At 73.6% G+C, this 224,149-nt stretch carries 203 protein-coding genes and 7 pseudogenes (2 of these 210 cut by a window edge); 96 read left to right on the top strand and 114 right to left on the bottom strand.

What is annotated here, in order from left to right; translation table 11 throughout:
* Positions 1-487, top strand: the 3' end of a protein-coding gene (locus tag B6R96_RS32650; protein ID WP_081524478.1) for a carboxylesterase/lipase family protein. Its footprint begins 1,130 nt before the window's first position; the window shows 487 of its 1,617 coding nt (coding positions 1,131-1,617); its start codon lies beyond the left edge, outside the window; the stop codon is at positions 485-487.
* Between the two features lie 40 nt (positions 488-527).
* Positions 528-1,265 carry a class I SAM-dependent methyltransferase gene (locus tag B6R96_RS32645; protein ID WP_081524477.1) on the top strand — a complete coding sequence of 246 codons (738 nt, stop codon included), beginning with the start codon at positions 528-530 and terminating at the stop codon, positions 1,263-1,265.
* Between the two features lie 88 nt (positions 1,266-1,353).
* On the opposite strand, the gene B6R96_RS32640 is transcribed toward B6R96_RS32645, so the two are convergent.
* Both B6R96_RS32640 and B6R96_RS32635 read right to left on the bottom strand, forming a co-directional pair.
* Positions 1,354-1,683, bottom strand: a complete 330-nt coding sequence (locus B6R96_RS32640; RefSeq protein WP_203351685.1) for a hypothetical protein — start codon at positions 1,681-1,683, stop codon at positions 1,354-1,356.
* Between the two features lie 148 nt (positions 1,684-1,831).
* Positions 1,832-2,911 (bottom strand): DUF2330 domain-containing protein, encoded by a 1,080-nt coding sequence (locus B6R96_RS32635; RefSeq protein ID WP_081525363.1) that lies wholly within the window; start codon positions 2,909-2,911, stop codon positions 1,832-1,834.
* An 86-nt stretch (positions 2,912-2,997) separates the two neighbouring features.
* Here B6R96_RS32635 and B6R96_RS32630 point away from each other — a divergent pair, with 86 nt between their 5' ends.
* Positions 2,998-3,507 (top strand): hypothetical protein, encoded by a 510-nt coding sequence (locus B6R96_RS32630; RefSeq protein ID WP_030384497.1) that lies wholly within the window; start codon positions 2,998-3,000, stop codon positions 3,505-3,507.
* A gap of 60 nt (positions 3,508-3,567) precedes the next feature.
* On the opposite strand, the gene B6R96_RS32625 is transcribed toward B6R96_RS32630, so the two are convergent.
* From B6R96_RS32625 to B6R96_RS32605, 5 genes are read right to left on the bottom strand one after another with little or no spacing between them, the layout of a single operon-like run.
* Positions 3,568-4,227 carry an HAD family hydrolase gene (locus tag B6R96_RS32625; protein WP_335755558.1) on the bottom strand — a complete coding sequence of 220 codons (660 nt, stop codon included), beginning with the start codon at positions 4,225-4,227 and terminating at the stop codon, positions 3,568-3,570.
* Positions 4,224-5,327, bottom strand: coding sequence for an ABC transporter ATP-binding protein (locus B6R96_RS32620; RefSeq protein ID WP_203351684.1), 1,104 nt, complete (start codon positions 5,325-5,327; stop codon positions 4,224-4,226). The genes B6R96_RS32625 and B6R96_RS32620 overlap by 4 nt, the downstream gene beginning before the upstream one ends.
* Positions 5,328-5,331: 4 nt before the next feature.
* Complete coding sequence (locus B6R96_RS32615) at positions 5,332-6,315, bottom strand: ABC transporter permease (RefSeq protein WP_237291581.1); 984 nt, start codon at positions 6,313-6,315, stop codon at positions 5,332-5,334.
* Positions 6,303-7,193, bottom strand: a complete 891-nt coding sequence (locus B6R96_RS32610) for an ABC transporter permease (RefSeq protein WP_081524476.1) — start codon at positions 7,191-7,193, stop codon at positions 6,303-6,305. The genes B6R96_RS32615 and B6R96_RS32610 overlap by 13 nt, the downstream gene beginning before the upstream one ends.
* Positions 7,193-8,356 carry an ABC transporter substrate-binding protein gene (locus B6R96_RS32605; RefSeq protein WP_030384492.1) on the bottom strand — a complete coding sequence of 388 codons (1,164 nt, stop codon included), beginning with the start codon at positions 8,354-8,356 and terminating at the stop codon, positions 7,193-7,195. The genes B6R96_RS32610 and B6R96_RS32605 overlap by 1 nt, the downstream gene beginning before the upstream one ends.
* Before the next feature lie 233 nt (positions 8,357-8,589).
* Here B6R96_RS32605 and B6R96_RS32600 point away from each other — a divergent pair, with 233 nt between their 5' ends.
* A complete protein-coding gene (locus B6R96_RS32600; protein ID WP_081525359.1) occupies positions 8,590-9,348 on the top strand; it encodes a GntR family transcriptional regulator in 759 nt (252 codons plus the stop codon).
* Between the two features lie 243 nt (positions 9,349-9,591).
* Positions 9,592-11,070 carry a condensation domain-containing protein gene (locus B6R96_RS32595; protein WP_081524475.1) on the top strand — a complete coding sequence of 493 codons (1,479 nt, stop codon included), beginning with the start codon at positions 9,592-9,594 and terminating at the stop codon, positions 11,068-11,070.
* 82 nt (positions 11,071-11,152) lie between these two features.
* On the opposite strand, the gene B6R96_RS32590 is transcribed toward B6R96_RS32595, so the two are convergent.
* A complete protein-coding gene (locus B6R96_RS32590) occupies positions 11,153-12,373 on the bottom strand; it encodes an RNA polymerase sigma factor (RefSeq protein WP_081524474.1) in 1,221 nt (406 codons plus the stop codon).
* A 94-nt stretch (positions 12,374-12,467) separates the two neighbouring features.
* Positions 12,468-12,827: a YciI family protein gene (locus B6R96_RS32585; RefSeq protein WP_030384488.1), complete on the bottom strand. Its 360-nt coding sequence runs from the start codon at positions 12,825-12,827 to the stop codon at positions 12,468-12,470.
* Positions 12,828-13,072: 245 nt separating this feature from the next.
* Here B6R96_RS32585 and B6R96_RS32580 point away from each other — a divergent pair, with 245 nt between their 5' ends.
* The 4 genes from B6R96_RS32580 to B6R96_RS32565 are packed head-to-tail and all read left to right on the top strand — an operon-like array spanning position 13,073 to position 18,464.
* Complete coding sequence (locus B6R96_RS32580) at positions 13,073-13,348, top strand: hypothetical protein (protein ID WP_081524473.1); 276 nt, start codon at positions 13,073-13,075, stop codon at positions 13,346-13,348.
* Positions 13,338-14,321: a hypothetical protein gene (locus B6R96_RS32575; RefSeq protein WP_081524472.1), complete on the top strand. Its 984-nt coding sequence runs from the start codon at positions 13,338-13,340 to the stop codon at positions 14,319-14,321. The genes B6R96_RS32580 and B6R96_RS32575 overlap by 11 nt, the downstream gene beginning before the upstream one ends.
* Positions 14,315-18,058, top strand: a complete 3,744-nt coding sequence (locus tag B6R96_RS32570; protein ID WP_081524471.1) for a CHAT domain-containing tetratricopeptide repeat protein — start codon at positions 14,315-14,317, stop codon at positions 18,056-18,058. The genes B6R96_RS32575 and B6R96_RS32570 overlap by 7 nt, the downstream gene beginning before the upstream one ends.
* Positions 18,059-18,092: 34 nt before the next feature.
* A complete protein-coding gene (locus B6R96_RS32565; protein ID WP_081524470.1) occupies positions 18,093-18,464 on the top strand; it encodes a DoxX family protein in 372 nt (123 codons plus the stop codon).
* Positions 18,465-18,543: 79 nt separating this feature from the next.
* On the opposite strand, the gene B6R96_RS32560 is transcribed toward B6R96_RS32565, so the two are convergent.
* Positions 18,544-18,813: a hypothetical protein gene (locus B6R96_RS32560; RefSeq protein WP_030384483.1), complete on the bottom strand. Its 270-nt coding sequence runs from the start codon at positions 18,811-18,813 to the stop codon at positions 18,544-18,546.
* A gap of 118 nt (positions 18,814-18,931) precedes the next feature.
* Here B6R96_RS32560 and B6R96_RS32555 point away from each other — a divergent pair, with 118 nt between their 5' ends.
* The 3 genes and pseudogenes from B6R96_RS32555 to B6R96_RS32545 form a co-directional block, all read left to right on the top strand.
* On the top strand, positions 18,932-19,270 hold the full coding sequence (locus B6R96_RS32555) for a thioredoxin family protein (protein ID WP_053705387.1): 339 nt from the start codon (positions 18,932-18,934) through the stop codon (positions 19,268-19,270).
* Positions 19,271-19,848: 578 nt separating this feature from the next.
* Positions 19,849-20,202 (top strand): DUF1304 domain-containing protein, encoded by a 354-nt coding sequence (locus B6R96_RS32550; protein WP_081524469.1) that lies wholly within the window; start codon positions 19,849-19,851, stop codon positions 20,200-20,202.
* Positions 20,199-20,789, top strand: a pseudogene (locus B6R96_RS32545) (TetR/AcrR family transcriptional regulator); the annotation flags it as partial. The gene B6R96_RS32550 and the pseudogene B6R96_RS32545, both read left to right, overlap by 4 nt.
* 107 nt (positions 20,790-20,896) lie before the next feature.
* Here the strand turns inward: B6R96_RS32545 and B6R96_RS32540 are convergent.
* Both B6R96_RS32540 and B6R96_RS32535 read right to left on the bottom strand, forming a co-directional pair.
* The gene (locus B6R96_RS32540; RefSeq protein WP_030384479.1) at positions 20,897-21,103 is read right to left on the bottom strand and encodes a cold-shock protein; all 207 of its coding nucleotides are present in this window, start codon (positions 21,101-21,103) and stop codon (positions 20,897-20,899) included.
* A gap of 217 nt (positions 21,104-21,320) precedes the next feature.
* On the bottom strand, positions 21,321-21,686 hold the full coding sequence (locus tag B6R96_RS32535; RefSeq protein WP_081524468.1) for an HGxxPAAW family protein: 366 nt from the start codon (positions 21,684-21,686) through the stop codon (positions 21,321-21,323).
* Between the two features lie 106 nt (positions 21,687-21,792).
* Here B6R96_RS32535 and B6R96_RS32530 point away from each other — a divergent pair, with 106 nt between their 5' ends.
* Positions 21,793-22,287: a MarR family winged helix-turn-helix transcriptional regulator gene (locus tag B6R96_RS32530; RefSeq protein WP_030384477.1), complete on the top strand. Its 495-nt coding sequence runs from the start codon at positions 21,793-21,795 to the stop codon at positions 22,285-22,287.
* 60 nt (positions 22,288-22,347) lie between these two features.
* Positions 22,348-23,826 carry a DEAD/DEAH box helicase gene (locus B6R96_RS32525; protein ID WP_078626108.1) on the top strand — a complete coding sequence of 493 codons (1,479 nt, stop codon included), beginning with the start codon at positions 22,348-22,350 and terminating at the stop codon, positions 23,824-23,826.
* Positions 23,827-23,831: 5 nt separating this feature from the next.
* On the opposite strand, the gene B6R96_RS32520 is transcribed toward B6R96_RS32525, so the two are convergent.
* From B6R96_RS32520 to B6R96_RS32485, 8 genes are all read right to left on the bottom strand, one after another.
* Entirely contained in the window at positions 23,832-24,734 is a 903-nt protein-coding gene (locus B6R96_RS32520; RefSeq protein ID WP_159396397.1) for a hypothetical protein, read from the bottom strand.
* A 199-nt stretch (positions 24,735-24,933) separates the two neighbouring features.
* The gene (locus B6R96_RS32510) at positions 24,934-25,716 is read right to left on the bottom strand and encodes a hypothetical protein (protein ID WP_237291580.1); all 783 of its coding nucleotides are present in this window, start codon (positions 25,714-25,716) and stop codon (positions 24,934-24,936) included.
* A gap of 230 nt (positions 25,717-25,946) precedes the next feature.
* Positions 25,947-26,423: a hypothetical protein gene (locus B6R96_RS32505; protein ID WP_081524466.1), complete on the bottom strand. Its 477-nt coding sequence runs from the start codon at positions 26,421-26,423 to the stop codon at positions 25,947-25,949.
* Complete coding sequence (locus tag B6R96_RS38570; protein ID WP_257789508.1) at positions 26,420-26,545, bottom strand: hypothetical protein; 126 nt, start codon at positions 26,543-26,545, stop codon at positions 26,420-26,422. Before B6R96_RS38570 ends, B6R96_RS32505 begins: the two co-directional genes overlap by 4 nt.
* Before the next feature lie 70 nt (positions 26,546-26,615).
* The gene (locus B6R96_RS32500; RefSeq protein WP_081524465.1) at positions 26,616-27,263 is read right to left on the bottom strand and encodes a GNAT family N-acetyltransferase; all 648 of its coding nucleotides are present in this window, start codon (positions 27,261-27,263) and stop codon (positions 26,616-26,618) included.
* 5 nt (positions 27,264-27,268) lie between these two features.
* Positions 27,269-28,003 (bottom strand): SDR family oxidoreductase, encoded by a 735-nt coding sequence (locus B6R96_RS32495; RefSeq protein ID WP_081524464.1) that lies wholly within the window; start codon positions 28,001-28,003, stop codon positions 27,269-27,271.
* A 135-nt stretch (positions 28,004-28,138) separates the two neighbouring features.
* Positions 28,139-28,642, bottom strand: a complete 504-nt coding sequence (locus B6R96_RS32490) for an SRPBCC domain-containing protein (RefSeq protein WP_037859047.1) — start codon at positions 28,640-28,642, stop codon at positions 28,139-28,141.
* A gap of 97 nt (positions 28,643-28,739) precedes the next feature.
* On the bottom strand, positions 28,740-29,768 hold the full coding sequence (locus B6R96_RS32485) for an NUDIX domain-containing protein (protein ID WP_237291579.1): 1,029 nt from the start codon (positions 29,766-29,768) through the stop codon (positions 28,740-28,742).
* Positions 29,769-30,009: 241 nt separating this feature from the next.
* Between B6R96_RS32485 and B6R96_RS32480 the strand changes: the two genes are divergently transcribed.
* The 7 genes from B6R96_RS32480 to B6R96_RS32455 all read left to right on the top strand — a co-directional run bounded on the left by B6R96_RS32480 (position 30,010) and on the right by B6R96_RS32455 (position 40,792).
* A complete protein-coding gene (locus B6R96_RS32480; protein ID WP_081524463.1) occupies positions 30,010-31,761 on the top strand; it encodes a VanW family protein in 1,752 nt (583 codons plus the stop codon).
* A complete protein-coding gene (locus B6R96_RS32475) occupies positions 31,749-32,975 on the top strand; it encodes a DUF418 domain-containing protein (RefSeq protein ID WP_081524462.1) in 1,227 nt (408 codons plus the stop codon). Before B6R96_RS32480 ends, B6R96_RS32475 begins: the two co-directional genes overlap by 13 nt.
* A gap of 68 nt (positions 32,976-33,043) precedes the next feature.
* The gene (locus B6R96_RS37395; RefSeq protein WP_159396396.1) at positions 33,044-33,523 is read left to right on the top strand and encodes a hypothetical protein; all 480 of its coding nucleotides are present in this window, start codon (positions 33,044-33,046) and stop codon (positions 33,521-33,523) included.
* 60 nt (positions 33,524-33,583) lie between these two features.
* Positions 33,584-35,092, top strand: a complete 1,509-nt coding sequence (locus B6R96_RS32470) for a hypothetical protein (protein WP_081524461.1) — start codon at positions 33,584-33,586, stop codon at positions 35,090-35,092.
* Between the two features lie 206 nt (positions 35,093-35,298).
* Positions 35,299-35,958 carry an NAD(P)-dependent oxidoreductase gene (locus tag B6R96_RS32465; protein WP_081524460.1) on the top strand — a complete coding sequence of 220 codons (660 nt, stop codon included), beginning with the start codon at positions 35,299-35,301 and terminating at the stop codon, positions 35,956-35,958.
* A gap of 128 nt (positions 35,959-36,086) precedes the next feature.
* Entirely contained in the window at positions 36,087-37,895 is a 1,809-nt protein-coding gene (locus tag B6R96_RS32460) for an RNA ligase family protein (protein ID WP_081524459.1), read from the top strand.
* Entirely contained in the window at positions 37,895-40,792 is a 2,898-nt protein-coding gene (locus B6R96_RS32455) for a poly(A) polymerase (RefSeq protein ID WP_081524458.1), read from the top strand. Before B6R96_RS32460 ends, B6R96_RS32455 begins: the two co-directional genes overlap by 1 nt.
* 18 nt (positions 40,793-40,810) lie before the next feature.
* Here B6R96_RS32455 and B6R96_RS32450 read toward each other — a convergent pair whose 3' ends face one another.
* Together B6R96_RS32450 and B6R96_RS32445 are read right to left on the bottom strand one after the other, a co-directional pair.
* The gene (locus B6R96_RS32450) at positions 40,811-41,737 is read right to left on the bottom strand and encodes an NADP-dependent oxidoreductase (RefSeq protein ID WP_081525357.1); all 927 of its coding nucleotides are present in this window, start codon (positions 41,735-41,737) and stop codon (positions 40,811-40,813) included.
* A gap of 171 nt (positions 41,738-41,908) precedes the next feature.
* On the bottom strand, positions 41,909-42,985 hold the full coding sequence (locus B6R96_RS32445) for an RNA ligase (ATP) (protein WP_081524457.1): 1,077 nt from the start codon (positions 42,983-42,985) through the stop codon (positions 41,909-41,911).
* A 161-nt stretch (positions 42,986-43,146) separates the two neighbouring features.
* Here B6R96_RS32445 and B6R96_RS32440 point away from each other — a divergent pair, with 161 nt between their 5' ends.
* Entirely contained in the window at positions 43,147-43,890 is a 744-nt protein-coding gene (locus tag B6R96_RS32440) for an SDR family oxidoreductase (RefSeq protein ID WP_053705241.1), read from the top strand.
* A 22-nt stretch (positions 43,891-43,912) separates the two neighbouring features.
* Here the strand turns inward: B6R96_RS32440 and B6R96_RS32435 are convergent, their stop codons facing one another.
* Entirely contained in the window at positions 43,913-45,670 is a 1,758-nt protein-coding gene (locus B6R96_RS32435) for a hypothetical protein (protein ID WP_159396395.1), read from the bottom strand.
* 290 nt (positions 45,671-45,960) lie between these two features.
* On the opposite strand from B6R96_RS32435, the gene B6R96_RS37390 reads away from it, so the two are divergent.
* On the top strand, positions 45,961-46,137 hold the full coding sequence (locus B6R96_RS37390; RefSeq protein WP_159396394.1) for a hypothetical protein: 177 nt from the start codon (positions 45,961-45,963) through the stop codon (positions 46,135-46,137).
* A gap of 45 nt (positions 46,138-46,182) precedes the next feature.
* On the opposite strand, the gene B6R96_RS32430 is transcribed toward B6R96_RS37390, so the two are convergent.
* Together B6R96_RS32430 and B6R96_RS32425 are read right to left on the bottom strand one after the other, a co-directional pair.
* Positions 46,183-46,917 carry a peptidoglycan-binding domain-containing protein gene (locus B6R96_RS32430; RefSeq protein ID WP_081524455.1) on the bottom strand — a complete coding sequence of 245 codons (735 nt, stop codon included), beginning with the start codon at positions 46,915-46,917 and terminating at the stop codon, positions 46,183-46,185.
* A gap of 256 nt (positions 46,918-47,173) precedes the next feature.
* Positions 47,174-48,481, bottom strand: a complete 1,308-nt coding sequence (locus B6R96_RS32425; protein WP_081524454.1) for an MFS transporter — start codon at positions 48,479-48,481, stop codon at positions 47,174-47,176.
* A 191-nt stretch (positions 48,482-48,672) separates the two neighbouring features.
* Here B6R96_RS32425 and B6R96_RS32420 point away from each other — a divergent pair, with 191 nt between their 5' ends.
* Positions 48,673-49,110 carry a hypothetical protein gene (locus B6R96_RS32420; protein WP_081524453.1) on the top strand — a complete coding sequence of 146 codons (438 nt, stop codon included), beginning with the start codon at positions 48,673-48,675 and terminating at the stop codon, positions 49,108-49,110.
* Between the two features lie 68 nt (positions 49,111-49,178).
* On the top strand, positions 49,179-50,021 hold the full coding sequence (locus tag B6R96_RS32415) for a MerR family transcriptional regulator (RefSeq protein ID WP_081524452.1): 843 nt from the start codon (positions 49,179-49,181) through the stop codon (positions 50,019-50,021).
* Between the two features lie 42 nt (positions 50,022-50,063).
* Here the strand turns inward: B6R96_RS32415 and B6R96_RS32410 are convergent, their stop codons facing one another.
* A complete protein-coding gene (locus B6R96_RS32410; protein WP_037859045.1) occupies positions 50,064-50,363 on the bottom strand; it encodes a hypothetical protein in 300 nt (99 codons plus the stop codon).
* A 109-nt stretch (positions 50,364-50,472) separates the two neighbouring features.
* Here B6R96_RS32410 and B6R96_RS32405 point away from each other — a divergent pair, with 109 nt between their 5' ends.
* The gene (locus B6R96_RS32405) at positions 50,473-50,958 is read left to right on the top strand and encodes a hypothetical protein (RefSeq protein ID WP_081524451.1); all 486 of its coding nucleotides are present in this window, start codon (positions 50,473-50,475) and stop codon (positions 50,956-50,958) included.
* 159 nt (positions 50,959-51,117) lie between these two features.
* On the opposite strand, the gene B6R96_RS32400 is transcribed toward B6R96_RS32405, so the two are convergent.
* Positions 51,118-52,080 (bottom strand): helix-turn-helix transcriptional regulator, encoded by a 963-nt coding sequence (locus B6R96_RS32400; protein WP_081524450.1) that lies wholly within the window; start codon positions 52,078-52,080, stop codon positions 51,118-51,120.
* Positions 52,081-52,206: 126 nt separating this feature from the next.
* Between B6R96_RS32400 and B6R96_RS32395 the strand changes: the two genes are divergently transcribed.
* The 6 genes from B6R96_RS32395 (at position 52,207) to B6R96_RS32370 (ending at position 60,385) form a co-directional block, all read left to right on the top strand.
* The gene (locus B6R96_RS32395; RefSeq protein ID WP_081524449.1) at positions 52,207-52,617 is read left to right on the top strand and encodes a DUF3224 domain-containing protein; all 411 of its coding nucleotides are present in this window, start codon (positions 52,207-52,209) and stop codon (positions 52,615-52,617) included.
* 269 nt (positions 52,618-52,886) lie between these two features.
* Positions 52,887-54,170, top strand: coding sequence for a phenylacetate--CoA ligase family protein (locus B6R96_RS32390; RefSeq protein WP_081524448.1), 1,284 nt, complete (start codon positions 52,887-52,889; stop codon positions 54,168-54,170).
* Positions 54,167-55,555 (top strand): MFS transporter, encoded by a 1,389-nt coding sequence (locus B6R96_RS32385; RefSeq protein ID WP_081524447.1) that lies wholly within the window; start codon positions 54,167-54,169, stop codon positions 55,553-55,555. The genes B6R96_RS32390 and B6R96_RS32385 overlap by 4 nt, the downstream gene beginning before the upstream one ends.
* Positions 55,552-56,697: a GNAT family N-acetyltransferase gene (locus B6R96_RS32380; RefSeq protein ID WP_107475626.1), complete on the top strand. Its 1,146-nt coding sequence runs from the start codon at positions 55,552-55,554 to the stop codon at positions 56,695-56,697. The genes B6R96_RS32385 and B6R96_RS32380 overlap by 4 nt, the downstream gene beginning before the upstream one ends.
* Before the next feature lie 14 nt (positions 56,698-56,711).
* Positions 56,712-57,860: a LuxE/PaaK family acyltransferase gene (locus B6R96_RS32375; RefSeq protein ID WP_081524446.1), complete on the top strand. Its 1,149-nt coding sequence runs from the start codon at positions 56,712-56,714 to the stop codon at positions 57,858-57,860.
* Complete coding sequence (locus B6R96_RS32370; RefSeq protein WP_237291578.1) at positions 57,857-60,385, top strand: acyl-CoA reductase; 2,529 nt, start codon at positions 57,857-57,859, stop codon at positions 60,383-60,385. Before B6R96_RS32375 ends, B6R96_RS32370 begins: the two co-directional genes overlap by 4 nt.
* 62 nt (positions 60,386-60,447) lie before the next feature.
* On the opposite strand, the gene B6R96_RS32365 is transcribed toward B6R96_RS32370, so the two are convergent.
* Positions 60,448-63,180 (bottom strand): DNRLRE domain-containing protein, encoded by a 2,733-nt coding sequence (locus tag B6R96_RS32365; protein WP_081524445.1) that lies wholly within the window; start codon positions 63,178-63,180, stop codon positions 60,448-60,450.
* A gap of 183 nt (positions 63,181-63,363) precedes the next feature.
* Positions 63,364-63,972: a helix-turn-helix domain-containing protein gene (locus B6R96_RS32360; RefSeq protein ID WP_081524444.1), complete on the bottom strand. Its 609-nt coding sequence runs from the start codon at positions 63,970-63,972 to the stop codon at positions 63,364-63,366.
* A 149-nt stretch (positions 63,973-64,121) separates the two neighbouring features.
* On the opposite strand from B6R96_RS32360, the gene B6R96_RS32355 reads away from it, so the two are divergent.
* Positions 64,122-65,621, top strand: coding sequence for an MFS transporter (locus tag B6R96_RS32355; RefSeq protein ID WP_237291576.1), 1,500 nt, complete (start codon positions 64,122-64,124; stop codon positions 65,619-65,621).
* Here B6R96_RS32355 and B6R96_RS32350 read toward each other — a convergent pair.
* Positions 65,542-67,479, bottom strand: a complete 1,938-nt coding sequence (locus B6R96_RS32350) for a glycoside hydrolase family 5 protein (protein WP_081524442.1) — start codon at positions 67,477-67,479, stop codon at positions 65,542-65,544. The genes B6R96_RS32355 and B6R96_RS32350 overlap by 80 nt on opposite strands.
* A gap of 212 nt (positions 67,480-67,691) precedes the next feature.
* Between B6R96_RS32350 and B6R96_RS32345 the strand changes: the two genes are divergently transcribed.
* The 3 genes from B6R96_RS32345 to B6R96_RS32335 all read left to right on the top strand — a co-directional run bounded on the left by B6R96_RS32345 (position 67,692) and on the right by B6R96_RS32335 (position 69,475).
* Positions 67,692-68,000, top strand: a complete 309-nt coding sequence (locus B6R96_RS32345) for a hypothetical protein (protein ID WP_081524441.1) — start codon at positions 67,692-67,694, stop codon at positions 67,998-68,000.
* Positions 68,001-68,297: 297 nt separating this feature from the next.
* Positions 68,298-68,759 carry a Crp/Fnr family transcriptional regulator gene (locus B6R96_RS32340; protein WP_237291575.1) on the top strand — a complete coding sequence of 154 codons (462 nt, stop codon included), beginning with the start codon at positions 68,298-68,300 and terminating at the stop codon, positions 68,757-68,759.
* Between the two features lie 272 nt (positions 68,760-69,031).
* Entirely contained in the window at positions 69,032-69,475 is a 444-nt protein-coding gene (locus B6R96_RS32335) for an SSI family serine proteinase inhibitor (protein WP_237291574.1), read from the top strand.
* Positions 69,476-69,558: 83 nt separating this feature from the next.
* On the opposite strand, the gene B6R96_RS32330 is transcribed toward B6R96_RS32335, so the two are convergent.
* Genes B6R96_RS32330 through B6R96_RS32320 form a run of 3 tightly spaced genes read right to left on the bottom strand, consistent with a single transcriptional unit; the run spans position 69,559 to position 71,822 of the window.
* Positions 69,559-70,413, bottom strand: a complete 855-nt coding sequence (locus B6R96_RS32330) for a GNAT family N-acetyltransferase (RefSeq protein WP_081525353.1) — start codon at positions 70,411-70,413, stop codon at positions 69,559-69,561.
* Positions 70,410-71,351: an ATP-grasp domain-containing protein gene (locus tag B6R96_RS32325; protein ID WP_081524440.1), complete on the bottom strand. Its 942-nt coding sequence runs from the start codon at positions 71,349-71,351 to the stop codon at positions 70,410-70,412. The genes B6R96_RS32330 and B6R96_RS32325 overlap by 4 nt, the downstream gene beginning before the upstream one ends.
* Before the next feature lie 42 nt (positions 71,352-71,393).
* Complete coding sequence (locus B6R96_RS32320; protein ID WP_079403791.1) at positions 71,394-71,822, bottom strand: hypothetical protein; 429 nt, start codon at positions 71,820-71,822, stop codon at positions 71,394-71,396.
* 152 nt (positions 71,823-71,974) lie between these two features.
* Here B6R96_RS32320 and B6R96_RS32315 point away from each other — a divergent pair, with 152 nt between their 5' ends.
* On the top strand, positions 71,975-72,703 hold the full coding sequence (locus B6R96_RS32315; RefSeq protein ID WP_081524439.1) for an SIR2 family NAD-dependent protein deacylase: 729 nt from the start codon (positions 71,975-71,977) through the stop codon (positions 72,701-72,703).
* A 68-nt stretch (positions 72,704-72,771) separates the two neighbouring features.
* On the opposite strand, the gene B6R96_RS32310 is transcribed toward B6R96_RS32315, so the two are convergent.
* The 9 genes and pseudogenes from B6R96_RS32310 to B6R96_RS32270 form a co-directional block, all read right to left on the bottom strand.
* Complete coding sequence (locus B6R96_RS32310; RefSeq protein WP_081524438.1) at positions 72,772-73,272, bottom strand: VOC family protein; 501 nt, start codon at positions 73,270-73,272, stop codon at positions 72,772-72,774.
* A gap of 126 nt (positions 73,273-73,398) precedes the next feature.
* On the bottom strand, positions 73,399-76,977 hold the full coding sequence (locus tag B6R96_RS38670; protein WP_081524437.1) for a bifunctional glycosyltransferase/CDP-glycerol:glycerophosphate glycerophosphotransferase: 3,579 nt from the start codon (positions 76,975-76,977) through the stop codon (positions 73,399-73,401).
* 193 nt (positions 76,978-77,170) lie between these two features.
* Positions 77,171-77,545, bottom strand: a complete 375-nt coding sequence (locus B6R96_RS32300; RefSeq protein WP_030384432.1) for a hypothetical protein — start codon at positions 77,543-77,545, stop codon at positions 77,171-77,173.
* 135 nt (positions 77,546-77,680) lie between these two features.
* Positions 77,681-78,100 carry a roadblock/LC7 domain-containing protein gene (locus B6R96_RS32295; protein ID WP_053170084.1) on the bottom strand — a complete coding sequence of 140 codons (420 nt, stop codon included), beginning with the start codon at positions 78,098-78,100 and terminating at the stop codon, positions 77,681-77,683.
* Positions 78,101-78,171: 71 nt separating this feature from the next.
* Positions 78,172-78,969 carry a hypothetical protein gene (locus B6R96_RS32290; RefSeq protein ID WP_030384430.1) on the bottom strand — a complete coding sequence of 266 codons (798 nt, stop codon included), beginning with the start codon at positions 78,967-78,969 and terminating at the stop codon, positions 78,172-78,174.
* Positions 78,966-79,406, bottom strand: coding sequence for a hypothetical protein (locus tag B6R96_RS32285; RefSeq protein ID WP_030384429.1), 441 nt, complete (start codon positions 79,404-79,406; stop codon positions 78,966-78,968). Before B6R96_RS32285 ends, B6R96_RS32290 begins: the two co-directional genes overlap by 4 nt.
* Before the next feature lie 187 nt (positions 79,407-79,593).
* Positions 79,594-79,824: pseudogene (locus tag B6R96_RS32280) on the bottom strand (helix-turn-helix domain-containing protein); the annotation flags it as partial.
* A 147-nt stretch (positions 79,825-79,971) separates the two neighbouring features.
* Entirely contained in the window at positions 79,972-80,628 is a 657-nt protein-coding gene (locus tag B6R96_RS32275) for a DUF6461 domain-containing protein (RefSeq protein WP_237291573.1), read from the bottom strand.
* Positions 80,629-80,684: 56 nt separating this feature from the next.
* Complete coding sequence (locus B6R96_RS32270; RefSeq protein ID WP_081524436.1) at positions 80,685-81,248, bottom strand: TetR/AcrR family transcriptional regulator; 564 nt, start codon at positions 81,246-81,248, stop codon at positions 80,685-80,687.
* Positions 81,249-81,377: 129 nt separating this feature from the next.
* Here B6R96_RS32270 and B6R96_RS32265 point away from each other — a divergent pair, with 129 nt between their 5' ends.
* Complete coding sequence (locus B6R96_RS32265; protein ID WP_081524435.1) at positions 81,378-82,640, top strand: helix-turn-helix domain-containing protein; 1,263 nt, start codon at positions 81,378-81,380, stop codon at positions 82,638-82,640.
* Here the strand turns inward: B6R96_RS32265 and B6R96_RS32260 are convergent.
* From B6R96_RS32260 to B6R96_RS32245, 4 genes are all read right to left on the bottom strand, one after another.
* Positions 82,558-84,498 carry an APC family permease gene (locus B6R96_RS32260; protein ID WP_081524434.1) on the bottom strand — a complete coding sequence of 647 codons (1,941 nt, stop codon included), beginning with the start codon at positions 84,496-84,498 and terminating at the stop codon, positions 82,558-82,560. The two genes, B6R96_RS32265 and B6R96_RS32260, sit on opposite strands and share 83 nt — an antisense overlap.
* 51 nt (positions 84,499-84,549) lie before the next feature.
* Positions 84,550-86,019: a helix-turn-helix domain-containing protein gene (locus B6R96_RS32255; protein ID WP_107475625.1), complete on the bottom strand. Its 1,470-nt coding sequence runs from the start codon at positions 86,017-86,019 to the stop codon at positions 84,550-84,552.
* 177 nt (positions 86,020-86,196) lie between these two features.
* Positions 86,197-86,652 (bottom strand): (2Fe-2S)-binding protein, encoded by a 456-nt coding sequence (locus tag B6R96_RS32250; RefSeq protein WP_030384422.1) that lies wholly within the window; start codon positions 86,650-86,652, stop codon positions 86,197-86,199.
* Positions 86,653-86,672: 20 nt separating this feature from the next.
* Positions 86,673-89,009, bottom strand: coding sequence for a xanthine dehydrogenase family protein molybdopterin-binding subunit (locus B6R96_RS32245; RefSeq protein WP_081524433.1), 2,337 nt, complete (start codon positions 89,007-89,009; stop codon positions 86,673-86,675).
* Positions 89,010-89,497: 488 nt separating this feature from the next.
* Between B6R96_RS32245 and B6R96_RS32240 the strand changes: the two genes are divergently transcribed.
* The gene (locus B6R96_RS32240) at positions 89,498-90,919 is read left to right on the top strand and encodes a PP2C family protein-serine/threonine phosphatase (RefSeq protein WP_030384420.1); all 1,422 of its coding nucleotides are present in this window, start codon (positions 89,498-89,500) and stop codon (positions 90,917-90,919) included.
* 112 nt (positions 90,920-91,031) lie between these two features.
* On the opposite strand, the gene B6R96_RS32235 is transcribed toward B6R96_RS32240, so the two are convergent.
* Positions 91,032-92,528, bottom strand: a complete 1,497-nt coding sequence (locus tag B6R96_RS32235) for a DNA-binding protein NsdB (RefSeq protein WP_081524432.1) — start codon at positions 92,526-92,528, stop codon at positions 91,032-91,034.
* Between the two features lie 231 nt (positions 92,529-92,759).
* Between B6R96_RS32235 and B6R96_RS32230 the strand changes: the two genes are divergently transcribed.
* From B6R96_RS32230 to kstD, 3 genes are all read left to right on the top strand, one after another.
* Positions 92,760-93,884: an aminoglycoside phosphotransferase family protein gene (locus B6R96_RS32230; protein ID WP_081525350.1), complete on the top strand. Its 1,125-nt coding sequence runs from the start codon at positions 92,760-92,762 to the stop codon at positions 93,882-93,884.
* 131 nt (positions 93,885-94,015) lie between these two features.
* Entirely contained in the window at positions 94,016-94,408 is a 393-nt protein-coding gene (locus B6R96_RS32225; protein WP_237291572.1) for an MmcQ/YjbR family DNA-binding protein, read from the top strand.
* A 136-nt stretch (positions 94,409-94,544) separates the two neighbouring features.
* Positions 94,545-96,344, top strand: a complete 1,800-nt coding sequence (gene kstD / locus B6R96_RS32220) for a 3-oxosteroid 1-dehydrogenase (RefSeq protein ID WP_081524431.1) — start codon at positions 94,545-94,547, stop codon at positions 96,342-96,344.
* A 59-nt stretch (positions 96,345-96,403) separates the two neighbouring features.
* On the opposite strand, the gene B6R96_RS32215 is transcribed toward kstD, so the two are convergent.
* From B6R96_RS32215 to B6R96_RS32170, 11 genes are all read right to left on the bottom strand, one after another.
* Complete coding sequence (locus B6R96_RS32215; protein ID WP_081524430.1) at positions 96,404-96,904, bottom strand: hypothetical protein; 501 nt, start codon at positions 96,902-96,904, stop codon at positions 96,404-96,406.
* Positions 96,905-96,992: 88 nt separating this feature from the next.
* The gene (locus B6R96_RS32210) at positions 96,993-97,763 is read right to left on the bottom strand and encodes a maleylpyruvate isomerase family mycothiol-dependent enzyme (protein WP_081524429.1); all 771 of its coding nucleotides are present in this window, start codon (positions 97,761-97,763) and stop codon (positions 96,993-96,995) included.
* 33 nt (positions 97,764-97,796) lie between these two features.
* Complete coding sequence (locus B6R96_RS32205; RefSeq protein ID WP_081524428.1) at positions 97,797-100,664, bottom strand: ATP-binding protein; 2,868 nt, start codon at positions 100,662-100,664, stop codon at positions 97,797-97,799.
* A 103-nt stretch (positions 100,665-100,767) separates the two neighbouring features.
* Positions 100,768-101,175 carry an ACT domain-containing protein gene (locus B6R96_RS32200; protein WP_081524427.1) on the bottom strand — a complete coding sequence of 136 codons (408 nt, stop codon included), beginning with the start codon at positions 101,173-101,175 and terminating at the stop codon, positions 100,768-100,770.
* A gap of 66 nt (positions 101,176-101,241) precedes the next feature.
* Positions 101,242-101,373, bottom strand: coding sequence for a hypothetical protein (locus B6R96_RS38550; RefSeq protein ID WP_257789507.1), 132 nt, complete (start codon positions 101,371-101,373; stop codon positions 101,242-101,244).
* A gap of 75 nt (positions 101,374-101,448) precedes the next feature.
* A complete protein-coding gene (locus B6R96_RS32195; RefSeq protein ID WP_159396393.1) occupies positions 101,449-101,907 on the bottom strand; it encodes a hypothetical protein in 459 nt (152 codons plus the stop codon).
* Between the two features lie 189 nt (positions 101,908-102,096).
* Positions 102,097-102,324 (bottom strand): DUF397 domain-containing protein, encoded by a 228-nt coding sequence (locus B6R96_RS32190; protein ID WP_221511185.1) that lies wholly within the window; start codon positions 102,322-102,324, stop codon positions 102,097-102,099.
* A gap of 145 nt (positions 102,325-102,469) precedes the next feature.
* A complete protein-coding gene (locus B6R96_RS32185; protein WP_053170054.1) occupies positions 102,470-103,636 on the bottom strand; it encodes a thiolase domain-containing protein in 1,167 nt (388 codons plus the stop codon).
* Positions 103,633-104,691, bottom strand: a complete 1,059-nt coding sequence (locus B6R96_RS32180) for a thiolase domain-containing protein (protein WP_081524425.1) — start codon at positions 104,689-104,691, stop codon at positions 103,633-103,635. The genes B6R96_RS32185 and B6R96_RS32180 overlap by 4 nt, the downstream gene beginning before the upstream one ends.
* A complete protein-coding gene (locus B6R96_RS32175; RefSeq protein WP_081524424.1) occupies positions 104,691-105,650 on the bottom strand; it encodes a Zn-ribbon domain-containing OB-fold protein in 960 nt (319 codons plus the stop codon). Before B6R96_RS32175 ends, B6R96_RS32180 begins: the two co-directional genes overlap by 1 nt.
* A 189-nt stretch (positions 105,651-105,839) precedes the next feature.
* Positions 105,840-106,640 carry a crotonase/enoyl-CoA hydratase family protein gene (locus tag B6R96_RS32170; protein ID WP_030384406.1) on the bottom strand — a complete coding sequence of 267 codons (801 nt, stop codon included), beginning with the start codon at positions 106,638-106,640 and terminating at the stop codon, positions 105,840-105,842.
* Between the two features lie 166 nt (positions 106,641-106,806).
* Between B6R96_RS32170 and B6R96_RS32165 the strand changes: the two genes are divergently transcribed.
* Positions 106,807-108,435 (top strand): acyl-CoA synthetase, encoded by a 1,629-nt coding sequence (locus tag B6R96_RS32165; RefSeq protein WP_081524423.1) that lies wholly within the window; start codon positions 106,807-106,809, stop codon positions 108,433-108,435.
* Positions 108,436-108,492: 57 nt separating this feature from the next.
* Here the strand turns inward: B6R96_RS32165 and B6R96_RS32160 are convergent, their stop codons facing one another.
* Positions 108,493-108,972 (bottom strand): hypothetical protein, encoded by a 480-nt coding sequence (locus tag B6R96_RS32160; protein ID WP_237291571.1) that lies wholly within the window; start codon positions 108,970-108,972, stop codon positions 108,493-108,495.
* Positions 108,973-109,188: 216 nt separating this feature from the next.
* Here B6R96_RS32160 and paaK point away from each other — a divergent pair, with 216 nt between their 5' ends.
* On the top strand, positions 109,189-110,490 hold the full coding sequence (gene paaK / locus B6R96_RS32155; protein WP_081524422.1) for a phenylacetate--CoA ligase PaaK: 1,302 nt from the start codon (positions 109,189-109,191) through the stop codon (positions 110,488-110,490).
* A gap of 114 nt (positions 110,491-110,604) precedes the next feature.
* Complete coding sequence (locus B6R96_RS32150; RefSeq protein ID WP_081524421.1) at positions 110,605-111,450, top strand: YhjD/YihY/BrkB family envelope integrity protein; 846 nt, start codon at positions 110,605-110,607, stop codon at positions 111,448-111,450.
* A 113-nt stretch (positions 111,451-111,563) separates the two neighbouring features.
* Here B6R96_RS32150 and B6R96_RS32145 read toward each other — a convergent pair whose 3' ends face one another.
* A complete protein-coding gene (locus B6R96_RS32145) occupies positions 111,564-113,096 on the bottom strand; it encodes a fatty acyl-CoA synthetase (protein WP_081524420.1) in 1,533 nt (510 codons plus the stop codon).
* Positions 113,097-113,253: 157 nt separating this feature from the next.
* Here B6R96_RS32145 and B6R96_RS32140 point away from each other — a divergent pair, with 157 nt between their 5' ends.
* Positions 113,254-115,707 (top strand): penicillin acylase family protein, encoded by a 2,454-nt coding sequence (locus tag B6R96_RS32140; RefSeq protein ID WP_203351682.1) that lies wholly within the window; start codon positions 113,254-113,256, stop codon positions 115,705-115,707.
* A 42-nt stretch (positions 115,708-115,749) separates the two neighbouring features.
* On the opposite strand, the gene B6R96_RS32135 is transcribed toward B6R96_RS32140, so the two are convergent.
* The 3 genes from B6R96_RS32135 to B6R96_RS32125 form a co-directional block, all read right to left on the bottom strand.
* Positions 115,750-116,853, bottom strand: coding sequence for a calcium:proton antiporter (locus B6R96_RS32135; RefSeq protein WP_053170039.1), 1,104 nt, complete (start codon positions 116,851-116,853; stop codon positions 115,750-115,752).
* 206 nt (positions 116,854-117,059) lie between these two features.
* On the bottom strand, positions 117,060-118,643 hold the full coding sequence (locus B6R96_RS32130) for an acyl-CoA synthetase (RefSeq protein WP_081525347.1): 1,584 nt from the start codon (positions 118,641-118,643) through the stop codon (positions 117,060-117,062).
* 5 nt (positions 118,644-118,648) lie between these two features.
* Entirely contained in the window at positions 118,649-119,764 is a 1,116-nt protein-coding gene (locus tag B6R96_RS32125) for an NAD(P)H-dependent flavin oxidoreductase (RefSeq protein ID WP_030384397.1), read from the bottom strand.
* A 382-nt stretch (positions 119,765-120,146) separates the two neighbouring features.
* Here B6R96_RS32125 and B6R96_RS32120 point away from each other — a divergent pair, with 382 nt between their 5' ends.
* Positions 120,147-122,063 (top strand): serine hydrolase domain-containing protein, encoded by a 1,917-nt coding sequence (locus B6R96_RS32120; RefSeq protein WP_081524419.1) that lies wholly within the window; start codon positions 120,147-120,149, stop codon positions 122,061-122,063.
* A 23-nt stretch (positions 122,064-122,086) separates the two neighbouring features.
* Here the strand turns inward: B6R96_RS32120 and B6R96_RS32115 are convergent, their stop codons facing one another.
* From B6R96_RS32115 to B6R96_RS32100, 4 genes are all read right to left on the bottom strand, one after another.
* Positions 122,087-122,461 (bottom strand): VOC family protein, encoded by a 375-nt coding sequence (locus tag B6R96_RS32115; protein ID WP_053704152.1) that lies wholly within the window; start codon positions 122,459-122,461, stop codon positions 122,087-122,089.
* Positions 122,462-122,471: 10 nt separating this feature from the next.
* Entirely contained in the window at positions 122,472-122,987 is a 516-nt protein-coding gene (locus B6R96_RS32110) for a hypothetical protein (RefSeq protein ID WP_081524418.1), read from the bottom strand.
* A 132-nt stretch (positions 122,988-123,119) separates the two neighbouring features.
* The gene (locus B6R96_RS32105; protein ID WP_081524417.1) at positions 123,120-124,523 is read right to left on the bottom strand and encodes an alpha/beta hydrolase family protein; all 1,404 of its coding nucleotides are present in this window, start codon (positions 124,521-124,523) and stop codon (positions 123,120-123,122) included.
* A 378-nt stretch (positions 124,524-124,901) separates the two neighbouring features.
* Positions 124,902-125,564: a TetR/AcrR family transcriptional regulator gene (locus B6R96_RS32100; protein ID WP_081524416.1), complete on the bottom strand. Its 663-nt coding sequence runs from the start codon at positions 125,562-125,564 to the stop codon at positions 124,902-124,904.
* A gap of 99 nt (positions 125,565-125,663) precedes the next feature.
* Between B6R96_RS32100 and B6R96_RS32095 the strand changes: the two genes are divergently transcribed.
* Positions 125,664-126,872: an FAD-dependent monooxygenase gene (locus B6R96_RS32095; protein WP_081524415.1), complete on the top strand. Its 1,209-nt coding sequence runs from the start codon at positions 125,664-125,666 to the stop codon at positions 126,870-126,872.
* A gap of 39 nt (positions 126,873-126,911) precedes the next feature.
* Positions 126,912-127,361 (top strand): nitroreductase family deazaflavin-dependent oxidoreductase, encoded by a 450-nt coding sequence (locus tag B6R96_RS32090; protein WP_081524414.1) that lies wholly within the window; start codon positions 126,912-126,914, stop codon positions 127,359-127,361.
* Positions 127,362-127,422: 61 nt separating this feature from the next.
* On the opposite strand, the gene B6R96_RS32085 is transcribed toward B6R96_RS32090, so the two are convergent.
* The 4 genes from B6R96_RS32085 to B6R96_RS32070 form a co-directional block, all read right to left on the bottom strand.
* On the bottom strand, positions 127,423-128,334 hold the full coding sequence (locus B6R96_RS32085) for an alpha/beta fold hydrolase (protein ID WP_081524413.1): 912 nt from the start codon (positions 128,332-128,334) through the stop codon (positions 127,423-127,425).
* 85 nt (positions 128,335-128,419) lie between these two features.
* Positions 128,420-129,997: a phytoene desaturase family protein gene (locus B6R96_RS32080; protein ID WP_081524412.1), complete on the bottom strand. Its 1,578-nt coding sequence runs from the start codon at positions 129,995-129,997 to the stop codon at positions 128,420-128,422.
* Positions 129,994-132,060 carry a serine/threonine-protein kinase gene (locus B6R96_RS32075; RefSeq protein WP_053703221.1) on the bottom strand — a complete coding sequence of 689 codons (2,067 nt, stop codon included), beginning with the start codon at positions 132,058-132,060 and terminating at the stop codon, positions 129,994-129,996. Before B6R96_RS32075 ends, B6R96_RS32080 begins: the two co-directional genes overlap by 4 nt.
* 26 nt (positions 132,061-132,086) lie before the next feature.
* The gene (locus B6R96_RS32070) at positions 132,087-133,046 is read right to left on the bottom strand and encodes an oxygenase MpaB family protein (protein ID WP_081525346.1); all 960 of its coding nucleotides are present in this window, start codon (positions 133,044-133,046) and stop codon (positions 132,087-132,089) included.
* 91 nt (positions 133,047-133,137) lie between these two features.
* On the opposite strand from B6R96_RS32070, the gene B6R96_RS32065 reads away from it, so the two are divergent.
* The 4 genes from B6R96_RS32065 to B6R96_RS32050 all read left to right on the top strand — a co-directional run bounded on the left by B6R96_RS32065 (position 133,138) and on the right by B6R96_RS32050 (position 135,645).
* Positions 133,138-133,533: a TOBE domain-containing protein gene (locus B6R96_RS32065; RefSeq protein ID WP_081524411.1), complete on the top strand. Its 396-nt coding sequence runs from the start codon at positions 133,138-133,140 to the stop codon at positions 133,531-133,533.
* Positions 133,534-133,707: 174 nt separating this feature from the next.
* Positions 133,708-134,268 (top strand): MepB family protein, encoded by a 561-nt coding sequence (locus tag B6R96_RS32060; protein ID WP_081524410.1) that lies wholly within the window; start codon positions 133,708-133,710, stop codon positions 134,266-134,268.
* Positions 134,265-134,723, top strand: a complete 459-nt coding sequence (locus tag B6R96_RS32055) for a VOC family protein (RefSeq protein WP_081524409.1) — start codon at positions 134,265-134,267, stop codon at positions 134,721-134,723. Before B6R96_RS32060 ends, B6R96_RS32055 begins: the two co-directional genes overlap by 4 nt.
* Positions 134,724-134,733: 10 nt before the next feature.
* Complete coding sequence (locus tag B6R96_RS32050; protein ID WP_081524408.1) at positions 134,734-135,645, top strand: ADP-ribosylglycohydrolase family protein; 912 nt, start codon at positions 134,734-134,736, stop codon at positions 135,643-135,645.
* Between the two features lie 62 nt (positions 135,646-135,707).
* Here the strand turns inward: B6R96_RS32050 and B6R96_RS32045 are convergent.
* Positions 135,708-136,022: pseudogene (locus tag B6R96_RS32045) on the bottom strand (STAS domain-containing protein); the annotation flags it as partial.
* A gap of 50 nt (positions 136,023-136,072) precedes the next feature.
* On the opposite strand from B6R96_RS32045, the gene B6R96_RS32040 reads away from it, so the two are divergent.
* A complete protein-coding gene (locus B6R96_RS32040; RefSeq protein WP_237291570.1) occupies positions 136,073-136,846 on the top strand; it encodes an Acg family FMN-binding oxidoreductase in 774 nt (257 codons plus the stop codon).
* A gap of 12 nt (positions 136,847-136,858) precedes the next feature.
* Here B6R96_RS32040 and B6R96_RS37385 read toward each other — a convergent pair whose 3' ends face one another.
* The 3 genes from B6R96_RS37385 to B6R96_RS32025 are packed head-to-tail and all read right to left on the bottom strand — an operon-like array spanning position 136,859 to position 139,733.
* Complete coding sequence (locus tag B6R96_RS37385; RefSeq protein WP_159396392.1) at positions 136,859-137,143, bottom strand: hypothetical protein; 285 nt, start codon at positions 137,141-137,143, stop codon at positions 136,859-136,861.
* Positions 137,140-138,360: an MFS transporter gene (locus B6R96_RS32030; protein WP_081524404.1), complete on the bottom strand. Its 1,221-nt coding sequence runs from the start codon at positions 138,358-138,360 to the stop codon at positions 137,140-137,142. Before B6R96_RS32030 ends, B6R96_RS37385 begins: the two co-directional genes overlap by 4 nt.
* A gap of 5 nt (positions 138,361-138,365) precedes the next feature.
* The gene (locus B6R96_RS32025; RefSeq protein ID WP_081524403.1) at positions 138,366-139,733 is read right to left on the bottom strand and encodes an NAD(P)-binding domain-containing protein; all 1,368 of its coding nucleotides are present in this window, start codon (positions 139,731-139,733) and stop codon (positions 138,366-138,368) included.
* A gap of 113 nt (positions 139,734-139,846) precedes the next feature.
* Here B6R96_RS32025 and B6R96_RS32020 point away from each other — a divergent pair, with 113 nt between their 5' ends.
* The 5 genes from B6R96_RS32020 (at position 139,847) to B6R96_RS31995 (ending at position 144,803) form a co-directional block, all read left to right on the top strand.
* Positions 139,847-140,212: an ArsR/SmtB family transcription factor gene (locus B6R96_RS32020; RefSeq protein ID WP_081524402.1), complete on the top strand. Its 366-nt coding sequence runs from the start codon at positions 139,847-139,849 to the stop codon at positions 140,210-140,212.
* Positions 140,209-140,703: a GNAT family N-acetyltransferase gene (locus B6R96_RS32015; RefSeq protein WP_081524401.1), complete on the top strand. Its 495-nt coding sequence runs from the start codon at positions 140,209-140,211 to the stop codon at positions 140,701-140,703. Before B6R96_RS32020 ends, B6R96_RS32015 begins: the two co-directional genes overlap by 4 nt.
* 1,078 nt (positions 140,704-141,781) lie before the next feature.
* Positions 141,782-143,398, top strand: coding sequence for a right-handed parallel beta-helix repeat-containing protein (locus B6R96_RS32005; RefSeq protein WP_081524399.1), 1,617 nt, complete (start codon positions 141,782-141,784; stop codon positions 143,396-143,398).
* A gap of 113 nt (positions 143,399-143,511) precedes the next feature.
* Entirely contained in the window at positions 143,512-144,153 is a 642-nt protein-coding gene (locus B6R96_RS32000) for a TetR family transcriptional regulator (RefSeq protein ID WP_081524398.1), read from the top strand.
* Positions 144,150-144,803: a CBS domain-containing protein gene (locus B6R96_RS31995; protein ID WP_081524397.1), complete on the top strand. Its 654-nt coding sequence runs from the start codon at positions 144,150-144,152 to the stop codon at positions 144,801-144,803. Before B6R96_RS32000 ends, B6R96_RS31995 begins: the two co-directional genes overlap by 4 nt.
* A gap of 166 nt (positions 144,804-144,969) precedes the next feature.
* On the opposite strand, the gene B6R96_RS31990 is transcribed toward B6R96_RS31995, so the two are convergent.
* Positions 144,970-146,160, bottom strand: a complete 1,191-nt coding sequence (locus B6R96_RS31990; RefSeq protein WP_081524396.1) for an acyl-CoA dehydrogenase family protein — start codon at positions 146,158-146,160, stop codon at positions 144,970-144,972.
* A gap of 126 nt (positions 146,161-146,286) precedes the next feature.
* Between B6R96_RS31990 and B6R96_RS31985 the strand changes: the two genes are divergently transcribed.
* Together B6R96_RS31985 and B6R96_RS31980 are read left to right on the top strand one after the other, a co-directional pair.
* Positions 146,287-146,841: a DinB family protein gene (locus B6R96_RS31985; RefSeq protein WP_081524395.1), complete on the top strand. Its 555-nt coding sequence runs from the start codon at positions 146,287-146,289 to the stop codon at positions 146,839-146,841.
* A gap of 83 nt (positions 146,842-146,924) precedes the next feature.
* Complete coding sequence (locus B6R96_RS31980; protein WP_081524394.1) at positions 146,925-147,614, top strand: hypothetical protein; 690 nt, start codon at positions 146,925-146,927, stop codon at positions 147,612-147,614.
* A gap of 69 nt (positions 147,615-147,683) precedes the next feature.
* Here B6R96_RS31980 and B6R96_RS31975 read toward each other — a convergent pair whose 3' ends face one another.
* The 3 genes from B6R96_RS31975 to B6R96_RS31965 are packed head-to-tail and all read right to left on the bottom strand — an operon-like array spanning position 147,684 to position 149,994.
* Complete coding sequence (locus B6R96_RS31975; protein ID WP_081524393.1) at positions 147,684-148,235, bottom strand: hypothetical protein; 552 nt, start codon at positions 148,233-148,235, stop codon at positions 147,684-147,686.
* Between the two features lie 23 nt (positions 148,236-148,258).
* Positions 148,259-149,095 (bottom strand): class II fructose-bisphosphate aldolase, encoded by an 837-nt coding sequence (locus B6R96_RS31970; RefSeq protein ID WP_081524392.1) that lies wholly within the window; start codon positions 149,093-149,095, stop codon positions 148,259-148,261.
* Complete coding sequence (locus B6R96_RS31965; RefSeq protein WP_053174261.1) at positions 149,092-149,994, bottom strand: SIS domain-containing protein; 903 nt, start codon at positions 149,992-149,994, stop codon at positions 149,092-149,094. Before B6R96_RS31965 ends, B6R96_RS31970 begins: the two co-directional genes overlap by 4 nt.
* A 201-nt stretch (positions 149,995-150,195) precedes the next feature.
* Between B6R96_RS31965 and B6R96_RS31960 the strand changes: the two genes are divergently transcribed.
* Entirely contained in the window at positions 150,196-150,975 is a 780-nt protein-coding gene (locus tag B6R96_RS31960; RefSeq protein WP_081524391.1) for a DeoR/GlpR family DNA-binding transcription regulator, read from the top strand.
* Positions 150,976-151,084: 109 nt separating this feature from the next.
* Here the strand turns inward: B6R96_RS31960 and B6R96_RS31955 are convergent, their stop codons facing one another.
* The 4 genes from B6R96_RS31955 to tdh form a co-directional block, all read right to left on the bottom strand.
* Positions 151,085-151,384 carry a hypothetical protein gene (locus B6R96_RS31955; RefSeq protein WP_081524390.1) on the bottom strand — a complete coding sequence of 100 codons (300 nt, stop codon included), beginning with the start codon at positions 151,382-151,384 and terminating at the stop codon, positions 151,085-151,087.
* Positions 151,385-151,489: 105 nt separating this feature from the next.
* A complete protein-coding gene (locus B6R96_RS31950; protein WP_030384372.1) occupies positions 151,490-152,404 on the bottom strand; it encodes a LysR family transcriptional regulator in 915 nt (304 codons plus the stop codon).
* Positions 152,405-152,475: 71 nt separating this feature from the next.
* Positions 152,476-153,684, bottom strand: coding sequence for a glycine C-acetyltransferase (locus B6R96_RS31945; protein ID WP_030384371.1), 1,209 nt, complete (start codon positions 153,682-153,684; stop codon positions 152,476-152,478).
* 127 nt (positions 153,685-153,811) lie between these two features.
* Positions 153,812-154,840 (bottom strand): L-threonine 3-dehydrogenase, encoded by a 1,029-nt coding sequence (gene tdh / locus B6R96_RS31940; RefSeq protein WP_030384370.1) that lies wholly within the window; start codon positions 154,838-154,840, stop codon positions 153,812-153,814.
* Between the two features lie 211 nt (positions 154,841-155,051).
* On the opposite strand from tdh, the gene B6R96_RS31935 reads away from it, so the two are divergent.
* Entirely contained in the window at positions 155,052-155,960 is a 909-nt protein-coding gene (locus B6R96_RS31935; RefSeq protein WP_063782727.1) for an alpha/beta hydrolase fold domain-containing protein, read from the top strand.
* 27 nt (positions 155,961-155,987) lie between these two features.
* Here the strand turns inward: B6R96_RS31935 and B6R96_RS31930 are convergent, their stop codons facing one another.
* Positions 155,988-156,725: a class I SAM-dependent methyltransferase gene (locus tag B6R96_RS31930; RefSeq protein WP_037859032.1), complete on the bottom strand. Its 738-nt coding sequence runs from the start codon at positions 156,723-156,725 to the stop codon at positions 155,988-155,990.
* 342 nt (positions 156,726-157,067) lie between these two features.
* On the opposite strand from B6R96_RS31930, the gene B6R96_RS31925 reads away from it, so the two are divergent.
* On the top strand, positions 157,068-159,179 hold the full coding sequence (locus B6R96_RS31925; RefSeq protein WP_384507957.1) for a PP2C family protein-serine/threonine phosphatase: 2,112 nt from the start codon (positions 157,068-157,070) through the stop codon (positions 159,177-159,179).
* A 24-nt stretch (positions 159,180-159,203) separates the two neighbouring features.
* On the opposite strand, the gene B6R96_RS31920 is transcribed toward B6R96_RS31925, so the two are convergent.
* The 3 genes from B6R96_RS31920 to B6R96_RS31910 all read right to left on the bottom strand — a co-directional run bounded on the left by B6R96_RS31920 (position 159,204) and on the right by B6R96_RS31910 (position 164,652).
* Positions 159,204-161,006 carry a glycoside hydrolase family 15 protein gene (locus B6R96_RS31920; protein WP_081524388.1) on the bottom strand — a complete coding sequence of 601 codons (1,803 nt, stop codon included), beginning with the start codon at positions 161,004-161,006 and terminating at the stop codon, positions 159,204-159,206.
* A 64-nt stretch (positions 161,007-161,070) separates the two neighbouring features.
* A complete protein-coding gene (locus B6R96_RS31915; RefSeq protein WP_237291569.1) occupies positions 161,071-163,626 on the bottom strand; it encodes a discoidin domain-containing protein in 2,556 nt (851 codons plus the stop codon).
* Between the two features lie 108 nt (positions 163,627-163,734).
* The gene (locus B6R96_RS31910) at positions 163,735-164,652 is read right to left on the bottom strand and encodes a LysR family transcriptional regulator (protein ID WP_081524387.1); all 918 of its coding nucleotides are present in this window, start codon (positions 164,650-164,652) and stop codon (positions 163,735-163,737) included.
* A gap of 72 nt (positions 164,653-164,724) precedes the next feature.
* Between B6R96_RS31910 and B6R96_RS31905 the strand changes: the two genes are divergently transcribed.
* Complete coding sequence (locus tag B6R96_RS31905; RefSeq protein WP_237291568.1) at positions 164,725-166,302, top strand: aminotransferase class I/II-fold pyridoxal phosphate-dependent enzyme; 1,578 nt, start codon at positions 164,725-164,727, stop codon at positions 166,300-166,302.
* Here the strand turns inward: B6R96_RS31905 and B6R96_RS31900 are convergent.
* On the bottom strand, positions 166,299-166,862 hold the full coding sequence (locus tag B6R96_RS31900) for a DoxX family protein (protein WP_081524386.1): 564 nt from the start codon (positions 166,860-166,862) through the stop codon (positions 166,299-166,301). The two genes, B6R96_RS31905 and B6R96_RS31900, sit on opposite strands and share 4 nt — an antisense overlap.
* 121 nt (positions 166,863-166,983) lie before the next feature.
* On the opposite strand from B6R96_RS31900, the gene B6R96_RS31895 reads away from it, so the two are divergent.
* Positions 166,984-167,448: a MarR family winged helix-turn-helix transcriptional regulator gene (locus B6R96_RS31895; RefSeq protein WP_079403985.1), complete on the top strand. Its 465-nt coding sequence runs from the start codon at positions 166,984-166,986 to the stop codon at positions 167,446-167,448.
* 55 nt (positions 167,449-167,503) lie between these two features.
* Positions 167,504-167,800: a YkvA family protein gene (locus tag B6R96_RS31890; RefSeq protein ID WP_030384360.1), complete on the top strand. Its 297-nt coding sequence runs from the start codon at positions 167,504-167,506 to the stop codon at positions 167,798-167,800.
* A gap of 17 nt (positions 167,801-167,817) precedes the next feature.
* Here the strand turns inward: B6R96_RS31890 and B6R96_RS31885 are convergent, their stop codons facing one another.
* From B6R96_RS31885 to B6R96_RS31875, 3 genes are all read right to left on the bottom strand, one after another.
* A complete protein-coding gene (locus B6R96_RS31885) occupies positions 167,818-168,189 on the bottom strand; it encodes a VOC family protein (protein ID WP_081524385.1) in 372 nt (123 codons plus the stop codon).
* Positions 168,190-168,312: 123 nt separating this feature from the next.
* A complete protein-coding gene (locus B6R96_RS31880) occupies positions 168,313-168,948 on the bottom strand; it encodes an alpha-ketoglutarate-dependent dioxygenase AlkB (RefSeq protein WP_081524384.1) in 636 nt (211 codons plus the stop codon).
* Positions 168,949-168,987: 39 nt separating this feature from the next.
* Positions 168,988-170,193, bottom strand: a complete 1,206-nt coding sequence (locus tag B6R96_RS31875; RefSeq protein WP_081524383.1) for an MFS transporter — start codon at positions 170,191-170,193, stop codon at positions 168,988-168,990.
* 365 nt (positions 170,194-170,558) lie between these two features.
* Here B6R96_RS31875 and B6R96_RS31870 point away from each other — a divergent pair, with 365 nt between their 5' ends.
* The 3 genes from B6R96_RS31870 to B6R96_RS31860 all read left to right on the top strand — a co-directional run bounded on the left by B6R96_RS31870 (position 170,559) and on the right by B6R96_RS31860 (position 172,147).
* A complete protein-coding gene (locus tag B6R96_RS31870) occupies positions 170,559-170,786 on the top strand; it encodes a CbtB domain-containing protein (protein ID WP_030384356.1) in 228 nt (75 codons plus the stop codon).
* 12 nt (positions 170,787-170,798) lie between these two features.
* Entirely contained in the window at positions 170,799-171,635 is an 837-nt protein-coding gene (locus B6R96_RS31865; RefSeq protein WP_053174291.1) for a CbtA family protein, read from the top strand.
* A 125-nt stretch (positions 171,636-171,760) separates the two neighbouring features.
* Entirely contained in the window at positions 171,761-172,147 is a 387-nt protein-coding gene (locus B6R96_RS31860; RefSeq protein ID WP_053704447.1) for an ArsR/SmtB family transcription factor, read from the top strand.
* Here B6R96_RS31860 and B6R96_RS38330 read toward each other — a convergent pair.
* Positions 172,101-172,340, bottom strand: a complete 240-nt coding sequence (locus tag B6R96_RS38330; protein WP_261341253.1) for a hypothetical protein — start codon at positions 172,338-172,340, stop codon at positions 172,101-172,103. The two genes, B6R96_RS31860 and B6R96_RS38330, sit on opposite strands and share 47 nt — an antisense overlap.
* Before the next feature lie 7 nt (positions 172,341-172,347).
* On the opposite strand from B6R96_RS38330, the pseudogene B6R96_RS31850 reads away from it, so the two are divergent.
* From B6R96_RS31850 to B6R96_RS31805, 10 genes and pseudogenes are all read left to right on the top strand, one after another.
* Positions 172,348-172,656: pseudogene (locus B6R96_RS31850) on the top strand (LysR substrate-binding domain-containing protein); the annotation flags it as partial.
* A 113-nt stretch (positions 172,657-172,769) separates the two neighbouring features.
* The gene (locus B6R96_RS31845) at positions 172,770-174,131 is read left to right on the top strand and encodes an MFS transporter (protein ID WP_081524382.1); all 1,362 of its coding nucleotides are present in this window, start codon (positions 172,770-172,772) and stop codon (positions 174,129-174,131) included.
* Between the two features lie 76 nt (positions 174,132-174,207).
* Positions 174,208-175,668 carry a hypothetical protein gene (locus B6R96_RS31840; protein WP_081524381.1) on the top strand — a complete coding sequence of 487 codons (1,461 nt, stop codon included), beginning with the start codon at positions 174,208-174,210 and terminating at the stop codon, positions 175,666-175,668.
* Positions 175,669-175,715: 47 nt separating this feature from the next.
* Positions 175,716-177,014, top strand: coding sequence for an AAA family ATPase (locus tag B6R96_RS31835; RefSeq protein WP_081524380.1), 1,299 nt, complete (start codon positions 175,716-175,718; stop codon positions 177,012-177,014).
* A gap of 107 nt (positions 177,015-177,121) precedes the next feature.
* Positions 177,122-178,318 carry a vWA domain-containing protein gene (locus B6R96_RS31830; RefSeq protein WP_053704456.1) on the top strand — a complete coding sequence of 399 codons (1,197 nt, stop codon included), beginning with the start codon at positions 177,122-177,124 and terminating at the stop codon, positions 178,316-178,318.
* Positions 178,319-178,398: 80 nt separating this feature from the next.
* Complete coding sequence (gene thpR, locus B6R96_RS31825; RefSeq protein ID WP_081524379.1) at positions 178,399-178,983, top strand: RNA 2',3'-cyclic phosphodiesterase; 585 nt, start codon at positions 178,399-178,401, stop codon at positions 178,981-178,983.
* Positions 178,984-179,039: 56 nt separating this feature from the next.
* On the top strand, positions 179,040-179,420 hold the full coding sequence (locus tag B6R96_RS31820; protein WP_159396391.1) for a hypothetical protein: 381 nt from the start codon (positions 179,040-179,042) through the stop codon (positions 179,418-179,420).
* Between the two features lie 149 nt (positions 179,421-179,569).
* Entirely contained in the window at positions 179,570-179,992 is a 423-nt protein-coding gene (locus tag B6R96_RS38850) for a hypothetical protein (protein WP_335755557.1), read from the top strand.
* A gap of 51 nt (positions 179,993-180,043) precedes the next feature.
* On the top strand, positions 180,044-180,652 hold the full coding sequence (gene dhaL / locus B6R96_RS31810) for a dihydroxyacetone kinase subunit DhaL (protein ID WP_203351681.1): 609 nt from the start codon (positions 180,044-180,046) through the stop codon (positions 180,650-180,652).
* Between the two features lie 71 nt (positions 180,653-180,723).
* Entirely contained in the window at positions 180,724-181,116 is a 393-nt protein-coding gene (locus tag B6R96_RS31805; RefSeq protein WP_081525342.1) for a PTS-dependent dihydroxyacetone kinase phosphotransferase subunit DhaM, read from the top strand.
* A gap of 36 nt (positions 181,117-181,152) precedes the next feature.
* Here the strand turns inward: B6R96_RS31805 and B6R96_RS31800 are convergent, their stop codons facing one another.
* On the bottom strand, positions 181,153-181,539 hold the full coding sequence (locus B6R96_RS31800; protein ID WP_030384342.1) for an RNA-binding S4 domain-containing protein: 387 nt from the start codon (positions 181,537-181,539) through the stop codon (positions 181,153-181,155).
* Between the two features lie 135 nt (positions 181,540-181,674).
* Between B6R96_RS31800 and B6R96_RS31795 the strand changes: the two genes are divergently transcribed.
* The 3 genes from B6R96_RS31795 to B6R96_RS31785 all read left to right on the top strand — a co-directional run bounded on the left by B6R96_RS31795 (position 181,675) and on the right by B6R96_RS31785 (position 185,224).
* A complete protein-coding gene (locus B6R96_RS31795; RefSeq protein WP_030730138.1) occupies positions 181,675-182,070 on the top strand; it encodes a TOBE domain-containing protein in 396 nt (131 codons plus the stop codon).
* 201 nt (positions 182,071-182,271) lie between these two features.
* Positions 182,272-183,063 carry a molybdate ABC transporter substrate-binding protein gene (gene modA, locus B6R96_RS31790; protein ID WP_081524376.1) on the top strand — a complete coding sequence of 264 codons (792 nt, stop codon included), beginning with the start codon at positions 182,272-182,274 and terminating at the stop codon, positions 183,061-183,063.
* Between the two features lie 154 nt (positions 183,064-183,217).
* Positions 183,218-185,224, top strand: coding sequence for an ABC transporter permease (locus tag B6R96_RS31785; protein WP_081524375.1), 2,007 nt, complete (start codon positions 183,218-183,220; stop codon positions 185,222-185,224).
* Between the two features lie 122 nt (positions 185,225-185,346).
* Here the strand turns inward: B6R96_RS31785 and B6R96_RS31780 are convergent, their stop codons facing one another.
* The 4 genes from B6R96_RS31780 to B6R96_RS31765 all read right to left on the bottom strand — a co-directional run bounded on the left by B6R96_RS31780 (position 185,347) and on the right by B6R96_RS31765 (position 190,964).
* Complete coding sequence (locus B6R96_RS31780; protein WP_081524374.1) at positions 185,347-187,416, bottom strand: SpoIIE family protein phosphatase; 2,070 nt, start codon at positions 187,414-187,416, stop codon at positions 185,347-185,349.
* Between the two features lie 160 nt (positions 187,417-187,576).
* Positions 187,577-189,007: a hypothetical protein gene (locus B6R96_RS31775; RefSeq protein WP_081524373.1), complete on the bottom strand. Its 1,431-nt coding sequence runs from the start codon at positions 189,005-189,007 to the stop codon at positions 187,577-187,579.
* A gap of 41 nt (positions 189,008-189,048) precedes the next feature.
* Positions 189,049-189,717 carry a response regulator transcription factor gene (locus B6R96_RS31770; protein WP_081524372.1) on the bottom strand — a complete coding sequence of 223 codons (669 nt, stop codon included), beginning with the start codon at positions 189,715-189,717 and terminating at the stop codon, positions 189,049-189,051.
* A 71-nt stretch (positions 189,718-189,788) separates the two neighbouring features.
* The gene (locus tag B6R96_RS31765; protein WP_081524371.1) at positions 189,789-190,964 is read right to left on the bottom strand and encodes a sensor histidine kinase; all 1,176 of its coding nucleotides are present in this window, start codon (positions 190,962-190,964) and stop codon (positions 189,789-189,791) included.
* 125 nt (positions 190,965-191,089) lie between these two features.
* Between B6R96_RS31765 and B6R96_RS31760 the strand changes: the two genes are divergently transcribed.
* Positions 191,090-191,329, top strand: a complete 240-nt coding sequence (locus B6R96_RS31760; RefSeq protein WP_030384335.1) for a hypothetical protein — start codon at positions 191,090-191,092, stop codon at positions 191,327-191,329.
* Between the two features lie 384 nt (positions 191,330-191,713).
* Here the strand turns inward: B6R96_RS31760 and B6R96_RS38845 are convergent.
* Positions 191,714-193,033 (bottom strand): annotated as a pseudogene (locus tag B6R96_RS38845) (DUF6777 domain-containing protein); the annotation flags it as partial.
* A gap of 93 nt (positions 193,034-193,126) precedes the next feature.
* Here B6R96_RS38845 and B6R96_RS31750 point away from each other — a divergent pair.
* The gene (locus tag B6R96_RS31750; RefSeq protein ID WP_081524370.1) at positions 193,127-194,446 is read left to right on the top strand and encodes a streptophobe family protein; all 1,320 of its coding nucleotides are present in this window, start codon (positions 193,127-193,129) and stop codon (positions 194,444-194,446) included.
* A gap of 15 nt (positions 194,447-194,461) precedes the next feature.
* Here B6R96_RS31750 and B6R96_RS31745 read toward each other — a convergent pair whose 3' ends face one another.
* The 3 genes from B6R96_RS31745 to B6R96_RS31735 are packed head-to-tail and all read right to left on the bottom strand — an operon-like array spanning position 194,462 to position 198,608.
* A complete protein-coding gene (locus tag B6R96_RS31745; protein ID WP_443070022.1) occupies positions 194,462-195,517 on the bottom strand; it encodes a serine/threonine-protein kinase in 1,056 nt (351 codons plus the stop codon).
* Positions 195,514-196,230, bottom strand: coding sequence for a hypothetical protein (locus B6R96_RS31740; protein WP_237291566.1), 717 nt, complete (start codon positions 196,228-196,230; stop codon positions 195,514-195,516). Before B6R96_RS31740 ends, B6R96_RS31745 begins: the two co-directional genes overlap by 4 nt.
* A 5-nt stretch (positions 196,231-196,235) precedes the next feature.
* Positions 196,236-198,608: an ABC transporter ATP-binding protein/permease gene (locus B6R96_RS31735; protein ID WP_081524367.1), complete on the bottom strand. Its 2,373-nt coding sequence runs from the start codon at positions 198,606-198,608 to the stop codon at positions 196,236-196,238.
* Between the two features lie 179 nt (positions 198,609-198,787).
* On the opposite strand from B6R96_RS31735, the gene B6R96_RS31730 reads away from it, so the two are divergent.
* The 5 genes from B6R96_RS31730 (at position 198,788) to B6R96_RS31710 (ending at position 204,055) form a co-directional block, all read left to right on the top strand.
* Positions 198,788-199,810 (top strand): cation diffusion facilitator family transporter, encoded by a 1,023-nt coding sequence (locus B6R96_RS31730; RefSeq protein ID WP_081524366.1) that lies wholly within the window; start codon positions 198,788-198,790, stop codon positions 199,808-199,810.
* A 72-nt stretch (positions 199,811-199,882) separates the two neighbouring features.
* Positions 199,883-200,362: an NUDIX domain-containing protein gene (locus B6R96_RS31725; RefSeq protein ID WP_081524365.1), complete on the top strand. Its 480-nt coding sequence runs from the start codon at positions 199,883-199,885 to the stop codon at positions 200,360-200,362.
* Positions 200,363-200,410: 48 nt separating this feature from the next.
* Entirely contained in the window at positions 200,411-201,664 is a 1,254-nt protein-coding gene (locus tag B6R96_RS31720) for a Tm-1-like ATP-binding domain-containing protein (RefSeq protein WP_081524364.1), read from the top strand.
* 145 nt (positions 201,665-201,809) lie between these two features.
* Entirely contained in the window at positions 201,810-203,432 is a 1,623-nt protein-coding gene (locus B6R96_RS31715; protein WP_081524363.1) for a serine/threonine-protein kinase, read from the top strand.
* Positions 203,429-204,055, top strand: a complete 627-nt coding sequence (locus tag B6R96_RS31710; RefSeq protein ID WP_030384325.1) for a hypothetical protein — start codon at positions 203,429-203,431, stop codon at positions 204,053-204,055. Before B6R96_RS31715 ends, B6R96_RS31710 begins: the two co-directional genes overlap by 4 nt.
* Here the strand turns inward: B6R96_RS31710 and B6R96_RS31705 are convergent.
* Together B6R96_RS31705 and B6R96_RS31700 are read right to left on the bottom strand one after the other, a co-directional pair.
* Positions 204,033-204,242: pseudogene (locus tag B6R96_RS31705) on the bottom strand (DUF6191 domain-containing protein); the annotation flags it as partial. The gene B6R96_RS31710 and the pseudogene B6R96_RS31705 sit on opposite strands and share 23 nt — an antisense overlap.
* 4 nt (positions 204,243-204,246) lie before the next feature.
* The gene (locus tag B6R96_RS31700; RefSeq protein WP_053168490.1) at positions 204,247-205,536 is read right to left on the bottom strand and encodes an ATP-binding protein; all 1,290 of its coding nucleotides are present in this window, start codon (positions 205,534-205,536) and stop codon (positions 204,247-204,249) included.
* A 160-nt stretch (positions 205,537-205,696) separates the two neighbouring features.
* On the opposite strand from B6R96_RS31700, the gene B6R96_RS31695 reads away from it, so the two are divergent.
* A complete protein-coding gene (locus B6R96_RS31695) occupies positions 205,697-207,199 on the top strand; it encodes a hypothetical protein (protein ID WP_081524362.1) in 1,503 nt (500 codons plus the stop codon).
* Between the two features lie 45 nt (positions 207,200-207,244).
* Here B6R96_RS31695 and B6R96_RS31690 read toward each other — a convergent pair whose 3' ends face one another.
* From B6R96_RS31690 to B6R96_RS31680, 3 genes are all read right to left on the bottom strand, one after another.
* Complete coding sequence (locus B6R96_RS31690) at positions 207,245-208,054, bottom strand: polysaccharide deacetylase family protein (protein ID WP_081524361.1); 810 nt, start codon at positions 208,052-208,054, stop codon at positions 207,245-207,247.
* Between the two features lie 227 nt (positions 208,055-208,281).
* A complete protein-coding gene (locus B6R96_RS31685) occupies positions 208,282-209,268 on the bottom strand; it encodes an MsnO8 family LLM class oxidoreductase (protein WP_081524360.1) in 987 nt (328 codons plus the stop codon).
* A gap of 93 nt (positions 209,269-209,361) precedes the next feature.
* Complete coding sequence (locus B6R96_RS31680) at positions 209,362-210,564, bottom strand: serine hydrolase domain-containing protein (protein ID WP_081524359.1); 1,203 nt, start codon at positions 210,562-210,564, stop codon at positions 209,362-209,364.
* A gap of 306 nt (positions 210,565-210,870) precedes the next feature.
* Here B6R96_RS31680 and B6R96_RS31675 point away from each other — a divergent pair, with 306 nt between their 5' ends.
* On the top strand, positions 210,871-211,641 hold the full coding sequence (locus tag B6R96_RS31675; RefSeq protein ID WP_081524358.1) for a trypsin-like serine peptidase: 771 nt from the start codon (positions 210,871-210,873) through the stop codon (positions 211,639-211,641).
* 16 nt (positions 211,642-211,657) lie between these two features.
* Here B6R96_RS31675 and B6R96_RS31670 read toward each other — a convergent pair whose 3' ends face one another.
* The 6 genes from B6R96_RS31670 to B6R96_RS31645 form a co-directional block, all read right to left on the bottom strand.
* The gene (locus tag B6R96_RS31670; RefSeq protein ID WP_081524357.1) at positions 211,658-212,041 is read right to left on the bottom strand and encodes a VOC family protein; all 384 of its coding nucleotides are present in this window, start codon (positions 212,039-212,041) and stop codon (positions 211,658-211,660) included.
* 5 nt (positions 212,042-212,046) lie between these two features.
* On the bottom strand, positions 212,047-213,264 hold the full coding sequence (locus B6R96_RS31665; RefSeq protein WP_081524356.1) for an acyltransferase family protein: 1,218 nt from the start codon (positions 213,262-213,264) through the stop codon (positions 212,047-212,049).
* 136 nt (positions 213,265-213,400) lie between these two features.
* The gene (locus tag B6R96_RS31660) at positions 213,401-213,895 is read right to left on the bottom strand and encodes an NUDIX hydrolase (protein WP_081524355.1); all 495 of its coding nucleotides are present in this window, start codon (positions 213,893-213,895) and stop codon (positions 213,401-213,403) included.
* Between the two features lie 9 nt (positions 213,896-213,904).
* Entirely contained in the window at positions 213,905-215,557 is a 1,653-nt protein-coding gene (gene lnt / locus B6R96_RS31655; RefSeq protein ID WP_081524354.1) for an apolipoprotein N-acyltransferase, read from the bottom strand.
* Positions 215,558-215,633: 76 nt separating this feature from the next.
* Positions 215,634-216,149 (bottom strand): hypothetical protein, encoded by a 516-nt coding sequence (locus B6R96_RS31650; protein ID WP_081524353.1) that lies wholly within the window; start codon positions 216,147-216,149, stop codon positions 215,634-215,636.
* A gap of 114 nt (positions 216,150-216,263) precedes the next feature.
* Positions 216,264-217,373, bottom strand: a complete 1,110-nt coding sequence (locus B6R96_RS31645; RefSeq protein WP_081524352.1) for an FAD-dependent oxidoreductase — start codon at positions 217,371-217,373, stop codon at positions 216,264-216,266.
* Between the two features lie 90 nt (positions 217,374-217,463).
* Between B6R96_RS31645 and B6R96_RS31640 the strand changes: the two genes are divergently transcribed.
* Both B6R96_RS31640 and B6R96_RS31635 read left to right on the top strand, forming a co-directional pair.
* A complete protein-coding gene (locus tag B6R96_RS31640) occupies positions 217,464-218,054 on the top strand; it encodes a TetR/AcrR family transcriptional regulator (protein WP_053704418.1) in 591 nt (196 codons plus the stop codon).
* Positions 218,055-218,074: 20 nt separating this feature from the next.
* Positions 218,075-218,976 (top strand): annotated as a pseudogene (locus B6R96_RS31635) (ADP-ribosylglycohydrolase family protein).
* Here the strand turns inward: B6R96_RS31635 and B6R96_RS31630 are convergent.
* Both B6R96_RS31630 and B6R96_RS31625 read right to left on the bottom strand, forming a co-directional pair.
* Positions 218,946-220,556, bottom strand: a complete 1,611-nt coding sequence (locus B6R96_RS31630) for an ABC-F family ATP-binding cassette domain-containing protein (protein WP_081524351.1) — start codon at positions 220,554-220,556, stop codon at positions 218,946-218,948. The pseudogene B6R96_RS31635 and the gene B6R96_RS31630 overlap by 31 nt on opposite strands.
* Positions 220,557-220,681: 125 nt before the next feature.
* On the bottom strand, positions 220,682-221,473 hold the full coding sequence (locus tag B6R96_RS31625) for a glutamate racemase (protein WP_053168481.1): 792 nt from the start codon (positions 221,471-221,473) through the stop codon (positions 220,682-220,684).
* A gap of 958 nt (positions 221,474-222,431) precedes the next feature.
* On the opposite strand from B6R96_RS31625, the gene B6R96_RS31620 reads away from it, so the two are divergent.
* Both B6R96_RS31620 and B6R96_RS31615 read left to right on the top strand, forming a co-directional pair.
* Complete coding sequence (locus B6R96_RS31620) at positions 222,432-223,610, top strand: glycosyltransferase (RefSeq protein ID WP_081524350.1); 1,179 nt, start codon at positions 222,432-222,434, stop codon at positions 223,608-223,610.
* 246 nt (positions 223,611-223,856) lie between these two features.
* Positions 223,857-224,149: the 5' portion of a DUF6643 family protein gene (locus B6R96_RS31615; RefSeq protein WP_030384307.1), read on the top strand. The gene runs 217 nt beyond the window's last position; 293 of the gene's 510 nt are visible here — the first part of the coding sequence; the start codon lies at positions 223,857-223,859; its stop codon lies beyond the right edge, outside the window.

Raw genomic sequence — 224,149 nt, 5'->3', positions numbered from 1 at the left:
CGAGGTGCTCGCGCGGTATCCGGTCGCGGCCCACGGCTCGCCGTACCTGGCGCTGTCGGCCGTGATGACGGACTCGACCTTCGCGTGCCACACCCAGTGGACGGCGCAGCTGTTCGCGGCCCAGGTGCCGACGTACGTCTACGAGTTCGACGACCCGCGGTCGCCGACGCTCGCGGGTGCGCAGGTGCCGGGTCTGGACCAGTCGAACGCGCACAGTGCGGAGCTGGCCTATCTGCACGACTTCACGATGGGCGAGCGTCCGCTGACCCCGGTCCAGGTCGCGCTGGGGAACCGGATGAAGCGCTACTGGGCGGCGTTCGCCCGCTTCGGTGCGCCGGTGGTGGCCGGGCAGCCGGTGTGGCCGCCGACGGGCCCCGGAGCCGCCGGGGTGCTCACCCTCGACCCGGCCGTGACACGGACGAGCACCTCGTTCGGGGCGGACCACCAGTGCGCCTTCTGGCGGACCCAGCCGCCCCGGCCGCTGTGAGGCCCGGCACGTAGTATTGGATCATCGGAGAGGGGGCCGGATGGACCGGAACATCCGCACGGTCGAGGACGTACTGAGGCTGCTGGACGGCCTCTTCGCACCGGAGGCCGACCGGTGGACGGCCGATGGTGCGTCCTGGTGGGACGGCTTCTACGCGGACCGCGCCAAGCCGGTGCCGTTCTTCGTGCCGAAGCCGGACGAGAGCCTGGTCTCGTACCTCGACCGTGGCCTGATCGGCCCGGGACGGGCCCTGGACCTGGGCTGCGGGCCGGGCCGCAATGCCCTGCACCTCGCCTCCCTGGGCTTCGAGGTGGACGCCGTCGATCTGTCGCCGGCGGCCATCGCCTGGGGCGAGGAGCGGGCGCGGGAGTCGGGCGCCGGGGTCCGCTTCCACTGCGGGAACGCCTTCGACCTCGCCGCGACCACGCTGAGCGGCCCGTACGACCTGATCTGCGACTCGGGCTGCTTCCACCACCTGCCGCCGCACCGCCGGGTCAGCTACCTCGCCCTGCTCGAACGGTCCCTCGCCCCCGGCGGGCACCTCGCGCTGACCTGCTTCGCGGCCGGCGCGATGGGGTCCGAGATCCCGGACGAGGAGTTCTACCGGGAGGCCGGTCTCCAGGGTGGTCTGGCCTACACCCCGGAGTCCCTGCAGGCGATCTTCGGCGATCTGACCGAGGTCGAACTGCGCCGGATGCAGGACGAGCCCGCCGAGTCCCCGCTCTTCGGCGAGCCGTTCCTGTGGACGGCCCTGTTCCGCCGGCCCGCCCGGGCGTGATCCGGCGGGCGGGCCGGGCCGGGGCGTCAGTGCTCGAAGGCGCCCGCGTCACCCGGCTCCGCCTCCAGTGCCGCGCGGTCGAATCTGATCAGGGTCGTGAGGCCCACTGGTACGAGGAGCCGCTGAGCGGGATGCGCGCCGCGAACTGGGCCACGACCAGCGCCACCAGGGTCTGGCCGACCGCTGCGACCGTCCACAGCCAGATCCCGACCGGCCCGGCGGTGACCAGTACTTCGTCGTAGGTAGCGAAGATGCCGACCGCGACGGAGATGAAGGCGAACGAGATGGCGAACACCTGGAAGGAGCCGAGGGTCCGCTTCAGCTCCTGCCGGTACCCGCCGCGCTCGACGGCGCCCCCGCCGTCCCGGCCGCCCCCGCAGTCCCCCGTCTCCGGAGCCTTCGCCGAAGGGTCCGCCATCCCGGCCACCTCAACATCCCTGGGCCGCCGCATCGCGCCGGGATTCGGATCAGCGCCCCATTCTTGCCCGTTTCATCCCTTTATGCGGTGATCGACGCACCCGGCCGGGCTCGGGCGGGTGACCCGACCCGGCCCGGCCCGGCCCGCCTCAGGCCGCCGGAGCCGGGCGCGGCCGGCGGCGGATGCGGAGCACGGCGACGGACGAGGCCGTCAGGGCCACCAGTACGGCCGCGACCGTCAGGAGCCAGGCCGGGACGCCGCCCACCGTGAGCAGCTCGTCCTGGTGGATCACCCGGCGGTAGGGGGTGTCCGCGGCGGTGGCGCGCAGTTCGTGGTCGGCGTCGATGCGCTCAGGCGCCGGGAACCGCTGGTCGATCGCGGTGAGGAACACCGGCTCGGCGCCCGCCAGTTCGGAGAGCGGGCCGGTCTCGGGGTGGATGGTCCCCGCGAAGGTCACCTCGGGTGCGGAGCCGCCGATCGGGGAGGCGGGCTCCATGCGGTGGTCGGCCAGCACGTACAGGCCGAGGGACTGGGGCGTCCTCGCCATCCGGGAGAGCCGCATCGGGTAGACCAGCCGGTCGCTCTCGAAGCGGATGCGCAGCGGGTCCAGGTCGCCGCGCAGCGGCTTGCCCTGGTCGCGGGGGGCGAGCCGGACCGCCACGTACTCCCACTTCTGGTCGACGTAGGGCTTGACCTCGGTGGCGAGGCGGTCGGGGAGCTTGAAGCCGTTGCTCTCCAGCCAGTTACGCAGGGCGTCCGGGTCGGTGGCGGTGAGCCGGGCGACGTCGAAGTCGCCGAGCTGTTCACGCCCGACGACGCCGACGGGCGGCGCGCTGCCGGGCGCCGGAGCTCCCGCCATGTCCCCCGTGGCCGGGTCGAAGGGCCAGTCGCGGTCGCGCGGCCAGAAGTAGCTGCGGGTCCTGTGTTCGGGCCGGGTCAGCCGGCCCAGTTCGTCGAACATCCGGCTGTCGCCCAGCTCCACCGTGGCCCGGCCCGGCACCGGCATGATCCAGGCGGCCCGGTGGGCGTCCCCGCCGACGGAGAAGCGCATGACGATCTGCTCCGTACGGCCGTCCCAGCGCACGACGGAGGTCTCCCGGTCGACGCCGATCCGGGACTGACCGTCGGGAATCATGGCCCCGCACCCGCACGCGTAGGCGGGGTTGACCAGTGACCCCAGCTGGGTCGCGAGCAGGGCGAACAGCAGGGCCGCAATTCTTCGTTTCATCCACACGGGGTCTCAGACGACGACCCCCGGAATCCGGTTCCGACCCCCCTCGCCGAGGGCTCCGACCTGGCCTCATACTGTGCCCCATGACGGGGAGCGAGAAGCGGCAGCAGGCTCTGCTGCGCCGGTCCGCGGGGCTGCTCAGCCCGCTGGTTCCGGATTCTGTGGTGGCGGAGATCGCACGGCACGACTGGGAGGCCATCGTGTGCGGCTGCGGCCGGTCCGCGGGCCATCTCGTGGACGCCGTGCGGGATGCCGCCGAGGGGCATCCCGCCGCGTTCCACGCGCTGGAGGGGCACGTGTTCTTCGCCGAGCACCTGAAGCCGCCCGCGCCGGCGGTGTGCGCCGTGCTGATGGCCGTGTGGTCCGCCGGGCCGCCCCGGCGGGCGACGCGCGAGGCCCTGCTGTGGACCCTGCTCGCCCTGTTGTGCACCGTGGACGACGGCGGCACCCACGAGGCCGGGCTGCACGGGCAGTGCGCCGCCTTCGTCCGTACCGGCGTCGACGGCTTCCGCCGGGAGATCGCCACGGCCCCGGGCTCGGGGACGGCCGCCTACGCCGAGGGCGTCCTGGACATCCTCGGCCTGCCGGCCTGAGCCCGGAGGCCGGGCCCGGGGTCGGGCCCCGACGTCGGGCCCGGCGTCAGACCACCTCCGTCAGGCCACCGCCGTCAGGCAGCGCCGCAGCCGTGCCACGGTGACGTCCTCCAGCGACTCGGCGAAGGTCCGCGGCGCTGACGGCGGTACCGCGAGCAGGGACGGGACCACCAGGACCGCACAGCCGGCCGCCTCCGCGGAGGCGGCGCCGTCCGGCGAGTCCTCCACCGCGACGCAGGCCCGCGGTGCGAGGCCGAGGCGTTCGGCGGCCGCCCGGTAGGGGTCCGGGTGCGGCTTGGTGCGGGTGGTGTCGTCGGCCGAAAGGGTGAAGACGAAGGGGACATGGGCCAGGGAGCCCCCGACCACCGAGTCGACGACGACCCGCGGTGACGCGCTGACCAGGGCGAAGGGCACGCCCTCCGCCTCCAGTTCGGTCAGCAGCCGCTGGGCGCCGGGCCGCATGGGCGCCCCGGCCTCCACCCCGCGGAAGAAGCCCTCGGTCAGCGCCGCGGCCACCTCGTACGGGTCTCCCCCTCCCGAGACCCGTACCAGGTGGGCGGCGGTGTCCTCCACCGCCCGTCCGACGACCTCCGGCGCGTCCGCGTCGGTGAGCCGGTGGCCGAGGCCGCCCGCTATCTCCTCGGTGGTCCGCCACCACAGCACCTCGGTGTCGACGAGGGTGCCGTCCATGTCGAACAGGACCGCGGCGAGGGCGCTCACGCGGACCCGGCCACGACGAGCACGGGCCGCTCGGCCAGGCCGACGGCGGCGCGGGCGCCCGGCGCGAGAGCGCCGGCCTCCCGCGAGGGCAGGTCCGCCTTGACGCTCACCCCGTCGGGCAGGTCCAGGTGGAGCCGGGTCACGGAGCCGAAGAAGGAGGCGGAGACCACGGTGGCGGTGCCCTCGGCGTCGGCGGTGACGGTCACGTTCTCGGGGCGTACGAGGACCTGCACGTCCGGTGTCGCGGGGACCGGGCCGTCGACGGGCAGCCGGGCTCCCGCCACCTCGACCAGACCGGAGCCGGCGAGCCGGCCGGGCAGCCGGTTCATGGTGCCGACGAACTCGGCGACGAAGGGGGTGGCCGGGCGGTCGTACAGCTCGGCCGGCGCGGCGCACTGCTCCAGCTTCCCGGCGTTCAGGACGGCGACCCGGTCCGCCATCGACAGCGCCTCCTCCTGGTCGTGGGTGACGAAGACGGTGGTGATGCCGAGGGAGAGCTGGAGGCGGCGGATCTCCTCGCGCAGGTTCGCCCGTACCTTGGCGTCCAGCGCGGAGAGCGGCTCGTCGAGCAGGAGCACGCGCGGGCGCAGGGCGAGGGCGCGGGCGAGGGCGACGCGCTGCTGCTGGCCGCCGGACATCTGGTGCGGGTAGCGGTCGCCGTGGTCCGGGAGGCCCACCAGGTCGAGGAGTTCGGCGGCGCGCTCGCGGCGCTCGGCCGCGCCGACCTTGCGCACGCGCAGGCCGAAGGCCACGTTGTCGCGGGCGCTGAGGTTCGGGAAGAGGCTGTACGACTGGAAGACCATGCCGGCGTCGCGGCGGTTGGCCGGGACCCGGGTGATGTCCTGTCCGTCGACGAGGACCTCGCCGGAGTCGGGCTGTTCGAATCCGGCGACGACGCGCAGGGCCGTGGTCTTGCCGCAGCCGGACGGGCCGAGCAGGGCGAGGAGCTCACCGGGTTCGACGGTGAGGTCGAGCCCGTCGAGGGCGACGGTGGATCCGAACGCCCTGCGCAGGCCGCGGAATTCGACGCGCGCGCCCGCGGGCCGGTCGGTCTCCGCCGGCTTCCTGGCCGCGGGAAGGGTGGTGGGCGTGGTGGACATGGACTCAGGGCTCCTTGCGGGAGGTGGTGGCGGGTGCGGCCGCGGCGGTGGAGGGGGTGGTCCCGGCCCGGGAGAGGGCGATCAGCAGCAGCCAGGTGATCAGGAGGCTGAGGATGGAGACGGCCACCGACATCCGGGCCTGTGCCCCGGAGATCGAGACGATCCACACGGCGAAGGGCCGGAACCCGAGGAGGGAGGCGATGGTGAACTCCCCGAGCACCAGGGCCAGGGTGAGGAAGCTGGCGCCGGCGAGCGAGGCCCGCAGGTTCGGCAGCAGCACGCGAAGGACGACGTACGGCCAGCTGGCGCCGCAGCTGCGGGCGGCCTCGACCAGGGTCGGTACGTCGACGGCGCGCAGGCCCGCGTCGAGCGAGCGGTAGACGAAGGGGAGCGCCAGGACCGTGTACGCGAGGACCAGGACGACGGGGAAGTTCTCGTTCTGGACGGCGATGAAGGTCTGGTAGAGCGGGGTCCGCGACAGGTGGTCCGGTCCCCAGCGGAGCACGGTGGTGATGCCGGTGACGAGGGCGATCGGCGGCACCACCAGCGGCAGCATGCACATCACCTCGACGACCGGGCGCAGCCGCGGGGAGCCGATGCGTACGGCCACCAGGGCGGGCACGGCGAGCAGCAGCGACAGCGCGATCGTCGCGGCGGCGAGGCCGAGGGAGAGCAGCAGGCTCTCGGTGAAGCCGTCGGCGGAGAGCAGCTCGGTGTACGCCTCGAAGGTGATGCCCCGGCCGGGCACGTGCACGGTGAAGACGAACGAGGCGACGAGCGGGACGATGAAGTAGGCGCCGGCCAGGGCGAGGACGGCCCCGCGCCAGATCCGGGGACGGGGCCGCCGGGCCGTGGCCCGTGCCGGGGTGCCGGTGCCGGTGCCGGTGCTCCGGGCGTCCTGAGAGCCCCGGGCGACCTGGGCGTCCTGGCCGTCCTGGCGGGTCTCGGCGCCTTCGGTGTACCGGGAGGTCGGGGTCATCGCAGCCATCGGGCGCTCCGTCGCTGGAGGGGCAGGTAGATCGCCATGACCAGGCCGGCGATCAGGATCATGTCGAGGCCGAGGGCGAGCGCCACGTTCTCCTGGCCGGTGAGCACGTTCCCGGACAGCGCGTCCGCGATCTTGAGCGTGACCAGGGGGACGGAGCCGCCGACGAGGGCTGCGGCGGTGGCGTGGGCGGCGAAGGCGGTACCGAAGAGCAGGACGAACCCGCCGAGCAGGGAGGGCGCGAGCACGGGCAGGCCGACGTGGCGCCAGAACTGCCGTCCGGTGGCTCCGCTGCTCTGGGCGGCCTCGCGCCACTGGGGGCGCAGCCCGTCCAGGGCAGGGGCGATCACCAGCACCATCAGCGGGATCAGGAAGTACAGGTAGACCACGGTGAGGCCGGTGAAGGAGTACAGGTTCCAGCCGAGGGAGGTGAGGTCGGCGAGCCGGGTGACGACGCCGGAGATCCCCACGGTGGCGATGAAGGCGAACGCGAGGGGTACGCCGCCGAAGTTGGCGAGCACGCCGGAGGCGGTCAGCGCGGCGCTGCGCAGGCCCGCCGAGCGGGAGGTGACCACGGCCTGCGCGATCACCACGCCCAGGACGCCGCCGACGAGTGCGGTGAGGGCGGAGAGCTGGACGCTACCGATGAGGGAGCCCAGGTAGGGGCCCTGGAGGGACCGGGCGAGGTGCTCACCGGTCACCTGGGTGGCGCCGCTCGCCGGGTCGGTGCGGGTGACCGCGCCGTAGGCCATGGCTCCGAGCGGGATGCCGAAGCACAGGCCGGTGAAAGCGAGCAGCGGGAGGGTCGCGAGCCAGGTGCGCGGGCCGCGCCGCCGGCGGCGGGTGCCGTCGGCGGCGCGGGAGTCGGTGGTGGAGGACATCAGGAGAGGGCCTTGTCCCACTTCTCGGCGAGGGTGGCCTTGGCCTTGTCGAGCTCCTCGGAGGCGGGGAAGGCCGGGGTGCCCTGGACCTGCGGGAGCTTGGCGACGGCGGCCTGGTCGGCGGTGCCGTCCTGGGTCATGCCGGGGAGCAGCACCGGGCGGGCGTACCCCTTCAGCCAGAGGTTCTGGCCCTCGGCGCTGTAGAGGAACTCCAGCCACAGGCGGGCGGCCGCCGGGTTCGGGGCCTCCTTGTTGATGGCCTGCGAGTAGTACTGGGCGTAGACGCCGTCGGTGGGGACGGCGACCTTCCAGTCGACGCCCTTGCCCTTGAACTGGTCGGCGTACCCGGCGTTCAGGTAGTCCCAGTCGATGGAGATGGGCGTCTCGCCCTTCTCCACGGTGGCCGGGGTGGACTCGACCGGGATGAAGTTCCCGCTCTTCTTCAGCTGACCGAAGAAGTCGATGCCGGGCTGGATGTCGGCGAAGGAGCCCTTGTTGGCGAGGGAGGCCGCGTACACGCCGCCGAAGGCCGAGCCGGACTTGGTGGGGTTGCCGTTGAGGGCGACCTTGCCCTTGTACTCGGGCTTGAGGAGATCGGCGAAGGTCTGCGGGCAGGTGGGGATGCGGGCGGCGTCGCAGCCGATGGAGACGTAGCCGCCGTAGTCGTTGGTCCAGCGGCCGTCGGCGTCCTTCTGGCCGGCGGGGATCTTGTCCCAGGCGGTGACCTTGTACGGGGCGAAGAGGTTCTCCGCGGCGCCGCTGCGGGCGAAGGCGATGCCGAGGTCGAGGACGTCGGGGGCGCGCTTCTGGCCTTTGCGGGACTTGACGGCGGCGATCTCGTCGGCGCTGGAGGCGTCCGGGTTCTCGCTGTTCACCTTGATCTTGTACTTGGCCTCGAAGGCCTTGATGATCTCGCCGTAGTTCGCCCAGTCCGGCGGCAGCGCGATCACATTGAGCTCGCCCTCCTTCTGCGCGGCGGCGGCGAGGGCCTCCAAGGAACCGAAGTCGGCGACCGAGGTCGCGGCACCCGGCTGCACGCCGTTCTTGGCGCCGTCGGCGCCGCCGGACTTCTGGTCGGGTGCGGCACCACACGCGGTGAGCGTGGTGAGTACGGCGGCGCTGAGCAGTACGGCCGCACCGCGACGGGCGGAGGAACTGAGCACGGTCTCTCCCGGAGACGAGGGTGGGTTCACTTGTCTGAACAAGTTGGCTCCAGTTCGCCCGGGCCCGCTGTACGGACGGTGAACGGCGCCTGTCCCGGGGAGCACGGCTCGACGAAGAGAGAACAATGACCGGAAGAAGCCGTGACAGAACCTGTTGGAATGATCATGGGAGACCGGTGCAGAGCGATTCCGGCGCGGCACCGCCGGCACACGGCGATCAGGGGGCGAAGGGCATGAGCACGAGCGCGGGCACGGTCAGGTACCTGGAGATCGCCGAGGCACTGCGCCGGGAGATCCTCTCGGGCGAGCTCCCGGTGGGGGCGCACCTGCCCTCGGAGAGCGATCTGGCGGCGCGCTGGTCCGCATCGCGCGGAACGGTCCGCCAGGCGGTGGCCACCCTCGCCGCGGAGGGGCTGATCGGTTCCCGCCAGGGCGCGCGCCGCATCGTCCTGCGCCGGGAACGCCGGCACAGCTTCGGCGAGCTCAACAGCTTCGCCCAGTGGGCCGAGGGGCTCGGGCACCGGGCCGCCAGCCGCTTCCTGTCCCGCACCCGCAGGCCGGCGACGGCCGAGGAGGCGGACCGGCTCGCACTGGCCCCGGGCACGGAGGTCCTGTCCGTGCTGCGGCTGCGGCTGCTGGACGGGGAGCCCACCATGGTGGAGCGGACGGCCTACGCCGACTGGGTGGCGGCCGCCGTCGAGGCGATGCCGGAGGACTGCCGCTCCGTCATGGACAGCCTCGCCGAGGGCTCGGGGGTCGTCGCCCACTACGGCGAGCACCTCATCGACGCCCTTTCGGCCGGCAGTGAGGACGCCCGGCTGCTGGAAATCCGCCGCGGCAGCCCGCTGCTGCGCCAGCGGCACGTCTCTGCGACGGCCACCGGCCGCCCGATCGAGTGGTCCGACGACCGCTACCGGGCCGGAAGCGTCACGTTCAGTGTGAGCAACTCATCGGTAGCAACTCCCTTGGAGCGGCGCGTCGCAGACCAGTGACCCGTCGGACGCCGGCGCGCGCGGGCCCTGCGATCGCGGCGGCCCCCGCGGTCTCGGCGATCACCCCCGGCAGCCGGTCGGCGACCCGCCCGAAACCGAACCCGAGGGCCGAGGCCCGGCCGTTGTCCACGGCGGAGGACCGGTGCGCACCGAACAGGACCCCGACCGGAGCGATTTCGTCACCTCAGCGGGCCGGGGGTCGTTAGGGCCTGGGGGTTGACTCGGGGGCGAAGGGATGACGGTATGCGGCAGTTTCCTCTGGAGATGCACCACATGGCACCGGGGCGTGTGGTGGAGTGGCGGCTCACGTCCGCGGCGGCGGAGGCCGCCGGCACGGGTGATCCGGCGGGCAGGAAGGCGTCCTTCAACCAGGACAAGCACTTCACCGTCGCCGAGGAGAGCAGGGCCGCCGACGACCCCGTCGCGTCCTGGGTGGCGGTGACCTTCGAGGTGGCCGGGCCCCTGGACGAGCAGGCCCTGGCACAGTCCCTGCTCTCCTTCGTGCAGCGGCACGAGGTCCTGCGGTGTGCGTTCCGCCGTCTCGCCGGCGAGGTGGCGTGCGAGCCGTTCGACCCTGCCGGACTGGCTCTCGAAGCCCGGCAGGTGGGTGAGTTCGGGACCTCCGAGGGGCTGGGCGAGTTCCTCGTCGAGCGCTTCAAGCGGAGCATCGACACCCTCTCCTGGCCGCTGTTCATCATGGGTGCGGTGGTGCGCGAGGACTCCTCGACGGTCTACCTCGCCTTCGACCACATCGTCTGCGACGGCATGTCGATGCCGATCGTGGCCCGCGAGGTGTCGACCGGCTACGAGGCCCTGCGCCGCGGCGAGGACGTCGAACTGCCGCCCGCGCCCAGCTACCTCGACTTCGCCGAGGAGCAGCGCCGCCGCTACCTGTCCATCGACGCCCGCGACGAACGGCTGGACTACTGGAAGGCGTTCATGGGGCCGGCGGGTGAGTTCTTCCCCCGCTTCCCCCTCGACCTGGGTGTCGAGCCGGGCCGGATGTACCCGATCGTCAACGAGGCCTCCACCCTCCTGGACGCCGCCGAGGCCGAGGTGTTCGAGAAGACGTGTCTGGCGGTCGACGGCAAGCCGTTCATGGGGGTGCTCGCCTCGGTCGCCGTCTGCCTGCGCGAGGCCGGCGGCCCGGGCGTCTACCGCGGCCTCATGCCGGTCAGCGAGCGCGGCCGGGACACCTGGGCGCATTCGGTGGGGTGGTTCGTCAACACCCTGCCCATCGAGTTCGACGCCTCGCCCGGACGGGACTTCGCCCAGGTCATGGCCTCGGTCCGGGCGGGTTTCGGCGAGATGATGAGCCATCTCGACGTGCCGTTCGTCCGGGCGTGGGAGTTGCTGGCGCCCGAGGAGTTCGCCGCCCGCTCCTGGCCGCACCCGGTGAACTTCTTCTCGTACATCGACATGCGCAAGTGCCCCGGCGCCGAGCGCCACGACGAGTGGCGGCCCACCACCCATGTGTGGTCGGCACGCGCCAACGGGGCCTGTTCGTGGTTCCAGCGGGACGCGGACGGGATGCACATGAACTCCCTCTACGTCGACACCCCGGCGGCCCGCCGGACCATGGGCGACTTCCAGGAGGCGCTGCGCCTCACGGTGCAGGAGATCGCCCGGTCCGGCGGCTTCCGCCGCCCCATCGCGCTGACGGCGCCGCGCCGACCCCTCCACACCCCGCTGGATGTGGCCGCCTTCGCACGGCGCGGCTGAGCCGCCGCAGGCCGGCCGTCGGCGTCGACGACGGCCACGGCCACGGCCACGGCCACGGCTGCGTCGATGATCCGGCGCGGAGTCAGAGCCGGGCCGCGCGGCCCAGCAGGAGGGTGCGTTCCTGTGCGTTGTGCGTGAGCGCGGCCGCCCGCTCGAACTCCGCCCGGGCCTCCTGCGTCCGGCCCAGCCGTGCCAGCAGGTCTCCCCGTACGCTCGGCAGCAAGTGGTAGGCGCTCAGGGCCGGTTCGGCCGCCAGGGCGTCGACCAGCGGCAGGGCCGCCGCCGGTCCCTCGGCCATGGAGACGGCGACGGCCCGGTTGAGCTCCACCACCGGGGACGGGACCAGCTGGACGAGGCGTCCGTAGAGCGCGGCGATCCTCGGCCAGTCCGTGTCCTCGTAGCGGACCGCCGCCGCGTGGCAGCCCGCGATGGCGGCCTGCACGGAGTACGGGCCGTTGCCCGCGTGGCCGAGCGCCCGGGCGCCCCGGTGGATGAGCATGCGGTTCCACCGGGCCCGGTTCTGGTCGGCGAGCAGCACCGGTTCCCCGTCGGGGCCGGTGCGGGTGGCGATCCGGGAGGCCTGGAACTCCAGCAGTGCGGCCAGACCGTGCACCTCCGGCTCCTTGGGCATCAGGGCGGCCAGTACGCGGGCCAGGCGCAGGGCGTCCTCGCACAGGGCGGGGCGGACGAGGTCGTCCCCCGCGGTGGCCGAGTACCCCTCGTTGAAGACCAGGTAGATGACCTCCAGGACCGAGGACAGCCGTGCCTCGCGATCGGCGCCGTACGGGACCTCGAAGGGCACTCCGGCCTTGGCCAGGGCCCGCTTCGCCCGGACGATGCGCTGGGCGACGGTGGCCTCGGAGGTGAGGAAGGCGCGGGCGATCTCCTGGGTGGTCAGCCCTCCCATCAGGCGCAGGGTGAGCGCGATCCGGGCCTCGGTGGCGAGGACGGGGTGGCAGGAGGTGAAGATCAGGCGCAGCAGGTCGTCGTCGATGTCCCCGGGGTCGGCCGGTTCGGCGGGCGGCGGTACGTCCTCCAGGCTCCGGCCGACCTCCGCGAGCTTGCGCGCGTACGTCTCCTTGCGGCGGACGAGGTCGATCGCGCGGTGTTTGGCGGTGGTCATGAGCCAGGCACCCGGCCGGTCCGGGATGCCCGCCTGCGGCCACTGCTCCAGCGCCGCGACGAGGGCGTCCTGTGCGATCTCCTCGGCGATGCCGACGTCCCGCACGATCCGGGCGACACCCGCGATGATGCGCGCGGACTCGATCCTGAACACCGCTTCGACCGCCTGGGCCGCACTCACTGCCGTCACGGCCACCCATCAGAGCAGCCGTGACGAGGCAGGGCAAACGCGGCGCGGCGGCGCGGGGATCACATCCCGGCGCGGGAGCGCGGGGTCACATCTCCTGGATCTCCCGGACCTCGGCGCTGACCTTCCATTCCACCGGGTGGATCTCCAGGAAGCGCCGGGTCCACTCGATGGCCTCGGCCTTGTCCTTGCACTGGCTGAGGGAGTAGCCGCCGACGACCTCCTTGGTCTCGGTGAAGGGGCCGTCGGTGTAGCTGATCTTCCCGCCGGACCAGCTGAGGCGGGTCGCCTCGGAGGTGGGGAGCAGCCCGGCGGTGTCGAGCATGACGCCGGCCTTGGTGATCTCCTCCAGGAGGGCGCCCATGCGCTGCTCGAACTCGGGCGGGAAGGCGGTGTCGGTGGGCAGGTCCTGCTCGTTGATGCGGATCATCGTCAGGAAGCGCGGCATGGTGACTCCTCGGTCGGGAGGGCGGGGCCGTTCCCCGCCTCTCACCCCTGCGTCGAACGGGAGACACCCGGATCGACAGCTCCGGGAAGATTCTTCGAGGATTTTTCCGGGGCGGCCACCGCGTCCCCCCATCCGGCCCCGTCCGACCCCGTCCGGCCCTCTGGACAGCGGCCCCGTTCGGCGGTGTGCTGGAGCGGGCGGGGCGGGGCACAGCACTGCACGGCACGGAACGGGGGGCGGGTCCGTTGGCACCTGAACACGAGATCGACGCGGCCGGCGGGCAGCGGCCGGCAGGGCCCGACGAGGACGGGCCGGGCGGCGCCGAGCGGGGCGACGGCCGTTCGTACATGGGCCTGGCCGGGGACGCCTTCGCCGACTTCGACCGGGTGGTGTGCGGGCAGTGCGACTACGCGTACCCCGTGCTCGACGTCCAGGACCCCACCCCCTTGCCCGAACGCTGCCCGAACGACGACTCCGCGCTCACCTACCGGTCGGCGGGGTGGCAGCCCGGTGCTGAATGACTTCTGGAAGGGCCTGGGCGGGAAGCTCTCCGAGCGCTGGCTCGCCGCGCTGTTCTCGCCGGCCTGTCTGTTCTGGCTGGCCGGGGCCGCCGCCTGGCTGCGCGGCGTGGGGTGGCCCACGGTGCAGCGCCTCGGCTGGGCCGGTGCGGCCGAGCAGTGGACGGCCGGGCTGACCGGGCTGCCCGTCCTCGTGCAAGGGGCCGCGGTGGTGGGGCTGCTCCTGCTGCTCACCCTGTCCGGGCTGCTCCTGCAGTTCTTCTCCCAGCCGCTCGTCCGCGGCCTGGAGGGGTACTGGGTGCTCCTCCCGGGACCGCGCCGCCGGCTGCGCGAACGGCTCGGCCGGCACGCCGACGCCGACATCGCTGCGCTGCGTCCGCTGGCCGCGCGTCCCGCCGACTCGCTCGACGCCGATGCGCTCGCGGAGCGCGGCCGCCTCGCGCGGCGCGTGCGGTCGGTGCCGTTCGACCCCCGGCGCAGGATGCCGACCCGGTTCGGCAACGTACTGCGGGCCTCCGAGGACCGGGTGCGCGCCCACTACGGACTGGACCCGGTCGTCTGCTGGCCCCGGCTGTGGCTGCTCCTGCCGGACGCGGCCCGGACCGAGGTCCTGGCCTCGCGCCGCTCGGTGCACCTCACCGCGCACCTGTGGGCCTGCGCCGTGCTGTGCTGCGTGTGGTCGGTGTGGACCCTCTGGGCGGTCCCGCTGTCCCTGGCCGTCGCCGCCACGGCGTACCGCGGCTTCCTGCTGTCCGCCGCACGGCTGCACGCGGACGTCGTCGAATCCTGCTTCGACCTGTACCGCCAGCAGTTGTACGGATCGCTGCGCCATCCCCTCCCGGAGAACCCGCTCGCGGAGTACCGGGCGGGGCGGCGGCTCACCACGTACCTCTCCGCCGGTTCCCGCCGGCCCGAACCCCTCTTCACCGATCCGTCCTCGTCCGGTGCCCCCTCCGGAGGTCCCCCACCGTGCTGAGCGAGCTCTTCGACCATGCCGTCGGCCTGCCGGACGACACCGATCCCGACACGTACGGCGCGGCCTGGGAAGCGGTGATGACACATCCCGGCTTTCCGGCGCTGTCGGTGCCGGCGCGCTGGTCCACGCTGATCTCCGTCGGCACGAACCGGCTGCACCGGCACCTGGAGGACGGCCGCATCGAGGACCTGGCGGGGGCACTGACCTGCCTGGAGAGCGCCCTCCGGCTGCCCTCCGTCCCGGCCGGGAAACGGGCCATGGCGTCCTTCAACCTCTTCCGGGCGCAGGAATGCCGGTACGCCCTGTCCCGCGAGACCGAGGACCTGCTCACGGCGGTGCGGACCTTGTGGTCCCTCGTGGACCAGGACCTGCCCGGCACCTCCGCACGGGCCGTCTGCCTCGAGATGTGCGGACTCATCGACCAGCACACCGGCGAGGGGACCGGCCCGCTGCTCGACCTGCGCCGGGCCGGACTGGAACGGCTGCTGACGGACCCGGCCGACCCCGACCTGCCCCGGTACCAGCTCGCCCTGGCCCTGCAGTTCGCCACCACCTACGACGGGAGTCCCGCGGACCACCGGGCCCTCGTGGCGCGTGCGGTACGGCTGGCCGCGGACGCGGAGGGCCGGCTGCCCGAGGGGCAGGAGCGTCGCACCGCGACCGGGCTGCTGGCACGGTTGCGGGACCTGCTGGACTGGATCGAGGAGAACGCCCCCGCGGAGCGGCCGCCGGAGGACCCGCGGCGGATGAGCGTCTTCGAGTTCTCCGACAGCCTGCGGGCCGTCCCCGACCACGACGAGCGCCTGAGCCGGATCCGCGAGGCGCTCGCCACGAACTCGTACGAGGCTTCGCGGACCGCGTGGGTGCTCCTGAACATGATGCTGGCCGAGGAGGTCCTCGCGCCGCGCACCAACGGAAAGATCGACACGGAGGAGGCCATCACGGCGCTGCGGGCGATCCTGGACCTGCCCGAGAGCGCCGAACTCGGTGTCACCCTGGGGCTCCGGGTCAATCTGGGCCACGCCTACGACCGCCGCCGGGACGGCGACCCCGGGGCCAATGCGGCCGAGGCCCTGGCCATCTTCGAACAGTGCGCGGCCGAGGTGACGGCGGATCATCCCCACTACCCGTCCGTCGTCTCCGCCCTCGCCCGGGCCCTGCTCGACGCGGCCACGACGAGCGGCCGCTTCGAGAGCGTCGAGCGGGCGATCGCCCTGTGCCGCGACGCCCTCGGGTCCCTTCCGGCGGACGCCGAGCCCGCCGTCCGGGCCGGCCTGCTCAACACGGTCGTCAGGCTGCTGCCCCTGCGGACCGCGGGAGATCCGGAGCAGAACTCCGAGGAGGCCATCCGTACGGCCCACGAGGCCCTCGACCTCCTCGACCCCGTCACCGATGCCGTGCAGCGCGGGGACATCCACCACAACCTCGGCCGGCTGTACCGGGACCGGCTCGCCGAGGGCCGGGAGGCGAACCTGTGGCGTGCCATCGAGCACTACCGCGCCTCGCTCACGGCCCAGCCCAAGCACGAGATGCCGATGGACTGGGCGATGTCCCAGATCTCGCTCGGCGTCGCCTACAGCATGATGCGGGGCCGCGACGTCGAGGCCACGCAGCGACTGGCCATCCAGGCGTTCATGGCGGCGCAGTCCGTCTTCACGCTCGAGGAGCACCCGTGGGACTGGGCCAACGCCGAATTCAACCTCGGGGTCGCCCTCGGGGACCCCGAGGTGCGTGCCGAGCCGGATCTCGAGCGCGCGATCGCCCATCTGACTTCCTGCCTCCAGGTGTTCACGCAGGAGTCGACGCCGAGGCAGTGGGCGCTGACGCAGTCGTTCCTCGGGGTGATGCGCTGGCAGACCGGGGAGCCGGAGCAACTGCGCGCCGCGGCGGTGCACTTCCGGGCGGCCCTGCGGGTGCTGACGCTCGAGAACAGCCCCCGGGACTGGGCAAGCATCCAGGTGAACCTGGCCCAGCTGGAGCCCACGGAGGACCGCGCCGTCCACGAGGACACGATCAGGACCCTCGCCGAACGCGGCCGGAGCGGCGACGCGTTCAAGGCCGCCATGGTCTACCTGCGGTTCCTCGCGGAGCGGAGGGACTGGGGGGCCGCGGCGGACGCGGGAGCGTGGGCCGCGGAGCTGCACGAGGGCCTCTACCAGGACGCCCTGCTCAGGCAGAGCCGGCACATGGAGCAGCGGGCCGCGGCCGGCGACATGCTGGGGATCGTCACCATGATGGTCAGGGCGGGCCGCACCCAGGACGCCGTCCTCCTCCTGGAACGGACCCTGGCCCGGGAGCTCGGCGAGACCCTGCAGCAGGACCAGGACGTGCTGCGCAGCGCCCGCGACGGCGACCCCGAGGCCTTCGACGCCTACCGGGCGGCCTGCGACCGGCTGACGGCGCTCGGCGGCGCCGAACGGTCGTTGCCCGCCGCCGGTTTCGGCACGGCCGACGTCGAACGGCTCCAGTTGTCACTGGTGCGGGCGATCGCCAAGGCGCGCGGGGAACGCGACGACGCCCTCGCCCGCCTCACCGCGGCGGCCGAGGCACTGCGCCCGCCGGGTCTCGGCGAACTGTCCGCCGCAGTGCCCCCGCACCGCCCCCTGGTCTACGTGTACGGGTCCGCGGAGGTCGTACGTCTGCTGCTCGTCCGGCGCGACGGGGAGGGCGGCCTCGACATCGACAGCCGGATCGTGGACCGGCAGGACGTCCCGGCCGGCGGGGATCCGGGCCCGCTGCCCCGCAGCGGGCTCACCGCCACCCTCGCGGGCTGGCTGCGCGACACGGGCGCGGAGGAGGTGACCCTGGTCCCGTGCGGTCCGCTGGCGGGTCTGCCGCTGCATTCCTTCGTCCACGACGGCCGCTGCCTGCTGGACGAGTTCGCGGTGTCCTACGCCCCCTCGGCGGCCGTGCTCGCCCGCAGACCGGCGGCCCGGCCCGGGCCCCCGGTGCTGGCGGCCGTCGGCGACCCGACGAACGATCTGCCCTATGCGTCGGCCGAGGCCGCGGCCGTCGGCGTGCTGCTCCCCTGGTCCCGGCACACGGTGCGGCACGGCGCGGCGGCCCTCGCCCCGGTGTTCCTGAAGGAGGATGTCCCCGGGGCCACCCACGTCCACCTGGCGTGTCACGGCTCCTTCGAGCAGGAGAGCCCGCTGGAGTCGGCCTTCCTGCTGACCGGCGGCACCCGGATGACGCTCCGCAGCATCATGGCCGGCCGTGCCTTCCGGGGCGTGCGGCTGGTGTTCGCGTCGGCCTGCCGCACGGCGTCCACCGACGCGTTCCTGCCGGACGAGGCCATCGGGCTGGCCTCGGGGCTGCTCCAGGCCGGTGCGCGCGAGGTGATCGCCGCACTGTGGAACGTGAACGACCTGGCGACCATGCTCATCGCGACCCGGTTCTACCGCGAACTGGACTCCGGTGCCTCCGACGGCGCGGCCGACGGCACGTCCGACGGCGCCGCCGTGGGCGCATCCGTGGGCGCCGGGCGGGCCCTGCGCACGGCCCAGCTGTGGCTGCGGGACTCCACGGCCGAGCAGCTGTCCCGGTGGTGCGCCGAACTGCTCGCCGCCGTACCGGACGAACCGACCCGCGCCCGCCTGCGCGAGGCCGTGGCCTTCCTGGACAGCCGGCCGCCGCGAATCCCCTGCTACGCGGAGACCCGTTTCTGGGCCGCATTCGTCCACCTGGGCGGGTCGGAGTCCGCCCGAATGCGGCCACCCCCGGCTACTCGCGAGTAGGATCGCGAGCCCAGGCATCTCCGAGAGGACCCCGATGGCGCGCGTCTCCTCCCCCGTCCTGCTCGCCGGCCTGCTGGCCGGAGCTGCCGTCGCCCACGCGGCGGCGCCCGGGCGGTTCGACGCGACGGTGCCCCGTTCGCTGCCGGGCAGCCCGCGCGGGTGGACGTACGCCAGTGGGGTGGCCGAGCTCGCCCTCGCCGCCGGCGTCGCCCATCCGCGCACCCGCAGGGTGGCCGCGCTGGCCACGGCGGCCTTCTTCGTCGGCGTGTTCCCGGCCAACGTGAAGATGGCTGTCGACGCGCGCCACCGCTCCCCCGCCGTGCGGGCCGTGGCGCTCGCCCGGCTGCCGCTCCAGGTACCGCTCGTGATCTGGGCCCACCGGGTGAGCCGGGGCGCCGAAGGCTGAGCCGCCGGCCTCCGGGTCCCGTCCCTTCCCCGCCCCGCCCCGCCCCGCCCCTTCCCCGCCCTTGCCGCACCGCCTGCCGTCAGCGGCTGTCGCCCGTCCAGTCCCAGTGGCCGGGGTCCCCCGAGCGGCGGCGGTAGTGGGCGCGGCCGCCCGCTCCGTAGCGTCCTATCTCCGTGGGGAGCCCGGCCTCTTCGGCGAGCCGGTGCGCACTCCAGCCGGTGATGTCCAGGAGGAGGCCGTCGAGCGGCCCGCCGACCAGCTCGCCGTAGCTGCGGCCGGGGCGCGGCCCGGGGTCGGGGTCCTCGTGGTCGGCGCCGTAGACCCGGCGCCGGAGCATCCTGTCGTCCATACCGATCAGCTTCACAGCAGCCACTGACAACGGCCCCGGCGGCCGCGGGCCGGTGCGGCGGCGATGATGGGGGCCGCCCTCCCGCTCCGGGGAGGCGCACGAGCGAGGAGCGACACGCATGGCACGTCGGGTGCACCAGCCACTGGAGGACCAGGAGTTCGACTTCATCCTCTCGATGACGACCGGGCCCGTACTCGCGTACTTCTGCGGCACCTGGCCCAAGGCCGTCGAGGCCTGCCGCGCGATGGACGCCGTCGTCGCCGAACTGGCCGAGGAGTACGGGACGCGCTTCACCCCCGTCCGCACCGACATCACCCGCTGCCCGGGGCCGACCAGGCGGTACGGGGTGACGGGCGCGCCGACGGCCGTACTCATCAAGGACGGCGGGGCGGTCGCGAGCCAGGCCGGGCCGATGACGCTCCAGGAGTTCCGTACGTTCCTGGACGCCCACCTCTGATCCGCGGTGCGCAGCAGAGCGACGACCCGGCGCCCGAGGGCGCGGGCGTCCTCCACCAGAGCGGCGAACGTGTCGAAGACGGCGCGCCGCCCCGGAGCGTCCGCGTCCGGGACGGCGCCGCGCGCCGGTTGCGCGATCCGGGACCAGTGGCCGGCCGAGGCGCGCAGCAGCACGGCCGCCTCCGGTCGCCCCGCGGGGTAGGGGAGGTCGGCTGTCGGCCCCCCGGCTACGCCGGTCCGATGACCGAGCAGTCACCCCGACCGAAGCACACCTGACCGCTCCACGAGGCCTTCGGCAGCGGACGCCGCCGGGAGAACTCCCTCGTGCGGCACGCGCTCGGCCATGTGCACCGGGAGGAAGTCGTCGCGGGCCTCGTGGGCGGTGGGCGGAATCGGCTTCATGTACGTCGCCTTCGAGTACGCACCGGATCACCGAGCGGGCGTTCGGCGCCACCTGGTCCCGTACTGCAAGATCCGCCACCGGCGGCACCCGCCCGCTCCACACCGACTTCCTGTACAGTTGTCCAGGAAGTCGGCCGCCCGGCATGCCGACCACCGACCTGAGAAGTGGAGACGGCCATGCACACGGTCGCCCAGATCCTGATCGGCCTCGTGGCCGCGCTGCACGTGTACTTCATGGTTCTGGAGATGTTCCTGTGGCAGCGGCCCCCCGGCCGCGCGCTCTCCGGCTTCGACGCGGACACCGCCCGCCTCACCGCCCCGCTGGCCGCCAACCAGGGCCTCTACAACGGCTTCCTCGCCGCCGGTCTGATCTGGTCGCTCGTCATCGACTCGCTCGCCACGCAGATCTTCTTCCTCGTCTGCGTGATCGTCGCCGGGGTGTACGGGGCCGCGACCGCCAACCGCCGGATCCTCGTCGCCCAGGCACTGCCCGGCGCCCTCGCCCTCGGCGCGGCGCTGCTGGCCGCGTGAGCCCGCAGGACCCTCAGGACCCGCGCCCGGAGAGCCCGCGTCCGGAGGACCCCCGTACGGCCCGGACCAAGGGGCGGCTGCGCGAGAGCCTGCTCGCCGAGTGCGCCGACCGGCCGCTCGCCGAGGTCAGCGTCTCGGCGGTGGTCCGCCGGGCCGGCGTCGGCCGCGCCACCTTCTACCTGCACTACGAGGACCTGCCCGCGCTCGCCGTGGACGCCTGCGCGGGCGTGGTCCACGCGGCGGTCGACGCCCTGCACGCCTGGCAGACCGGCCCGTCGCCGCGCCCGCCGGCCCGGCCCCCCGCGGCGCTGGCCGCGTTCCTGGTGGAGGCGGCCGAGCAGGCGCCGCTCTACCGGACCCTGCTCCTGCCCGGCGGCGGCGGTCCGCTCGGCGACCGCCTCCACCGGGAGCTGCGCGCCCGGGCCCGCGCCGAGCGCGCGGCGGTGGGCGCGCCGCACCCGGAGCTCGTGGCGTCGGCGGTCGCGGCCGCGTTCACCGGGGTCCTCGCGGACTGGCTGCACGGGGAGGTCCCGGCGGATCCGCAGGCCTTGGCGGACCACTTGTGGCGGCTGCTCATGTCCCTCCACTCGGCCGTCGGACCCGGCCGGGCGCAGCAGGGCCCGGCCGGAACACACGAAACCCCGCCGGGCGGACCGGCGGGGCAGCGCGTCACGGGCTCGGCCCGCGAAGTGGACTAGGGGGCGGGAACCACCCGCTCAGCCTGCGGACCCTTGGGTCCCTGGGAGACGGAGTACTCGACGCGGGCGTTCTCCTCCAGCGACTTGAACCCGGTGGCCTCGATCGCGGAGAAGTGCACGAACACGTCGGGGCCGCCGTCGTCCTGCTGGATGAAGCCGAACCCCTTCTCCGAGTTGAACCACTTCACGGTGCCTGTTGCCATCTGGCTGATCCTTCACAACGTTCCACTGCGGGCCGCACACGCGGCCGTCTCGATCCTGCCCAAGGGTCTCGCGGAGCACACGCCGAACGCGGCCAACCGGGGGCGCGGCGCGCATTCGAACTTCTGGCCGCCTTGTCCGCGGAAAGAGGGAGCGGCGCCGCGGAACGGCCGTGGAGCGGGGCCGTCGGGGAGCAGCCGAGGGAGCTCCCCCGCACGCTCACGCGCCGCTGTCGGCAGCGGGCAGCGAGGCGGCGCGGGGCCGACCGGCTGCCGCGACGGCGCGCCGGGGGCCGCCGGCGCGGCAGCCCAGGCAGTCCGCATGCCCGGTACGGGCCCCCGCGTCCCGCTTGCGCCAGTCCCAGTCGGCCTCCGGCCGGGGTCCGCTCGGCTTGCCCCACCCGGCGAGGTGGAGCACCCAGGTGACGATCCCGGCCGCGGCGACGACGCCGAGGCCGATCCAGATCCCGGGGGCCCAGGCCGCACACACGGCGGCGCCCGCCCCCGCGAAACCCAGCAGGGCCAGGGTGGTACCGGTCCAGCCGGCCACCGTGTGGCCGAGGTCTACGTGGCCGTGCGCGCTCATGGTTCTCCCTGGTCGGACCTACGGCAGTAGGCTCGGAGGCGGGACGCTTATTTCGCAAGGTAAGCATCTCACTGACTAAGTAACTTAGATCCTAAGGAGTATCTGGGTGCAGGGCAAGACCCGCCCCCCGGCCACGGCCGGTGAGGCCATTTCCCGCATGGACGAGTACGTCGCCCTGGGCATCGTCGGCCAGCAGGAGGTGGCGCAACTGCTCGGGCTCAACGTCACCGACCTGACCTGCCTGGGCCACATCCTGGGCGCCGGGGAGACCCCGCTCGCCGCCGGCGACCTCGCCGGCCTGCTGGACCTCACCACCGGAGCCGTCACCGGCGTCCTCAACCGCCTCGAACGCGCCGGGTACGCGCGCCGCGTCCCCGACCCCGCCGACCGGCGCCGGGTCCGGGTGGTGGCCGACCCCGCGGCCGCCGCACGGGTGATCGCCGTGTACCAGCCCATGTACGACCGGCTGGCCACCCTCTTCGCCGACTACACCCCCGACGAGATCGCCGTGATCGCCGACTGGTTCGGCCGCGCGGCGGTCGAGATCCGCGCCCACTGCGCGCTGGTGCGGTCCGGGGAACTGACCGCCGGGGAGGGTTAGCCCCCGCTGGTACCATGGGCGGTTGACCATCTTCTTTGTTTCTGCTTCGAAAGGTTCTGCATGAGGAACCCGTCAGCTCATGGGCGCTTCGGTGTGAAGGGCGGTGCCAAGGGCGGTACGCGTACCCCCGCCAAGGCCACCCGGACCCTCGGCCCGCAGGGTGAGTTCACGATGCACGCGCCGAAGGAGCCGGCGCTGGCGCCGGTGGCGTCCTTCGCCGAGCTCGACCTGCCCCTTGAGCTGGCGCAGACCATGGCCTCGCTGGGCGTGACGGAGCCGTTCCCGATCCAGGCGGCGACGCTGCCGAACGCGCTGGCCGGCCGGGACGTCCTCGGCCGCGGGCGGACCGGCTCCGGCAAGACCCTCGCCTTCGGGCTGGCACTGCTGGCCCGCACGGCAGGGCAGCAGGCGGACCCGAAGCGCCCGCTGGCACTGGTCCTCGTACCGACGCGCGAGCTGGCACAGCAGGTGACCGAGGCCCTGGAGCCGTACGCCGCGGCTCTGAAGCTGCGGATGGCCACCGTGGTGGGCGGGCTGTCCATCGGCCGCCAGGTGAGCTCCCTGCGCACCGGCGCCGAGGTCGTGGTGGCCACCCCCGGGCGGCTCAGCGACCTGGTCGGACGCCGGGACGTGCACCTGGAGCGGGTGCGGATCACCGTGCTCGACGAGGCCGACCAGATGTGCGACATGGGCTTCATGCCGCAGGTCACCGAGCTCCTGGACCAGGTGCACCACGCGGGCCAGCGGATGCTGTTCTCGGCGACCCTGGACCGCAACGTGGACCAGCTCGTGCGCAAGTACCTGAAGGACCCGGTCTCGCACTCCGTCGACCCGCAGGCGGGCGCGGTGGCCACGATGGACCACCACGTGCTGCACATCCACGCGGCCGACAAGATCTCGGCGGCGACCGAGATCGCGGCCCGGGACAACCGGGTGCTGATGTTCCTCGACACCAAGCACGGGGTCGACCAGTTCGTGAAGCACCTGCGGGCGATGGGCGTACGGGCGGAGGGGCTGCACAGCGGAAAGTCGCAGCCGCAGCGCACCCGGACCCTGGCCCAGTTCAAGAGCGGGGCGGTGACCGTCCTGGTCGCGACGAACGTCGCGGCGCGCGGCATCCACATCGACGACCTCGACCTCGTGGTCAACGTCGACCCGCCCGCCGACCACAAGGACTACCTGCACCGCGGCGGCCGTACCGCACGGGCCGGGGAGTCCGGCCGGGTCGTCACCCTCGTCACCCCGAACCAGCGCCGGGACATGGTCCGCCTGCTCTCCGACGCCCGGATCCGGCCGACGATCACCCAGGTGCGGTCCGGCGAGGCGGCGCTCAGCCGTATCACCGGCGCGAAGGCGCCCTCCGGGGTGCCGCTGGCGGGCTCCGCGCCGACCGACGCCAAGGGCAAGCCCTCGGGATCGGACCTCGCGTTCCGCGGCATGGGCACCCGCCCGGGCCGGGGCAAGGAGTCCCGCAAGACGATCGAGGCCCGCCAGCAGGCCGAGGCCCGCCGCGCAGCCCGGGTCCGCCGGGGCGTCTAGACCGCCTAGGCGGTGTCCGGGTCGTCCTCGTGGTCGGCGGCCCGGTAGTGGTAGGCGTCCACCCACCCCCACCACTCGTCCTCGTCGTCCTCGTCGTCCTCGTACGCGTCGTCGTCCTCGTCCTCGTCGGGGACGAACCGGTCGAGGCCGCGCCACCGGCCGTGGTCGTCGGCGCTCGTCCGGACGTGCTGCCGCTGCTGTTCGTCCAGCGCCTCCATGGCCGGATGCGTCGTGGCGCGGAGCCGGTCCCGGAACGCGTCCCCGCACTCCGTGCGTGCCCGGACCGCCCGGCCGGCGGCCGGGCGGAACGCCAGTGCCGCCAGGCCGGCCGCGGCCACGACGGCGGCGGCCCATTCCCGGAGGCCGTGCGGGGGTGCGATCACCAGCATCTCGGCCACCAGAAGCCAGAAGAACCCCAGCAGAACGAAACCCAGACAGCTGCAACAGGCCCACGGCTGGCGTCCGTCCCAGGCCGGCATGCGCGGTATCCCCGGCAGCAGGGCGTCCCGTTCCTCGCGGTACGCGAGGCACCGGCTCTGGTACTCCTCGTCGCGCCGGTCGATCCACCCGATCGACACCGGCTCCGGATCGTGTCGGCGCAAGGCCTCCAACAGGGCGGCGGGGATGGCTTCGACGGGGGCCCGACCGGGGTCACGACCGGCCTCGGTCAGCAGCGCGACGCCTTCCCCGTCGATGTCGAGGTACCCGTCGAGCATCAGCTCGGCGGCCGCGGCCGGGGTCTCCTCGTACTCCAACGCGGCTGCGTGGTACGGCTCCAGGTCCAGCCCGGCGACCAGCGCGAGGATCCTGCGCCGCAGCCGCGCCCGCCACCACCACCGGAGGCCGAGGCTCCCGTAGACGACGACGGCCACGACGACCACGGACACGGCAAGGACGAGTTGGAGCACGCCCCGAGGCTATGTCCCCGAACACCCGTGCCGACACGCAATTTCCGTCACACCACCCCCGCCCACCGGGCCCCCGGCGCGGCACGCCCGCGGGTTGGGGTCGGGGATGCCGAGAGAAGTCGGTGCGGCGGACCGGCTGGCCTCCATCGGCGTGCCCACCCTGGTTCTCGACGGAGAACTCGACAGCAGTGACATTTCGTCAAACGCTCAGGCCATCGCCCGAGCCGTTCCCGGTACCGGGCACCAACGGTTCGCCTCGGCGGCCCACATGGTCAACCTCGAGAGCACGGCACCCTTCAACCTCGCGGTCGAATCCTTCCTCGCGTCCACGGCTGACCTCAACTGAGCAAGATCCGAAAGAGATGGCCCAGGCGGCGTCGAAACCCGCGCCGGCGCGCCAGACGGCGTGTTCCAGGGCGCCCGGCTCGTGGCCGAGGAGTGCGGCCGCCTCCTCGTACGCGGCGCGCAGTTGACCGTAGCCGAGCTGCGGGACACCGGCGTCCGCGGCGAAAGCACGGAGGTGCACGTCCACGGCGACCTGGGACCGGCCGACCAGGTTCCCCATGTAGTCCACGCTCTTCGGCCCCACGCCCTTCACCGCGCGCAGGGCGGTCCGCCCGGCCGGGCGGGCGATCCAGGCGTGGAGGTCCTCCCGCGTGTCGACCCCCTCCGCGACCAGCAGGTCGGTGATGTCGTGGGCCTTGGCGACCTTGCCCGGGCTGCGGAAGTCCATTGCGACGGCGAGGTCGTGGGTGGCGAGTCGGTCCCGGAAGCCGCGGACCGTCACGGCATCGGGCCATTCCTCCTGGAGCCGCAGCAGGCGCGGCCGGAGGGTCGACACGTACCGGGTGCGTGCCTGGAAGCTCGCGTCGCAGATGACGGCGCCCATGTGGAACCAGCCGCCGGGGAGGCGGAACGGGCCGTCGCCGAGCACCCTGCGGACGTGGTCGGCGAGCTGCCGGGCGGGGCTGGGGGAAGTCACGGGCCAACGATGCCATCCGTAAGCGGCCTTACGGACGGGAAGCGCCGAAATCATCGGCCCCGCAACACAACTCCCTTTCCTTTATGCGGTGTTGCAGTCCGTCGGCTGTCTGGTGTCTTCGGATGCAGAGGGGCGCGGCAGCGGGACGCCCACCGGCGGTGCCGCGGCCGCTGGATGCGGTCGGGGCGGGCTCCGGCGGGGGGCAGTCCTGACGGGTTCCGCGGTGGTGGTCAGACCGTGGTACGGCGGCGCAGGCGCTCGGCCGCCGCGTTGCGGACGCGGCGGGTACGGGCGGCCGTGGCGAGCAGGCTCAGTGCCTCGTACGAGGTCAGCAGCCGGGCGGCGGTGCGCTGGCACCAGTCGGAGGCGGCGGTGAGCTCCTCGGCGGACCAGGGTTCGCCGCGGGTGACGGCCTTGAGCAGGCTCCACTCCCGCAGTCGGCGCTCGGGGAAGGGCCGTCCGGCGAGGGCGGCGGCCATGTCCCCGGCCCAGGTGCGGAACTCCCCGTCGGCGAGCAGCTGTGCCGCGCGCCGGTCGAGGTGGGTGACCACCGCGCTCTCGGCCATCACCCGGTCGGGATCGCGCAGCACGGTGGCGACCACCTCCGCCTCGGCGTCGGCGCCGTGGTCCGGCGCCGAGGCGAGCGCCTCCAGGTGGCGGGCGTAGCGCCAGTGCTCGGGGGGCGTGTCGTCGTCGGGGCGGTTCATCGGGCCGCCCCCTCGCGCACGACGCCCGCGCCCGCGCGGACGCGGGCGCGCACGACCTGCCCGACCGGTACCCGCGTCGGTATGCCCGTGGCGGGTCGCTGCTGGTTCTTACCTCTCGCCATGGCACCCATTCCACACGACCTCGATTCGCGGCCGGTGATCAGGGTGCCGTCAGGTGCCGTCAGGGCGTGCTCAGTGGGCCGGATCCAGCATCAGGGCCTCCGCACCGACCGGCCGGTAGCCCGCGGCCTGGAAGGCGCGGATGCTGCGTGCGTTGCCGGTGGCCTGCTGGGACCAGACCGGCTGCCCGTCGGGGACGAGGTGGCGGGCCGCCCGGGCCAGTTCCCGGCCGAGTCCGCGGTGGCGGCCCCCCTCGTCGACCTCGATCGCCGCCTCCCAGCGGTCCGCGACGCCGCGGCCGAGGACGAGTACTCCCCCGTCCGCCGACCAGACCCGTATGTCGTGTCGGCGGCGCAGGGCTCGGCGTACCCGGGGGTGTTCGGGGTCGGTCGTCTCCACGAGCTCCAGCGCGGGCTCGCCGGGCAGCGGGCCGGCGACGGTGAGCAGGTCGATCGTGTCGGTGCCGCGTCCCGTGCGGTCGAGCAGCGCGGCCAGGAACCGGGGGTTCATCGTGGCGGCGAGCGCGTCGCAGTCGAGGGCGGCGAGGGTGGCGTGCACCCAGTCCGGGTCCTCGTCGGTGAACACCACGGAGTGCGCGGTGAAGGCGATGACGCCCGCGTCCCGCCGGTGTTCCTGCGGGACCACGGTGGTGGTGCCGTCGGGCGGCGGGAAGCGGCCCGCGGCCGCGGCGTCGAGGATGTCCGTCAGCGTCTGTCCCACGGCCGTCAGACCTGCTCGAAGTGGAAGGACTTGATGAAGCAGTCGCGCGGCTGGCCGATCGCGAAGAAGATGCAGTCCACCAGTGACTGGGCGGTGAGCGGGTCCTTCGCGGTGCGCGGGGCGCCCTCCCAGGACTCCGACAGCGGGTCGTGGTTGTCGAAGTCCGGCGGGTAGAGGGAGATGACGCGAACGCCCTGGTCGCGGAGCCGGCGCGAGAGGATCTCGGTGAATCCGGCCTGGGCGCTCTTGGCGGCGTAGAAGGCCGCGTGCGCGTCGGAGCGGTGGTGGCCGGTCTCCCCGCAGCCGGAGACCATGGTGACGATGTCCGGGCCGGCCGACTTCAGGAGCAGCGGGAGGAAGGCCTTGGTGGCCAGGACGGTGCCGGTGGCGCCGGAGGCGAGGGTGTCGCTGACGTCCTCGTCGGAGGCGGACAGCAGGTCGGTGCCGTGCTGGTAGCGGGAGCCGTTGTTGACCAGTACGTCGATGCGGTCGGTGCGGGCGGCGACCGCGGCGGCGAACTCCCGTACGGAGGCGGGATCGGTGAGGTCGCAGGCGTAGGCGTGGACGCGGTCGGCGTCGTGCCCCTGGGCGAGGATCTCCGCGCGGACGCGGTCGGCGGCTTCGGCGGTGCGGGCGGAGAGGTGGACCTCGGCGCCCCTGCTCGCGAAGCGCAGGGCGAGGGTACGCCCGAAGTCGCGGCCGGCGGCGCTGATGACGACGCGGTGGTGCTCGAGTGTCATGTCTGCGCTCCTGATTCGTGGTCTATACACATGATCTCAGGTGCGGTGCGGGCGGGGCGCGGCGGTCGGGCGGGAGGGGGACCACGGAGAGCCGGGCCGTCCGGGGGCGGGGGGCCCGGCTCTCCGCGCCCCGGGTCAGTCCTCGCCCGGCCCGGGCTCCGCCTCGGGAAGCGGGGCCCCGGTCTCCAGCAGGGTCTTGAGGCTCGACGCGAGCATCGGCCAGGCCCGTCCGCACATGCCGATCAGGGTGCCGCCGGGCTCGAAGCCCTCGTGCAGGATGGTCAGCCGGGCGAGGGTGTCGCCGACGGGCTCGATCTCGTACGTGACCTTCGTGCGGCGCTCCTCGGCCAGTTCGGCCCTCAGCTCCTCGCCGATCCCGACCGAGGCGGCCCACTGCGGGGTGAAGGTGTGCCAGGTGTAGGAGAGCAGACGGTCGGGGATGCAGTCGAGGACCACCTGTTCGGGGTCGCTGGTACGGGCTCCCCGCTCGACCCAGTCCATCGGCGAGCCCACCGCCCAGTCGGTCTCGAAGCTCACGCCCCAGTACCGGCGGGTGAGGGCGGGCTCGGTGAGGGCCTGCCAGACCCGGTCGGGGTCGGCCTGGATGTACAGGGTGTAGGTGATCGCACTGTCGCTCATGGGCCCATGCTGCGGGACCGCGGACCGCGGACGCCGGATTTCCCGATCATGGCGGTGGCCGCGGGGCGGGGGCGGGCCCCCAGGAACGTGTGGCGGTTCAGCGGAGGGCGCCCTCCTCGGGGAGTTCCGTGGGCGGGGTGCGGGTGGGGGCGGGAAGCCCGAGGCGGGTGCGGGCCGCGTGGACCGCGGCGAGTTCGTCGTGGCCCGCCGGGCCCCAGTCGCTCAGCTCGCGGACCTGTTCGGGGGTGGCCAGCAGGCGGGCGTACTCCGGGTCGGGGGCCGACGGCGCGGCGGTGAGGCGGGCGGCGGAGCGGGCGTGGGCGCCCTGCTCGGCGCGGCGGTAGCCGAGCGGGACGGCGCCGTCGGTGGGGGCGCCCTCCGGGGGCGGGAGGTGGGCGGCTCCGGTGGCCCGCGAGAGGAGGAGCAGGACCCGGCCGTCGGGAGCGAACATCCAGGACCTCAGGTCCCGTACGGGCAGCCCCTGCGGGACCGGTCCCGGGTGCCAGGCCCCGTGCTGCGGGATCCGCGGCGTGCGCAGGACACCGAGCCGGTCGAGGGCGGTCGGGGCGGTGGGGCGGCCGTCCTCCAGCAGGGCGGCACCGCAGCCGTTGATGCGGGCGCGCAGGGCGGACAGGGCGCGGCGGGCGTCGCCCGGGTCCATGAGGGCGGGCAGGTCGGCCGGTTCGGCGAAGTGGACGCCGGTGATCTCCTGGGCCGGGAGGCGGACGGCCTCGATCCGGTCGGGAGTCCAGGTGCCGCCGTCGTAAACGTGCAGGATCTCGCCGGGGAAGCGCATCTCGGGCGGGAAGCCGGGAGTGTCGGCGGGAATCCAGTCCACGGCGAGGCCGCGCGGGTAGCGGCCGTCGACGCCGAGTTCCTCGCGCAGCTCGCGCGCGGCCGCCGCGGACGGCGCCTCCCCGGCGTCCACGGCCCCGCCGGGGAGCAGCCGGTCGGCGCGGTAGTCGACGCTCTGGACGAGGATCCGGCCGCGGACGTCGGTGACGAGGACGACGGCCGCGCTCCATACGGCGGCCCGCGAGGCCCCGTACTCCGCCGGGGTCATCCAGGTCCCCGGCCGCTCCCGCTCGTGTTCGTCGATCGCGCCCTGGTCGGTCAGCTGCGGCATCGGACTCCGTTCACCGTGGGTGGACCCGCCGGTCTGTGCAACAGCGGGTGCGGCCCCGGGGTTACGGCGCCGCGCCCGCCCGGACCGAACCCGGACCGAACCCCATCGCTTTGCCACCCCTATACCTCCTTATTACTTGGTTATGTACTCCCTGGTACGTTCCGGATGCGGACTGGCGGCATGAAAACCGCCGGTCCGACCACTTTTCACGCCCCCGCGCGCACCGAGGAGAGACCCACACATGCGACGCGCCTCCCCCACGGCCACCGGCACCCCGGCGGAATCCGGAAGGAGGTGGAGCGCGAAGTCCCTCGCCGGTGCGGCCGCGGGCGCCGCGGCCGTCGGCTTCGGCGGGCTGTACGCCGCCGGGCTGCTCCTGGCCGGCGAGGACGTCCCCGAGGGGACGAAGGTGCGCGGCGTCTCCATAGGCGGGATGAGCCGGGACGAGGCCCGGCGGACCCTGGACCGGGAACTCGGCCCGGCCGCCGCGGCCCCGGTCGCGCTGCGCATCGGCGAGCGCACCGAGCAGGCCGAACCGGGAGCGCTCGGGCTGTCCGTGGACAGCGCCGCCACCGCCGGCCGGGCCGCGCGCACCGGCTCCGGCCCGCTGACCGTGATCGGCCGGCTCTTCGCCTCCGGCGATCCCGAGCTGGCCCCGGTCGTCCGCCTCGACGAGAAGACGGCCCGCGGCGCACTGGACGGACTGGGGAAGAAGACCGGGGTCGCGGCCGGGGAGGGCTCGGTCGCCTTCGAGAAGGGCAAGGCCAAGGCGGTCACACCGGTCACGGGCATCGCCCTCGACGTGGACGGCTCGCTGGACGCCCTGCGCGACGGATACCCGCGCACCGCAACCGACCCCCTCACCCTGCCCGTTCGGCGGACCGAGCCGAAGGTGGGCAGGCAGGAGACCGACCGGGCCCTGAAGGAGTTCGCCGAACCGGCGATGTCCGCCCCCGTCACCCTCGCGGTCGCCGGGCGGAACATATCCCTCTCCCCCACCGTCCTGTCCAAGCACCTGAGCCTGCGGGACGACGGCGCGGGCCGCCTCGCCCCGAACCTCGACGCCAAGGCCCTGCTCGCCGACCCGGCCCTCGCCGGCCCGCTGCGGCAGGCCGTCCCGGGCCCCGCCGAGGCCCGGCTGCGCCTCGACGCCGCGGGCCGGGTCACCGTCGCCGAGGAGGGCAGGGCCGGCCGGCAGGTCACCGAGAAGGCCCTGAGCACGGCGGTGCTGCCACTGCTGACCGGTACGGGTGCGGCCGCCCGCACCGGCGGGGTCGCCACCGAGGCCGCCGCGCCCCGGCTCTCCAAGGACACCGTCGAACAGCTCGGGATCAAGGAGAAGGTGTCCTCCTTCACGGTCCGGTTCGAACCGGCCGCGTACCGCACGACCAACATCGGGCGGGCCGCCGAGCTCATCAACGGCTCGCTGGTCCTGCCCGACGAGACCTGGAGCTTCAACCGGACCGTCGGCGAACGCACGAAGGAGAACGGCTTCGTCGACGGCCTGATCATCAACAACGGCCAGTACGAGAAGGCCGCGGGCGGCGGGGTCTCGGCCGTCGCGACCACCGTCTTCAACGCCATGTTCTTCGCGGGCGTCAAACCCGTCGAGTACGGCGCACACTCCTTCTACATCGAGCGGTACCCCGAGGGCCGCGAGGCGACCGTGGCCTGGGGCAGCCTCGACCTGCGCTTCGCCAACGACTCGGGCAAGGCCCTCTACATCCAGGCCGAGGCCACGGACACCTCCATCACCATCACCTTCCTCGGCACGAAGAAGTACGAGGAGATACGCGCGAACCAGGGCCCGCGGACCAACATCAAGCAGCCGGCCACCCGCACGGGCAGCGGAGCGAAGTGCGAGCCCCAGTCCCCGCTGGAGGGCTTCGACGTGGCGGTCGACCGCGTGTTCGTGCAGGGCGGCAAGGAGGTCAAACGGGAGACGATGAAGACCCGTTACACCCCGCGCGACCATGTGACGTGCGGCGCGTGACAGGCGGCGGCGGCACGGAAAGTCCGGCCGGCGGGTCCGGCCGGCTCGCCGGCGTCGATGCCGTACGCGGCCTGGCCGTCCTCGGCATGTTCGCCGTGCACGTCGGCCCCGGCCCGGAGCCCGAGGGCGCCGGCTACCTCCTCGTCGCGGCCGACGGGCGCGCCCCGGCCCTGTTCACCCTGCTCGCCGGTTTCTCACTGGTCCTGGCCCAGCGGGGGCAGGACCCCGCCCGGCGGCCCGAGGGCTGGGCGCGCCGCTGGCGTCCCCTGCTGATCCGCTGTGCGGTGCTGGCCGTACTCGGCCTGGGGCTGGCCTCGTTGTGGCCCGGGATCCTGGTCATCCTGGCCTTCTTCGCCGTGTACTTCCTGGCGGCCGAGCCCTTCACCCGGCTGTCCACCCCGGTGCTCACCGCCGTGGCGGGTGTCTCGGTGGTGGCGGGCCCGCTGCTGTCGTTCCTGCTGGGTCCGGTGTTCGGGTACGAGTCCTCCGGGCGCGGGCTGGTCCCCGAGGCCGCCGATCTGACGAGCTGGCCGGGACTGGGCGCGGTGCTGCTGGAACTGCTGCTCACCGGGGCGTACCCGCTCGCCACCTACTTCCCGTACGTGCTGGCCGGGATGGCCCTCGCCCGGCTGTGCGACGTGCGGGTGGGGACGGTGGCCCTGCGGATGGCGGTCTGGGGCACGGCGGCCGCCCTCGCCGGGTACGGCTCCGCCTGGCTGGCGAGCCATGTGTTCGGCGCCCGGCAGCGGCTGCTGGAGTCGATCGCCGTGCACCACCCGCAGGCCATGGCCGCGGCCGATCCCGTGCAGGAGGTGCTGCAGGGTCAGTACGGAGCCGTGCCCAGTACCTCCTGGGTCTGGCTGCTGGTGGCCGACCCGTACAGCCAGACCCCCCTGGAGACGCTGGGCAACGCGGGGGTGGGCTGCGCCCTCATCGGCCTGTGCGCGCTCGCCGCGCGGCACGGGGTGGGCGCCCGCCTGCTGCGGCCGCTCACCCTGCTCGGGGCGATGGCGCTGAGCGCGTACGTCGTCCACGCGCTGGTGCTGGCCGGTCCGGCGCACGGCGCCGCGTCCTGGTCCGCCTGGATCGCCTTCAGCTCCGCGGCACTGGCCCTGACCTGGGGCTGGCAGCGGGTCTGGGCCGACAGCCCGCTGCGCCGCGGGCCGGTGGAGCACGTGCTCAGACTGGCCGCGCAGGGGCGAATCCGGGCCTGAGGGCGCCCTTGTCACCCATCTGTGTGACGGGTTCGGCTCGCGTGGCCCCGGTGCGGCAGGGTGGGCGGATGCAGCTGCGCCGGGCCCTGCCCCTGACCCTTGCCGCGCTCGTGCTGGCCACCGGGTGTGTGACGGTGCGTCCGGCTGCTCCGCCCACCCCACCGCGGCCGGCGCCCGTCGCGGACCCTGCGCAGGTGCGGCAACCGACGCCCCTGGCCCTGCCGTTGGGCCTGCTGCCGGAATCGGCCGCGCCCCAGTCGCCGGAGGCGGCGCCCGTACCCGCGCCCGTACCCGTACCCGTTCCCGCGGCCGCGTCGGTCCCGGATGCAGCCGAGCGGCCGCGCCGGCCGCGGCGGGTCGAGGCGAAGCCCCCGCGGCAGCGCCGGCCCGCGCAACGGGCGAAGCCCGCGGCCCCGGCCCATCCCCGCAAGCGACCGCCGACCGCGGCCGCACCGAGGCCCGCGCCGCAGCGTTCGTTCGACATGGCCGCCCTGTGCGCGGCCGCCGAGGGCACCGTTTCCCCGGCGATCGTGGCCCTTTGCCGCTGAACGGGGCACCCCGGGGATACCCTCGGAGCCGCAGAGCGGACGAGACGGGGAGTCACGTACATGTACGACGCGGGGCCGCAGGCGGCGGAAGCCGTGCGGGCGCTGAGGGAGCTGGCGCAGGAGCGGCCGGACGAGCTGGAGCTGTTCGAGGGCTTCACGGACGCGGAGTTGGACGGCTGGGCCGTCGCGGTACCGGAGGAGGTCCGGGTCGTCCTGCGGGAGATCGGCGGCCTGGAGACCGAGGACCACGAGTACCACTTCGGGCCGCGCGGCCGGGAGACCTTCACGGACGGCTGCTGGACCCTGGGGGAAACGGACTTCGGCGAGGGCTCACTGATCGTCGGCGTCGGCGGCGCCCGGTGGGGGCCGGTCGTGGCCGTCAACCCGTGGGGCGCGGACCCGGATGTCACCGTCGAGGCACCGGACTTCACCGCCTGGCTGGCCGGGTTCGCCGAGCGGCTCGCCGACGGGGTGCCGGACCGGCCGAGGGGAAGGTTCTCCGTACCGGCCGCCTCCACCGTCGAACTGGCCGAGCGGGCCGCGGTCGCCCGGGACGGCGGGGACGAACTCGCCGCGCTCGTCGGCCGCGGCGACTCACTGACCGATCTCGTCGACCTGCACGGCCTGCCGGGCTATCCGTGCTCCGTGGACTGGGAGCCGTACTTCTCCACCTTCCACAACACGGCCGACACCGGAAGCAGCGAGGTCCAGTTCCAGATCGTCGGTGACGGCCGGGCCCTGTTGCTGCGCAGCGTGGTCAGCGGGGACTTCCTCGGCCGGGCGGTGCGCCGCCACCGGGTGCCGGCCGACGCCGCTCGGCGGGCGGTGACCGAACTGCGGTCGCTGGCAGCCGAGTTCCCCGACCACGTCGTCCTCGAGGCGGGTTGCGCCGACTCCGTCGTCGACGGCTGGGCCGTGCCGGTCCCCGAGGACGTCCGGACCGTGCTCCGGGAGATCGGCGGAGTGGCGATCGCGGGACTGCCGGCGCTGCGGCTGCTGCCCGGGGCTCCCGAGCATGCGGTGGACCCGGAGCTGCACCGCATGCTGGGCGGCGACGGCGCCTACTGGCCGCTCGCCCGGATCGGTAACGGGAACGGCCGCAGCCATGCCCTCGCCCAGATCCGTATCGACCCGGCGACGGGGCAGTGGGGGTACGTCGTCTCCGTACCCGGGGACGGCGCAAAACTGCGGGAGTACCCGGAGTTGGCCCTGCTCGCCGAATCCCTGGCGGACCTGCTGCTGACCCTCGCGCGGCTCGCCCGGCGGGCCGCGGCGGGCCCGGACTTCGCCGCGCGGATGGCACGGGACACCCGGTGGCTGTTCCCCAACACCGGAGAGCCCTGGCCGCGGCCCGCCCCGGTCGGCGAGTGGGCCGGCTCGGCGGACCCGCTGCTCGCGGCGGCCACCGAACTGCCGGACGGGACGCACGCGGCGGACCTGCGGGCCGTGCCGATCCCGAGCGACCTGTGCTTCTACCGGGCGGCCGGCTGGCCGTACGCGGCCCGACTGGAACGGCTGCACTTCGCGGCGGCCGGTCAGCTGGCGGCCGCGGTACCGGTCCGGGGCTGAGCACTCCCCGGGGGACGGGGCCGAGCACTGCGGGGGCGCGCACGGGCGCCGGTACGGGCCCGGATCATCGCCGGTACGGGCCCGGCTCATCCGAGCGGCCGCGGCCCCGGCCCGGCTTCCCGGGGGGCGGCGGGCCGGTTCGCTTGGATGGGCCGGGCGGGGCCCGACCGGAGCCCCGGACAGCCCTCCACCCCCAGGGAGTCGCCATGACGAAGATCGCCCTCTTCGGCGCGACCGGCACCATCGGAACCCGGGTGCTCCACGAAGCACTCCGGCGCGGCCACGAGGTCACGGCGGTCGTCCGCGATCCGGCGAAGTTCCCGGCCCCCGCGGACGGGGCCACGACGGTGGTGCGCGGTGACGTCCTCGACCCGGCGTCGGTGGCCGGGGCGGTGGCCGGGCACGAGGTGGTGGTCAGCGCCTTCGGTCCCGGCTCCGGGGACCCCGCCGCCCTGGTGACGGCCGCACGGTCACTGATCGGCGGGGTGCGCTCGCTCGGCCCCGGCGCGCCCGCGCCGCGGGTGGTCGTCGTGGGCGGGGCGGGCTCGCTGCGGACCCCCGGTGGCCCGCTGGTGTGGGACGAGGCCGGTGTTCCGGCCCCCGTCCTGGCGCTGATGCACGCCCACGGTGACGCCCTGGACTTCCTGCGGACCGTGCCGGTGGAGGAGGTGCGCTGGACCTGCCTGAGCCCGGCCGCGCAGATCGCGCCGGGAGAGCGGACGGGCACCTACCGGCTGGGGCTCGACGGGCTGGTCGTCGACGAGGAGGGCCGCAGCCGGATCTCGACGGAGGACTTCGCGGTCGCCCTGGTCGACGAGATCGAGCGGGACGCGCACGCGGGGCGGCGGTTCACCGTCGCCCACTGAACAGCCGGGGGGCGCCCGGGAGGCCACTCCGGTAGCCGGTCGTGGAGTCGTTCGGGGCTTATTGGGTGGATGCGTCCGGTCGGGTTACCTACAGTGACGGGGCACCCGACGTCGAGCAGGAGCGGATCATGCGCATCCACTATCCCCGTACACCGCACCTGCCCTGGTCTCCCGGGGCGTCCGCGGACGACGTCCGGGCCGTCGGACTGGCGGGGCTGGCCGGGCGCGAGGTCGTGGTGACGGAGAAGCTCGACGGGGAGAACACCACCCTGTACGCGGACGGCCTGCACGCGCGGTCCCTCGACTCCGCGCACCACCCTTCACGGGCGTGGGTCAAGGGCCTCCAGGGCCGGATCGGCGCCGGCATCCCCGCCGGTTGGCGGGTGTGCGGAGAGAACATGTACGCCCGGCACTCGATCCCGTACGAGGGCCTGGACAGCTGGTTCTACGGGTTCTCGGTGTGGGACGGGGAGCACTGTCTGGACTGGGACCGGACCGTACGGTTCCTGCGGGGCCTCGGTGTGCCCACCCCGCGTGTGCTGTGGCGCGGCACCTTCGACGAGCGCGCGCTGCGCCGGCTGAAGCTGGACACGGCGCGGCAGGAAGGGTACGTCGTACGGACGGCGGACGGCTTCACGCGCGAGGAGTTCGCGGGGTGCGTCGCCAAATGGGTGCGGGGCGGTCACGTACAGACGGGTACGCACTGGATGTTCGCGCAGGTCGTACCGAACGGGCTGGGCCCCGCGGCCCCGTTGTGGGCGGTGCGCTCGGGGGCGGAGGCCGATGCGGCGGGGCTGTCCGCGGCCGTCGGGCTCGACGGCGGCGAGGCCGCTCACCCCGTCGACGCGGCGGAGGTCGCCGAGGTCACGGCCCGGATCGACGCGTCGGGGCGGACCGGGGAGGACCGGCTGGCCGGTGTGCTGGCCGGCCTGCTCCACCGCCGGCCGCGGCCCCGGACCGCGGCGCGGCTCGCGGCGGGCCCGGTCGGGATGGGTCTCGCGCGGCGGGTCGCCGACCTGGTGGGCCTGTATCCGTACCTGCAACGGCCGTTCCCCGACGCCGACCGGCGGGCCGGGCTGGTCCGCATGGCCGCCGCGGCCGACCTCGGGGTGCTGCACGCGCTCGCCGGGGCGCTCGCGGACGGTTCCGAGGCGCGGGAGTGCGTGGAATGGTCCGCGCTGTACGCCGAGGAGGCCGGGCTGCTGGGTCCCGATCCGCTGGAGCCGCTGCGTACCGGGCTGCGCGAGGCCCTGGCCGGGCTGGAGGCGGACGCGGCCGACCGCTGCTGGGCTGAGGCCAGGCGCGCCTTCGGGCAGGGCAGGATCTCCGGATCCGCGGTGGAGGAGGCGGTGGCGGCGACGTGGCAGTGGCGCGAGGGAACGTTTCCCCGACTGGTGCAGCTGTCCGGGCCCTCGGGCAGCGGTAAGAGCACCTTCGGCCGCGAACTGCCCGGCGTGGACACGTACATCAGTCTGGACGAGCTGCGCGAGGCCCGGGGTTCCCGCGCCGACCAGCGGTCCAACGCCGAGGTGCTGAGCGAGGGGCTGGACCGCCTCGACGCGGCGCTCACCCGTGGCGGAACGGTGGTGTGGGACGCCACCTCGCTCACCGACCAGCAGCGCGGCCTGGCCGGTTCGGTCGCGCGGCGCCGCGACGCGCTGGTCACCCACGCCGTGGTGCTGGTGGAGGAGGCGGAACTGGTACGGCGCAACGGCGTGCGCCCGCATCCGGTGCCGGCGCCGGTACTGGCCTCGCAACTGCACCGGTTCAGCCCGCCGTACGCCGGTCAGGCGCACCGGACCTGGTACATCGGTGCGGCCGGGCGCGTGGAGGACACGGCGGGCGGCCTCGCGGCCGGACCCGCCGCCGGACCGGCCCATGGGCTCACGGGCGGGCTCACCGACGGACGCACGGACACGGGACGGGGGCGCCACTGATGCGTACCAGCGAGGAGCTCTACCACCAGGTCCGCTGGGACTCCCGGTTCGATCCGGCGCGGTTCGTGCTCGGACTGCTCCAGCGCGGCGCCGCACCGAAGCGGGTGCCGCTGCCCTCCTTCGTGCCCGGCGGTGACATCCCCTGGCACCGGGTGCTGTTCGTCGAGGCCGACGGCGAGCTGGTGTGGGACCGGGCCACGGGCGTGGACCGGATCGATGCCACCGCTGCGGGCCGGGTCCGTGATCCGCGGCTGCTGCGGGCCCCTTTCTTCACCGCGCGGACCCCGCACGCGTGGGACCCGGCGGGCGGCGGCGCCTGGCGCCCCGCCGAGCCGGTGCCCGCGGGCGCGGCGGCGGCCGCCCCGACCACGGTGCGGCTGCTGACCTGGAACACGCTCTGGGACCGGTACGACGGCCCGCGCATCGCGACCGCCCGGCGCCGGCCGCTGCTGCTGGCCGATCTCGCCGCCGCCGACGCCGATGTCATCGCGCTCCAGGAGGCCGAACCGTCGCTGCTCCGCATGCTGCTGGCGGAGCCGTGGGTGCGGGCCGGCTACACCCTCGCTGCGGATCCGGGCGGCCGGGACGTCACCGAGTGCGGGCTGCTGGTGCTGAGCCGGCTGCCGGTGCGGGAGGCGGGCATGCACCTGCTCCGCCCGCACAAGGCGGTCGCCGCGGTGACCGTGGACACCGCGACCGGGCCGCTGGTCGTCGCCGCGACCCATCTGAGCAGCGACCACAGCCAGGACGGGAGCGGCCGGCGGGAGGCCGAACTGACCCGGCTCGCGGAGGGCCTGGCCGGGGTCGAGGCAGCCGTGGCGCTGCTCGGCGACTTCAACGACCGGCGCCACGGCGCCGAGGGGCCCGCGGCCGCGCTCGGTATGCGGGACGTCTGGAGCGAGGTGCACGGGCCGGCGGACGATACGCCGACCTTCGATCCGGTGGTCAATCCGCTGGCCGCGGTGGCCTCGCTGTCCGGGCAGGCGGCCCGGCTAGACCGGATCCTGCTGCGGTCCGGCACGGCGCGGGTGACCGCGGCCGCGCTGCGCGGAGACGTACCGGCGGCGGCCGACGGACTGTACATCTCCGATCACTTCGGGGTGGAGGCGACCCTGGAGTTCGGCACGCCGGGCGGCGGACCCGCACGGCTCGACGTACCGGCGACGGCCCGGACGGCGGTGGCCTGGCTGCCGCCGCGTCTGCCGGAGGCCGTACGGGAGCTGCGCCACGAGCACGACCCGCAGGCCGGGCGCTGGCCCGCGCACGTGAACCTGCTCTTCGGCTTCGTGCCGGAATCCTCCTTCGCCGAGGCCCTGCCGCTCGTGGCGCGGGCGGCCGCCGCGACCGGGCCGTTCGCCGCCCGGCTGGAGGGCGTGCACAGCTTCGGGCACCGCGAGGACGCCACGGTCTGGCTGGACCCGGCGGCGGCCGGTGAAGCGCCCTGGCAGGAGCTCCGGCGCGCACTGGTGGAGCGTTTCCCCGGCTGCCGGGGGCGCACGGGCGAACACGACGGCTACACCCCGCATCTGACGCTGGGGCGCAGCCAGGACCCGCAGCGCGCGGTCGCCGCCTTCGCGGCGCGGCTCGGCGGTCCGGTGACCGCGCCGGTCGGGGAGCTGGCCGTGCTCTCGCGGCGCGGCGACGGGCCGATGCGGGTCCGGGCGACGGTGGCGCTGGGGACGGGCGAGGTCCGCTGGGAGCCGGAGACGGCGGACCGGGACGCGCCCGCAGCTCAGGCTGCTCCCGGGCCCGCGGTCCGGGAGGAGGCCGCCGCGTCGGTCACCGCACGCATCGGGGCCGCCCTCGGCGATGCGCAGGTGCACCTGGCCGGGTCCCGGCGCATGGGCTGCGCGCTGCCGGAGTCCGACCTGGACCTGGTGGCGGCGCTGCCGGGGCCGGCCGATGTCGCCCGGGTACGGGAGCGGGTGGCGGCGGCGCTGCCCGAGGCGGTGCGGCTGCGGGAGGTGAGGGGTGCGCGGGTGCCGGGACTGCGGTTCCGTGTCGGTGCGCTGTCGGTGGACCTGGTGGCGGTGGCCACCGGCGGGCTGGATCCGGCGCGCGCGGTGGCCCGGCGGGCGGAGCTGGACGAGGCGGCGGAGCTGGCGCTGAGCGCGGTCGCCGACGCCGATGCCGTACGGGACCGGGTGGGCACGCAGCGCCGGGCCGCGTTCGCCGGGCTGGCGCGGCGGGTGAAGGCGTGGGCGCGGGTCCGGGGCCTGGACTCGGCGCCGTTCGGCGGGCTGCCCGGGCTGGCCTGGGCGGTCCTCGCGGCGCGTACGGTGCAGGAGGCCGGGGCGCTGCCGCCCGATGCCCTGCTGCGCGAGTTCTTCGGCCGGTGGGCGGCCTGGGACTGGCGGGAGCCGGTGTCCCTGGATCCGGCGCCGACCGTGGCGCCGGCCGCCCCGGGTACGGCGGGCGGTGGGCCGGGCCCGGTGACGGTCCTCACCCCTTCGGAGCCGGTGCGCAGTTGCACCGCCCAGGTGGGGCCGGGCCTGCGCGATCTGCTGGTCCAGGAGTTGTACGCGGCCTGGGAGCTGCTGGAGTCCGGCCCGGCGGAGGGCCTCCAGGCGCCGCCGCCGTTGCACCGCCGGCACGCCGCCTGGGCGGTGGTGACCGTACGGACGGCCTCCGAGGGGGAGTTCGAGGAGACGCTGGGCCGGGTGCGCGGTCGGCTGCGGGCACTGCTCGGTGCGCTGGAGGAGGCCGGGGTCGCCGATGTGCACGCCTGGCCGCGCCCGTTCGCGTCCGGCCCGGCCCTGGCCCGGTTCGCGATCGGGCTCGGCGCCGCCCCGCCGGACGCGGCGCGCCTGGCCGCCCTGGCCGGCCCCTGGCGGTCCGGCCTGGCGGGGGTCGAGGTCTCCTGGGCGGCCTGCGGCGAGGTACCGGACCTGGTGTGACGCCTCAGGGTTCGTGCGTCACGCGGGCCGGACCTCGATGATGATCTTTCCTGCGGTGTGGCCGCCCTGGCTCAGTTCGAAGGCGGCCGCCAGCTCGCCCAGCGGAAACGTCTTGGCGACCGGGACCTTCAGCTGTCCGCTGTCGGCGAGCCGGGCCAGTTCGGCCAGGTCGCTGCCGACCGGGCGGACCCACATCCACTCGCCGCCCGCCCCGAGGACGCTGGGGTCGGCGATGGAGGCGTGCCGGCCGTCGTCGTGGAGCACCTCCCGGGTGACGGCGCCGACGCCGCCGACGAAGTCCGCGACGACCGTGGGGCCGTCGGGCACGAGGGCGCGGACGCGCTCGGCCAGCCCGTCCCCGTACTCGATCGGTTCGGCGCCGAGTTCGCGCACCCGGTCGTGGTTGCGCGGGGAGGCGGTTCCGATGACCCGGGCGCCGAGGGCGCGGGCGATCTGCACGCCGAAGGAGCCGACGCCGCCCGCCGCACCGTGGATGAGGACGGTGTCGTCCTTGCCGGTGCCGAGGCGGGTGAGCAGCTGGTAGGCGGTGAGCCCGGCGAGCGGGAGTCCGGCGGCCTCGGCCCAGTCGAGGGAGGCGGGCTTGTGCGCGAGCGCGCGGACGGGCACGGTGACGAACTCGGCGAAGGTCCCGCCGTGCACGTAGTCCTTGCGGGCGTAGGCGATGACCTCGTCGCCCTCGGCGTACTCGGGGGTGTCGATGCCGACCCGCTCGACGGTGCCGGACACGTCCCAGCCGGGCACCACCGGGTAGAAGACGTCCATCAGGGGGTCGAGCCCGCCCGCCATGATCTTCCAGTCGACGGGGTTGACGGAGGCGCACCTGACCCTGACGAGGACCTCGCCGGGCCCGACCTTGGGCATCGGCAGCCGGGTATCGGAGAGCACCTCCGTCCCGCCGTACGTCTCGTACGCCATCGCCCGCATGGTTTCCTGGCTGCTGCCGCCCGACTGGGACATGTACCCGACCTCTCCGTGTGCTGGTGGAACCCGCCCCCGGCTCATCCCACCATGCACGAAGCGCCCGCCCCACGAGGCGGGGCGGGCGCGGCGCGGCGTGGCGTGGCGCGGCCCGTCGGGCCGGCCGCCGCGGGGCGGTCACTCGTACTCGGTGCCGCCCTTGCGGGTCAGGTATGCCGGGCTGACGGCCTTGGCGATGGCCCGGCCGCCCGTGACCGGGCTGTACCGCTCGGCCGAGGGCCGGATGACGACGCCCTCGCGCAGGTGCACGGCCTTCCCGGAGACGCTCTCGCGGCCGCTGGCCAGCTCCAGCACCGTGTCGAGGTCGTACGGGCCCTCGTACAGCCGTGGTACCAGCGGGAGCTCGCCGTCCGTCAGTACGGCGGCCGGGTCCAGCCAGCGCACCTGTCCGTCGATCTCGGCGGACACGTCGAAGACGGCGTACCCGGGCGGAGTGTCGGCGGTGCGCACGTCGGTCCCGTAGGAGAGGTCCTGGACGCCCTTGCCGTACACCTCGCCGAAGATCCCGACCCGGGTCGCGCCGAGGCGCTCGGCCAGGGTCGCGGCGACGGCCGGCAGGTCGTGGCCCCGTACGGCCCGCCAGTAGACGTTGCGCTCGTCCTCCTTGAGCGCCAGCCCCTTGGAGCCGAACCCCTTGGAGGAGACGAAGGACCGCTCGCCCTCGGCCGCATAGGTGAACAGGCAGGCGGTGCCGTGCAGTTTCTCGGTGAGGACGACGGGCTCGCCGGGCTCGAAGATGTGCGGGTAGCGTTGGAGGTTCTCGATGTCGACCCAGGGCAGCAGGTCGGCGGCGGCCTCGACGTCACCGCTCATGGTCGTGGGGATGGGCGGCGCCCATTTGGTGATGCCGAGCAGCTCCGCGAAGTCCGTTCCCTCCTCGGCCGCCCGGCCCAGGTCGACGTCGGCGAGCGCGCGCGGCCTGCACACGAGTCCCTGCGAGAGTTCGCCGCGCAGCCGGACCGCCTTGACCCGGTCGGCTGAGCTGCCGGCGAGCCGCCCGGTGAGCCCGAGCTCCTCGATCAGATCGGCGGGCAGGACGGCCTGTTCGGGTATGTAGATTGCGAACTCGCCCGTGCGGTAGGCACCCTTGGCGATCACGGCGCGGTACAGGCCCACCTGGGCCAGTTCCAGCGCGTCGGCGTTCGGGTGCTCGTGGACGGTCAGCTCTTCGGCGGTGACTCGCAGGGTCGACATGGGGCGGCTCCAACAACGGTCAAGGGGTGTGACGACGGCGCCCGTTGCTGCGGCGCGTCGTTGACGACCACTCTGCTTCCCGCCATTTCCGCTGGTCCAGCGAATATCACGGTGTTAGCCTGCCCGCCCCGCTCCACTTCCGCAGCACCCAGGAGGCCCCCATGTCACCTCGTCCCGTCACCGTGGTCACCGGCGGCAGTAGGGGCATCGGTGCGGCGACCTGTCTGCGGCTGGCCGCCGACGGACATGACCTGGCGCTGGGTTACACCCGCGACGAGGCCGCGGCCGAGGCGGTGGCGGCTCAGGTGCGGGCCGCCGGGGCCCGCTGTGTGACCGTACGGGGTGACGTCTCGCAGGAGTGCGCCGTCGAGCGGCTCTTCGACATCGCCGGCGCCGAACTCGGCCGGGTGACCGGGCTGGTCAACAACGCCGGGGTGACCGGCCCGCTGGGCCGGCTCGCCGATGCCCGGACCGAGGATCTGCGCCGGGTCCTGGAGGTCAATCTCCTCGGATACCTGCTGTGTTGCCGCCGGGCCGCCCGGGACATGACGGAGGGCGGCGGCGGGGCGATCGTGAACGTCTCCTCCGCGGCCGCGACCCTCGGCAGCCCCGGGGAGTACGTGCACTACGCGGCGACGAAGGCCGCCACCGACGCGCTCACCGTGGGGCTCGCGAAGGAACTCGGCCCGGACGGGATCCGGGTCAATGCCGTGGCCCCGGGCACCATCGAGACGGACATGCACGCGGCGATGGGCGACCCCGACCGGCCGGCCCGGCTCGCGGCCTCGATCCCCCTCGGGCGGCCCGGCCTGCCGCAGGAGATCTCCGGGGCGATCGCCTGGCTGCTGTCCGCGGACGCCTCGTACACGACGGGCACCGTGCTCCGGGTCTCCGGCGGCCGCTGATCCTGCGGCAGGAGAGACCCTGTCAGTCGCTCACCGTCACCACACGAAGAGCGTTGTCATGGAGGAGGTCCATCACCAGCGAGGTCGTGTAGTCGAAGGGAAAATTCAGGATCCTCGCGATCAGGTGGATCTGGATGTTCGATTCACAAGCCTCGTGGACGCGGAGATGATTCCCGGACCTGTTCCCCCGGGGTCTGCCACCTGTCGCTCGCACACGAGTCGAGAGGGGAAGGCCATAAGCGGGCGGCGGCGGGCTTTGCTCACGAGATGAAGCAACAGCAGCACCGCTGTTCCCGATCAGCACGGAAGCGTCCGCCGTCGGCGTGGAATCCCTACGACGCCGGTACAGGTACTCGTCGTGCAGGACGTCGCCCTCCGAGGTCCAACCTGCTTTGTCAAGTTCTTCCTTCAGCAGGCGAAGCTCATCGGAAGGGCGCCCCGTCCCGGCGGCCGCGATGACCCGCGCCCGACCCGCCCTGTCGAGGTCCATCAGCACGGGTCCCACCATGGCCGGCGGCCTTCCACGCCCAACTGCATCCAGAACCTCGAACGCTGCGTCGGTGAGACCGTGCCGGTGCAGCGCCTCCAGCACCAGAGCCAACGGCTCCCTTTGTTCACCTACGGCAGCCAAGAGCCTCATGCAGTCCCCTTCACGTCCCTCGCTCAGGAGACTGGTGACCAGCGCTGGGATGACTGCAGGCGCGGCTTCTCTTCCCACGATCCCGATGATCCCGTCAGCGGCGCCGTCGGACCCCTTCTCCCGCAGATCCGTGATCGCTTCGACAAATGTGGCGGGGCCCGAGGAAATGCTCGCGAAGGCCAGGTTCCTGAGGGCCTCCTGAAGAGCAGAGCCGCCTGCCGGCTCCCCCGCTGGTTCGAGGAAGGGCGGGGACGCCGCGGAACCGGCTGAACCGGCAGGTTCGGGAGCCCGGTTGTCCGGGGCAAAGGTGCCGGTCAGCGGGTTGTCCGACAGGTTGTCCCGATCCATCTCCGCTGCGATTCGATCGAGCCGATCGGCCCTGTCCTCCAGATGACGCTCAGCCTTGGCCAAAGCCTCGTCAATGTCCCACGAGTTGCTGCCCAGGCCATCCCCCAGCAGCTCTGGACGCGCCTCGGGGATCGGGTCGATTTCGGACGCTTGCACCTGTCCGCGCAGGCGTTCCAATTCCTCGGTGAGTGCCCGTACCTGGTCAGCGGCTTCTTCAGCAAGGAGGTCCGCTCTTCCACGCTCCTCCTTGGCCCAGTTGAGCTCGGATTCGGCGATGGTTCGCTGATCCGCACTCCGCAGCAGACGCGCCTCGACGTCGTCCAGCGACTGCACACCGGCAGACGCCTGGAGCCGATCACGCTCTCTGGCCAGCATGGCGATGTCACGCTGAAGAGCGTCCACCATGGTCAGGAGCAGCAGGACCATGTGATTCGCGCTGTTGCGCTCCCGCTCGAGCTCTGTTGCCCGCTCCATGGCCCGAGTGAGCCGGTCGGAGACGTCCAGGGACCTCTTCTGAACGAGGACGAGCTCCGCGGCGATGCCCTCCACGGTTCCTCGGGGGGAGGACACCGCGGGCCGGGGGAAAGGCGTACCGTCCCCAAGAGCCTCGACCTGTTGCATCAGGCGTTCACGGCCACGGACGTCCTGCGAGCAGATGTCGGCCAGGGCCTGTATGAAGTCGTCCTTGATGCCGATGCCGGCCAGCCGATCGGACACCGTGGTGCGGCTTGGCACACGACCGCTGGTGAAGTGCTCGGGCTTCATCTCAGCCACGACGTCGTCGACGCGCATGTCCGCATCGTCGAGCCAGCTCCGCAGGAGGCGTGCCAACTGGTTGGCCGCTTCTGTCGCCCCTCGCTCCGGTCCCCAAGGACGGGTTCGCCTCTGGCCTCCTCTTGGCACCTCTCCCCCTGACATGTAGGCGGACAACCGGAGTTGTTCGGCGTTGTACAGGTCTTCGCCCGGACAACTGGACTCGTCCATCTCAGCAGATGAAGTGTGTTGAGCACCGCCCAACGTCGAAGAGAGACCCACGATTGCCGGCGGAATCCGGCACTCCCACACCCAGGAGCGATCCACTGATGTCCACATCACTCCAGCACTCCATCGACCTGCTGGCCCACGGCCTGCTGACCGAGCTCCCCGCACAGCTTGCGACTGCTGCCCTCGTGGCAGCAGCGGCCGCGGCCTTCCGTGCCCGGCAGCGGCGGCGCGGAGCCAGGGGATCCGACGAGAGGGACGAAACGACGAGCGAGTAAGACGGCGGGCGGTAGGCGGTTGCCGTCGGCCCGCCCCGAGATGTGTCAGCTCATGGCCGCCCGGGTGGCCGGGCCGTAGACGCCGTTCGGGTCGCCCTTGATCGAGCGGTCGCGCTGGAGTTGGCTGACGCCGCGCTTGGTCTGGTTGTCGAAGACCCCGGTGACGGAGACGTACGTGAACCCCTGGCCGTGGAGCAGCTCCTGCAGGGCGCGCACCTCGGGGCCGCTGTCCCCCATGCGCAGCGTACCGGGCGAGGCCGGCGAGCCGGTGGCCGAAGGGCTCGGCGCGGCCGGCGGTTGCGGGGCGCGGCCGGTGGACGGGGGCGAGGGGGACGCGGAGGGCGCAATGGGCCGTACGGACGCGGTGGGCGCGGGTGCCCCGGTGTCGGCGGCGGCGTCCGGGCTGCGCTCGGGGAGCACCGGAACGGACAGCTCGGCGGGCGCCCCGGCGCGGGGCGGACGCGGGTCCGGGCCGCTCAGCAGGAGCACCAGGGCGCCCACCGCGGCGAGCGCGAGCAGGGTGGTCACGGCGAAGGGGAGACGGCTCCGTGCGGCCGCGCGGGCCGGAGGGGAAACGGGAACGGGAACGGGTAGCGGGGCGGCGGCCGCGGGGGCCGGGACGCCCGCCGGGCCGGGGAAGGCGAGGGGGCCGGGCTGCGACCAGGCGGGTGCGGGCGCGGGGGCCGTCGGCCGGGGCGGCCCGCCGGAGGGGGCGACGTACGGGCGTACGAGCAGGTGGTCCTCGGGGAGGAGCCGGCTCTCATCAGGGTCCTGGGGCATGGTGGTCTCCCGACTGGGACGGGGGCCGGCGCGGCGGTGCGGTGCCGGCCCCCACCCGGTCGGTCAGGCTCCGCGCCGCCGGGCGGCGGGAGCCGGGGCCGCGCCGGCGGCGAGGGCGCCGGGCGTGGACAGGGACATCTGATGCATCTCCGAAGTGCGGCTCGAGCAGTGATCCTTGATCGGCGCACTCTTTCCCTCCAGCAGGGTTCCGGTCAAGCCGGATGTCCGATCCGCACCCATCCATCCGATCTGTCGGTCAGGTGGGCGTTCCGGACCTGCGGCGGATCGCCGTCGCCCACACGGTGCCGGCCGCCACGAGCATCAGGGCGGCTCCGCCCAGCGGGGCGGCAGGGGCGGAGATGCCGTCGACCGCGAGGCCGCCGCACAGCGCGCCCGCCGCTATGGCCAGGTTGAACATGGCCACCATCAGCGAGGACGCGGCCTCGGGCGCGTCCGGAGCCGCCTTGATCATCCAGCCCTGCACGCTCACCGAGACCCCTCCGTAGACGAGTCCCCAGGCCAGCAGCAGGGCGGTCCCGGCGACCGGTCCGGGAAGGACGGCGATCAGCGCGAGGACCACGGCGAGGGAGGAACTGACCGCGAGCAGGGTCCGGTACGGGTCCCGTGCCCCGGCCAGGAAGTTGCCCGCGACCCCCGCGACGCCGTAGCCGAGCAGCAGGGTGCTGACGTACTCGGCGTCGATGCCGGAGACGTCCGCCAGGATCGGCCGCACGAAGGTGTAGGCGGCGAACTGACCGGTCACCACCAGGAAGGTGACGATGACCCCGGCCCGCACGGCGCGGTTCTCGCGGAGCAGGGCGGGAAGTTCGGGGAAGGTGACGTGGCGGGTCGACGGCAGCGCGGGGAGCAGCAGGAGCAGGGCGGCCAGGGTGACCAGGCCGAGGGCGCCGACCGCCGCGAAGGCGGTACGCCAGCCGCCGGCCTCGCCGAGCAGCGTGCCGGCGGGTACACCGAGCACGGAGGCGGTGGGGACGCCGCCGAAGACGAGCGCGGTGGCCCGGCCGGCGTGGCGCTCGGGCACCAGGCGTACGGCGAGTCCGCCGGCGACGGCCCAGAACCCGCCGACGCTGACTCCGACCAGCAGCCGGGCCGCCAGGACGACGGCGAAGTTCGGGGCGACGGCGGCGGCGAGGTTGGCGGCAACCATCAGGGCGATGAGCACGCACAGCACGAGCCGCCGGTCGAGCCGGCCGGCGCCCACGGTGACCAGCGGCGCGCAGAGCCCGGCGACCACCCCGGGCGCGCTGACCATCAGACCGGCGGTCCCGTCGGACACGCCGAGGTCGGCCCCGACGGGGGTGAGCAGCCCGACGGGCAGCAATTCGGAGGTGATCAGGCAGAAGATGCCGAGCGAGACGGCGCACACGGCCGCCCAGCCCTTCCACCCCGCGCCGCCACCGCTCCCCGGTGCCGGTGCCGGTCCGGCCGCCGGCCGGGCCGTGGACTGCGGATCCCCGGGCGGACCGGGCGGACCGGGCGGAGCGGGCGGACCGGACTCGGGGGACGGCGCGGGGTTGTTGCCGGGCGCGGCGGCTGAGGTCATGGATTCGGTTCTCCGTACGGGCGATCGGCGGGCAGGACACCACGGCACGGGGAGCCGGGGGTCGCGCCTCCCCCTTCACCCGTACTGCCGTTCCAATCCTGCATGGGCCCCGGCCATTCCCGCCCGGCCGACATCACCCGCAGGCATGAGAGCGGGACCGGGCCGGCCCCGCCGTACGGCAAGGTGGTCGGATGCAGTTACGCCGGGCCGTGCCCCTCTCCCTCGTCATGCTCCTCGCGAGCACCGGCTGCGTCTCCGTCGGACCGCAGGACACGGCCTCCTCCCCCGCACGCGGGTCCGTACCGCCCGCCGAGGCGCCCGACGACCCGACGCCGCTCGCCCTGCCGCTGGGACCGCTGCCCCCGGCCGCAACGCCCGCTCCGGACCTGGACCCGGCCCCGGACCGGAAGCCGGCCACCGGGTCGAAGCCGGAACCGGAGCCTTCGCGCGGGCGCGGCCCGGCGAAGGCTGCGCCGCCTCCCCGGCGGGGGCGGGTGCCCGGTCAGGCGACGTCCCACCCGCGGCGGCGGCCGGCCCCGCCGCCCCGCATGGACCAGTTGTGCGCGGCCGCGGAGGGCACGGTGCCGCCGTCCATCGTCGACCTGTGTCTGCGGCAGTACGGCCGCTGACCACCGTGTCCGTGCCCGGTGCGACGCTTGACCCTCTCCCTGTGTCAGACCTTGTAGTGGAGCGCGTCATGTTCACCATCGGAGACTTCGCCAAGCACGGCCGGGTATCGGTCCGCATGCTGCGTCACTACGACGCTCTCGGACTGCTGCGCCCGGCGCGTGTCGACCCCTTCACCGGCTACCGCCACTACGAGGCCGGGCAGCTCGCCCGCCTCAACCGCGTCATCGCGCTCAAGGAACTCGGCTTCAGCCTCGACGAGGTGGGGGCGATCCTCGGCGAGCGGGTGGGCGCGGAGGAGCTGCGCGGCATGCTGCGGCTGCGGCAGGCGGAGCTGGAGGCCGCCATGGCCGCCGCGGCGGCCCGGCTGGTCCAGGTCGAGGCGAGGCTCCGGACCATCGAGAACGAGGGAACCATGCCTGCCGACGACATCGTCGTGAAGAGCCTTCCGCCCGTCCGGCTCGCCGAGCTGACCGGGACGGCCGCGAGCTACGAACCGCAGGACATCGGACCGGTCATCGGACCGCTCTACGACGAGCTGTGCCGCCGCATCGAGGAGGCCGGGGTCGTCCCGACCGGTCCCGGCACCGCCTACTACGAGGACGCGGCCGCCACCGGGCCCGCGGGGGCCGTCCTCGTCCACGCCGGACTGCCGGTGGCCGCCTCGGTGCGGGCCGAGGACCTCGGGGGTGCGGTACGGATCGTCACGCTGCCCGCGGTGGAGCGGGCCGCGACCGTCGTGCACCGCGGGCCGATGGACGGGGTCCTGCCGACCGCACAGGCGCTGGCGCGCTGGATCGACGCGCACGGGCACCGCTCGGCCGGGTACGCGCGCGAGCTGACCCTGGCCTGCCCGGAGGACCGGGAGCAGTGGGTCACCGAGCTCCAGGAGCCCCTGGCCGCCGGCTCCTGACCCGGATCCCCGGGTCAGGAGCCGGGGAGGCTACCGGGTCCCTCAGGGGCGGCGTCCGCAGGCACGGGCGCACCGCCGGGCCGTGTCCCGCCGGGCGGTGCGCAGCCTGCGCACGGTGGTGTGGCCGCGCCGCTTCCATTCGCCCCGCGGCAGCGCCGCCCGCTGGCCGCCGCCCGCGATCAGGGCGTTGACCGGGGTCATCGGGTCGGCGGCCAGCGCCTTGGCGAACAGGACGCCGACCACGAGCGGGACCAGGGCCACGGCCAGGGCGGAGCCCGCGGTGGTCACCTGCTGCATGCGCGGTCGGGCGGTCGTCGTGCTGCCCGGGGCCTGTGAAGTCATGTCCCCATTCCAGCAGCGGAGCGGCGTCGGGGAATCGGGGTGGATACTCAGGCCGTTGGGCGTGAGGTACTCACGTGAGGTACTCAGACGGACGGGCGGGTGGTGGGTGATGGCGGTGGCCGGGCAGGGTTTCGAGCCCGCGAGCGGCGACGGCCCTCCCGCACCGCCCGGCGGGCGGCGTGAGGCGGAGCTCCGCACGGCGTACGAGGGGCTGCTGCAGATCCGCCGTGTGGTGGGAGGCCCGGCGGGCGCGGAGGTTCCCGCGCCCTGGGAGGTACGGCAGCTGCCGCGCGCGGTGGCCCTCGTGCTGGAGGCGGCCGGGATCGCGCCGTCGGCGCTGGACGCGCAGGGACGGCGGACCCGCAACGGCTACCGTGTGGCGGCCGGCGCGGAGTCCGGGCGGGCCGAGGTGACCTGGCTCGGTCCGCCGGGCGGCGGCGCGGCCGGCGAGGAGCAGGAGCGGCTGACGGCCTGCGCGGCCGTACTGGAGCGGCACGGCTGGGTGTGCCTGCTGTACCGGGGCCCCCGGGGGCGCCGTTTCCTCGAGGTGGAGCCCCCGGGCGGGCCGGGCGGGCGTCCGGTCGGCCCGGGGTGAGCGCAGGACGATGTCCGTCGCTGCGCCGCGGGCCCTGGCGTAGTCGCGGGTGCGGCCGGTGACGGGGGCGGGCGAACGGGGGCGGGCGTCCTCCAGGCGGATCGGCCCGGCCACGACCCCGCCGGCCTCCCCCGTGCGCACGGGCACGGCGAGCCGGTGTCAGGCGTAGCGGGCGGCGAGCGCGGTGACCGTCTCGGCGAGGGCGCGGCGCAGTTCGGGCGGGCCGAGCACCTCGGCCTCGGTGCCCAGTCGGAGCAGGTCGCCGACGGCGACGGTGGGGGACTCGACGCTCAGGCGCAGCCGGACCCAGCCGTCCGCGTCGGCCGGGTCGGCGTCGGCGAGCGCCCGGGTGCCTGCCGCCCCGAACTGCATCGGCAGCAGCCGTTGGCCGTAGGGGGACAGGCGCAGTTCGGCGGTCTGCTGGTGGAGTGCGGCGTCGAGGCGGCTGGTGGACTCCTGCCAGTGGGCGGCGAGTTCGAATCCGGTGGGCCGTTCGAAGCGCTCCTGCGTCGTGTCCACCGCGAGGAACCGGGAGACGCGGTAGGTCCGTACGGCGCCCTCGACATCGGCGACGAGGTACCAGATGCCGCCCTTCAGTACGAGGCCGAGGGGGTGCAGGTCGCGCCGGACCTCGCCGCGCCAGCGGCGGTAGTGGGTGCGCAGGACGTGCTGGTCCCAGACCGCCTGGGCGATCTGCGCGAGGTGGGGGACGGGGTCGGCCTCCCGGAACCAGGCCGGGGCGTCGAGGTGGAAGCGGCTCTGGATCCTGCGGGCGCGTTCGGCGAGTGCGGCCGGGAGCGCGGCCTGGAGTTTCAGCTGGGCGGCGGCCAGATCGGCGCCGAGTCCGAGTTCCCGCGCGGCTGCGGGGGCGCCGGCCAGGAAGAGGGAGTCGGCCTGGCTGTCGGTGAGGCCGGTGAGGCGCGTGCGGTAGCCCTCGGCCAGGCGGTAGCCGCCGGCCGGGCCGCGGTCGGCGAGCACGGGGACGCCGGACGCGCCGAGGGCGTCGATGTCGCGGTGGATCGTGCGCACGGACACCTCCAGCTCGGCGGCGAGTCGGGGCGCGGTCATCCGGCCGCGGTTCTGCAGCAGCAGGAGCAGGGAGAGAAGCCGGTCGGCACGCATGGCGCCATTGTCACCCGTACCTGACAGAAGGTGTCAGGTACGGGTGCCAGCCTGGAGGCACGACGCAGCGGGAGCTGTTTCGACCGCCGGACGCGGGAGTCCGCCCGGCCGACCGAGAGGACCGTCATGCCCACATCCGTAGAGACCGCCGGCCGCTTCACCTTCGCCGACTGGAAGGAGAGCCCCGTCGGCGCCGCGGACGCCGTTCCGCGGCTCGCCCACGCCCATGTCACCAACGCCTTCACCGGGGGGATCGAGGCCCCGGGGACGGCCTGCGACTACACGATCGCCTACACGGGGGAGAACGTCGGCTCCTACAGCGGGATGGAGCTGGTCGCCGGCAGCCTCGACGGCCGCAAGGGCAGCTTCGTGCTGGAGGAGCGCGGCACCTTCGACGCCGGCGGCACCGTCTGCCGCTTCGAGGTGGTGCCCGGTTCCGGCACCGGGGACCTCGCCGGGCTGACCGGCTCCGGTGGCTTCACCTACCGCCACGGCGACACCTCCGTCGCGTACACCTTCAGCTACGTGCTGAGTTGAGGTCCGCTCCGTCGAAGTCGGCCCCGTATCGCAGTTTTTGTTGAAGACGATCGCATTGGCCGGAAATATTTGGCCAATTAGGTGATTCGCGGAACGATGTTTCATCATCATGACTGCACGTCAGCTTTCGGCGTGCGTCGCAGGGAGGCGGGGGCGCCGGGGGGTCCCCCGTTCGCACCGGCCCCATCGCGCAGGCGAGTTCCCGCTCCGGCCGCGCCCCGCCGTGACTCCCGTCCCCGTTCCCGTTCCCGTCACCCAGGCAAAGGCTCATGTCCGCCCAGCAGCTCTCGGACCTCATACGTTTCGCCCGTCACAACTCGCCCTACTACCGCGACCTCTACGCGTCCCTGCCGGCGCACGTCGACCGCCTCACCGACCTTCCGGTGGTCGACCAGCAGGAGTTCTGGGCGGCCAACGCCCTCCACGACAGCCGCGTACTGACCGGCCCGCTCAGCGAGGCCACGGTCTACAAGACCGGCGGGACCACCGGCTCCCCCAAGTTCTCCGTCTACACCCGCGACGAGTGGCGCACGTTCGTCACCGCCTTCGGCCAGGGGCTCGTGGACACCGGTCTGCGTCCGGGGCACCGCGTCGCCGACCTCTTCTACGCCGGGGAGCTGTACGCCAGTTTCCTGTTCGTCCTCGACTCGCTCGCCCACGCGCCCGTGGACAACGTCCGTCTGCCCGTCGGCGGCGCCGCGCCGCCGGAGTCGACGATCCCCACGCTGCGCGATCTCGCCGCCCAGGTACTGACCGGCACGCCCACCACCCTGTGCCGGCTCGCCGAACAGGTCCTCTCGTCCGATGTCCGGCTCGATGCGGTGGAGTTGGTCCTCTTCGGCGGCGAGGCACTCTTCGACGACCAACGGCGTCTGCTGGCCGCCGCGTTCCCCCGCGCCGAGGTCCGTTCCGTCGGATACGCCAGCGTCGACGCGGGCCTGCTCGGCCGCCCGGTGTCCGGCTCCGACGCCCGGGTGCACCGGGCCTTCACCCCGTACGCGGTCGTCGAGATCCTCGACGACTCCACCGACGAGCCGATCACGCAGCCGGGGCGACCGGGCCGGGTCGTCGTCACCAGCCTCTTCCGCCGCCTCATGCCGATCATCCGCTACCCCGCCGGCGACCGGGCCGAGTGGACCGGCACCGGGCCGGGCCACTTCAGGATCCTCGGGCGCGCCGAGGAGGGCGTGCGCGTGGGCCCCGTCTCCCTCTACACACAGGACGCCCAGGACGCCGTGGCCGCGGCGGACACCGCGGGCCGGGTGGTCGGCATGCAGCTCGTCGTCCGCCGCTGGGAGGGCCGCGACGGGCTCGTCCTGCGGCTGGCGACGGCTCCGGGCGACGGCGCCCGCGGCCGGGCCGCGGGCGAGCGTGAGGCGCTGGCCGCGGCCGTCGTCACGGAACTGGAGACCGTACGGCCGCTGTATCCGGACAGCGTGCGTGCCGGCTTCGTGCACCCGCTGTCCGTGGAGTGGGCGCGCCACCGCGACCTCGCCGTCAACCCGCGCTCGGGCAAGCTCGTCCGCGTCCTCGACGAGAGGCCGACCGCATGACCGCCGCACCCGTCACCTCGCCCGACCCCGCACCCGTCCCCGCATCCGCACCCGCGGCATCCGTCCCCGCACCCGGGACGAGCACCGGGGCGAGCACCGGAACCGGGTCGGGCACCGGGGCCGGCGCCCGGCGCCGTCCGCTGGTCCTGCGCAACCGCGCCTTCGGCGCCGTGTGGCTCGGCCAGATCCTCACCCAGGCCGCCGTGCGCATGTTCCAGGTCGGCGTGGCCTGGTGGATCGTCGCCCATGCCGTGCCCGGGGCACCCGGGCTGGCCTCCGGGCTGTTCCTCGCGGCCTGCACGCTGCCCGCCGTGGCGCTCGCGCCCGTCGTGGCCGGGGCCATCGCCCGGTTCCCCCACCGCAGCGTGCTGCGGAGCGCCGCAGGCCTGGCCGGGGCCGCGTCGGGCGCCCTCGCGCTGTGGGCCCACGCCGGCGGCCTGCCGCTCGCCGGCGTGTACGGCGCAGCCCTCGCCCTCGCGACCTGCCAGGCGTTCTTCGATCCCTGCCTGACCACCTCGGTCCCCGAACTCGTCGACGACGCCGACATCGAGACGGCCACCGGCTTCGAACTGTCCACCCAGTCCCTGGCCGGCCTCGCCGGAGCCCTGCTCGGCGCCCTGACCGTCGACCGGGCGGGCGTGGCCGGGCTGGCCGCCGGCTGCGCGGCCGCCTACCTCGGCGCCGCCGTGCTCGTCGCGGTCGCCCGCTTCCGTACCGCCGCCCCGGGCGACACGGACGGCGCGGGCGACACGAACGGCTCGGACGGCCCGCCCCGTTCGCGCCCGCTCCTCCGCATCCTGGCCGAACTGCCCTCCGTGCGGCGGATCCTGATCTGCTTCACCGCGGCGAACCTGTTCACCGCCGCCGTGTTCGTCGTCATCCCCCTCTACACCCGGTCGGTGCTCTTCGGCGGAGGCGGGACCGTGGCCCTGCTGGAGGCCTCCCTGGGCACCGGCGCGCTCGTCGGCGCCTTCACCGGCACCCGCGTGCCCGGCCGGCCCACGGTCGCCGGCGCCTGGTGCCTGGGCCTGATGGCCCTCGCCCTGGCGCTGCCCGGACTGTTCGCCCAGCGCCCCGTCGTAGCCGGCTGCCTCGCCGTGGCCGGCTGGTGCGCCGGAGCCGTCAGCGTCCGCTTCGTCGCCCTGTTCCAGCGGATGGTGCCGACGGCGGACAAGCCCGGCTTCTTCGCCGTGATGCAGGCCGTCCTGGGCGCCTCCCTGCCGGTGGCGTCCCTGGTGTTCGGCACCGCCGGTGACTTCCTCTCCCCGCAGACGCTCTGCCTGGTGCAGGGCATCGGCCTGCTCCCCGCGGCGGGCGCGCTGGCCCTGCTCGGGTCCCGTACGCCCGACCCCGCCGCGGCGAAGCCCTCCGGGGGCGAGCGATGAGCCCCGTGATCGCCCCGGCCGTCCGCGCGGACATCGCCGAACTGCGCCAGCTCTACTACGCCGTCTACGGTCCGCACTACCCCGTGGCCCTCGGCACCGACCCGGCCGAGATGGCCCGGCTCATCGCGGACCCGCACTCCCTGTGGCTCGTCACCCGCTGCCCCGACACCGGGTCCCTGGCCGCCTCCGCCGCCATCCGCGGCGAGGCGGGCAGCCGCACCGGCCGGCTGGAGGGCATCGCCGTGCACCCCGAGCACCGCTCGGCGGGCCTGGCCGCCGCCCTCACCGAGGCCCTGTGCGCCGGAATGCTGGACACGGGCCGACTGGACTCGGTGTACGCGACCGTACGCACCGTCAGCGCCGGTCCGCAGCGCGTCGTGGCCCGCAACGGCTTCCGCCCGCTGGGCATCCTGCCCAACGCCGTGGATCTCAGCAGCCGCGAAACCCTCGCACTCTACGCGCGTCACGCCGACGGGGTGCTCGACCGCCGGATCCCCGTCACCGAAGTACCGCCCGCGCTGCTGCCGTTGCTGCGCACCGCGGAGTCCGCGCTCGGCATCGGCTATCCCGGGGTCGGCGCCGCCGCGCGCCCGCTCCCGGCGCCCGCGCCGCACGCGGCCGTCGAACGGCTGGAGGTGATCGAGGCACCGGCCTTCGTCCGCCGCCGCTTCCGCGAGCGGTTCCCCTGCGCCGAGGGCTGGTTCTACCCGCTCCACACGCCGAACGTACTGCTCACCCCCGAGGACGGCCGCTTCGAGGTCTACGCCTACCTCAACCGCGCCGGCGGCTACGGCTCCCTGCTGACGGCCCACCCCGACCCGGCCGCCGCGGCGGCCCACCTCGAACCCGTCACCCGGGCCCTGGCCCGCGCGGGCGCCGGCTACATCGAGGCCCTGGTACCGCTCGCGCACCACGAGGCCCTCTCGGCCTTCCTCGCCCAGGGGTTCGTCGCCGGTGCCGTCTACCCGGCCATGCGCGCGGACGGCGACGGCTTCCACGACTACGCCGTCCTGTCCCGTTCCGGCGAACGGATCGACTTCCGCGGCGTCGCCGTCGAACCGCCCCTCCAGCCGTATCTGGACTGCTACCTGTCGGCCTGGGCGTCGACACACCTGCCCACATCATCCGAGGTTGCCCCATGAGCCCCACGAACCGCATGAACCCCCATCTCGCGCCGGTCGCCGTACCCGACCCCGCCCTGCTGCCGCACGTACAGGAGCTGTGCGACCTGACGGACCCCTACGCCCACGGACCCGAGCAGGACGCACTGTTCGCCGCGGCCATGGCGGAGACCAACGCCTGGCACACCGAACGCTCGCCCTTCTTCCGCTCCCTGTACGAGGCCACTCCCCCGGCCGAGCCGTACCGCGCGCCGCTCGTCCACGCGAACTTCTTCAAGCGCCACGAGGTGCTCTCCGTCCCCCGCGAGGACGTAGAGCTGCACCTGACCTCCTCCGGTACCACCGGCCAGAAGTCGCAGATGTTCTTCGACCACTGGACCATCCGCTCCGCCCAGCGCATGGTCGCCCGGATCTTCGAGCGGAACGGCTGGATCACCCCCTACCAGGAGGTCAACTACCTCCTCTACAGCTACGAACCGGCCCCCTCGTTGAACCTGGGGACCGCCTTCACCGACAACTACCTGTGCGACTTCGCCCCCGCGCGCAGCGTCGCGTACGCGCTGCGCAACACCGGCGGCGAGCACGAGTTCGACCCCTTCGGCTGCATCGCCGCACTGCGTCGTTTCGAGCGGGAGGACGCCCCGGTCCGCATCCTCGGCTTCCCCGCCTTCCTCTTCTTCACCCTGGAGCGGATGCGGGCCATGGGACTGCCTCCGCTGCGCCTGCCCGAGGGCTCCCTCGTCGTCCTCGGCGGCGGCTGGAAGGGACACGCCGACCGGCGCATCGGCAAGGAGGAGCTGTACTCCCGGGTCACCGAGCAGCTCGGCATCCCGGGCGAGCGGATCCGGGACACCTTCGGGTCGGTCGAGCACTGCATCCCGTACATCGAGTGCGACCACCACCGGCTTCACGCCCCGGTGTGGTCACGGGTGACGATCCGCTCCACGCGGACGCTCGAGCCCCTTCCCCACGGGGAGCGGGGCTACCTCCACCTCGTGTCGCCGTACATCACCTCGGTGCCGGCGCAGAGCGTGGTCATGGGGGACCTCGCCTCGCTCCAGCCGGGCGACGCCTGCGGGTGCGAGCTCCGCACCCCCTGGTTCACCGTCCACGGCCGTGCCGGGGTGAGCCGCAACCGCAGCTGCGCGGTGGCCGCAGCGGAACTGATGAAGGGAATGGCGTGACCGTGAGCGTGCACCACCACTACTGGATGGGCGAGTTCATCGACGACGAGGAGGCCGGCCGCCGGCTCACCGGCCTGCCGGCCGCCGTCGAGGCCGCGCTCGCGGAGAGCCTGGAGACCGAGACCGTCCTGGCCGCGTGCGACGCCCTCGGCGCCGCACTCTGCGACCCCGGCCACCCCGTACGGGCCCGGCTCGCCGCGCACCTGCCCGAGGGCGAGGACCCGGCCGTCCTGTCCGAGCTGGGCGGCCTCCTCGGCCGGCGGGAGCTGACCCGCAAGCTGCGCCGGGAACTGGGCGGAGCGACTCCCGGCCGGCTGAACCGGGCGGACCCGCGCGAGAGCGTCTTCGAGGCGTGGGCGCCCGTCGGCCTGGTCGCCCACATCGCGCCGAGCAATGCCGCGACGGTCGCTCCGCTGAGCATCGTCGAGGGTCTGCTCGCGGGGAACGTCAACATCCTGCGGACCAGCAGCGCCGACACGCTCCTGACCCAGCACCTGATGGCCGAGCTCGCGGCCCTGGACCCGAGCGGCGCGCTGGCCGCGCGGATCGTCGTGCTGCGCTTCCCCTCCTCCCGGCAGGAGTGGCTGCGGCTGATGTGCGCGCCCGCGGACGCCGTCGCCGTTTGGGGCGGGGAAGCCGCCGTCGAAGGGGTCGCGGCCCATGTGCCGGCCGGCTGCCGGCTGGTGGAGTGGGGGCACCGGATCTCCTTCGCGTACCTGACGGCCGACGCGTGGTCGGACGCCGCCACGCTCGACGCCCTGGCGGACGACGTCTGCCTGCTCGAGCAGGAGGCGTGCTCCAGCCCGCAGGTGGTCTACCTCGACACCGAGGACGAGGACGAGGTCTTCGGTTTCGCCGAGCGTTTCGCCGCGGTCCTCGCCGCCCGGCCGCCGGCCGCGGCCGGCCCTGCGGCCGGCTCCGCGGAGGGCGGGCCGGACCCGGCGGAGGCGGCCGAGCTGACCACCACCGAGCTGGTGGCCCGGCTGGAGGAGCACCTGGGCCTGACCCGGGTGTTCGCCGCCGCCGACGGATCGTGGCGGGTCATGGCCGACACCCGGTCCCCGCTGACCGCCTCGCCGCTGCACCGCAGCGTGTGGGTCAAGCCGCTGCCCCGCAAGCGGCTGATCGCCACCCTGCGGCCCATGCGCCGCTATCTGCAGACGGCCGGCCTGGCGGGCAGCCCGACGGACATCGCGGAGCTGTCGCGCACCGCCCTGGCCGCGGGTGTCACCCGAGTGACGCCGGTCGGCGCCATGCTGGAGAGCTACGCGGGTGAGCCGCACGACGGCGTCTACGCCCTCCAGCGCTACAGCCGCCGCGTCGCGGTCCAGGCCGATCCGGTCCGGTTCGCCACCACCGCCTGCCTCGACGACCTGGCCCGGCCCGTGGTGCTGCCGCGCCCGGCGGGCCCGCTGGTGGGCAAGGAGGACGTGCAGGAGCCGGCGCGCCGCCTCACGCGCGCCGACGCCGAGCTGTACTTCCGCAGCGGCGGCAGTACCGGCGCACCGGCCCTGTCGGTCTTCAGCTACGACGACTACGACACGCAGATGCACGCCGCCGCCCGTGGTCTGCTCGCCGCCGGATACGACCCGGCGGCGGACCGCACCGCCAACCTCTTCTACTGCGGCGCCATGTACGGCAGCTTCATCAGCTTCTTCTCCGTACTGGAACGGCTCGGCGGGGTGCAGTTGCCGCTGTCCGCGGGCCCGGACCACGCGGCGACGGCCCGGGCCATCGTCGACCACGGGGCCGACACCCTCTTCGGCATGCCCTCCTACCTGTGGCAGCTGCTGCACGCGGAGGCGGACGTGCTGCGTGCGTACGGCGGCCTGCGCAAGGTGTTCTACGGCGGCGAGCACTTCACCGAGGAGCAGCAACGCGCCCTGAAGGACACCTTCGGCATCGAGGTCGTCCGCTCGATCACCTACGGCAGCACCGACCTCGGGCCGCTGGGCTACCAGTGCACCGAGAGCTCCGGAGGCGTCCACCACCTGCACGCCGACCTCCACACGATGGAGATCCTGGACCTGGCGGAGGACCGCCCGGTGGGCCCGGGCGAGACGGGCCGGCTGGTCTTCACCACGCACGCCCGTCGAGGCCAGCAGCTCGGCCGGTACGTGATAGGTGACCTCGGCCGGGAGGTCCCGGGCCGCTGCCCGTGCGGACGGCATGCGCCCCGCTTCGAACTGCGGGGGCGCACCGGTGACGTGATGCGGGTGGCGACGTACTTCTTCAACCACCGGCGCTTCCTGGAACTGGCCGAGGAACACGGGGGCCACCGGGGCGAGTTGCAGGTCCGGCTCGACTCCACGGACGCGCGCGAGCGGCTGACCGTACGGGTGGAGCGGACCGCGACGACGGATCCGGAGCAACTGCGGGAGGTCTTCCTGGCCGGCTACCCGGAGCTGCGCTCGGCGGTGGCGGAGCGGCTGCTGGACCTGGTGGTCGAGGCGGTGGGGAGCGCGTCGCTGGACCGCAGTGCGACCAGCGGCAAGCTCCTCGCCGTGGTGGACGCGCGCGGCTGAGACGAGGGGGCGCGGGACGGCCCGCCGGCGTCCCGCGCCCCCTCGCTCATCGGGCCGTCAGGTCACGGCGCGCCGAACGTGAGCGTCAGCTGCGGTGTCCCCTCGTTCGCCTGGGCCTCGGAGGACCACAGCCACAGGGCGTCCGTACCGGTGCTGCTGAGCGCCAGGCCGTAGCCCGTGCCGAGCGCCGCCGCGACGCTCGCGGTGGTCAGCCCGGTGGTGTGCACCGCCGATCCGTCCGGGATCCCGGCGAAGGAGCCGAGCGCCGGACCGCCCAGTGCGGGGCGGTTGTTGTACGTGGTCCCGCCCTCGCTCCACGAGCCGGTGACCGGGAGGACCGAAACGGTGTCCGCGGTGCCGGCGCCGCTCTGCGTGCTCGTCTTCACGCTGAGCACGGCCGACTTCAGTACCGTGCCCGCGGGCGCGGTCGGCAGGTCGAAGCGCAGGTAGCTCGCGTAGAACGAGGTGCCGCGCACTGCGAGCGAACCCGAGGTGCCGTAGTTGGTGGCGGGTGCTCCCGCGTTGGCGTAGGTGTCCTCCGCGGCGGCCACCTGGACCACCGAGTCGGCGGGGGCGGTGGCGAGGGCGTAGTGGTTCTGGACCTGCGCGGCGCTCAGGACGGTCGGGTAGACGGCGGTTTCGTCGAGCTGTCCCGCCCAGTACTCGCTCGTCGGGCGGTCGGGCCAGCCGCCGAGGCTGTCGCCGCCGGCGTGCCAGTAGCCCGAGAAGTTCTCGTGGGTGGTGACGTTCAGGGTGCCCTTCTGGACGCCGTCCACGTAGAGGGTCATGCCGCCGGGGCCCTGGCTCGCGACGACGTGGTGCCACTGGTTGTCGTTGTACGCGGCGCCGGTGGTGACGGTGCGGGTGGCTCCGGTGTAGACGCCGTAGACCAGTCGTCCGTCGTTGGTCATGTAGATGTGCTTGTCGTACTGATTACTGCCGCGTGCCTGGTTGTTGCCGAAGCCGAGGAGCTTGCCGCCCCGGGTGGTGTTCGTCCGGAACCAGGTCTCGATGGTGTAGGTGCTGCCCACCGTCTGCCGGGTGTCCCCGTACACCTGGGTGTCGGTGCCGTTGAAGCCGATCGCCGTGCTCGCGCCGGAGACGGCGCCGGGGCTCTGGCGCAGGGCGGGGGCGTTCAGGTGCACGCCGCTCTGGTTGCCGCCGGCCGAGGAGTCTGCGACGAAGGGCAGGGCCGCTTCGTCGTAGCGCCAGTACTGCTGGGCTCCGTCGGCGCGGACCTGGTTCGGGTAGCCGTCCACCTGGGCCGGGACGGTCACGCTCGCCGTCGCGGACAGGGCGCTGGTGTTGCCGGCCGCGTCGGTGGCCGTCACCCGGTAGGTGTAGGACTGGCCCGCTGCCGCGGTGGTGTCGGTCCAGGAGGCCTGCGGGCGCTTGAAGAACAGCGAGTCGGCGGTGACCGTGGCGATCGGCGCGGCCGCCCCGTTGCGGTAGATCCTGTAGGTCAGCGCGCTGTCGTCCAGGTCGAGGCTGGTGCGCCAGCGGACCTGGACCTCGCCGGGCCGGAAGCTGACGGCGCTCGCGACGGGCACGGTGGGAGCGCCGGTGTCCCCGGTGGAGGCGAAGCGCGTCAGGCTCTGCTGCGCGGCGCCGTTGACGGTCGTGAACTCACCGCCGACCCACAGGTACTGGACGCCGCCCTTGGAACCGACCGTCATCACGCGCGGCCCGATGCCCTCGCCGATACCGTCGTTGGTGTCGGGGGCCCAGCCGAGCTTTCCGGTGCCGCTGGTGGGCTGGGCGAGCAGGTGGTGGCGCTGGCCGTCGGGGAACTCGCCGACGCTGGAGCAGTCGTGGGCGTGCGAGGCGCTGTAGAGCACGTTCTGGTAGGGCAGCACGGCCTGGGTGGCGCCGAGGCAGGTGTCGCGCCAGCGCTGGCCGAAGTTGCTCAGGTCGAGGGCGATCCGGCCGTCGAAGACGCCGCCGCCGGTGCCCTCGTTGGCGGTGTAGAAGCCGGTCGCGTCGGTCGCGACGTCCTTGACGACGGAGTTGGTCTCGATGAAGCCGGCGTACGACTTGGTGAGCGCGCCGCTCGTCGCGTCGACGACGGCCAGTGCGTGCGTGTTCGTACCGTTGACGGTGAAGAAGTCGCCGCCGAGTACCACGTTGTGGCCGTCCGGGGTGACCTCGACGGCGCGCCCGGGCTCGTCGGCGTCGGCGGTGAAGGGTTTCAGGGCGCCGTCGGCGGCGCCGACCGCGGCGAAGCGCTCGCGCGGCTGGCCGGCGACGCTGAGGAAGTCGCCGCCCGCGTAGACGGTGTCGTCGGTGACGGCGAGGGCGCGGACGGTTGCGGCGAAGGCGGGACGGAATCCCTGCTTCACCGTGCAGCTCGCCACGTCGATGGCGGCGAGGCTGGAGACGGCGGTGCCGTTGACGGCGCCGAAGTAGCCCCCGGCGTACAGGGTGGCCTTGTCCGGTGAGAGGGCGAGCGCGCGGACCGTGGCGGTGCCGGAGCCGACGGTGAAGGACAGTTTGCAGGAGGTCGGGGCGCCGGTCGCGGCGTCGAGCGCCACGAAGTTCACGGCCGACTGCTCGCTTCCGGAACCTCCGGCCGGCGGGCGCACGGTGGAGAAGGTGCCGCCGGCGAAGACCTGGCCGCCCGCCTCGGCGAGGGCCCAGACCACGCCGTTGGGCTGCCAGGTGGCGAGCGCGTCGGCGGTGAATGCGACGGGCGGGGTGAGCGCCGCCGCCTGCGGGACGAGGCCGAGGCCCACTCCCGCACCGGTTCCGGCCAGGGACAGGGCGAGAGCGGCCGCCAGCCCTCGGGATCTACGCATGAATCCCCCAGTTCGGTGTGCGGTACGGCCGTAGGGTGCGGCCGTGCGAGACATGGCCGAAAATCGCCGAACAGGAGTCCGTAAACCATGCCTACGGGCGCACCCTAGAGCGATTCGAGGCCTGATTCATCCCACTTGACACATCGGATGCAAAATCGCGCCGGGCGCTGCACGCGCCTGCCGTCACCCGCGGGGCTTCGCCCGGACGTGCATGCGCTCCCCCTGCCGCCCGAACAGGCTGAGGATCTCCACGGGCCGCCCGTCCGCGCTGGTGAACCAGTGGGGCACCCGGGTGTCGAACTCGGCGACCTCGCCCGGACCGAGGACCAGATCGTGCTCGGCGAGGACGAGGCGCAGCCGCCCCTCCAGCACGTACAGCCACTCGTACCCCTCGTGGGTCCGCAGATCCGGTTCGCCCCGGTCGGCGATGAGCATCTTGTACGCCTGGAGGGGGCCCGGGCCCCGGGTCAGCGGGACGGCCGTGCCGCCGTTCGGCAGGGCGCGGGGGGTCAGCCGTACCCGGGGGTCCCCCACTTCGGGAGCGCCCACCAGGTCGTCCAGGGGCACCTGGTAGGCGGCCGCGAGCGGCAGCAGAAGCTCCAGGCTCGGGCGGCGCTGCCCGGACTCCAGCCGGGACAGGGTGCTCTTCGAGATGCCGGTCGTCCCGGAGAGCGCGGCCAGGGTGAGGCCGCTGCGGGCGCGCAGCCGTCTGAGCCGCGGGGCCACCTCGTCGAGGACCGCCTGATGGGGAGACGGCCGGCGAGTGGGCTGCGGAGGGGGCTCGTCGTCCATCCGGCCATTCCACTCGGCCGTCCCGGAAACGGCAACAAGCTTTGCCGATCGCGATCGGGCGAGCGCACCCTCGCGGCATGAACCCACAGAGCCCACAGAGCCCACAGAGACCGCAGAGGCCGCCGAAGCCGCGCAGTGATTCCGCAACCGTGCACGGACCGCGCCGTACCGGCGACGACGGGAGCGCCGGCGCACGCCCGCCCGCCGTCCCGTGGGCGCTCGCCGGCCTCTCCCTCTGCGCCCTGCTGTCCTCGCTCGGCACCGGCATCGCCCACGTCGCACTGCCGACCCTGACGCAGGTCTTCTCCGCCTCCTTCCAGCAGGTGCAGTGGGTGGTCCTCACCTATCTCCTCGCCATCACCACCCTGGTCGTCGGGGTCGGGCGGCTCGGTGACCTCGTCGGCCGGCGGCGGCTGCTCCTGGCCGGCATCGGCCTGTTCACCGCGGCCTCCGTGCTCTGCGCCGCCGCTCCGGCGCTCTGGCTGCTGGTCGGCGCCCGGGCGGTCCAGGGCGTGGGGGCGGCCGTCATGATGGCCCTCACCATGGCGTTCGCCGGTGAGACGGTCCCGAAGGAGCGGACGGGCAGCGCCATGGGGCTGCTCGGCACCATGTCCGCGGTGGGCACCGCTCTCGGTCCGTCGCTCGGCGGCGCCCTGCTCGCCGGGTTCGGCTGGCGGGCGCTGTTCCTCGTCAACGTCCCGCTGGGGCTCCTCGCGTTCCTGATCGCCCACCGCCATCTGCCCGCGGGCCGGGCAGCGTCCGGGGCCGGCCGGGCCCGCTTCGACCACCTGGGAACGCTGCTGCTCGCAACCACCCTCGCGGCCTACGCACTCGCCATGACCCTCGGCGGCGGCCGGTTCGGCGCGCTCGAAGCGGCGCTGCTGCTGGCCGCCGCCTGTGGCGCCGCGCTCTTCGTGCGCGCCGAGGCGAGAGCGGCGTCACCCCTGGTCCAACGGGCGCTGCTGCGCGACCCGGTGATCGGCACCGGCCTGCTCTCGGGCGCGCTCGTGTCGACGGTGATGATGGCGACGCTGGTGGTCGGGCCCTTCTACCTCTCCCGCACGCTCGGGCTGGCCGAGGCACCGGTCGGACTCGCCCTGTCGGTCGGCCCGCTGGTCGCCGCGGTGACCGGGGTGCCGGCGGGCCGACTCGCGGACCGGTTCGGCGCACGGCGCACGACCCTTCTCGGGCTCCTCACGATGGCGGCCGGGGCCCTCGCCCTGTCCGTGACGCCGGCGACCCTCGGCCTCCTCGGGTACGTCGTCCCGCTCGCGGTCGTGACCGCCGGCTACGCGGTGTTCCAGACGGCCAACAACACCGCGGTCATGGCGGACGTCGGCCCGGACCGGCGGGGCGTGGTCTCCGGCATGCTCAACCTCTCGCGCAACCTCGGCCTCGTCACCGGTGCGTCCGTCATGGGCGCCGTGTTCGCCCACGGGGCGGCGACGGCCGACATCGCCTCGGCGCCGGCCGCGGCCGTGGCCGCCGGAACGCGGTTCACCTTCCTGGTGGCGGCGGTGCTGATCCTGGTCGCGCTCGCCGGCTGCGCCGCCCTCGCCCTGCGGCGCCCTACCGGCCCGCGCCCGGCCCCGGCAGCGGACGGCACAGCAGGGCGGCCGGGGAGGGTCGGGTGGCGGCGCGGGTGGTGAAGGCGATGCCCGCCGCGTACTCGGTGGGAAGGCACTGGCCCTTGTGGTTCCCGTAACCGAAGTCTCCGCCGGGGCCGCCGGGCGGGCGGTTGTCGCCGCGGTCGAACCAGAGCGTCCGGCCGCCGCCCGGCAGGGCCGTGCGGGCCGGGGCGCAGAGCGCCGCCGAGACCCGCTCGCCGCGCAGGCTGTAGCCGATCAGGAACTGGCCGGCCGGGCACTGGAACTTCGTGTAGCCGGTGGCCCAGTCGCCGCCCGCCGGGACGTACCGCTCGTCGCGGACCACGGTGTGGCCGCCCGTCGGGGCACGCAGGTCGGAAGTGGCGCACAGGCCGCGGCCGCCGGTGTGGGCGAGCCCGGCGAGGCGCGCACCGTCGGGGCAGACCGCCTTGCGGGCCCCGTTGTCCCAGTCGCCGGTGGCGCGGGTGCGCAGCGAGGCGTTGTGGTCGCGGTGGTCGGTGGTCAGCTGGTACCAGGCGGGGGTGGCGGGGACGGGCCCGGTGCGGCCGGGGGTGGTGGCGAGCGGGGTCCAGCGGGCGGTGCGCCAGTCTCCCGGGTCCAGGGCGCCGGAGCGGCGGCCGGCGGCGTCGTAGCGCAGCAGGGCCCAGCTGTCGCCGCCCGGGTTGCCCTGGGCGTCGGTGCTCCAGCCGACGAGGGGCCAGTACGCGAAGTCGGCGTCGGAGCGCGTCAGGTAGCCGGTGAGGCGGTCGAACCAGGTGCGCGGGGCGGCCCCGCTCTCGTCGGCCCCGATGCCGAACTCGCTGATCCAGACGGGGGCGGTGAAGTGCGTGCCGGTCTCGGCGGACACGAAGAAGGCCTGGTCGTAGAGGGTCTGTTCGAGCTGCGCCGCGGTCATGTCCTGGTAGCGGAGGTCGCTGGTCTCGCCGATGCCGGTCGCGCCGCTGTGCCGGGGGCCGGTGTACCCGTAGAAGTGGGCCGAGTAGACGAGCTTGTTCGAGGTGACCAGGGTGTGGGAGAGCGTGCGCACGGGGGTGAGGGTGGGGCGGCCGTGCGGGAAGCCGTCCACGGGCAGGCCGAACCAGTTGATGCCTTCGACGACGATCAGCAGCTGGGGGTTGGCCTCGGTGAGGATGCGGTCGGCGGCCTCCTGGGCGGCGGCGTGCCAGTCGTGGTTGTCGCCGAGGCCCCAGTTGGGGTCGTCGAGGACGTCGCGGCGGACCTCGTTGTAGAGGTCGGCGCCGACCACGCGCGGGTTGTCCCGGTAGCGGCGGGCGAGGAAGACCCAGTCGTCGGCCCACTGGGCGGTGGACCGGCCACTGTTCCAGCGTTCGTTGCCGTCGAGGCCGCAGCACCACCGGGTGGTGACGGTGTGGTTGTTGAGGATGACGGCGAAGCCCGCGTCCGTGAGGGCGGCGACCACGGCGTCGAACACCTGGAGGGGGGTGCGACCGCGCAGGACGGGATTGGCGGCGACCGCCTGGTCCGGGACGGGGGCGCCGTCGCGCAGCATCTCGTTGGAGAAGGGCAGCCGGATGCTGTTGAGCCCCAGGGCCCGGAAGTCCGCGATCAGGGTGGACAGGGGGACCCGGTCCAGGCCGACCGGAATGCCGTGGGCGTTCTGCCCGCTGTGGTGCGTGGCGGGATCGCTGCGGTCCCCGGAGCCGTTCCAGGAGCCCTGGGCTCCGTCCCAGTTGCCCGAGCGCAGGCGGAAGCGGTTGCCCTGCGCGTCGACGATGTACCGGCCGCGGGTGGACAGGGGCGGGGTCCACGTCTCGGCGCTGCCCGCACCGGCCGCGGGTGCGGGCGCCGGGGCGGCGAGGGCGGGCCCTGCGTACGGCGCCGACACCACGCCGGCCAGCAGCAGAAGGGCACAGAGCACCGCGCGTAAGAGGCTCTTCATCTCGCTCCTGCCAGGATCCGGCCGTCCGAGCGGGCGGCTGCCGCCGGGCAGGTTACCGGCGGGTCGCCTCCGGGGGAAGGTGACCGCACGCCCGCTTTCGGGCGCGCACGCCCGGTCACGTACGGTCACCCTGCGGAAACCGCCCCGCGTCGGGCCGCGCCCCTCTACCGTGCCCTGAGGTGATTCGGGCACGGCACCGGAGGGCGGGGCGGATGGACGAGCAAAAAGACATGCGGCTGGCGGGAATGACGCCGGAGATCTCCCGCCGCACCCTGACCCTGCTGCGCGGTCTGGCGGGCCTGGAACCGCCCGAGCAGGTCCCCGAGGAGGCGATGGTCGTCGCCGACGCGGTGCTGGCCGAGCACGGCACCGACGGACTGCGGGTGCTGGTGATGACGCTGGCGGCCTGGGCGACGGCCCAGATCGAGAACGTGGCCGAGCTGAGCGGGCGCAGCCACGAGGCGGTCCTGGACGCGATGGAGCTGGCCTGCATGGAGGCGAACGCCGAGGACACCCCTTAGTTCGTCTCTTTCGGATCTTGTCGGCCGAGCCCGCGGTGTCCGGTGCCGTACACGGCAAGGCGGAGGGGCGCCCGTGTACTGGACGTACTCGGTCGTCCCGACAACGCGGCCGGGTGCGGTACCGGGCGTCGCGGGCCCGGCAAGATCCGAAAGAGACGGCCTGGGCGCCGCAAGGCCTCCGCGCCCGCGTTCCCGCATCCGGCGGGGAAGAAACCGGGCACGATCGGGCCGCGAATCGCCGGGTGTCGGCGACACTGGGAGAGCAGGAGCGTCATGGGGGGTCGATCGGAGGCCGTCGTGAGCACACCTTCCCCCATCCGGATCGCCGCCGTCCTGTCCACCGAGCACCGTGGACGGCTGATGTCCCAGGCCCGCGAGGTGAATTTCCCGGAGAGCGCGCGCATCTTCGACGAGGGCACGAGGGCGGATTCCTTCTGGATCGTGCGTTCCGGCACGGTGACCCTGGAGATCCCCGTCGCCGGCCGCCGGCCCGCGCCCGTGGAGAGCCTCGGCCCGGGCGAGCTGGTGGGCTGGTCCTGGCTGTTCCCGCCGTACGTGTGGCAGCTGGGCGCCGAGGCGATGACACCGGTGCGGGCGTACGAGTTCGACGCCGCGACCGTCCGGATGCTGATGGACGCCGACCCCACCTTCGGGTCCGCCGTCGGGCACTGGGTCGGCCGTGTCCTCGCGATGCGCCTCCAGCAGACCCGCACCCGCCTGCTGGAGCTGTACGCGCCCCGCCTCACGGCCACCGGCTAGATTCGCCGCGCAGGCGCAGCTGCACGGGGACCGTGCGAGCCCGTTGTGGCAGATCACAGCCGGGCCCGGCAGGTTTAGGGGAGGTGTCCCGGTCGTTGTTCGGCCGATTCGGCAGCCCGTTCCCCCACAGGTCAGCTCGTTCGCACGGCTGCGGTCTGCACTCATTCGTACACGATCCGTGACGAGAAATGAGGGTGCGAACGGGCGTTCACCGCTTGGGTCGGCAAGACTCTGTCCGCTATCCGAAACGCCAACCCAAGGGAGTGTTCGCAATGCGGTCCATCGCAAAGGGTCTCGGGCTCGGTTCCGCCGCCATGGCGCTCACCGCGCTCACCGCACTGGCCTGGCCGGGCACGGCCGGAGCCGCGCCGACCGGTACGGAGAGCCTGTACGCGCCGTCCGCGCTGGTGCTCAGTGTGTCGGCCGGACCCGATGCCGACGCGGGCGCGGCGCTGCGTGCCGTGACGCTCGTCTGTTCGCCGACGCCCGGCGGCACGCACCCGAGCCCGGCCGCCGCGTGCGGCGAGTTACGCGCGAACGGCTCGCAGCTCGACCCGCTCGCCGCACCGGCCGCCGACGCCGTGTGTACCAGGGAGTGGAACCCGATGACGGTCACCGCCGTCGGTGTGTGGCAGGGCCGCCGCCTCCACTACACGTACACCTTCGCCAATCCGTGCGGCCTGCGGAACACCAGCGGGGCGCTGTTCGGCTTCTGACCCGCGTGATCCGGTGATCCGGTGATCCGGTGACCGGGTGGGCCGGGCGGCGCCGTGCGACCGCCGTCCGGCCCACCGCGCCGTCAGCCCAGTTCGAGGCTGGTCACGCCGAACAGTTCGGTCAGGGCGAGGGCCGGGGTCGGGCCGGTGTACATCCGGGCGGTCTCGAAGGCCGGCGCCATCCCGAGACGTTCGAACAGCGCGGCCGCCTCCGGGTTGGCGTCCGGTGCGTCCACGGACACCGTCCCGTCGGGCGCGTGCCGGGCGAGCCGCCGCAGCAGGGCCGCCGCGATCGCCGGCGTGGCCGCGTACAGGGGACCGATCCGATGGGCGGCGCTGGACGGGCGGATCACGCCGAGGCCCTCGATGCGGCCGTTCCGTACGGCGGCCAGCGCCGTCCGGCCGGGCAGTGCGGTCCAGGCGGACAGGAAGGCGTCGCGCGCGGCGGGAAAGAACCTCCGGTCGTAGGCGGCGAGCAGGCCGAAGGGGAGGGTGCCGGCGTCGACGATCTCGACGCCCGCGTCCCCCTCCCCCGCTTCCCCGCCCTGCGGCGCGCCCTCGTAGCGGAAGTTGTTCCAGGCGGAACGGAAGCCGGACTTGCGGTAGTTGTCCTGCTGGTCGACGACCCCGTCCAGGCCCACCAGCCGTCCGTCGAGCCGCTCCATCCCGGCGTGCCACAGGCGGATTCCGTAGCCCCGCCCGCGGACGGCCGGCCGGGCGATGTAGAAGCCGATGAAGCCGAAGCCGGCGCCGTAGCGCACGGCGGAGATGCAGGCCACCGGTTCGCCGTCCAGCCGTCCGATGAGGAAGCCCTCCGGGTCGGCGACCGCGAAGGCGAACCGGTCCGAGTCCCCCGGGTTCCAGCCCTCCTCGTCGGCCCAGTCGCGCATCAGCAGCATGTCGGCGGCGCTCGCCCCGGTGATCTCGAATCCCGTCATGCCGGTGTTGTACCAGATGGGGCGGGTGTGCACATGAGTGCCTGATCGGCCGTCAGCAGCCGGACGAACGCGGCGTGATCGGCCTCCCGGTGGAGGTCGCTGACCTGTCCGTCCCCCACTTCGACGACGCGCCAGACCCCGTCCGCGCGCAGGGCGAGGTCGGTGGTCACGAAGGGGCAGTCCAGTGCCTCGACGGCCGCCCGGACCGGTTCGAGGTCCGGTGCCGGAACCTCGGCGACCGGGCTGTCGGGGTGGGCGGTGACCATCCGGGGCGTTCCCTCCCGCCACCACACCCGCACCTCGGCGGCCGCATCCCGCGGCGCGACGAACTGCTCGAAGGCCCGCAGCACCACCCCGCCCGTCAGGAACTCCCCCTGCAGTTCCACGAAGCGGGCGACGACGCGGTGCAGCGCGGCCGCATCCGCGAGGTCGGGCACGTAGCAGGCCTCGTCCCACTCGTGCTTGCGGGACTTCACGTAGTCCTTCACTACGGCGGCCCCCGGCGGCAGGCCCGCCGCGAGGACGGCCAGACCCTCCTGGTCGGGCGCCGCACCCTGCGCCGTCGGCAGCCAGCCACTGACCGGGGTGAGTCCCGCGAAGGTCTCGTACCAGCCGGGGAGTTCGTGCGCGCGGCGGTAGGCCTGCGGCGGCACGGCGAGCTCACAGCCGCGGCCGCGCAGGGCCGCGTCCAGTTCGGCGTACCGGCCCGCGGGGATCATCCACCCCCGGTACCAGGCGGTTCCGGCGCCCTCGGGCACGCGTGCCACGGCCCGCTCGGCATCCCCGGCGAGCAGCGCGTCGTGGTCGATGAGCAGGACCGTGCCGCCGGCGGCACGCAACTGCCGGGCCTCCGCCGCGAAGTGGGCGTCGGCCCGGCGCTCGTGCAACGGGTCGGAGCAGTAGAGGACGGTGGTGGTGGTCGCGGTGGTCGTAGCCATGCGCCCACCCTATGAACGGCCCCGTGGATCACCGTACGGTTTTCAGCCCGCGCAGATCACGTCGTCGAGCCGGATGGGGTTGGAGTCGAGACGGACGTACGCGGTGAAGGTGTCCGTGATGCCGCTTTCCCAGTGGGTGGTCACGGTGGCCCAGCCCACCGAGGCGCCCTTGGCGACGGTGACGGGGCCGATGCTGATGTCCCGTGGCTCGTTGTGGGCGCAGAGCAGCACGTCGACCTCCTCATTGATCTGCTGTCTCTCCTTGAGGATCTGCGATACGCGGGTCTCCCGGTCCTGCGCGGAGGGACCGTGGTCACCGTAGAAACCGGTCAGGAAATCGCTGATCTGGGCGGCGGTGTGCCCCTTCCCGGCGACCGCGGCGGTCGCCGCGAGGGCGGGGACGGACGGCATGACCGGCAGCGCGAGCAGGGTCAGCAGCAGGGCACCGAGGCGGTACGGCTTGAGCATCATGTCCGGTCTTGTACCCGCCGGACCGGAGGATCGGGAGGGCGCGGCCCGGATCTCACTCCTGCGGGGGGCGGGATTCACCGCAGAAACGACCCTCCGGCCGGTGCGCGGAAATGGGCTCGCGGGCGGCCCGCCCCCGTACGTAGGGTCGGTGCATGGGGAAGCCACTTGTCGCACTGTTCAGCGGGGCCGGGATGTCCACCGACTCCGGGATTCCGGACTACCGGGGGCCCCAGGGCCTGTGGCGGCGGGACCCCGACGCCGAGAAGCTCGTGACGTACTCGTACTACATGGCCGATCCGGAGATCCGGCGCCGCTCCTGGCAGATGCGCGCCGAGATCGGCGCGCTCGGAGCACGGCCGAACGCCGCGCACCTGGCCGTGGCGGAGCTGGAGCGGAGCGGCATCCCGGTGCGGGTGATCACCCAGAACGTGGACGGCCTCCACCAGCTCGCCGGGATGCCCGACCGCAAGGTGTTCGAGCTGCACGGCAGTGCCCGCTCGGTGGTGTGCACGGCCTGCGGTGCCCGGTCGGGCATGGACGAGGCGCTGGCCCGGGTGGCCGCCGGGGAGCCGGATCCCGCCTGCCCGGCGTGCGGCGGGATCCTCAAGTCGGCGACGGTGATGTTCGGCCAGCGGCTCGACCCCGAGGTGCTGGCGCAGGCCGTCGCCGTGGCCAAGGGGTGTCAGGTCTTCATCGCCGTCGGGTCGACCCTCCAGGTGCAGCCCGCCGCGTCGCTCGCCGGGATGGCCGCGGAGGCCGGGGCCCGGCTGATCATCGTGAACGCGGAGGAGACCCCCTACGACCCCCTGGCCGACGAGATCGTCCGCGAGCCGATCGGTACCGCCCTGCCGGCCCTGCTGGCCCGGATCGCCGCACCCTGACCTCCGCCGGTCCGCCGCCCTGACCCGCGGCGGTACCGCACCCCGGCCCACGGCGTCGATCCCGCGTCCTACCCGGCGTCGGCCGCCCGGCGCATCTGGGCCACGTCCAGCTTCTTCATCTGCATCATGGCCGCGGTGGCCCGGGAGGCCCGCCCCGGGTCCGGGTCGGAGATCAGGTCGATGGCACCGGCCGGGATGACCTGCCAGGAGACGCCGAACTTGTCCTTGACCCAGCCGCAGACGCCCTCCTCGCCGCCGTCACTGGTCAGCGCGGACCAGTAGTAGTCCGCCTCGGCCTCGTCGGCGCAATGGATCTGGAAGGAGATCGCCTCGCTGAAGGTGAACTGCGGGCCTCCGTTGAGGCCGATGAACTTCTGGCCGTTGATCTCGAACTCCACGACCATGACCGAGTCGGCCCGGCCGGGGCCGGCCTCCGTGTAGCGGCCGATGCGGCCGAGCCTGCCGTTCTTGAAGACCGACAGGTAGTAGTCGGCGGCCGCTTCCGCGTTGCCGTCGAACCACAGACACGTGGTGAATCCGCTGCCGCTGCCGTTGCCGTTGCCGCTCATCTCTGCCTCCGGGCCGGGGTGGTGGACGGTGGACACCGTCCCTCACATACAGACCGGCCCCGGACCCGAAATTCATCGGTGGTCCGGGGCCGGTCCGTCATTCAGCCCGAAATTCGCCCGTACGGCTTACTTCGCGGGAGCCGCACCCATCGCGAGCATCCGCTCGACGACGCGCTCGGCGGCGTTGCCCTCGTCCAGGTCGCAGAACTCGGCGCGGAACGCCGCCCGCGCCTCGGCGTACTCCGCCCCGACCGCGTCCGCGTTGCGCACGGCCTCGATCAGGCTCGCCGAGTCGGCCAGCAGCGGTCCCGGAGCCTTCTCCTCCAGGTCGAAGTTGAAGCCGCGCAGCGTGCCGCGGTAGTGCTCCAGGTCGTACGTGAAGAGCAGGATCGGCCGGTCGGTGTGCGCGAAGTCGAAGATCGCGGAGGAGTAGTCCGAGATCAGCACGTCGGCGACCAGCAGCAGGTCGGCCGCGTCGGGCCAGCGGGACACGTCGACGACGAATCCGTCGCGGACGCCGTCACGGACCTGCTCGGTCACGTGGTGGTGGCCGCGGACCAGCAGGACGTGGTCCTCGCCCAGCTCGCGGCGGGCCTCGTCCAGGTCGATCCGCAGGTCGAGCTTGTAGCCGCCCGAGAAGCCCTCGTTGTTCTCGCGCCAGGTGGGCATGTAGAGGACGACCTTCTTGCCCTCGGGCAGGCCGAGCCGCCGCCGGACCTCGGCGATCCGCTGCGCGTCGGGCCGCACCAGCGCGTCCGCACGCGGGCTGCCCGCCTCGATGACCTCGCCGTCGTAGCCGAGGGCGCGCTTGAGGAGGGGCGTGGCGTAGGAGCTCGGGGAGGCGAGCAGGGTCCACTGGGCACTGTCGTGCTCCAGCCCCTCCAGGATGTCCGGGCTCGTGTAGTAGTCGTGCACGAAGTCGTGCCCGATCTGCTTGATCGGCGTGCCGTGCCACGTCTGTACGACGACCTGGCCGGAGCGGCGCTGGAAACGCCGCGGCACGTTGTCGTTGGTCACGTAGTAGCGGGCGCGGGCCAGCACCTCCCACGACTCCACGCTGTTGTACTGCACGGCGCGGGCGGTCTTCGGGACCTCGGTCTGGCCGTCGCGAACCAGCCAGATGTGCTCCAGCTTCTCGCCGCGGCGCACCAGCTCCTCGTGGATGGCGCGCGGCGAGTCGCCGGAGCTCTGCCCCTGGAAGGTGTCGTAGACGACGATGTCCTTGACCGGCAGGGCGCGCTGCGCCGGGTAGGTCTCGAACCGGGCGACGCGCTGCGCGTAGTTGGAGCGGTCGTGCGGGCTGATCAGCGGGTCGGCGACGAGCACCATGCGGTCGTGGAAGCGGGTCTCGACCCGCATCCGGCGGCCCTGGACGGTGAAGGGGTGCGGCCCGGTGAAGAGGAGCCCGGGGCTCATCTGCACGGGGGCACCGCGGTCGACACCGAGCAGTCCGGCGGTGGTTCCGCCCTGAGCGACGGGACGCATCGTGGGCCACCAGCGGCCCTCGGGGAGCGTGGTGCGGCCGGCGTACGCCTCGGGGAGCACGGGCCGGAAGACCGCCTCGAAGGTGTCCCCGTCGCGGGTCACCGGGTAGCAGTACTCCACGCCGTGCGCGTTGTGCACGACGAACTCGTACGGCTCGTCGGTCGGCGCGACGAAGCGGCCGCGCAGGGTGAGGGTGCCGTCCTCGGCCGAGACCTCGTCGACCAGCGGCGGCGAGGGCTGCACGGAGAGGGTGAGGTGTCCGGTGTTGCCGCGCTTGGCGAAGAGGGAGCGGCCGGTTTCCTCGCCGGGCAGGGGCAGGACGAGACCGTCGAACCCGCCGCGCTCGTCGTGGACGAGGCGGTGCTCGGTGCCGTCGGGGCCGATGACCGAGAGGCTCCAGGGCTCCGGGGCCCACTCGCCCGGCTCGCACGGGGCGTCCGGTACGGCGGCCAGTTCGGCCAGCGGGACACGGGCGGTGAAAGCGGTGCGGCCGGCGCCGGACGCGGCGCTGTCCAGCGGGAAGGTGAGGACGGTGCCGGTGGTGACGTGGACGGCCTGCAGGGTGGTGGCGCCGACGGCCTCGGCGGAGAGTTCACCGGTGATCTCGACGGCGTCGTCACCGGCGGGGTGGACGTCCAGCGCACGGGCGCGGGCGATCTCCACCTGGATGGTGAGGGCGCCGGAGACGGCCGGGACGATCCGGACGTCGGGGGCCACCCAGTACGGCGGCGGGCTCTGGCCGGTGTCGTGCTCCCCGCCCCGCAGGCGGGCGCGGTGCAGGCCGCCGGCTCCGGTGACGGCGATGGACGTGGTCCATATCCCCTGGTTCCACTTGCCGCCCGACTGGAAGATCGAGGGGTCGACGACGGCCGTGAAGCCGGCCCAGTCGGCGTGCCGCAGGGCGAGGTGCGGGGCCTTCACCGTGGCCATCGGGGAGGCGACGGTGCGCGCGCTGACGACGGAGCGGCGGCGCTTGCCGCCCTCGCGGAAGACCAGCATCTTGCGGGAGCCGAGGCGGCTCTCCGCGCCGAGGTGGCCGGGGAGGGCGTAGCCGCGCAGCAGCAGCTTGCCGTCGACCCAGCTCGCCTGCTCCAGGCGGCTGACCACGCGGCGCTCGCGCGGGCCGAGGGTGAGGATCTTGGCCGGCACCGGCGGGCGGCCGTGCAGGAAGGGGTAGTCGGCCTGCGGGCGGGCGAGGCCCTTGACCGGCACGCTGTAGCTGTAGTCGCGCTGGTGGTCCTGAAGCGCGATGAAGTCCTCGACGCGGCCTTCGCCGGCGAGGTACGCCTTGAGCCGGTCGGCGACGGTCAGGTCGGACCAGGGGCCGGTGCCGATCTCGCGGACGAGTCCGCCGACCTCCTTGACGAACGCGGCGCGGAAGTCGGGGCCGCCCTCGCCGACGTACTTGTAGATGAGCGGGAGTTCCTCGCTCAGCACGTTGTAGTCGTAGTCCCGCAGGTAACGGACGTACTTGGCGCCCTGCTTGGCCTTGAGGGACTCACGGACCAGGCGCACGGACTTCACGCGGTCGATGAGCGAGATCGGGTCGGTGGAGCGCTGGGTGATGGAGCGCTCGCCGGTCTCGCGGACGCGCCAGTGGTAGACGCAGTCGCTGATGATGTCGACGCTGGACGCGAAGTAGTGCGCGGGGATGCTGACCGGGGCGTCCTCGTAGAGGATGCCCTCCGGGTACTGGAAGCCGTGCCGGTCCCAGAAGCTGCGCCGGTAGACCTTGTTCCACGCGGTGCGGTCGGTGACCAGCGCCGGGAACTTGGAGATGTGGGTCTTCAGCTGGGTCCGGGCGAAGGCGGCCCGGTGGCCCCAGGACTGCTGCATGCCGACGGAGCGGAAACGCTTGACGTTGCCGCCCGCGAAGTCGGAACCCGTCTCGTCGAGGGCCTCGATGAGACGCTGGTAGGCGTAGTCGGGCATCGTATCGTCACTGTCGACGAAGGCCAGGTACTCGCTGTCCTTGTCGGCGTGACGCGCGCCCACGTTGCGGGCGGCACCGAGGCCTGCGTTGTCCTGCATCACTACCCGGAAGCGCTTGTCCCGGGCTGCGAACGCCTTCGCTATGACGGCGCTGGTGTCCGTGGACCCGTCGTCCACGAGGATGACCTCGAAGTCGTCGAAGGTCTGGGATGCGATCGATTCCAGGCACTCGTCGAGGTAGAGCTCGACGTTGTAGACGGGGACGACGATGCTCAGGCGCGGGGGCATGGGTGGCGGTTTCTCCAGCGTTTTATGCTTTGTCGATGATCAGCTGCTCACAGCATCCTACTCTGTAACAGAGTCATAAACTCCACCCATATGGGGCATAGGCGGCTGATCGCCAGGGCGGACGGCAAAGAATTCAGCCGTCCGCCACTCGGACGATGCGATTGGACCCGGCCGACCGTGCCCGATGGGCCGGTCAGATCTCCAGTTCGGCCTCGATCTTCTTCAGCTGGTGACGGGCCATCGCGAGGTTGGCCCGCCCCTTGTCGAGGGCCAGGTAGAGGAAGAAGCCCGAGGATCCGCGGCTCTTCATCAGCCGGATCAGGTGGTACTGGCCGCCGAGGGTGATGAGGATGTCCTCGATCTCGTCCTTGATGCCGAGCATCTCCATCGTGCGGACCTTGGCGCGCACCACGTCCGTGTTGCCCGCCGCCGCGACCGCGAGGTCGAGGTCCTTGCCGCCCCCGATCGTACCGAGGGCCATACCACTGCCGTAGTCCACCAGGGCGGCACCGATCGCGCCTTCGATGGTGGTGGTGGCTTCCTTGAGTGCGGTGTCCACATTGACCATGAGAGGTTCCTCTTTCTCGTTTCACTTGACTGGGATACGACTGGATACGACTGGGATGTGACGGGAAGGTGACTGGCAGTAGCGGTGGCGGCTCGTGCCGGACCCTCGGGTCCTGCCGCCGACCGGAGCGCGCGTTCAGCCCGGCGGGGCTCCGGGACCCCGGACCCCGAGGGTGCGGTCGATCAGTTCGGCGATCCGCAGACTCGAACGCCGGGCCTCCAGGTGGAGGCGCCCGACGTTGACACGCGGCTCGGCGGTCAGGGTGAGGACGGCCGCCAGGCCGGCCGCGTAGGTCGCGACGTATCCGTCCTCACCCCGTACGAGCAGTTCGCGGAAGGCACCCTGGCCGGTGCTGTCGCTGAGCCGCTGGGCCACACCGAGGGCGGCCGCGGTGAGCGCGGCGACGGACTCGGCCTCGGCGGCGGCGCTGTCCTGGGCGAGGACGAAGCCGTCGGCGCTCGCGGCGAGGGCGCCGGTGAGCTGGGGTACCCGGGCCCGCAGCCTGCGGAGCTCCGCGAGTATCTCGGCCTCCGTCTCGGGGGGCACCGTACTCATGTCGGCCTTTCTCCTTTCGGGCTGCCTACGCTCGGAGCGGTCGGCGCGCAGGGCCGGTCGCAGCGGGAGCCTCACAGACTTGCCTCCAGTGCGTCGCGTAACCGGCGGAGCAGCGCCACGTCCGGGGATTGGGCCTCGGTCATCCAGTCGGGCAGGGGCGCCACGGCCGGCGGCGGGGCCGGGGTGTGAGGGGTCTCGACCAGGCCCGCCGCCGCGAGGCGCCGTACGTCGAGCAGGGTGTGGAAGGCGGGCCGGCCCAGGACCCACGCGAGGTCGGCCGGGGTGCGCAGGCCGTCGGCCTGGCCGAGCAGGGTGCGCTGCCGGGCGGTGATCGTCTGGCCGGGCGCGGCCGCCCGGGGCACCACCGGCGAGGTGTCGAGCAGGGGGTACGGCCAGACCGCGTCGAGCAGGTCCCGGCGACGGCGGGTCTCGCGCTCGACGGCGGCGGCGGGAACGGAGCGGACGGAGCCTATCCAGTGGGTGGCCCCGCGGCGGAACCGGGAGGGTCCGCTGCCCGGGGAGAGTGCGAAGAAGGCGGCGTCGAAGATGGCGGCGAGGTGGCATATCTCCAGCTCCCCGCCGGCGAGCCCGCCGCTGTCCACGAGGAAGCGGGCGACCTGGCGGCGGGCGCCGGCCCGGTCCACCGCCTCCCGCCACCGCTCGGGCGCGAGGCCGCCGCCGGTGGTGAGCAGTACGTCGAGGCCGGGGGTGGCCGGACTCTCCGCGTGCACGATGCGGCCGTCCTCCAGGAAGAGGGTGCCGCGGTCGCGGAGCAGGGCGCCGGTGGCGCGCTCCGCGGCGAGTCGGGTGAGTAGGGGTGAGACAGCGGCGAGGGCGTTCGCGTTCACGGCCGCGACCTGGGTGGTCATCTGAGCACCAGTCCCTCGGCCAGGGCGCGGAGCCTGTGGCGCGCGAGGGCGAGGTTGCCGTCCGCACGGTCGAGCCACAGGTGCAGGAATACGCTGCTGTCGAAGCTCGTCTCGACGAAGCGCAGTACGTGGTATCCAGTGCGGGTGGTGACGATCAGATCCTCGACGGGCGGGCCGGCCGGTAAGCCGGCGGACGAACCGGCGGAGGGTACGGCTCCGCCTCCGTGTGCCGAGTCGGTCTCCACGGGGGCGAAGGACTCGTACTCGGCGGCCGCCCGGGCCAGTTCGGCGGTCTCGGCGGCGGTGGTCTCGTGGTCACCCACGGGTGATTCCCCGGCGGTGCCGAGGGCCAGTCCGCTGCTCCAGTCGACCAGCGCGGCCCCCCGCGCACCAGGCAGGGCCATGGCTTCGAGCAGGCATTCGTCGATCCCGGGCACGCGGGCTCCCCTCCCGGCCGGACGTGCTGGGTGCACGGTGGTACGGCGCGACAGGAGGGAACTTACTCAAGTTCCACAGTACGAAAGGGCGTTCTGGCATTTTCCGCTGGAACATGCCAGGAAGGGTGCGAGAGCTTGGCCGGAACGCGTCGGAATCTGATCACGAGGCGAGCGGAAGATCGTCCGCGAGGCGGAACGACCCTCCCTCGCGCAGCACGTAGCCCTCGTGGCTGAGGGTGCGCAGCAGGTGGTAGACGGTGGGCAGGGGGATCCCGGTGAGCCGGGCCAGCCGTTTGGCCGTCGCACCGCCCTCCGCGGACATCGCTTCCAGGAGGCGCAGCGCGCGCTGCACGGAACCGATCAGGGTGGGTGTGCTGTCCTTCTGACTGTGGTCGGCCTGACTGTGGTCGGCGCCCATGGCTGGTCCCCCTGCTTCGGTACGAGGCCTGGCGAACCCATCAAAGTCGCTCATCGGGCGCAAGACCAGCGGGACTCGCGTAAACCTGAGCATAAGATCACCGCATCCTGAAGCCCGGGCGGGCGGCGAACGGCCATCGCACGCCCCCTATCGCGTGCAGGTCACGTACGCCGGGAGCGGGGTGTCCGCGATCAGGCGGCGCGGCACGGACAGTCCGAAGCGGCGTTCCAGAACGGCGAGGACGCGCCGGTCGCGGTCCCCCTCCGCCTCGTCGGCCGGCCGGGCGCACGCGCCCTGCGGGGTGAGGATGCCGGCGGCGATCAGTTCCGGGAGCAGGAAGTCCGGGCGGTGTCCGCCGCGCCAGACCTCCTCGCCGAGGCCGAAGCAGCACACCAGCTCGCCGTCCCGGGCGTACGCGAACTGCTTGGGCGGATGATCGGGCTGCGGGTCGAGGTGGACGGCCTCGACCCCGTCCCGGGAGACCTCGGCGAGCCGTTCCGCTCCGGCCGGCAGGCCGTGTTCGACGGCGAAGGACCAGCCGCCCCACCGGCCGACGCGGGCCACGCCGTCACCGTCCACGGTCTCGGCGACCAGGCTCCAGGCGGCCGCCGCGCCCAGCGGCCCGGGCCGCACCCCGGGCAGGGCCCCGAGGCGTGCGGCGAGTTCGTCGGGGCCTATGCCCCGGGCGAAGGTCAGACCGGCGAACCACTGGTCCCAGTCGGCCAGCCACCGGATCCCGTCCGCCGCATCCTCTGCGACATCCGATATTTCCCTGAGGCCCTCAATGTCCGCGATATCCGCCATGTCCGCACTCTCCACGGTTTCCCCACCCCGCCGGTGCTTGTTCACCGGCACGATAGTCATTCCGCGGGCTTCTCCGGGAGGAGGCGCTCGACCATCGTTTCAATGAGCCCCTGCGCCGGGTGTGCCTCCAGCATCGCGGGTGCGGTCAGGTCGTCCACGATCAGGCCGAGCATCGCCAGGTACATCAGGACCACGCCCTGCCGGTCCCCGGGCAGACCCGCGTCCAGGTGCCAGGTGATGTTGGCCTCCAGCTCCAGGCCCTGGAAGGCGGCGAGCTCCGTCTGGAGCTCGGGGCGCCGGGTGCCCTCCAGCCGCAGTTCCAGCATCGCGATGTGCACACTGCGCTCGCGCCGCATCCGTTCCAGGAGCCGGGCGAGCAGGACCGCGGTGTCCGGCGTGCCGGCGAGGTCCGCCGGGTCCGGCACCAGCCGCTCCCGGGTGCGGTGCAGGATCTGGACGAGCAGCTGGGACCGGTTGGCGAAGTAGTTCGACGCGGTGCCCGTGGGCACGCCCGCTTCGGCGTCCACGGCGCGCAGGGTCAGCCCGCGCGAGCCCTCGCGCGCCAGGACTTCGATGGCGGCGTCGAGCAGCGCGGAGCGGCGCTGCGGGTTCTGGCGCATGAGCGGGTCCCAGGGGGTGGAGGGGGCAGTTCCGGTGAGCACTGCAAGTGCAGTGCTTCGGTCACGGTAGCGGACGCGGCCGGTCCGGGCCCTCCCCACCGCCCCCTCCCCCGTGTCAGGCTGCGCGTCATGGAGCGGATCATCGAGGAGATACGCGAGGACCTGTCCCGCCGGATCGCCGTGGCGGCGGACCGGCTCGCCGACCGGACGCTGACCGAAGACCCCGCCTACGCCGCCCTGCTGGGCCGGGCCGAGCTGCGCGAGCGGATCCACCACCACCTGCGCCAGGCCGTCGAGGGCCTGACGCGCAGCTCGCGCGGCCTGCCGGTGGAGCTCGCCGAGGCCCGGGCCATCGGTGCGCTCCGCGCCGAACAGGGCCTGCCGCTCGCCTCCCTGCTGCGCACCTACCGCCGTGGCGGCCGGCTGCTCTGGCAGAGCCTGACCGAAGCGGTGGCCGCCCACGACCGGGCGGCGCTGCCCCGGCTGCTGCCGGGAGCGGCGGCGCTGTGGGACGTACTGGACCAGATGACGGACGCCGTGACCGAGTCGTATCACCGCACGGAGGCCGCGCACGGCGATCGGGACCGGGAGCGCCGGGCCGCCCTGCTGGACGTCCTGCTCGACGGCGCCGGCGGGCCGTCGGGCACGGCCGATGCGGAAGCCGCCGCGGTCCAGCTGGGGTTGCCGGAGCGGGGCCGCTTCGCCGTGGTCGTCCTGGCCGGCGACGGCTCCGGGGTGCACACCGCCGGCACCGGGAGGAGCGCCTCCGCGCCGCGCGTGCTGTGGCGGGTCCGCGCCGACGGGGAGATCGGCCTGGTGGAGCTCGGCCACCATCCGCTGGAGTCGGTACGGGACCTCCTCGCGCCCCTCGGGGTGCGCGCGGGGGTCGGCCCGGTCGTCGGGACGCCGGCCGAGCTGGCCCGGGCCCACCGGCTGGCCGCCCTCGCGCTGCGCACCGCCCCTGAGGCCGAGGGCCCGGGCACCGCACTGCTGGACGAACGGCTGCCGGCGGCCCTGGTCGCGGGCCAGGCCGAACTCGCGGGCCGGCTGCGCCAGGTGGTGCTTGGCCCGGTGCTCGCGCTGCCCGCGGAGGACCGGCGGACACTGCTGACCACCCTGGGCACCTGGCTGACCTGCCGGGGTTCGACCTCGTACGCCGCGCAGCGGCTGTACTGCCACCGCAACACGGTCTCCAACCGGCTGCGCCGGCTGGAGCAGCTGACCGGCCGTTCGCTGTCCGACCCGCGGCACGTGGTGGAGTTGGCGCTGGCGCACTCGGCGGTGCTCCAGCGCGCCGCCGCGGAGACGGCTAGCCGTCCCGCCGTACCGGATCAGCGGATCGCGCCGACTCCAGGAGGTACGGCACGTCGATCACCGCGACGCCCGGGGTGAACAGCAGCCGCGCCTTGAGCCGCAGGGCGTTCTGGTTGTGCAGGGGCTGCTCCCACCAGTGGCCCACCACGTACTCGGGGATCACCACGGACAGCATGTCCGTTGCGGTGTCGGCGGCCAGTTCCTCGACATGGGCCAGGATCGGGCCCACCACCTCCCGGTACGGGGAGTGCAGGATCTTCAGCGGAAGGCCGGTGTCATGCTCGGCCCACGCCTCGCGCAGCCGGGTGGCCTCCGCTTCGTCCGCCGCGACGGTGACCGCCGTCAGGGTGTCGGGGCGCAGCCCCTGCGCATAGCCGATGGCCTTGAGCGTCGGGGCGTGCACGGCGGCGACCAGGACGAGGACGTGGTGGTGGGCGGGCCTGCGCGGGGTGGCGTCGGGGGCGATGGCGACCTGCCGGGCGACCTGCTCGTAGTGGCGGCGGACGCCCTTCATCCCCAGGAAGAGCAGCGGCATGGCGATGACGACCAGCCAGGCGCCGTGCGTGAACTTGGTGAGCAGCACGATGATCAGGACCAGGGCGGTCAGGGTCGCGCCGACCGCGTTGATGGCGAGCCTGCGGTGGATGTGGATGCGCTCCTCGCGCGGGGTGGCGGGTGAGGCGAGCACCTTCCGCCAGTGCCGGACCATGCCCGACTGGGAGAGCGTGAAGGAGACGAAGACCCCGATGATGTAGAGCTGGATGAGGCGGGTCAGTTCGGCGTCGAAGGCCACGATGAGGGCGATGGCGGCGAGGGCGAGCAGGACGACGCCGTTGGAGTAGACGAGCCGGTCGCCGCGGTTGTAGAGCTGGCGGGGCGCGTACCGGTCCCTGGCCAGGATCGAGGCGAGCATCGGGAAGCCGTTGAAGGCGGTGTTGGCGGCGAGGATCAGCACGCCGGCGGTGACGGCCTGGAGCAGGTAGAAGAGGAAGTGCCAGCTGCCGAAGGTGGCACGGCCGATCTGGGCGAGGGCGGTGGAGGTCGCGGTGCCCGGGGGCAGGCCCAGTTCGGTGGGGTCGGCCGCCACGTGCACCTGGTAGGACATGGCGAGGGCGGTGATGCCGGCGAACATCGTCACGGAGAGCACGCCCATCGCCGCGAGCGTCGTCGCCGCGTTCCTGGCCTTGGGCTTGCGGAAGGCGGGTACGCCGTTGCTGATCGCCTCGACGCCCGTGAGGGCGGTGCACCCGGAGGCGAAGGCCCGCATCGTGAGGAACACCAGGGCGAGTCCGGTGTAGGTGTCGACCGGGATGATGGGGAGGTCGGCGGACTCGGCGCGGATGGTGTCGCCGGTGCCGAGGCGGACGGCCGCGACGGCGAACATGAGGTAGATGACGAGGACGAAGCCGTAGGTGGGGATGGCGAAGACGCGGCCCGACTCCCGTACGCCGCGCAGGTTCATCAGGGTCAGCAGCACCACGAAGGCGACGGACAGGGCCACTTCGTGGTCGTTCAGTGCGGGAATGGCCGAGGTGATCGCGGAGACGCCGGACACGACCGAGACGGCGACGGTCATCACGTAGTCGACGAGGAGGGCGCTGGCGGCGGTGAGCGCGGCGGTCTGCCCGAGGTTCTCCGCGCTGACGACGTAGGCGCCGCCCCCGCCGGGATAGGCGTGGCAGGTCTGCCGGTACGAGGCGACGACGACGATGAGCAGGAAGACGATGGCGGCGGCCGCGTACCAGGTGAGGTGCAGCAGTGCGACGCCGCCGAGGGCGAGGATCAGCAGGATCTCCTCGGTGGCGTAGGCCACGGAGGAGAGCGGGTCGCTGCAGAAGATCGGCAGGGCGAGCCGCTTGGGCAGCAGGGTCTCGCCCAGTCGGGCGGTGTCGAGGGGTTCGCCGACCAGCACGCGTTTCGCATTGATACGCCTCATTCGGGCATGATCGTCCATTCTTGTCGGCGATCAGCCCTTCTGGGGCTTGTGTCACCCGGCGAGCTCCTCCGCCCGGTGCGCCAGCCACAGGTCGTGCCGGGCACTGGGGGACTGCAGCAGGGAACGCTCCAGCAGTGCCTCGATGCGGGTCAGCCGCTTGCGGGCGCCCGGGACGGAGACGCCCAGTACCGCGGCCGCCGGGACGAGTTGGGCGTCGTGCGCCAGCCAGGTGCGGACCGTGTCCCGGGCTCCCGGCGGGGCGTCCGGACCGCTCAGCCCGCTCAGATGGGCACGGGCCCAGTCGGTCAGGCGCGGATCGCGCAGCACGTCGTCGAGGCCGGGGGCGGCGGTCCCCGGGGCGCCGCCGCTCCCCGCGCCCGCCCGGACCCCCGGCCCCGCCCCTGCCCCTGGCCCTGGACCCGCTCCCGAGGTCAGCCGCAGGGCCAGGGAGAGCGCCGCCTGGTCCGCCAGGCGCGCGAGGTCCAGGCCGAGCAGCGCCTCGATCAGTCGGAGCCGGGCCGCCAGGGTGTTGCGGTGGACCTTCAGGAGCCGCGTGGCGTGCGAGGTGAAGTTCAGCCAGGCGTGGGCGGTGGCCCGCAGCTCCTGCCCGCCGGGGTCCTGCGGGCGCCGGGGCGCGTACGTGTGCAGGGGCGCGAGCAGCGCCTCGGCCCAGGCGGCTCCCGCCTCGTGCGCGGCGAGCGCCAGTTCGGGGCCGGGCCCGAACCGGGCGTGCCGATCGGCGCTCCCGCGGGCGACGGCCAGTGCGTGGAAGGCCTGGGTGTAGGCGGTCGGGGCCTCGCGCAGGGCCAGTTCCCCGCTGACCCCGACCGCGCAGTCCCGGGCCCCCTCCACCAGCGCTTCGGCCAGCGGGTCGCCGGAGGCGGCCCCCGCGGCCGGGGCGGGCGGGGCGAGCACGATGAGGTGGCGCACGTAGACCGGGCAGCGCACGATCCAGGCCCGGCCGTCCGTCAGTTCCCGGCAGAGCCGGGCGACTTCGGCGCGCCGTCCCGTCGGGCATTCGACGACGTACATCCGCATCGGGTCGGGCAGTGCGGGGCCCAGCGTGCCCGCGATCTGGTGGGCGGTGGACAACCAGCCGTTCATCAGCAGGTGGAGGACGGCCTCGCGGGCCTGCCCCTCGGCGCGCCGGACCCGTTCCTCCCGCCGCCCGGCCTCCTCGGCGCGCAGGACGAGGCCCAGCGGGACGGCGGCGTCCGCGAGGAGTGCGGGCGCGTCGGGGTGGTGGGGCTGCTCCAGTACGGCGGCCAGCGCGCGCCTGCCGTCGAGTGCGAAGAGCAGGGTCGCGCAGTCGGCGCCGTGCAGGACCGCCGACCGTACGCCGCGGGCGCCGAGCTCGGCGGCGCCGCGCACGGCGGCCTCGGGGGCCGAACCGTGCTCCGCCTCGGGGTCCACCACCGCGACCCATCCTCCGAGGTGGGAGGCGAGCCACTCCAGCAGCGCGGCCGATCCGCCGGCGTGGGCGAGCCGGTGGACCTTGAGGATGTCGTCGGACCGGGACACGGCCGCATTCAACCACCCGCCGCACACTGTGCGCTGTGATACCGGTCTCGCCCGGTCACTGGGCAGGACGAACCCTGCGCACGCCGCCGCCCGCACGTAGGTTGTCGGACGAGCGGCAGGATCCCGGCGGCTTCGATGCGATCGGACACGGGGGAAGCCACGGGATCCCGCCGCCACTCACATCCGGCGTGCCGCGCTGCGGATGGCCTCCCGGATGCGGAAGTAGGTACCGCAGCGGCAGATGTTGGCGATGGCGTCGATGTCCTCGTCCGTGGGATCGGCGGTCCGCTTCAGCAGCGCGACGGCGGCCATGATCTGGCCGGGCTGGCAGAAGCCGCACTGGGCGACGTCCTGTTCGAGCCAGGCCTCCTGCACGGGGTGCAGGTCGTCCCCGTCCGCCAGGCCCTCGATGGTGGTGACCGACCGGCCGGCGCAGGCGGAAACGGGCACCACGCAGGGGCGGATGTCGGCGCCGTCGAGGTGGCTGGTGCAGGCCTTGCAGACGTCCACCCCGCAGCCGTACTTGGGGCCGCGGACGCCCAGCATGTCGCGGAGCACCCACAGCAGGGGCAGGTCGTCGGGCGCGTCCACGGTGACGCTGCGCCCGTTGACGGTGAAGGTGTGCGAGGGCACGGCGGTACTCCTGGCTCGGGCTATCGGGGGTAGGGGGTGAAGTCGACGTCGAAGTCGAGGGGGAAGCTGCGCGGCTTGGAACCGGTGGCCCTGGCCCAGGCGTTGGCGATGGCGCCGACCGCGGCGGGCACCCCGAGCTCCCCCGCGCCACCCGGCTCGTCACCGGTGGCCGGCAGGACAAAGACCCGTACGTCGCGCGGGGTGTCGCGCTGCCGGGCCCAGTGGAACTGGCTGTAGCTGCCCTCCAGCGGAAGGCCCTTGTCCAGGTGCAGCCCGGCGCGCAGGGTGGTGGAGATCGCGTTGGTGAGGCCCCCGATCATCTGGGCCTCCAGTCCGCGCGGGTTGACCGGCAGGCCCACGTCCACGGCGATCACCGCCTTGGTGACGCGGACGTGGTCCGGGTCGCGGGTGTCGATCTCGACGAGGCAGACGGTGCGGGACTTGTACTCCTCGTGGAAGGCGATGCCCTGCGCGCACCCGGCCTCCATCGGCCGTCCCCAGTTCCCTTCCGTCGCCGCCTTGTCGAGTACGGCGCGCTGGGCCTCGGTCTTCAGGAAGGTGCGCCGGAAGGCGTACGGGTCCCGGCCCGTCCGGGCAGCGAGCTCGTCGACCACGATCTCCTCGGCTCCGCGCGTGTTGGCGGAGTACACCGACCGCCAGGAGGCGGTGGGGATGCCGGTGGGCACCTCGGTGAGCGCCTGGGTGGTGAGCCCGAAGTGGTACGGGGACTTCACCGTGGTCAGGAAGAGGGTCTGGGCGAGGGTGGCGTTGCCGATGCCGAGCGGCAGGTGCGCCGCGGTGGCCGTGATGATCTCGCCGAGGCCGTGCCGGAAGTCGGTCTCGGCGGCGGCGACCCGGTGCTCGAAGCTGAGCACCTCGCCGAGGAGGTGGGTGGCGCGGATCCGGTGGTGGGTCGCCGGGCGCATCCGGCCGTGCCGGGTGTCGTCCACGCGGGTCCACATCAGCCGGACCGGGCGGCGGCAGGCCTTGGAGATGCGGGCGGCCTCGAGGGCCGCGTCGAAGAAGAGCCGGCGGCCGAAGGACCCGCCGGCCTGGACCACGTGCACCTGCACCTTGGACAGGGGCAGGCCGAGATCGGCGGCGATCGTCTCGCGGGCCACGATCGGGGACTTGAGGCCGGACCAGATCTCGGCCCGGTCGTCCCGCACGTCGGCGATGGCGGAGTTGGTCTCCATCGGGGCGTGGCTGACGAAGGCGAAGTCGAACTCGGCGTCCACGTACGGGGTCAGCAGGGGCGGCACCAGCAACGGCGGGGTGGCGGCGCGCAGCTTGGCGCGGATCCCGTCGTCGGACAGCCGGTCGGCGGGGCCGGGGCCCCAGGTGACCTGGAGGGCGGACTTGGCGTCGATGGCCTGCCCGAAGGTCTCGGCGACGACGGCGACCCCGGTCGGGACGGTCACCACGTGCAGGACTCCGGGCATGGCCCGGACGGCGGCGAGGTTGGTGACGGTGCGGACCGTACCGCCGAGGGTGGGCGGGCGGCGCACCACGCAGGGCTTGGCGCCGGGCACGTCCAGGTCGAGGGTGTACTGGAGGGCTCCGGTGACCATGGCGCGGGCGTCGACGCGGCCGGTCGGCCTCCCCACCAGGGTGTGCCCGGCCCGCTTCTTGGGGGTGGCGCCGAGGACGACCAGGCCGGGGTCGGCGGCGGCCGCGGAGAGCTCGCCGTAGCCGGCGGTGCGGCCGTCGGCGGCGCGGACGGAGCCGTTCGCGGTGGTCAGTGAGGCCGGGGGGACGCCCCAGCGGTGGGCGGCGGCCGCGACGAGGCGGGCCCGGGCGGTGGCGGCGCACTGGCGGACGGGTCCGTAGAGGGAGCGCACGGAGTTGGACGATCCGGTGAGCTGGTTGAAGAGCAGCTCGGGCCGGGCGTCGTCCAACTCCACGCGTACGTCGGCCAGTGGCGCGTCGAGTTCCTCCGCGACGAGCATGGCCACCGCGGTGGTGAGGCCCTGGCCGACCTCCTCGCGCGGCAGCCGGAAGCGGATGGTGCCGTCCGGTCCGACGGCGAGCGCCAGCAGGGCGGAGGTGGGGGCGCCGGCCAGGATGAACAGGTCGCCGAGGTCGATCACGTCGGCGATCGCCGGCAGGGAGGGCACGACGGCGTGGGCGGGCTGCGGGGCCAGCGCGTCGGCGCCGGCCCGGGTGACGAGGGCCAGGATCGGCGCGGCCACGAGGTGGGTCAGGAAGGAACGGCGGCTCGGACCCGGGGCGCGGCCCGCGGCATCGCTCGCGGCGTGGTGGGTGGCGCGGTCCGCGGCATCGCTCGCGGCGTGGTGCGTGGCGCGGCCCGCGGCATCGCTCGCGGCGTGGTGCGTGGCGTGGTTGCGGCCGGCCATGTCGTCGTGTGTCCCCAACGCTGCGCGGGCCCGCCCGCGCAGACCTCACCCGTTATTACCGGCACGTAGAGTAGCGGCCGGAGGGTGCGCTGAGAAGCCCCGATTCCGCCGAGTCACTCAGGGCGACATCACTCGTTCGGGGGTATCTCGATGGGTCGCCTTGATCCGTTCTTTACGCGACTTCCGCGACGGGCGGGACTCGTACATCTCGGCCGTACGATCGAGCGACGGCCCCCGGATGGCCTGATTCCGGCCGCCGTTGCCGACGCCCCGTTCCCACGACCGGCGGGTGCCGCTGCGCCGCCCCGGAGAACGCCTGACCGGATTCATTCGCACGCGGCGAACGGCCCGTAAGGCCTAAGGCATATACCAGAAGCAAGAACGTAGCGGATGTTGCCAAACGCCTTACACACCGTCGCGCCCTGTGCAACAGTCGTTACCGGTCCTTCCTTCAGACTTGGCCGTGCCGCGCCTGTATCGGAGTTCTCATGCCGTCCCACCTGTTCGCGGACCGTCCCGCGCAGCCGCCCGAGCCAGGGTCGGTGGACGCGCTGATCTCGCAGACCCGGCGGCTGCGGGGAGAAGTGGACGCGGTCCGCCGCGACACCGTCGTCGACGACGACGACGCCCAGGGCCGCTGGCAGCGCGCACTGTGCGATCTCGCGGTCCACCACCTCGACGATCTCCGCGAGCACCTGGGCCAGCTCAAGGAGGGCCTGCCGCCGGCGCCCGAGACCGTCGACCACCCGCAGCCGGCGCCCGAGGCCGGACCCGAGGCTCAGACCCGTGTCGGCAGTGCCGAGTGGAACCTGCTGACCGACGAGGTCAGTTGGTCCGACGAGCTGTTCCAGATCTTCGGCCGCTCCCCCGAGTCCGGTGCGCTCCCCCTCGACGAACTGGGCTCGACCCTCTTCTCCGAGGACCAGCCATTACTCACCGCGTGGGTCACCGCCTGTCTGGTGGACGGCAAACCGATCGACGGCGAATTCCGCATCGTCCGGGCCGACGGCCGGGTCCGGACCCTGCACATGAGGGGCGAGCCGGTACTCGACCCCGACGGCTGTACGGCCTCGATGTGGGCCGTCCTGCGGGACGTGAGTGAACTGCGCCGCAGCCAGCGCGCGGTGCGCGAGTCCCGCGACTCGCTCCAGCGCCAGCGCGAGATCGCGCAGACCGAGCACCGGCTGGCGGTCGAGCTGCAGGAAGCCGTGCTCCCCCCGTGGCGCGGCTCCCTGCGGTTCCCGTACGGCAGCGCCGGCACCCTGGACGTGGCCTCGCACTACCTGCCCTCCGCGACCAGCGCGCTGATCGGCGGCGACTGGTACGACGCACTCGAACTCCCCGACGGCCGCTCGATGCTGACGGTCGGCGACCTGACCGGACACGGGGTGACCGCCACCTCCGGCATGGCGATGATGCTCGGCGCGCTGCGCGGCATGGCCATGGCGGGCATCGAGCCGGGCCCGCTGATGGGCTGGCTCAACCAGCTCCTGGAGACCTCGGTCCAGCCCGCGCTCGGTTCGGCCGTTTGCTGCCGCTACGATCCCGCGCGCCAGGTGCTCTCCTGGGCGCAGGCGGGCCACCCGGCCCCCCTGCTGTTCCGCCGGGGCTCCGGCCGCTCCCTGCTGCCCCCGGAGGGCGTCCTGCTGGGCGCGACCTCCGGAGCCACGTACGGGCAGGCCGAGGAGCGACTCGAAGTGGGCGACCTGCTGGTCCTGCACACGGACGGACTCACCCCGCGCAGCATCGAGTTCAGCCGGGCGGACGGCACCGAGCGGCTGCTGGCGCTGGCGCCCCGGTTCGCGGCGGCGCGCTCGGCGCAGGACTGCGTGCGGATCGTGATCGAGGAGTTCGGCGAGAGCGAGCGGGAGGACGACGCCTGCGTGCTCGTCGCCCGGGTGGGCGGGTAACGGGCGCCGCACGTAAGGGCTTCGGGGCCGCGCCGGAAGGCGCGGCCTTTCTCGTCTCCGTTCACGTGCAGGTACAAGGCTTCGGGCACGGCCCTGCCGTCCCGGCGCGGGACTACACCCCCGTGGCGCGCGGGCCGCGCGGGGCCGGGTTGTCGGGGAGGGCCAGCTTGATCTCCTGGCGCAGGTCCTCGATGCGCGCGTACCCGGAGTACTGGGCGGTGAGCCGGTACATCTCGCGCAGCCGGTCCCAGGTCCGGTGCGAGGAGGTCTCGTTCATCGATACCAGGGCGAGCCGCGCGTACCGGTCGGCCTGCTCCGGCTCGTCGGCGATGAAGCACGCCGAGGCCATGGAGATGTAGTCGAAGATCTGCGAGCGCTGGTAGCCCTCGCCGCGCAGTCGCAGGGCCTCCTTGGCGTGGCGCGCGGCGATGGGGGCCGCCGTGGCGTCGTGGTCCGCCAGGGTCCGGTAGGCGAGGGCCTGCATGCCGTGCAGGTCCGCCTCGTCGAAGTGCTGCATCCAGCTCGGCGGCGGCACGTCGCCCTTGTCGGAGACGAACAGCTCCTCCGCCTCCCCCAGGGTGCGGCGCATGGCCTGGCCCTTGCCCATGGCGGCCTGCGCCCAGGCCTCGATGGTGTGCAGCATGGCGCGCGTACGCGGCAGGGTCTGCTCGCCCGAGCCGGACTGGGCCAGCTTCATCAGGTCCAGGGCCTCGTTCGGCTTGCCGAGGTGGACCATCTGCCGGGCGGCGCGGGACAGCGCCTCGCCGGCGCGCGGCCGGTCGCCCCCCTCGCGTGCCGCGTGCGCGGCGATGACGAAGTACTTCTGCGCCGTGGGTTCCAGGCCCACGTCGTGGGACATCCAGCCCGCGAGGACCGCCAAGTTGGCCGCCACCCCCCAGAGCCGCCGCTGGAGGTGGTCGGGGTGGTGGTAGGCGAGCATGCCGCCCACCTCGTTGAGCTGGCCGACGACGGCCTTGCGCTGGAGCCCGCCGCCTCTGGAGGCGTCCCAGGCGCGGAACACCTCGACGGAGCGCTCCAGCGCCTCGATCTCCTGGGAGCCGATCGGGGCGGCCTCGTAGCGGTCGTAGCCCGCTGGGTCGGCCTGGAAGGATTCCCCGAAGTTCCGGGCCTCCTTGGCCAGGGCGGGGTCGGTGTGCAGCCAGTCGTACATGGCATTGCTGAGGGCGGAGCCGGCGGTGAGCACCGCTCCCGCGCCCATCAGACCGCGACGGTTGAGCATGAGGTCCATTCCCGTGAATTCGGTGAGGACCGCGGCTGTGCGTTCGGGCGCCCACGGCATCCCGTCGGGGTTCTCACGAGCCCCGTCCGGCTGCCGTCTGGAGGTGCGCCGCTGCCGTACGAACCCGAGGTCCTCGATGGTCACGACACGACCGAGCCGCTCGGTGAACAGTGCTGCCAGTACCGTGGGCACCGGTTCGCGGGGGGCTTCCCCCATGTCGATCCAGCGCCGCACCCGCGAGGTGTCGGTGGCCAGCTGCGGGTGGCCCATGGCCGCCGCCTGCCGGTTCACCATCCTCGCCAGTTCGCCCTTCGACCAGCCGGCCAGGCCGAACAGGTCGTTCAAGCGGGTGTTTGGACCTTTGCTCACGTCAAGCCCCCAGGTTCTCGGCTGAGTTGACAGTAGCCCGCCGTCAGATGCCCAGCGACTATTCGCCAGGCTTCGCCAGGGCACGCCCGATGGTTCGCCACCTTGCACCGGGTGTCAGGTAGGAATGCGCCTCCCCGACCCGGTTCACCGGCGGAACTCCCCAGGGTGAAGCACGGGATCCGGCGGGGTGGCGTACGCAACTCGTCGGCGCACGAAGGGATCCGTATCACCATGTACGCAGCAACGTCCTCCGTGTCCGCACCGGTCCGGCCGCACCGCACGCTTCCGCCGAGCGGCGGCCCCTACCTCGAACCCGGCCGCCCGTCGGCTCCGGCGCAGGGCGTCGTCCGGGCGCGGCGGATGCCGGGTACCGGATCACAGCCCGTCAGCGGCAGAATCGACCTCTCGGGGCCGCAGGGGGCGCAGCTGCGCACCGCGCTCGCCTCGGTGCAGCGGATCTGTCCGGAGTTCGCCCCGGTGCAGGTACTGCGGCGCAGCGGCCGCTCCGTCCTCCTGGTGGGCACCACCGGACGGATGACCGCCGTCGCGAAGGTTTTACTGGACCACTCGCCGGAATGGCGTGAGCGCTACCGGCACGAAATAGCGGCATACCGGGCCTTCGTCCGGCACCGCCCGCCGGTCCGGGTGCCGCGGCTGATCGCCGCCGACCCCGAGAACTGCACGCTGGTGGTGGAGCGGATGGCGGGCCGGGTCGCGGCGCTGCAGCGGCACCCGGTGGAGCCGCCACCGCGGGTGGACCTCCGGGCGGCCCTGGGTGCGGTGTGCCGGGTCAACCAGTGGCGGCCGCCGGCGGAGTTGTTCGGCACCCCGATGAACTACGCGCGGCGGATCGCCCGCGACTACGAGTTGGGGCTGCTGACCGACCGGGACCTCGGTGACCTGCAGAAGCTGCTGCACGGTGTGAAGCTGTCGGGCACCGCCCTGCAGTTCAACCACGGGGACGCACTGCTGTCGAACCTGCTGCTGTCGCCGGCCGGTCCGGTCCTGCTCGACTGGGAGCATGCGGGCTGGTACCTGCCGGGGTACGACCTGGCCACGCTGTGGACGGTGCTGGGCGACGCCCCGGCCGCCCGCGCCCAGATCAGCCGCCTCGCGCAGTCGGCCGGTCCGGCCGCGCGGGACGCCTTCCTGGTCAATCTGATGCTGGTGCTGACCCGGGAGATCCGGATGTCCGAGACGGCGGTGCAGCGCTCGATGCTGGCCACCGCCCCCACGCAGCCGCTGCCGGTGGGCGCCCTGTCCTCCGGCGAGGAGCAGCGGCTGCTGCTCCGCCGCCTGCACGACGATGCAGGGATGGCGCGCCGAGCGGTGCGCGCGGCGGTCGGCACGCGCTGACCGTCCCCCCGTACGCGAAGTCCCGTGGCCCCCACCGCCGCGGGGCTTCGCCCGTTCCGGGCCCGGGCGCGGGTACGGGAATGCCCGGGCGGGCTCCGTTAGCGTGGGGAGACGATCGACGGGAGGCGCTGATGAAGTCCGGAGTGCGCAAGTGGGAGGCCGTCCGGGAGTTCGCCCTCGGCCTTCCCGAGGCCGTGGAGGACCATCCCTGGGGTCCCGAGGACTGTGTGGTGAAGGTGAACAAGAAGATCTTCGTCTTCCTGGGGAACACCGACGGGCCCCAGCAGCCCGGTCTGTCCGTCAAGCTCAAGGACGAGGCGCTGCACGGACACGCGATGACCGCACCGGGAGCGGAACCCACCGGTTACGGCCTGGGCCGCTCCGGCTGGGTGTCCGTGCCGCTGGCCGGGCAGGGCGCGCCCTCCGTGCAGGTGCTGTGCGAGTGGGTGGAGGAGAGCTACCGGACCGTGGCCCTCAAGCGGCACGTGAAGGAACTGGACGCCCGGATCCGGGCGGAGGGCTGACCGCTCTGCGGCGTCGCGGGGGTGCCGGGGTGCCGGATGCCTTGACATCACATGATCCCCCGAACACCTTTTCTGACTCAGCATCAGAAATGCTGGAGGCACTTCCCCTCCTCCCCGACTCCGCTGGAGCCTGCCCATGTCCGCAAGCGCTTCCCGCACCTCCCCCGCCGCCCTCCCGTCCAGACGTACGCTCCTCGCCGGTACCGGCGCCGGGGTGCTCGCCGCCGCCGCCGTACTGCCGTCCGCCCCGGCCCGGGCCGACAGCGCCCAGGACGGTCCCCCGCTCGGCGAGTACGACGTCGTCGTGGTCGGGTCCGGGGCCGCCGGGATGACCGCCGCCCTCACCGCCGCCCGGCGGGGGCTGAGCGTGGTCGTGGTCGAGAAGGCCCCGACCTTCGGCGGATCGGCCGCACGGTCGGGGGCCGGGATCTGGCTGCCCAACAACTCGGTGATCCTGGCCGCGGGAGTACCGGACACCCCGCAGAAGGCGGCGGCGTACCTCGCGGCCGTCGTCGGGCCCGACGTGCCGGCGGACCGGCAGGCCGCGTTCCTCGCCCATGGGCCCCGGATGCTGGACTTCGTCATGGCCAACAGCCCGCTACGGTTCCGCTTCATGGAGGGGTACAGCGACTACTACCCCAACCTGCCGGGCGGTCTGCCGAACGGGCGCTCCATCGAGCCCGACCAGATCGACGGGAACATCCTGGGCGCCGAACTGGCCCGGCTGAACCCGGCGTACATGCCGGTCCCGGCCGGGATGGTGGTCTTCAGCCAGGACTACAAGTGGCTGAACCTGGCGGCGGTGAGCGCCAAGGGCCTCGCCGTGTCCACGGAGTGCCTGGCGCGCGGTACGAAGGCCGCGCTGCGCGGGGAGAAGCCGCTGACGATGGGCCAGTCCCTGGCGGCCGGGCTGCGCGCCGGACTTCAGCGGGCCGGGGTTCCGGTGTGGCTGAACAGCCCGCTCGTGGACCTGGTCCAGGAGGGCGGCGCGGTCACCGGCGTGGTGGTGGAGAAGGAGGGCGTACGGGGCACCGTACGGGCCCGGCGCGGGGTGGTCGTCGGCTCGGGCGGTTTCGAGCACAACGCGCAGATGCGGGCGCAGTACCAGCAGCAGCCGATCGGCACCCAGTGGTCGGTGGGCGCGAAGGAGAACACCGGCGACGGGATCCGGGCGGGGCAGCGGGCCGGGGCCTCACTGGCGCTGATGGACGACGCGTGGTGGGGGCCTTCGATCCCGCTGCCCGGGGAGCCGTACTTCTGCCTCGCCGAACGGACCCTGCCGGGCGGGCTGATCGTGAATGCGAACGGGGCGCGGTTCGTCAACGAGGCGGCGCCGTACAGCGATGTGGTGCACGTGATGTACGAGAAGGACCGGGGTGCGGTCGGTTCGCACATTCCGGCGTGGCTGATCGTCGATCAGCACTACCGCAACAAGTACCTGTTCAAGGACATCCTGCCGACGCTGCCCTTCCCGGACTCGTGGTACCAGGCGGGCGCGGCGAAGAAAGCGTGGACCTGGGACGCGCTGGCCGGCCAGATCGGGGTGCCGGCGGGTGCGCTGCGGGCGACGCTGGGCCGGTTCAACGCCCAGGCCTGGAGCGGCGACGACGCCGACTTCCACCGGGGCGACACGGCGTACGACCACTACTACACCGACCCGAACGTGCACCCGAACTCGTGTCTGGCACCCGTCTGGGTCCCGCCGTTCTACGCGTTCAAGATCGTGCCGGGGGACCTGGGTACCAAGGGCGGCATCGTGACGGACGCCCGGGCGCGGGCCCTGCAGCCGGACGGCTCGGTGATCCCGGGCCTGTACGCGGCGGGCAACGCGAGCGCGGCGGTGATGGGCCACAGCTACGCGGGGGCCGGATCGACGATCGGCCCTGCGATGACGTTCGGCTACGTGGCGGCGAACGCCATCGCGGACGGCGCGTGAGGCCTACGGGCGCATGAGGCCCGTGGGCGCATGAGGCCCGTGGGCGATCCCGGAGGCGGTCAGCCCTGCTGGAAGAGCTCGGCGGGGAGCGGCTTCAGGAGGGCGTAGAGGTCATCGGTGATCGGGCGGTCCCAGCTGGCGATGGTGACCAGCACGTTGTCGCTGCGGTCGAACTGGACGCAGGAGATGCGGGACTCCGACAGTTTGATCTTCCGGACGATGAGGAGGTTGTCGCCCTGCATGACGGGGCAGTCCTCGACGCCGGTGACCTCGACGTCCTCGTCGTTCTCCAGTGCGTCGAGGAGCTGGGCCACCTCGAAGGGGATCTGGCTGTCGCTGAGGTCCCGGGCCGGGGAGCCCTCGGGGAGGTTTCCGATGATCATCGCGGGGCCGCGTCCGCCGAACAGGTCGTAGCGGAGGAAGACACCCTGGCAGCTGCCGTCGGGCGCGGGCAGCAGCCCGGCCCCGAGATTGCCCGGCCAGTCCCCCGGGTCCATGGCCAGGACGTCGAAGTCCGGGCCGGCGGGTGTGGCGGCGCGGTGGCGGCGGAGGAAGGACATGCCGCCATGGTACGTGGCCGCGCGGGTTTTCCGGCCCGGGGGCCCGCATCCGGGGAGCTGCCCGGGCCGGTCCCGTCGGCCCGGGCCGTCAGACCGCTGGGACCAAGGTGAACCAGTGCGGGAGCAGGGCGGCGTCGCCCGTGACCCGCAGGGAGCCGGCCGGGAGGCGCCCCCAGAGGAACAGGGCGAGGTCGCAGGCGCTGCCGGCCGCCTCGACGTCCGCCGGGCCGGTGGGGGCGGGCTCCAGCAGGACCCGGTCACCCGAGAAGAGGACCGTCCAGGTTTCCGGGCCGTCGGTACGCCGGAAGCGGTACCTCTCCCCCGTGCCCGGTGGTGCCTGCTGCCAGCCGCGGCGGGCCGGGGCCATCACTTCGATCGTCTGGGTCACGGCGTCCGCGGCGACGTCCGGGTCGAGGCGGCCCGGGGTGCCGGTCGCGGATTCGGCGTCCCAGCGGTGCACGGCCAGCTCGATCAGCTGCATCCGCAGCCAGAATCCCGAGGTCTGCTCCGCCGACCAGGTCCAGAGCCTCGTGTCCGGCCCCAGCTCCTCGAAGAGCCCGGCCAGCTCGCGGGCGCCCTGCGCGAACCGGTCGGTGAGTGCGTCCGGGTCGTCCGGGGCCTCGGGGAGGGTGAGGAGGGCGGGGTCGGGCGGGGCCGTGAGCCGCTCCCGCAGGACGTGCACGAGGCAGCGGTGCACTCCGCCCAGGTGCCGGACGAGGTCGGTGACCGTCCAGCCGGGGCACGAGGGGACCGCCGGAACCGGCGCCCCGGGCTCTTTCGGGTCGAACGCCCGGCGCACCGCCTTCTCGAAGGCCGCCGCCTCGGTGCGGAAGGGGGCGAGCCTCTCGACGTGGTCCATGGCTCCACCCTGCCCGCCGGGTGGCGTGTCCGATCACGTTGAGCTACGGGCGAAAGCCTCCAGTGCCGCCCTGAGCCCGGGCCGGTCGGTGCCCAGCTTGCGGCAGGCCGCCGACAGTGCCCAGTCCGGGGCGGGCAGCACCACCGTCTCCGTGACGGGCTCCTTCTCGGAGCGCACGGCGAGGTCCGCGGCCCGGATCTCCTCCTCCGTGAGCCCGTCCTGCCGGGCGGGCACCGACGGCAGGGCACCGCCCAGGCCCAGCAGGGTCTCGGCCGTCTGCGCGGCCAGGCCGTCGGCGCCGCACTCCCGCGCCGTGACGACGGCCTGGATCAGCAGGTCGCGATCGTGCAGTTCGGTGCCGAGCGCGGCCAGCGCGCAGGCCAGTTCGTAGCCCGCCGGCGAGGCCGAGAGCAGGGTGACCGCCTCCTGGAGGAGCCCGGCCCGGTCCGCCGGTTCCGCGACCTGCGCCGCCACCCGCAGGGCCTGGCCGATGGCCGAGGCGGCGCCGAAGGCGCGGGCCCGCCGGACGGCGTCGTCGGCCAGGGCACGGGCCCGCTGCGGATCGTCCGCGGCCACCGCCCGGGCCAGGTGCAGCTGCCACGGGCACCAGGCGGGATTCTGGATGCCGCGCGGGGTCAGCCGCCGGTCGACCGCCTCCAGTTCGACGATCGCGGCCTGCACCTCGCCCCGGGACAGCAGGAGTTCGGCGTACACGGTCTGGGAGTCGGGGAAGACCACGGCCGCCGGGAAGGGGCTGCCGTACTCGTGCTCCCGGGCCAGTTCCCAGGCCTCCTCGGGCCGGCCCCGTGCGAGCAGGGTCGTGAGGAGGATGGCTATGGCGTACCAGTGCACGGGGGTGCGGCGGCCCACGCGCTCGGCGAGCCGCAGCCCGGCGCGCGCCAGCTCCTCGGCCTCCACGAGCCGCCCGCGCCGGTAGCGGACGTAGGCCCGCAGGCTGTAGGCGAAGGAGAGGTGCGCCCCGCGCCAGCCGTGCCGTTCGAACTCGGCGGTGCCGGCCTCGAACAGCTCCTCGGCGCGTCCGGGCCGGTCGGCGTACATGTGGACCATCGCGGCCAGGACCGGTACCTCGAAGCCGCGGTCCTCGTGGGCCCAGCTGAAGGGCTGCTCCAGGACCCGTCCTGCATGGTGCAGCACCACGTCCACGGGCTCTCCGCGCAGGCAGGCGTCCCAGGCGCGCAGCCCGATGATGTACCGCTCGGTGAGGTCGCGCCCGGTCAGCCGGTCGGCGAGGCGGGTGAGGCGACGGGAGCGGGCCGGGGAGTCGGTCTCGGCGGCGTTGAAGGCGTCCCACATGAACTGCTCGGACTGCAGGCGCAGCCGGGCGCGCACGTCCTGGGTGTACGGGATCTCCCGCGCGAGCGATTCCGAGGCCTCGGCGAGCCGGTCGCTGTGCGCGAGGACCTGGGCGAGCCGGATGACGATGCCCTGGCGCAGGGCCGGGTCGTCGGAGGGTTCGGCGAGGGCGGCCCGCAGGTGGTTGACGGTGTTGGCGGGCTCGGTGAGCAGGGAGGCGCAGCCCAGTTCGTAGAGGACGGCGGCGCGTTCGTCGAAGTCCGGGGGTTCCAGCAGGGCGCGGGCGAGCTGGCGGCGGGCGGCCTCGGGGGCGCCGGCCCGGAGGTTCTCGCCGGCGGCCTCGCGCAGGGTGCGTACCACCCACGGGTCGCTCTCGGGGTGGGTCTCCAGCAGGTGGCGGGCGGCCGCGGAGGAGCCGAGCCCGGCGTCGACGACGGCCGCCGCGGCCTTGCCGTGCAGGGCGACGCGGAGCGCGTCGGGGATGGCGCGGTAGATGGCGGTGGCGATGAGCGGGTGGACGAATTCCAGCCCGGCTTCGGCGTCGGCCTCCTCGGCGGCGGCGGCCGAGAGGATGCGGGCGTCGCGCAGCCGCCGGGTGGCGTCCACGGCCTCCTCCGCGCCGAGGGCGGCGACCCGGGCGGCGAGGGCCTGCGGGATGGCGGTGCCGAGGACGGCGCACGCCCAGGCGAAGCGGACGGTGGAGGGGCCGAGGCGTTCGAGGCGGGCGACGAGGCCGCTGCCGCGCTGGGCCGCGGCCAGGTCGCGCAGCTGCGGGGCGTTCGCCTCGACCGGGGTCAGGCCCTTGCCGCGGACCTTGGCGGCGAGTTCGACGGCTTCGAAGGGGTTGCCGGTGGTGACGGCCCAGGCCTCCTGGCAGAAGGCGTCGTCGGCGTGTGCGCCGACGGCCTCGCGGACCAGGGTGGCGACGGCGGCCGGGGTGAGCGGGGCCAGGGGCAGCGGGCGCTGCCCCGCCCGGCCGGGGAGCGTACGGAAGGCATCGGCGTGCGCGGGCAGTTCGTCGGGGCGGTAGGCGACGACGAGGAGCAGCGGGAGGTGCTCGGCGCGCGGGGCGAAGGCGGCGAGCCAGCCGAGGGACTCGGGGTCGGCCCAGTGGGCGTCGTCGAGGACGAGGGTGACGGGGGCGCGCTTGACGACGAGGTGGGTGAGGACCCAGTCCAGCCCGTCGCGCAGACCCTGGGGGTCGGGCGGGACGCCCTGTTCGGGGGCGCAGAGTCCGAGGGCCGGGCCGACGATGGAGTACCAGCTTCCGAGGGCGGCGCGCAGCTCCTGCTCGGAGGTGCCGGCGAGCTGCGGCTGGATGAGCTGGCGGGCGACGTGGAAGGGCTGGCTCTGCTCCTGCTCGCCGCCCCGGGCGGCGAGGACGGTGCAGTTGCGGGCGTGGGCGCGGCGGCGCAGTTCGGCGAGCAGGGTGGTCTTGCCGAGTCCCGCGGGGCCGGAGAAGGCGAGCAGCGCGCCGCCCGCGTCCGGCCCGGGGCCGGTGAGCTCGTCCAGGGCCTCGTCGACGATGGCGAGTTCGGCATCGCGTTCGACCATGGTGCGCCGTGTGCGGGTCCGGCGGTCCGTCATGGCTGGTACCCCCCAGGCCTGTTCGGGGGTTCAGCGTACGCCCGGCGCACGGCGCGAGGGATGCCACTGCGGAAAAGAATCCGATCTTCTTTTCCGAGGAGGATCAGTCCTGTGCGGAGCGGGCGGCGAGGCCTTCCAGGACGGCCACGGCCTCGGTGGCCCGGTCGGCGTCCACGAAGAGGTGATCGTGGTGGTAGCCGGCGATGACGTTGCAGCTCAGACCGTGTGCGCCGAGCTCGGTGGCGAAGGCGGCGGTGAGTCCCACGGCATCGAGCGCGGAGTGGATCCGCAGGGTGATCCAGCCGGCGGTGTAGTCGTAGGCGAGCCCGGCCGCGTCGGCGTCCTCCTGGCGCAGCACCAGGGTGAGCCCCTCGGCCTCCAGGACGGTGGCGACGGGGGCGGTCCCGGCGGGGACGGTGCTGCCGGCGACGGTACAGAAGACGTACCGCCCCTCCTTCAGCTCGGGCCGCATCCCGCTCAGGAGTTTCCGCAGGTCCTGCTCTCCACTCATGCGGTCACCCTACCGAGGCCGCCCCGGCTTCGCCCGGTCCGCGGCCGCGCGGGGCGCCGGGTTCGCTCAGCGTCCCTCCGAGTGGTGCCCGGAGCCGCCCCGGACCTCGGCGAACTCCTGCCGGTCGCCGGACGCGAGGCGCGCCGCGAGGCGGTCCGCCTCCGCCGCCGGGTCCCCGTCGCCGACGTCCAGGGTCACCCCGAGCTGCAGCCACGGCCGGCCCCCTGGTCAGCCGCCCGGTCGGGGTACTCCTATCGCTCTCGTCGGCCCCTCTCACTCGTCCGCGTACAGCCGCCGGTGCCACCACGGGCGTGGGCTCCCCGACCGGTCGGTGGCGGCGGCGTCCCGGTCGAACATCGTCCGCCTGCGGAACTCCGCGTCCAGGAACCGCAGTACGCGGCCCAGCGCGCGCCGGGCCCCGGGCGGCAGGGCCCGGTACGCGTCGGCGAGCTCGTCCCGGACCACGGCGATGTCGTCGAGCGCGCAGAGCGGAGCCGGGCAGACGGCGCGGGCCGGCCGCAGGCGGGAGCCGGGGCTGTGCAGGAAGGCGCGGTAGCGCCGCAGCAGGTCCCCGAGCGGGTGGTGGCGGCCGGGGGCCGTCCACTGGACCTCGGCGCTCGCGGCGGCCGGCAGCCGGTCCACGGGCGGGAGTTCGCGCGCCCAGGCGGGTGGCCGCCGACCGGCGTGGGTTCCTCGTGCGGCGCGCAGGGCGCCGGGCCGGCTACGCGGCATCGCCCTTTCGGCGGATGATCGTCACGGGCCCATCCTGCCGGGGCGCTCCACGGGGCGCAAAGGATTTCGGCGGCCACCGGGGCGGCGGCGGCTCCGCACCCCGGTGGTACGCCGTGTGCGGGATGCCCGCGGCTTCCTGGGCCGTCTCTTTCGGATCTTGCCGGGCCGGCAAGATCCGAAAGAGACGACCTAGGTGAGGTCGAACTCACCGCCCCGCGCGTTCAGTACGAACTTGTGCCACTCGTCCGGCGAGAAGATCAGCGAAGGGCTCTCGGGGCGCTCGCTGTTGCGCATCGCGATGAAGCCCTCGACGAAGGCGATCTGGACGTCGCCCACTCCCCGGCTGCTCGACTGCCACTCGGCCTCGGTGAGATCGAGGTCCGGCTTCCCCCAGCCAGCGAGGGGCTGTGAAGTCATGCTCTCGGCCACGTGCGTGCTCCTCCCGGTACGTCGTCCGGGGGCAAGGTTAACCACCGCAGCGGGTGCCGGACAGGCCACGGTGCGTCACCCGTGGCCGGTCCGGCTCCCCGGCCGGCCCCTCCGTCGTCGGCCGGGCCTGTGTTCAGGAGGTCGGCTCCTGTGCCCCCACCAGCCACATCGCGAAGAACTGGGAGCCGCCGCCGTACGCGTGCCCCATCGCCCGGCGGGCGCCCGGAACTTGGTGTTCCCCGGCCTGGCCGCGGACCTGGAGGGCCGCCTCCGCGAAACGGATCATGCCGGAGGCGCCGATCGGGTTGGTGGACAGCACGCCGCCCGAGGGGTTGACGGGGAGGTCCCCGTCGAGTTCGGTGACCCCGGCCTCGGTGAGCTTCCAGCCCTCGCCCTCCTCCGCGAAGCCGAGGTTCTCCAGCCACATCGGCTCGTACCAGGAGAACGGCACGTACATCTCCACCGCGTCGATCTCCCGGCGCGGGTCGGTGATGCCGGCCTGCCGGTACACGTCGGCCGCGCAGTCCTTGCCGGCCTGCGGAGAGACGAAGTCCTTGCCCGCGAAGAGAGTGGGCTCGCTGCGCATCGCCCCGCCGTGCACCCAGGCCGCCGGCTTCGGCGAACGGGCCGCGCCCGCCCGGTCGGTGAGGATCATCGCGCACGCGCCGTCCGAGGAGGGGCAGGTCTCCGAGTAGCGGATCGGGTCCCACAGCATCGGCGAGGCCTGGACCTTCTCCAGGGTGAGGTCGTGCTCGTGCAGGTGCGCGTACGGGTTCTTCAGCGCGTTGCGCCGGTCCTTGTACGCGACGAGCGAGCCCACCGTGTCCGGCGCACCGGTGCGCCGCATGTACGCGCGCACGTGCGGGGCGAAGAAGCCGCCGGCGCCCGCGAGCAGCGGCTGCTGGAAGGGGACCGGGAGCGACAGGCCCCACATGGCGTTGGATTCGGACTGCTTCTCGAAGGCGAGGGTGAGGACGGTGCGGTGGACGCGGGCCGCCACCAGGTTGGAGGCGACCAGGGCGGTCGACCCGCCGACCGAACCGGCCGTGTGCACGCGGAGCATCGGCTTGCCGACGGCGCCGAGCGCGTCCGCCAGGTACAGCTCGGGCATCATCACCCCCTCGAAGAAGTCGGGGGCCTTGCCGATGACGACCGCGTCGATGTCCGCCCAGGTCAGCTCGGCGTCCGCGAGGGCGCGTGCCGCCGCCTCGCGGACGAGTCCGGCGATGGACACGTCGTGGCGGGCCGCCACGTGCTTGGTCTGGCCGATTCCGACGACGGCCACGGGCTCTTTACTCACCTTGCGTCCCCTTCCAGGACGGCGACCAGGTTCTGCTGGAGGCAGGGGCCGGAGGTGGCGTGGGCGACGGCCCGGCTCGATGCGCCGCGATGGATCCGGGCGGCCGCCTCGCCGATGCGGATCAGGCCGGCGGCCATCATCGGGTTGGCGGCGAGCGCTCCTCCGGAGGGGTTGACGGCCACGCCGTCGGTGAGTCCGAGCGCCTTGCGCAGGACGACCTCCTGGGAGGAGAACGGTGCGTGCAGTTCGGCCGTGTCCACCGGCGCTTCGAAGACCCCCGCGTGTTCGGCGGCGAGCCGGGTGGACGGGGAGTCGGTGAGGTCGCGCAGGCCCAGGCTGTGGGCCTCGATGCGGTGGTCGATACCGGTGATCCAGGCGGGGCGTTCGCACAGCCGGCGCGCGAGGTCGCCCGCGGCCAGCACCACGGCGGCCGCGCCGTCGCCGACGGGCGGGCAGTCCCCGGTGCGCAGCGGCCGGACCTGGTAGTCGCCCTGCGGGACGGGGCCGCGAAGCTGGGCGTGCGGGTTGGCCTCGGCATCGGCCCGGCTGCGTGTGCCGACGGCGGCCAGGGCGCTCTCGTCGGTCTCGCCCGCGTCGATCAGGGCCTGGGCCTGGAGGGCGGCCAGGGCCACCGAGTCGGGCCAGAGCGGAGCGACGTAGTACGGGTCGAGCTGGCGGGTCAGTACGTCGCGCACCGACCCCGGCGAGGACTTGCCGTACGAGTAGACGAGCGCGGTGTCCGCCTCGCCGGTCTGGATCTTGACCCAGGCCTCGTAGAGGGCCCAGGCCCCGTCCATCTCGACGTGCGACTCGGAGATCGGCGGCCAGGCCCCGACCCCGTCGAGGGTCATGGTGAAGGAGAAGGCCCGGCCGGCGAGGTAGTCGCTGGATCCGGAGCAGGTGAAGCCGATCTCGGCGGCCTTCAGGCCGGTCGCGGCGAGCACCTGGTGGAGGACGGGCATGACCATCTCCACCTCGCTGAGCTCGTCGGTGCGGCGCAGGTGGTCGCTCTGCGCGAAGGCGACCACGGCGACCTCGCGGGCGTATCGGGACATCAGATGAGCTCCTTGTACGCGTCGTAGTCCGCGTCCGGTTCGCCGGTGGGGCGGTAGTGGTCGGGGTAGCGGCCGCCGTCGGTCCATACCGGTTCGACGCGCAGGCCCATGCGGACCTGGTCGTAGGGGATGCCGCCGATCCGGCCGTGGAGGGCGAGGCCGGCGCCGTCGAGGGCGATGTGGGCGTAGACGTAGGGCACTTCGATGTCGAGGTTCTTGGCCTTGATGTTGACGATGCAGTAGGTGGTGACCGTGCCGGCCGGGCCGACCTCGACCTGGTCGGTGGTGGCGACCCCGCAGGTGGGGCAGGCGCCGCGCGGCGGGACGTACACCTTGTGGCAGGAGGGGCAGCGCTCGCCGACGGTCCGCCGCTCGGAGAGCGCGTTGATGTACGCGGTCTGGGCGCGGCCGGGGCTGTAGACGTAGTCGAGGCGGGCCTCGGCGACGATGCCGGTGACGGCGTCGGTGAAGTCCCCGTCGTGCGGGACGGGCTCCCCGCCGCCGGGGCCCTCGTACGGTTCGAAGCAGGCGATGTCGGTGATGGCGCCGGTGCGTTCCGCGGCCCACCGGACGCGCACGCGCATCCCGGTGCGGACGGCGTCGGGGCCGGGCGCGTCGAGGGCGTGCAGGAGGGCGGTATCGGCTCCGTCGAGCTTGACCAGCACCCAGGCGAAGGGGGTGTCCAGGGGCTGCTGGGGGCGGGGCCGGTCGTTCCACGCCCAGGTGGTGACGGTTCCGGTGGCGCCGACCTCGACGAGCTCGCGGATCTCTTCGGCGGTGACGGGGTCGTACTCGACGGGCGGGACCATCACCTTGCCGTCGGAGGTCTTCACCCCGAGGACGACGCCCTCGCGCAGCCCGGTGAGGAAGGCGCTCTGGACGGGCCCGAGGGACCGGGTGAAGGGGAACTCGACGACGAGGGGCGCGCGGAGCACCTCCGGTGGGGAGGCAGCTGTCATGGCGATTCTCCGATGCGATCGTTTCGGTGATTTCACTTCCGGCCTCTTTCAGCCCCGTCCGGCGCCGTTTCAGCCCCGCCGGCGTTTGAGGCGCGGGGGTCCGGGGGCAGCGCCCCCGGCAACGGCGCCGCACCCGGCACGGCACCCGGCACCGCACCCCGCAGGGGACCGGCACGGGACCGGCCCGAGCTACTCGCGCCGATACACCGCGGGCCGCTTCTCCGCAAAGGCCCGCGCCCCCTCCTTCGCATCGGCCGTGTCGAAGATCGGCCACCCCCGCAGGAGTTCCGACGCCAGCCCCTCCCGCTCCGTCAGCTCCGCCGTCTCGTAGACCGACGCCTTGATCGCCTCCACCGCCAGCGGCCCGCACGCGTTGATCCGCTCCGCGATCTCCAGGGCGGCCGCCAGCGCCGTACCGTCCGGCACCACCCGCCCGACCAGCCCGATCCGTTCGGCCTCCGCCGCGGAGTAGGGGCGTCCGGTCAGCAGCATCTCCAGGGCGTGCGTCCGCGGGATCTGCCGCGGCAGCCGCACCGTGGAGCCGCCGATCGGGAAGAGTCCGCGCTTGACCTCGAACAGCCCGAAGGTGGCGCCCTCGGCCGCGACGCGGATGTCGGTGCCCTGGAGGATCTCCGTACCGCCCGCCACGCAGTACCCCTCCACCGCCGCGATGACCGGCTTGCGCGGCCTGTGGTGGCGCAGCATCGCCTTCCAGTGCAGGTCGGGGTCGGCCTTGAGGCGGTCCCGGTACTGGTCGCCCGCCATTCCCTTGCCGGCCAGGGCCTTGAGGTCCATTCCGGCGCAGAAGTCCCCGCCCGCGCCGGTCAGGACGACGGAGCGGATCCCGTCGTCGGCGTCCGCCTCCAGCCAGCCGTCGTAGAGCCCCACCAGCAGCGGCAGCGAGAGCGCGTTCTTCGCCTCGGGCCTGTTCATGGTGAGCACCAGCGTGGCGCCGTGCCGATCCACGGTCAGGTGTTCTGTCCCACCCATTGCCGTCCTCCCGTCTCAAGACCTAGAACAGGTTGCAGTAGGGGAGGGTGCAGTTCAATAGTTTTCTGACACTCAGTCAGATTTCTTGGGCGGTGCCCTTCCCAGTTACCGGCTCCGGCGCTCTAATGACCGCCGGAGCAGACCAGCCACGGGGTCAGGAGGAACGGTGGAGTACAACCTTGCCGACCTGTTCGAGTCGGTCGTGGACGTGGTCCCGGACCGCGAGGCCCTTGTGTACGTGGACCACCCCGGGACCGGTGCGGAGCGCCGCCTGACGTACGCGGAGCTCGACACGGCGGCGAACCGGATCGCGCACCACCTGCTGGACAGCGGGCTGAAGGCCGGTGAGCACCTGGGCCTCCACCTCTACAACGGGATCGAGTACCTGCAGACCGTACTGGCGTGCCTGAAGGCCCGGCTGGTCCCCGTGAACGTCAACTACCGGTACGTGGAGGAGGAGCTGGTCTACCTCTACAACGACGCCGATCTCGCCGCCCTGGTCTTCGAGGGCGAGTTCACCGAACGGGTCGCGGCCGCGCTGCCGCAGACGACGCGGCTCCGGCACCTGATCCGGGTCGGCGCGGCCCCCGAGGGCGCCCCGGAGCCTTCGATCGCACCCGTCCCGTACGCGGAGGCCGAGGCGGCGGGCTCTCCCGGCCGGGGCTTCCCGCCGCGCAGCCCCGACGACCTGTTCATCATCTACACCGGCGGCACGACGGGCATGCCCAAGGGCGTCATGTGGCGGGCCGAGGACCTCTTCTTCGCCGGGCTCTTCGGCGGCGAGCCGTCGGGCGAGCCGGTGAAGCGGCCGGAGGAGCTGGCCGAGCGGGTCCGCGCGCGCGGCGCCGGGCTCACCTTCTTCCCGGCTCCCCCGCTGATGCACGGCACGTCGACGCTGACCTCGTTCATCGCCTTCAACTACGGCCAGCGGGTGGTCATCCACCGCAAGTACGCGCCCGAGGAAGTGCTCCGCACCATCGAGAAGGAGAAGGTCTCCAGCGTGTCGCTGGTCGGCGACGCGATGCTGCGGCCGCTGATCGACGCCCTGAACGGGCCGCTCAAGGGCACCGACCTGTCCTCGCTGTTCAGCGTGTCCTCGTCCGGGGCGATCATGTCGGAGACGGTGCGCGCCGAGTTCCAGCGGCTGGTGCCGAACGTACTGCTGCTGAACAACTTCGGGTCGTCCGAGTCCGGGTCCAACGGGCGGGCCACGGACGATTCCGGCCCGGACAAGGGCTTCCGGCTCGAGGTCAACGACCGTACGCAGGTGGTGGACCCGGTGACGCACGAGCCGGTGGGGGTGGGCGTACCGGGACGCCTCGCACAGCGCGGGCACGTCCCGCTCGGCTACTACAACGACGCGGCCAAGACCGCCGAGACCTTCTTCCAGAAGGGCGCGGAGCGCTGGGTGCTCCTCGGCGACATGGCGACCGTGGACGAGGAGGGCATCGTCACGGTGCTCGGACGCGGCTCGCAGTGCATCAACACGGGCGGCGAGAAGGTGTATCCGGAGGAGGTGGAGCAGGCGCTGAAGTCCCACCCCGACGTGTACGACGCCCTGGTCGCCGGGGTCGCGGACCCGACCTGGGGCAGCCACGTGGCCGCGGTGGTCCAAGTCCGGAAGGGCGCCCCGGCGCCGTCCCTGGAGCAGATCCAGAGCCATTGCCGCACCAGGCTGGCGGGGTACAAGATCCCGCGCCAGCTGGTGATCGCACCCGCGATCCAGCGCTCCCCGAGCGGCAAGGCGGACTACCGGTGGGCGAAGGCGGTCGCGACGGAGGCGGACGCCCTCTAGGCCGTCTCTTCCGGATCCTGTCGGGCCCGGCCCGCGCGCAGCGGCGCGTTCCGCACGTCAGGTCGAGGTGGGCGCGGGCGCGAGGGCCGGGGCGGAGGGTGCCGTGGGGGCGGTGGGGGTGGCCTCGCCGTCCACGCACGTCAGCGAGATGATGACCGGCGCCTGCCCGCCCGCCGGCACCTCGGCCGCAAAGCCGGCCAGGACCGTCCAGTTGCCCTTCGTCAGGGTCAGCTTCTCTCCGGCCACGTCGGGACCGTCCTGCCAGCCGTGCTCGGAACGGGCCCGCGCGACGGCGGCCTTCACGGCGGCCTCCACCGTCTGCGGCGCGTGACGTCCCGAGAGCCGTTCGGAACACCGGCCCAGGACCGCGGACGGTTCCCGCTGCACCGTGATGCCCTCCGCCGCCAGAACCGACGTCATCTCCGACACCACCGTGTCGGCGGACAGCGGTGGACCCGAGTACCGCGGGGGCAGGGGGCCGAGGTCCCGCAGCGGGAACGCGCAGGCCGTCGCGGTCGCGGCCGTCAGTACGGCCACGGCCAGGGATGCCGGGGCAGTGCGCGCCCGCCTCCGTCGCACGATGATGTCGGTCCTCCCGGTTCGCGGTACGGCCGACCAGTCTGCCATCCCGCCGATCTTGAGGACCCACCGGGCGACACAAAAGGCGATCACTCGTTCGAGTCATTGCTTTCACCTGCCGGTCCCTGGCAATCTACCGAATGATCGGTCGGTTCTCTTGGTGAGGTGACGGCAATGGCGGCGTACACGGATCTCCACGACGAGGGCGAGCGGCTGGGCCGCGACGAGCTGGCGGCCCTCCAGCTCACCCGGCTGCGCGCCACCTTGCACCGTGCCTATGAGAAGGTGCCGTTCTACCGGCAGGCTTTCGACAAGGCGGGGGTGCATCCCGACGACTGCCGGTCGCTCGCCGACCTCTCCCTGTTCCCTCTGACCACCAAGGCCGATCTGCGCGACCAGTATCCCTTCGGGATGTTCGCCGTGCCGCGCTCACAGGTGCGGCGCATCCATGCCTCCAGCGGCACCACCGGGCGGCCGACCGTCGTCGGGTACACCGACGGGGACCTCGCCACGTGGGCGAACGTCGTCGCCCGGTCCATACGGGCGGCGGGCGGACGCCCCGGCCAGATCGTCCACATCGCCTACGGGTACGGGCTGTTCACGGGCGGCCTGGGCGCGCACTACGGCGCCGAGCGCCTGGGCTGTACGGTCGTGCCCGCCTCGGGCGGGATGACGGACCGCCAGGTCCGGCTCATCGAGGACTTCCGGCCGGAGGTCATCATGGTGACCCCCTCCTACATGCTGACCCTGCTGGACGAGATGGAGCGCCAGGGGATCGACCCGCGCTCCACCTCTCTACGGACGGGGATCTTCGGCGCGGAGCCGTGGACCGAGGAGATGCGCCGGGAGATCGAGGAACGGGTCGGCATCGACGCGGTGGACATCTACGGCCTGTCCGAGGTCATCGGGCCGGGGGTGGCACAGGAGTTCGCCGAGACGAAGGACGGCCTCCACATCTGGGAGGACCATTTCTATCCCGAGGTGGTCGACCCGCTGACCGGCGCGGTGCTCCCGGACGGCGAGCCGGGCGAGCTGGTGTTCACCTCCCTCACCAAGGAGGCCATGCCCGTCATCCGCTACCGCACCCGGGATCTGACGCGGCTGCTGCCCGGTACGGCCCGGCCGGCCTTCCGCCGGATGGAGAAGATCACCGGCCGGAGCGACGACATGATCATCCTGCGCGGGGTGAACATGTACCCCACCCAGATCGAGGAGATCCTGCTGCGAACGCCCGGCCTGGCGCCCCACTTCCAGCTGCGGCTGACCCGGGAGGGCCGGATGGACGCCCTGACGGTACGGGTGGAGGCGCGCCGGGAGACGGACGCCGACCGGCGGCTGGACGCGGCCGCCGCCGTGGTCCGGGCCGTGAAGGAGGGGATCGGGGTCTCCGTGCGGGTCGAGGTGGTCGACCCGGAGACGCTGGAGCGTTCGGTGGGGAAGATCAAGAGGCTGATCGACCTCCGCGACGCGGGGTAGGGCACCCGGCCATGACCGGCCCGGGCCCTGTCCGGGCGGCTGAAACCACCCCTTCGGGCCCATTTGAGGGCGGGTCCCGGGAGCGGGCCGGTGCCGGCGGGTAGGGCATGAGGTGTGATCTCCACCCTCCGGCAGCTCCACGACCGGCTCCAGGGCTCCCAGGTGGGGCTGGCCTGGAGCCGTGGCCGGGAGATGGAGCTCATGCACCGGGCGATGGGCTTCGCGGCCCTCGGGTTCCTCACCCTGGTGCCGCTGCTGGTGGTGGTCGCGGCCGCGGCGCCCGGGAGCGGCTCGGGCTTCGGCCGGTGGCTCGGCCAGGCCCTCGGGGTGACGGAGGCCTCGCGGGTCCGGGTCGAGATGCTGTTCGGCGCGGCGGACCTGGCGCTGGAGCGGACCACCGCCTTCGGTCTGGCCGCACTCGCGGTGTTCGGCCTGACCTTCGGGTCGGCCGTCCAGACCGGCTACGAGAAGGTCTGGGACCTGCCGACCATGCGCTGGCACACCATGTGGCGGCACGTCGTCTGGCTCGCCCTGCTGGTCTGCTACCTCGCCCTGCTCGTGGGGATCCCCGCCCCCTCGCACCACGTCATCGGCACGATCCTCGGCACCCTGGGCGACCTCCTCGGCACCTGCCTGTTCTTCGTCGGCTCGCAGCGCCTGCTGCTCGGCGGCCGGGTCCGCTGGCGCGCCCTGGTGCCGGGAGCCGTGGCGACCAGCCTCGGGCTGCTGGGGCTGCGGGTCTTCTCGCAGCTGGTGTTCTCCCCGCTGATCGCGTCCAACGCGGTGATCTACGGGCCCTTCGGCACCCTGCTCGTCGTCCAGTCCTGGCTGGTCGGCGTCGGCTTCGTCGTCTACGGCGGGGCGCTCGTCGGCCGGCTCGTGCACGAGCACCTCACCCTGCGGCGGCTGCGGCGCAGCGGGGTCTACCCTCCCGAGGACCCCGCCGCCCACCCTTGGTAACCGGCCGGCGGGAGCCCCCGGCCGGACGCTCACCCCGGCCGGACGCTTCCCCGAACGAACCTCCCCCGAATGGCGGCTCCCGCGGCCGGCGGTTGGCGCGGGACGTGCGGACGTCAGTGGCCGGGCTGCGCGAAGCGGTCGCGCAGTTCCCGCTTGAGGATCTTGCCGCTGGCATTGCGCGGGAGGGCGTCCACGAAGAGCACCCGCTTCGGGGCCTTGAAGTGGGCGAGCTTCTCCCGCGCGAAGGCCATCAGCTCCGCCTCCGTCACCTCCCCGCGCGGTACCACCACCGCCGTGACCGCCTCGATCCAGCGCTCGTCGGGCAGCCCCACCACTGCGGCCTCGGCCACGCCCGGATGGGTGTAGAGCACGTCCTCCACCTGCCGTGAGGCGACCAGCACCCCGCCCGAGTTGATGACGTCCTTCACCCGGTCCACGACCGTGTAGTACCCCTGCGCATCGCGCACGGCCAGGTCTCCCGAGCGGAACCAGCCGTCCCGGAAGGCCTTCTGCGTGGCCACCGCGTCGTTCCAGTACCCCAGGCAGAGCTGCGGCGAGCGGTAGACCACCTCGCCGGCCGTCCCGTCCGGCACGTCCTTGCCGTCCTCGTCGACGACCTTCGCCTCCACGTGGCGCACCGGCCGCCCGCAGGAGTCCATCCGCCCCTCGTGCTCCGCCGGCCCCAGCACCGTGGCGAGCGGGCCGATCTCGCTCTGGCCGAAGCAGTTGTAGAAGCCGAGCCCCGGCAGCCGCTCGCGCAGTCGTTCCAGGACCGGCACCGGCATGATCGAGGCCCCGTAGTACGCCTTCCGCAGGGCGCCCAGCTCACGCACCGCGAAGTCCGGGTGGTTGGCCAGGCCGATCCACACCGTCGGCGGAGCGAAGAGGCTGTCGGCCTCCCCGGCCTCGACGAGGTCGAAGATCCGCTCCGCGACCGGCGCGTCCACGATGGTGTTCCGCGCTCCCACCGCCAGGTACGGGAGCAGGAAGACGTGCATCTGCGCCGAGTGGTAGAGCGGCAGCGAGTGCACGGGCCGGTCGTCCCCGTCCAGGTCCAGGGCCTCGATCGCACTCTCGTACTCGTGCACCAGCGCCCGGTGGGTCATCATCGCGCCCTTGGGCAGGGCGGTGGTCCCCGAGGTGTAGAGGAGCTGCGCCAGCGCGTCCGGGTCCCGGTCGGCCTCGAAGGGCAGCGGCTCGGCCAGCTCCGCCAGGAAGGAATCGGGGGCGTCGCGCAGCGCCCGTACGCGCCTGCCCCCGGGGATCCGGCCGGCCAGGTCCGGGTCGGCGAGGACCAGGGCGCTCGCGGAGTCGTCCAGGATGTACGCGAGGTCCTCGCCGGTGAGGTTCTGGTTGACCGGGACGTGGGTGAGCCCGGCCCGGGCGCAGGCGAGGTAGGCGATGAGGTATGCGTCGCAGTTGTGGGCGTAGGTGGCGACGCGGTCCCCGGCGGCCAGCCCGTACCGCTCCCGCAGTACGGCGGCGCCGGTGCTGACGGCCGCGTCGAGCTCCGCGTAGGTCCAGGTCCGTTCGCGGTAGCGGACGGCGGGGCGGTCGGGCACCCGCCGCGCGCTGTCGCGCACCAGCCCGTCGACCGTGTTGTCCCGTACCGCTCGCACTGCCCGCACCGTCCGGTCTGCCGTCATGGCGCGATCCTCGTCCTCCCGCACGCCCAAGGTCAATAACCGGATACCAAACGGGATGTTGACAGATCATCGGACCGCCTGCATGAGTGTGGGGGCACGGACGCACCGCCTGTCCACCGGGTAACCACCCCCACCCACAGGCCACTTGGGAGGACTGTTGCACCTCAGCACTCGTCCGACACTCCGCCGCGTCGCCCTCGCCGGCGCCGCTCTGCTCGCCGCGACGGCCGCGATGCCGCAGGCCGCGGCAGCGACCGACGACCGGGCAGCGGCCGGCGGCGGCAAGCTGTCCGCCGTCATCCGGTACACCGAGAACGGCATCCCGCACATCCTCGCCCGCGACTACGCGCAGCTCGGCTTCGGCACCGGCTGGGCCCAGGCCGCCGACCAGGTCTGTGTCCTCGCGGACGGCTTCGTGACCGTCGCCGGTGAGCGTTCGCGCTGGTTCGGGGCGGACGCGGCGCCCGACTTCTCGCTCTCCTCGGCCACGAAGAACCTCTCCAGCGACCTCTACTTCAAGGGGGTGCGGGAGTCCGGCACGGTGGAGAAGCTGCTGGCGACCCCCGCGCCGGCCGGGCCCACCGAGGACCTCAAGGAACTGATGCGCGGCTGGGCCGCCGGGTACAACGCCTGGCTGGCCCAGAACAAGGTCACCGATCCGGCGTGCAAGGGCGCCGGCTGGGTCCACCCGGTCACCACGGCCGATGTGGCGGCCCGCGGCTTCGCGGTGTCGGTCCTCGGCGGCCAGGGCCGCGGCGTCGACGGCATCACGACCGCACAGCCCCCGGGCGCGGCGGCCATCCCGGGACCGGCGGGCACTCCGGTCGCCGCGGCCTCCGCGGCGACCGATCCGGCGGCCGCCGCCGAGGCCGCGCGCGACTTCTTCGACACCGCCCGGTACGACATGGGCTCCAACGCGGTGGCCTTCGCCGGCTCCACCACGTCGAACGGCCGCGGCCTGCTGCTCGGCAACCCGCACTACCCCTGGCAGGGCGGACGCCGCTTCTGGCAGTTCCAGCAGACCATCCCGGGCGAGCTGAACGTCTCGGGCGCCTCCCTCCTCGGCACGGCCGTGGTCAACATCGGCTTCAACGACAAGGTGGCCTGGAGCCACACCGTGGCCACCGGCACCCCGGTCAACCTCCACCAGCTCGCCCTGGACCCCGCCGATCCGACCGCCTACCTGGTCGACGGCAAGCCGGAGAGGATGACCCGGCGGACCGTCACCGTCCCGGTGGCGGGCGGCGCCCCCGTCACCCGCACCCAGTGGTGGACCCGCTACGGGCCGGTGGTCTCCGACCTCGGCGCGGGCCTGCCCCTGCCCTGGACCGCGCAGACGGCGTACGCGCTGAACGACCCGAACGCGGCGAACCTGCGCGGCTCGGACACCGCCCTCGCGATGGGCAGAGCCCGTTCGGTGGCCGGCATCCAGGACGCGCTGAAGCGCACCCAGGGCCTGCCCTGGGTGAACACCGTGGCCGCCGACTCCGCCGGCGGCACCCTCTTCACCCAGACCCAGGTGCTCCCCCGGATCACCGACGAGCTGGCGGCCCGCTGCTCCACCCCGCTGGGCCGGGCCACCTATCCGGCGTCGGGGCTGGCGGTGCTGGACGGTTCCCGCGGTGACTGCGCGATCGGCTCGGACCCGGACGCGGTGCAGCCCGGCGTGTTCGGCCCGGGCAGGGCGCCGACTCTGCAGGGGGCGCCGTACGCCGAGAACTCCAACGACAGTGCCTGGCTGGCCAATGCCGACCGGCCGCTGACCGGGTACGAACGCATCTGGGGCACCGTCGCCACCCCGCGCTCGCTGCGGACGCGCGGCGCCGTCGAGGACGTGTCCGCGATGGCCGCGAAGGGCCGGCTGACCGTGGCGGACCTGCAGAAACAGCAGTTCGCGAACCGGGTTCCGGCCGGTGATCTGGCGGCCGCGGACGCGGCGCAGGCCTGCGCCGCCCTGCCCGGCGGCACGGCGACGGCGAGCGACGGCAGTGCGGTGGACGTCACGGCGGCCTGCGGGGTGCTGGCGGGCTGGGACCGTACGACCGACAGCGCCAGCCGCGGCGCACTGCTCTTCGACCGGTTCTGGCGCCGGCTGACGGCGTCGACCCCCGCCAAGGACTTGTGGCTGGTGCCGTTCTCGGCGGCCGATCCCGTACGCACCCCCCGTACGCTCAACCGGGCCGCGCCCGGCATCGGGCGGGCGCTCGCGGACGCGGTGGCGGAGCTGAAGGCCGCCGGGATCGCGCTGGACGCCCCGCTGGGCGAGCACCAGTTCGTGGTCCGGGGCGGCCGCAGGCTGCCGGTGGGCGGCGGTACGGAGGCGCTCGGCGTCTGGAACAAGATCGAGGCCCCGTGGAACGCGGCGGCCGGCGGCTACCCGGAGGTCGCGCACGGCTCCAGCCACATCCAGGCGGTCGGCTGGGACGGCAGCCGCTGTCCGGTGGCGCGCACCCTGCTGACGTACAGCCAGTCCTCGAACCCGGGCTCGCCGTACTACGCCGATCAGACCCGGCTGTACTCCGAGGAGCGCTGGGTCACGGCACGCTACTGCGAGCGGGACATCCTCACCTCCCCGAAGCTGAAGGTGGTGCCGGTGCGCGAACGGCGGTGACCGCTCCCCCGCGTCCCTCTTCCCGGCCCCGGCCCCGGCGCCCTAGGGGCTGACGGCCAGGAAGAGGTACGCGGCCAGCAGCACGATGTGCACGCCGCCCTGGAGCAGCGTGGCCCGCCCCGGGACGATGGTGAGGGCGCTGACCACGACGGTGAGGGCGAGCAGCACCATGTGGATCGGGCCGAGGCCGAGCAGGAGCGGTCCGGAGAGCCAGATGGAGGCGAGGGCGATCGCCGGGATGGTCAGGCCGATGCTGGCGATGGCCGATCCGTAGGCGAGGTTGAGACTGGTCTGCACGCGGTCGCGGCGGGCGGCGCGGACGGCGGCGAGTGTCTCGGGCGCCAGGACGAGCAGCGCGATGATCACACCGACGACCGCCTGGGGCAGGCCGGCGGCCGCGACGGCCCGCTCGATCGTCGGGGAGACGGCCTTGGCGTCGCCGACCACGGCGACGAGCGCGACCAGCAGCAGGCCGAGGCTGATGAGGGCGGCGCGGGCGGTGGGCGGTTCCGCGTACTCCTCGCCACCGCCGGACCCCTGCCCGGTGTCCACGGGCAGGAAGTAGCTGCGGTGACGGACCGTCTGTACGGCGACGAACAGCCCGTACAGGGCGAGCGAGGCGACGGCGGCGAACGTGAGCTGCGCGGTGGAGAACTCCGGGCCCGGCTTGCTGGTGGTGAAGGTCGGCAGGACCAGGCTGAGGGTGGCCAGGGTCGCGACGGTGGCGAGGGCCGCACCGGATCCCTCGGGGTTGAACACGGCGACCCGGTTGCGCAGGGCGCCGACGAGCAGGGACAGGCCGACGATGCCGTTGCACGTGATCATGACGGCGGCGAAGACCGTGTCCCGGGCCAGGGAGGCGGTCTTGTCACCGCCGTCGGCCATCAGGGTGACGATGAGCGCCACCTCGATCACGGTGACCGCCACGGCGAGGACGAGGGAACCGAAGGGTTCGCCGACCCGGTGGGCGACGACCTCGGCGTGGTGGACGGCGGCGAGGACCGCGCCGGCCAGGCAGAGGGCGACGAGCGCCACCGCGAAGCCGGGTAGGTCCCGGCCCCAACTGAAGACGAGCGCGACCAGCGCCACCACGGGGACCACCACGGTCCAGTCGGTCAGGGGAGATCTGCGCGCAGTCGTACTCATATCAGCCAAGTTGCCAGAAGTATCCCGTCAGTGCGGCGCAAGGCGCGCCTCCGGGCCCTGACGTGGCTTTTCTCACGAATGCCCGCCGCCCGGCGCGGACGGCCGAGCAGGCGGGCGGGCGCGGAACGGCCGGGGCGCGGCGTGCCGCAACCCCCCGGCGACCGGGTCTCACCCGTGTGGCCCTCGGGGACGGCCGCGCCGAGGGCTCACATCGGGCGGGCGTGGCCCTCCCAGTAGGGGTCGCGCAGCCGGCGCTTGTAGAGCTTGCCGTTCGGGTCGCGCGGCATGGTCTCGATGAAGTCGACCGTCTTGGGGCGCTTGTACCCGGCGAGCTGGCGCTCGCAGTGGAGCAGGATCTCCGCGGCCAGCGCGTCGCCCGCGACGAAGCCCTCGGCCGGTTCGACGACCGCCTTGACCTCCTCGCCCCAGTCGGCGTGCGGAATGCCGAAGGCGGCGGCGTCCGCGACGGCCGGGTGGGTGAGCAGGGCCGACTCGATCTCGGCGGGGTAGATGTTTACCCCGCCCGAGATGATCATGTCGATCTTGCGGTCGCGGAGGAAGAGGTACCCCTCCTCGTCCATCAGCCCCAGGTCGCCGACGGTGAAGAAGTCGCCGATCCGGTTCTTCTTCGTCTTGCCCTCGTCCTTGTGGTAGCTGAAGCCGCCGGTGTTCATCTTTATGTAGACGGTGCCCAGTTCCCCGGCGGGCAGCCGGTTGCCGTCGTCGTCGAAGATGGCGAGTTCGCTGATCGGCCAGGCCCTGCCGACGGTTCCCGGCTTCTTCAGCCAGTCCTCGGCGGTCGCGAACGCGCCCCCGCCCTCGCTGGCCGCGTAGTACTCCTCCACGCAGCGGCCCCACCAGTCGATCATGGCCCGTTTGACGTGGTCGGGGCAGGGCGCGGCGCCGTGGATCGCGTGCCGCATGGACGAGACGTCGTACGCGTCCTTCGTCTCCTGCGGGAGGGCGAGGAGCCGGTGGAACTGGGTCGGCACCATGTGGGTGTGCGTGCAGGCGTGCCGGTCGATCAGGCGCAGCATCTCCTGCGGGGTCCACTTGTCCATCAGGACGAGCGGGTGCCCGATGTGCAGGGCGGCGCCCGCGAATTGGAGGACGGCCGTGTGGTAGAGCGGCGAGCAGACCAGGTGGACGTTGCCGTCGAACGGCCGGATGCCGAAGATGCCGAGGAAGCCGCCCAGGTACGTCTCCTCCGGGAGCTTGCCGGGCAGCGGGCGGCGGATGCCGCGCGGCCGTCCGGTGGTGCCGGAGGTGTAGTTCATGACCCAGCCCAGGGTGCGGCCCTCGGGGGCGCCGGCGGGCTGTCCGTCGAGGAGTTCCGCGTACGGCCGGAAGCCCGCGACCGGTCCGACGGCGTAGCGGTGGCTCGCGGGCAGGGCCGCCTCGTCGGCAGCGGCGGTGGCGGCGTCGGCGAAGCGCTCGTGGGCGATGAGCACCTTGGCACCGGAGTCGGAGACGATCCAGGCGATCTCGGGGCCGACGAGGTGGTGGTTGACGGGGACGAGGTAGAAGCCCGCCTGGGAGGCGGCCAGGTAGGCGGTGAGGAACTCGACGCCGTTGGGGAGGACGACGGCGAAGACGTCTCCCTTCTCCAGTCCGGCGGCGCGCAGGCCGTGGACGAGGCGGTTGACGTCGGTGTGCAGTCGGCCGGCGCTCCATTCCTCGCCCTCGGGGGTCACCAGCACGGTGCGCCCGGGGTCGGCGGCTGCCTGGGCCCAGAAGCCGTTGGGAGGCTGCTGGTCGGTGGCGGGGGTCGTGGACGTCGTGGCGGTCATGTCGGTCACGCCTCTCGGACTCGGCCGGCGATGCGGTTGATGCGGTCGATCGCCCTCTCGAACCCGCTGGTGAGGTCGTCGAAGACGGCCTGGACGCTGCGTTCTTCGGTCATCCGGCCGACGATCTGGCCGACGGGGGTGCCGAGCAGGGGCTGGATCTCGTACTTCTGGATCCGGGAGACGGCCTCGGCGACGAGCAGTCCCTGGAGCGGCATGGGCAGCGCGCCCGGTCCCTCGGGGTCGTCCCAGGCGTCGGTCCACTCGGTGCGCAGTTGGCGGGCGGGCTTGCCGGTGAGGGCCCGCGAGCGGACGGTGTCGCCGGATCCGGCGGCGAGCAGTTTCTCGGTGAGGGCCCGCGAGTGGAGGTCGGCCTCGGTGGTGGTGAGCCAGAGGGAGCCGAGCCAGGCGCCCTGGGCGCCGAGGGCGAGGCCGGCGGCGATCTGCTCGCCGCTGCCGATGCCGCCGGCGGCGAGGACCGGGAGGGGGGCGACGGCCTCGACGATCTCGGGGACCAGGACCATGGTGGCGATGTCGCCGGTGTGGCCGCCCGCCTCGTAGCCCTGGGCGACGACGATGTCGATGCCGGCTTCGGCGTGGCGGCGGGCGTGTTTGGCGCTCCCGGCGAGGGCGGCGACGAGGACGCCGTGGTCGTGGGCGCGGGCGATGACGTCGGCGGGCGGGGAACCGAGGGCGTTCGCCAGGAGTTTGATGGGGTAGTCGAAGGCGACGTCGAGCTGGCGCCGGGCGACCTGCTCCATCCAGCCGGTGATCCGCCAGCCGGAGGCCTCGCCCTCGGCGAGCTCGGGCACGTGGTGTTTGGCGAGGGTGTCGCGGACGAAGTCGCGGTGCCCGGCCGGGATCATCGCCTCGATGTCGGCCTCGCCGATGCCGTCGACGGCCTTCTTCGCGGGCATGACGACGTCGAGGCCGTAGGGCTTTCCGTCGGTGTGCGCCTGCATCCAGTCGAGGTCGCGGGCCAGCTCGTCGGGGGCGGTGTAGCGGACCGCGCCGAGTACGCCGAAGCCGCCCGCCCGGGTGATGGCAGCGGCGACCGCCGGGAAGGGCGTGAAGCCGAAGATGGCGTGCTCGACTCCCAGTTTCTTGCTCAGCTCCGTCTCCATGGGCGGCAGGATGCCGCAGCCCGGCGGTCGAGGGAAGAGATTTTCTGATGCAGTGTCAGATTCTTTACGGGCCGGTCGGTGCGGACGGTGCCCGACGGGCGGGCACATACCCACTAGCGTGCGGATCGCCTGCCGCGGGCACGGCAGATCCCGGCGGCCGGGAACCCGTTCGCCCGGCCCGCGGCGCGCTCCACGGTTCCGCGGCCCGGACCCCGGGCTGCGCCCCGGGCGGAGCACCGGCACCGGCAGCGGCACGGCGGGAGGCGGCACGGGCCGTCCCGGCCCGCAGCCGGCGGGTGGGGCACGGGGTCCGGGGCGCGGCCCCCGGGAGACGACGCTGCAGGTGGACAGCCGCAGGTGGACAGCGGACAGGAGGGCGGACATGACAGTACGCACGGGGGCTTCGGGCCTGGCGAGCACAGAGGCACGGCTCGCACGCGCCGCAACGGGCGGGCCCGAGGAGACGAGCGGCCGACCCGGTACCTCCGGTGGCGGGCTGACGCGACGGCGGCTCGGGGCGCGGCTGCTCGCGCTCGGCGGGGTCCTCGTCCTGCACGCGGCGTTCCCGGGCGCCCCGGGTGCCGCGGGTGCCGCGGGCAGTCCGGGCGCCCCGGGCAGTCCGGCCGAACGGCGCGCGCTCCAGGGGCTGCGGCTGCGGTACGGGTCGGCGCGCCAGGCCGGCCTGCTGGAGAAGCACCTGGAGGGGGTGGCCGACGAGGCCCGGCGCTTCCTGGGCCCCTCCCCCGAACACCCCTACTACGCCGGGGCGGTGGTCCTCGCCGGCCGGGGCCGCACCATCGCCCTGCACCGCGCCATGGGCCACGCGGTCCGCTACGCGGACTACGACGGGCGGACCGACCGGGTCCGGGAGTTCCCGGAGGCCGAGCGGATCGCCATGGCCGAGGACACCGTCTTCGACCTGGCCTCGCTGACCAAGCTGTTCACCTCCATCCTGGCCGTGCAGCAGATCGAGCGCGGCCGCCTGGAGCTGGAGGCCCCGGTGTGCCGGTACATGCCGGAGTTCACCGGGGGCGGCAAGGAGATCATCACGGTCCGTCAGCTGCTCACGCACACCTCGGGTCTGCGTTCCTGGGCGCCCTTCTACCAGGAGTCCACGCGCGAGGGGCAGCTGAGGCTGCTGTGGTCGGTGCGTCCGCAGGAGACCCCCGGGACCGTCTACCGGTACTCCGACCTCAACCTCATTTCGTTGCAGCTGCTCCTGGAACGGATCACCGCTCGCACTTTGGACGTCCTGCTCCGCGACGAGATCACCGCTCCGCTCGGGATGCACCGCACGCGGTACAACCCACCGCTCTCCTGGCGCCGGGTCACCGCCGCCACCGAAGTGCAGCGCCCGCCCTGGTCCGGCCTGGACCGCGGGCTGGTGTGGGGCGAGGTCCACGACGAGAACGCGTACGCGCTCGGCGGTGTCGCGGGCCATGCCGGGGTCTTCGGCACCGCCTGGGACCTGGCCGTGCTCGCCCGCGCCCTCCTGGACGGCGGGGTCTACGCGGGCCGGCGCATCCTGCGCCCCGCCTCCGTCGAGCTGCTCTTCACCGACTACAACACGGCCTTCCCCGGCGACGACCACGGCCTCGGCTTCGAGCTCTACCAGCACTGGTACATGGGGGCCATGGCCACCCCGCACTCCGCCGGGCACACCGGGTTCACCGGCACCTCCCTCGTCCTCGACCCCTCCACCGACTCGTTCCTGATCCTGCTCGGCAACTCCGTGCACCCCGTACGCACCTGGCGGGCCGGCAGCGCGCCGCGCGTCGCCGTCGGCAACCGGTTCGCCCGCGCCGTCCCGGTCCGTACGCGGCACGGCGGCGCGGCCTGGTTCTCCGGCATCCGGCCGGGCGCCTCGGGCACCCTCACGCTGCCGCCGCTGCGCCCGGCCACGGCCGCCGCCCGGCTGCGCTGCGCCGTGTGGTGGGACACCGTGCCCGGCGAGGGCGCCCTGCACGTGGAGGGCTCCGCCGACGGGGAACACTGGGAGCCGCTGCCCTTCAGCACGCTGCGGTCCACCGGCGGCACGCCCGAGCAGTGGCCGCGGGGCTCGGTGAGCGGCTGGTCGGGCCGCGTCTGGCACCGCCTCGAAGCCCCCCTCACGGCCGCGTGGACGGGCCGGGAGGTACGGCTGCGGCTGCGCCACACCGCGACCGGCCGCTACGTGGGCCGCGGGATCTACGTGGACGTCGTACGCGTGGCGGAACCGGGCCGGCTGCTGTTCGCCGAGGACCGCCCGGCCGACGCCGACCGGATCGAGGCGATCGGCTGGACCCGGTCGGCGGACTGACCGCCGCCGCCACCGCGGTCGGCTCAGTGCCGGACGAGACAGAACGGGTGCCCCGCCGGGTCCGCGTAGACCCGCCAGCCGCGCCCGTCCGAGCCGTCGAGCAGCGTCCCGCCGGCCGCCAGCACCTCCTCCTGCGCGCGGTCCAGGTCCGGGACGCCGAGGTCCAGGTGGAACTGCTGCGGCCGGCTGGGGTCGGGCCAGCGCGGCGGCACGTGGTCGGGAGCGCGCTGGAAGGCGAGGACCAGCCCCGAGGGGGTGTGGAGGGTCGCCCAGCTCTCGTCGACGGCCCAGCGCCGGTCCGGCCGGTTGACGCTCCCGCCCAGCAGGGACCGGTAGAACTCGGCGAGGGACTGCGGCTCGAGGCAGTCCAGGACCACGCATTGCAGTTCAGCGATCATGATTCGGATCCTAGGGCGTGTCTCTCGGATCATGCCGGGCCGAGCCCTGGCGGGCGGCTCCGGCCGGCCAGACGACCTCCACCGGGATTCCCCGCGCACGGGCAGCGGCCACCGCGTCGCCCGTCCCGCCCTGCCTGCCGCCGGCCCCTCCGTCCCAGACCGCGACCAGGAGCTCGGCCCGGCCGAGCAGGAGTCGGTTGGCGGCGGCGTAGGCGGCGGTACCGGCCCTCCGGTACGGCATGACCTCGATCTCCGCGGCCGCTTCCAGGAGCCGGTCGAAGGCGGCGGCGTGCGGCCCCTGCGCCATGCGTGCCCGGTAGTCGCCCGAGGGGAGCACCGCCACCAGCCGCCCGCCCAGGGTGACGACGGCGTCCCCGAAGACCGTGTCCGCGCCGGGGGCCAGGCAGGACATGCCGGTGAGCTCGGCGGCCGGGTAGCGGGAGAGCAGCGCGGTCAGCGCCTCCTCGACGTGCGGAAGGCTCGCACCGGTCAGGTTCACGTGGCCGGTCACCGCGATGGTCGCCATGGCAGCGCTGCTCCGCCTCAAGGGTTCGTCGCCGCCGCCGGGCGGCGACGACGTCCCCATCATGCGAAGTCGGAGCGGCCGCGGCCAGCGGTTTCCGCCCCGCCGGGACCGCGGCGCTCCCGGCGCCGTCCGTCAGCTGCCCGCGAGCGTCTTCTGGAGCCAGTCGAAGACGACCTCGCAGTGCAGCTGCGGGGCCATCGGGGAGCAGTGCAACTGCGCGCCCTGGGCCGCCGTCAGCTTCAGGTAGTCCTTGGGCGAGGTGAGGGCGTCGTACATGCGGCGCGGCTGGCCGGGGTAGAACTGCTCGCCCTCGTAGTCCAGCACCAGGGTGGGGGCCTTGATCCGGCCGACGACATCGGTGATGGACAGCGCCTGGATCCGGGTGGCGGGGGTGTAGAAGTCGGTGAACAGCTTGCCCTGCCGCGCTTCGAGCATGGCGGGCACGGAGAAGGGCTCGAAGCGCTTCTTCATCACGTCGGCCGCGTCCGGGGGCAGTTCGGGGACGACCTCCTTGTTCCAGATGTCGTTCGTCTCCTGCTGGTCGGGGGTCAGGATCTTCCGGATCTCGGGCGGGAAGCCCAGCCACGGCTCCACGCAGCCCGGCATGGCCACCAGCGCGGCGATCCGGGTCTCGAAGGCCGCCGCTCGCGGGGCGAGGTCCCCGGCCATGCTCAGACCGGTCAGGGCAATCCGGCCGGGGTCCACGTCGGGGCGGGCGGAGAGCCAGTCGACGAGGGGGGTGACGACCTTCTCCCAGGTGGGTGTGAACACCACCTGGTCCACGAAGAGCAGTTGCCCCTGGCCCGGCCCGTCGTAGACGAGCGCGTTCCAGCCCCGGTCCAGCGCGGCAGGAACCCCGTAGGTCCACATGTCCACGTTCTGGCCGTCGCTCCCGTTCGTCAGGATCACCGTCGGGCGGCGGGTGGCGGAGGTGTCGGGGCGGAAGAACCACACCGGGAGCGGTGTGGTGCCGTAGGGCACGTTCGCCTTCACAGGGGCGGGCTCGCACAGGTCGCAGAAGGCGTCCCAGGCCCCGCGCCCCGCCTTGTAGAGCTGTTCCTCGCTGCCGGGGTCGTCCGAACCGAGGACGAAGAAGAGTGCCTGGCCGTAGTACTGGGCGGCGCGCAGCGCCCGGAAGCGCTTGGTCTGCCCGTCGGCCGGTGCGCCCGGCGGTGCTTTCAGGAGCTGGTCGCCGAGCGCGCGGAAGGTCTTCACGTACGTCTGGGCGGTCAGGCCGGCGTCGTTGATCGTGTTCACGGCCGTGAGGACCTCGCCGACCTCGGCGGCGCCGGCTCCCGAGCCGCCGAGCGCGAGGAGTCCGTTGAAGTTGTACGCCGGGTCCTTGAACAGCGTCATCACGCCCGGGGTGAGGCCGCCGGCGGCCTCACTGGGTGTGGCGGTGCCGCTGGACGCCGCCGCCGGAGCGCCGGGGGCGCCGCCGCGCGCGCAACCCGCCGCGAGGGCCGCACCCGCCGCGGCGGTGAGCAGGGCGCGTCGGGTGGGGCCGGGGTTCCGATCACCGGATATGCGCTTCATGCCTCCGAACCGTAGCCCCGGCACCGTGCTCCGGCCTCCCCGTCCCGCCTGCGCGGGCCCGCCCGGGGCACGGCCCCGCGCCCGGGCCGTCGCCCGAACGGGCAGGTGGCGGGCCGGTGCCCCGCCGGGGTGGGGGCGGCCTTCCGGGCGCCGCCGCTCTTGCGCCGTCCGGGGGACGCGGTGGAACCGACGGGGTGTCCCGCCGTACGCAAGGGCCCCGACCGGCCGGGGGGGGTGGCCGATCGGGGCGGGCCCGGGCCGACCGGGGGGGGGTGGCCGGCCTGGGCGTTTGCGGGTGGGCCCGTGCGGTCCCACACATGGATGAACGGTCAACGACCCCGGGGAGTTCCCCGCCGGCAAGGGGGCGTGGTGTCGGGGTCAGACCTCGGCGAGGGCGGCTTCGATCATGCGCCGGGTGATCGAGGTCAGTTCGGCGAGGTCCGGGGCCGGGCGGGAGCGGGCTAGGGCGCCGGCCAGCCGGTCGTAGAGGAGCCCGTCGGTCCAGGCGACGAGGAGTTCGGCGGCCGCCTCGGGCTGCTCGGCGCCGAGTGCGGCGAGGATGCCCGAGGCGCGGGCCCGGGCTCCGAGGCCCGCCCGGTGGAAGTCCGCCTCCAGTTCGGGGTTGCGGGCCGCTTCGAGGCTGAGTTCGAAGCGGGCCAGCTGGCGTTCGCGCCCCACCGTCAGCCAGCGGTGCAGCAGCCCGGCCAGCGCGGCCGCGGCGCCCTCCCGGTCCGCCACCGGGGGCGCGGGCGGACTCCCGCCGTCGCGATCCCCGCCAGAGCCCCCGCCAGGATCCCCGCCGAGGCTCTCGCCGAGGCCCCCGCCCAGGTCCCCGACATCGCCGAGGTCCAGCTCGGCCAGCCGCGCGTAGCAGGCCCCGATCAGCGCCGTCCTCGTACGGAAGTAGTACGAGGTGCTGCCGGCCGGCAGCCCCGCCGCGCCGTCGACCGCGCGGTGGGTCAGGCCGCGGAGCCCGGCGGCGGCCACGAGGCCGATCGCGGTGTCGGCGATCAGCGTTCTGCGATCCGCGGTGGTGGACATGCCCTCACTCTACAGCTGTAGAGTGGGTGACATCGGACTCTACAGATGTAGAGGATCGACGGCAGGGCATGCGGAAGCAACGGCAGAGGAGGACTCGTCATGTCGGCAGTTCAGCGTCACGCGATCGTGGTGGGCGCGGGGATCGGCGGGCTCACCGCGGCGCTGGCCCTTGGCCGCCGGGGCTGGCGGGTCACCGTGTGCGAGCGGGCGGCGGGGCCGAGCTCCGTCGGCGCCGGGATCGTGCTCGCCCCCAACGCCCTGCGCGCCTTCGCCACCATCGGCTTCGACATCACCCGCGCGGCGGGCCGTACCCTCCCCGCCGCGATGGGCCTGCGCCGCCCCGACGGCCGCTGGCTCAACCGCGCCGACGGCGCCGCGCTGGCCGCCCGTTACGGCGGTCCGCCGCTCGCCCTGCACCGCTCGGCGCTGGCCGAGGCCCTGACCACCGCCCTCCCCGCGGGAACCGTCCGCCACGGCGTCGCCGTCACCTCGGTGGACGACGCCGACGGCTCCCCGGTGGTCCGCACCTGCGCCGGCGACCTCGTCGGCGCCGACCTGGTCCTGGCCGCCGACGGCATCCACAGCCCCCTGCGCCGCCAGTACTTCCCGGACCACCCGGGCCTGCGCCACAGCGGTGAGACCGCCTGGCGCACCGTCCTGCCCGCCGCCGCGAGCCGCGCCGAAGCGGCGACCGCCGAGACCTGGGGCCGGGGCGAGCGCTTCGGCGTCGTCCCGCTCGCCGACGGCCGGATCTACGTCTACGCCACCGCAGTCGCCCCCGCCGGGTACCGCCCCGCCGACCTCCGCGGGGAACTCCTGCGCCGCTACGGCACCTGGCACGACCCGATCCCCGCCCTCCTGGAGCGGATCGACCCGGCGGCCGTGCTCCAGCACGACCTGTACGACCTGGCCGCGCCGCTCCCCCGCTTCCACCACGGGCGCCTGGCCTGGCTCGGCGACGCCGCGCACGCCATGACCCCCAACCTCGGACAGGGCGGCTGCCAGGCCGTCGAGGACGCCGCGGTCCTCGGCCATCTGCTGGCCGACGCCGGCCCGGCGGACGTCCCGGCCGCGCTCGCCGCCTACAGCGCGGCCCGGTGCGCGCGTACCGACGCCATCCGCGTCCGCGCCCGCCGGGCGGGCCGGGTCGCCGCCCTCACCCACCCCCTCGCGACGGCCGTCCGCGACCTCGCCGTCCGGGCCACCCCGGCCGGCGCCGCGTACCGGGCGATGGATGCGCTGTTCGACGGATTCGTGCTCCCGGACGGAATGCACACCGTGCCCGGGGGCGTTGGGGCTCGTTGGTGAGGTTCGTTGACTGTTCGACGCGAAGGCAGGCAGATCCTTATGACGACCGACATCGACTGGGACCACCCGGCCGACCCCCGGGAGGGCACCTGGCAGTTGGACCACGTGAAGCTGTACGTGGGCTCGGGCGGCTCCGAGGGCCAGTACTGGAACGGCACCCAGACCCTCCTGCTCACCACCCTCGGCCGGGTGTCGGGCAAGCCGGTCCGCACCCCGCTCATCTACGGTGAGGCCGACGGCCGTTACCTGGTCGTCGCGTCCAAGGGCGGCGACCCCGCGCACCCGCTCTGGTACCGGAACCTGTCCGAGCATCCCGCGGTCCGCATCCAGGTCGGCCCGAAGGTCATGCAGGGCACGGCCCGTACCGCCACTCCCGAGGAGCGCGCCGCGTACTGGCCGGTGATGGTCAAGCACTGGCCCGCCTACGACGAGTACCAGGCCAAGACGGACCGCGAGATCCCGATCGTGATCATCGAGCCGGTCGCGTAGGCGTCCGGGCCCGTCGGACGGCACCCGGGCAGGGCCCTTCCCCGCCCGGGCCTCCGTCACCTCAGCGGCACATCCCGGCCACCTGCTCCAGCTCGTCCCCCCAGACGGCCACGTCCCGCGGGCCGACGTGCGGCGCGGCCAGGGACCGTACGCGGAACGGGTTGTCCGGTGCCGTCCCGTCCGCCTCGCGGATCATCAGGTCCTGAAGCGCCGGCGGGATGGAGCGGTCCTCGGTGAACCGCAGGAAGGTGCGCGGCACCCGTCCCCACCCGTCCGGCAGCCCCCGGGCGTCGGCGGCGCCGATCGCCGCGGACTCGTCCGGCTCCAGGGTGTTGAGCAGGGCGCGCACCTCGGCGTCCGGCAGGTCGCTGCCCAGCGCCTCCTTGGCCGCCGCGAAGAAGGCGGGGTCGCCCGAGCGCCAGTTGACCCGGTTGACGCCCAGCTCGGGCGGGGTCGGGACGGCGGTGAGCCGGAACAGGGCGCTGGTGGACGCCTCCGGGGTCGCCATCAGCTGCGCGACCGAGGCGTGCCGGGTCGGGCAGAAGGCGGAGGCGTACACCAAGTGGGCGATCAGCTCGGGCACTTGGTTGGCGACGGCGTTGACCGTCACCCCGCCGAGGCTCTGGCCGACCAGGATCACGGGGCCGTTGCGGTGCGCGGCGCGCACCACGCCGACGACGTGCGCCGCGAAGTCCTCCAGTGTCACCGCGGCGATCGGCGAGGGCTCGGTGCGCAGCCGCTCCGGGTCCTGGGGGGTCTGGTAGGAGAGCGGGAAGTACGCGCCGAGGCCGTGCCCGGGCAGGTCCACCGCGACCGCCCGGTGCCCGCGCGCGCCGAGCTCCTGGAGGACGGGCGACCATCCGTAGGAGTTGCTGCCGGCGCCGTGGACGAGGACGAAGGTGGGCGCACCGCGCCGCGGCCCGTCGGCGCGCACGCTGTCGCTCGTATCACTGCTGCCACTTAAGTTACTCATGAGTAGCACTCTAGGCGCGGCCGCCCCGCCGACCGATCCGTTTCGGCCATCCACCTCTCCTGCCGGACCCCGCGGGCGCCTGGGCCTAATGCCCGAGGACGGCCATCGCCGCGTTGTGGCCCGGGACGCCGCTGACTCCGCCGCCGCGGACCGCGCCCGCCCCGCACAGCAGGACGTTGCGGTGGGCGGTCTCCACGCCCCAGCGGCCGCCGCCCGCGTCGGCGTCGCCGTCGGCGTACGGCCAGGACAGGTCGCGGTGGAAGATGTGGCCGCCCGGCAGCCGCAGCTCGCGCTCCAGGTCCAGGGGCGTCTTCGCCTCGATGCACGGGCGGCCGTCCGCGTCGAAGGCGAGGCAGTCGGTGAGCGGTTCGGCCAGGTGCGCGTCGAGCTGCGCGAGGGTGGCCGTCAGCAGGACCTCACGGGCCTGCTGGTTGTCGTGCCCGAACAACCGGGCCGGGGCGTGCAGGCCGAAGAGGGTGAGCGTCTGGTAGCCCCGTTCCACCAGCTCCGGCCCGAGGATCGTCGGGTCGGTCAGCGAGTGGCAGTAGATCTCCGAGGGCGGTACGGAGGGCAGTTCCCCGGAGGCGGCCTCCGCGTGGGCCCGGGCCAGTTCGGCGTAGCCCTCGGCGATGTGGAAGGTGCCGCCGAAGGCCTCGCGCGGGTCCACACCGGTGTCCCGGAGCCGGGGCAGCCGGCGCAGCAGCATGTTGACCTTGAGCTGCGCGCCCTCGGGCGCCGCGCCCTCCGGCGGGGCCTCGCCGAGGAGTTCGGCCAGGGCCCGCGGCGAGGCGTTCACCAGCACGGTACGGCCGACGACCCGGCCCTCCCCCACCGCGGTGCGGAACACCACCTCGGCCGGGGCGGTGCCGTCCGTGTCGATCCGCAGGACCTCGTGGCCGGTGGCGATCTGCGCCCCGGCCGCCCGGGCGGCGTCCGCGAGGGCGTCCGTCAGGGCGCCCATCCCGCCGACCGGCACGTCCCAGTCCCCGGTGCCGCCGCCGATGACGTGGTAGAGGAAGCAGCGGTTCTGCGCGAGGGAGGGGTCGTGCGCGTCGGCGAACGTGCCGATGAGTCCGTCCGTGAGGACCACCCCGCGGACCAGGTCGTCGGCGAAGTGCCGCTCCACGGCCTGCCCGAGCGGCTCCTCGAAGAGCATCCGCCACGCGGCCTCGTCGTCGATCCGGGCCCGCAGCTCCGCCCGCGTGGGCAGGGGCTCGGTCAGGGTCGGGAAGACCTTCTCGGCGACCCGCCCCGTGGTCCCGTAGAAGCCGCGCCAGCTCTCGTACTCCCGGTCCGAACCGGTCAGCCGCGCGAAGGACTCCCGGGTGCGCTGCTCGCCGCCGCCGACGAGCAGTCCGCCGGGCCGCCCGCCGCGTTCGGTGGGCGTGTACGAGGAGACCGTGCGCCGGCACACGGCGAACTTCAGGTCGAGGTCGCGCACGATCTTCGCCGGGAGCAGGGAGACCAGGTACGAGTAGCGCGAGAGCCTGGCGTCGACGCCCACGAACGGGCGGCTGGAGATCGCCGCTCCGCCCGTGGCGGCGAGCCGCTCCAGAACCAGCACCGAGCGGCCGGCCCGGGCCAGGTACGCGGCGGCCACCAGGCCGTTGTGCCCACCGCCCACGATCACGTCGTCGTACACGTCCCGCCCGAAGGTCGTCATGGCTCTTGGTAGCACACCTGGCCGAGCCGCTCCAGACAGTGTGCCTCGTCGGCGTGGGCCAGGACCGTGTCGGGATGGTCGTCGCCGAGGGCCCGTTCACGGATGCCGGAGAGCTCCCGGTAGACGGGCAGCGCCTCGTCCCAGCGGCCCAGCCGGCCCAGGCCGCCGGCCAGTTCCCGGCGGCTGACCAGAGTGTCCGGGTGCTCGGGACCGAGCACCTCGGCGCGCAGGGCGCCCACCTGTCGGGCCTCCGCCACCGCTTCCTCCCAGCGCTCCAGCCGGCCCAGGTTGACGCCGAGGACGTGCCGGGCGCGGAGCGTCTCGGGGTCGGTGACCCCGTAGGCGCGGGTGCGGTCGCGGACCAGGGCCCGGAACAGGTCGAGGGCCTGGGCGCTGTTCCCGGTGCGGCCGAGCGCGATGCCGACCTCGTAGCGCGCGGCCAGGGTGTCGGGGTGGTCGCGGCCGAGCACGCGCTCCCGTACGGCGGCGACCTCGCGGAAGGCGGCCAGGGCCTCCTGCCAGCGCTCCAGGCGGCCGAGCGCGTACGCCGCCTCGTACCGGGTCAGCAGGGTGTCGGCGTGCTCGGCGCCCAGGACGGCCGCCCGGTCGGCGGCGACCGCGGCGGCGGTGGCGTGGGCCTGCGCGAACCGGCCCAGCGCACCGAGCGAGCAGGCCAGATTGTGCCGGCAGCGCAGGGTGTCGGGGTGGAGCGCGCCCATGGTGCGCTCGCGGGCGACGAGCACCGCGCGGTAGACGTCGTGCGCCTCCTGGTGGCGGCCGAGGCGGCCCAGTTCGTACGCCGTCTCCTGGCGCGCGGCGAGGGTGTCGGCGTGGTCCGCGCCGAGTACCAGGGCCCGTCCCTCGGCCACGGCCGTGTACCCGGCGAGCGCCTCCTCGGGGCGGCCCGCGCGGCTGAGCGCGTACGCCCGCGCGTGACCGGCGGCGAGCGCGTCGGGGCCGCTGCCCCGCGGGCCGGCGGGGCGCGGGAATCCGTACGCCACGGTGAGCCGGGGGTCCTCGGCGGGCGCGGGGCGCACGATGGTGGCGCCGGGGCGGCCCGCGGTGCGCGCGGCCGTCCAGGAGCCGGTGAGCACGGCCCATTCGCCGCTGGCGGGCCGGGCGTCGATCCCGGCCTTGCGTCCGGCGGTCATTCCGCGGGCCCAGGCCGGGAGCGGTGCCTGGGCGCCGGGCAGCCCGCCCGGTCCCAGCCGTGCCTCGACGAGGCGGCGGTGTACGTGGCGGGCGTCGCCCGGCCGGTCCTCGGGGCGCTTGGCGAGCAGGTCCAGGACCACCTGATCGAAGTAGCCGGGGAGCTCGGGGCGGTGCTCGCGCAGCGGCACGGGCGTGTTGTCGCGGTGGCCGACCAGCACCGACCAGGAATCGCCGAGGTCGAAGGGCGGGGCGCCGGTGGCGATCTCGTAGAGCACGCAGCCGAGGGAGTAGAGGTCGCTGCGGTGGTCGACCTCGCCGCCCGCGATCTGCTCGGGCGACATGTAGTGCGGGGTGCCCATGGCCATGCCGCCGCCGGTGAGCTTGGCGGTGAAGCCGATGTCGTGGGCGAGGCGGGCGATACCGAAGTCGCAGATCTTCACGGTGCCGTCGGTGAGCCGCATGATGTTGGCCGGCTTCAGGTCCCGGTGGACGACGCCCTGGTCATGGGTGTAGCCGAGGGCGGCGGCCATCTGCTCGGCGATGTCGACGACGACGTCCACGGGCAGCGGGCGGGCGTCGTTGTCCTCCAGGAGCTGGCTGAGGTTGCGGCCCTCGAGCAGTTCCATGACGAGGTACAGGGGGCCGCCCGCGGCGCTGTCGTCGCCGAAGTCGTGGACGACGGTGACCCCGCGGTGCTGGAGGGACGCGGCCACGCGCGCCTCGCGCCGGAACCGCTCGCGGAGGACCTGCGTGAAGTGGGCGTCCTGCTCGGCGCCGATCGGCTTGAGGCATTTCACGGCGACCTGCCGGCCCAGCGATTCGTCGCGGGCGCGCCACACCTCGCCCATTCCGCCGCGCCCGATCAGATCGAGCGACCGGTACCGGCCCTGGATCAGTCTGGACTCCGCCATGTCTTGAAGCCGCCCCCGTTGTCGTGCTACGCCCTCCCCGGCCGGTCCAGTATGGCCGCTGATGTACGCAGTGTGTACGGCGAGGGGCGACTCCCGGGGCCCATGCGACGCATCGCTTTCAAGATGTGACCTGGAGGCAGCTGCCAGCGTAGACCTGCGGGAATGCTGCGCAGCACGAGTCCGGTGAGGCGCAGGCGCCGGGTGACGCCGCGCGGGTCCGGTGCGGGCCGGCCGTACAGCCGGTGCGCCCAGCCCGGGAGGGAACCGTACGCCAGGCCCGCGATGCGTGGCCACAGCAGGTTTCGGCCAGGTACGAGGAAGGGGTGGACGGGCGGGCCGCGCAGGAAGTCGTCCACGGCGAGGGCGTCGGGACCGGCGGCGAGTTCGGGGCGGATCCGGTCGAAGTAGGCGGCGAGTGCGGCGGTGTCGGCGGGGACCCCGGCCGGGTCGAGTCCGACCAGGCGGGCATTGACGCGGTTCTCGTCGACGTAGCGGTCGGCCTGGGCGGGGGTGAGGGGGACGCCGGACCGGCGCAGGACGTGCAGGAAGCTGTCGATCTGCGCGCAGTGGATCCACAGCAGCAGCGCGGGGTCGTCGACGGGGAAGCGTTCGCCGGTGTCCGGGTCGGTGGCGGACAGTTTGCGGTGGATCGTGCGGACGCGGAGGCCGGCGCGCTCGGCGGCCTCGGTGGTGCCGTAGGTGAGGGTGCCGACGAAGTCGGCGGTGCGCAGCAGGCGCCCCCAGGCGTCGCCTCCGCCGTTGCCGTGCCGGGCGAAAGCGGCCGAATTCTCCATGACCCCGCGGACGGCGCGCGGGTGGAGGGCCTGGAGGTAGAGCGCCCGGATCCCGGCGATCCACATCATCGGGTCGCCGTGGCACTGCCAGGTGACGGAGGACGGACCGTACAGCCCCGGGTCGCCGCCTCCGCCCGGGCGCGGCCCGGCCGGCTCGGTCGGGCCGGTCGGGCCGGTCGTGGTGCTCCCCATCCGTACCTCCACTGCGTGCCTCCACGTCGCGGGCGCCCGGCGGCTCCAGCCTACCGATCCGGGGCCGCCGCGGCGGGCATACAGTTGCGGCGTGCAGCTCTACACGATCGGCGAGGCCGCCCAACTCCTCCGCGTCAGCACCGACACCGCCCGCCGCTGGGCGGACGCGGGCCGCTTCCCGACCCTGCGGGACGGCAACCGGCGGATGGTGGAGGGCGTGCACCTGGCCGCCTTCTGCGTGGCGCTCGCCCAGGAGGCGGCGGCCGACGGCGAGGGCGAGTCCGCCACCTCGGTCCGCAACGCACTGCCCGGCATCGTGACGGCGGTACGGCTCGGCGAGGTCGCCGCCCAGGTCGAGATCCAGTCCGGCCCGCACCGGGTGGTCTCGCTGCTGACCCGTGAGGCGGTCGAGGAACTCGGACTCGCGGTCGGCGTACGGGCCGTCGCCCGGGTGAAGTCCACCAGCGTCCACATCGACCTCGACTGACCGCCCGAAACGGCACGGCCACCCGGACCGGACGGTCCGCCCCCCGGTAGGAGTAGGCGAGCGCGCCGGCTCGGCGGAGCGCGACGGAGGGCCCTTCTGGCTTTTCTGCGCCGCGCCCTTGGGGCTTCCGGGGCCCGGGGACGGGGCCCGTCGCGGGCGTGACAGGGTGGGACAATGACGACGAAGCACCGCGCCCCATCGCCCCCGCCCCGCCCCGAACCCTGGTCGGACGCCGTCCCGGCCCACGCGGACCTCGCCGCGGCGAAGGCGCTCGTCTACGACCCCTGCGGCCTCACCTGTTCGCAGCCGGTCCCCGAGGCGGAGAGCGCGGACTACGCCGCCCACACCTTCACCCTGGACGGCCGCTCCGTCCGGTTCCGCGCGGCGCGGACCACACCCACCAAGGTCGGGCAGTTCGTCACCGTCTGGAAGCGGTCCCCGGGCGGTCCGATCCAGCCCTTCGACGCCGCGGACCCCGTGGACCTCTTCGTCATCAGCACCCGCGACGGCGACCACTTCGGCCAGTTCGTGCTCCCGATGGAGGCGCTGCGCCGGCACGGCGTCGTGTCGACGGACGGCGTCGGCGGGAAGCGCGCCTTCCGCGTCTACCCGCCGTGGGTGACCACCGCCAACCGCCAGGCGGACAAGGCCCAGCAGTGGCAGCTCGACCATTTCCTGCACCTGCCCCAGGACGGTGCGGTGGACCTCGCCCGCGCCCGGGAGCTCTACGGATGAGCCGGCCGGTCAGCGGGACGCTGCACCACGTCGAACTCTGGGTGCCGGATCTCGACCGCGCGATCGCCTCGCTCGGCTGGCTCCTGGAGAGGCTGGGCCACACCCCCTTCCAGCACTGGGAGAACGGCCGCAGCTGGCGGCTCGGACCGACGTACCTGGTCGTCGAGGAGTCCCCGGCCCTCACCGCGGACCGGCACGACCGCTGCCGGCCGGGCCTGAACCACCTGGCGTTCCACGTCGAGGACCCCGCCGCAGTCGAGCGGCTGTCCGAGGAGGCGACCCGGCACGGCTGGCGTCTGATGTTCCCCGACCGCCACCCCTACGCCGGCGGCCCCCGGCACTGCGCCGCCTACCTGGAGAACGAGGACGGCTTCGAGGTCGAACTCGTCGCGCTCCCGCCGCCCGACCGGCCTCCGCACCGAAATCCCGATGCCGGGGGCGCCACCCCCTTGTGATACTGATCCGATGATCGAACTGCCTGCCGCCGCACGGGACTCGCTGTCCGGACTCGCCTTCGGCGATGCCTTCGGTGACCGCTGGTTCGGCATCCTGCGCCGCGAGGGCCCGGCAGCCCTGGAGGCACGGCTCGTGCCCCCGGAGCCGCTGTGGCGGTGGAGCGACGACACCGCTCAGGCGCTCGTGCTCGTACGGGAGCTCGCCGAGGGCGGCGGCGCCGTGGACCAAGGCCGTCTCGCCCTGCGCCTCGCCGAGGCCTACGCGGAGGACACCCACCGCGGCTACGGGGCCTCGATGCACGACGTGCTCCGCCGGATCGGTGCGGGCGAGCCCTGGCGGGAGGTGGTCGCCGGACAGTTCGGCGGCCAGGGCTCCTGGGGCAACGGCGCGGCCATGCGCGTCGCCCCGCTCGGCGCCTGGCTCTCCGCCGACCTCGATGCCGTCGCCGAGCAGGCCGCCCGGCAGAGCGAGGTCTCGCACCACCACCCGGAGGCCGTCTCCGGGGCGGTGGCGGTGGCCCTCGCCGCGGCGCTGGCCACCCGCAGCCGCGGCGGCCCCGCTCCGGCGCGGCCGGACTTCCTCCGGGCCGTCGCCGAACGGCTCCCCGTCGGCGACGTCCGCTCCGGGGTGCGGATCGCGGCGCGGATGCCGGAACACACCTCCGTCCGGCACGCCGCGGAGGTCCTGGGCTCCGGCTACCGCATGTCCGGGCCCGACACCGTCCCCTACGCCCTCTGGTGCGCGGCGGGCCACCTCGACGACCTGCACGAGGGCCTGTGGATCACCGTGGCCGGGCGCGGCGACATCGACACCACGTGTGCCATCGCGGGCGGCGTCATCGCGGCCCGCACGGGCGTAGCCACACTCCCACCCCCCTGGCACGCAGCCCGCGAACCCCTGCCCCTCGTACTAGCCGAGTAGGCGGCGACCCCACGTGCCGGCACATCGTACGAACACTCAGACCCTCCGTGCGAAAGTCCGCTTCAGAGGGCTGGAGCGCGGCCTGTGGCTCGTTGCCAGTCCCGGTAAGCGGCAACGGCTGTGGGAAGCGTGGGGAAGATGCGCTCCGGGCCGACCTTTGCTGTCAGGCCGTAGGCGTCGAGGGGGTGGCGCAGGTCCTGCTTGACGCGGGCGAGGGCGAACACGATCTCCTGTTGGGCGAGTTCGGAGCGCAGGGCCTCGACGGCGTCGAGGGCGGTGATGTCGACCTCGACGTTGGCCTCGGTGTTCAGGACGAACCAGTGCACGGGCGCGTCCTGGGCCGCGACCGAGGCCAGCGCCCGGCGGCGGAAGTCCTGACCACCGTGGCCTCCACCTCGGTTGCGCCGCCGCACTGTTCAACCTGCGCGTGTCCGCAGCCTGGATCGGCCTCCCGGTTCGCGTGCAGCTCTTGCCCGACGACGCCGAACCATGGCTGCTCGCCACGGTGACCCTCGATGAAACGACGGGCGCGGACCGCGAGCTGGCCTCCCTGCACGACGCCATCCGGCGTCGGCACACCAGCCGGTACCCCTTCAGCGAGGAGCCTGTGCCGACCGCACTGCTGGACGGTCTGCGGGCCGCGGCCCACTTGGAGGGCTGCCGGCTCACCGTCCCGGACACCTGGCACATCGACACCGTGCTCGGGCTGGTCCGGGACGCCGAACACCGCGAGGACATCGATCCGCTCGCCCAGGCGGAGACTGCGGCTTGGACCTCCCGCACGCAGAGCGCTACAAGCACCCGTCGCGATGGCATTCCAGCCGACGCATTCGGCCCCAAGGCTTCCGGTGGCCCCACCCCCGTGCGCGACTTCGGTTGGGCCAATCCCATACCGGACCGCGGCTGGGCTGTGTTCGAGAAGCGGCCGCAGCTGGCTCTGCTGAGCACCGAGGGGGACACGAAAGCCGACTGGTTGCGCGCCGGCCAGGCAATGGAGCGCGTCCTTCTGCAGGCCACCGCTGACGGAATTGCCACGTCGATGACGTCCCATCCCTTGGAATGGCCGGAGCTGCGGTGGACGGTGCGAGACCCGGTCGCGGCCATGGGACACGTGCAGATGGTCTTCCGCCTCGGCTACGGCCCCGCAGGCCCCGACACGCCCCGTCGCCCGCTGACCGAGGTCCTGGAAGTACGGGAGTAGACCCATGGGCGCCTACTGCGGTTCGGCCTTCCCGAGGGTGGCGGCGTGGTCGGGCACGGCGGTCTGCAACTCCTTGGACGAACGCTCCCAGCCCGTGGACCGCGGCCGCGGCGACAAGGTCAGCGACGGTACCGCCAGGCCCCCGGCGGCTCCGGCGAGCGCCCACAGGTTCAGATCGGAGGTGAAGATCACCGCGATGGTCAGGATAGACAGCGCCAGGGCCTCGCGCTCGCCTTGTCGAGGCCGGGCAGGGCTGAACTGCTCTGCACCGAGCAGCCCGGCGGAGCACGGGGTCATGTGGGCAGGCGGGGCGGGCGGGTTCCGAGGCTGGTGACGGCAGCCACGGCGGAGAGAGCGGCGAGGAGTACGAACAGGGCGGGGTAGCCGCCGAGCGGTGCGGCGAGGGCGGCGCCGGCGAAGGGGGCGAGGGCGGCCGCGGTGTGGGCCGGTGCGGCAAGGAGCCCGGAGAGACGGCCGTAGTGGGTGGTGCCCCAGCGGTCGGTGACGGCAGTGGCCTGGAGGAGGGTGAGGTTGCCGCGGACTGTTCCCGCGACCACGGCGAGTGCGACCAGGAGTGCGTAGGGCCCGGCGATGACCCCGAGAGCGGCGGTGGTGAGGCCGCCGAGGCCGACCAGTGCGGTGGTGCGGGTGGTGGTGCCGGTGCGGCGGGCGAGGGGGGCGTAGAGGGTACGGCCGAGAGTCTGTCCGGCGCCGCCGAGTCCGAGGGCCCAGGCGGCTTGGGTGGTGGTGTATCCGCGTTGGAGCAGGAGGGGCACGAGTCCCATCACGACGGCGTACATCGCGAACCCGGAGAGGGTGAAGGTGGCGGCCAGCATCCCGAACGCCCTGCTGCGCACCACGGACTCCCTGCCGCCGGCGGCATGGACGGGGCCTTTGGCGGCGGGCGGCCAGGGGGCTTTGAGTGCGAGGGCGTGGGCGGGGATCGTAACGAGGGCGAGGATCGCGGCGAGCGCGGTGTAGGTGGCGCGCCAGGACATGTGGTCGGCGAGGACGGCGGTCAGGGGTGCGTAGAGCGTGGAGGCGAGGCCGCCTGCGAGGGTGACGACGGTCAGGGCGTGGATGTGGTCGGGGGCCCACCAGCGGGTGAGGGCGGCGAAGGCGGGCTGGTAGAAGGTGGCGGCCATCGCCGCTCCGGCCAGCAGCCACCCTGCGGAGAAGACGGCGAGGTTGGGGGCGGCGGCCACGGTGAGCAGGCTGAGCACGCCGAGGACGGAGCCGGCGGTCATGACGCGGCGGGGGCCGCGGTGGTCCAGGACGCGGCCGACGTAGATGCCGGTGAGGGCGGAGACGAGGAGGGCGGCGGAGAACGCGGCGGTGGTGGCGCCCGCGCTCCAGCCGGTGTCGGCGGTGATGGCGGGGTTCAGGACGGGGAAGGCGTAGTAGAGGATGCCCCAGCTGGTGATCTGGGTGACGCACAGGGCGGGCAGTGCGGCGCGTGGCCGCGGCCGGACCCCCGTCCCGGTCGCGGCCACGCCGGCCTCGGTGTGCGGCATGGTGTTCAGCAGCCGCTGGAAGAGGGGGCGGGGGCACCGACGGTGAGGGTCGCGGGCGCCGCGCAGCAGCCGCCGCCGCTGGTGTCTTCGGCGGCCGCGGGCTGGTCGAAGAGGCCGGCGCCGCCGCAGACTCCGGTCTCGGGGAGGGTGAGTTCGACGCGTTCGGCGGCTTCCTGGTCGCCGGCGAGGTGGGCGGCGATGGAGCGGACCTGCTCGTAGCCGGTCATGGCGAGGAAGGTCGGCGCGCGGCCGTAGGACTTCATGCCGACGAGGTAGACGCCCTGTTCGGGGTGGGACAGTTCGTTCACGCCGTGCGGGTAGACGGTGCCGCACGAGTGCTGGTTCGGATCGATCAGCGGCGCGAGCTCGACCGGTGCCTGGAGGCGCTCGTCCAGGCCCAGGCGCAGCTCGGAGACGAAGGACAGGTCGGGGCGCAGGCCGGTCAAGGCGATGACCTCGTCGACCGCGTCGAGGCGGCGGCCGTCCTCGGCGACCAGGATCAGTCGGCCGTCGCTGTCGCGCTGGACGGCGTCGGTGCGGAAGCCGGTGACGGCGTCGGCGTAGCCGTTGTCGACGGCGGCCTTGGCGGCCAGGCCAAGGGCTCCGCGGGCGGGGAGCTGGTCGGCGCTGCCGCCGCCGAAGGTGGAGCCGGAGATACCGCGGCGCAGGATCCAGGTGGCGTGTGTGCCGGCGGCGTCCTCGGCCTTGGCGAGGTCGGCGAGGTAGGCCAGCGCGGTGAAGGCGGAGGCGCCCGAGCCGATGACGGCGGTGCGCTTGCCCGCGTACCGGGCCCGGGTGGCCGGGTTCTTGAGGTCGGGGATGCGGTAGGAGATCCGGTCGCCGGCAGCCTTCTCGCCGAGGGCGGGCAGGCCGTCGCCGCCGATGGGGCTCGGGGTGGACCAGGTGCCGGAGGCGTCGATGACGGCGGAGGCCAGGATGCGTTCCTCGGTGCCGTCCGCGTTCGCGATGCGCACGGTGAAGGGCTGCTGCTCCCGGTCGGCGTCCACGATCCGGTCGCGGCCGAGGCGGGAGACGCCGGTGACGGTGGCGCCGTAGCGGACCCTCTCCCCGAGGACGTCGGCGAGGGGCTGGAGGTAGAGGGCGGCCCAGTCGGCGCCGGAGGGGTACGTCGCGCCGTCGGGTGCCGTCCAGCCGGTAGGGGCCAGAAGCTTCTCGGCGGCCGGGTCCACGAGCTCGGACCAAGTGGAGAACAGCCGAACGTGACCCCATTCGCGTACCGCGGTGGCGGCGGCTGCTCCGGATTCCAGGACCAGGGGCTTGATGCCGCGCCCGGTGAGGTGGGCTGCGGCCGCCAGACCGGCGGGGCCGGCTCCGATCACGGCGACGGGCAGGGCTTCAGTGGATGCGTTCACGACGGCTCCCCAATTGATTCGACGTCTGTCGATGTCCTGACGCCTAAAGAGTGCACCTGGTATCGACATTCGTCAACATAGACATCTGTCGAAGTCTGAAGGATGATGGAGGTATGTCCACTGTGAAGGTGTTGCCGCTGCTGGAGCCGGAGGCCGCGGCCCCGTGCTGCCCACCCCTGACCGAGCGCCCGCTGACGGCCGAGGAGGCCGAACGGACCGCCCTGATGTTCAAGGCCCTCGGCGACCCGGTACGCCTGCGCCTGTTCTCCGCCGTCGCCTCCCACGAGGGCGGTGAGGCGTGCGTGTGCGACATCTCCGACGTCGGCGTCTCCCAGCCCACCGTCTCCCACCACCTGAAGAAGCTCCGCGAGGCGGGCCTGCTCTCCTCCGAACGGCGCGGGACCTGGGTGTACTACCGGGTCGAACCGACCGTCCTCGCGGCCATGGGCCAGCTCCTCACCCGCGCGGCCGCCGCGTGATCATCACCATCACGCCGCTGACCGACGGGCACGCGGACGAAGCCCTGGCGATCTACCAGGCGGGTATCGACGAGGGCAACGCCACCTTCGAGACCACCGCCCCCACCTGGGCCGAGTTCGACGCGGCGAAGCTGCACGAGCACCGCTTCGCCGCGCTCGACACCGACGGCAAGGTGCTCGGGTGGGTTGCCGCCACCCGGGTCTCCGGCCGCTGCGCGTACGCGGGCGTTGTCGAGCACTCCGTCTATGTCCACCCCGGCGCCCGGGGCCGCGGTGTCGCCGGGCAGCTCCTGGCGGCGCTGGTGGAGTCGACCGAAGCCGCAGGGATCTGGACGATCCAGTCCGGGATCTTCCCTGAGAACGCCGCCAGCCTCGCCGTCCACGCGCGGGCCGGATTCCGGGTCATCGGCACCCGTGAGCGCATCGGCCGCCACCACGGCGCCTGGCGGGACGTGGTCCTGCTGGAGCGCCGCAGCGCCAGCGTCACGTGAGGTCTGTTCCTCTCACCTGCGGGTCGGTGCTGGAGGTTGTTCGGCCCAGTCCTGATCAATCGCGTCGCCTTTGTCGAAAGCCTGGTTCCAGACCTCGCTGTAGATCTGCAAGTCCTCCGGGGGCAGTTCGAGGTCCCCGTGGACGCGCACGGTGCTGGTGTCCCACGGCCGTCGCCCGTCATGGCGCGGGCGAGCAGGACGCCGAGCGCCGGTGATTCCTCGGTCCGGGCCGCGGCGGACAGCCTGTCGAGGTCGGAGAGCACGGTGAAGCAGTTGTGCTCGGTCAGGGAGTCCTGGAGCGAGCATGATGCGGATCATGCGGTGGACGTTCGCACCGTCGCTGCCGACGGGAGCCTGGGGCAGCTGCGGGGCGGCTACCGGGCTACGCCGTTACACGCCGGTGCGCAGCCGACGGTCGACACGCTCCCCGCGGCCCGGAAAGCCCACGCCGCCGCTCGGCCGCCCGGCAAGTGCAGCGCCTTCTGGAAGTGACCTGCGCCGACACGGTTTTGCGTCTGCGCCTCAGCGGCCAGCGCCACGCTGCGGGGGATCCGCGAGGCCAGCGGACGGGCGAGCCTTCGCCCTGCGCGGGCGGTCCGGAAGATGCCAGTGCCTGTGTCTCGCGATGCGTCCCGCCTCGCGTCCTCGCTTGTGTATAGGTGAATCCGCAGGTCAAGGACGCTCGCTCACCAGCGGGTGCAGGTGCTCGGACGGGACGAGGCGGGGCCCATGGCCACGAAGTCGTCCCTCTGTCGGCCGGACGCACGGCGGCACCGGGCGGCCTGCACTCTCCACAGCGTCATCCCTACGGAGGACAGCTGCATGACGTGCTGTCAGAACGTTTACACCCAGTCCGGGGTTGTTTTCATTTTTCGGGTCTGGAACTGTCACTCACGCAACTCACCCCCCTCACAGCGGACTTGGGAGCGGAACGTCCCGGGGTTCACAGCCCGGGCTCCTCGTCCCGGCGCCGCGATTCGGACCACATGCGTCCTTTGCGCGCGCCCCTCGCGCTTCGGCTACGACCGACGGAGGGCACCCATCGCTTCGCCAGGACAAACTGGGAGACCAGGCAACAGTGAAACGCACGCGCACGCTCGCCCTGACCACAGCACTGCTCGCCTCATCCGTCCCGCTCGGCCTCGCTACCGTGGGAGCCGGTACGGCACACGCCGCGGCCCGCACGTACTTCGTCAGCCCCAGCGGCAACGACAGCAACTCGGGCACGTCCACCGGAGCTCCCTTCCGGACCCTCCAGAAGGCCGCGGACAGCGTCGGGCCGGGCGACACCGTCTCGATCATGAACGGCACCTACTCCGAGCGTTCGGAGGGGTCGAACGTGCTGACCATCAAGCGCTCCGGCCTCCCCGGCGCCCCCATCACCTTCACCGCTCATCCCGGCCACCATCCGGTGATCCACCCGGTGAAGGCGTGGAACGGCATCAGCGTCCACGGCGCCTCCTACATCTCCATCAAAAACCTCGAGATCAAGGGCAACAACGCGGCCCTCACCCTGGCCGGAGCCGAACGGGAATCGAAGAAGGGTGACCCCACCTACAACACCAACTGCGTCTCCGTGGAAAAGGACCGGTCCACGGGTGCGCTGTCGCACCACGTCGAGGTGACCGGCAACGAGGTGCACGGTTGCGCCGGCGGCGGCATATCGGCCATCGACTCCGACCACGTGACCATCTCCGGCAACCACGTGTTCGGGACCTCCTGGTACGCGGTGTACGCAACCAGCGGCATCTCCGTCCTCACCCCGCGCGACGTGGGTGGCGGCGACGCCGGGACGTACAAGATCCGCATCACCGGCAATCGCGTCCACGACAACGAGACCAAGATCAAATGGGAGAAGTGCGGCTGCTACTCGGACGGCAACGGCATCATCATCGACACCCTCAAGGGCGACGCCGATCACCCCGCCTACAGCGGACGCGTGCTGGTCGCCAACAACCTCGCGTACGACAACGGCGGCTCCGGCATCCACTCCTACAGGAGCCAGCACGTCGACATCGTCCACAACACGGCCTACGCGAACGGGCGCAGCACCCGCATGGACAGCTATGCCAACATCTTCGCGCATGACAGTACCGACGTGCGGCTGCTCAACAACATCGCGTACGGCCGGCCGGGGCAAGCGACGAACAGCAAGTCCCGGAATGTGGATGTGACCTACGACTACAACATCTACTTCGGCGGTAAGGCCCCCGAGGTCAAGGGCCCGAACGATGTCATCGCCGATCCGAAGATCGTCAGGGCGGGCACCGGAGCGGAAGCGGACTTCCGGCTGAGCGAGGGCTCCCCCGCCGCCGGCTCGGGTGCGCCGTTCGCCGCCGTCACCACCGACTTCACCGGAGCCCGCCGGCCTGGCGGGGCGCCCGACCGAGGCGCCTACGGCTTCGGCGCCAAGAGCAGCGGTGTCGCGGGAAATGCCTCCGGCGTCACCTCCCCCGGCCGGCAAGGTGACGCCACCGCCGGGAGCGGCCAGTCCGCCGGAAGTGACCCCGCCGGCATACCGGGCGTGCAAGCCGGCGACGGCACCGATGGCGGCTCCGGGCTGAAGCCGCACAGCGCAAGCGGTCCGCTCGCAGAGACGGGCGGCTCCAGCCCGGTGCTCCCGCTCGGCATCGCGGCGGTGGTCCTCGCCCTCGGCGGCGGCCTCCTCTTCGTAGCACGGCGCAAGCGTTCCTGATCCCACCGGATCACTCCGGGTGGCCAAGACGTGGTGCCGACCCTTCCCCCGGGGTCGGCACCCCCGTGCGCCCGCCCGGTCTGAAAACCGGGATTCCCTGCGAAGATCAAGGGATGGCGGCGGCAATGCACCGGATCGAAGCGGCGACACTCACCGGTGGGCCGGTACCGGACCCCCCGCGCGTTGCCTGGCGCAAACGGATGAGGCAGCGCGTGTTGGACGCCGCTCGCGACCTCACGTGCGAAGCCGGCTGGGACCAGGTCAGCCTGTCGGCCGTCGCGGCCCGGGCCGAAGTGTCGCGCCCTTCCGTGTACAAGGAGTTCGGCAACCGTGCCGGCCTGGGCCGTGCGCTGGTGGTCCTCGAAACCCGACAGTTTCTGACGGGGGTGACCGATGCCCTCTATCCCGGCGTGCCCGACTCCCATGACTGCCTGCGGATGGCCATCCTGCACGTGCTTCAGGAGGCCGACAATCAGCCCCTCATAAGGGCCGTCATCACGGCTGCCCGAAAGGGCTCCGACAGCCTCCTGCCCTACCTCACCGCCCGAGCGGATCCCATCTTCGATGCCGGCCAAATCCTCGTCCAGGGCTGGCTGGCCACGCGCTACCCACAACAGCGAACAGAGTCGGTGGAGCTGGCCTCGGACGTCATCGTCCGCATGACCATCAGCCATCTCATCCTGCCGGCCGACGACCAGCACCTGACCGCTCAACGACTGGCGACCGCGGCCCTGAAACTACTAACCCCGCCATGACCTCCACCCCGTACACCGTCGCCGACGTCATGACCACCAAGGTCATCGCCGTCACCCCCTCGACAGGTTTCAAGGACATCGCCACCGCGATGGAGCGGTGGAAGGTGACCGCCCTACCCGTCATCGAGGGCGAGGGCCACGTCGTCGGCGTGGTCTCCGAAGCCGACCTCCTGCCCAAGGAGGAGTTCCACGAGCACCGCCCGGGCCTTATCGAACAGATGCGCCGCCTCGGCGACACCGCCAAGGCCGGCTCCACCCGCGCCGAGAACATGATGACCACCCCGGCCGTCACGATCCGCCCCGACGCCACCCTGCCTCAGGCCGCCCACCTCATGGCCGACCGCCACATCAAGCGCCTTCCGGTCGTCGACGCGGACGGCACCCTCAAGGGCATCGTGAGCCGAGCCGACCTCCTCAAGGTCTTCCTCCGCACCGACGAAGAACTCGCCACCGAGATCCGCCGCACCGTCGTCGACCGCCTCTTCCCCCTCTCCCACGAGGCGGTCAAGGTCACCGTGGCCCAAGGGATCGCCACCCTGACCGGCGAGGTCCGCGACGGCAACCTGGTCCCCCTGGCCGAACGCCTCACCCGCTCCGTCGAGGGCGTCGTCGACGTCCACTGCCGACTGGTTGAACCGGCCGAGGCGTGAAGTCCGACCGCCGAGCCGTGCCGTGCCGTGCCGTGACGCTGCCGCGCAGAGCCCGTACGGACGAGGAGCACAGCGGCGAGCAAGCCCCGCGGCCAGCGCCGGATGGCGATGACCTCGACGTCCGCGTTCATGGCGCGCAGCCTCCGCACCGCTTGTGCACACGGCCTCAGCGGCGGACTCGGGGCATGCCCAGGCCGATCCAGGAGATGATCTCGCGCTGGATCTCGTTGTTGCCCCCGCCGAAGGTGAAGATCACGGCGCTGCGGTAGCCGCGTTCGAGTTCGCCGTGGAGGACCGCGCCCGCGGAGCCGTCCTTGAGGGAGCCGGCCGCGCCGACGATCTCCATCAGCCAGGCGTAGGCGTCGCGGCGGGCTTCCGAGCCGTACACCTTGACCGCCGAGGCGTCCTGCGGGGTGAGGGTGCCGGCCTGGACGGCGCCCACCATCTGCCAGTTGAGGAGCTTCATCGCGTCGAGCCGGGCGTGGGTGCGTGCGAGGCGGCCGCGGACCCAGGAGAGGTCGATGACCCGGCGCCCGTCGGCGAGTTTCGTCGCGGCGGCCCAGCGCTGGACGTCGTGGAGGGCCCGGATGGCCATGGTGCCGTGCGCGGCCAGGGTGGCGCGTTCGTGGTTGAGCTGGTTGGTGATCAGGCGCCAGCCCTTGTTCTCCTGGCCGACGCGGCGGTTCGCCGGGACGCGGATGTCCTCGTAGTAGCTGGCGGTGGTGTCGTGCGAGGCCAGGGTGTTGATGAGGGTGCAGGAGTAGCCGGGGTCCGAGGTCGGGACGAGCAGCATGGTGATGCCCTTGTGGGCGGGGGCGTCCGGGTCGGTGCGCACGGCGAGCCAGACCCAGTCGGCGGTGTCGCCGTTGGTCGTCCAGATCTTCTGTCCGTTGACGACGTAGGTGCCGGTCTCCTCGTCACCCTCGCGGACGGCCTTGCACCGGAGCGCGGCGAGGTCGGTGCCGGCGTCGGGCTCGCTGTAGCCGATGGCGAAGTCGATCTCCCCGGCGAGGATCTTCGGCAGGAAGTACGCCTTCTGCTCGTCGGTGCCGAACTGCATGATGGTCGGCCCGACCGTGTTGAGCGCCATCAGGGGCAGCGGTACGACGGCCTGCGCGGCCTCGTCGAAGAAGATGAACTGGTCCATCGGGGTCATCCCGCGACCGCCGTACTCCTTCGGCCACCCCACCCCGAGCCAGCCGTCGGCGCCGAGGCGGCGGATGGTGTCCCGGTAGAAGCGCTTCTGGGCGGCCGGGTCCTCGTAGCGGGCGTAGACGTCCTGTGGCACCAGCTCGGCGAAGTAGGCGCGCAGCTCGGTGCGCAACTGCTGCTGCTCAGGCGTGTATTCGAGGTGCACGGCCCCTCCGGGAGTCTCGCGGTCCAGCCGGTCGCTGTGGTGGCGGCGGTCAGACTAGAACCTGTTACAAGAATTCGGAAGGACCCGCGAGCGGGCCGTTCGGGACCGGCGTTCATACTCTCGACCATGACGAGCCCACGCAGCAGAGCGGAATTCTTCGTCGAACCCGAGCGGGACGGCCGCTTCAGCGGCCCCGCCACCGGGGGCGAACGGCAGATGCTGGCCGCCTTCCTGATGGACCATCGCCTGACCCTCCAACTCAAGTGCGCAGGACTGACTGATGAGTTGGCACTACGCGCGGTGGAGCCCTCCACGCTCTCCCTGCTCGGGCTAGTCCGCCACCTGGCCGATGTGGAGCGCCGCTGGTTCCGGCAGGTGCTGGCGGGCGAGGACGCGCCGCCGTTGTTCTCCTCGGCGGACGATCCCGACGGGGACTTCGACGGAGCGGTGTCCGCCGATCCCGCGGCGGTCGAGGCGGCCTGGGAGGCGTGGCGCGCCGAGGTGGCCTTCGCCGACCGGTTCGTCGCCGAGGCGCCCGACCTGGACGTCGAGGCCGTCGATGCCTGGCGCGGGAAGGTTTCGCTGCGCTGGGTGCTGATCCACATGGTCGAGGAGTACGCGCGGCACAACGGGCACGCCGACCTGCTGCGCGAACGCATCGACGGGGCCATAGGCATCTGAACGGCAGCGGTACCGGTACCGGTACCCCAACTGACCTGAAGAGCATGCGCGGTGGGGGGGGTCCTGCCGCACAATGGGCCGATATGGACATCGACGCATGGCGCCGCGAGGACCCCGAGCTCACGCGGGCGGTGACGCAGATCCACGAGCCGGGCGCGCTCCCCGTCGACGCCGGGATCCCGGCCCGGCACGCGTACTGGGAGCTGCTTCCGGGGGACGTGCGGGCGCGGCTGCTGGAGAAGGCCGGCCGGTGCCTGACCTGGTGGGCCGGGCCCGATGCCGAGGGGCGTCCGTCCGCGGTGGTCGTCGGGGACCGCGGGCTGTGCCGGGTCGGCCAGGTGCAGCAGGGCGAGGCGGCGGCCGAGTACCGCGGGCAGCGGGCCCGCGTCGAGCCGGGTTCGCTGCGCAGCCGGACCTTCGACGGGCGGCCCGTGCCGGAGGGCCGGGCCGTCGCCCCGGGGCTGCCGGGGGCTCCGGTGCTGCGGCTGGACCTGGTTCCGGAGGCGCAGGGCGTACTCGGTCACTTCCCGCTGTCCGTACAGGACTTCCTGCAACGCCCCTTCGTGGGCGGGGACGCCGCCGTCAGCGCCGACTGGTACTACGACGAGACCGTCGAGCCCGAGCGGACCACCTGGTTCGTCGTGCTCGTCCTGTCCACCGGCGATGCCCTGGCCCTCGCCGAGGGCACCCGCACCCCGGACCGCGGCGCCCGCCCGGACCGGGCCGAGTGGCACGGGATCCAGTGCCACCGGGCCCGCCTCACCCCGCGCTGATCCCCGGCCCGCACCTCGTCGCGGCCGAGGCGGTCCGGTTCCCCGACGAGGCCGATCCCCCGGCATCGCTCAGGTGAAGAGGTACACCACGTCGAAGTGGACGAGGTCCTGGGTGGTGTCGAAGCAGTACCGGCCCGTGGGGGACCCGTCCGTGGCCCGACTCGCGTCGCCCCGGCCGTCCGCGTACGCGTCGAAGGCGGGGCTGTGCTGCCATGCCGTGCCGAGGGGCAGGTACCGCTTCAGCGGGGCGGGCGGCTCGAACGGCGCACCCCCGGCGAAGGCGTACTCGGGATTGCCGGTGATCGCTGCCGCGCGGCCGCCCGGCAGGTGGGCGACTCCGACCACCCTGATCCGCGAGTCGGGGCCCGGGACGCTCCGGTCGCCGCCCGCGCCGTCGATGTCGTAGCCGAGCCAGTGCGCGTCGGCCAGTTCGCCCAGGAAGGGCCCGAGCCGCCGGTTCAGCGGCTCCAGGTCGGTACGTACCTGGGGCTCCCCAGCCGGCGACTGCGGCCACAGGAGGTACGTCAGCCCTGCGCCCACCGTCAGTACCGGGAGGCCGGCGATCAGCAGGAACCGGCGGCGGTCCGTGTGGCCCCGCTGGTGCGCCGGCTGCACGCTCATGATCGCCGCCCCCTCGTCGTCCGTCAGTTCAGCGCGCCGATCATAGCCGTCGCCGTCACCGTCATCGCCGTACGGGCGGCCGTCAGGTACGGCCGGGGGTCCGCCGGGGTCAGGTGGGTGCGGATGGCCTCGGTCATGGCCACGTTCAGCGCGGTGCCGATGTTGACCTTGCGGATGCCGCCCGCGACGGCTGCCGCGAGTTCGGCGTCCGGCAGGCCGGAGGAGCCGTGCAGGACGAGCGGCACGTCCACGGTCTTGGCCAGCCGGGCCAGCAGCACGTGGTCCAGGGCGGCGGTACGGCTGGTCATCGCATGGCTGCTGCCGATGGCGACGGCCAGGGCGTCGACCCCGGAGTCGGCGACGAACCGCCGGGCCTCGTCCGGGTCGGTACGGGCGCCCGGCGCGTGCGGGTCCAGCGGCGCGGCTCCGTTCTTCCCGCCCACCTCGCCCAGCTCGGCCTCGATCCACAGCCCGTTGGCGTGCGCCCAGTCGGCGGCGGAGCGGGTGGCCTCCAGGTTCTCGGCGTACGGGAGCTGCGCGGCGTCGTACATCACCGAGCTGTACCCGGCGTCGCAGGCACGCCGCAGGAGTTCGGGGCTCTTGACGTGGTCGAGGTGCAGGCCGACGGGGACCGCAGCGGCCTCCGCGCAGGCGACGGCGGCCCGGGAGATCGGCAGCAGCTGACCACCGCGGAACTTCACGGCGTTCTCGCTGAGTTGGAGGATGACCGGCAGGCCTGCCGCCTCGGCCCCGGCGACCACGGCTTCGGCGTGCTCGAGGGTGATGATGTTGAAGGCGGCGACGGCCCGGCCGGCCGCGGCCGCCTCCAGGACGAGGTTGCCCGCGGGAACGAGGCTCATCGGACCGCCTCCTCACCGGTGGTGAGGATCACCGAGCGGGTGAGGTTGCGCGGCGCGTCGGGATCCAGCTGCCGGTGGGCGGCGACGGCCAGGGCGAGGCGGTGGACGCGGACCAGCTCGGCGAGCGGGTCGAGCCGTCCGGGCACCCACTGGGCGCCGGTCGCGTGCACCTGTTCGGCGAGCCCGTCGGGAGCCTCGTCGAGCGACCAGGTGACGGTACCGGGCCCGGAGACGCTGATCGGCCCGTGCCGGTACTCCATCGCCGGGTAGGACTCGGCCCAGGACAGCGAGGCCTCGCGCATCTTCAGCGCGGCCTCGTCGGCCAGTCCGACGCTCCAGCCGCGGCCGAGGAAGGTGAACTGCCCGCAGCCGGCGATCCCGTCGGGGAGCGGCTCGACGAGGGCGGTGCGGGCATCGGCGACCGCGGCGGCGGTGTGCAGTCCCACGTGGGCGCGCAGCAGGGTGAGGGCGGTGGTCGCGAACCGGGTCTGCACGACGGACTCTTCGTCGGCGAAGTCGAGGACGACGAGCTCGTCCGCGGCCGTCATCACCGGGGTCGCGGGATCGCCGATGACGGCGGTCGTGGGCACGCCCGCGTCCCGCAGCCCGGCCAGCAGGTCCAGTACCTCGGTGGTGGTGCCGGACCGGGTGAGGGCGACGACCCGGTCGTAGCGGCGGTGGCGCGGGAACTCCGAGGCGGGGAAGGCGTCGGTCTCGCCCTGGCCGGCCTCCTCGCGCAGCACGGCGGCCGCCCGGGCCATGTAGTACGAGGTCCCGCACCCGACGATCGCGGTACGCTCCCCCGGCTGCGGGAGCACCGCCCGCCGGGCCGGGGCCAGTTCGGCGGCCCGCTCCCAGCAGGCGGGCTGTGTGCCCAACTCGTACGCGACGTGACTCATACAGGCTCCCTCGTGCGACAGACGGGTCTGGATGGTGAAGACGTGAATGCGTTGTGCGTTTTCCTGCAAGGTATCGGCCTGTTTCACGCAACTTCAAGCATCAACGGGTCGATCGGCTGGGTTAGTGTCGCCGGGTGGGCCGATGGCGGCCGTCGAAAACGCCGTGGAACGAATGTCGCAGAACACCGAAGGGGGCGGCCGATGACGCGCAAGGAGCGCTGGCAGACACTGCTGGACCTGCTGGTGGAGCAGGGCGAGCTGGAGGTGGAACCAGCTGCCGAGACCCTCGGCGTGTCCGCCGCGACCATCCGCCGCGACCTCGACCAGCTCGCCGAGCAGCAGCTACTGGTCCGCACGCGAGGCGGTGCGGTGCTGCACGGGGTCTCGTACGAACTCCCGCTGCGGTACCGCACCTCGCGCCGGGCCGCCGAGAAGCGCCGGATCAGCGAGACGGTGGCGGCCCTGATCTCACCGGGCGAGGTGATCGGCCTGACGGGCGGCACGACGACCACCGAGGTGGCGCGGGCCCTGGCCGGGCGCCCGGACCTGGCCCAGGGCTCCCCGGCGCTCACCGTGGTGACCAACGCCCTGAACATCGCGGGCGAGCTGGTGATCCGCCCGCAGTTCAAGATCGTCCTGACCGGTGGGGTGGCCCGCCCCCAGTCCTACGAGTTGACGGGCCCGCTCGCCGAACAGGTCCTCGGGCAGCTCGCGGTGGACACGGCGGTGCTGGGCGTGGACGGCTTCGACCCCGCGGACGGCGCGGCCACCCGCCACGAGGACGAGGCCTCGGTCAACCGCCTGCTGTGCGAACGCGCCGGCCGGGTCGTCATCGCGGCCGACTCCAGCAAGCTGGGAGTCCGCGCCTTCGCCCGCATCTGCGCGACCTCACAAGTGGACGTCCTGGTGACGGACACGGGCCTGACCCCGGCCGTGGCCGGGGCGTTCGCGGCGCAGGGGGTGGAGGTGGTACGGGTGTGAAGGCCCGCCGCGCCGGGGGGGAGCGAGCCGCCTCCGGCCCTCGCGGCCGGCCCCCTCGCAGCCGGCCCTCGACCGGCCCCGTCACGACCGGCCCCCTCGGTCGGCGCCCTCAGTCGGCCGCCCGGCCTGCGGCCTTCGCCCGGCGGCCGAGGAGCCGCCTGAGCAGCTGCGCCGCGAGGATCGGCCCCAGCACGGCCAGCGCGCAGAGGACGACGATGATCTGCCCGAAGGCCAGTGCGGTGAGCAGCACCGTCCCGGCGATGCCGTCGGCCAGATCGAGCCGGGCGTCGGTCCGGTCGGCCCCGCCCTCCCCGCTCACGGCCTTGGTCCAGGAGGAGTGGAGCGAACCCGCGAGCTGCAGCGCGGCGAGGGCCAGCAGGGCGAGGATGCCCCAGAGTGGTATCTGCACAGGCAGAAGGTAACCGTGCCGGGTGCGCGGTGTTCGTACCGGCCCCCGCCTCGCGTCGGCATCGGGCCCGGTCACGGCCCTGCGGTCACACGAGCCGCCGCCGGCTCAATGCGCGGGCAGACGTTCCGACTCGCGGACGAGGGCCGCCAGGACCGGGGCGATCAGCGGGTGGGTCTCGGCGCCGCGGCGGGTGGCCGCGAAGACGCGGCGGGTGGCCGCCGGGCCCGTGACCGGGCGGACCTGAACCTCCTTGAGGTCCATGCCCCGCAGGGCCGAGCGCGGTACGAGGGCCACTCCGGCCCCCGCTCCCACCAGGGCCGTCACCGCACGGAAATCGTCCGAGGAGTGCACGAACCGGGGAGCGAATCCCGCCAGTTCACAGGCCAGCAGGGTCACGTCGTGGCACGGGTTGCCGGGGTACTGGCCCACCCAGTCCGCGTCGGAGAGGTTTGCCAGCGCCACGGCGGGCAGGTCGGCCAGCGGATGCCCCGAGGGCAGCACCGCGTCGAAGGGTTCCGCGTACAGCGGGAGGACGGACAGCCGTGCGTCGTCGGCGCCCGGGCCGCCCCGGTACTCGACGGCCAGCGCGAGGTCCGCCTCGCCGTCCAGCAGCAACGGCAGGCTCTGGTCGCCCTCCGCGTCCCGTACCCGCAGCCGGATCCCCGGCTGTTCGAGCGCGAGCCGGGCGATGGCCGGGGCCAATACCTCCGCGATGCCGGTCGCGAAGGCGGCGACGGTGACCTCGCCCGCCGAACCGCCCGCGTACGCCGCGAGTTCCGCCTCCGCGCGCTCCAGCTGCGCGAGCACCTCGTGGGCGTGGCCGAGCAGGATCTCACCGGCCGCGGTGAGCCGTACGCCGCGCCCGCTGCGCGTGAGCAGCACGTGGCCCGTCTCCTGTTCCAGCGCCGCGAGCTGCTGGGAGACGGCGGACGGGGTGAGGTACAGGGCTGCGGCCGCGGCGGTCACCGTACGGTGGTCCGCCACGGCCCGCAGGATGCGCAGCCGGCGGGGGTCGATCACCCCACCATTGTCTCAGGGTGCACAGGTCCCTCAGACCTCTGTGGTCCCGGGCCCCCCACCCTCTCGTCCCCTCAGACCCCGGCGGCCTGGAGGGCGGCGCGGGCGTCGATGAAGGCCGCCACCGCGCGCTCGACGTCGGCCGTCGAGTGGGCCGCGGAGAGCTGGACGCGGATGCGCGCCGCGCCCATCGGGACGACCGGGTAGGAGAAGCCGATCACGTACACGCCGCGCTCCAGGAGCAGCTCGGCCATCCTGGCCGCCTCCGCCGCGTCGCCGATCATGACCGGAGCGATGGCGTGGTCGCCGGGCAGGACCTCGAAGCCGGCCTCGGTCATCTTCGTGCGGAAGAGCGCGGTGTTGGCGGCGAGGTGCTCGCGCAGGTCACCGGCCGACTCCAGCAGGTCGAGGACCTTGAGGGAGGCCGCCGCGATGACCGGGGCGAGGGAGTTGGAGAAGAGGTACGGGCGCGAGCGCTGGCGCAGCAGCTCAACGATCTCGGCGCGGGCGGCGACGTAGCCGCCGGAGGCGCCGCCGAGGGCCTTGCCGAGGGTGCCGGTGATGATGTCGATGCGGTCCATGACGCCGTGCAGCTCGGGGGTGCCGCGGCCGCCGGGGCCGACGAAGCCGACGGCGTGCGAGTCGTCGACCATGACCATGGCGTCGTAGCGCTCGGCCAGGTCGCAGATCTCCGCGAGCGGGGCGACGTATCCGTCCATGGAGAAGACGCCGTCGGTGACGATCAGCTTGCGGCGGGCGCCGCCCTCGGTGGCTTCCTTCAGGCGGGCTTCCAGCTCGGCCATGTCGCGGTTGGCGTAGCGGAAGCGGCGGGCCTTGGAGAGGCGGATGCCGTCGATGATCGAGGCGTGGTTGAGGGCGTCGGAGATGACCGCGTCCTCGGCGCCGAGCAGCGTCTCGAAGACACCGCCGTTGGCGTCGAAGCAGGAGGAGTACAGGATCGTGTCCTCCTGGCCGAGGAAGGCCGACAGGCGCGCCTCCAGCTCCTTGTGCACCTCCTGGGTGCCGCAGATGAAGCGGACGGAGGCCATTCCGTAGCCCCAGCGGTCGAGGGCGTCCTTCGCGGCGGCGACGACCTCCGGGTGGTCGGCCAGGCCCAGGTAGTTGTTCGCGCAGAAGTTGAGCACCTCACCGGCGGCGCCGCCCGAGGTGACGGCGACGGCCGCGTTCTGGGGGGTGCCGATGACGCGCTCGGGCTTGTGCAGGCCGGCGGCGCGGATCTCGTCGAGGGTGGAGCGCAGGTCCTCGCGGACGGTGTCGAACATGTGCGGTTCTCCTTGTGCGGCGGCGGAGGGCGACGAGGGAGGGGACCGGGCCCCGCGGAGGGGGGAGGGTGTGCGGGGCCCGGCCCGGAGGGAAATGGTTCGGTGGGGTGGCGGGAGGGCGGAGCCCCTACGCCGTCCAGTCCAGGATGATCTTGCCGCTGCGGGCGGTCGACGCCTCGTCGAAGGCGGCCTCGAAGTCCTGGTGCGAGTAGCGGCCGGTGATGACCGGGCTGAGGTCGAGCCCGCCCTCCAGCAGCACGGTCATCGCGTACCAGGTCTCGAACATCTCGCGGCCGTAGATCCCCTTGATCGTGATCATCGAGGTGACGACCTTCGCCCAGTCCACCGGGAACTCCTGCGCGGGCAGGCCCAGCATGGCGATCCGGCCGCCGTGCGTCATGTTGTCGATCATGTCGCGCATGGCCTCGGCGCGGCCGGACATCTCCAGGCCGACGTCGAAGCCCTCGCGCAGGCCGAGCTTGGCCTGGGCCTCGGCGATCGAGGACTCGGCGACGTTGACGGCGAGGGTGGCGCCCGCCTTGCGGGCGATCTCCAGCCGCTCGGGGCTGACGTCGGTGATGACCACGCTGCGCGCGCCGGCGTGCTTGGCCACGGCCGCCGCCATGATCCCGATCGGGCCGGCGCCGGTGATCAGCACGTCCTCGCCGACCAGCGGGAAGGACAGGGCCGTGTGCACGGCGTTGCCGAAGGGGTCGAAGATCGCGGCGACGTCCAGGTCGACGGCGGTGCGGTGCACCCACACGTTCTGGGCGGGCAGGACCACATACTCGGCGAAGGCGCCGTCGCGGCCGACCCCGAGGCCGATCGTGCTGCGGCACAGGTGGCGGCGGCCGGCCAGGCAGTTGCGGCACTTTCCGCACACCAGGTGGCCCTCGCCGCTGACCAGCGCGCCGATCTCGATGTCCCGGACGTCCGCGCCCAGCGCCGCGACCTCGCCGACGAACTCGTGGCCGAGGACGAGGGGCGTCTTGACCGCACCCTGCGCCCAGCCGTCCCAGGCCCGGATGTGCAGGTCGGTGCCGCAGATGCCGGTGCGCAGCACCTTGATCAGCACGTCGCCGGGGCCGTACTCGGGCTCGGGGACGTCCATGAGCCACAGGCCGGGTTCTGCCTTGTGCTTGACGAGTGCCTTCATGGGGTGGCTCCAGGCATGCGGAGGGGACGCCGTGGGCGGATGGACCCGAACGGCGGCAGTGACGTGCACCAATCTGCCGATCGGCGCGGTGATCAGTCCATCGAGACTTTCTTAAGCGGGTCGACAGCGCAGCTTCACGCCTATGCTCCTCCCGTAATGGGGAAGGGGCTCGCGCCGGCGACGGCGCGGGGCAAAAGGGGAGGTGAGGGGCGTGCCGAGTCTGCGCAGCAGGGCGCTGTCGGCGGCGCTGATCGCAGCGGGACGGCGAAGACGGTTCGCGAGCGCCGAGGCGGTCCGGACCCGCGTGGCGGAATCCGCCCGCCGGCCGGCCTCCCATCTGCCGCCGCGGTCGCTGGGGCGGGTCGCCGACATCTCGCGGACCTTCGTCGGAGCCTGGCCGGTGTACGACGTCTCCCCGGTCGGGTCGGAGCCCGCGGCCCATGTGCTGTACGTGCACGGCGGCGGTTACATCCACGAGCTGGAGCGCCCGCACTGGGCGCTGATCAGGACCCTGGTCACCCGCGCCCGGGCGCGGGTCGTCGTACCCGCGTACATCCTGGCTCCGCGCGGTACCGCCGACCGGACCGTTCCGGTCGCCGCCGATCTGCTGAGCGGCCTGATCGCGAGCGGGGGCTCCGCCGGGACGGTGCTCATCGGGGACTCGGCGGGGGCCGGGCTGGCGCTGGCGGCCGCGCAGCGGCTGCGCGACCGCACCGGGGACCAGCCGTCCCGGATCGTGCTGATCTCGCCCTGGCTGGACCTGACCATGAGCCATCCGGACCAGGCGGCCCTCGAGGCGGCGGATCCGCTGCTGGCGCGCCCGGGGCTGCTGGAGGCCGGCCGGCTGTACGCCGGCACCCTGGCCGCCGACGATCCCCGGGTGAGCCCGCTGCACGGGGGCTTCGCCGGGCTGGCGCCGATGACGGTGTTCACCGGGACCCGGGACGTGCTGACCACGGACAGCCGTGAGCTGCTGCGCCGGGCCCGGGCGGACGGGGCCGAGGTGGAGTTCCACGAGGAGGCCGGGCTGCCGCACGGGTACCCGCTGCTGCCCGTGCCGGAGGGGCGGGCGGCGCGCGAGCGGATCGTCGAGCTGGTCAGGTCGACGGCGGCGCTGTGAGGGCACGGCGGCGACGGCGGGGGTCCGCTACGCCGTACAGGTCATCAGGGAGCTGATCGGCCAGGCACGGTACGCCGTCCAGTACGCCTCGTCCCGTACGGCGTCGGCGGGCGGGGTCCGGTTCGGCTGCCAGCCGACGGTGACGAACCCCGCGTCGACGGCGGCCTCGGCGAGGTCGGCGTGGGCCCATTCGCGGAACTCGAAGGGCACCGGCGGCTCGGTCAGGAAGTGCGCCTTGAGCAGCGGCGCGTCCCCGTCCGGGAGCCGGTCGAGGATCCGCACCCCGTACGGGGACCAGTCCACACGCGGGAACGCCCCCGCGTTGGGCACGATGGCGAGCAGCCGCCCGCCCGCGCGCAGGTTGGCGCGGACGGACCGGAACATCGCGTGCAGGGACCTGCGGTCGGGCGCGTAGCTGAAGACGTACGCGGCGGTCGCGAGGTCGAAGGGGCCGAGGTGGGGCAGGCCGGTGGCGTCGGCGACGTGGTACTCGACGTCCGGCCGGTCCTTCGTCGCCTCGTGCTCGCGGGCCTGGCGGATCATCTCCTCCGAGACGTCGACGCCGACGGTGCGCCGGGCCCCGCCGCGGGCCAGCAGCCGGGTGTTGTATCCGTATCCGCAGGCCAGGTCGAGGGCGTCGAGTCCGCGCACCCCGCCGAGGGCGTCGAGGGCTCCGTGCAGGGTGTAGGTGTCGGCCGCGGAGAAGGCAGCCGTGCTGGTGGACTCCGCATAGCGCTCGCCGATGGTGTCGTACTGGAACCGCATGCTCTGCCTTCCGGGGGCCTGCCGGGGGTGGGACGCCTGCGTATCGTGCCCCGCGCCGCGTCCGGGGGCTGGTCCGCACACCCGTGCGTCCCCCGGATGAGGGAAACCGTCGGCCGATCGGCCGGGACGGGGCCGGTCGCCGCCGGGATCGGCCGGGACACCCGCAGGGATCGGCCGGGACACGGCAGGGATCCGCCGGGACCGGCCGGGATGCAGGGGGCGTCGACGAGGGCGCATCCTGACTGTGTGATGGCGAGAGCGGACAGCGCCGGCGCCGCGCCCGACACCACGGATGCCCCTGATGCGACGGCCCAGGTGCTCGCACGGGCCGCCGTGAACGCGATGGAGGCCGTCGGTGGGTACGCGGCCGGCGTCTACCTGCGCTCGCCCACCACCGGGCTGCTCCTGATGGCCGTGTTCACCGGGTTGCCGCTCCAGCTGTTCCGGCCGTGGTGGCGGATGCAGGTGAACCGCCCGTACCCGGTCGCCGAGGCCTACCGCTCCGGGCAGGCGGTGCTGCTGCACGACGCCGAGTCCGCGATGAGCCGCTTCCCCCAGCTGATGGCCGGGCTGCCCTTCCCCTTCGCCTCGCTGTACGAGCCGGTGACCGCCGGGACGGAACGATTCGGCGTACTGGTGGTGCTGCGCGAGGCGACCCCGGGCATCCCGGTCGGGACCGCGGACCGCGAGCGGCTGCGGCGGGCCGCGGAGCGGCTGGCCGCCGACCTCGTCGCGCTCGCGGCGGCCGGGGCGCCCGTGCTGTGGGAGGGCGACCCGGTGAGCGGGCCGGCGCCGGCGCCCGAGGCCGGGGCCGAGGGGGCGCGCAGGGCTGCGGACCGCCTCGCGCAGGCGGTCCTGTCCCTGGACCGGCAGGGCCGGATCGGCTACGTGAACACGGCGGCGGAGCACCTGCTCGGCATCGGCGGGCCCCAGCTGCAGGGGAGGCTGTTGTGGGAGGCGCTGCCGTGGCTCGGGCACCCGGCCTACGAGGACCACTTCCGGGCCGGCTTCATGTCCGGGGAGCCGGTGCACTTCGCCGCCCGGCGCGGCCGGCACGCGCCCGCGCAGTGGCTGTCGGTGGACCTGTACCCGTCGGTCGACGGGGTGACGCTGACGCTGGGCACGTCCGCGAAGCCCGCCTACGCTCCGGCGTCCCGGGCCGGCCGCGACGCGGATGCCGCCACCGCCACCGCTTCGGCCGGCGACACGGACGTGGACGCGGACGCGGAGCTTCACGCGTCCGCCGACGAGGCCTCGGCGCTGTACCGGCCGGTGGCCCTCGCCATCGCGCTGACGGAGGCCGTCACGGCCCGGCAGGTGTCGGCCGTGGTCACCGAGGAGCTGCTGCCGGCCTTCGGCGGCCGCCAGCTGGCGATCTACCTGCTCGACGAGCGGCACCTGTACCTGGCCTGGGAGACCGGTTTTCCGCTGGGCTTCCTCAACCGGTTCGACGGGGTCTCGCTGGACGTCCGGCTGCCGGGGGTCGAGACCCTGACCACCGGCCGCGCGATGTTCTTCGAGTCGATGCAGCACCTGGCCGCCGCCTATCCGGGCATTCCGCTGGACGCCGATGTCGGCGCCCGTGCCTTCCTGCCGCTGATCGCCTCCGGCCGGCCCGTCGGCTCGTGCATCCTCGGCTTCGACGCGCCCCGCGGCTTCAGCCCGGAGGAGCGTACGGCGCTCACCGCGCTCGCCGGCCTGATCGCGCAGGCCCTGGCACGGGCCCGGCGCTACGACAGCGAGGCGGCGCTCGCCCGCGGCCTGCAGTCGGCCCTGCTGCCGCACCGGCTGCCGGTGCGCGAGCACGTGGCCACGGTCGGCCGCTACCTTCCCGGCACCCAGGGCATGGACGTCGGCGGCGACTGGTACGACGTCGTCGAGACCGGTACCGGCCTGCTGGCCCTGGTCATCGGCGACGTCCAGGGCCACGGGGTGGCGGCCGCGGCGACCATGGGTCAGCTGCGCAGCGCGGTACGGGCCTTCGCGCTCAGCGGCAGCACGCCGCAGCAGGTGGTGAGCGGCACCAACCAACTGCTCATCGACCTGGATCCGGGCCAGTTCGCCAGCTGCTGCTACATGCTGCTCGACCCGGAGTCGGGCTCCGTCATGGCGGCGCGGGCCGGGCACCCGCAGCCGCTGCTGCGCCACCCGGACGGCCGGACCGAGGTGCTGGACCTGGCCGGCGGGGTGGTGCTCGGCATCGACCCGGAGGCCTCGTACCCGGTCACGGAGCTGCGGCTGACGACGGGCTCGGTGCTCGCCCTCTACACGGACGGGCTGGTGGAGAAGCCGGGCACCGACATCGACGTCGGCGTGGAGCGGCTGCGCAAGGCCCTGGCCGCGGCCCGGCCCGCCCCGCTCACCGAGGCCGCCGACCGGCTGATCAGCGAGGCCGGCAACACCGCCGACCGGCCGGACGACATCGCCCTGCTGCTGGCCTCCCGTACCGACTAGCGGCGGCGGCCGCCATCGGCGGCGTCAGCGATCGGAGCCGGAGTCGGAGCGGGCCAGGACCAGCGCGGTGTTCACCAGGCCGACATGGCTGAACGCCTGCGGGAAGTTGCCCAGTTGGCGTCCGGCGAGGGGGTCGTACTCCTCGGCGAGCAGGCCCACGTCGTTGCGCACCGCCAGCAGCCGCTCGAACAGGGCGCGGGCCTCCTCCCGCCGGCCCGTCATGTGCAGGGCGTCGGTCAGCCAGAACGAGCAGGCCAGGAAGGCGCCTTCGTCGCCGGGCAGTCCGTCGACGGTGGAGCCGCCGGTGCTGTAGCGGCGGACCAGGCCGCTGCTGCCGAGCTCGGCGCGCACCGCGTCGACCGTGCCGATGACCCGCGGGTCGTCGGGCGGCAGGAAGCCGACCCGCGGGATGAGCAGGGTCGCGGCGTCCAGTTCCTCGGAGCCGTAGTACTGGGTGAAGGTGCCCCGCACGGGGTCGTAGCCGTTGTCGCACACCTCGCGGTGCACCTCGTCGCGCATGGCCCGCCAGCGCTCGACCTCGCCGGGGATGGAGGGGTCGCTCTCCAGGGTCCGTACGGCCCGGTCGGCCGCGACCCAGGCCATCACCTTGGAGTGGACGAAGTGGCGGCGGGGGCCGCGGACCTCCCACAGCCCCTCGTCGGGCCGGCGCCAGTTGCGCTCCAGGAAGTCGAGGAGCGCGAGCTGGATCCGCCAGGCGTGGCGCTCGGCGGGCAGTCCGGCCGACCTGGCCAGGTGGAGGGAGTCGATGACCTCCCCGTACACGTCCAGCTGGAGCTGGTCGACGGCGGCGTTGCCGACGCGGACCGGGGCGGAGCCGGCGTAACCGCGCAGCCACGGCAGTTCGTTCTCGGGGATGCGCCGTTCGCCGGCGATCCCGTACATGATCTGGAGGTCGGCGGGATCGCCCGCGACAGCGCGCAGCAGCCATTCGCGCCAGGCCCGGGCCTCGTCGAGGAAGCCGGTGGACAGGAGCGAGCCGAGGGTGAGGGTGGAGTCGCGCAGCCAGCAGTAGCGGTAGTCCCAGTTGCGGATGCCGCCGAGCTCCTCGGGCAGGGAGGTGGTGGCCGCGGCGACGATGCCGCCGGTCGGGGCGTAGGTGAGGGCTTTGAGGGTGATCAGGGAGCGGGTGACCGCTTCCTCGTACGGGCCCTCGTAGCGGCATTGGGAGGTCCACTCCCGCCAGTCGGCGAGGCTCTGCTCCAGTGCGGAGAAGGGGTCGCAGGGCTCGGGGCGCGGCCGGTGCGAGGGGTGCCAGGTCAGGACGAAGGCGACGCGCCGGCCGGCGGTGACCGGGAACTGGGAGAGGGTGCTGTTCTCCTCGCCCCAGGTGCGGACCGGGGGGTCGCTGCGGAACCAGGCGGAGTCCGGCCCGGCGATGGCCACCCGGTCTCCGTCGCTGCGGCGCACCCAGGGCACGACGTGGCCGTAGTCGAAGCGCAGGCGCAGGGTGCTGCGCATCCTGACCGTGCCGCTGATGCCTTCGACGACGCGGATGAGGTCGGGTGCGGAGCCCTCGCGCTGGGGCATGAAGTCGGTGACCTTGACGGTGCCGGTTTCGGTCTCCCAGTACGATTCCAGGATCAGTGAGCCGTCGATGTAGGCGCGGCGGGTACAGGGCTCGCCGGGGGCGGCGTCGAGGGGTGCGATGCGCCAGTGGCCGTTCTCCTCGTCCCCGAGGAGTTTGGCGAAGCAGGCCGCCGAGTCGAATCGCGGCAGGCACAGCCAGTCGATGGACCCGTCACGGCCGACCAGCGCGCTGGTCATCAGGTCGCCGATGAGTGCGTAGTCTTCGATGGGTTGTGTCATTTGTGCGCTATTCCCCTGAATGTCCGGGGCCAATCAGCTCAGGCCCCGGACACCGCTCACAGGATCAGGAGATGGTGACGAACCGGCCGATGCTCGGCACCCCCTGGGCGTCGAGGGCGAAGAGCATGTAGGTGCCGGGCAGCACCACCCCGGTGTCGGCCGGTATGGACACCGTGTACGAGCCGCCTCCCGCGGCCGTGGAGACCAGGGGCACCCGGCGCTGGTCGTTGTCGGTGGAGTGGGTCGCGGCGGCGGCCCGCATCAGGACGAAGGACGCCACCGGGCTGTCGGTGCTCACCGTGAGCGAGGTGCCCGGGGCCGTCCTGGGGGGCACGCCCGCGGTGATGGCGGGGCGCGGCTTCGGTGATCCGTCCGCGGCCAGCAGGTACGGCGGGGTGAAGATCGCCCCGTCGGCGTGGTTGGTCGCGCAGTCGCCGCACAGTCCGCCGCCGCCGGAGAAGATCCGCCCGTCGGGCAGCAGGTTGGCCACGCTGTGGTAGTTGCGCGGGACGGCCATGGTGGCGAGCGGGGTGAAGCTGCCGGTCGCCGGGTCCCACAGCTCGGGGGCCAGCACGGAGGTGGCGTCGCTGAACGGCACCGGATAGCCCTGGCCGCCGAAGACGGCCACCTTGCCGTCGGGCAGGACCACGCTGTTGCTGAAGGCGCGGGCATGCTCCATGTCACCCGTCCGGGCGGCCTGGACCTGGCTGCCCGTGATGCCCACGGTGTAGGCGCGCCGGGTGGCGGGGGTCTTCTCGTAGGCGGGCGAGCCGCCCAGGGTGAGCAGCTTGCCGATGTCGTAGGCCACGGCGTTGCCGGTCATCGCGTCCTGGCTGTCGGCCCGGGTGCCGGCGGAGGTGATGCTTCCGCGGCCGCTGGTGGTGATCCAGTTCATCTGCTTGCTCGGGCCCAGCTGCAGCACCTTGCCGCCCGAAGTGGCGTGCAGCCACATGTGGTTGTCGGCGCGGTAGGGTCCGGCCGGGTCGGCCGTCAGCGCCGGGGCGGCCGAGACCCCGGGCAGGCTGCGCCAGGTGCGGGTGTCCGGCGACCAGACCTCACCGGCCTTGTCGGTGCCCGTGGTGCCGCTCCAAGATCCGCCGAGGACGAAGGCCTCGCCGGTGGAGAGCAGGGTCATGGCCTGGTAGCCGCGGGCGATGTTCATGCTCGTGGTGGCCGACCAGTCGTCGGTGGCCGGGTCGTAGATGCTCGCCTTCTCCGCGTTGCTGCCACCGGTGACCAGGACCCGGCCGTCGGCGAGCATGGCGATGCCCGGGCAGAACATGTCGTGTCCGGTGTTGTCGATGCGGCGCTGGGTGACCTTGCCGGTCTTCAGGTCCAGGATCGCGGTCTGGGTGTAGCCGTTGCTGCCGCCGAAGCGGTCGACGGCGTACGCGGACCAGGCCAGCAGCTTGTCACCGGGCAGGGCGGCGGTGGCCACCGGCACCAGCGGGAAGCCGGTGATGCGGCCCCAGGAGCCGTGCACGGCCGGGCTGGCCGGGCCGCTCAGCCGTATCTCACCGGCCGAGGTCCAGGGGCCGCGGCCGCCGGCCTCGCTGGTCACGGTCAGCCGTACGTAGCGGGCGGTCTCGGCGCGCAGGAAGGTGGCGGTCTTGACGGTGTCGTCGTCCCGCCAGGTGCCCGCGGCCACCGGCGCCCCGAAGGTGGAGCCGTCGGTGCTGGTGGCGATGGAGTACGCGCCCGCGCGCCCGTTGGACCCGTCGGGGCGGGGATGGTAGACGAGGGCCGAGACGGCCGCCGTGCGGTGCATGTCGATGGTGATGCTGTGCGGCAGCGGGGTGGGGGCGGGCGCCCACTTGCTGTGCCAGATGGTGTTGTCGTTGCCGTCGAGCACGTTGGCGGCGCGGCCGTTCTCGCTGCCGGTCTCCTCGTCGCTCGCCGTCGCCGTCCACCCGGTCCGGGCGAGGTCGACGGTGGCCGCCGGGGTACCGGGGTCGCCCAGCAGGTCGATCTCGGCGGCGGAGGACCAGGGTCCGCGGCCGCCGGCCTCGCTGAGCGCGGTCAGCCGGACGAACCGGGAGCCCTGCGGGGCGAATCCGAGGGTCTTGGCGCCCGCGTCGTCCGCGAGCGTGCCGGTGGCCACCGGGCTCGCCCAGTTCTGCCCGTCGGTGCTGAGGCTGATGCTGTACTCGCCCACGCGCCCGTTGGGGCCGTTGGTGCGGGGACGGTAGACGAGCGCGGAGACGACCGCCGTGCGGTGCATGTCGACGGTGATGACGTGCGGCAGCGGGGCCGGGGTGCCGGTCCACCTGCTGTGCCAGAGGGTGTTGACGTTGCCGTCGAGCACGTTGGCCGCGCGGCCGTTCTCGCCGGCCGTCTCCTCGTCGCTCGCCGTCGCCGTCCACCCGGCGCGGTCGAGGATCGGAGCCGTCGGCTCCATCGCGTTCGCCGGGGCGATGCCGTGGTGCGGTGACTGGGTCGCCGTCTGCTGGTCGACGGGTACGGGCGCGGGCCGCGGAGCCGGCGCGCGGCCGGCCGCCGCCGTGCTGGTGACCCCGAGCCACGGGATCAGGCCGATCAGCAGGGAGCCGAGGCCGAAGGCTATGAGCAGGTGGGAACGGCGTAACCGGCGGTGAAAGGCGAGGAAGCGCCTGGACTGCAATCTGACCTCCCGGGGCGAACTGATGTGCCCCGTAGAACATAGGTCAGCGTGTTGGCAACTCGCTTGGACTCAAAGAGAGTTGGCGTAAAGCCGCATGGCCGGTTCGATTCAGGCCGACGCCCAGCGGTCCGTGATCAGCGCGGCCTGCTCCCCCAGCGCCCCGATCAGTTCCTGCGCGGCGCCCGCCGAGGTGGAGCGCAGCACGGCGACGCTGATCTCCCGGGCGAGGGCGGGACTGGCCAGGGGCCGTACGGCCAGGTCGGGGCGGTGCGGGCCGAGGGCGAGCCGCGGGACGAGGGCCACGCCCGTGCCCGCCGCCACCAGGCCCTGCACGACCGCGTAGTCGTCGGTGCGCATCACGTGCAGGGGCTCGTACCCCTCCTGGCTGCAGGCCCATGCCAGTACGCGGTCGCAGGGGTCGTGCGGGTCGGCGGCGCCCACCCAGGCGGTGTCCCTCAGGTCGCCGAGGGAGACCTGGTCCAGCGATGCGCAGGGGTGGTCCTCGGGCATGACCAGGAGCAGTGGATCGGAGAGCAGCGGATGGACCTCGAAGTCCTCGTCGAGGTCCAGCCTGTCGCCCGGCTGCGAGAAGACGAGGGCGGCGTCGAGCTCCCTGGCCCGCAACCCGCGCAGCAGCAGGGGGAGCTCGCCCTCGGTGAGCGAGATGTGGACCCCCTGCTGGTGCAGGCGCTTGACCGCCGGCGCCAGCAGCAGGGCGCCCGCGGTGGGAAAGGTGCCGATGTGGAGGGTGCGGGTGCCGCGCTCGGCGAGGTCGCGCACCTCCAGCTCGGCGTGGCGCAGGCGCTCCAGTACCGCCTCGGCGTGCGGCAGCAGGGCTTCGCCGAGCTCGGTCAGCGTGGCCCCGCGCGGTCCGCGCTGGACGAGCCGGGCGTCGAAGTGGGCTTCCAGGGCTGCGAGGTGGTGGGTGATCGTGGGCTGGCTGTAGTGCAGTGCGCGGCCGGCGGCGGCGAGCGAGCCCTCCTGCGCGATGGAGCGGAGTACCTGGAGATGCCTGACCTCGAGCATATAGACATCGTATGGAGGGGTAACGAAAAGTCCACTGTTCCTCAATGACCGGACGGCTGTCACGCTCCGGGGGTGAACATCAGAACGGCCGAACACCGCACCCCCTCCCTCCCCCTCTCCCCCGCCGGCCAGCTGCGCGCCCCGTACGCCGAGGCGGTGCTGGGCCACGCGGGACGGGACTGGCTGAGACTCAACGTCCCCGGCCATGCCGCGGCTCCCGGGTCGGACCTCGCCGGTTTCTTCGGCCCGCGGATCACGGCCCTGGACTTCCCACCGCTGCTGGACGGCATCGATCTCGGAGCGGACACCCCGCTGGACCGGGCGCTGGCGCTGGCGGCCGAGGCCTGGGGAGCGCGGCGCACCTGGTTCCTGACGAACGGCGCCTCGCAGGGCAATCAGATCGCCTCGATGGTCGCCCCCGCGCTGGGGCGCACGCTCGTCGTGCAACGCAGTGTGCACTCCAGCGTGATCGACGGGCTGGTGCTGTCGGGCATGGACGCCGTCTTCGTCCAGCCGTCCGTCGACCCGGAGCAGGGCATCGCGCACGGCGTGACCGCCGCGGACGTGGCGGAGGCGCTCGACCGGACCCCGGACGCGGCCGCCGTGTACATCGTGTCCCCGAGCTACTTCGGCGCCGTGGCCGACGTACGGGCCCTCGCGGACACGGCCCACGCGGCGGGAGTACCGCTGATCGTCGACGAGGCGTGGGGATCGCACTTCGGCTTCCACCCCGGTCTTCCCTCGAATGCCCTCTCCGAGGGCGCCGATCTGGTGACGTCCAGTACGCACAAGCTGGCGGGCAGCCTGACGCAGTCGGCGATGCTCCACCTCGCGGAAGGCCCCTTCGCGGACCGGCTGGAACCCCTCGTGGACCGGGCGTTCCGGCTCGTGCAGTCCACCAGCGCGAGCGCGCTGCTGACCGCGTCGCTCGATCTCGCCCGAAGGACTCTGGTCACCGGCACCGCCGCGACGGGCCATTCGGTGGAGGCCGCGGACCGGGTACGCGGCGCCGTCCGCGCCCTGGGCCGTTTCGAGGTGGTGAGCGACGGGTTCGGGGCCTTCCCCGACATCGTCCGAGCCGATCCGCTGCGCATCGCGATCGACACCCGCGCCGGCGGGATCCCGGGCCACGAGGCACGGCGGCGGCTCTTCCTGGACCACCGGATCATGGTCGAAGTGGCGACCGACGCGGCGATCGTCGCCGTCATCGGCGCGGGTTCCGTCCCCGACACCGACCGGTTCGCAGAAGCCCTGCACACCCTGCCCTCCCCGCTCACCGCCGACCCGGCGGGCGGCGGAGCCGGCGGCATGCTGCGTCTGCCGACCCCCGGCGCCACGGAACTCACCGCCCGCGAGGCGTTCCTGAGCCCGGCCGTGGCGGTGTCCGCGCAGGACGCCGTCGGACGGATCTCCGCGGACACCCTGGCGGCGTACCCGCCGGGCATCCCCAACGTCCTGCCGGGCGAGGTCATCACCGCCGAGACCGTCCGCTTCCTTCAGCGGACGGCGGCCGCGCCGAGCGGCCATGTCCGCGGCGCACTCGACCCGGGCGTGACGCGCCTGCGCGTCGTCGCCCGACCGGCATGGCGGCAGGGGGTACGGACCGGCGTCCGTACCCCCTGCCGCGAACGGGCCGGCCAGACGTCCTAGTTGCGGACGAGGAGCAGTACGGCTGCGAGGACCACGCCGAGGGCGACGGCGAGGGCGCCGTGCGCGAGGCGGTGGTTCCGCACCACGGGCAGGAAGCGGTCGACGGCGTACCGGCCGGGGCCGGTGAGGGCGAGGGCGGCGGCGCCCGCGGTCAGCAGCAGCTCGTACTCGATGCCCTTCGGGGCGAAGAAGGCGTCGGCCCCGTGGACGGCGATCGCGTTGATCAGGGTGCCGACGATCGCGGCGCCTGCGAGCGGGGTGAGCAGCCCGAGGACGAGGCCGAGCCCGCCGAGGGTCTCGGTGAGGCCGGCGAGGACCGCCATGGCGTCGCCCGCGGGGTAGCCGCTGGCGGTGAAGAACTGACCGGTGCCGCTGATGCCGCCGCCCCCGAACCAGCCGAAGAGCTTCTGCGTGCCGTGCGCGGCCATGGTCAGGCCGAGTACGACGCGCAGGAGCAGCAGGCCGGTGTCGTGGCCCGGGGTGGAGAGGACGGCGGACTGGGGTCGTGCGGCCGGGGCGGCGGCCTGCGGCTTCGTCGCGGTGACGGAGGGGCTGGTCATCGGGGGGTCCTTCCGGTCGGGCGGCCCGTGGGGAGGCAGGAGGGAGTTGTTCAAATTCGAACCGCGGAGCCCCGACCCTAACCATTGATTCAAATTGGAACAACCCGTGTAGTCTGGCGCCATGGCTGAACCGAGATGGCTGGACGACCGCGAGATGCGGGCCTGGAGCGGATTCCTCGCCGCGTCGGCCCTGGTGAACCGCCGCCTCGACCAGCAGCTGAAGGACGAGGCCGGGCTCTCCCACCCGCAGTACGAGATCCTCGTGCGGCTCGCCGCGGCGCCCGGGCGCGAGCTGCGCATGACCGAGCTCGCCAACGGCCTGATCAACTCCAAGAGCGGGCTGACCTACCAGGTCACGCAGATGGAGAAGGCCGGGCTGGTCCGCCGCCGCAGCTGCCCCTCCGACGTGCGCGGCGTCTTCGCCGTCCTCACCGACGCGGGCAGCGCCAAGCTGGAGGAGGCCGCACCGGGGCACGTGGCGACGGTCCGGGAGATCCTCGTCGACGTCCTGACCCCCGGGCAGCTCGACGCGCTCGCCGACGGGCTGGGCGAGGTCGGCCGCCGGCTGCGCGGCGAGGGCGTCTGAAGGGATCCGGGCACGGACCGGGTATCGCCGACCGAAATCGGGGTATACGGCCGCCATGGACGGAACGGTCTGGCTGGTACTGGGCGTGGTCGTCGCGGTGGGGCTCGGTATCGCCGCGGCGGTGCTTCTCGTACGGGTCTTCGCGGCCCGGCGGCTGCTGCTCGATGCGGGAATCCCGCTGCGCGACAAGGCGCTCTTCTGGGTCGCCGTCGCCTACACCGTCTCGCCGGTGGACCTGATTCCGGACCCGGTGTACCTGGACGACATCGGGGTCCTGCTGCTGGCGCTGCGCTCGCTGCACGCGGCGGCGGGGGCCGTCCGCCCCACGAAGGAGCCCGGCGCCACCGCCTGAGCGAGCCCCGGGTCGGGTCAGACGTGCTGGTCGAAGAGGACCGGATTGCCGTCGGGGTCGAGGATGAGGAAGCTGCCCGGGCCGGAGCCCGACTCGTCGACCTCCGTCAGGAACTCCACGCCCCGCGCCTTCAGCTGTCGCTGCACGTCACGGATGTCGGTGAACGTCTCGAGCGCGGTCGCGCTGCTGTCCCAGCCCGGGTTGAAGGTCAGCATGTTCTTCTCGAACATGCCGACGAAGAGCCCGATGACGATGTCGGCGTTCTTCAGGATGAGCCAGCCCTGTTCGGGGTTCCCGCCGAAGACCGCGAACCCGAGCTTCTCGTAGAACGCCCGCGAGGCATCGAGGTCGCGCACGGTCAGGCTCACGGAGAAGGCGCCAAGATCCATGCGCACCAGCCTGAACGCCCCCGGGCGGCGCCGCAACCGCGCCCTCGGCCGGGCGGCCGCGGGCGGCGGAGCACGGACGGCGGAGCACGGGCGGCGTGAGCCCGGCGGTGGGCGGCCGGGAGCTCAGCGGACGCCGCGGGGCCGGAACTGGATGCTGATGCGGGGGCCGACGGCCCGCGTCGACTTGGGTACGGCGTGCTCCATGGTCCGCTGACAGGAGCCGCCCATGACGACGAGGTCGCCGTGCCCCAGGGGCAGCCGCAACAGGGTCGCGCCGCCGTCGCGGGGGCGGAGGGCGAGATCCCGCGGATCGCCGACGGAGACGATGGCCACCATGGTGTCCTCGGTCGACGAGCGGCCGGTCCGGTCCCCATGCCAGGCGACGCTGTCCCGGCCGTCGCGGTACAGGCACAGACCGGCAGTGGTGAACGGCTCGCCGAGCTCGGCGGCGTAGTGGCTGCCCAGCGCCTCGCGGGCGGCCGTGAGCGCGTCATGGGGCAGGGGCTCGCCCTCACCGTAGAAGGCGAGCAACCGGGGCACCTCCACCTCGCGCTCGTACATCTGCCGCCGCTCGGCGCGCCAGGGCACGTCGGCGGCCAGCCGCTCGAAGAGTGCGTCGGCGCCGCTCAGCCAGCCGGGCAGGTGGTCGACCCAGGCCCCGGCCCCGAGCGCGGTGCGCCGCAGGCCGCCGAGGGGGCCGAGCCGGATCTCGTCACCCTGGTCGAAGAGGGAACCCTGAAGGCCCTGGACTGCGTGCATGCCCCCAGCCTAACCCCACTAACCGAACACGTGCACGAATTACGTGGGCTCCGCACGCCTCGTCGGCCGGCAGAGCAGGGTGACGGCCACGGACACCCCTGCGGCGACGGCGATCGCGGCGCCCGGGGCGAGGTACTGGGCCAGGCCGCCGACGAGCGCGGCGCCGAGACCCTGCCAGGTCATCCGGCCGGCCGACTCGACCCCCTGGACCTGGCCGCGGATCGGGGCGGGGGTCTGTTCGAGGAGCTGCTCCTGGAGGGGCAGGGTGGCCGCGAAACCGGCACTGGCGAGGAACACCGCGACCACCAGGACCGGAACGGGCGGGTGGAGGGCGAACAGCAGGAAGGGGGCGGCGAGCAGCAGCCGCAGGGCGAAGGCGTACCGGCGGCGCCCGTCGGCGGTGAGCAGCCGGCCGACGGCCAGGTCCCCGAGGAGCATGCCCGCCGATCCGGCGGCCAGGAGGATGCCCGCACGGCCGGGGTCGTAGGAGAGGAAGAGCGCCTCGCAGCCGACGATCAGGCCGTTGGGCACCCACAGGTTCAACAGCAGCCTCCGGCGGCCCGGGTGGGAGAACAGTTCCGCGTTCGCGGCCCAGGTGCGGCGCAGCCCGGGGCGGCGGGTGGGCCGGATCGAGTGTTCGCGGACGGTGGCCGCCACCACGGCCGCTCCGAGGCCGGTCAGCGCCGCGGCCGTGAGGAAGAGCCCCTGCGGGCCCAGGCGGCGCAGCAGGACGGCGCCGAGGGCGAAGCCGATGATCGCCGTGCCGCCCGAGGTGATGTTCATCAGCGAACGGGCGGGCGCGTAGGCGCCGATGGGTACGGCCTCGGCGAGCAGCCCCAGCCGGGCGCCGGTGCCGAGGGACTGGAAGAAGCCGAGGGTCAGCAGCAGGGCGAACCGGACCGCGAGCGGGAGCGCCGGGACCGCCTGGGCGGCGACCCCGGCCAGTGAGGCGAGTTGGAGCAGGACGAGGGTCCGGCAGGGCCGCTCCCCGTCGGCGACCGACATCAGGGTCAGCGCGCCGAGCACCGTCGCGAAGGTGGCGCCGTACATGCTCACGGCCGTCAGGAACGGGGAACGGGTCTGCTGGTTGACCAGGGTGCCGAGCGCGAATCCGGACAAAGTACTTGCGGCGGTGGTAAGGGTGAAGCTGATGTAGAGACCGCTGAACTCCTTGTTGCGGAGCAGGTCTCGGTAGCCGGTGGGGGGCGAAGGCAGGACGGAGCGGGCGAACCGGTGTGAAGGCATGAAAAAAGCCTCCGGACACCTGCACGCGGGCAGGCACACCGAAGGCCGACGCGGTCATTTTAGCAGCCCTGCCGTCCAGTTGGTGGACTCTTCGGGTCCACCGGATCCTGCATCAGCCGTATTACCGCAGCGTAGGCGTGTGATCAGGGACTCACGGTCTTGGCCGCAGGCCCGGCGCACGGTAGCGTCACGGCGACATTCCACATAGCGACGACGGCGAGACGGAAGCCCGGTGTGAATCCGGCATGGTCGCGCCACTGTGTGCTGCGGCGGCACCCTTCGGGTGGCGGCGTGGCGAGTCAGACCCGAGGACCGTCGTCCTGCACCACCGTATGGGACGCGTTGTTCCCCGAGGAGGTTCCATCATGGCCGAGGCTGTCGCTTCCGCTGCCATATCCACCCCCGCCGGCTCCCTGTCGGCTCCGCTGCCCGTGCGCGCGGTACTGCCCTGGGCGCTCTTCGTCGGCCTGCTGATGCTCGTCGCCCTGTACTTCGTCGGCGCCGAGCAGGGCGCCACCGCCGTGTTCGCCGGTGAGGGCGTGCACGAGTGGGTCCACGACGGTCGTCATCTGCTCGGCTTCCCCTGCCACTGAGAGGCCACGCACATGTATGCCTCTACCGTCAGAGGACTACTGGTCCGCGGCATGCTCGCGGGCCTGATCGCCGGACTGTTCGCCTTCGCCGTCGCCTATGTGGTGGGTGAGCCCCCGGTACGGGGTTCCATCGCCGTGGAGGAGGCCCAGGCCGCCAAGGACGCCGCGAGCGCCCCGAGTGCTCACGCCGGGCACGGTGGTGACGCCGCGTCGGGCGAGGCCGCCGAGGAGGAGGAAGAGCTCGTCAGCCGGCCCGTCCAGTCGACCGCCGGCCTGGCCACGGGCGTCCTCGTCTACGGGGTCGCGCTGGGCGGCATCGCCTCGCTCGCGTTCTCGTTCGCCCTCGGCCGGGTGGGCGGGTTCAGCCCGCGGGCCACTGCGGCGCTCACCGCGGCGGGCGCCTTCGCCACGGTCTACCTGGTGCCGTTCCTCAAGTACCCGGCCACCCCGCCGGCGGTCGGCAACCCGGACACGATCGGCCAGCGCACCACGCTGTTCTTCCTGATGATCCTGCTCAGCGTGCTGCTCGGCGTCGGCGCGATCATCCTCGGGCGGCGGCTGGCACCGCGCCTGGGCAACTGGAACGCGACCCTGGCCGCGGCCGGCGGCTTCGTCGTCGCCGCCGCCGTGGCGTTCGTGTTCCTGCCGGACAACAGCGATGCGGTTCAGCCCGGTTTCCCCGCCGCCCTGCTGTGGGAGTTCCGGGTCGCCTCGCTGGCCGTCCAGCTGGTGCTGTGGACGGTGTTCGCCATCGTCTTCGGTGTCCTCGCCCAGCGGCTCCTGGCCGCGCGCTCCGAGGGCACGGAAGCGGCGGCCGCGGCCCGGCAGGAGGCTCCCGCGCTCGGCTGACGCCGACCGCCACGCCGCTGCGCGGGCCCCGTCGACCCCTCAGGGGGTGGCGGGGCCCGCGCATGTGCGCGTACCGGCGTGCGCAGGGCGCCCGGCGCGGACTCCGCCCGCCTTACGATGTGGGCATGAGTACAGGCACGCATCCGGCAGGTGCACGCGGTGCGCAGGCGGAGCGGTACCCGGGCGACCGGAGCGGTCCGGGCGACCTGGACGATCGGGTGGAGGTCGCCGCGTCCGTACTCGCCCTGCTCGCCGACCGCACCCGCCTGTCGCTCGTGGAGCGCCTCGGCCGGGGCGAGGCCGATGTCACCACCCTCACCGAGGCCTGCGGGGCAGCCCGCCCCTCCGTCAGCCAGCACCTCGCCAAGCTCCGCCTGGCCGGGCTGGTCACCACCCGCAAGGACGGGCGCCGGGTCGTCTACGCCCTGGGGCACGGGCATTTGCGCCGGCTGGTGGACGAGGCCCTCAACGTCGCCGACCACCAGCTCCGTTCCCTTCCGCCGCACGACTGACGGCGGCGACGGCCGGAGCGGGGCGGGCGGCCCGGATCCGGCGGCGCGCGGGCAGCTGTCCCGCGACGATCGCGGCGAGCGCGAGCCCGAAGCCCACGAGTTGCACCGGGCCGAGGGTCTGGCCGAGTACGACGGCCCCGAGCAGCGCGGCGACCAGCGGCGAGAGCAGCCCGAGCACCGCGACGGAGGTCACGGGCAGGGACCTGCCTGCCGGGACGGCCGGACGCGTCCAGTCCGACCTGGCCTTCTCGGCCGCCGGCCTGGTCCGGGACGTCGCCTTCGAAGTGACCGGTGCGGACTGCATCGCCCGGCTCGTGGGGCCGGGCCTCGCGGTGGCCATGCCGCCCGCCGCCTACGCGCCCCGGCTCGCCGGGGTCGTGACCGTCGAGGTGGCCGACGCCCCGGCCCGCGTCGAGTACGTCGTCCGGCACCGGACCGGCCGCACGCCCGCGGCGACCGCCTTCCTCACCTCGCTCGAGGGCGACGCACTCGGCGGGCCCGACTCCTGACCCCACCCGCCGGCCGGCGACCGGCGTACAGGTGCACAGGTGCACAGGTGCGCACATGTTGACTACGCTGAATCCGACATGCTGTCATCGATCCGCCGACCGGGACGGGGACCGTGCTGTCCGTACTGCGCAACGGCACCTATCGCCGCCTGTTCACCGCCCAGGTCGTCGCCCTCGTCGGGACCGGCCTCGCCACCGTCGCCCTGAGCCTGCTCGCCTACGACCTCGCGGGCGACGACGCCTCCGCGGTCCTGGGCACCGCCCTCGCGATCAAGATGGTCGCCTACGTCACCATCGCCCCGGTGATCGGCGCGCTCGCCGACCGGATTCCCCGCCGCACCCTCATGACGGCCATGGACCTCACCCGCGCCGGTGCGGCCGCGGCCCTGCCCTTCGTCACCGAGATCTGGCAGATCCACGTCATGGTCTTCCTGCTCCAGGCGGCGTCGGCGGCCTTCACCCCGACCTTCCAGGCCACCGTCCCTGCGATCCTGCCCGCCGAACGCGACTACACCCGGGCCCTGTCGATGACCCGGCTCGCCTACGACCTGGAGAGCCTGTTCAGCCCGGTCCTGGCCACCGCCCTGCTCACCCTGGTCCCCTACGACGGGCTGTTCGCCGGGACCACCGTCGGCTTCCTCGCCTCCGCCGCGCTCGTCGTCGCCACCGCCCTGCCCGCGCCCGCCCCCGTCGAGCGGACCGGCGGGATCCACGCCCGGGCGGTCTTCGGCACCCGCCTGCTGTGGGCCACTCCGCGCCTGCGCGCCCTGCTCGCGCTCGACCTCGCGGTCGCCGCCGCCGGGGCCGTCGTATTCGTCAACACCGTCTCCCTGGTGCGCGGCCACCTCGACCGCCCGGCCGGCGCCGTCCCGCTCGCCCTCGGCGCGTACGGCGCCGGATCGATGCTGACCGCGCTCCTCCTGCCCCGCCTCCTGCAACGCTCCACCGACCGCGCGGTGATGCTCTGCGCCGGCTTCGCCCTCCCCGTGGTGCTCGCGGCCGGGGCGGCGCTCACCGCGGCGGGCCCGCGCGCATGGTCCTGGCCCGCGCTCCTGGCGGTCTGGGCCGCCATCGGCGCCGCCTGCTCCGCGGCCCTGACCCCGGCGGGGCGGGTGATCCGCCGGTCCACCGCCGAGGCGGACCTGCCCGCGGCGTTCGCCGCCCGCTTCTCGCTCTCCCACGGCTGCTGGCTGCTCACCTACCCGCTGCCCGGGTGGCTCGCCCCCGGAGTGGGGCTGTCGCTGACCGTTCTGGTCCTGGGAGTGCTCGCCCTGGGCGCCGCCGCGGCCGCGGCGTGCATCTGGCCCGCCCGTGACCCGTACCGGCTGGAACACCTGCATCCGGACCTGCCGCCCGGCCACCCGCACCTCGCCGACGCCCGCCCGGCCACCGGCGGCTGGCAGCACGGGCACCACTACGTCATCGACCGGCACCACCACCGGTGGCCCGGAAAAACCCCTGGCCGGTCGGCGTGAGGGCCGATACGATCACCGCGATGACCACTTCTTCCGCTCACAGATCGGGGGTCTCGTCCACGCAAGGTGAGTGCTGATGCTCACTCCGACCGTGCACGAGGATTCCCGCCTCTCCTTCTGGCTCCGCGTACGCCGGTACGCCGTGCCTCCGTCCATGATCGAGACCGCGACCGTCCGCCGCTCCGCCGGGGACTGGGCCGGGGCCTGCGCCGCAGCGGGCGTCGACGTCGATCTCGATCTGCGCTTCCTGGCCCGCTCGCGCGGCCACGACCTCGCGGCCCGGATCCGGGCCGACCTCCGCCATCTCGCGCCCGACCTGCTGCGCTGGCACATGCCGCGCGTCGCCCCCGACGGACTGCTGCGCCCCGGCCTGACCGTGGCCCTGGCCCGGTACGACACGGACGCGCCGCCCGGCACCGCCGTGCCACCCGGCTCGGACGCGCGGGACGACCCGCGCACCCGCACCCGCCCCGTGTACCTCGTGGCCCGGACCCCGCCCGCGTGGGCGGACGGCGGGCAGCGGATCAGCCTCGCCCTGTGGGACGGCTCCCGCACCGCGCACGGCTCCTGGGGTGATCCGCGCCGCCCGGCCCGTCCCGACCGGCGGTTCCGCCTCGACCTGCACCGCCACCTGTGGGACGCCCGCCGGGCCGACGAGCTCAGGGTCCGCGCCGGGGCCGACCGGCGGCCCGCCGGCAGCCTTCCCGCGCCGGACCCCGAGCTCCTCGCGGCGCTCCCGCAGGGGCACCGGTGCGCCGTCGACCGCTGGGCGGCCGAGGCGGCGATCCTGCTCCGCGCCGAGGGCCGGGCCACCGGCGCCGTCACCGTACGGCCGGGGGCCGGGCGGCGGCTGCTGCTGGACCTGGTGGCGGACGGGCCGGGGCCGCCCGTCCTGCGGCTCGGGTCGGCGCCCGCCGGGCACGCCGCCGCCCTGCCGGTCCTGCCCGACGCGGCGGTGTGGACCCTGCCCGACCTGGAACTGGTCCGCACCGGATCCATCGAGGTCGAGCGCCTGCACCCGCTGGTCGCCTCGGCGTTGGCACCGGACCGGGCGCCCGGCCGCGCGCCGTGGGGTCCGCCCGCGACCGCGGACCCCGCGGGAGAACCCCGGCTCGTCGAGTGCCGGGGCGCCCGGCACCGTATCGGCCTCGTCGACGGGGTGCTGGCCGCACTGGACCACGACCCGGACGAGATCCGCCGGGAGGAACTGCTCGCCGCGCTGACCGGTACGCCGCTGCCCTGCCTGCGGGCCATCGACACGGCCCACCGTCAGCCGGACTGCCTCACCGGGGTCCGCGAACGTCTGGACCACGGCGACATCGCCGGCGCGCTCGCCGTGGTCGAAGAGCTGCTGGGCCCCGATGCCCTGCTGCGCGCCGGGGCGCTGCGGGACGAACTCGAGGCCGCCGCGGAACGGCGGATCGCCTACGGGCTCTTCCGATCGGGCCTGGCCGGCCCCGCACCCGGCCGGGTCCGCCCGGGAGAACACCGCCCCCGGAGCCACCGCCCCCACCCGCGCCGGGCACACGCCCGCTGACCCGGCCCGCGGGCCCACTCCCTCACGAACCCACAAGGTGATGACCCATGCCCTCGTACACCCCGTCCGCCACCACAGGCACCCCCACCACCACCGGTACCCGCCCCGAGCCGGTGCCCGGCCCTTCCGCCCGGCTCGACGTCGCCGACGCCCTGCTGACCCTGCTGCGCGACACCACCACCGAGCCGCGCCCCGACGACCAGTTGGAGGCGCTGACCCTGGCCGTCGCCGCCGACCTGCCCGTACTCCTGTGGGGTGAGCCGGGCATCGGCAAGACCGCGGCCCTGACCCAACTCGCCGAAGCCCTGGACCTGCCGCTGACCACGGTGATCGCCAGCGTGCACGAGCCGTCCGACTTCTCCGGTCTGCCCATCGTCGGGGACGACCCCGCCGAACAGGGCGTCCCGATGGCCCCGCCGGACTGGGCCGTGCGCCTCGTACGCGCCGGACGGGGGCTGCTGTTCCTGGACGAGCTCTCCACCGCGCCGCCGGCCGTCCAGGCCGCCCTGCTCCGGCTCGTACTCGAACGGCGGATCGGCTCCCTGCAACTGCCGCCCGGCGTCCGGATCGTGGCCGCCGCCAACCCGCGGAGCTCCGCGGCCGACGGCTGGGAACTGAGCCCGCCCCTGGCCAACCGGTTCGTCCACCTCCAGTGGACCCACGACCAGGACGTCGTGATCCGCGGCCTCGGCGGGACCTGGCCCCGCGCGACACTGCCGCACCTGGACGCCGCGAAGCTGCCCACGGCCGTGGACAGCGCCCGTCGCGCCGTGTGCGGGCTCCTCACCACCCGCCCCGCACTCGTACACCGCCTGCCCAGCAGCGAGGCCCGCCGGGGCGGCGCGTGGCCGTCGCCCCGCAGCTGGGACATGACGGTGCGCCTCCTCGCCTTCGCGCACGCGGCCGGCTCCTCCCGGGAGGTGCTCTCCATGCTGGTCAGGGGCACGGTCGGGGACGGTCCGGGGCTGGAACTGCTGGCCGTCCTGGACCGGATGGACCTCCCGGACCCCGAGGACCTGCTCGCCGACCCTGCGGGCGCCGACCTGCCCGAGCGCGGAGACCGGCGCCAGGCCACGCTCGACGGTGTGGTCGCGGCCGTCCGCAAGCGCCCGGACCGGGCCCGCTGGGACGCGGCGTGGGCGGTCCTGGTCCGGGCGCTGGAGACCGGAGCCCCGGACCTGGTCGTCGTACCCGCGACCACGCTCGCCGCGCTGCGCCAGGAGGACTGGGACGTTCCGGAGTCGATCGAGCGGCTCGCCGGAGTGGTGACCGTGTCCCGGCGGGCGGACCGGTCGGTGGAACGGGCGGCGGCCCGGACCGGCGAGCCCGTCGGGGCCGGCCGGTGAACGCGGAAGTGACGAGGGCACCCGGGACGCCGGAACGCGACGTCGACCCCGCCCTCGAAGTCGACCTCGGCCTCGACCTCGACCTCGACAAGCTCTTCGCGGCCCGGCTGCATGCCGCCCGGGTCCGGCCCTACCTGGCGACCGCGCTGTTCGCCCTGCACACGGTGGAATCGCGGCGGGTGCCGACGATGGCCGTCGACCGGCACTGGCGGTGCTACGTCTCGCCCCGGTTCGTGGACCGCACCCCGGTGGAGGAGCTCGCCGGGGTCTGGGTCCACGAGGTGTCCCACCTGCTGCGCGACCACCACGGACGCGGTGACCGGGTGGCCCGAGAGCGCGGGCTGACCGGTCCCGGGGAACGGCTGCGGATGAACATCGCCGCGGACTGCGAGATCAACGACGACGTGTACGGCGAGGGGCTGGTGGAGCCCGAAGGCGTACTGACGCCGGAGTTCCTGGGACTGGCCCCGGGCGAACTCATGGAGGACTACCTGCGCCAGTTCCGGCTGGGACCGCTCACGCAGGAGCTGGTCTGGCTGGACTGCGGCAGCGGCGCCGACGGACTGGAACGCGAGTGGGACCTGGGGCCCGAGGGCGCGCACGGCCTCAGCGCCCAGGAACAGGACGCGGTGCGCTTCCGGGTGGCACAGGGGATCAACGGCCGTCCCGGCAGCGCACCGGCCGGCTGGCGGCGGTGGGCGGAGGAGGCCTTTCACCCGCCGCAACCCTGGCGGGAGTTGCTGGGAGCGGCGGTCCGGTCGGCGGCCTCCGGCGCGGGTGCGGGCGAGGACTACAGCTATGCCCGGCCCTCGCGGCGCTCGGCCGCGGTGCCGGGTGCCGTCCTGCCGAGCCTGCGGCGCAGGCCGCCGCGCGTCTGCGTGGTCATCGACACCTCCGGTTCGGTCAGCGACTCCGAACTGGGCGCCGCGCTGCTGGAGGTCGCCGCGATCGCCCGCGCCGTGGGCGGCCGCAGCGACATGGTCAGCGTGGTGCCGTGCGACGCGGCGGCCCGGATCGTGCACCCGCTGTGCAGCGGCGAGGGCATCCCGCTGCTGGGCGGCGGCGGAACGGATCTGCGTACGGGCTTCGCGAAGGCGCTGGGCACGGGGCCCCGGCCGGACGTGATCGTGGTCCTGACCGACGGCCAGACGGCCTGGCCGGCCGCACGGCCCCCGTGCCGGACGGTGGTGGGGCTCTTCCCCCGGGCGGGGGCCGGCGGGTGGAGCGAGAACGATCCCGACTACGTACCGGACGCGCCTCCGGCGTGGGCCCGCGTGGTGACCATCGGCTCCGACGCCCGGTGACGCCGACGCGGGGGCACCAGGGCGTCGGGGCACGAGCCGGAAGATGACGGGAGGTGCCCCGACAGGATACGAAGACCCTCGTGAGTGAGAAGACCCAGGCAGCGACCGTCCGCGTGTTCATAGCGCTGGCCCCGCCCGACGACGCGAAGGAAGAGCTGGAGGAGCGGCTGCAGCCGGCCTACGCCGCGTACCCGCGCATGCGCTGGAACCGTATCGAGGACTGGCACATCACCCTGGCCTTCCTCGGCGAGCTCCCGGTCACCGCCGTCGAACTCCTGCGACCGCCGCTCGCGGAGCTCGCCCTGACCCGGCGCCCGCTGCGGCTCGCGCTGCGCGGCGGCGGGCACTTCGACGAGCGGGTCCTGTGGACGGGGATCGACGGAGACCTCGAAGGACTGCACCTGCTCGCCGCCGAGGTGCGCACCGCGGTCACCGGCTGCGGCATCCCCTTCCACGGCCGGCCGCTGCGCCCCCATCTGACGCTGGCGCGCTCCCGCCGCCACGACACCACCAGTGCGGTGGAGGCGGCCGCCGGGCTCGCCGCCTTCACCGGCCGCCCGTGGGAGACCCGGCGCCTGCACCTCGTCGGGAGCAACACCGGCCGCGGCCCCGGCCCCATCCACTACCGCGACATCCAGTCCTGGCCCCTGAGCGGCGAGGGCTGAGCGAGCCGCGCCGCCGCTAGGCTGACAGGTCTTCCGGACAGCGAGGGAGCCCGCCGGTGGACGTGCCAGGAACCGGTCGGCAACCGGGTGGGCAACCCGTCGAGTTGCCCTACGAGGAGATCACCGCCCCCGAGTACACGGCGCTCGCGGCCGCCCTCTTCACACTGGACGCGGGCGGACCGGACGGGACGGTGCTGCGCGGCAGCTGCCCGAGATGCGGGGCGGTCCTGGCGGCCCACGCGGCGCAGGCCGCGCTACGGGGCCTGCGCCTGCGCTCCTTCCCGGACGCCGTCCGGCGCATGGCTGCGGCTCCCCGGACCGGTGAACGCGTCGAACCGATGCGGTGCACCTGCGAGGAGCCGCATCCGGGCCGCCCGGAGGGACGGACCGGCTGCGGGGCGTCCTGGACCCTGCTGCTGACGACGGAACCCGACTGACCCGCCCCGCCCGCCCGCCGCCCGGCGGGGGCGGACACCACGCACCGGTCGCGGGGGCGGTGTTGATGCGTCAGGTGTGGCCGTGCGGGGCGCTCGCGAGCATGGCCACATCATCGTGAAGGTGACGGGCGTGACGCGGGAGGTCGGTGTTGAGGGAAGTCGACGACGTCGGCGGGTCCTGGAGCCGGGCGGCCCGCGAAGCGGTGGCGGAGCCTGTCCACCAGCGGGTAGAAGTCGCCGCCGGTGTCGCGGGCCTCCACCAGCCCGTCCGTGACCAGCAGCAGCACACCGCCCCGGGTCAGCCGCCGCTCCAGCCGCGCGGCGAGGGCGGGCAGGTCCTCGGCCTCGTACGCGGCCTCGCGGGAGCTGCCGAGGATCGCGGCGACCGTACGGACCGCCGGGAGCCCCTTGCCGTGTACGTCGCCGATGATGGCGCGCTCCCCGACATGGGTGGAGCGGACGCATGGTGCACGGCCCCGGGCCGTCCGCTGCGCCGTCCAGCGGCGGACGAGGAACTGCTGCGGCTGTGGGACGCGCCCGTGCAGGCTGCGGCGCTGTGCCGGGGCCGCTGAACGTATGGTGGCGGTGGGATCGGCCCGACAGGTGCGAGGCGAGGAGAACCAGTGCGTGACGCAGACTTCTTCCGACGCTGGATGGCGGTCGCCGCGGCCGCGGTGGAGCGCGAGGCGGACCGGCTGACCGAGCTCGACTCGCCCATCGGGGACGCCGACCACGGGAGCAATCTGCTGCGCGGCTTCACGGCGGTGGTCGCCGCCCTGGAGGCGGAACCCCCGTCGGCGGGCCCGGGCGCGGTGCTCCAGCTGGCCGGGAGGACGCTGATCTCCACGGTCGGCGGGGCGTCCGGACCGCTGTACGGGACGCTGCTGCGGCGCACGGGCAAGGCTCTCGGGGAGTCCGCCGAGGTCTCGGACGCGGAGCTGCACGAGGCGCTGGCCGCGGGGGTCGGCGCGGTGGCGCAGCTGGGCGGGGCGGCGCCGGGCGACAAGACGATGCTGGACGCACTGGAGCCCGGGGTGGCCGCGCTGGGCACCTCGTACCGGGCTGCCGCGGTCGCGGCGGAGAACGGGGCGCTGGCGACGGTACCGATGCAGGCGCGCAAGGGGCGGGCCAGCTACCTGGGCGAGCGGAGCATCGGCCACCAGGATCCGGGAGCGACCTCCTCCGCCTTGCTGCTGGGTGCGCTGGCGGACGTGGCGGAGGGTGCGCAGTGACGGCCGCGCAGCAGCACCCCGGTTCCGCATCCGACCCCGGCGCCGGCCCCGAACCCGGCTCCGGACCGGCCCTGGTGGGCATCGTGCTGGTGTCGCACAGCGCGCCGGTCGCGGAGGCGGTGGCCGAGCTGGCGCGCCAGCTGGCGGCGGGCGGGCCCGTGGCCCCGGTGGCCGCGGCGGGCGGGACGGTCCTGGGCGGGCTCGGTACGAGCTCGGAGCGGATCATCGAAGCCGCCAGGGAAGTGGACCGGGGCGCCGGGGTGGCGCTGCTGGTCGACCTGGGGAGCTCCGTACTGACGGTGAAGGCACTGCTGATGGAGGACGAACTCCCGGCGGGATCCGCGCTGGTGGACGCGCCGTTCGTCGAGGGGGCGGTGGCCGCGGTGGTGACCGCTTCCACCGGAGCCCCCCTCGCGGCGGTCGCGGCGGCCGCCACCGAGGCGTACACCTACCGCAAGGCCTGATCCCGCCCGGCGGGCACCGCGACCCGGCGGCGCCCGCTACGGGCGGCCGCGGAGGGTCTCGATCTCGCGGCGTTCGCGCTTCGTCGGGCGGCCCGCGCCCCGGTCCCGGATGCCGACGACGGCGGCCTCCACCGGGGTCGGCGGCGGCGGGCTGTTGTCGATCAGACATTCGGCGGCGACGGGGGCTCCCACCCGCTTGGACACGGGCCGCTTGACGACGACGATCCGCTCGCGCCCCGCGTGGAAGAGCCGTACCTCGTCACCCGCGCGCACCGGCTGCGCCGGCTTGGCGCGCTCCCCGTTGACCTTCACGTGGCCCGCCCGGCAGGCGGTCGCCGCGGTCGAGCGGGTCTTGGTCAGGCGCACGGACCAGATCCACGCGTCCACCCGCACGGTGCCCGTTTCCGTTACCTCTTCAGCCATGCCCCCGACTCTATCGAGGCGATAGCCACGGGGCGGAACGAGTTTTGGCAGATACACCAATCGGTATGGCATCTGCCATGGAGATCACCCCAAGAGAATTGCAAATGCGCCACATGTGGCCTTACGTTGTCGCCCATGCAGTCCTACACCATCGGACAGGCAGCGCGTCTGCTGGGCGTCAGCCCGGACACGGCGCGCCGCTGGGCCGACGCCGGCCGGGTCGTGACCCATCGCGACGAAGGCGGCCGACGTCTGATCGACGGGCGCGATCTGGCCGCCTTCTCCGTCGAGGTCGGCCAGGGCGCGCACCTCGAGGACGGGGAGCCGTACACCTCGGCGCGCAACGCGTTTCCCGGCATCGTCACGGCCGTCAAGCTCGGCGACGTGGCCGCCCAGGTCGAGATCCAGGCGGGTCCCCACCGGCTGGTCTCCCTGCTCACCCGTGAGGCCGTCGAGGAGCTCGGGCTGGAGGTCGGCATGCAGGCCACCGCCCGCGTGAAGTCCACCAGCGTGCACATCGACCGCACCTGATCCGGACGGCGCCGCCCGCCGTCCGCCGTCCACGCGGTCCCGCACCACCCGCCCGCCGCCCACCGCCGTTCCCCGCGGCCGCCCGCACCACCCGCTCGGCGTCACCGTACGTCCCCACCCGCTCCGCCCGTCACCGGCGCGGGTCACCACCACGCGTCCGGCACCAGGCCGGCCGCCGACCCGACCGAGGAGCACCTGCTCATGTCCCCGATCACGATCCGCCGCCGTACCGCCGCCGTCACGCTGACCGCCGCCCTGCTCGTGCCGCTGGCCGCCTGCGGCAAGGGCGAGGACAAGCCCGCCGCCGACGCCGGCTCCACGCCGAAGGCCGTGAACCTCACGGTCCTCGCGGCCTCCTCCCTCACCGACGTCTTCAAGACCGCGGGTGCGGAGTACGAGAAGACCCACCCCGGCACGAAGATCTCCTTCTCCTTCGCCGGCTCGCAGGAGCTGGCGGCCCAGGTCAAGCAGGGCGCTCCGGCCGACGCGCTGGTCACCGCCGACACCAAGACCATGGACGGGCTGAAGGCGGAGACCGGCAACGCCACCGTCATCGCCAAGAACCGTCTGGTCATCGCGGCCGGCAAGGCCAACCCGTTCAAGATCGACGAGCTGAAGGACCTCGCCGACACCAAGATCAAGGTCGTGCTCGCCGCGCCCGAGGTCCCGGTCGGCCGCTACAGCAAGCAGATCCTCGACGCCCAGAAGATCGAGGTGAAGCCGGTCTCCCAGGAGCCCAACGTCCGCGCCGTGCTGAGCAAGGTCGAGCTGGGCGAGGCCGACGCCGGTCTCGTCTACAAGACCGACTCCGCCAAGTCCGGCGACAAGGTCGTCACGGTGGACATCCCGGACGCGCAGAACGCCGTGGCCTCCTACCCGGCCGCCACGCTGAAGGCATCCAAGAACGCCGAGGACGCGGCCGCGTTCGTCACCTGGCTGAGCACCCCCGAGGCACAGAAGATCCTCCAGGACGCGGGCTTCCAGAAGGCGTAACCGCGACCGCCGGCCGCGACCGGCCGCACGCACGGGGCTGCCTGGACCGGGGGGACGGGCAGCCCCTCTCCGTGTTTCCGCGCGGGCGCGGCCCGGATCCTGCGACCGCCGCATACGCTTCCCCCGCAGCCGAAACCCCCAGCCAGGAACCCTCATGAGCAGACTCAGCACCCGGCCCGGCAAGCGCACGCGCACGCGCCCCGGCACCCGCACCCGAACCCGGCCCCCGCTGGCCCTGGCGCTCCCCGCGCTGCTCGCCGTCGCGTTCCTGCTGCTGCCTCTCATCGGCATCCTCGTCCGCACCCAGTGGGGCGAGCTCGGTACCCACCTCACCAGCCCCGGCGTGGTCGAGGCCCTCAAGCTCTCGCTGTTCGTCTCCCTGTGGGCGCTGGCCCTCTCCCTCCTCCTCGGCGTGCCGCTGGCCTGGCTGCTGGCCCGCGTCGAGTTCAAGGGCAAGGCCCTGGTCCGCTCGCTCGTCCTGCTCCCGATGGTGCTGCCACCGACCGTCGGCGGTGTCGCCCTGCTCCTCGGTTTCGGCCGGCGCGGGCTCCTCGGGCCCTGGCTGGAGGGCACCTTCGGGATCACCCTGCCGTTCCACACGTCGGGCGCGGTCGTCGCGGCCACGTTCGTCGCCATGCCGTTCCTGGTGATCAGCCTCGAAGGCGCCCTCGGCGGGCTCAGGCCAAGCTACGAGGAGACCGCCGCCTCGCTCGGCGCCTCGCCCGTCCGGGTGTTCTTCACCGTGACCCTGCCCATGGTGGCCCCCGGCCTGATCGCCGGTGCGGCGCTGACCTGGGCCCGCGCCCTGGGCGAGTTCGGCGCGACCATCACCTTCGCCGGGAACCTGCCCGGCACCACCCAGACCCTGCCGCTCCAGGTGTACCTGCTGCTCCAGGACCAGCCCGAAGCCGCCACCTCCGTCTCGCTGTTGCTCCTGGCGATCGCCATGGGCGTACTGGTCGCCCTGCGCGGCCGCTGGACGGGCACCCCGGTCGCCCGCGAGGCGGCGGTGGCGCCGCCGGGCCCCGAGGACCCGGCCGCCCCGGACTTCGGCCCCGCCGCCAACGGCCCCGCCACCACCGCCGCCACCGGTACCGCCGGCGCCCCGCCCCCGTACGACGGCGGCCACTGGCCCCTGCACGCCGTCGTCACCGGCTTCAACGAACTCGCCCTCGACGCCGCGCCCGGCACCACCATCGCCGTCGTCGGCGAGAACGGCGCCGGCAAAACCACCCTGCTGCGCGCCCTCCTCGGCCTCACCCCGCGCGCCCACGCCGAACTGCGGCTCGGCGACACCGACGTCACCGCCCTGCCCCCGCACAAGCGGCAGGTGGCCTGGGTCCCGCAGGACGGGGCGCTGTTCCCGCACCTGACCGCCGTGGCCAACACCGCGTACGGGCTGCGCGCCCGCGGGGTGCCGCGCGCCGAGGCCCGCCGCGAGGCCCGGGCCTGGCTGGACCGGCTCGGCGTACTGCACCTCGCCGACCGCCGGCCCGCCCAGCTCTCCGGGGGCCAGGCCCAGCGGGTGGCCCTGGCCCGGGCGCTGGCCGCACGCCCCCGGCTACTGCTCCTGGACGAGCCGCTGGCCGCGCTCGACCAGACCACGCGGGCGCGGGTGCGCCACACCCTGCGCACGCACCTGGCCGGCTTCGGCGGGGTCTGCCTGATCGTCACCCACGATCCCGTCGAGGCTGTCTCACTGGCCGACCGGGTCCTCGTACTGGCCGACGGCCGGGCCCTGCAGGACGCGCCGCCCGCCGAGGTGACCCGGCATCCGCGCTCCCCGTGGGTGGCCCGCATGCTCGGGCGCAACGCCTGGCCGGGCACCGCGTCCGCCGACGGGCTCGCCCTGGCGACCGGAGGTCGGCTGGTGGCCGCGGAGGCGCTGCCCGAGGGGACGAGAGCACTGGCGATCATCGCTCCGGAGGCGGTGTCGGTGCACCGGGAGCGCCCGGGCGGCAGCCCCCGCAACGTCTGGTCGGGGACCGTACGGGAGATCACCTCGGTCGGCAGCCGACTGCGCCTACTGATCGCCTCCGACGAGGCACCCGACCTGGTCGCCGAGATCACCCCGGAGGCGGCGGCCGAGCTGGGCGTCGCGGACGGCGTCGCGGTGTGGACGAGCGTGAAGGCCACCGAGGTCACCCTGGTGAGCCTCTGAGGCGGCGGACGCCAGGGGCCCGGTGCCGTGCCGGGGGAAGAGGGCAGCGCGCCGCTCCCGGACCGGCGGGCCGGCCAGCCGGTCGGTCGGTCGATCGGTCGATCGGTAGGTAGGTGGTTTCCTTAGCCGTCTTCCTCGGGAGCGGCCAGGACGAACTCGCACCACACGCACTTCCCGCCGCCCCGGGGCTCCACACCCCACTCGTCCGCGAGCCGCTCCACCAGCATCAGCCCGCGCCCCGACACCGCCCAGTCACCCGCCTCGCGCCGCCTCGGCAGGGCGCTGCTGGTGTCCTCGACCTCGATCCGGATCCGCCCCTGCGCCGTGAGCCTCATGCGGACGTGCCCGCCGCCTTCCGTGTGGACCAGGGCGTTGGTCATCAGCTCGTCCGCCGCCAGTTCGATCTCGTCGGCCCGGTGCCGCGCTCCCCACGCGGAGACGGCTGCCCGGATCAGGTGCCGGGCCAGCGCCGGGGCCTTGGCGTCGCCCGGTTCCAGGCGGTGGTTCAGCGGGCCGCCACCGCGCGCGACCGGGGTACCGCGGCGACGCAGCACGAGCAGGGCCATGTCGTCCCCGCCGCCCGAGTCCCCGACCAGGTCGCACAGCACGTCGGCGAGCTCCTCCACGTCGATCGGCCCGCTGTGGACCGCCGCCATGAGTTCCCGCATGCCGGAGTCCGGTTCCGCGCCGGGGCGTTCGATCAGGCCGTCCGTGCACAGCAGCAGGGTGTCCCCGGGGTGCAGTTCGAGGGTGGTGACGGGATAGCCGGAGCCGGTGCCGGTCTGCTCGCGGGGCGGCAGGCCGAGCGGCAGCCCGCCGGCCACCTGGACCCGGTGGACGCTGCCGTCACCGCGCCGCACGACCGGGTCGAGGTGCCCGGCGCGGACCATCCGGGCCATCCCGGTGGTGAGGTCCACCTCGGCGTAGGTACAGGTGGCGAACCGTTCCGTCTCCAGTTCGCGCAGGAAGGCCGAGGCCCGCGCCATCGCCGCACCGGGGGTGTGGCCCTCCACGACGTAGGCGCGCATCACGATGCGCAGCTGTCCCATGACGGCCGCGGCGTCCGTGTCGTGCCCCTCGACGTCGCCGATCATCACTCCGACCCGGCCGTCGCCGAGCGGGACCACGTCGTACCAGTCGCCGCCGATGTCCCGTCCCATCCGGGCGGACCGGTACCGTACGGCGATCAGCGCGCCCGGCACCTCCGGGATCCTGCGGGGCAGCATGGCCCGCTGGAGCCCCTCGGCGAGGTCGTGCTCCTGCTCGAAGAGCATGGCGCGCTGGAGGCTCTGTGCGACGCCGCTGCCGAGTGCCATCAGCAGGTTCCGCTCCTCGGCGGTGAAATCGCCGTCCCGCGTGTAGAGCAGCCCGAGCGCGCCGACGGGCCGCCCCTGGGCGATCAGCGGCAGGTAGACGCCGCTGCGGACGGACAGCGGCTCGATGTACGGCCACAGCTCCGGGTAGCGCCGCTGGAACTCCTCGCGCGAGACGAGGAAGACCGGCTGCATGGTGCGTACGGCCTCGCTCATGGGCAGCCGCGCGTCGATCCGGGTGTACTCGATCTCCGGCACGTACGAGCCCAGCTGTCCCTCCGCCACCAGGTGGATGCGCCCGCCGTCGACTACGCCCAGCATCACGCTGACCGCGCCGAGATGCCCGAGGGCCTGCGGGTCCTTGAGGATGTCGGTCACGTCGTTCACGGTGCGGGCGTGGGCGAGGATGGCGGTGGTCCGCTCGACGACGCCCGTCATCCGGCGGCGCCCCTCGATCTGCTCCCCGCCGGCGCCCGGCTCGCCGGGGTCGTGGGCGGCGTCGCGCAGGATCCCGATCACGCGGTACGGGCGACCGCCCGGGTCCCGCAGGATGTGCCCCTGGATGTGGGTCCAGGCCGCCGAGCCGTCGCGCCGGCGGCTGCGCACGTACGCCCCGTAGTGGCTTCGGCCGTCCTTGATCGCCTGGGCGACCCGGGTGTCGAGCCGGGCCTCCTCACCGGGCACGAAGCACCGCCGGAGCCCGTCGGGCGTCCCGTCGAACTCGTCCGGGGGCAGGTCCAGTACCTCCAGGGCGGTGGGATCGAGATACATCCGCCCGCTGTCGAGGTCCCAGTCGAATGTGCCCATGCGGTTGAGCGCGAGGCTGGTGTCCGGCCGCGCCGGCCAGTCGACGGCGGGGTCCTCCGCCCTACGGCCCATGCAGCCAGGGTCTCACTCTCCCCCGCCGGTGTCCCTGCGGAGCAGCCACCGGCGGTCCGGCGTGTCAGTCCGGACGTGGCGGTCCGGCGTAACAGTGTCCGGACGTGGCGGTCCGGCGTAACAGTGTCCGGACGTGGCGGTCCGGACGTGGCACGTGTCGTCACTCCGTGCCGGTTCGGGCGGGCCCGTCCGTCAAGGACCGGAAGAGGATCACGTCTCCCCCGCCCTTGATCTTCTCGATCCCGTAGCTGCTCAGGCTCTCCCCCTCCGAGTCCACGGCCACCACCCGCCGGTACGGCCTGACCCCGGCCGAGATGTCGGCATCGTTTCCGTCGGCCGCCATCGTCCACGAGGAAAGCAGGAAGCGCTGCTCACGGGTCGCGTTGATGACGTTGCTGCCGTGCTCGATCTCCCCGGCATAGCTGACGACACTGGGACAGGGCGGTTCGCGGCACGTCCGGACCTCATCGACCGAACCCCAGGAGAATCCGTTCAGGTGGAGCCCGAAAGGGATCCTCGCCTGGTCCTTGCGCAGGGTGAGGATCTTCGTATCGGTCGACAGCGCGTCGAAGGGGGCCGAGCGGGGCAGCCGGATCAGCTTCTGCTGGGAGAACTCCCTGCCGGGATTCACGTAGCCGCCCGCACCGAGGATCTCTCCGGTTCTGACCAGCGTGCGCACCGGAGTGTCCGTGTAGATGTCGACGTCCTTGCCTGCCTCCAGATCCCACTCCCAGCCTCGCTCCAACCAGTCGGGGCGGCTCGGCCGGAAACGCTCCCCCATCACCCAGAACACGCTTCCCAGAATGTAGGTGGGGGTTTTGCCGGTGTTCTTCACGGTCAGCGTCACCGGCAGGTAGATGTCGTCCCCCTGCACGTACGCCTTCCCGAACTTCGCGCTCGATTCGACGGTCACGGGTGCGGTGGACGGCTGGAACCAGGTGGTGTGGGCCAGGTTGGCGGCGGTGAGCGAGGTGGTGACCAGAAAACCGATCGCGAACCCCTTGGGATGGGGAATGTCCTTCCAGACCTTCTGCCGGAAGAGGAGCCAGGCCGCCCACAGGGACCAGAGCCACAGCGCCGCGAACGCCGGGAAGAGCGGTGTTGCCAACTCCCTCTCCTGGAACCACAGCAGGAGGAACAAGGAGTTCGCGGCCAGTGCGATGACCACGGCCGCCAGGAGAACGCCCCCGGAGTACGGCCATCCCCGCTTGCCCATGTGGTCGAGCGCAGCGACGGCCGCAATGGCCTGGACCCCGCCCGCCGCCATGAACAGCATCCCCGTCACCCGGCCGGCGAAGTTCGGAGACGCCAGGGCGTCCACCTGCCCGATGCCGATGAGCAGGGCCGCGCAGCCGAGCAGCCCGGCCACCAGGACGGCACCGGTCGCGAACCTCTGCGTCCGGCGGTCGGGCCAGACGTCCGCGCCCGCCCCGCGCCACTCGATGTCCGGCTCCCGAAGCCCGGACTCGTCGAGCAGGCGGTGCATCTCGCGCTCCGACCACACCCGGCCTGCCGTCTCGCCCCGGACCAGCACCTCCCGCAGGCCCCTGCGGTCCGGCGGCTGCACCACCACCAACGGCTCGTCGCTCATCCCCTCAGCCTCGCTGGCGCCGCAGGCCCGCGCATGCGTAGCTACGCCGTTCCGTCCCCCGGCAGGCTCGCGTCGTGGACCAGCAGGGCGATCTGGACCCGGTTGTTGAGGTCGAGCCGGGTGAGGATCCGGGACACATGGGTCTTCACCGTGGGCAGGGCCAGGTGGAGTTCCCGTCCGATCTCCGCGTTGGACAGGCCCCGTCCGACCGCCAGGGCCACGTCCCGCTCGCGTCCCGCCAGCAGCGCCAGCCTCGCGCGGGCCGCGGTCGCGCGGGCGCCCTGTCCCGTGTCACCCGCCACCTGGTCGATGAGGCGGCGGGTGACGGCCGGGGAGAGCACCGGGTCCCCGGCGGCCACCGTCCGGACGGCCGTCACGATCTCCTGCGGCGGGGTGTCCTTGAGGAGGAAACCGGCCGCTCCGGCGCGCAGCGCCCGCAGGACGTGGGCGTCGGTGTGGAAGGTGGTCAGGACCAGCACCTCCGGGGCGTCCGGCCGCGCCCGGAGCCGCTCGGTGGCGGCCAGGCCGTCGACGCCGGGCATCCGGATGTCCATCAGCACCAGGTCGGGACCGTGCACGGCGACCAGTGCGGGGACCTCCGCCCCGTCCGCGGCCTCCGCGACCAGCTCGATGTCCGGGGCGCCGCCCAGCATCAGGCGCAGCCCGGCCCGGACGATCGCGTCGTCGTCGACCAGCAGTACCCGGATCACTCGCGCCTGTCCCCTCTTTCCTCTTCCCGCTTGCCTGTTCCCCTCGCCGTCGCCGTCGCCCCTCGGCCGGCTCAGCGCTGCCAGGGTAGCCAGGCGTGCACCCGGAAGCCGCCGTCGGCGGGGAGGGCCGTCAGTTCCCCACCCGCCAGCCGGGCGCGTTCGGCGAGCCCGATCAGGCCCTGCCCGCCGCCGGGCACGGCCGGTTCCGGGACCGTGCCCCGGGCCGGATCCGGTCCGGGGCACCCGGTGTCGCGGACCTCGACCGTCAGCCCGTCGCCCGGGCCCCCGGTCACCCGTACGTCGACATGCGCGCCGGGCGCGTGCTTGCGTACGTTGGTCAGCGCCTCCTGCACGATCCGGTACGCCGTACGCCCCACCAGAGGGGGCGGCGCGGCCCCCTCGGGCGGTCCGGCCAGTTCGATCCGGCCGCCCGCCGCCCTCCCCTCGGCCACCAGCCGGGGCAGGTCCGCCAGTTCCGGCTGCGGGCGCTCGCCGTCCGCGGGCCCGTCGCCCGAACCCGTCCGCAGTACGCCGATCACCTCGCGCAGGTCGTGCAGTGCCAGGTGGGCGCTCTCGCGCACGACGCCGGCGGCCCGCTCGATCTCCGCCCGCGGGGCGCCGGGATTGAACTCCAGGGCGCCCGCGTGGACGCTGAGGAGCGACAGCCGGTGGCCGAGTACGTCGTGCATCTCGCGGGCGATCTCCTCCCGGGCCTCCATCCGGGCCCGCTCGGCCCGCGACTCCGCGTCCGCCTCGGCCAGCTCGGCACGCTCGCGCAGCGAGGCGATCAGCTGCCGGCGGGAACGCCGGAACAGTCCCCAGCCGATGGATCCGGCGATCAGGGCGAAGTAGGTCACCGCCGCACCTGCCCGCTCCTCGGACATCTCCGGCAGCCGCCACAGGAAGACGGGCAGCGGGCCGAAGGCCAGCGCCGCCACCCATGCCGTGGCCTTCCACGGCCGGGTCGCGGCCACGGTGAACACCGCGACCATCGCCGGCCCGGTCAGATAGTGCGCCACGCTGCCGGCCAGGAGCAGCACCACGGCGAGCTGGACGGGCCAACGCCGTCGCAGCAGGACCGCCGCGCACCCCAGTCCGCCGACCACCTGGTCGGCGGCCCGCCATCCCGCGCCGAGGCTCTCCGGTACCGGGATGGACTGCGAACTGACGGCGGCGAAGCACGCGGCGAAGAGGAACAGGCCCAGGTCGGCGGCCCAGTCCCGACGGGTGCGGTGGATACGGCGCATGGTCCGGAATGTACGTGGGCCCGCCCGCGCCCGGGAGTCCGCGCCCCGCTCCGGATACTTAAGTACGACAGCCGGCCGCCCAAAGGCCGATTCCGGGCCGCGGGCCCCGCGCCTAGCGTCGGGGCATGACCTCCAGCAATCCCAAGTCCCCGGTGGCGACCCTCACGGGTCTGCTCTGTTTCGTCCTCGTCGTCGGCGGCGCGAGCGGCCTGCTCCACGAGTGGCTCGGCTGGATCCACTTCATGGGCTTCGTCCGCTTTCTCGCTCCCGACGGCTACGAGATCTACAGCTACGTCGTCATGATCGCCCTCGGGCTCGCGGTCGGCGCGGCGGGTGATGCGCTCACCCGCCGCGGCAAGGCCTGACCGGGCCGGCCGGGCCAGGGCCGATCATGACTGCGCCTCCTCCCCGTGCCGGGGAGGAGGCGCAGTCATGGACGGGAGCGCTCAGCTCTCCTGGGGGGCCTCAGGCTCGGGCTCGGGAGCCGGGGCCGTCTCGGCCGGTTCTTCCGGCTCCGGGGCCGGGGCCGTCTGGGCCGGCGGCGGCGGAGGAGGCGACGGCTGGGGTGCTGTCTGGGCCGGCGGCGGAGGCACGGGAGAGGCAGCCGGCGGAGGCTCGGTCTTCGGCGCCGGTGACTGTGCCGGTGACTCGACCGCAGGCTTCGACGGACTCTGCGCGGGCGACTTGTTCTCGGAGGGTGACTCCGAGGGTGCCTGCGACGGTGACGCGGACGGCGGCTGCGAGGGGGTCGGTGACGGGGCCGGCGACGACTTCTCCTCGGAGGGCGACTTCGACGGCGTGTCGGACGGCTTCGGGGTCGTCGGCGACGGGGCCGGGGTCGTGCCCGACGGCTTCGGGGACGTGTCCGAGGGCTTTGGCGACGTCACCGACGGCGACGGGCTCGGAGAGGTACCCGAAGGCTTCGGCGACGTCACCGACGGTGACGGGCTCGGGGACGTACCCGAAGGCTTCGGCGACGTCACCGACGGTGACGGGCCCGGAGAGGTACCCGAAGGCCTCGGCGAGGTGAACGACGGGTTCGGGGTCGTCACGGACGGGGTCGGCGTGAACGGCGGCGTCGGGACCGGCGGCGGGGGTATCGGCTTGTCCGGCTGCGGCTTGCCCGGGTGGCCGCCCTTCGGGCGCTCGTACCAGCTGTTGTTGCCGGGGTCGTAGATCACGATCTTGTTGATGACGGTCACCGACGGGGCGACGGCCACCACCTTCGCCGGCTGGTAGGAGGGCCACGTCTGGCCGAACCGCTTCGGGTTCGCCTTGAGCGGCACCGGCGGGCCGAGCGGGTTGCCGCAGGCGCAGCGCACCCGCGGTACGCCCCGGTCGTCCACCAGCACGGCCGTTCCGGCCTGGAGCACGGCCTGGTAGGGCACGAGCTTGCCGTCACGGTAGCTGTGGTTCGTCACCCGGGTGTCCATCCGCAGCTGCACGGACGTGAGCGAGCGGAGGTAACCGGGAACGGCGGCCGGCTGGAGGCCGAAGGCCGAGCCGAAGGCCGCGTTCTTGGCGGGGTCCGCGTTCAGCGAACCGATCAGCTTCTCGACGTCGCAGCTCACGGAGTCCCTGGTACCCGTGTACACGCCCGGCGCGGAGCCGCTGACGCTCTTGGTGCCCACCGGCGCGCTCGCGCTGGCGCTCGGGCTGACCTGGGCGGAGCCGGTGCCCTGGGGAGAGGGCGGCCGGCTCTGCGGCGTCGGGCTCTCCGGTGGCGGCGTCTCCTTCACGGCCACGGACTCGGTGAAGGGGTCGGGGCCCGAGGCTGCCACCGGCTGGAGGAACACCTCGCCACCGGCGTTATTGGACGTCCCGCTGGGGCGGGTGAGGACCACGGCCAGGGCCACGACCGCCACCACCGCGACGAGCGCGGTGACGAGCCGTGGCACCGATCGCCACCAAGGCCCCTTCGCGGGGCCCTGACCCTGGCCTCCGGGGCCGCCGGGCGGACCCGTCGGCGGGGGTGGCGGCGGGCCCTGCTGCCCGCCCGAGAGCGGGCCGGAAGGCGGCCCGGTGGGGCGTTCTGAAGACGGCGGTCGGCCGGAGGGTTGTGTGGTCACGGGCTCTTCTTCCCAGGAGGAGTGAGTTCCCTGGGGACCATTGTGTGCGCCGTCCGGGTGGTGGCCGCAAGCCGAGGGTGTCACGGTGGCAGGGTGAGTCAGACGCCGGGATCGTCATCGTCGGGGGTCTCTGCGAAGGCGTGGCGCGACGCGCTCCTCGCCGTCGTTGCGGGCTTCGTGATCATGGCAGTGGTCGCCGCCGCCGGGCTGTTGTGCGCCGGAGCGGGCGACCTGCCGGGCGGCGCCTTCCCGCACGTGGTCGCCGCGGTCGTGGTGATGGCGGCCGGCGGTGTGCTGGAGGTGTCGGGCGGCGCCGGTTCGCTGGCGGGGGCCGACGCGAGCCTGTCGGTGGTCCCCCTGTCGGTGAGCCTGGCCGGCGCCCTGACGGCCGGCTACCTCTTCCTGCGCCCCCTGCACAACCGGGCCGTGGCCCGGCCCCGTGAACTCATCGGCCGGGCCGTCCCCTTGGTCCTGCTGTGGCTCCTCGCGCTGACGGGCACCACCTTCCTCGCCCGCGCGACCTTCGGTATCTCCACCGAGGACTCCCCCATCGGGACGATCACCGAACTCCTGGACTCCGCGCCGACCGTGGGCTTCCGGGTCGACCTGCCCGGCACCCTCCTGTACGGACTGCTGTGGATCCTGGGCCTGTTGCTGATCGCCCTGCTGGTCTCGCGGCGCGCCCCGCTCCCGGCCCGGCTGGTCCGCTTCCACTCGGCGCTGCGGCCGGCCGCCTTCGCCACGATGCTGCTGCTCCTCGCCTACGTCGTCCTCGGCATCGGGGTCGGCGTGGTCGTGGCCGCCACCCAGGGGCACGCCGAACGGACCCTGGCCGTGATCCTGCTCGGGCTGCCGAATCTGGTCTGGCTCGCCCTCACCCTCGGCTTCGGCGGCGCCTGGGAGGGCAATGTCGAGGGGCCCTTCGGACTGCCGATGCCGCAGCTGCTGGACCAGGTCCTGCGCGGCTCCGACCCGTCCCGGTTCGATGTGGCCTCGCTCGCCGAGCAGGACGCCCGGGCCTGGTGGCTGGTGGTGGTGGCCGCCGTGCTGCTGCTCGCCACGGGCGTACTGGCCGCCGTACGCTCCCCCGCCCACGTACGCGCCTGGCAGCACGCGCTCCACCTGGGTGTGGCCCTGGCGCTGGCGACGCTGGCAGTCTGCCTGCTGGGCCGGATCCAGGCGCAGTTCGGGCTCTCCCTGCTCGGCCTCGGTGACGTGGACGGACTCGGCGGCCAGGTCCGGCTGGAGCCCGTGCTGTGGCGCAACGTCGGCCTCGGCCTGCTGTGGGGCGCGGTGGCTGGCTTCCTGGGCGCCCTCCTGGCCCGTCCGCTGCACCGCCGCGGCCGGGTCGACGAGCCGTCCGCGGCGACCGGCACGCCCCCTGAGCGATCCGGCACGCCCCCTGAGCGATAGGGGCCGCGCGCGGGCTCAGCCCGCGCCGCCCTCCGCCGGGCTCCCGGGCACGGGCGTGCTGAACACCGGCAGCGCCCACCGCGGCACCGGCGGCGGGGCGGGCAGGGCGCCGGGCGCGGCTCCGGCCGCCGGCGCATCATCCGCCGACCCGGTCACCGGCGGTTCGGTTTCCGTCCCCGGCCCGGCGCCCGCGCCCGCCTGCCGCAGGGCTCCGGCGAACTCCAGGCAGCTGTTCCACCGGTCGTCCGGCGATTTGGCCAGCGCCTTCCCGAGTACCTCGTCCACGGCCTCCGGCAGCCCGGGCCGCAGGCTGCTCGGGGCCGGCGGCGTGTCGTACTGGTGGGCCCACAGCAGGGCGATGTCCTCGTCGCGCTGGAAGGGCGGTTCGCCCGTCAGGGCCTCGTAGACGACGCACCCGAGCCCGTAGACGTCGCACCGGCCGTCCACGGGCTTGCCCGAGATCTGTTCCGGCGCCACGTAGGCCACGGTCCCGACGAACTGGCCGTCGGTCGTGAATCCGGTCAGTGACAGCGACTTCTTCATCAACCCGAAGTCCGTGAGGTAGGCGTGTTCCGGGTGGTCCCGGTCCGGGCCCGGGGCGATCAGGATGTTGCCCGGCTTCACGTCCCGGTGGACCAGGTCGTGGGCGTGGGCCGCGTCCAGCGCGGACGCCACCTGGCCGGTGATCCGTGCGGCCGTGTCCAGCGGCAGCGGCCCCGTCCGGTCCAGCATCACGCGCAGGTCCGGCCCCTCGACGAGGCGCATGGCGATGTAGAGGAGTCCGTCCGCCTCCCCCGCCTCGAACACGGGCACGATGTGCGGGTGCTCGATGGTGGCGGCCACCTTCGACTCGTGGGCGAAGCGCCGCCTGAAGGTGTCGTTCCGGGACAGCTCGGGGGCCAGCAGTTTCAGCGCCACCCTGCGGTCGAGCCGCAGGTCCCGCGCCTCGTAGACGACGGCCATTCCGCCGCGCCCGATCACTCTCTCCACCAGGTAACCGGCGATCTGCTGCCCGCGCAGGTCGCCGGGGGTCCCGCCGGCGGGCTCCGCCCGCTCCTCGTCCACCGTCAGCCGCCTCCGGGGTCGCGGGTGTCGACGATCCGCGTCGGGTCATGGGCCACCGCCCGGTCGGACCGCTCCCCGGCGCCTTCGCGCGGGATCCCGACCGCGTCGGTCGGCGTCGGCTCCCTGCGTACGGGGGGCCGCCCGGCCGGGTCCGTGTCCGCGGGCGGCGGTGGCGGTGGTGCCGCTGCCTGCGCCGGCGGGCCGCCCGGGCCGGCGGCGACGGCGAAGGTCGACATCCGGTCCCCATCGTCGTAGAGCCAGCGGCCCGACTTCTCCTCGTACAGCCACACCGACTCGCCGTCGATGACCACGCCGGCCCGCAGCCCGCGTACCGAGCGGCGGAAGGCGTCGATGTCGATCCGTCCCGAGGCGAGCTCGTCCACGGCCCGCCGGTAGCGTTCCAGGGTCTCGGCGCCCCGCGTGAGCAGCGGCCTCGGGTCCTCGGAGCGGACCGGGGGCTTCTTCCCGGCCGTCGGTGGCGGGCGGGGCACGGCGACCAGCAGCCGTCCGTCCACCCAGGCGGACCAGCCGTTGGCGCACAGCACCTCCCCCCACTCCCCGCGGCGGGACAGCAGCTGCACGGGCAGGAAGGCGTCGAGGGGCACCGTCGGCCGGCTGACGTCGGGCGCCTCCCAGGCGGACAGGCCCTCCTGCGGCACCACGTGGGTGGGTGTGAAGTCCTCCACCTCGCCTCCCGGGCGTCCCATCGAGCTGCTCATGAAGTCTACTTCCGCATGATGGTCGGCTCGTGGCGGCGCAACAGCCGGGAGACCAGCAATCCGAACAGCACGGCGAGGGCGACGAGCACGCCCATCTCGATGAGCCACAGGTGGGGCTTGTGGTCGAAGAGCGGGTCCTCGGTGATGGTGCCGGGCATGATCGCGCCGAGGTCGATGGTGGCCGCCATCGCGGCCATGGCCCACCGGGCCGGTACGAACCAGGCGAACTGCTCGATGACGGGGACGCCGGTGAGTTTCAGCAGGGATCCGCAGAAGACCACCTGGACGATCGTGAGGAGGACCAGGAGCGGCATGGTGACCTCCTCCTTGGTCACCAGGGCGGAGATCAGCAGGCCGAGCAGCATCGCGGTGACGGACAGCAGGGCGACGGCGAGGGTGATCTCGATCAGGGGTGGCATGAAGAGGCCGCGGCCGTTCGGGGCGTTGGTCTTCACCCCGGCGAGGCCGACCACGGTGAGGACGACGGCCTGGGCGACGGTGATCACGCCGAGGACCACCACTTTGGACATCAGGTAGGCCGAGCGGGACAGGCCCACGGATCTCTCGCGCTGGTAGATGACGCGTTCCTTGACGAGTTCGCGCACCGCGTTCGCGGCGCCCATCAGGACGCCGCCCACGCACAGGATGAACAGGGCGTTCAGCGCGGTGTCGAGGGTGAGGGCGCTGCCGGACAGCGCGCGGGTCATCGCGGCCATGACGAACGGCAGCCCGATCATGATGACCAGGAAGGTCCGGTCGGACCTGAGCACGGCGGCGTACCGGCGGATCAGCGTGGAGAGCTGGGAGCCCCAGCTCTGGGCCTTGACGGGTGGCTGCGGCGGGACGCCGGCGGCCCGTTCGGCCTGCGCCGCGAGCGGCAGCCGGCCGGCGGTGACGTCGACGTTGCGGCGGTGCAGGGGCGAGTCCCGGTACTCGCCCGCCCAGTCGCGCTCGCGGTCGTTCTCGAAGGCTTCGAAGGCCTCGGGCCACTGTTCGAAGCCGAAGAAGCCGAGGGCCTCCGCAGGGGGGCCGTAGTAGGCGATGCGCCCGCCGGGGGCGAGGACCAGGAGGCGGTCGCACCCTTCGAGGTTGAGCACGCTGTGGGTGACGACGATGACCGTGCGGCCGTCGTCGGCGAGGTCGCGCAGCATGTTCATCACCGAGCGGTCCATGCCGGGGTCGAGGCCGGAGGTGGGCTCGTCCAGGAAGAGCAGGGAGGGCTTGGTGAGCAGTTCCAGGGCGACGGAGACGCGTTTGCGCTGTCCGCCGGAGAGGCTGTGGATGGGCTGGTCGGCGCGCTGTTCGAGGCCGAGTTCGCCGATCACCTCGTCGACCCGGGCCTGGCGTTCGGCCGGGGCGGTGTCCTGCGGGAAGCGCAGTTCGGCGGCGTAGGTGAGGGCGCGCCGGACGGTGAGCTGGGTGTGCAGGATGTCGTCCTGGGGGACGAGCCCGATGCGGCTGCGCAGTTCGGCGTAGTCGCGGTAGAGGTCGCGCCCGTCGTAGAGGACGGTGCCCCGGTCGGCGGGGCGCAGGCCGGTCAGGGCTCCGAGCAGGGTGGACTTGCCGGCTCCGCTGGGGCCCACGACGGCGAGCAGGCATTTGACGCCGACCGGGAAGGAGATCCCGTCGAGGAGGGTCTTGCGGCCGTTGTCGACGGTGACGGTGAGGTCCTGGACGTCGAGGGAGACCTCTCCGGTGTCGACGAACTCCTGGAGCTGGTCGCCGACGAGGCAGAAGACCGAGTGGCCGATGCCGACGATGTCGCCCTCGGTGACGGGGGCGGCGCGGTTCACGGCGGTGCCGTTGAGGTAGGTCCCGTTGTGGCTGCCGAGGTCGACGATCTGGTAGGTGCCGTCGGCGAGCGCGTGCAGTTCGGCGTGCCGGCGGGAGACGGTGAGGTCGTCGACGACGAGATCGCTGTCGGGGGCGCGGCCGATGCGGACGGCGGTGCGGACGGGCAGCGGGCGTACGGTCGTCGGCTGCCGGAAGGTGCCGGTCACCGCCGCGTTCGCGATCCGCGACGGACTGCCGGCACCCGGTTCGGGGGGCGGCGGCGGCACGGGGCCGACGACCGCGGCGCGCGGCCCGTCGTCGACGCTGCCGAAGCGCAGTTCGGTGCCGACGCCGACGCTCCACTCGTGGACGCGGTGGCCGTCGGCCCAGGTGCCGTTGGTGCTGCCCTCGTCCTCCAGCGTCCAGTGGTCGCCGTCGGGTCTGAGGATCGCGTGGTGCCAGGACACGCGGGCATCTTCGAAACAGATCTCGCACAGGGGGTCCCGACCGACGTGGTAGATCCGGTCGGGTTCCATCTCGGTGGCGCCCCAGTCGGTCACCAGGACGAGCTGGGGCGCGGTCGGCACTCCGGGGCGCTGGACCATGACCAGATTTTCCCACGATCGGGAAGGTCCGGCACCGGTCGGGCATCACCGCAGGTCAGAGGCCTCTTATGGGTAATGACAACGGTCCCCGTTGCAGCCTTTGCCGATCTCGCCGGGGTGCGCTTCACTTCACGCGACGGAACCGAACACACGGCTGCCGCGACGAGACGGGGGACGCCATGAGTGGGCACGACCACGCGCACGACGACCACGGGCACGACGGGCACGGGCACGGACCCGGCGGGCACAGCCACGGCGTGTCCGCGGACGCCGACCGCCGCTGGCTGGCGATCGCGCTCGCCCTGATCGGCGGGTTCATGGCCATCGAGGTCGTCGTCGGCGTCATGGCCAACTCGCTGGCGCTGATCTCGGACGCCGCCCACATGCTCACCGACGCCGTCTCGATCGTCCTGGCGCTGATCGCCATGCGCCTGGCGGCGCGGCCGGCCCGCGGTGGTTTCACGTACGGCCTCAAGCGGGCGGAGATACTCTCCGCGCAGGCCAACGGCCTGACGCTGATCCTGCTGGGGCTCTGGCTGGCGTACGAGGCGGTGCGGCGGCTGATGGACCCGCCGCCGGTGGAGGGCGGCCTGGTGGTGGTGACGGCGCTCGCCGGCATCGCCGTCAACGTGGCCGCGGCCTGGTGCATCTCCCGGGCCAACCGCTCCACGCTCGTCGTCGAGGGCGCCTACCAGCACATTCTGAACGACCTGTTCGCCTTCATCGGGACCGCCGTCGCCGGTGTGATCGTGCTGACCACCGGTTTCCGGCAGGCGGACGCGATCGCCACGCTGGTCGTGGTGCTGCTGATGCTCAAGGCGGGCTACGGGCTGATCCGCGAGTCCGGCCGGATACTCCTGGAGGCCGCTCCCGCCCACGTGGACCCGGACGCGGTCGGCGACCGCCTCGTCGGGCACCCGCCCGTCACCGAGGTGCACGACCTGCACATTTGGACGATCACCTCGGGGCAGGCGGCGCTCTCCGCGCACGTACTGGTCGAGCCGGCGGGCGACTGCCACGCCGTACGCCGCGACCTGGAGCGGCTGCTGGAGAAGGAGTACGGGATCACGCACACCACCCTCCAGGTGGACCACGTGCAGGACTCCCTCCTCACGGTCGGCCGCGCGGGCGGCGGCCCGCCCGACGCGCACTGCGCGGACGCGCACGGTCCGGTCCACCGGCAGGGCCCGCACGACCACTGACGCGCCGTACGCGCACCCGCGGATCGCCGGGCCGATCACTGGCCCGGGTCCGGACGGGGCATGCATGGAGCCATGACGCACAAACGCAGTGCCGGACTGCTCCTGTTCCGGCGGACCGGGGCGGAGTCGGCGCCCGGTGTCGAGGTCCTGCTCGGCCATATGGGTGGCCCGCTCTGGTCCGGCAAGGAAGCGGGGGGATGGGCCATCCCCAAGGGTGAATACGGTCCGGAGGAGACGCCGAGGAACGCGGCCCGCCGGGAGTTCACCGAGGAGATCGGGCTGCCGCCGCCGGAGGGCGCGTACCTGCCGCTGGGCGAGGTGCGGCTGACCAGCGGAAAGCTGGTGACCATCTGGGCGGTGGAGGCGGATCTCGACCCCGCGCTGATGGTTCCCGGGACCTTCACCATGGAGTGGCCGCCGCACTCCGGAAACGTACAGGAGTTCCCGGAGCTGGATCGGGTGGCCTGGTTTGCTCCGACCTTGGCGGAAAACATGCTGATTCCGTCCCAACTCCCTTTCCTGGAGAGGCTGTTGGTGCTCCTGAAGGTTTGACCCACACTTGCACTTGCCAACACCCTTACCTGCATGGACATTGCACACATGACCAACGTCGTGCTGGTGGGAACCTTGGACACCAAGGGTGTGGAGTACGGCTGGCTGCGCGAGAAGCTGCTGCGCGCCGGCGTCGAAGTGGTACTGGTCGACACAGGGATCATGGGCGAACCCCGGGTACCCGCCGATGTCCCGCGGGACGAGGTGGCCCGGGCCGCCGGAACGGAACTGTCACAGCTGCGCACGGCCGCCGACCGGGGTGCGGCCGTGACCACCATGGCCAGGGGCGCGGAGGCGACCCTGTTACGGCTGCACGCCGAGGGCCGGCTGCACGGGGTGCTGGCCATCGGCGGGAGCGGCGGCACCTCCATCGCCACCCGGGCGATGCGCGCCCTGCCGCTGGGCGTACCCAAACTGATGGTCTCGTCCATGGCGTCCGGGGACGTCCGCCCCTACGTGGGCTCCTCGGACATCACGATGATGTACAGCGTGGTGGACATCGCGGGGATCAACAGCATCTCCGCCCCGGTCCTCGCGAACGCCGTGGAGGCGATCGCCGGGATGGCCCGGGCCTACGGACGCACCTCCCCGCAGGGCCGCCCGCCCAGGCTGGGCGCCGGCAGCCGCCCGCTGGTCGCGGCGAGCATGGCGGGCGTGACCACGGCCGGTGTGGACGCGGCGCGCGAGCGGCTGACGGAACTCGGCTACGAGGTACTGGTCTTCCACGTCAGCGGCACCGGCGGCCGCACCCTGGAGACACTGGCAGGGCAGGGGGTCTTCGCGGGCGTCCTCGACCTCACGCTGAGCGAGCTCGCCGACGAGCTGTGCGGAGGCATCCTCACCGCCGGCCCCGACCGGCTCAGCGCGGCCGGGCGGGCGGGAGTCCCGCAGGTGGTGAGCCTGGGGGCGCTGGACATGGTGAAGTTCGGCCCGCTGGAGAGCCTTCCCCAACGGATCCGCGACCGCGGGGTCCACGTCCACAACCCGTCGATCACGGTGACCCGTACGACCGCGGCCGAGTGCGCGGAGCTCGGCCGCCGGGTCGCCGCGAAACTGCGCGCCGCGAACGGCCCCACGGCGGTCTGCGTCCCGCTCCGTGGACTGTCCACGCTGGGCGCGCCGGGCGGCCCGTACCATGACCCCGGCGCGGACCGGGCCCTGTTCTCAGCGCTGCGCGAAGGGTTGCGGGGCAGCGCCGCCCGGCTCCACGACTACGACACGCACATCAACGACCCGGCCTTCGGGCGGGCTGCGGCCGACCGGCTGCACCACATGATCGGCGCGATGTCGGCCGCCGCCTGAGACACCCTCCGTGGTCGGGAACCGGCCACGGAGAAAACCACGTCCCATGTGGCGTCCGGTCCGGGGAGGGCCGGTGGACGGCCGGTCCCCGACCGGTCGTCCGAGCGGAACAGCGGCGCCACACGGCAGACAGGGGGCAGGGACGATGAACGGCACGCGGGCGACATGGTCGGTCCCCGGTTACACCGAGGTCCGGGAGCTCGGTTCGGGCGGCAGCGGCCGCGTGGTGCTCGCCGTCCACGACGGCACGGGCACCCCGGTCGCGGTGAAGTACCTCAGCGACCGGCTGCGCCAGGACCCGGCGTTCGTCGGGGAGTTCCGGGCCGAGGCCCGACTCCTGGGCGGGCTGGAGACTCCGTACGTGGTCCGGCTGTACGAGTACGTCGAGGCGTCCGGCGGCGCGGCCATCGTCATGGAGCTGGTGGACGGCATCTCCCTGCGCGCGCTGCTGAAGCAGTCCGGGCGGGCCGACGCCGAGGCCGCACTCGTGGTCCTCAAGGGCTCCCTGCTGGGGCTCGCGGCGGCGCACCGGGCGGGCGTGGTCCACCGGGACTACAAGCCGGAGAACGTGCTGGTCGCCCCGGACGGCTCGTCGAAGCTGGTGGACTTCGGGATCGCGGCGAACCGGGGCAGCACGCCCGGCGTGGCCGGAACCCCCGCCTACATGGCCCCCGAGCAGTGGCAGGGCCGGCCGGCCTCGCCCGCGGCCGACGTGTACGCGGCGACGGCGACCTTCTTCGAGTGCCTCACCGGGCGCAAGCCGTACGACGGGGAGAACTTCGCGGAGCTCGCCGTCCAGCACATCGAGGCGCCGGTGCCCGAGACCGAGGCGCCGGAGCCCGTACGCCCGCTGATCCGGCGGGGCCTGGCGAAGGCACCGGAGCAGCGGCCGGAGAACGCCGAGGCGTTCGTGGCGGAGCTGGAGGGCGTGGCGCTGGCGGCGTACGGGCCCGAATGGGAGGAGCGCGGGCAGCGCAAGCTGGCGGCGCTGGCCGCCCTGCTGCCGCTGCTGTTCCCCTCGGCGGGCGGCGCGGCGGCCGGTACCACGGCGGTGGCCTCCACCACGGTGCCCGGCGGTTCGGGCTGGGCGCCGGGCCGGCGGGGCTGGCTCGCGGCGGGCGTGGCGCTGGTACTGGGGGCCGTGGTGGTCCTGACGACGGACGCGATCGGCGCGTCCCCGGGCGGGGCCTCGGCGCTGAGCGCCTTCGCCACGACGAGCGCGGCGCCTCCCGGGCCGGCCTCCCCGAGCCCCGGCCCGACGGGCACCGCCTCTCCTTCACCGAGTCCGAGCCCGAGTCCGAGTGCCTCGGCGTCCCCGAGCCCTTCGCCGTCCGGATCGACGTCGCCGTCCGCATCACCGTCGTGGTCGACGAGCCCCACCCCGACGCCGACGGTGAGCCGGCCGCCCACGCCGACCCCGACTCCGACGCCCACGCCGACACTGAAGGTCTCGGACGTCGCCGTGTCGCTGCGGACCGGGGTCTACCGGGGCGACGCGACGATCTCGGTCGCCAGCCAGGGCACCGGGTCGGTGACCGTGGTGGTGGAGTGGTTCCTGGGCGGCGCCCAGGGCTCCTACTCCATCCCCGACGGCACCGATTCGTTCGTGGTGCAGGCCGGCTCGACCGCCCCGGTGGTCAGGTCCCACACCTTCACCCGTGACCGCGGCTGCTACGGCGGCGTCCGGGTCACCACCAAGCCCACGGCCGCGAACAAGTCCGCGTCGGCCTCGCAGTACCTGCTGCGCTGCCAGGAGGTACCCCGATGAGCGGTTCCGGCGCCCCCGAGGGCGACGACTACAGCGCCACCGTCCTCGGCAGCCACTGGTTCAGCGGCCCCCCGGCCACGACCAAAAGGATGCCTCCCGAGGAGGTGGCCCCCGACCGGGTCGAGGGGTCCGTACTGCGGTTCGGGCCCGGGGTCACCGCGGCCATGCCCGCGCCGTTCCCCCTCGATGCGGTGGTGGCCGTGGCGCAGCCGCCCCGGCGGAGCCGGTGGGCCGGTCTGCGGCGGTACACCCTCGCGGCGGTCGTGCTGGCCGCGGTTCTCGTGTACCTCGGGTGGCAGCGGCTCGGCCCCGGTATCGAGGTCCGCGGGGTGACCGTGAGCACCGATCCCAAGGGCCCGGCCTGTGACGCGGCGGCCGATGTGGTGGCCGTGGTGGCGACCGACGGGCGCCCGGGCACCCTCACCTACCGGTGGGTGCGCAGCGACGGCACACGGTCCGAGCAGCTGACCGAACGGGTGCCGCGCGGGCAGCGCGAAGCCCGACTGCACCTGCTGTGGACCTTCCGGGGCACGGGGACCTACCCGGCGAAGGCAGAGCTCCAGCTGGTGTCGCCCGGGCAGCGCACGGCCTCGGTGGACTTCACGTACCGCTGCTCCCCGTAGCGGGCGCGCCGGCGGTGCCGGGCAGCCGGATGACGGCGAGCCCGCCGTCGAGGTCCACCCGGGTGCGCGGCGGTGCGCCGTCCTCCTCGTCGTCGCGCAGGACGAGGGCGCTCTGCCGCTCCTTGAGCTCGTTCTGCTTGCCCGGCGAGAAGCTGGCGTGCAACTGCTCGAAGCCGGTGGCCGATACGGGGTCAGAACCGGGCGTGCGCGGTGATGTCCGCCTCGAACTCGCCGGTCATCGCCGGGGTCACCGTCGGCCGGCACTGGCGGACCGCGGCCAGGTAGTCCTCCGTGGTCGCGCCCAGCTGCGCGGCCGCCGCGCCCCGCGCGCCCACCGCCTCCAGGTCCCGCTCGAAGGACACCTGCGCCGCGATCCGCGCCGCGTGCTCGATGTCGGCCGGCGTGAACAGCTCGGTGGCCGCCACCAGGGCGCTCACGTCCACGTCGCCGCGCCCCGCCGTGTAGCGGGACCAGATCGCGGCGCGGGCACCGGCGTCCGGGGTGCCGATCGGGATGAGGTAGTCGAAGCGGCCGGGCCGCAGGAAGGCCGGGTCGAGGGAGCGGATGGAGTTGGTGGCGCACACCAGCAGCCGTTCGTCGCCCTCCCGGAAGCCCGGTATCAGCTTCAGCAGCTCGTTCGTCACCCCGTGGATCCCGCCGGGCTGCGCGGGCTCGGTGCGCACGGGCGCTATCTCCTCGACCTCGTCGATGAAGACGAGGACGCGCTCCAGCTCGGCGATCCGGGCGAAGGCGTCGCGCAGGGCGGCCGCCAGGTTGCCCTCGTCGGCGAGGCGGGACGGCAGCAGTTCCACGAAGGGCCAGCCGAGCCGGGAGGCGATGGCCCGCGCGAAGGTGGTCTTGCCCGTGCCGGGCGGGCCGAACAGGGTGATGGCGCGCGGCGGCCGCACCCCGTGCGCGGCGGCCCGCTCGGGCTCGGCGAGCGGCAGCACCACGCGCCGCTCGATGAGGTCCTTCTCCTTCTCCATGCCGGCGACCCTGGTCCACAGGTCATTGGGCAGGAAGCGGCCGCCGAGGTCGTCGAGCAGTCCGGCGGCCGGTCCGTGCAGCGGCTCGGTCTTCTCGAAGTAGGCGACGGCAGGCTGCCGGGTGTACCCGGCGTTGAGGAGGCCCTCGCCGAGCATGTCCTCCTCGGGCAGGACGTACGCGATGCGGCCGACGCGTGCCGCGATCAGCCGGCGCTCCAGCTCGACGAGCAGCGCGCTGGCCAGGCCGCGGCCGCGCCATCCGGCGGCGATCGCGATGCGCATGACCCAGGCCCGTTCCCCGGTGACGCAGGCGAGTGCCGCGCCGATGGGGACGCCCTGGTGGACGGCGACCACACAGGGCTGGCGGTCGGTCAGCGCGCTGATGCACTCGGCGAGCGAGAAGACGGACTCCTGACCGAGTTCGGCCGTGGTGTCGATCAGGTGGACCACCGCTGCGAGATCGCTCTCGCGGTAGTCGTGGATGAGCCAGTTCACCGGGTACCGCCCCTCGTTCGTGCTCCTGCGGCGAGGCTAGGGGCGAGGGGGCCGGACGCTCACGCTCCGTGGTGCACAACAGCCGGTCGGGAAACCGTCCGTGGCGTCCATAGACTGGTGCTTTCCACCGACGCCACGTCCCGAGGATCCCCGCGCCTTCATGCCTTCCGACATACCTGCCATATCCAGCGCATCCGCTCTGTTCGTTTTCCGACGCCGGCGCGTTCTGGTGTGGTTGGTTCCCCTCCTGTGGACCCTTGGGCTGGGGCTGTGGGGGCTTTCGCGGCAGGAGAGCGTCTGGCGGGACGAGGCGGCGACCTGGCAGGTGGCCGGGCGGTCGACGGATGAGATATGGGCGATGCTCGCGAACGTCGACGCCGTGCACGGGCTCTACTACCTGCTGATGCACGGCCTCTTCGAGGTCTTCGGGGCGAGCACGACGACCCTGCGGCTGCCGTCGGTGCTGGCCGTCTCGGCGGCCGCGGCCTGCGTGGGGTTGGTCGGGTCGCGCCTGGCCGGGTTCTGGGCGGGGGTCGGCGGCGGGACGGCCCTCGGACTGCTGCCGTCGGTCCAGTTCTACCTCCAGGAGGGCCGCCCGTACGCGCTGGTCGCGGCCGGGGCCGCCCTCTCCACCCTGCTGTTGGTCTCGCTCCTGGAGAGCGGGCCCGGGCGGCGGACCTGGCCGCGCTGGGCGGCGTACGGGATCGCCGTGCTGGTGTGCGCCCTGCTGAACTGGCTGTCCCTGCTGGCCCTCCCGGCGCACGCGGCGACCCTGGGGTGGGTGCGGGCCGGGCGGGCGGTGTGGCTGCGCTGGGCGGCGTACGGGACGGCGGCGGTGGCGGGGGCACTGCCGTTGATCCTGTTCAGCCGGGGCCAGTCCGACCAGGTGTCGTGGATACCGCCGCTGACGTGGCCCGTGCTGATCGGGCCGGGGATCCTCCTCGCCGTCGGCGGCCTGGGCGCGTGGGCGGACCGGCCGGAGCGGCTTGCCCGGCCGGACCGCAGGGCGCTGTCGGTGGCCGCCGTCGGTCTGCCGCTGCTGGCCGTGCCGCAGCTCGGGCTGATCGGACTGTCCCTGGTGCAGCCGCTGTTCCAGGACCGGTACGTGCTGTTCAGCATGGTGGGGCTGGCGTTGTTGATCGGCGCCGCCCTGGCCGCCGCCGTACGGCTGTGCGCGCGCCGGTTCCCGAGGGCGTCGGCCCTGGTGGTGCCGGGCGTGGTCGGGGCCTCGGTGCTGGCCCTGCTGCCGGTGGAGCTGGGCAAGCGGGCCCCGGCCAGCCGGGTCGACGACGTCCTGGCCGTGGCCGGTGAGGTGGCCGGGCTGAAGCGGGACGGGGACGCGGTGCTGTTCGTCCCGGCCGCGCGGCGGGACACGGCACTGGTGTCGCCGAGCGCCTTCGGAGGCCTGGCCGACGTGGCGCTGGCCGCGTCCCCGGTCGCCTCGGCCACTTTGAAGGGCGAGGAGGCGGAGCCGGCGCGGATAAGGGAGTCGCTCCTCGGGCAGCAGCGGGTGCTGCTGGTGACGGACGCGGCGAAGGTGGCGAAGGCGCCGTCGGCGGAACGCGACAAGGCCAAGGAGGCGGTCCTGCGCGAGCACTTCCGGATGGTGGCGGACCGCCAGGTACGGGGACGCCGGGTGACGGTCTACGAGCGGCGCGCCTAGGCGGTGCCGTGCCCGGCGGGCCCGGCCTGATCGGCGGGTCGCCCGCTACGGGGTGGTGCGGGCCGGGAAGGAGAAGCGGTAGCCCTGCTCGGTGAGCCAGGGCAGGTACTGCTTCAGCGCCGCGACGGTCTCGCTGCGGTCGCCGCCGCCGTCGTGGAAGAGGACCGTCGGCTGCTGGGGGAGCTTGCCCTTCACGGTGGAGAGGATGGCCTCCAGGCCCGGGCGGCTCCAGTCCTTCGGGTCCACGCTCCAGCCCAGCGGCCGCATGCCGCTCGCGGCGGCGATCGCGCGGCTGTCGGGGGTGAACGCTCCGCCCGGCGCCCGGTAATAGGTGACGGCGACCCCGGGCACGGCCTTCTCGATCATGGCCTTGCCCTCGAGTATCTGCTGCTGCTGGTAGGCGACGGGCTTGTGGTCCATCGTGACGTCGTGGTCGACGGAGTGGTCGCACAGCCGGTGTCCGTCGGCGGCGACCGCACGCACCAGCTCCGGGTACTTCTGCGCCTTGGTGCCGATCATGCAGAAGGTGGCCTTGACGTGGTTCTCCCGCAGTGTCTCCAGGACCTGCGGCGTCCAGCGGGGGTCCGGGCCGTCGTCGATGGTGATCGCGACGTCGCGGCCCGGGCCCTGCGCCAGCCGGGATATCGCCAGCGGGATCCCGGTGGCGCTCCGGGCGGAGCCCGCGGTGCCGACCGGCGCGGAGTGGCCGGCGGGAGGCGCGTCCTGGGCACGGTCCACCGAGCCGTCCGTGGCGGCGTACGCGGGAGTGCCGGCTGCCGCCAGAAGACCGAGGACGGCGGCCGCAGCGGCGGATCCCGCCCGTCGACGACGTGCGGAAGTGGTGGTGATGCGCATGGACGTGCTCTTCCTTTGCCCTCAGCCCCGGATCTCGTGTGGTCGATCCAGGCTAGGTCATCCCTCCGACGCCCCTTCTCGACCGAATGGCCTGTTTTGTGCGATTCGGCGCACACGAGCCTCCGGGCCGGCGCCGACAACGCCGAAGCGCCAACGGCTGTGGTGCATGCGCCGTGTCCCGGCGGGTGTGAGCAGTGTCACGACCGGACGGCGCACCGGCCTCCGGGTCACGGGGCCGTCGCCGCCTCCCAGTGCTTCTTGACGAGCGCGTACGAGGCGATCCGTTCGCCGAGGTCGTAGACGGGTGTGGTCAGCATCAGCTCGTCCGCCCCGGTCTCGGCGGCCAGTTGCGCGAGCCGGGCCACGACCGTCTCGGGCGTGCCGACGGCCTGCTGCGCCCGGAAGCCCGCCAGTGCCTGGCGTTCCTGCTCGGTGAAGGGGTGGGCGGCCGCCTGCGCGGGGGTGGGGAAGGGCGTCCGGCTCTCCCCCTTGAGCAGGCCGGCCTTGATGACGTTCATCGGCCCGCCGCGCCGCTCGGCCTCCTCCTCCGTCTCCGCGCACACCGCTTCCACGCACAGCAGTACGCGGGGCCGCTCGCACCAGCGGGACGGGGTGAAGGCCGACCGGTAGGACTCCAGAACCGCGCGGGTGTTGTCCGGGCGGATGTGGTGCGCGATCGCGACCGGCAGGCCGAGTTCCGCGGCGAGCGCGGCCCCGGCGGGGCTGGAGGCCAGCAGCCACGGCTCGGGCAGCGGCCCCAGCGCGACCTCGTCCACCAGGAACGACAGGATCGCGGCCACGTCCTCGCGGTACTCGGCGTCGGTCGCCGGTTCGGCGCCGCGGCGCAGCGCCCGCGCGGTGGCCTCGTCGAACGTGCCGGGACCGCGGCCGATGCCCAGGTCGATGCGGTCCTCGTGCAGGGCGGCCAGGGTACCGAACTGCTCCGCGAGCGTGAGGGGGGCGTGGTTGGGGGCCAGCACTCCGCCCGAACCGAGACGTATGGCCGAGGTCGAGGCAGCCGCGTGCGCCGTCAGGACGACCGGTGGGAACGCGCCGATCGCGGGCGAGTGGTGGTGCTCCGCGTACCAGATGCGGTGGTAGCCGAGGTGTTCCAGTCCTTGGGCGAAGGCCGCGGTGTCGCGCAGGGTGTCCGCGGCACGGGTGCCCGTTTGCACCATCGCGACTTCCAGCGCTGAAAGGGGTATGTCGAGCATGGCGTCAGCATAGGGAGCGCGGGTGGCGGCGCGGGTGGGCGTGATCGTTTTCGCGCCACGCCACCGCGCCGCCACGGGAGTTGCGACGGCGGCTCAGTGGCCCTTGAGCAGGGCGCAGGCGAAGTCCTCCTGCACGGTGCGCAGTCGGGCCAGCAGGGCGGGCTTGTTGCTCTTGTTGGTCTGGGTGTTGATCGAGAAGGTCAGCGACCGGGTGCCGTCGGGTGTGGTGGCGGCGAGCTGGGTGTACCCGGGGAAGTTCCCCGTGTGGCCGTAGAGCACTCCGCAGCGGGTGGTGTACTGGAAGATCGCCAGCCCGGCGGCGTTGGTGCCGGGGCCGGCCGGCTCGGAGGAGTCGCCGGGGCGGAAGGTCAGCTGCTCCTTGCGGGTCTGCGGCGACAGCAGGGCGGGACCGCCGTAGGCGCGGATGAAGGTGCCCAGTTCCCTGGGGGTGGACACGATGCCGCCGGAGGCCCAGACGCCGGAGGCGCTCACGGCCTCGCTGATGTCCTCCGGTGCGGCCGGCGGCTGGACGTCGTAGCCGTGCAGGTAGGGCTGCGGGAGCCGGTAGCCCAGGGGCAGGCTGGTGCGGCGCAGCCCCAGCGGGCGGTACACGAGCTCCTTGAGGAGGTCCTCGTAGCGCCGGTCGGTGACGGCCTCGGCCATGAGCGCGACGGCGATGTTGTCCGAGTTGGAGTATTCGTACAGGGAGCCGGGCAGGAAGTTCAGCGGCTCGTCGGCCACGAAGTCGAGCAGGGTGCGCGGGTCGAAGACATGGCGCGGGTCGGCGGTGAGGATGTCCAGGAAGTCGGCGTCTGCCGAGTAGTCGGGCAGGCCGCTCGTGTGCTGGAGGAGCTGGCGCAGCGTCACCGGGTGCCAGGCCTCGGGCTGGTCGGGCAGGCGCTCGCCGATGGTGTCGTCGAGGGAGAGCAGGCCCTGGTCGACGAGCCGGAGGGCCACGGCCCCGCTGAACGCCTTGGCGATGCTGGCGATACGCATGTGGTCGTCGGGGTGCGGTGGGCGACCGGTCGCGATGTCACCGACACCGGCCGTGTACACCTCGGTACGGTCGCTCCGGGTGAGCATGGCGATGACCCCGGGCGGGCCGTCCTCCTGGGCGACGAGCCCGTCGAGCTGCCGCTGGAGGCGCTTGTCGTGGTGCGGGCGGCCGTCGCCCGGGCCCGGGTCACCGGCCGCCAGCGCGGGCTGCAGCAGCCCACCGAGCGCGGCGGCGGTCAGGACGGTGGCGGACAGTGCGGTGCGGAGGCGGCCTCGGCGGGCACGGGCACGGGTCGGCATGTGCGTGGCTCCTGGTGTGCGCTGGGACGGCGGGGCGGGCGGCGCCCGGCCGGTCCCAGCAGTAGCAGCCCGAGCGGCACACCGGCCTCGCGGCGCGCGCCGTGACCCCCCGGTTGGCTGCGTCGGCCGGGGTCTCGGCTCGCGGGCCGCGGGCCTCCCGGGCACCCGGGCCGGTGGCCGCCGAAAGCCGACAAAGAGGGGCCTGTCCGGGCATGCCCCGGGTTTCACGCCGGGTTCACGAGATTCACAGCGGATTCATACGGAACACCAGCCTCCGGACATAGGTTCGGCGGGCAGGGTGGAAACATGATCCAGTCCACGCTCCCCCGAACGGCCCGGCGCACCCGTGCGCGGCGGGCGTCCCGGATCCTGATCGCGCTGGCCGCGATGCCCGCTCTGCTCGGCGTCGACCTGCCCGACGCGGCGGCCGCACCTCCGCTCGGCGTCACCGTCCGGGCCCTGCCCGGCGCCACCGCGGACCGGGTGGGCGCCCTCTTCGCGGGCGGACTCGACGGCGGGCACTTCTGCACCGCCGCCGTGGTGCACAGCGAGGGCCGCGATGTGATCGCCACCGCCGCGCACTGCCTGGAGGACCCGGACACCACCGTCTTCGCACCGGGCTACCGGGACGGCAGGGCCCCGTACGGCGTCTGGAAGCTCACCGGCGTGTACATCGCGGCGGGCTGGACGGACGGCCAGGACCCGGACGACGACATCGCCTTCGCGACGGTCGCCCCGGCGGACGGCGCGCCGGGCGGGGCCGTGGAGGACCTGGTCGGCGGGTTCCCGGTCGCCGCCGAGCAGCCGGACGACGCCAGGGTGACGGTCATCGGCTACCCGCGCACCGACGAGACGCCGCTGCGCTGCGCGAACACCACCACCCTGCAGACCGGGACCCAGCGCCGCATCGACTGCCCGGACCTGACCGGGGGCACCAGCGGCAGCCCCTGGCTGGTGGGCGGCGCGCTGGCGGGGGTGCTCGGCGGGTACGAGGGCGGTGGGAGCGTGCCGGAGGTCTCGTACAGCGCGGTGCTGGGCGACGAGGCGGTGGAGCTGTACCGGCGGGCCCGGTCCTGAGGCCGTCCCGAGCGGATCACAGGGGTGGCAGCCGCCTGCGCAGGAGGCAGAACTCGTTGCCCTCCGGGTCGGCGAGGACGTGCCAGTCCTCGGTGCCGCTCTGCCCGACGTCGGCGGGCCTGGCGCCGAGCGCGAGCAGCCGCTCCAGCTCGGCGTCCTGGTCGCGGTCGGTGGGGTTGACGTCGATGTGCAGCCGGAGCTTGCCGGGCCGCGGATCGCTGCCGGGGCTGAGGACGAAGGTGGGCTGCGGCCCGCCGAAGCCGGCGTCGGGCGGCCCGATCTCGATGCTTCCGTCGTCCTCCCGGCCCAGTTCCGTATAGCCGAGGACCTCGCTCCAGAACCCGGCGAGCCGCTCGGGGTCGGCGCAGTCGATGACCAGCTCACTGATGCGGCATGCCATGCCCGTCAGTGTACGGACAGGCCCTTCCGGTCGGCCGGGATGCGTTCCGCGTCGGGCGCCGAGGGCTGTGCGGGCAACAGGCCCGCCGAGGGCGCCGGCGGGGCGGCCGAGCGGATCTCCTGCATCCCGCGGCGCAGGCGGTCCCGCAGCATCCGGCCGAGCGGACGTTCCACGAGCCGGTGGATGAGCCAGGCGAGCAGCAGCATCGCGGCCGTCACCCCGATGACCAGGGGTACGGGCGGCACGTCCCGGCGGAAGTGGTGGATGAGGGTCAGCCCGGCCATCATGTGGACCAGGTAGAGCGGGTACGTGAGCGCTCCGGCGTGCGGGAGCCAGCGCCAGCGGACGCCGTCGAGGGCGCCGAGGGCTATGGCCGCCATCAGGGCGAAGCCCAGCGCGATGATCAGGTGGGCGGGCCAGGGGGGCGTCTGCACGGTGGCGTCCCGGCCCAGGTTGGAGATCATGCGGGCGTGCACGTGGTGCTGCGCGAGCAGGAACTGGACGCCGACGACGGCCCACAGGACGGCGTTCGGCCGGAAGCGGCGCATCAGGTGGAAGCCGATGCCGGCGATGAAGTACGGGGACGAGGCCGGGGCCGCGAAGAAGGACAGCACGCCGCTGTCGGCCGTGGGGGCGACGACGCCGGCGAGGGTCCAGGCGGCACAGAACAGGACGCAGTTGCGGTAGGTCACACCGCGCATGACCACGATCGCGAACAGCAGGTAGAACTTGAGCTCGACGAACAGGGTCCAGTACGCGTCGTCGATGTTCGGGACCCCGATGCCGCCCTGGAGCATGGACAGGTTCACCACGACGTCGCTGAACGCCTCGACCCGCCTCACCTCGGGCCACGCGAACAGCACCAGGGAGGTGAACACCACGGCGGCCCAGTAGGCGGGGAAGAGCCGGGAGACCCGGGACACCGCGAAATCGCCCACGGTCCTTCCCCAGGCGCTCATACATATGACGAAACCGCTGACCAGGAAGAAGATCTCGACACCGAGCCAGCCGTAGACGGCGAACCGGTGGGCGAGGGGGAAGATCCCTTCCGGGGGCTCGCCCCAGGCGCTCGCGAGGGCGAAGTAGTGGTAGAAGAGCACACCGAGTGCGGCGAGGAGCCGTACGCCGTCGAGGACCGCCAGGCGCCCGCCGGGGGCCGCTCCGGCAGGCGCGCGGCCGGGTCCGCCCACCCGCGACTCTCCGGCTGAACTGCGCGAGATCATCCTGCGACCGCCCTCCTTGGATGTGCGACTGTCCGATGACCGCCTCGGGTCAGCGGCACCCTACAACGCACGTACGAGCAGCTCACAGCGCCTGATCGGCGATCCGGGAGGGGTACGCCCGGTATGTCGCGGACCGCTATTCGGCGAGTTCGGTGAGCTCGGCGGGGGCCTCGAACCAGGTCGGCTCGTCGCGCATGGCCCGCTGGATGCGCTCCAGACCGAAGGGGTCCAGCGGCGGCAGCGCGTCCACCTCGAACCACGCCACCTCGAGGGACTCGTGATCGTTGGCCCGCGCCTCGCCGCCCGTCGCACGGCAGCGGAAGGTGATGTCCTGGAACTGGCAGACGTCCCCGTTGGGGTAAGTGATCTGCTCCGTCATCTGGACGAGCACCACGCGCTCGGCGACGCAGCGCACCGCCGTCTCCTCGTACACCTCGCGCACGGCGGTCTCGGCCGGCTGCTCCCCCGGCTCGGCGATTCCGCCGACCACGGCCCACTGCCCCGTGTCGGAGCGCCGGCCGAGCAGCACCCGGCCGAGGTCGTCGAAGACGATGGCCGTCACCCCGGGCAGCAGGAGCAGCTGGTGTCCGGCGGAGGCGCGGATCTGGCGGATGAATTCGGGTGTGGTCATGACCCGACCCTACGAGGCTGCGCCCCCGGTCCCGCCCCGCGCGGCGCGGCGCGAGCCGAGCCGCCGGACCGGGAGCAGGCCGAGGCCACCGGCCGCGAGCAGCAGCAGCGCGTACTCCGGCAGCGGTCCGAGGACGGTGGCCGGGGTGCGGCCGGAGCGCAGCGGGATCTCGGCGACCAGCGCGTCCGCGGTGAACATCTTCGTCTGCGACACGACCCTGCCGTCGGGGCGGATGACGGCGCTGACCCCGCTGGTGACGGGGACGAGGACGGTCCGGCTGTGCTCGACGGCGCGGATCCGGTCCATGGCCAGCTGCTGGTAGGTCATCTGGGTCCGGCCGAAGGTCGCGTTGTTGCTCGGTACGGCGATCACCTGCGCGCCGTCCTGGACGGTGGAGCGGACGGCGTCGTCGAAGGCGGCCTCGAAGCAGGTGACCATGCCGATGCCGCTGCCGGCCATGTCGAAGACGCCGGGGTCCTTGCCGGGGCCGAAGTCGCGGCGCACGCGGTCCACGTCGGAGCTGAAGAGCCGCACGACGGAGCGCATCGGGATGCGCTCGCCGAAGGGCTGGATCTTGCGCTTGTCGTAGGTGGCGGTGGGGCCCTTGACCGGGTCCCAAAGGATCATGGTGTTGCGCAGCGGGCCCGTCTCCGGGGCCACCACCGCACCGATGGCGACGGGGACGCCGATGGCCTTGACCGCCTGGTCGATCACGTCGTGTGCGTCGGCCTCGGCGTAGGGGTCGAGGTCGGAGGAGTTCTCCGGCCAGACGACGAAGTCGGGCTTCGGGACGCGCCCGGCCCGGACGTCCTCGGCGAGCTGCACGGTGCGCCTGGCGTGGTTGTCGAGGACGGCCCGTCGCTGGGAGTTGAAGTCGAGGCCGAGGCGGGGGACGTTGCCCTGGATGACGGCGGCCACGACGGTGCCGTCCTCGGCCGCGTCGGAGACCAGCGGGCGGGCGGCGAGGCCCGCGCCGATCGGGGCGGCGATGGTGAGGGCGGTCAGCGCGGCGGTGGTGCGGCCGGGGTGGCTGCGGGCGATGCGCACGGCTTCGTAGAGGCCGAATCCGCAGAGGGCGACGCCGAAGGAGAGCAGCGGTGTGCCGCCGAGGGCGACGAGCGGGGTGAAGACGCCGTCGGCCTGTCCGAAGGCGAGCTTGCCCCAGGGGAATCCGCCGAAGGGGGCCCGGGCCCGCAGGGCCTCGCCGGCCACCCAGACGGCGGCGGCGAACAGCGGCCAGGCCCGGAGGCGGCTGACGAGGGCGATACCGAGGCCGGTGAGGCCGATGAGGAGCGCTTCGAGGGTGCTGAGCGCCAGCCACGGCACCGGGCCGACCTCCTCACCGGTCCAGACGAGGAGCGGCAACAGGAAGCCGAGGCCGGACAGGAGCCCGAGGCCGAAGCCCGCCCGGGCGCGGCGGCCGTGGAGGCAGCCGGCGAGCAGGGCGAGGGCGAAGGGCGCCAGCCACCACAGGGGGCGGGGCGGGAAGCTGAGGTAGAGCAGCACTCCGGAGAGGGCGGCGAGCCCGGCGCGCAGCAGCCCGTAGCCCCTCCGCTTCGCGGCGGGCAGGGTGGTGGCGGGCGCGTCGGCCGCCTCGGCCCGGGGCCCGTCGGCGGACTGCGGGGGCTCGTTCCCGGCCGCGCGGGTGACACTGCTGCTCATCTGGCGGAGTGTACGTCCCCGAGCCTCGCGGAAGGGCAAGCGCCCGGGCCGACCCACGGGGCGCCCTCGACGCTCTTCAGCGGGCGAGGGCGCGCAGGTGGGTGCGGATGACGCGGACGGCGTTCTCCGCGTCGTCGACGGTGACGGTGAACCGCTTGCCGTCGCCCAGGGTGAGGACCACGCCCTCGCCGCGCCGGACGATGATCGCGGTGCCCTTCTCGGGGCGCCAGCGATGGCCCCAGCCTCCCCACTGCTGCGGGGTGATGCTGGGGACGAACTCGGCGGAGGTGACCTCGGCGAGCCGGATCCTGCGGCGCGGCAGCCCTATGTGGCCGCAGCGCACCTCCATGGCCTCGGCGTCGACGGTGACGGCGACATGCACGAAGGCCAGGGTGCCGTAGAGGATGAGCAGCCCGACGGCGAGGCAGCCGATGACGGACATGAGGAGGGGCACGATGCCGGCGGTCCAGGCGTAGTCGACGGCCAGTTCGATGCCGAGCGCCAGACAGGCCGCACCGACGGCTGCGAGCAGCCACTGCGCACGGTTGGAGGCGCGGCCCGCCCAGAGCGGACCCGGAGGGTGACCCGTCATGTGTAGCAGCGTACTCACGTTCCGCTTGGCCGCCACTGTCTCGCGCCCACCCGGTTCGGTGTGGCCCGTCCGGCCCGCTGTCCGGCGCTTCGTCCCGCCCTGCCGCTGGACGGCCTAGCGCTTCGGGAGCAGGCGGACGAGCGCGTCGCGCAGGCCGGGGCGGCCGCCGGTCATGAAGCGGTGCAGGTTCCGCGAGCCGAAGGCCACGCGCTGGGCGCTGCGGCGGCGCTCGGTGTCGTACGCGCGCAGGGCGCCGGGCAGCCCGGCCGGGCCGGCCACGGAAACGGCCCGGGTCAGGGCCTCGGCGTCGAGGAGGGCGGTGCAGGCGCCCTGGCCGAGGTGGGGCGTCATGGCATGGGCGGCGTCGCCGACGAGGGCGATCCGGCCGTCGGCGACGAAGGTGGGCAGCGCGGGGTAGAGGTGGCGCATCTCGTACCGGATCCAGGTCGCGGGGTCGGTCTCGGCCAGCACGCGCGGGATCGGGTCGTGCCAGTCCGCGAAGGCCTCGCGCAGCTGTTGCGCGGTGGTGGCCTCGGGGCCGGTGGCGTACCAGTTGGTGCGGCCGGCCTCGACCGGGGTCATGCCGAAGAAGCGGCCCGCGCCCCAGGTCTCGCCGTACACGCCGGTCTCGAATCCGGCGATGCCGATCCAGGCGACCGTGCCGATCGGGCGCGGACCGCTCGCGCCGCCGAAGTGCGCGCCGCGGATCGCGCTGTTGATGCCGTCGGCGCCGACGACCAGGTCGGCGGCGCCGAGTGCGGCCGGATCGGTGAGCTGCTGCCCGTAGGCGATCCGTACGCCGCCGAGCCGGTCGAGCCCGGCGAGCAGCGCGTCGAGCAGGTGGGGCCGGGAGACGAGCAGCTCGGGGCGGCCCGCCCGGCGCTCGATCCGTTCGAGCGGGAGGGCGGCCAGCACCCTGCCGTCTGGGCGGCGGATCCGGGCTCCGCGGTACGGGACCGCCCGCGCCCGCAGCGCGTCGCCGAGGCCGAGCCGGTCGAGCGCGGACTGCGCGGTGGGATGGATCCCGAAGGCGGTTCCGTAACGCTCGGGGGCGGTCCGCCGTTCGAGGACGGTCACCTCCCAGCCGGCGCGGCGCAGACCGATGGCGGTGGCGAGTCCGCCGACTCCCGCGCCGACGACCACGGCCGTACCCTCCGCACGCCCCGGCCCGGTCGCGGCTCCGGCTGCGGTCCCGGCGCCGGCTGCGCCTCCCGACTCGGTCATGGCCGTCCCCCTTCGGCGTGTCGCCACACTACGACTACCACAGCCGTGGTACTCCATCCGTGGTACCACGGCCGTGGTTATGCTGGCAAGGTGAACCAGGACCGGAGGGACCGGCTGCGGGACGCGGCCATCGGCGTACTGGCGGAGGCGGGCGGGCGCGGGCTGACGCACCGGGCCGTCGACGCGGCCGCCACTGTGCCGACGGGCACCGCGAAGAACTACTTCCCGACCCGCGACGCCCTGCTGCGGGGCGCCGCCGAACGCTGCGCGGAGCAGTACCGGGCGCTGGCCGCGGCCCTCGCGGGGACGGGGCCGGGGCCCGCCGACGCGGCGCAGCTCGCGACCCTGCTCGCGGGGCTGCTGCGCGATGTGGCCGGGCCCGGACGTCCCCGCGTGCTGGCCTATCTGGAGCTGCGGGCCGAAGCCGCGCGGCGGCCCTGGCTGGCCGCACTGCTGGACCCGGTCGCGGCGTCCGACTTCACGGCGTTCGCGCACCTGCTGGCCGCAGCGGGGCTGCCCGCCGGCCCGGAGCCGGCGCGCGCCCTGACGCTCGCCCTGCACGGCGCGATCCCCCATCTGCTGACCGGCGCACCGGCCACCCTGGCGGCGGCCGGCCTGGACGACCTGGACCGCTTCGCGCGCGACCTGCTGGCGAGCGTGTGCGAGGGGGCGAACCGGTGATCACCGCACTGGACCGGGCCATGGGCGCCGTCGTCGGCTCGGCGGCGGGCGACGCGCTGGGTGCGCCCTACGAGTTCGGCCCCGCGGGGGAACTGACCGCACGCGGCGCGGAGATGGCCGCGGGCGGCGGCTGGGACCCGGGCGAGGCGACGGACGACACACAGATGGCCGTCCTGGTCGCCGAGTCCCTCCTGGAATGCGGCGGCCTCGAACTCCCCGACATCTTCGACCGGTTCCGGCGCTGGGCGGCGGGCGAGCCCAAGGACATCGGACTGCAGACCGAGGACGTGCTGACCAGCGGCGAGTCCTGGGAGCTCGCCGCGGCCCTGCACTTCCAGGTCAACGCGCGGGCCGCGGGCAATGGTTCCCTGATGCGGGCCGCCACCTCGGCGGTCTACTTCGCCCCCACCGGACAGCGGGGAACCATGGACGCCGCCCGGCGGATCGCGGCGCTGACGCACGGCGACCGGGCCGCCTGGGAGGGGACGGCGATCCTGCACGAGCTGGTCCGCGTCGCTCTGGAGGGAGCCGATCCGCTGGCCGCCCTGCCCGCGACGCTCGCCGCCGTGCACCCGGACCACCGCGAGCGGTACGCAGGCGTACTCGCCGCCGACTGGCATCCGGAACTGGCCACCGAGTTCAACGGGGCGGTGTGGCCCTGCCTGGGCTCGGCGGTGTGGGCGCTGCGGACCACGACCACGTTCGCGGAGGCGGTACGGGCCGCCGTGGACCTGGGGGGGACACCGACACGGTGGCCGCGGTGACCGGGGCCCTGGCCGGGGCCCGCTACGGGCGGCAGGCGGTCCCGGAGCACTGGACGGCGACGCTCCATGTGCCGCTGCCCGGCTTCGGGGGCAGGGTCCTGGACGCGGACGACCTGGGCGCGCTGGCTCAGCGGCTCGCGGCGGCCGGCTCGCGCTGAAGCTCCAGGCGCCGCCCCGGGAAGGCCGCGCGCAGCCGCCGGTCGTGCGTGACGAGGATCAGGGTGCCGCCGAAGTGGGCGAGGGCCGCCTCCAGTTCCTCCACCACGGCCGGCGCCAGGTGGTTCGTGGGCTCGTCCAGCAGCAGCAGGTCGAGCGGCCGGTCCACCAGCCGGGCCAGCTCCAGCTTGCGGCGCTGACCGGCCGAGAGCGCGCGCACCGGGCGGGTGAGGTCCTCCGGCGCGAGCAGGCCGTACCCGGCGACCCGGTCGGCGTACTCCTGCCCGAACACCGCGACGGCCGAGCGGAGTTCGCGCTGCCACGGGTCGTCCTGCCGGAGCAGCCCCACCCGCGCAGGGGTGCGTACGCTGCCCCGCGCGGGCTCCAGTTCACCCGCGAGCAGGTGCAACAGGGTGGACTTGCCGGCGCCGTTGGGCCCGGTCACCAGGAGCCGCTCCCCCGGCGCCAGGGTGAGCGTGACGGGCGCGAGCCGCCCGGGCAGGGCGGCGTCCGTGATCTCCACACTCCCCGCCGCGCCCTCGGTGAACCGGCCGGTGAAGACGAGCGGGCGCGGGGGCGGCGGGACCGGGTGCTCGGTCAGCCGGTGCAGCCGTTCGCGGGCGGTGCGGATGCGGCTCGCGGCGCCGTGGGTGCGTGACCGGGCGCGGAAGGCGCCGGCTCCGCTGAAGCCGCGCGGCAGCTTGCGCGGGATCGCGGCGAACCGCCCGATGTTGGTGTCGGCGAGCCGCTCGGCGCTGCGGACCTCCTCGCGCCACTGCTCGTACTCCCGCTCCCGTCGGGCTCGTTCGGCGGCGCGGGCCGCGAGGTGGCCCGCGTAGCCGTTGCCGTGCCGGTGCACCGTGCGGCGGTCCGCGTCGACCTCGAGGATGGCGGTCGTGACGCGGTCGAGGAAGAGCCGGTCGTGGGTGACGGCGACGACGGTGCCGCGGTGGGCGAGCAGGTGCTCCTCCAGCCAGGCGACCGCCTCGTCGTCGAGGTCGTTGGTGGGTTCGTCGAGCAGCAGCAGCTCCGGCTCGGCGGCCAGGGCCGCGGCGAGCGCGAGCCGGGAGCGCCGCCCGCCGGACAGTGCTGCGAGCCGGCGGTCGAGGTCGAGCTCGCCGCGTTCGCCGAGGCGGTGCAGGGTGGTCCTGACGCGTCGTTCGGCAGCACCGCCGCCGCGTGCCTCGTAGGCGGCCAGGAGGTCCCCGTAGGCGGCGAGTTCCTCGGGGCCGGCCCGGTGCAGCCGGGCTTCGGCGGCGCGGATCCGGCGCTCCAGGGCACGCAGGTCCGCGAGGGCGAGGTCGATCGCGTCACCGACGCGGGCGGTCGGCGGGAGGTCGAGGGTCTGCGCGAGGTGCCCGAGGCCGCCGGGGGCGGTGACGGTGACCTCGCCGAGGTCGGGTCGCTCCCGTCCAGCGAGGAGCCGGAGCAGGGTGGACTTGCCGGAGCCGTTGTCGCCGACGACGCCGACCCGCTCGCCGGGCCTGACCGTACAGCTGACGCGGTCCAGGACGACGCGGGTGTCGTAGCTCTTGGTGACCTCGGACAGGACGATCCGGGTGGTGGCGAGTGGAGCACGCAAGGGGCGGTTCCTTTCCGGTCATGTCGAGACGAACCGTTCCGTCTCGTTATACGCTCAACCGTAGATCAGGTCCAGAGCGCACGCAAGACGATTCGTCTCGCGGGGGGGGGGTGCGTCGGGCGGGATCAGCCGACGGGCGCGCCCTCGCCCACGAGCAGCCGGCCCTCGGCGTAGGCGAGCGCGGCGGCGGGCAGGGTCCCCGCGCGACCGCTGCGGAGCACGGCCAGACCGCCCGTGCGGGGCAGTTCGGGCTCGGGCCGCAGGCCCAGACGGCGCAGCGCCTGGACCGCGACGGGCTCGGCGGAACCGTGGTAGACGAGCTCCGCTCCCCGGGTCCGCGCGGCGAGGGCGGCCCGGATCGGGCCCTCGACCAGCTCGTAGTGCGTGCAGCCGAGCACCACGTCGGTGACGTCGGCCGGGGTCAGCGCGGCGGCCGCGGCGACGGCGGCCGTGACGGCGGCGTCGTCGGCCGCCTCCACGGCGTCGGCGAGCCCGGGGCAGGGCACCTCGGTGACGCGGGCCCCGGCGGCGAAGTCGCGGATGAGCCCGCGCTGATAGGTGCTGCCGGTGGTGGCGGGGGTGGCCCAGATCGCCACCCGGCCGCCGGCCGCCGCGGCGGGCTTGATCGCCGGCACCGTCCCGATGACCGGGATGGCCGGCTCCAACGCCGCCCGCAGGGTGTCGAGTGCGTGCACGGACGCGGTGTTGCAGGCGACGATCAGGGCGTCCGGACGGTGCGCGGCGGCGGCCCGGGCGACGGAGAGCGCCCGCTCGGTGAGGTCGGCGGGGGTCCGCGGACCCCAGGGCATTCCGTCGGGGTCCGAGGACACGACGAGGTCGGCGTCCGGCCGCAGCCGCCGCACCGCCGCGGCCGCCGCGAGGAGGCCGATTCCGGAGTCCATGAGCGCGATCTTCACCCGGCCACCTTAGTCGACCCCCACCCCGCCGAGGCCGTTCCCCCGCAACACGGGCCCCGGCCCGGAAGCCACCCCGAGGAACCCCAGCACCGACCAAGCCACCACACCCGCCCCGAACACCGGACCCCCGCCACACCGACCCGGGGTGCGGTGGGCCTTCGGCCCGGAGTGTGGTCTTGCGGCTTCGGGCGTGGGTTGTCCACTCGGGATGTGGACTGCCTCCCGGCTGTGGATGCGGTGGTGCGGGCTGCGGCCTCGCGGCTTCGGGCGTGGACCGTTCGGTCCGGGGTGGGGTCTGGCTCCCGGCGGGCTGCGGTGGGGCTCCGGCCCGGGGTGCGGTGGGCCTCCGGCCGGGAAACGTGGGCCTTCGGCCTGGGCTGGGTTCCTGAGGCTCCGGGGCTCGATGCCGTTGGGGTTCGGGGGCCTCACCAAAGCCCCGGACGCGAGGCCCAGGCACCTCGGGCCGCAGGCCCACCCCAACCCCCGCCGGGAGGCAGACCGCACGCCGGGCCGCAGCCCCACCACAGCCCCGCCGGGAGGCAAACCGCACCCCGGGCCCGAGCCCCACCACAGCCCCGCCGGGAGGCAAACCGCACCCCGGGCCCGAGCCCCACCGCAGCCCCCGCCGGGAGCCAGACCCCACCCCGAACCGAATCAGCCCTCCCCCGGAGCAGCGAAGCCACAGCCCCGCCCGAAGGCCCACGCACCCCCGGGCGGAGCCCCACCGCACCCCGGGCTGCAGCCCCACCGCACCCCGGGCCGGAAGCCCACCACAGCCCCGCCGGGAGGCAGACCGCACCCCGGGCCGGAGCCTCACCGCAACCCCCGCCGGGAGGCAGACCGCACGCCGGGCCGCAGCCCCACCGCACCCCCGCCGGGAGGCTGGCCGCGACCTCCGCCGGGAGGCGCACCGCGCCCGGTGCGGGACAGGGGCGGGCGGGCGCGGGACACTGCCGGCATGGGCATCGTCACCGCCGCCTGCGCGGCCTACGCCTCACTCGCCGCCTGGCTCTGGCTCACCTTCGCCCAGGGCATGTTCTGGCGGACCGACGTCCGCCTCCCGCCCCGCACCGCCCCCACCCGCTGGCCGTCCGTCGCGATCGTCGTCCCCGCCAGGGACGAGGCCGAGGTGCTGCCCCGGAGCCTGCCCTCGCTGATCGCCCAGGACTATCCCGGCGCGGCCGAGGTCCTCCTCGTCGACGACGGCAGCACGGACGGCACCGGCGAGCTCGCGCGCCGGCTCGCCGCCGAGCACCCCGGGCTCCCGCTCACCGTCGTCTCCCCCGGCGACCCCGCCCCCGGCTGGACCGGCAAGCTGTGGGCGCTGCGGCACGGCATCGCGATCGCCCGTACCGCGCACGCCACGGAGCCCGACTTCCTCCTCCTCACCGATGCCGACATCGCGCACGAACCCGACAGTCTGCGCGAACTGGTCGCCGCCGCGACCTCCGCCGACCTCGACCTCGTCTCCCAGATGGCCCGTTTGCGGGTGGTCGGCCTCTGGGAGCGGCTCGTCGTACCGGCCTTCGTGTACTTCTTCGCGCAGCTCTACCCCTTCCGCCGGGTCAACCGGCCCTCCGCACGGACCGCGGCGGCCGCCGGCGGCTGCGTCCTGCTGCGCACCGGGGCCGCCGTGCGGGCCGGCATCCCCGACTCCATCCGCCAGGCGGTCATCGACGACGTCTCGCTCGCGCGCGCGGTCCAGCGTTCCGGCGGGCGGATCTGGCTGGGGCTGGCGGAGCGGGTCGACAGCGTGCGCCCGTACCCCGCGCTCGCGGACCTGTGGCGGATGGTCTCGCGCAGCGCCTACGCCCAACTGCGCCACCAGCCCCTCCTGCTGGCCGGGACGGTCGCCGGGCTGGCGCTCGTCTACCTCGTGCCCCCGGCGGCCCTGCTGGCCGGCCTCGCCACCGGGCACCCGGCCGTCGCCTGGCCGGGCGGCCTGGCGTGGCTGCTGATGGCGGGCACCTATCTGCCGATGCTCCGGTACTACCGCCAGCCGCTCGCGCTCGCGCCGCTGCTTCCGTTCACCGCGCTGCTGTACCTCCTGATGACCGTCGACTCGGCCGTGCAGCACTACCGTGGCCGCGGTGCGTCCTGGAAGGGCCGGACCTATGCCCGTCCCAGCGACGCCTGAAACGGCGAACTGCTGCCCCGCCCAACATCATCCGAGGTCACCGTCTTGTGACGCTACGTCAGTGCGAAGTCGGTGCAACACCCAACCGGTGAGTACGAGTAGGAACAAGGTGGGGTGGAAGTGGCGAATCGTGCACGTGAACGTCAAGTGAAAGGTGAGGCCCTGACCTGCGAATATGCAGGTCAGGGCGGTGTTGACGACACCTCGCTATGGACCCGGTGAAGTCGTGGGCTTAACTTAGGTCCCATGACCTCCCCCCGCTCCACTTATGGCGGCGGTTACTACTCCGCGCCCTCCTTCCCGGACACCCCCATCTACGACTCCCTCGTCGCCGAACGCGGCACCCCGCAGATCGCCCCGATCCGCGTCCCGGCCGCTTACGAGTCCCCGAGTGCCGGATACTCGAGCGGCGGTTACCTGCCCGCTCTCGCCTCGTCGTTGCCCGCGCTGCCGCCGGCTCAGCCCCAGCAGCAGCAGAGCTACGGCTACGGCTACCCGTACCAGCAGCAGTCGGCCCCTCAGCCGATGCCGCTGCAGCA

The sequence above is a fragment of the Streptomyces sp. Sge12 genome (assembly GCF_002080455.1).
Classification (GTDB): Bacteria; Actinomycetota; Actinomycetes; order Streptomycetales; family Streptomycetaceae; genus Streptomyces.
This window is presented reverse-complemented; position numbering and strand designations above follow the sequence as displayed.

Excerpts from the sequence above, each read along its gene's own strand:
- B6R96_RS32645 (WP_081524477.1), top strand. The coding sequence starts at position 528 with ATGGACCGGAACATCCGCACGGTCGAGGACGTACTGAGGCTGCTGGAC.
- B6R96_RS32640 (WP_203351685.1), bottom strand. The coding sequence starts at position 1,683 with ATGGCGGACCCTTCGGCGAAGGCTCCGGAGACGGGGGACTGCGGGGGC.
- B6R96_RS32635 (WP_081525363.1), bottom strand. The coding sequence starts at position 2,911 with ATGAAACGAAGAATTGCGGCCCTGCTGTTCGCCCTGCTCGCGACCCAG.
- B6R96_RS32630 (WP_030384497.1), top strand. The coding sequence starts at position 2,998 with ATGACGGGGAGCGAGAAGCGGCAGCAGGCTCTGCTGCGCCGGTCCGCG.
- B6R96_RS32620 (WP_203351684.1), bottom strand. The coding sequence starts at position 5,327 with ATGTCCACCACGCCCACCACCCTTCCCGCGGCCAGGAAGCCGGCGGAG.
- B6R96_RS32615 (WP_237291581.1), bottom strand. The coding sequence starts at position 6,315 with ATGGCTGCGATGACCCCGACCTCCCGGTACACCGAAGGCGCCGAGACC.
- B6R96_RS32610 (WP_081524476.1), bottom strand. The coding sequence starts at position 7,193 with ATGTCCTCCACCACCGACTCCCGCGCCGCCGACGGCACCCGCCGCCGG.
- B6R96_RS32600 (WP_081525359.1), top strand. The coding sequence starts at position 8,590 with ATGAGCACGAGCGCGGGCACGGTCAGGTACCTGGAGATCGCCGAGGCA.
- B6R96_RS32595 (WP_081524475.1), top strand. The coding sequence starts at position 9,592 with ATGCGGCAGTTTCCTCTGGAGATGCACCACATGGCACCGGGGCGTGTG.
- B6R96_RS32585 (WP_030384488.1), bottom strand. The coding sequence starts at position 12,827 with ATGCCGCGCTTCCTGACGATGATCCGCATCAACGAGCAGGACCTGCCC.
- B6R96_RS32565 (WP_081524470.1), top strand. The coding sequence starts at position 18,093 with ATGGCGCGCGTCTCCTCCCCCGTCCTGCTCGCCGGCCTGCTGGCCGGA.
- B6R96_RS32560 (WP_030384483.1), bottom strand. The coding sequence starts at position 18,813 with ATGGACGACAGGATGCTCCGGCGCCGGGTCTACGGCGCCGACCACGAG.
- B6R96_RS32555 (WP_053705387.1), top strand. The coding sequence starts at position 18,932 with ATGGCACGTCGGGTGCACCAGCCACTGGAGGACCAGGAGTTCGACTTC.
- B6R96_RS32550 (WP_081524469.1), top strand. The coding sequence starts at position 19,849 with ATGCACACGGTCGCCCAGATCCTGATCGGCCTCGTGGCCGCGCTGCAC.
- B6R96_RS32540 (WP_030384479.1), bottom strand. The coding sequence starts at position 21,103 with ATGGCAACAGGCACCGTGAAGTGGTTCAACTCGGAGAAGGGGTTCGGC.
- B6R96_RS32535 (WP_081524468.1), bottom strand. The coding sequence starts at position 21,686 with ATGAGCGCGCACGGCCACGTAGACCTCGGCCACACGGTGGCCGGCTGG.
- B6R96_RS32525 (WP_078626108.1), top strand. The coding sequence starts at position 22,348 with ATGAGGAACCCGTCAGCTCATGGGCGCTTCGGTGTGAAGGGCGGTGCC.
- B6R96_RS32505 (WP_081524466.1), bottom strand. The coding sequence starts at position 26,423 with ATGAACCGCCCCGACGACGACACGCCCCCCGAGCACTGGCGCTACGCC.
- B6R96_RS38570 (WP_257789508.1), bottom strand. The coding sequence starts at position 26,545 with ATGGCGAGAGGTAAGAACCAGCAGCGACCCGCCACGGGCATACCGACG.
- B6R96_RS32495 (WP_081524464.1), bottom strand. The coding sequence starts at position 28,003 with ATGACACTCGAGCACCACCGCGTCGTCATCAGCGCCGCCGGCCGCGAC.
- B6R96_RS32490 (WP_037859047.1), bottom strand. The coding sequence starts at position 28,642 with ATGAGCGACAGTGCGATCACCTACACCCTGTACATCCAGGCCGACCCC.
- B6R96_RS32485 (WP_237291579.1), bottom strand. The coding sequence starts at position 29,768 with ATGCCGCAGCTGACCGACCAGGGCGCGATCGACGAACACGAGCGGGAG.
- B6R96_RS32480 (WP_081524463.1), top strand. The coding sequence starts at position 30,010 with ATGCGACGCGCCTCCCCCACGGCCACCGGCACCCCGGCGGAATCCGGA.
- B6R96_RS37395 (WP_159396396.1), top strand. The coding sequence starts at position 33,044 with ATGCAGCTGCGCCGGGCCCTGCCCCTGACCCTTGCCGCGCTCGTGCTG.
- B6R96_RS32470 (WP_081524461.1), top strand. The coding sequence starts at position 33,584 with ATGTACGACGCGGGGCCGCAGGCGGCGGAAGCCGTGCGGGCGCTGAGG.
- B6R96_RS32465 (WP_081524460.1), top strand. The coding sequence starts at position 35,299 with ATGACGAAGATCGCCCTCTTCGGCGCGACCGGCACCATCGGAACCCGG.
- B6R96_RS32460 (WP_081524459.1), top strand. The coding sequence starts at position 36,087 with ATGCGCATCCACTATCCCCGTACACCGCACCTGCCCTGGTCTCCCGGG.
- B6R96_RS32455 (WP_081524458.1), top strand. The coding sequence starts at position 37,895 with ATGCGTACCAGCGAGGAGCTCTACCACCAGGTCCGCTGGGACTCCCGG.
- B6R96_RS32450 (WP_081525357.1), bottom strand. The coding sequence starts at position 41,737 with ATGCGGGCGATGGCGTACGAGACGTACGGCGGGACGGAGGTGCTCTCC.
- B6R96_RS32445 (WP_081524457.1), bottom strand. The coding sequence starts at position 42,985 with ATGTCGACCCTGCGAGTCACCGCCGAAGAGCTGACCGTCCACGAGCAC.
- B6R96_RS32440 (WP_053705241.1), top strand. The coding sequence starts at position 43,147 with ATGTCACCTCGTCCCGTCACCGTGGTCACCGGCGGCAGTAGGGGCATC.
- B6R96_RS32435 (WP_159396395.1), bottom strand. The coding sequence starts at position 45,670 with ATGCGCGTCGACGACGTCGTGGCTGAGATGAAGCCCGAGCACTTCACC.
- B6R96_RS37390 (WP_159396394.1), top strand. The coding sequence starts at position 45,961 with ATGTCCACATCACTCCAGCACTCCATCGACCTGCTGGCCCACGGCCTG.
- B6R96_RS32430 (WP_081524455.1), bottom strand. The coding sequence starts at position 46,917 with ATGCCCCAGGACCCTGATGAGAGCCGGCTCCTCCCCGAGGACCACCTG.
- B6R96_RS32425 (WP_081524454.1), bottom strand. The coding sequence starts at position 48,481 with ATGACCTCAGCCGCCGCGCCCGGCAACAACCCCGCGCCGTCCCCCGAG.
- B6R96_RS32420 (WP_081524453.1), top strand. The coding sequence starts at position 48,673 with ATGCAGTTACGCCGGGCCGTGCCCCTCTCCCTCGTCATGCTCCTCGCG.
- B6R96_RS32415 (WP_081524452.1), top strand. The coding sequence starts at position 49,179 with ATGTTCACCATCGGAGACTTCGCCAAGCACGGCCGGGTATCGGTCCGC.
- B6R96_RS32410 (WP_037859045.1), bottom strand. The coding sequence starts at position 50,363 with ATGACTTCACAGGCCCCGGGCAGCACGACGACCGCCCGACCGCGCATG.
- B6R96_RS32405 (WP_081524451.1), top strand. The coding sequence starts at position 50,473 with ATGGCGGTGGCCGGGCAGGGTTTCGAGCCCGCGAGCGGCGACGGCCCT.
- B6R96_RS32400 (WP_081524450.1), bottom strand. The coding sequence starts at position 52,080 with ATGCGTGCCGACCGGCTTCTCTCCCTGCTCCTGCTGCTGCAGAACCGC.
- B6R96_RS32395 (WP_081524449.1), top strand. The coding sequence starts at position 52,207 with ATGCCCACATCCGTAGAGACCGCCGGCCGCTTCACCTTCGCCGACTGG.
- B6R96_RS32390 (WP_081524448.1), top strand. The coding sequence starts at position 52,887 with ATGTCCGCCCAGCAGCTCTCGGACCTCATACGTTTCGCCCGTCACAAC.
- B6R96_RS32385 (WP_081524447.1), top strand. The coding sequence starts at position 54,167 with ATGACCGCCGCACCCGTCACCTCGCCCGACCCCGCACCCGTCCCCGCA.
- B6R96_RS32380 (WP_107475626.1), top strand. The coding sequence starts at position 55,552 with ATGAGCCCCGTGATCGCCCCGGCCGTCCGCGCGGACATCGCCGAACTG.
- B6R96_RS32375 (WP_081524446.1), top strand. The coding sequence starts at position 56,712 with ATGAACCCCCATCTCGCGCCGGTCGCCGTACCCGACCCCGCCCTGCTG.
- B6R96_RS32365 (WP_081524445.1), bottom strand. The coding sequence starts at position 63,180 with ATGCGTAGATCCCGAGGGCTGGCGGCCGCTCTCGCCCTGTCCCTGGCC.
- B6R96_RS32360 (WP_081524444.1), bottom strand. The coding sequence starts at position 63,972 with ATGGACGACGAGCCCCCTCCGCAGCCCACTCGCCGGCCGTCTCCCCAT.
- B6R96_RS32350 (WP_081524442.1), bottom strand. The coding sequence starts at position 67,479 with ATGAAGAGCCTCTTACGCGCGGTGCTCTGTGCCCTTCTGCTGCTGGCC.
- B6R96_RS32345 (WP_081524441.1), top strand. The coding sequence starts at position 67,692 with ATGGACGAGCAAAAAGACATGCGGCTGGCGGGAATGACGCCGGAGATC.
- B6R96_RS32335 (WP_237291574.1), top strand. The coding sequence starts at position 69,032 with ATGCGGTCCATCGCAAAGGGTCTCGGGCTCGGTTCCGCCGCCATGGCG.
- B6R96_RS32330 (WP_081525353.1), bottom strand. The coding sequence starts at position 70,413 with ATGACGGGATTCGAGATCACCGGGGCGAGCGCCGCCGACATGCTGCTG.
- B6R96_RS32325 (WP_081524440.1), bottom strand. The coding sequence starts at position 71,351 with ATGGCTACGACCACCGCGACCACCACCACCGTCCTCTACTGCTCCGAC.
- B6R96_RS32320 (WP_079403791.1), bottom strand. The coding sequence starts at position 71,822 with ATGATGCTCAAGCCGTACCGCCTCGGTGCCCTGCTGCTGACCCTGCTC.
- B6R96_RS32315 (WP_081524439.1), top strand. The coding sequence starts at position 71,975 with ATGGGGAAGCCACTTGTCGCACTGTTCAGCGGGGCCGGGATGTCCACC.
- B6R96_RS32310 (WP_081524438.1), bottom strand. The coding sequence starts at position 73,272 with ATGAGCGGCAACGGCAACGGCAGCGGCAGCGGATTCACCACGTGTCTG.
- B6R96_RS38670 (WP_081524437.1), bottom strand. The coding sequence starts at position 76,977 with ATGCCCCCGCGCCTGAGCATCGTCGTCCCCGTCTACAACGTCGAGCTC.
- B6R96_RS32300 (WP_030384432.1), bottom strand. The coding sequence starts at position 77,545 with ATGGTCAATGTGGACACCGCACTCAAGGAAGCCACCACCACCATCGAA.
- B6R96_RS32295 (WP_053170084.1), bottom strand. The coding sequence starts at position 78,100 with ATGAGTACGGTGCCCCCCGAGACGGAGGCCGAGATACTCGCGGAGCTC.
- B6R96_RS32290 (WP_030384430.1), bottom strand. The coding sequence starts at position 78,969 with ATGACCACCCAGGTCGCGGCCGTGAACGCGAACGCCCTCGCCGCTGTC.
- B6R96_RS32275 (WP_237291573.1), bottom strand. The coding sequence starts at position 80,628 with ATGGCGGATATCGCGGACATTGAGGGCCTCAGGGAAATATCGGATGTC.
- B6R96_RS32270 (WP_081524436.1), bottom strand. The coding sequence starts at position 81,248 with ATGCGCCAGAACCCGCAGCGCCGCTCCGCGCTGCTCGACGCCGCCATC.
- B6R96_RS32265 (WP_081524435.1), top strand. The coding sequence starts at position 81,378 with ATGGAGCGGATCATCGAGGAGATACGCGAGGACCTGTCCCGCCGGATC.
- B6R96_RS32260 (WP_081524434.1), bottom strand. The coding sequence starts at position 84,498 with ATGAGGCGTATCAATGCGAAACGCGTGCTGGTCGGCGAACCCCTCGAC.
- B6R96_RS32245 (WP_081524433.1), bottom strand. The coding sequence starts at position 89,009 with ATGGCCGGCCGCAACCACGCCACGCACCACGCCGCGAGCGATGCCGCG.
- B6R96_RS32240 (WP_030384420.1), top strand. The coding sequence starts at position 89,498 with ATGCCGTCCCACCTGTTCGCGGACCGTCCCGCGCAGCCGCCCGAGCCA.
- B6R96_RS32230 (WP_081525350.1), top strand. The coding sequence starts at position 92,760 with ATGTACGCAGCAACGTCCTCCGTGTCCGCACCGGTCCGGCCGCACCGC.
- B6R96_RS32225 (WP_237291572.1), top strand. The coding sequence starts at position 94,016 with ATGAAGTCCGGAGTGCGCAAGTGGGAGGCCGTCCGGGAGTTCGCCCTC.
- kstD (WP_081524431.1), top strand. The coding sequence starts at position 94,545 with ATGTCCGCAAGCGCTTCCCGCACCTCCCCCGCCGCCCTCCCGTCCAGA.
- B6R96_RS32215 (WP_081524430.1), bottom strand. The coding sequence starts at position 96,904 with ATGTCCTTCCTCCGCCGCCACCGCGCCGCCACACCCGCCGGCCCGGAC.
- B6R96_RS32210 (WP_081524429.1), bottom strand. The coding sequence starts at position 97,763 with ATGGACCACGTCGAGAGGCTCGCCCCCTTCCGCACCGAGGCGGCGGCC.
- B6R96_RS32205 (WP_081524428.1), bottom strand. The coding sequence starts at position 100,664 with ATGACGGACCGCCGGACCCGCACACGGCGCACCATGGTCGAACGCGAT.
- B6R96_RS32200 (WP_081524427.1), bottom strand. The coding sequence starts at position 101,175 with ATGAGTGGAGAGCAGGACCTGCGGAAACTCCTGAGCGGGATGCGGCCC.
- B6R96_RS32195 (WP_159396393.1), bottom strand. The coding sequence starts at position 101,907 with ATGCCGCGTAGCCGGCCCGGCGCCCTGCGCGCCGCACGAGGAACCCAC.
- B6R96_RS32190 (WP_221511185.1), bottom strand. The coding sequence starts at position 102,324 with ATGACTTCACAGCCCCTCGCTGGCTGGGGGAAGCCGGACCTCGATCTC.
- B6R96_RS32180 (WP_081524425.1), bottom strand. The coding sequence starts at position 104,691 with ATGTCCCGATACGCCCGCGAGGTCGCCGTGGTCGCCTTCGCGCAGAGC.
- B6R96_RS32175 (WP_081524424.1), bottom strand. The coding sequence starts at position 105,650 with ATGACAGCTGCCTCCCCACCGGAGGTGCTCCGCGCGCCCCTCGTCGTC.
- B6R96_RS32170 (WP_030384406.1), bottom strand. The coding sequence starts at position 106,640 with ATGGGTGGGACAGAACACCTGACCGTGGATCGGCACGGCGCCACGCTG.
- paaK (WP_081524422.1), top strand. The coding sequence starts at position 109,189 with ATGGCGGCGTACACGGATCTCCACGACGAGGGCGAGCGGCTGGGCCGC.
- B6R96_RS32145 (WP_081524420.1), bottom strand. The coding sequence starts at position 113,096 with ATGACGGCAGACCGGACGGTGCGGGCAGTGCGAGCGGTACGGGACAAC.
- B6R96_RS32135 (WP_053170039.1), bottom strand. The coding sequence starts at position 116,853 with ATGAGTACGACTGCGCGCAGATCTCCCCTGACCGACTGGACCGTGGTG.
- B6R96_RS32130 (WP_081525347.1), bottom strand. The coding sequence starts at position 118,643 with ATGACCGCCACGACGTCCACGACCCCCGCCACCGACCAGCAGCCTCCC.
- B6R96_RS32125 (WP_030384397.1), bottom strand. The coding sequence starts at position 119,764 with ATGGAGACGGAGCTGAGCAAGAAACTGGGAGTCGAGCACGCCATCTTC.
- B6R96_RS32120 (WP_081524419.1), top strand. The coding sequence starts at position 120,147 with ATGACAGTACGCACGGGGGCTTCGGGCCTGGCGAGCACAGAGGCACGG.
- B6R96_RS32115 (WP_053704152.1), bottom strand. The coding sequence starts at position 122,461 with ATGATCGCTGAACTGCAATGCGTGGTCCTGGACTGCCTCGAGCCGCAG.
- B6R96_RS32110 (WP_081524418.1), bottom strand. The coding sequence starts at position 122,987 with ATGGCGACCATCGCGGTGACCGGCCACGTGAACCTGACCGGTGCGAGC.
- B6R96_RS32105 (WP_081524417.1), bottom strand. The coding sequence starts at position 124,523 with ATGAAGCGCATATCCGGTGATCGGAACCCCGGCCCCACCCGACGCGCC.
- B6R96_RS32100 (WP_081524416.1), bottom strand. The coding sequence starts at position 125,564 with ATGTCCACCACCGCGGATCGCAGAACGCTGATCGCCGACACCGCGATC.
- B6R96_RS32095 (WP_081524415.1), top strand. The coding sequence starts at position 125,664 with ATGTCGGCAGTTCAGCGTCACGCGATCGTGGTGGGCGCGGGGATCGGC.
- B6R96_RS32090 (WP_081524414.1), top strand. The coding sequence starts at position 126,912 with ATGACGACCGACATCGACTGGGACCACCCGGCCGACCCCCGGGAGGGC.
- B6R96_RS32085 (WP_081524413.1), bottom strand. The coding sequence starts at position 128,334 with ATGAGTAACTTAAGTGGCAGCAGTGATACGAGCGACAGCGTGCGCGCC.
- B6R96_RS32080 (WP_081524412.1), bottom strand. The coding sequence starts at position 129,997 with ATGACGACCTTCGGGCGGGACGTGTACGACGACGTGATCGTGGGCGGT.
- B6R96_RS32075 (WP_053703221.1), bottom strand. The coding sequence starts at position 132,060 with ATGGCGGAGTCCAGACTGATCCAGGGCCGGTACCGGTCGCTCGATCTG.
- B6R96_RS32070 (WP_081525346.1), bottom strand. The coding sequence starts at position 133,046 with ATGGGGAGCACCACGACCGGCCCGACCGGCCCGACCGAGCCGGCCGGG.
- B6R96_RS32060 (WP_081524410.1), top strand. The coding sequence starts at position 133,708 with ATGACGACGAAGCACCGCGCCCCATCGCCCCCGCCCCGCCCCGAACCC.
- B6R96_RS32055 (WP_081524409.1), top strand. The coding sequence starts at position 134,265 with ATGAGCCGGCCGGTCAGCGGGACGCTGCACCACGTCGAACTCTGGGTG.
- B6R96_RS32050 (WP_081524408.1), top strand. The coding sequence starts at position 134,734 with ATGATCGAACTGCCTGCCGCCGCACGGGACTCGCTGTCCGGACTCGCC.
- B6R96_RS37385 (WP_159396392.1), bottom strand. The coding sequence starts at position 137,143 with ATGACCCCGTGCTCCGCCGGGCTGCTCGGTGCAGAGCAGTTCAGCCCT.
- B6R96_RS32030 (WP_081524404.1), bottom strand. The coding sequence starts at position 138,360 with ATGCCGCACACCGAGGCCGGCGTGGCCGCGACCGGGACGGGGGTCCGG.
- B6R96_RS32020 (WP_081524402.1), top strand. The coding sequence starts at position 139,847 with ATGTCCACTGTGAAGGTGTTGCCGCTGCTGGAGCCGGAGGCCGCGGCC.
- B6R96_RS32000 (WP_081524398.1), top strand. The coding sequence starts at position 143,512 with ATGGCGGCGGCAATGCACCGGATCGAAGCGGCGACACTCACCGGTGGG.
- B6R96_RS31995 (WP_081524397.1), top strand. The coding sequence starts at position 144,150 with ATGACCTCCACCCCGTACACCGTCGCCGACGTCATGACCACCAAGGTC.
- B6R96_RS31985 (WP_081524395.1), top strand. The coding sequence starts at position 146,287 with ATGACGAGCCCACGCAGCAGAGCGGAATTCTTCGTCGAACCCGAGCGG.
- B6R96_RS31980 (WP_081524394.1), top strand. The coding sequence starts at position 146,925 with ATGGACATCGACGCATGGCGCCGCGAGGACCCCGAGCTCACGCGGGCG.
- B6R96_RS31975 (WP_081524393.1), bottom strand. The coding sequence starts at position 148,235 with ATGAGCGTGCAGCCGGCGCACCAGCGGGGCCACACGGACCGCCGCCGG.
- B6R96_RS31970 (WP_081524392.1), bottom strand. The coding sequence starts at position 149,095 with ATGAGCCTCGTTCCCGCGGGCAACCTCGTCCTGGAGGCGGCCGCGGCC.
- B6R96_RS31965 (WP_053174261.1), bottom strand. The coding sequence starts at position 149,994 with ATGAGTCACGTCGCGTACGAGTTGGGCACACAGCCCGCCTGCTGGGAG.
- B6R96_RS31960 (WP_081524391.1), top strand. The coding sequence starts at position 150,196 with ATGACGCGCAAGGAGCGCTGGCAGACACTGCTGGACCTGCTGGTGGAG.
- B6R96_RS31945 (WP_030384371.1), bottom strand. The coding sequence starts at position 153,684 with ATGTTCGACACCGTCCGCGAGGACCTGCGCTCCACCCTCGACGAGATC.
- tdh (WP_030384370.1), bottom strand. The coding sequence starts at position 154,840 with ATGAAGGCACTCGTCAAGCACAAGGCAGAACCCGGCCTGTGGCTCATG.
- B6R96_RS31930 (WP_037859032.1), bottom strand. The coding sequence starts at position 156,725 with ATGCGGTTCCAGTACGACACCATCGGCGAGCGCTATGCGGAGTCCACC.
- B6R96_RS31925 (WP_384507957.1), top strand. The coding sequence starts at position 157,068 with ATGGAGGCCGTCGGTGGGTACGCGGCCGGCGTCTACCTGCGCTCGCCC.
- B6R96_RS31920 (WP_081524388.1), bottom strand. The coding sequence starts at position 161,006 with ATGACACAACCCATCGAAGACTACGCACTCATCGGCGACCTGATGACC.
- B6R96_RS31910 (WP_081524387.1), bottom strand. The coding sequence starts at position 164,652 with ATGCTCGAGGTCAGGCATCTCCAGGTACTCCGCTCCATCGCGCAGGAG.
- B6R96_RS31900 (WP_081524386.1), bottom strand. The coding sequence starts at position 166,862 with ATGACCAGCCCCTCCGTCACCGCGACGAAGCCGCAGGCCGCCGCCCCG.
- B6R96_RS31895 (WP_079403985.1), top strand. The coding sequence starts at position 166,984 with ATGGCTGAACCGAGATGGCTGGACGACCGCGAGATGCGGGCCTGGAGC.
- B6R96_RS31890 (WP_030384360.1), top strand. The coding sequence starts at position 167,504 with ATGGACGGAACGGTCTGGCTGGTACTGGGCGTGGTCGTCGCGGTGGGG.
- B6R96_RS31885 (WP_081524385.1), bottom strand. The coding sequence starts at position 168,189 with ATGGATCTTGGCGCCTTCTCCGTGAGCCTGACCGTGCGCGACCTCGAT.
- B6R96_RS31880 (WP_081524384.1), bottom strand. The coding sequence starts at position 168,948 with ATGCACGCAGTCCAGGGCCTTCAGGGTTCCCTCTTCGACCAGGGTGAC.
- B6R96_RS31875 (WP_081524383.1), bottom strand. The coding sequence starts at position 170,193 with ATGCCTTCACACCGGTTCGCCCGCTCCGTCCTGCCTTCGCCCCCCACC.
- B6R96_RS31870 (WP_030384356.1), top strand. The coding sequence starts at position 170,559 with ATGGCCGAGGCTGTCGCTTCCGCTGCCATATCCACCCCCGCCGGCTCC.
- B6R96_RS31865 (WP_053174291.1), top strand. The coding sequence starts at position 170,799 with ATGTATGCCTCTACCGTCAGAGGACTACTGGTCCGCGGCATGCTCGCG.
- B6R96_RS31860 (WP_053704447.1), top strand. The coding sequence starts at position 171,761 with ATGAGTACAGGCACGCATCCGGCAGGTGCACGCGGTGCGCAGGCGGAG.
- B6R96_RS31840 (WP_081524381.1), top strand. The coding sequence starts at position 174,208 with ATGCTCACTCCGACCGTGCACGAGGATTCCCGCCTCTCCTTCTGGCTC.
- B6R96_RS31835 (WP_081524380.1), top strand. The coding sequence starts at position 175,716 with ATGCCCTCGTACACCCCGTCCGCCACCACAGGCACCCCCACCACCACC.
- B6R96_RS31800 (WP_030384342.1), bottom strand. The coding sequence starts at position 181,539 with ATGGCTGAAGAGGTAACGGAAACGGGCACCGTGCGGGTGGACGCGTGG.
- B6R96_RS31795 (WP_030730138.1), top strand. The coding sequence starts at position 181,675 with ATGCAGTCCTACACCATCGGACAGGCAGCGCGTCTGCTGGGCGTCAGC.
- modA (WP_081524376.1), top strand. The coding sequence starts at position 182,272 with ATGTCCCCGATCACGATCCGCCGCCGTACCGCCGCCGTCACGCTGACC.
- B6R96_RS31785 (WP_081524375.1), top strand. The coding sequence starts at position 183,218 with ATGAGCAGACTCAGCACCCGGCCCGGCAAGCGCACGCGCACGCGCCCC.
- B6R96_RS31780 (WP_081524374.1), bottom strand. The coding sequence starts at position 187,416 with ATGGGCCGTAGGGCGGAGGACCCCGCCGTCGACTGGCCGGCGCGGCCG.
- B6R96_RS31775 (WP_081524373.1), bottom strand. The coding sequence starts at position 189,007 with ATGAGCGACGAGCCGTTGGTGGTGGTGCAGCCGCCGGACCGCAGGGGC.
- B6R96_RS31765 (WP_081524371.1), bottom strand. The coding sequence starts at position 190,964 with ATGCGCCGTATCCACCGCACCCGTCGGGACTGGGCCGCCGACCTGGGC.
- B6R96_RS31760 (WP_030384335.1), top strand. The coding sequence starts at position 191,090 with ATGACCTCCAGCAATCCCAAGTCCCCGGTGGCGACCCTCACGGGTCTG.
- B6R96_RS31740 (WP_237291566.1), bottom strand. The coding sequence starts at position 196,230 with ATGAGCAGCTCGATGGGACGCCCGGGAGGCGAGGTGGAGGACTTCACA.
- B6R96_RS31735 (WP_081524367.1), bottom strand. The coding sequence starts at position 198,608 with ATGGTCCAGCGCCCCGGAGTGCCGACCGCGCCCCAGCTCGTCCTGGTG.
- B6R96_RS31730 (WP_081524366.1), top strand. The coding sequence starts at position 198,788 with ATGAGTGGGCACGACCACGCGCACGACGACCACGGGCACGACGGGCAC.
- B6R96_RS31725 (WP_081524365.1), top strand. The coding sequence starts at position 199,883 with ATGACGCACAAACGCAGTGCCGGACTGCTCCTGTTCCGGCGGACCGGG.
- B6R96_RS31720 (WP_081524364.1), top strand. The coding sequence starts at position 200,411 with ATGACCAACGTCGTGCTGGTGGGAACCTTGGACACCAAGGGTGTGGAG.
- B6R96_RS31715 (WP_081524363.1), top strand. The coding sequence starts at position 201,810 with ATGAACGGCACGCGGGCGACATGGTCGGTCCCCGGTTACACCGAGGTC.
- B6R96_RS31710 (WP_030384325.1), top strand. The coding sequence starts at position 203,429 with ATGAGCGGTTCCGGCGCCCCCGAGGGCGACGACTACAGCGCCACCGTC.
- B6R96_RS31695 (WP_081524362.1), top strand. The coding sequence starts at position 205,697 with ATGCCTTCCGACATACCTGCCATATCCAGCGCATCCGCTCTGTTCGTT.
- B6R96_RS31690 (WP_081524361.1), bottom strand. The coding sequence starts at position 208,054 with ATGCGCATCACCACCACTTCCGCACGTCGTCGACGGGCGGGATCCGCC.
- B6R96_RS31685 (WP_081524360.1), bottom strand. The coding sequence starts at position 209,268 with ATGCTCGACATACCCCTTTCAGCGCTGGAAGTCGCGATGGTGCAAACG.
- B6R96_RS31680 (WP_081524359.1), bottom strand. The coding sequence starts at position 210,564 with ATGCCGACCCGTGCCCGTGCCCGCCGAGGCCGCCTCCGCACCGCACTG.
- B6R96_RS31675 (WP_081524358.1), top strand. The coding sequence starts at position 210,871 with ATGATCCAGTCCACGCTCCCCCGAACGGCCCGGCGCACCCGTGCGCGG.
- B6R96_RS31670 (WP_081524357.1), bottom strand. The coding sequence starts at position 212,041 with ATGGCATGCCGCATCAGTGAGCTGGTCATCGACTGCGCCGACCCCGAG.
- B6R96_RS31665 (WP_081524356.1), bottom strand. The coding sequence starts at position 213,264 with ATGATCTCGCGCAGTTCAGCCGGAGAGTCGCGGGTGGGCGGACCCGGC.
- B6R96_RS31660 (WP_081524355.1), bottom strand. The coding sequence starts at position 213,895 with ATGACCACACCCGAATTCATCCGCCAGATCCGCGCCTCCGCCGGACAC.
- lnt (WP_081524354.1), bottom strand. The coding sequence starts at position 215,557 with ATGAGCAGCAGTGTCACCCGCGCGGCCGGGAACGAGCCCCCGCAGTCC.
- B6R96_RS31650 (WP_081524353.1), bottom strand. The coding sequence starts at position 216,149 with ATGACGGGTCACCCTCCGGGTCCGCTCTGGGCGGGCCGCGCCTCCAAC.
- B6R96_RS31645 (WP_081524352.1), bottom strand. The coding sequence starts at position 217,373 with ATGACCGAGTCGGGAGGCGCAGCCGGCGCCGGGACCGCAGCCGGAGCC.
- B6R96_RS31620 (WP_081524350.1), top strand. The coding sequence starts at position 222,432 with ATGGGCATCGTCACCGCCGCCTGCGCGGCCTACGCCTCACTCGCCGCC.